This is a genomic window from Pantoea sp. PGP6, from assembly GCF_053474785.1.
Window position 1 is genome coordinate 3,360,164 of the sequence record NZ_JBQBMA010000001.1, and the last position, 228,307, is coordinate 3,588,470.

209 protein-coding genes, 4 tRNA genes, 3 rRNA genes and 5 pseudogenes (2 of these 221 cut by a window edge) are annotated in these 228,307 nt (G+C 56.7%); 86 read left to right on the forward strand and 135 right to left on the reverse strand.

Annotation, left to right across the window (positions count from 1 at the left end):
• The 4 genes from secD to queA all read right to left on the reverse strand — a co-directional run.
• A protein-coding gene (gene secD / locus ACLIBF_RS16415; RefSeq protein ID WP_072050997.1) for a protein translocase subunit SecD crosses the window boundary here: on the reverse strand, positions 1-411 show its 5' end (the start). 1,437 nt of this gene lie to the left of the window's left edge; the window shows 411 of its 1,848 coding nt (coding positions 1-411); it begins with the start codon at positions 409-411; its stop codon lies off the left edge, out of view.
• 25 nt (positions 412-436) lie between these two features.
• Complete coding sequence (gene yajC / locus ACLIBF_RS16420) at positions 437-769, reverse strand: preprotein translocase subunit YajC (RefSeq protein ID WP_031374695.1); 333 nt, start codon at positions 767-769, stop codon at positions 437-439.
• Positions 769-1,917 carry a tRNA guanosine(34) transglycosylase Tgt gene (gene tgt / locus ACLIBF_RS16425; RefSeq protein ID WP_031374696.1) on the reverse strand — a complete coding sequence of 383 codons (1,149 nt, stop codon included), beginning with the start codon at positions 1,915-1,917 and terminating at the stop codon, positions 769-771. Before tgt ends, yajC begins: the two co-directional genes overlap by 1 nt.
• Before the next feature lie 75 nt (positions 1,918-1,992).
• Positions 1,993-3,063 carry a tRNA preQ1(34) S-adenosylmethionine ribosyltransferase-isomerase QueA gene (queA, locus tag ACLIBF_RS16430; protein ID WP_031374697.1) on the reverse strand — a complete coding sequence of 357 codons (1,071 nt, stop codon included), beginning with the start codon at positions 3,061-3,063 and terminating at the stop codon, positions 1,993-1,995.
• Between the two features lie 103 nt (positions 3,064-3,166).
• Between queA and ACLIBF_RS16435 the strand changes: the two genes are divergently transcribed.
• The 3 genes from ACLIBF_RS16435 to ACLIBF_RS16445 all read left to right on the forward strand — a co-directional run bounded on the left by ACLIBF_RS16435 (position 3,167) and on the right by ACLIBF_RS16445 (position 6,032).
• On the forward strand, positions 3,167-3,748 hold the full coding sequence (locus tag ACLIBF_RS16435) for an acyl carrier protein phosphodiesterase (RefSeq protein WP_031374698.1): 582 nt from the start codon (positions 3,167-3,169) through the stop codon (positions 3,746-3,748).
• A gap of 205 nt (positions 3,749-3,953) precedes the next feature.
• On the forward strand, positions 3,954-4,766 hold the full coding sequence (locus ACLIBF_RS16440) for an inositol monophosphatase family protein (RefSeq protein WP_031374699.1): 813 nt from the start codon (positions 3,954-3,956) through the stop codon (positions 4,764-4,766).
• Entirely contained in the window at positions 4,767-6,032 is a 1,266-nt protein-coding gene (locus tag ACLIBF_RS16445) for a histidine-type phosphatase (RefSeq protein ID WP_069727931.1), read from the forward strand.
• Between the two features lie 489 nt (positions 6,033-6,521).
• Here ACLIBF_RS16445 and proY read toward each other — a convergent pair whose 3' ends face one another.
• The 6 genes from proY to phoB form a co-directional block, all read right to left on the reverse strand.
• Positions 6,522-7,874, reverse strand: a complete 1,353-nt coding sequence (gene proY, locus ACLIBF_RS16450; RefSeq protein WP_046288491.1) for a proline-specific permease ProY — start codon at positions 7,872-7,874, stop codon at positions 6,522-6,524.
• 70 nt (positions 7,875-7,944) lie between these two features.
• Positions 7,945-9,264, reverse strand: coding sequence for a branched-chain amino acid transporter carrier protein BrnQ (gene brnQ / locus ACLIBF_RS16455; protein WP_031374700.1), 1,320 nt, complete (start codon positions 9,262-9,264; stop codon positions 7,945-7,947).
• 391 nt (positions 9,265-9,655) lie between these two features.
• Positions 9,656-10,759 (reverse strand): cobalamin-independent methionine synthase II family protein, encoded by a 1,104-nt coding sequence (locus ACLIBF_RS16460; RefSeq protein WP_279809564.1) that lies wholly within the window; start codon positions 10,757-10,759, stop codon positions 9,656-9,658.
• A 373-nt stretch (positions 10,760-11,132) separates the two neighbouring features.
• A complete protein-coding gene (locus ACLIBF_RS16465; protein WP_031374702.1) occupies positions 11,133-12,053 on the reverse strand; it encodes a PstS family phosphate ABC transporter substrate-binding protein in 921 nt (306 codons plus the stop codon).
• Positions 12,054-12,072: 19 nt separating this feature from the next.
• The gene (gene phoR / locus ACLIBF_RS16470) at positions 12,073-13,386 is read right to left on the reverse strand and encodes a phosphate regulon sensor histidine kinase PhoR (protein ID WP_279809565.1); all 1,314 of its coding nucleotides are present in this window, start codon (positions 13,384-13,386) and stop codon (positions 12,073-12,075) included.
• Between the two features lie 14 nt (positions 13,387-13,400).
• Entirely contained in the window at positions 13,401-14,090 is a 690-nt protein-coding gene (phoB, locus tag ACLIBF_RS16475; protein ID WP_003852491.1) for a phosphate response regulator transcription factor PhoB, read from the reverse strand.
• Positions 14,091-14,285: 195 nt separating this feature from the next.
• Between phoB and sbcD the strand changes: the two genes are divergently transcribed.
• Positions 14,286-15,485 carry an exonuclease subunit SbcD gene (gene sbcD / locus ACLIBF_RS16480; RefSeq protein WP_031374704.1) on the forward strand — a complete coding sequence of 400 codons (1,200 nt, stop codon included), beginning with the start codon at positions 14,286-14,288 and terminating at the stop codon, positions 15,483-15,485.
• Positions 15,482-19,156, forward strand: a complete 3,675-nt coding sequence (locus ACLIBF_RS16485) for an AAA family ATPase (protein WP_279809566.1) — start codon at positions 15,482-15,484, stop codon at positions 19,154-19,156. The genes sbcD and ACLIBF_RS16485 overlap by 4 nt, the downstream gene beginning before the upstream one ends.
• Positions 19,157-19,186: 30 nt before the next feature.
• On the opposite strand, the gene ACLIBF_RS16490 is transcribed toward ACLIBF_RS16485, so the two are convergent.
• Genes ACLIBF_RS16490 through ACLIBF_RS16500 form a run of 3 tightly spaced genes read right to left on the reverse strand, consistent with a single transcriptional unit; the run spans position 19,187 to position 20,888 of the window.
• Complete coding sequence (locus ACLIBF_RS16490; protein WP_031377609.1) at positions 19,187-19,843, reverse strand: DUF799 domain-containing protein; 657 nt, start codon at positions 19,841-19,843, stop codon at positions 19,187-19,189.
• Positions 19,840-20,199, reverse strand: a complete 360-nt coding sequence (locus ACLIBF_RS16495) for a DUF4810 domain-containing protein (protein ID WP_159223817.1) — start codon at positions 20,197-20,199, stop codon at positions 19,840-19,842. Before ACLIBF_RS16495 ends, ACLIBF_RS16490 begins: the two co-directional genes overlap by 4 nt.
• Positions 20,200-20,210: 11 nt before the next feature.
• Positions 20,211-20,888 (reverse strand): CsgG/HfaB family protein, encoded by a 678-nt coding sequence (locus ACLIBF_RS16500; protein WP_279809567.1) that lies wholly within the window; start codon positions 20,886-20,888, stop codon positions 20,211-20,213.
• Between the two features lie 152 nt (positions 20,889-21,040).
• Here ACLIBF_RS16500 and ACLIBF_RS16505 point away from each other — a divergent pair, with 152 nt between their 5' ends.
• Positions 21,041-21,469: a cell envelope integrity TolA C-terminal domain-containing protein gene (locus tag ACLIBF_RS16505; RefSeq protein ID WP_279809568.1), complete on the forward strand. Its 429-nt coding sequence runs from the start codon at positions 21,041-21,043 to the stop codon at positions 21,467-21,469.
• On the opposite strand, the gene qhpR is transcribed toward ACLIBF_RS16505, so the two are convergent.
• Both qhpR and ACLIBF_RS16515 read right to left on the reverse strand, forming a co-directional pair.
• Positions 21,429-22,499: an AraC-like transcriptional regulator QhpR gene (qhpR, locus tag ACLIBF_RS16510; protein WP_084227763.1), complete on the reverse strand. Its 1,071-nt coding sequence runs from the start codon at positions 22,497-22,499 to the stop codon at positions 21,429-21,431. The genes ACLIBF_RS16505 and qhpR overlap by 41 nt on opposite strands.
• Before the next feature lie 148 nt (positions 22,500-22,647).
• Positions 22,648-23,652, reverse strand: a complete 1,005-nt coding sequence (locus tag ACLIBF_RS16515) for a phosphotransferase enzyme family protein (protein WP_031377605.1) — start codon at positions 23,650-23,652, stop codon at positions 22,648-22,650.
• A gap of 258 nt (positions 23,653-23,910) precedes the next feature.
• On the opposite strand from ACLIBF_RS16515, the gene eat reads away from it, so the two are divergent.
• Positions 23,911-25,275 carry an ethanolamine permease gene (gene eat, locus ACLIBF_RS16520; protein WP_279809569.1) on the forward strand — a complete coding sequence of 455 codons (1,365 nt, stop codon included), beginning with the start codon at positions 23,911-23,913 and terminating at the stop codon, positions 25,273-25,275.
• Positions 25,276-25,303: 28 nt separating this feature from the next.
• On the opposite strand, the gene mak is transcribed toward eat, so the two are convergent.
• On the reverse strand, positions 25,304-26,215 hold the full coding sequence (mak, locus tag ACLIBF_RS16525) for a fructokinase (RefSeq protein WP_279809570.1): 912 nt from the start codon (positions 26,213-26,215) through the stop codon (positions 25,304-25,306).
• A 146-nt stretch (positions 26,216-26,361) separates the two neighbouring features.
• Here mak and rdgC point away from each other — a divergent pair, with 146 nt between their 5' ends.
• The gene (rdgC, locus tag ACLIBF_RS16530) at positions 26,362-27,273 is read left to right on the forward strand and encodes a recombination-associated protein RdgC (protein WP_031377602.1); all 912 of its coding nucleotides are present in this window, start codon (positions 26,362-26,364) and stop codon (positions 27,271-27,273) included.
• Between the two features lie 45 nt (positions 27,274-27,318).
• Here rdgC and ppnP read toward each other — a convergent pair whose 3' ends face one another.
• From ppnP to aroL, 7 genes are all read right to left on the reverse strand, one after another.
• Positions 27,319-27,609: a pyrimidine/purine nucleoside phosphorylase gene (ppnP, locus tag ACLIBF_RS16535; protein WP_031377601.1), complete on the reverse strand. Its 291-nt coding sequence runs from the start codon at positions 27,607-27,609 to the stop codon at positions 27,319-27,321.
• Between the two features lie 94 nt (positions 27,610-27,703).
• Positions 27,704-28,381: an AroM family protein gene (locus tag ACLIBF_RS16540; protein WP_069727924.1), complete on the reverse strand. Its 678-nt coding sequence runs from the start codon at positions 28,379-28,381 to the stop codon at positions 27,704-27,706.
• Position 28,382: 1 nt separating this feature from the next.
• Entirely contained in the window at positions 28,383-29,315 is a 933-nt protein-coding gene (locus ACLIBF_RS16545) for a DUF1177 domain-containing protein (protein WP_031377599.1), read from the reverse strand.
• A 13-nt stretch (positions 29,316-29,328) separates the two neighbouring features.
• Complete coding sequence (locus ACLIBF_RS16550; RefSeq protein ID WP_069727922.1) at positions 29,329-30,888, reverse strand: OPT/YSL family transporter; 1,560 nt, start codon at positions 30,886-30,888, stop codon at positions 29,329-29,331.
• Between the two features lie 276 nt (positions 30,889-31,164).
• A complete protein-coding gene (locus ACLIBF_RS16555) occupies positions 31,165-31,917 on the reverse strand; it encodes an IclR family transcriptional regulator (RefSeq protein WP_279809571.1) in 753 nt (250 codons plus the stop codon).
• A 273-nt stretch (positions 31,918-32,190) separates the two neighbouring features.
• On the reverse strand, positions 32,191-32,382 hold the full coding sequence (locus ACLIBF_RS16560) for a YaiA family protein (protein WP_031377596.1): 192 nt from the start codon (positions 32,380-32,382) through the stop codon (positions 32,191-32,193).
• Positions 32,383-32,493: 111 nt separating this feature from the next.
• Positions 32,494-33,018 carry a shikimate kinase AroL gene (gene aroL, locus ACLIBF_RS16565; RefSeq protein ID WP_279809572.1) on the reverse strand — a complete coding sequence of 175 codons (525 nt, stop codon included), beginning with the start codon at positions 33,016-33,018 and terminating at the stop codon, positions 32,494-32,496.
• 282 nt (positions 33,019-33,300) lie between these two features.
• Here aroL and ACLIBF_RS16570 point away from each other — a divergent pair, with 282 nt between their 5' ends.
• Positions 33,301-33,975, forward strand: a complete 675-nt coding sequence (locus tag ACLIBF_RS16570) for a DUF2076 domain-containing protein (RefSeq protein WP_279809573.1) — start codon at positions 33,301-33,303, stop codon at positions 33,973-33,975.
• A gap of 2 nt (positions 33,976-33,977) precedes the next feature.
• Here ACLIBF_RS16570 and ACLIBF_RS16575 read toward each other — a convergent pair whose 3' ends face one another.
• Positions 33,978-34,427: a YaiI/YqxD family protein gene (locus ACLIBF_RS16575; RefSeq protein ID WP_031377593.1), complete on the reverse strand. Its 450-nt coding sequence runs from the start codon at positions 34,425-34,427 to the stop codon at positions 33,978-33,980.
• A 168-nt stretch (positions 34,428-34,595) separates the two neighbouring features.
• On the opposite strand from ACLIBF_RS16575, the gene proC reads away from it, so the two are divergent.
• A complete protein-coding gene (gene proC, locus ACLIBF_RS16580) occupies positions 34,596-35,408 on the forward strand; it encodes a pyrroline-5-carboxylate reductase (protein WP_031377592.1) in 813 nt (270 codons plus the stop codon).
• Between the two features lie 80 nt (positions 35,409-35,488).
• Here the strand turns inward: proC and ACLIBF_RS16585 are convergent, their stop codons facing one another.
• The 4 genes from ACLIBF_RS16585 to ACLIBF_RS16600 form a co-directional block, all read right to left on the reverse strand.
• The gene (locus tag ACLIBF_RS16585; protein WP_316552019.1) at positions 35,489-37,015 is read right to left on the reverse strand and encodes an FAD-dependent oxidoreductase; all 1,527 of its coding nucleotides are present in this window, start codon (positions 37,013-37,015) and stop codon (positions 35,489-35,491) included.
• A gap of 204 nt (positions 37,016-37,219) precedes the next feature.
• Positions 37,220-37,522, reverse strand: a complete 303-nt coding sequence (locus ACLIBF_RS16590; protein ID WP_159223825.1) for a PsiF family protein — start codon at positions 37,520-37,522, stop codon at positions 37,220-37,222.
• A gap of 115 nt (positions 37,523-37,637) precedes the next feature.
• Positions 37,638-37,889 (reverse strand): anti-adapter protein IraP, encoded by a 252-nt coding sequence (iraP, locus tag ACLIBF_RS16595; protein WP_069727918.1) that lies wholly within the window; start codon positions 37,887-37,889, stop codon positions 37,638-37,640.
• Between the two features lie 206 nt (positions 37,890-38,095).
• The gene (locus ACLIBF_RS16600; protein WP_162836820.1) at positions 38,096-38,248 is read right to left on the reverse strand and encodes a hypothetical protein; all 153 of its coding nucleotides are present in this window, start codon (positions 38,246-38,248) and stop codon (positions 38,096-38,098) included.
• A gap of 263 nt (positions 38,249-38,511) precedes the next feature.
• Here ACLIBF_RS16600 and ACLIBF_RS16605 point away from each other — a divergent pair, with 263 nt between their 5' ends.
• Complete coding sequence (locus ACLIBF_RS16605; protein ID WP_279809575.1) at positions 38,512-41,643, forward strand: beta-galactosidase; 3,132 nt, start codon at positions 38,512-38,514, stop codon at positions 41,641-41,643.
• Here ACLIBF_RS16605 and ACLIBF_RS16610 read toward each other — a convergent pair.
• The gene (locus ACLIBF_RS16610; protein ID WP_279809576.1) at positions 41,525-42,799 is read right to left on the reverse strand and encodes a multidrug efflux MFS transporter; all 1,275 of its coding nucleotides are present in this window, start codon (positions 42,797-42,799) and stop codon (positions 41,525-41,527) included. The two genes, ACLIBF_RS16605 and ACLIBF_RS16610, sit on opposite strands and share 119 nt — an antisense overlap.
• A gap of 422 nt (positions 42,800-43,221) precedes the next feature.
• On the opposite strand from ACLIBF_RS16610, the gene ACLIBF_RS16615 reads away from it, so the two are divergent.
• Positions 43,222-43,473, forward strand: a complete 252-nt coding sequence (locus ACLIBF_RS16615) for a biofilm development regulator YmgB/AriR family protein (protein WP_031377837.1) — start codon at positions 43,222-43,224, stop codon at positions 43,471-43,473.
• Between the two features lie 4 nt (positions 43,474-43,477).
• On the opposite strand, the gene ACLIBF_RS16620 is transcribed toward ACLIBF_RS16615, so the two are convergent.
• From ACLIBF_RS16620 to ACLIBF_RS16630, 3 genes are all read right to left on the reverse strand, one after another.
• Positions 43,478-43,798: a hypothetical protein gene (locus ACLIBF_RS16620; RefSeq protein WP_279809577.1), complete on the reverse strand. Its 321-nt coding sequence runs from the start codon at positions 43,796-43,798 to the stop codon at positions 43,478-43,480.
• Between the two features lie 162 nt (positions 43,799-43,960).
• Positions 43,961-44,257: an I78 family peptidase inhibitor gene (locus tag ACLIBF_RS16625; RefSeq protein WP_031377839.1), complete on the reverse strand. Its 297-nt coding sequence runs from the start codon at positions 44,255-44,257 to the stop codon at positions 43,961-43,963.
• Between the two features lie 278 nt (positions 44,258-44,535).
• Positions 44,536-47,139, reverse strand: coding sequence for a bifunctional diguanylate cyclase/phosphodiesterase (locus ACLIBF_RS16630; protein WP_448310130.1), 2,604 nt, complete (start codon positions 47,137-47,139; stop codon positions 44,536-44,538).
• Between the two features lie 218 nt (positions 47,140-47,357).
• Between ACLIBF_RS16630 and ACLIBF_RS16635 the strand changes: the two genes are divergently transcribed.
• The 3 genes from ACLIBF_RS16635 (at position 47,358) to ACLIBF_RS16645 (ending at position 48,681) form a co-directional block, all read left to right on the forward strand.
• Positions 47,358-48,008: a CPBP family intramembrane glutamic endopeptidase gene (locus ACLIBF_RS16635; RefSeq protein WP_031377841.1), complete on the forward strand. Its 651-nt coding sequence runs from the start codon at positions 47,358-47,360 to the stop codon at positions 48,006-48,008.
• Between the two features lie 173 nt (positions 48,009-48,181).
• Positions 48,182-48,352, forward strand: a complete 171-nt coding sequence (locus ACLIBF_RS16640; RefSeq protein ID WP_089562355.1) for a hypothetical protein — start codon at positions 48,182-48,184, stop codon at positions 48,350-48,352.
• A 98-nt stretch (positions 48,353-48,450) separates the two neighbouring features.
• Positions 48,451-48,681, forward strand: coding sequence for a hypothetical protein (locus ACLIBF_RS16645; RefSeq protein WP_031377842.1), 231 nt, complete (start codon positions 48,451-48,453; stop codon positions 48,679-48,681).
• A 156-nt stretch (positions 48,682-48,837) separates the two neighbouring features.
• Here ACLIBF_RS16645 and yniD read toward each other — a convergent pair whose 3' ends face one another.
• The 6 genes from yniD to ACLIBF_RS16675 form a co-directional block, all read right to left on the reverse strand.
• Positions 48,838-48,945, reverse strand: coding sequence for a small membrane protein YniD (gene yniD, locus ACLIBF_RS16650; protein WP_236566394.1), 108 nt, complete (start codon positions 48,943-48,945; stop codon positions 48,838-48,840).
• Positions 48,946-49,067: 122 nt separating this feature from the next.
• Positions 49,068-49,496 carry an OsmC family protein gene (locus ACLIBF_RS16655; protein ID WP_031377843.1) on the reverse strand — a complete coding sequence of 143 codons (429 nt, stop codon included), beginning with the start codon at positions 49,494-49,496 and terminating at the stop codon, positions 49,068-49,070.
• Positions 49,497-49,553: 57 nt separating this feature from the next.
• On the reverse strand, positions 49,554-50,741 hold the full coding sequence (gene lldD, locus ACLIBF_RS16660; protein ID WP_046288496.1) for an FMN-dependent L-lactate dehydrogenase LldD: 1,188 nt from the start codon (positions 50,739-50,741) through the stop codon (positions 49,554-49,556).
• Positions 50,741-51,514: a transcriptional regulator LldR gene (gene lldR / locus ACLIBF_RS16665; RefSeq protein WP_031377844.1), complete on the reverse strand. Its 774-nt coding sequence runs from the start codon at positions 51,512-51,514 to the stop codon at positions 50,741-50,743. The genes lldD and lldR overlap by 1 nt, the downstream gene beginning before the upstream one ends.
• The gene (gene lldP / locus ACLIBF_RS16670; RefSeq protein ID WP_089562357.1) at positions 51,511-53,178 is read right to left on the reverse strand and encodes an L-lactate permease; all 1,668 of its coding nucleotides are present in this window, start codon (positions 53,176-53,178) and stop codon (positions 51,511-51,513) included. The genes lldR and lldP overlap by 4 nt, the downstream gene beginning before the upstream one ends.
• Before the next feature lie 217 nt (positions 53,179-53,395).
• On the reverse strand, positions 53,396-54,565 hold the full coding sequence (locus ACLIBF_RS16675; protein ID WP_069727913.1) for a cyanate transporter: 1,170 nt from the start codon (positions 54,563-54,565) through the stop codon (positions 53,396-53,398).
• Between the two features lie 87 nt (positions 54,566-54,652).
• Here ACLIBF_RS16675 and ACLIBF_RS16680 point away from each other — a divergent pair, with 87 nt between their 5' ends.
• Together ACLIBF_RS16680 and ACLIBF_RS16685 are read left to right on the forward strand one after the other, a co-directional pair.
• Positions 54,653-55,513, forward strand: coding sequence for a LysR family transcriptional regulator (locus ACLIBF_RS16680; RefSeq protein ID WP_279809579.1), 861 nt, complete (start codon positions 54,653-54,655; stop codon positions 55,511-55,513).
• 90 nt (positions 55,514-55,603) lie between these two features.
• The gene (locus ACLIBF_RS16685) at positions 55,604-56,986 is read left to right on the forward strand and encodes an amidohydrolase family protein (protein WP_279809580.1); all 1,383 of its coding nucleotides are present in this window, start codon (positions 55,604-55,606) and stop codon (positions 56,984-56,986) included.
• Positions 56,987-57,040: 54 nt separating this feature from the next.
• Here the strand turns inward: ACLIBF_RS16685 and ACLIBF_RS16690 are convergent, their stop codons facing one another.
• On the reverse strand, positions 57,041-57,259 hold the full coding sequence (locus ACLIBF_RS16690) for a hypothetical protein (RefSeq protein WP_448310133.1): 219 nt from the start codon (positions 57,257-57,259) through the stop codon (positions 57,041-57,043).
• 413 nt (positions 57,260-57,672) lie between these two features.
• Here ACLIBF_RS16690 and dbpA point away from each other — a divergent pair, with 413 nt between their 5' ends.
• A complete protein-coding gene (dbpA, locus tag ACLIBF_RS16695; protein WP_031375000.1) occupies positions 57,673-59,055 on the forward strand; it encodes an ATP-dependent RNA helicase DbpA in 1,383 nt (460 codons plus the stop codon).
• 39 nt (positions 59,056-59,094) lie between these two features.
• Here dbpA and ACLIBF_RS16700 read toward each other — a convergent pair whose 3' ends face one another.
• Positions 59,095-59,487: a YgiW/YdeI family stress tolerance OB fold protein gene (locus tag ACLIBF_RS16700; RefSeq protein ID WP_031374999.1), complete on the reverse strand. Its 393-nt coding sequence runs from the start codon at positions 59,485-59,487 to the stop codon at positions 59,095-59,097.
• 167 nt (positions 59,488-59,654) lie between these two features.
• Here ACLIBF_RS16700 and ACLIBF_RS16705 point away from each other — a divergent pair, with 167 nt between their 5' ends.
• Positions 59,655-60,617: a chemotaxis protein gene (locus ACLIBF_RS16705; RefSeq protein WP_031374998.1), complete on the forward strand. Its 963-nt coding sequence runs from the start codon at positions 59,655-59,657 to the stop codon at positions 60,615-60,617.
• A 528-nt stretch (positions 60,618-61,145) separates the two neighbouring features.
• Positions 61,146-62,726, forward strand: a complete 1,581-nt coding sequence (locus ACLIBF_RS16710; RefSeq protein ID WP_279809581.1) for a methyl-accepting chemotaxis protein — start codon at positions 61,146-61,148, stop codon at positions 62,724-62,726.
• A gap of 354 nt (positions 62,727-63,080) precedes the next feature.
• Here ACLIBF_RS16710 and ymcF read toward each other — a convergent pair whose 3' ends face one another.
• The 4 genes from ymcF to ACLIBF_RS16730 form a co-directional block, all read right to left on the reverse strand.
• Positions 63,081-63,251 (reverse strand): cold shock small protein YmcF, encoded by a 171-nt coding sequence (ymcF, locus tag ACLIBF_RS16715; protein WP_122983606.1) that lies wholly within the window; start codon positions 63,249-63,251, stop codon positions 63,081-63,083.
• 3 nt (positions 63,252-63,254) lie between these two features.
• Positions 63,255-63,467, reverse strand: coding sequence for a transcription antiterminator/RNA stability regulator CspE (gene cspE / locus ACLIBF_RS16720; protein ID WP_009091867.1), 213 nt, complete (start codon positions 63,465-63,467; stop codon positions 63,255-63,257).
• Between the two features lie 570 nt (positions 63,468-64,037).
• Entirely contained in the window at positions 64,038-64,361 is a 324-nt protein-coding gene (locus ACLIBF_RS16725; protein ID WP_448310136.1) for a phage repressor protein, read from the reverse strand.
• Between the two features lies 1 nt (position 64,362).
• Positions 64,363-64,602 (reverse strand): DNA polymerase V, encoded by a 240-nt coding sequence (locus ACLIBF_RS16730; RefSeq protein WP_448310137.1) that lies wholly within the window; start codon positions 64,600-64,602, stop codon positions 64,363-64,365.
• A gap of 192 nt (positions 64,603-64,794) precedes the next feature.
• On the opposite strand from ACLIBF_RS16730, the gene ACLIBF_RS16735 reads away from it, so the two are divergent.
• Both ACLIBF_RS16735 and ACLIBF_RS16740 read left to right on the forward strand, forming a co-directional pair.
• On the forward strand, positions 64,795-65,763 hold the full coding sequence (locus ACLIBF_RS16735; RefSeq protein ID WP_448310138.1) for a P63C domain-containing protein: 969 nt from the start codon (positions 64,795-64,797) through the stop codon (positions 65,761-65,763).
• Positions 65,764-66,832: 1,069 nt separating this feature from the next.
• Positions 66,833-67,786, forward strand: a complete 954-nt coding sequence (locus tag ACLIBF_RS16740; RefSeq protein WP_448310140.1) for a hypothetical protein — start codon at positions 66,833-66,835, stop codon at positions 67,784-67,786.
• Between the two features lie 37 nt (positions 67,787-67,823).
• Here the strand turns inward: ACLIBF_RS16740 and ACLIBF_RS16745 are convergent, their stop codons facing one another.
• Genes ACLIBF_RS16745 through ACLIBF_RS16755 form a run of 3 tightly spaced genes read right to left on the reverse strand, consistent with a single transcriptional unit; the run spans position 67,824 to position 70,220 of the window.
• Positions 67,824-68,228: a tail fiber assembly protein gene (locus ACLIBF_RS16745; protein WP_137399987.1), complete on the reverse strand. Its 405-nt coding sequence runs from the start codon at positions 68,226-68,228 to the stop codon at positions 67,824-67,826.
• A complete protein-coding gene (locus ACLIBF_RS16750) occupies positions 68,228-69,556 on the reverse strand; it encodes a hypothetical protein (protein WP_448310141.1) in 1,329 nt (442 codons plus the stop codon). The genes ACLIBF_RS16745 and ACLIBF_RS16750 overlap by 1 nt, the downstream gene beginning before the upstream one ends.
• On the reverse strand, positions 69,534-70,220 hold the full coding sequence (locus ACLIBF_RS16755) for a DUF2612 domain-containing protein (RefSeq protein WP_448310142.1): 687 nt from the start codon (positions 70,218-70,220) through the stop codon (positions 69,534-69,536). Before ACLIBF_RS16755 ends, ACLIBF_RS16750 begins: the two co-directional genes overlap by 23 nt.
• A gap of 280 nt (positions 70,221-70,500) precedes the next feature.
• Between ACLIBF_RS16755 and ACLIBF_RS16760 the strand changes: the two genes are divergently transcribed.
• From ACLIBF_RS16760 to ACLIBF_RS16785, 6 genes and pseudogenes are all read left to right on the forward strand, one after another.
• A complete protein-coding gene (locus ACLIBF_RS16760; RefSeq protein ID WP_448310144.1) occupies positions 70,501-70,950 on the forward strand; it encodes a hypothetical protein in 450 nt (149 codons plus the stop codon).
• A gap of 186 nt (positions 70,951-71,136) precedes the next feature.
• On the forward strand, positions 71,137-71,448 hold the full coding sequence (locus ACLIBF_RS16765) for a hypothetical protein (RefSeq protein WP_448310146.1): 312 nt from the start codon (positions 71,137-71,139) through the stop codon (positions 71,446-71,448).
• Positions 71,448-71,621, forward strand: a complete 174-nt coding sequence (locus ACLIBF_RS16770; protein ID WP_448310147.1) for a hypothetical protein — start codon at positions 71,448-71,450, stop codon at positions 71,619-71,621. Before ACLIBF_RS16765 ends, ACLIBF_RS16770 begins: the two co-directional genes overlap by 1 nt.
• Positions 71,618-71,821 carry a DUF551 domain-containing protein gene (locus tag ACLIBF_RS16775; RefSeq protein ID WP_448310148.1) on the forward strand — a complete coding sequence of 68 codons (204 nt, stop codon included), beginning with the start codon at positions 71,618-71,620 and terminating at the stop codon, positions 71,819-71,821. Before ACLIBF_RS16770 ends, ACLIBF_RS16775 begins: the two co-directional genes overlap by 4 nt.
• A gap of 141 nt (positions 71,822-71,962) precedes the next feature.
• A pseudogene (locus ACLIBF_RS16780) lies at positions 71,963-72,142 on the forward strand (hypothetical protein); the annotation flags it as partial.
• Positions 72,126-72,485, forward strand: a pseudogene (locus tag ACLIBF_RS16785) (site-specific integrase); the annotation flags it as partial. The pseudogenes ACLIBF_RS16780 and ACLIBF_RS16785, both read left to right, overlap by 17 nt.
• A 14-nt stretch (positions 72,486-72,499) precedes the next feature.
• On the opposite strand, the gene ACLIBF_RS16790 reads toward ACLIBF_RS16785, so the two are convergent.
• The 9 genes from ACLIBF_RS16790 to proB all read right to left on the reverse strand — a co-directional run bounded on the left by ACLIBF_RS16790 (position 72,500) and on the right by proB (position 80,167).
• Positions 72,500-72,575 (reverse strand) — tRNA-Thr (locus tag ACLIBF_RS16790).
• 172 nt (positions 72,576-72,747) lie between these two features.
• Positions 72,748-74,493, reverse strand: a complete 1,746-nt coding sequence (locus ACLIBF_RS16795) for a glycosyl hydrolase family 28-related protein (protein WP_279809582.1) — start codon at positions 74,491-74,493, stop codon at positions 72,748-72,750.
• A 204-nt stretch (positions 74,494-74,697) separates the two neighbouring features.
• Positions 74,698-74,991: a hypothetical protein gene (locus tag ACLIBF_RS16800; protein ID WP_031374995.1), complete on the reverse strand. Its 294-nt coding sequence runs from the start codon at positions 74,989-74,991 to the stop codon at positions 74,698-74,700.
• Entirely contained in the window at positions 74,988-75,335 is a 348-nt protein-coding gene (locus ACLIBF_RS16805; RefSeq protein ID WP_031374994.1) for a DUF7940 domain-containing protein, read from the reverse strand. Before ACLIBF_RS16805 ends, ACLIBF_RS16800 begins: the two co-directional genes overlap by 4 nt.
• Entirely contained in the window at positions 75,332-75,799 is a 468-nt protein-coding gene (locus tag ACLIBF_RS16810; protein WP_279809583.1) for a glycoside hydrolase family protein, read from the reverse strand. The genes ACLIBF_RS16805 and ACLIBF_RS16810 overlap by 4 nt, the downstream gene beginning before the upstream one ends.
• Positions 75,800-76,004: 205 nt before the next feature.
• Positions 76,005-76,283 (reverse strand): transcriptional antitermination N peptide, encoded by a 279-nt coding sequence (locus ACLIBF_RS16815; RefSeq protein WP_031374992.1) that lies wholly within the window; start codon positions 76,281-76,283, stop codon positions 76,005-76,007.
• Positions 76,284-76,705: 422 nt separating this feature from the next.
• Positions 76,706-77,437 (reverse strand): S24 family peptidase, encoded by a 732-nt coding sequence (locus tag ACLIBF_RS16820; RefSeq protein ID WP_031374991.1) that lies wholly within the window; start codon positions 77,435-77,437, stop codon positions 76,706-76,708.
• A gap of 362 nt (positions 77,438-77,799) precedes the next feature.
• Entirely contained in the window at positions 77,800-79,053 is a 1,254-nt protein-coding gene (gene proA, locus ACLIBF_RS16825) for a glutamate-5-semialdehyde dehydrogenase (RefSeq protein WP_448310151.1), read from the reverse strand.
• Positions 79,054-79,063: 10 nt separating this feature from the next.
• Entirely contained in the window at positions 79,064-80,167 is a 1,104-nt protein-coding gene (proB, locus tag ACLIBF_RS16830; RefSeq protein WP_069727907.1) for a glutamate 5-kinase, read from the reverse strand.
• Positions 80,168-80,405: 238 nt separating this feature from the next.
• Between proB and ompC the strand changes: the two genes are divergently transcribed.
• Positions 80,406-81,518 carry a porin OmpC gene (ompC, locus tag ACLIBF_RS16835; protein WP_069727906.1) on the forward strand — a complete coding sequence of 371 codons (1,113 nt, stop codon included), beginning with the start codon at positions 80,406-80,408 and terminating at the stop codon, positions 81,516-81,518.
• Positions 81,519-81,657: 139 nt separating this feature from the next.
• Here ompC and crl read toward each other — a convergent pair whose 3' ends face one another.
• From crl to gpt, 3 genes are all read right to left on the reverse strand, one after another.
• A complete protein-coding gene (gene crl / locus ACLIBF_RS16840) occupies positions 81,658-82,059 on the reverse strand; it encodes a sigma factor-binding protein Crl (RefSeq protein ID WP_031374988.1) in 402 nt (133 codons plus the stop codon).
• Between the two features lie 167 nt (positions 82,060-82,226).
• A complete protein-coding gene (gene frsA / locus ACLIBF_RS16845) occupies positions 82,227-83,474 on the reverse strand; it encodes an esterase FrsA (RefSeq protein WP_046288500.1) in 1,248 nt (415 codons plus the stop codon).
• A 117-nt stretch (positions 83,475-83,591) separates the two neighbouring features.
• Positions 83,592-84,050: a xanthine phosphoribosyltransferase gene (gene gpt, locus ACLIBF_RS16850; protein ID WP_031374987.1), complete on the reverse strand. Its 459-nt coding sequence runs from the start codon at positions 84,048-84,050 to the stop codon at positions 83,592-83,594.
• Positions 84,051-84,303: 253 nt separating this feature from the next.
• Here gpt and pepD point away from each other — a divergent pair, with 253 nt between their 5' ends.
• The 4 genes from pepD (at position 84,304) to ACLIBF_RS16870 (ending at position 89,617) form a co-directional block, all read left to right on the forward strand.
• The gene (gene pepD / locus ACLIBF_RS16855) at positions 84,304-85,761 is read left to right on the forward strand and encodes a beta-Ala-His dipeptidase (protein WP_031374986.1); all 1,458 of its coding nucleotides are present in this window, start codon (positions 84,304-84,306) and stop codon (positions 85,759-85,761) included.
• Between the two features lie 259 nt (positions 85,762-86,020).
• Positions 86,021-87,526, forward strand: coding sequence for a sugar ABC transporter ATP-binding protein (locus ACLIBF_RS16860; RefSeq protein WP_448310155.1), 1,506 nt, complete (start codon positions 86,021-86,023; stop codon positions 87,524-87,526).
• The gene (locus ACLIBF_RS16865; protein ID WP_031374984.1) at positions 87,523-88,524 is read left to right on the forward strand and encodes an ABC transporter permease; all 1,002 of its coding nucleotides are present in this window, start codon (positions 87,523-87,525) and stop codon (positions 88,522-88,524) included. Before ACLIBF_RS16860 ends, ACLIBF_RS16865 begins: the two co-directional genes overlap by 4 nt.
• Before the next feature lie 25 nt (positions 88,525-88,549).
• Positions 88,550-89,617: a sugar ABC transporter substrate-binding protein gene (locus ACLIBF_RS16870; RefSeq protein ID WP_089562364.1), complete on the forward strand. Its 1,068-nt coding sequence runs from the start codon at positions 88,550-88,552 to the stop codon at positions 89,615-89,617.
• A 61-nt stretch (positions 89,618-89,678) separates the two neighbouring features.
• Here ACLIBF_RS16870 and dinB read toward each other — a convergent pair whose 3' ends face one another.
• A complete protein-coding gene (gene dinB / locus ACLIBF_RS16875) occupies positions 89,679-90,734 on the reverse strand; it encodes a DNA polymerase IV (RefSeq protein ID WP_046288501.1) in 1,056 nt (351 codons plus the stop codon).
• 245 nt (positions 90,735-90,979) lie between these two features.
• Between dinB and dpaA the strand changes: the two genes are divergently transcribed.
• Positions 90,980-91,720, forward strand: a complete 741-nt coding sequence (gene dpaA, locus ACLIBF_RS16880) for a peptidoglycan meso-diaminopimelic acid protein amidase (protein WP_031374982.1) — start codon at positions 90,980-90,982, stop codon at positions 91,718-91,720.
• Here dpaA and ACLIBF_RS16885 read toward each other — a convergent pair.
• Together ACLIBF_RS16885 and lpcA are read right to left on the reverse strand one after the other, a co-directional pair.
• On the reverse strand, positions 91,691-92,458 hold the full coding sequence (locus tag ACLIBF_RS16885; protein WP_031374981.1) for a class II glutamine amidotransferase: 768 nt from the start codon (positions 92,456-92,458) through the stop codon (positions 91,691-91,693). The genes dpaA and ACLIBF_RS16885 overlap by 30 nt on opposite strands.
• A gap of 50 nt (positions 92,459-92,508) precedes the next feature.
• On the reverse strand, positions 92,509-93,087 hold the full coding sequence (gene lpcA, locus ACLIBF_RS16890) for a D-sedoheptulose 7-phosphate isomerase (protein ID WP_031374980.1): 579 nt from the start codon (positions 93,085-93,087) through the stop codon (positions 92,509-92,511).
• A 252-nt stretch (positions 93,088-93,339) separates the two neighbouring features.
• Here lpcA and fadE point away from each other — a divergent pair, with 252 nt between their 5' ends.
• Positions 93,340-95,793 (forward strand): acyl-CoA dehydrogenase FadE, encoded by a 2,454-nt coding sequence (gene fadE, locus ACLIBF_RS16895; protein ID WP_448310157.1) that lies wholly within the window; start codon positions 93,340-93,342, stop codon positions 95,791-95,793.
• Between the two features lie 191 nt (positions 95,794-95,984).
• Here fadE and mtnK read toward each other — a convergent pair whose 3' ends face one another.
• Positions 95,985-97,184, reverse strand: a complete 1,200-nt coding sequence (gene mtnK / locus ACLIBF_RS16900; RefSeq protein ID WP_279809588.1) for an S-methyl-5-thioribose kinase — start codon at positions 97,182-97,184, stop codon at positions 95,985-95,987.
• A gap of 122 nt (positions 97,185-97,306) precedes the next feature.
• Between mtnK and mtnA the strand changes: the two genes are divergently transcribed.
• A complete protein-coding gene (gene mtnA, locus ACLIBF_RS16905) occupies positions 97,307-98,329 on the forward strand; it encodes an S-methyl-5-thioribose-1-phosphate isomerase (protein WP_031374977.1) in 1,023 nt (340 codons plus the stop codon).
• Positions 98,330-98,382: 53 nt separating this feature from the next.
• Here mtnA and ACLIBF_RS16910 read toward each other — a convergent pair whose 3' ends face one another.
• The 3 genes from ACLIBF_RS16910 to ACLIBF_RS16920 are packed head-to-tail and all read right to left on the reverse strand — an operon-like array spanning position 98,383 to position 100,221.
• Positions 98,383-98,925, reverse strand: coding sequence for a 1,2-dihydroxy-3-keto-5-methylthiopentene dioxygenase (locus ACLIBF_RS16910; RefSeq protein ID WP_046288502.1), 543 nt, complete (start codon positions 98,923-98,925; stop codon positions 98,383-98,385).
• A 1-nt stretch (position 98,926) separates the two neighbouring features.
• Positions 98,927-99,610, reverse strand: coding sequence for an acireductone synthase (gene mtnC, locus ACLIBF_RS16915; protein ID WP_069727901.1), 684 nt, complete (start codon positions 99,608-99,610; stop codon positions 98,927-98,929).
• Positions 99,607-100,221, reverse strand: a complete 615-nt coding sequence (locus ACLIBF_RS16920; RefSeq protein WP_031374975.1) for a methylthioribulose 1-phosphate dehydratase — start codon at positions 100,219-100,221, stop codon at positions 99,607-99,609. The genes mtnC and ACLIBF_RS16920 overlap by 4 nt, the downstream gene beginning before the upstream one ends.
• Positions 100,222-100,843: 622 nt before the next feature.
• Between ACLIBF_RS16920 and ACLIBF_RS16925 the strand changes: the two genes are divergently transcribed.
• Both ACLIBF_RS16925 and ACLIBF_RS16930 read left to right on the forward strand, forming a co-directional pair.
• Positions 100,844-102,004, forward strand: a complete 1,161-nt coding sequence (locus ACLIBF_RS16925; RefSeq protein ID WP_279809590.1) for a pyridoxal phosphate-dependent aminotransferase — start codon at positions 100,844-100,846, stop codon at positions 102,002-102,004.
• Positions 101,992-102,759: an amidohydrolase gene (locus ACLIBF_RS16930; protein WP_089562370.1), complete on the forward strand. Its 768-nt coding sequence runs from the start codon at positions 101,992-101,994 to the stop codon at positions 102,757-102,759. The genes ACLIBF_RS16925 and ACLIBF_RS16930 overlap by 13 nt, the downstream gene beginning before the upstream one ends.
• 28 nt (positions 102,760-102,787) lie before the next feature.
• On the opposite strand, the gene uraH is transcribed toward ACLIBF_RS16930, so the two are convergent.
• From uraH to hpxU, 9 genes are all read right to left on the reverse strand, one after another.
• The gene (gene uraH, locus ACLIBF_RS16935) at positions 102,788-103,123 is read right to left on the reverse strand and encodes a hydroxyisourate hydrolase (protein ID WP_031374972.1); all 336 of its coding nucleotides are present in this window, start codon (positions 103,121-103,123) and stop codon (positions 102,788-102,790) included.
• Positions 103,120-103,614 carry a 2-oxo-4-hydroxy-4-carboxy-5-ureidoimidazoline decarboxylase gene (gene uraD, locus ACLIBF_RS16940; protein WP_448310162.1) on the reverse strand — a complete coding sequence of 165 codons (495 nt, stop codon included), beginning with the start codon at positions 103,612-103,614 and terminating at the stop codon, positions 103,120-103,122. The genes uraH and uraD overlap by 4 nt, the downstream gene beginning before the upstream one ends.
• A gap of 2 nt (positions 103,615-103,616) precedes the next feature.
• The gene (gene hpxK / locus ACLIBF_RS16945; RefSeq protein ID WP_448310163.1) at positions 103,617-104,870 is read right to left on the reverse strand and encodes an allantoate amidohydrolase; all 1,254 of its coding nucleotides are present in this window, start codon (positions 104,868-104,870) and stop codon (positions 103,617-103,619) included.
• Complete coding sequence (locus tag ACLIBF_RS16950) at positions 104,867-106,102, reverse strand: pyridoxal-phosphate-dependent aminotransferase family protein (protein ID WP_089562371.1); 1,236 nt, start codon at positions 106,100-106,102, stop codon at positions 104,867-104,869. The genes hpxK and ACLIBF_RS16950 overlap by 4 nt, the downstream gene beginning before the upstream one ends.
• Positions 106,103-106,123: 21 nt before the next feature.
• On the reverse strand, positions 106,124-106,855 hold the full coding sequence (locus ACLIBF_RS16955) for an amino acid ABC transporter ATP-binding protein (protein WP_031374968.1): 732 nt from the start codon (positions 106,853-106,855) through the stop codon (positions 106,124-106,126).
• The gene (locus ACLIBF_RS16960) at positions 106,836-107,492 is read right to left on the reverse strand and encodes an amino acid ABC transporter permease (protein ID WP_031374967.1); all 657 of its coding nucleotides are present in this window, start codon (positions 107,490-107,492) and stop codon (positions 106,836-106,838) included. The genes ACLIBF_RS16955 and ACLIBF_RS16960 overlap by 20 nt, the downstream gene beginning before the upstream one ends.
• Positions 107,492-108,157 carry an amino acid ABC transporter permease gene (locus tag ACLIBF_RS16965; RefSeq protein WP_031374966.1) on the reverse strand — a complete coding sequence of 222 codons (666 nt, stop codon included), beginning with the start codon at positions 108,155-108,157 and terminating at the stop codon, positions 107,492-107,494. The genes ACLIBF_RS16960 and ACLIBF_RS16965 overlap by 1 nt, the downstream gene beginning before the upstream one ends.
• Before the next feature lie 10 nt (positions 108,158-108,167).
• On the reverse strand, positions 108,168-108,953 hold the full coding sequence (locus ACLIBF_RS16970) for a transporter substrate-binding domain-containing protein (protein WP_031374965.1): 786 nt from the start codon (positions 108,951-108,953) through the stop codon (positions 108,168-108,170).
• A gap of 192 nt (positions 108,954-109,145) precedes the next feature.
• Positions 109,146-109,985, reverse strand: coding sequence for a MurR/RpiR family transcriptional regulator HpxU (gene hpxU / locus ACLIBF_RS16975; protein WP_031374964.1), 840 nt, complete (start codon positions 109,983-109,985; stop codon positions 109,146-109,148).
• Positions 109,986-110,128: 143 nt separating this feature from the next.
• On the opposite strand from hpxU, the gene ACLIBF_RS16980 reads away from it, so the two are divergent.
• The 4 genes from ACLIBF_RS16980 to hpxZ are packed head-to-tail and all read left to right on the forward strand — an operon-like array spanning position 110,129 to position 113,687.
• Positions 110,129-111,715, forward strand: coding sequence for a gamma-glutamyltransferase family protein (locus ACLIBF_RS16980; protein ID WP_089562373.1), 1,587 nt, complete (start codon positions 110,129-110,131; stop codon positions 111,713-111,715).
• A 12-nt stretch (positions 111,716-111,727) separates the two neighbouring features.
• Positions 111,728-111,910, forward strand: a complete 183-nt coding sequence (gene hpxX, locus ACLIBF_RS16985; RefSeq protein WP_031374962.1) for an oxalurate catabolism protein HpxX — start codon at positions 111,728-111,730, stop codon at positions 111,908-111,910.
• Positions 111,907-113,304 carry an AtzE family amidohydrolase gene (locus ACLIBF_RS16990; RefSeq protein ID WP_046288503.1) on the forward strand — a complete coding sequence of 466 codons (1,398 nt, stop codon included), beginning with the start codon at positions 111,907-111,909 and terminating at the stop codon, positions 113,302-113,304. The genes hpxX and ACLIBF_RS16990 overlap by 4 nt, the downstream gene beginning before the upstream one ends.
• Positions 113,304-113,687, forward strand: coding sequence for an oxalurate catabolism protein HpxZ (gene hpxZ, locus ACLIBF_RS16995; RefSeq protein ID WP_031377461.1), 384 nt, complete (start codon positions 113,304-113,306; stop codon positions 113,685-113,687). The genes ACLIBF_RS16990 and hpxZ overlap by 1 nt, the downstream gene beginning before the upstream one ends.
• Positions 113,688-113,748: 61 nt before the next feature.
• On the opposite strand, the gene puuE is transcribed toward hpxZ, so the two are convergent.
• The 3 genes and pseudogenes from puuE to ACLIBF_RS17010 all read right to left on the reverse strand — a co-directional run bounded on the left by puuE (position 113,749) and on the right by ACLIBF_RS17010 (position 116,196).
• On the reverse strand, positions 113,749-114,711 hold the full coding sequence (puuE, locus tag ACLIBF_RS17000) for an allantoinase PuuE (RefSeq protein WP_089562375.1): 963 nt from the start codon (positions 114,709-114,711) through the stop codon (positions 113,749-113,751).
• A 34-nt stretch (positions 114,712-114,745) separates the two neighbouring features.
• Positions 114,746-115,477: pseudogene (gene hpxA, locus ACLIBF_RS17005) on the reverse strand (allantoin racemase).
• Positions 115,474-116,196 carry a GntR family transcriptional regulator gene (locus ACLIBF_RS17010; RefSeq protein WP_031377458.1) on the reverse strand — a complete coding sequence of 241 codons (723 nt, stop codon included), beginning with the start codon at positions 116,194-116,196 and terminating at the stop codon, positions 115,474-115,476. Before ACLIBF_RS17010 ends, hpxA begins: the two are co-directional and overlap by 4 nt.
• A 144-nt stretch (positions 116,197-116,340) precedes the next feature.
• Between ACLIBF_RS17010 and ACLIBF_RS17015 the strand changes: the two genes are divergently transcribed.
• Positions 116,341-117,834 (forward strand): NCS1 family nucleobase:cation symporter-1, encoded by a 1,494-nt coding sequence (locus tag ACLIBF_RS17015; protein ID WP_069727890.1) that lies wholly within the window; start codon positions 116,341-116,343, stop codon positions 117,832-117,834.
• A 72-nt stretch (positions 117,835-117,906) separates the two neighbouring features.
• Here the strand turns inward: ACLIBF_RS17015 and ACLIBF_RS17020 are convergent.
• Together ACLIBF_RS17020 and dnaQ are read right to left on the reverse strand one after the other, a co-directional pair.
• A tRNA-Asp gene (locus tag ACLIBF_RS17020) sits at positions 117,907-117,983 on the reverse strand.
• 134 nt (positions 117,984-118,117) lie between these two features.
• Positions 118,118-118,798 (reverse strand): DNA polymerase III subunit epsilon, encoded by a 681-nt coding sequence (gene dnaQ, locus ACLIBF_RS17025; RefSeq protein WP_353848065.1) that lies wholly within the window; start codon positions 118,796-118,798, stop codon positions 118,118-118,120.
• On the opposite strand from dnaQ, the pseudogene ACLIBF_RS17030 reads away from it, so the two are divergent.
• Both ACLIBF_RS17030 and rnhA read left to right on the forward strand, forming a co-directional pair.
• Positions 118,789-118,851: pseudogene (locus ACLIBF_RS17030) on the forward strand (hypothetical protein); the annotation flags it as partial. The gene dnaQ and the pseudogene ACLIBF_RS17030 overlap by 10 nt on opposite strands.
• A gap of 49 nt (positions 118,852-118,900) precedes the next feature.
• Complete coding sequence (gene rnhA, locus ACLIBF_RS17035) at positions 118,901-119,368, forward strand: ribonuclease HI (RefSeq protein ID WP_279809592.1); 468 nt, start codon at positions 118,901-118,903, stop codon at positions 119,366-119,368.
• Here the strand turns inward: rnhA and ACLIBF_RS17040 are convergent.
• On the reverse strand, positions 119,350-120,087 hold the full coding sequence (locus ACLIBF_RS17040) for a class I SAM-dependent methyltransferase (protein ID WP_279809593.1): 738 nt from the start codon (positions 120,085-120,087) through the stop codon (positions 119,350-119,352). The two genes, rnhA and ACLIBF_RS17040, sit on opposite strands and share 19 nt — an antisense overlap.
• Before the next feature lie 42 nt (positions 120,088-120,129).
• On the opposite strand from ACLIBF_RS17040, the gene gloB reads away from it, so the two are divergent.
• Together gloB and mltD are read left to right on the forward strand one after the other, a co-directional pair.
• Positions 120,130-120,885, forward strand: a complete 756-nt coding sequence (gloB, locus tag ACLIBF_RS17045; RefSeq protein WP_069728178.1) for a hydroxyacylglutathione hydrolase — start codon at positions 120,130-120,132, stop codon at positions 120,883-120,885.
• A gap of 71 nt (positions 120,886-120,956) precedes the next feature.
• A complete protein-coding gene (gene mltD / locus ACLIBF_RS17050) occupies positions 120,957-122,333 on the forward strand; it encodes a murein transglycosylase D (protein ID WP_159223847.1) in 1,377 nt (458 codons plus the stop codon).
• A 100-nt stretch (positions 122,334-122,433) separates the two neighbouring features.
• On the opposite strand, the gene ACLIBF_RS17055 is transcribed toward mltD, so the two are convergent.
• Complete coding sequence (locus ACLIBF_RS17055; protein WP_031377451.1) at positions 122,434-123,225, reverse strand: endonuclease/exonuclease/phosphatase family protein; 792 nt, start codon at positions 123,223-123,225, stop codon at positions 122,434-122,436.
• 266 nt (positions 123,226-123,491) lie between these two features.
• Here ACLIBF_RS17055 and yafC point away from each other — a divergent pair, with 266 nt between their 5' ends.
• Positions 123,492-124,421 (forward strand): DNA-binding transcriptional regulator YafC, encoded by a 930-nt coding sequence (gene yafC / locus ACLIBF_RS17060; protein ID WP_069727887.1) that lies wholly within the window; start codon positions 123,492-123,494, stop codon positions 124,419-124,421.
• Between the two features lie 117 nt (positions 124,422-124,538).
• Here yafC and ACLIBF_RS17065 read toward each other — a convergent pair.
• From ACLIBF_RS17065 to gmhB, 6 genes are all read right to left on the reverse strand, one after another.
• Positions 124,539-124,615, reverse strand: a tRNA-Asp gene (locus tag ACLIBF_RS17065).
• An 87-nt stretch (positions 124,616-124,702) separates the two neighbouring features.
• Positions 124,703-124,818, reverse strand: a 5S ribosomal RNA gene (gene rrf, locus ACLIBF_RS17070).
• A 199-nt stretch (positions 124,819-125,017) separates the two neighbouring features.
• Positions 125,018-127,923 (reverse strand): 23S ribosomal RNA (locus tag ACLIBF_RS17075).
• A gap of 230 nt (positions 127,924-128,153) precedes the next feature.
• Positions 128,154-128,228, reverse strand: a tRNA-Glu gene (locus ACLIBF_RS17080).
• Between the two features lie 88 nt (positions 128,229-128,316).
• Positions 128,317-129,856, reverse strand: a 16S ribosomal RNA gene (locus ACLIBF_RS17085).
• Together the 16S, 23S and 5S rRNA genes with 2 tRNA genes alongside form the textbook arrangement of a ribosomal RNA operon.
• Positions 129,857-130,262: 406 nt before the next feature.
• Positions 130,263-130,823, reverse strand: a complete 561-nt coding sequence (gene gmhB / locus ACLIBF_RS17090) for a D-glycero-beta-D-manno-heptose 1,7-bisphosphate 7-phosphatase (protein ID WP_031375301.1) — start codon at positions 130,821-130,823, stop codon at positions 130,263-130,265.
• Between the two features lie 188 nt (positions 130,824-131,011).
• Here gmhB and metN point away from each other — a divergent pair, with 188 nt between their 5' ends.
• From metN to proS, 6 genes are all read left to right on the forward strand, one after another.
• The gene (gene metN / locus ACLIBF_RS17095; RefSeq protein WP_031375300.1) at positions 131,012-132,043 is read left to right on the forward strand and encodes a methionine ABC transporter ATP-binding protein MetN; all 1,032 of its coding nucleotides are present in this window, start codon (positions 131,012-131,014) and stop codon (positions 132,041-132,043) included.
• Positions 132,036-132,689 carry a methionine ABC transporter permease MetI gene (locus ACLIBF_RS17100; RefSeq protein ID WP_031375299.1) on the forward strand — a complete coding sequence of 218 codons (654 nt, stop codon included), beginning with the start codon at positions 132,036-132,038 and terminating at the stop codon, positions 132,687-132,689. Before metN ends, ACLIBF_RS17100 begins: the two co-directional genes overlap by 8 nt.
• A gap of 29 nt (positions 132,690-132,718) precedes the next feature.
• Entirely contained in the window at positions 132,719-133,534 is an 816-nt protein-coding gene (locus tag ACLIBF_RS17105; protein ID WP_448310168.1) for a MetQ/NlpA family lipoprotein, read from the forward strand.
• A gap of 128 nt (positions 133,535-133,662) precedes the next feature.
• Complete coding sequence (rcsF, locus tag ACLIBF_RS17110; RefSeq protein ID WP_069728397.1) at positions 133,663-134,061, forward strand: Rcs stress response system protein RcsF; 399 nt, start codon at positions 133,663-133,665, stop codon at positions 134,059-134,061.
• Positions 134,058-134,765: a tRNA (N6-threonylcarbamoyladenosine(37)-N6)-methyltransferase TrmO gene (gene tsaA / locus ACLIBF_RS17115; RefSeq protein WP_279810046.1), complete on the forward strand. Its 708-nt coding sequence runs from the start codon at positions 134,058-134,060 to the stop codon at positions 134,763-134,765. The genes rcsF and tsaA overlap by 4 nt, the downstream gene beginning before the upstream one ends.
• Before the next feature lie 89 nt (positions 134,766-134,854).
• Entirely contained in the window at positions 134,855-136,573 is a 1,719-nt protein-coding gene (proS, locus tag ACLIBF_RS17120; protein ID WP_031375295.1) for a proline--tRNA ligase, read from the forward strand.
• Positions 136,574-136,605: 32 nt separating this feature from the next.
• Here the strand turns inward: proS and arfB are convergent, their stop codons facing one another.
• Complete coding sequence (gene arfB, locus ACLIBF_RS17125; protein WP_031375294.1) at positions 136,606-137,016, reverse strand: alternative ribosome rescue aminoacyl-tRNA hydrolase ArfB; 411 nt, start codon at positions 137,014-137,016, stop codon at positions 136,606-136,608.
• A 217-nt stretch (positions 137,017-137,233) separates the two neighbouring features.
• On the opposite strand from arfB, the gene ACLIBF_RS17130 reads away from it, so the two are divergent.
• Both ACLIBF_RS17130 and rof read left to right on the forward strand, forming a co-directional pair.
• Complete coding sequence (locus ACLIBF_RS17130) at positions 137,234-137,434, forward strand: YaeP family protein (protein ID WP_031375293.1); 201 nt, start codon at positions 137,234-137,236, stop codon at positions 137,432-137,434.
• Positions 137,421-137,681 (forward strand): Rho-binding antiterminator, encoded by a 261-nt coding sequence (gene rof / locus ACLIBF_RS17135; RefSeq protein WP_069728398.1) that lies wholly within the window; start codon positions 137,421-137,423, stop codon positions 137,679-137,681. The genes ACLIBF_RS17130 and rof overlap by 14 nt, the downstream gene beginning before the upstream one ends.
• A gap of 40 nt (positions 137,682-137,721) precedes the next feature.
• On the opposite strand, the gene ACLIBF_RS17140 is transcribed toward rof, so the two are convergent.
• The 21 genes from ACLIBF_RS17140 to rpsB all read right to left on the reverse strand — a co-directional run bounded on the left by ACLIBF_RS17140 (position 137,722) and on the right by rpsB (position 161,754).
• The gene (locus ACLIBF_RS17140) at positions 137,722-138,030 is read right to left on the reverse strand and encodes a c-type cytochrome (RefSeq protein ID WP_031375292.1); all 309 of its coding nucleotides are present in this window, start codon (positions 138,028-138,030) and stop codon (positions 137,722-137,724) included.
• Positions 138,031-138,048: 18 nt separating this feature from the next.
• Positions 138,049-139,347 (reverse strand): tRNA lysidine(34) synthetase TilS, encoded by a 1,299-nt coding sequence (gene tilS / locus ACLIBF_RS17145; protein ID WP_279810047.1) that lies wholly within the window; start codon positions 139,345-139,347, stop codon positions 138,049-138,051.
• A 52-nt stretch (positions 139,348-139,399) separates the two neighbouring features.
• Complete coding sequence (locus ACLIBF_RS17150) at positions 139,400-139,789, reverse strand: VOC family protein (RefSeq protein ID WP_031375291.1); 390 nt, start codon at positions 139,787-139,789, stop codon at positions 139,400-139,402.
• A 70-nt stretch (positions 139,790-139,859) separates the two neighbouring features.
• Positions 139,860-142,010, reverse strand: a complete 2,151-nt coding sequence (locus ACLIBF_RS17155; protein WP_279810048.1) for a lysine decarboxylase LdcC — start codon at positions 142,008-142,010, stop codon at positions 139,860-139,862.
• A 167-nt stretch (positions 142,011-142,177) separates the two neighbouring features.
• Positions 142,178-143,134 (reverse strand): acetyl-CoA carboxylase carboxyl transferase subunit alpha, encoded by a 957-nt coding sequence (gene accA, locus ACLIBF_RS17160; RefSeq protein WP_279810049.1) that lies wholly within the window; start codon positions 143,132-143,134, stop codon positions 142,178-142,180.
• A gap of 12 nt (positions 143,135-143,146) precedes the next feature.
• Positions 143,147-146,629 (reverse strand): DNA polymerase III subunit alpha, encoded by a 3,483-nt coding sequence (gene dnaE / locus ACLIBF_RS17165; RefSeq protein ID WP_448310173.1) that lies wholly within the window; start codon positions 146,627-146,629, stop codon positions 143,147-143,149.
• Between the two features lie 31 nt (positions 146,630-146,660).
• Positions 146,661-147,287, reverse strand: a complete 627-nt coding sequence (gene rnhB, locus ACLIBF_RS17170; protein ID WP_159222684.1) for a ribonuclease HII — start codon at positions 147,285-147,287, stop codon at positions 146,661-146,663.
• The gene (gene lpxB, locus ACLIBF_RS17175) at positions 147,280-148,428 is read right to left on the reverse strand and encodes a lipid-A-disaccharide synthase (RefSeq protein ID WP_046289207.1); all 1,149 of its coding nucleotides are present in this window, start codon (positions 148,426-148,428) and stop codon (positions 147,280-147,282) included. Before lpxB ends, rnhB begins: the two co-directional genes overlap by 8 nt.
• A gap of 3 nt (positions 148,429-148,431) precedes the next feature.
• The gene (lpxA, locus tag ACLIBF_RS17180; protein ID WP_031375287.1) at positions 148,432-149,220 is read right to left on the reverse strand and encodes an acyl-ACP--UDP-N-acetylglucosamine O-acyltransferase; all 789 of its coding nucleotides are present in this window, start codon (positions 149,218-149,220) and stop codon (positions 148,432-148,434) included.
• Between the two features lie 3 nt (positions 149,221-149,223).
• A complete protein-coding gene (gene fabZ, locus ACLIBF_RS17185) occupies positions 149,224-149,679 on the reverse strand; it encodes a 3-hydroxyacyl-ACP dehydratase FabZ (RefSeq protein WP_031375286.1) in 456 nt (151 codons plus the stop codon).
• 152 nt (positions 149,680-149,831) lie between these two features.
• Positions 149,832-150,857 (reverse strand): UDP-3-O-(3-hydroxymyristoyl)glucosamine N-acyltransferase, encoded by a 1,026-nt coding sequence (gene lpxD / locus ACLIBF_RS17190; protein WP_031375285.1) that lies wholly within the window; start codon positions 150,855-150,857, stop codon positions 149,832-149,834.
• A 3-nt stretch (positions 150,858-150,860) separates the two neighbouring features.
• Entirely contained in the window at positions 150,861-151,358 is a 498-nt protein-coding gene (gene skp, locus ACLIBF_RS17195; RefSeq protein ID WP_003852644.1) for a molecular chaperone Skp, read from the reverse strand.
• Positions 151,359-151,468: 110 nt separating this feature from the next.
• Positions 151,469-153,880 carry an outer membrane protein assembly factor BamA gene (gene bamA / locus ACLIBF_RS17200; protein ID WP_031375284.1) on the reverse strand — a complete coding sequence of 804 codons (2,412 nt, stop codon included), beginning with the start codon at positions 153,878-153,880 and terminating at the stop codon, positions 151,469-151,471.
• 51 nt (positions 153,881-153,931) lie between these two features.
• A complete protein-coding gene (gene rseP, locus ACLIBF_RS17205; protein WP_279810051.1) occupies positions 153,932-155,281 on the reverse strand; it encodes a sigma E protease regulator RseP in 1,350 nt (449 codons plus the stop codon).
• Positions 155,282-155,293: 12 nt separating this feature from the next.
• Positions 155,294-156,151: a phosphatidate cytidylyltransferase gene (gene cdsA, locus ACLIBF_RS17210; RefSeq protein ID WP_031375282.1), complete on the reverse strand. Its 858-nt coding sequence runs from the start codon at positions 156,149-156,151 to the stop codon at positions 155,294-155,296.
• Between the two features lie 18 nt (positions 156,152-156,169).
• Positions 156,170-156,922, reverse strand: a complete 753-nt coding sequence (gene ispU, locus ACLIBF_RS17215) for a (2E,6E)-farnesyl-diphosphate-specific ditrans,polycis-undecaprenyl-diphosphate synthase (protein WP_031375281.1) — start codon at positions 156,920-156,922, stop codon at positions 156,170-156,172.
• A 177-nt stretch (positions 156,923-157,099) separates the two neighbouring features.
• The gene (gene ispC / locus ACLIBF_RS17220; RefSeq protein ID WP_031375280.1) at positions 157,100-158,296 is read right to left on the reverse strand and encodes a 1-deoxy-D-xylulose-5-phosphate reductoisomerase; all 1,197 of its coding nucleotides are present in this window, start codon (positions 158,294-158,296) and stop codon (positions 157,100-157,102) included.
• 115 nt (positions 158,297-158,411) lie between these two features.
• Entirely contained in the window at positions 158,412-158,969 is a 558-nt protein-coding gene (frr, locus tag ACLIBF_RS17225) for a ribosome recycling factor (protein ID WP_031375279.1), read from the reverse strand.
• A gap of 143 nt (positions 158,970-159,112) precedes the next feature.
• Positions 159,113-159,838 (reverse strand): UMP kinase, encoded by a 726-nt coding sequence (gene pyrH, locus ACLIBF_RS17230; protein WP_031375278.1) that lies wholly within the window; start codon positions 159,836-159,838, stop codon positions 159,113-159,115.
• Between the two features lie 157 nt (positions 159,839-159,995).
• Positions 159,996-160,847 carry a translation elongation factor Ts gene (tsf, locus tag ACLIBF_RS17235; RefSeq protein WP_031375277.1) on the reverse strand — a complete coding sequence of 284 codons (852 nt, stop codon included), beginning with the start codon at positions 160,845-160,847 and terminating at the stop codon, positions 159,996-159,998.
• Positions 160,848-161,028: 181 nt separating this feature from the next.
• Entirely contained in the window at positions 161,029-161,754 is a 726-nt protein-coding gene (gene rpsB / locus ACLIBF_RS17240; protein WP_031375276.1) for a 30S ribosomal protein S2, read from the reverse strand.
• A 316-nt stretch (positions 161,755-162,070) separates the two neighbouring features.
• Between rpsB and map the strand changes: the two genes are divergently transcribed.
• The 4 genes from map to ACLIBF_RS17260 all read left to right on the forward strand — a co-directional run bounded on the left by map (position 162,071) and on the right by ACLIBF_RS17260 (position 167,113).
• On the forward strand, positions 162,071-162,865 hold the full coding sequence (gene map, locus ACLIBF_RS17245) for a type I methionyl aminopeptidase (protein WP_031375275.1): 795 nt from the start codon (positions 162,071-162,073) through the stop codon (positions 162,863-162,865).
• Between the two features lie 67 nt (positions 162,866-162,932).
• Positions 162,933-165,587: a bifunctional uridylyltransferase/uridylyl-removing protein GlnD gene (gene glnD / locus ACLIBF_RS17250; RefSeq protein WP_046289206.1), complete on the forward strand. Its 2,655-nt coding sequence runs from the start codon at positions 162,933-162,935 to the stop codon at positions 165,585-165,587.
• A gap of 83 nt (positions 165,588-165,670) precedes the next feature.
• On the forward strand, positions 165,671-166,495 hold the full coding sequence (dapD, locus tag ACLIBF_RS17255; protein ID WP_031375273.1) for a 2,3,4,5-tetrahydropyridine-2,6-dicarboxylate N-succinyltransferase: 825 nt from the start codon (positions 165,671-165,673) through the stop codon (positions 166,493-166,495).
• 225 nt (positions 166,496-166,720) lie between these two features.
• Entirely contained in the window at positions 166,721-167,113 is a 393-nt protein-coding gene (locus tag ACLIBF_RS17260) for a DUF3461 family protein (RefSeq protein ID WP_010254085.1), read from the forward strand.
• 65 nt (positions 167,114-167,178) lie between these two features.
• On the opposite strand, the gene ACLIBF_RS17265 is transcribed toward ACLIBF_RS17260, so the two are convergent.
• From ACLIBF_RS17265 to dgt, 3 genes are all read right to left on the reverse strand, one after another.
• Entirely contained in the window at positions 167,179-168,336 is a 1,158-nt protein-coding gene (locus ACLIBF_RS17265; RefSeq protein WP_031375272.1) for a CdaR family transcriptional regulator, read from the reverse strand.
• Positions 168,337-168,520: 184 nt separating this feature from the next.
• Complete coding sequence (gene degP, locus ACLIBF_RS17270; protein ID WP_069728406.1) at positions 168,521-169,960, reverse strand: serine endoprotease DegP; 1,440 nt, start codon at positions 169,958-169,960, stop codon at positions 168,521-168,523.
• 132 nt (positions 169,961-170,092) lie between these two features.
• Positions 170,093-171,583 carry a dGTPase gene (gene dgt / locus ACLIBF_RS17275; protein WP_069728407.1) on the reverse strand — a complete coding sequence of 497 codons (1,491 nt, stop codon included), beginning with the start codon at positions 171,581-171,583 and terminating at the stop codon, positions 170,093-170,095.
• Positions 171,584-171,675: 92 nt separating this feature from the next.
• Here dgt and mtnN point away from each other — a divergent pair, with 92 nt between their 5' ends.
• From mtnN to ACLIBF_RS17290, 3 genes are all read left to right on the forward strand, one after another.
• A complete protein-coding gene (gene mtnN, locus ACLIBF_RS17280; protein WP_031375269.1) occupies positions 171,676-172,374 on the forward strand; it encodes a 5'-methylthioadenosine/S-adenosylhomocysteine nucleosidase in 699 nt (232 codons plus the stop codon).
• On the forward strand, positions 172,367-173,170 hold the full coding sequence (btuF, locus tag ACLIBF_RS17285; protein ID WP_279810052.1) for a vitamin B12 ABC transporter substrate-binding protein BtuF: 804 nt from the start codon (positions 172,367-172,369) through the stop codon (positions 173,168-173,170). The genes mtnN and btuF overlap by 8 nt, the downstream gene beginning before the upstream one ends.
• A gap of 115 nt (positions 173,171-173,285) precedes the next feature.
• Positions 173,286-173,537 (forward strand): hypothetical protein, encoded by a 252-nt coding sequence (locus ACLIBF_RS17290; protein WP_031375267.1) that lies wholly within the window; start codon positions 173,286-173,288, stop codon positions 173,535-173,537.
• 30 nt (positions 173,538-173,567) lie between these two features.
• On the opposite strand, the gene erpA is transcribed toward ACLIBF_RS17290, so the two are convergent.
• Complete coding sequence (gene erpA / locus ACLIBF_RS17295) at positions 173,568-173,915, reverse strand: iron-sulfur cluster insertion protein ErpA (protein ID WP_031375266.1); 348 nt, start codon at positions 173,913-173,915, stop codon at positions 173,568-173,570.
• Positions 173,916-174,119: 204 nt separating this feature from the next.
• Between erpA and hemL the strand changes: the two genes are divergently transcribed.
• A complete protein-coding gene (gene hemL, locus ACLIBF_RS17300) occupies positions 174,120-175,400 on the forward strand; it encodes a glutamate-1-semialdehyde 2,1-aminomutase (RefSeq protein ID WP_046289220.1) in 1,281 nt (426 codons plus the stop codon).
• A 34-nt stretch (positions 175,401-175,434) separates the two neighbouring features.
• Here the strand turns inward: hemL and fhuB are convergent, their stop codons facing one another.
• The 6 genes from fhuB to hrpB all read right to left on the reverse strand — a co-directional run bounded on the left by fhuB (position 175,435) and on the right by hrpB (position 186,660).
• The gene (fhuB, locus tag ACLIBF_RS17305; protein WP_448310179.1) at positions 175,435-177,414 is read right to left on the reverse strand and encodes a Fe(3+)-hydroxamate ABC transporter permease FhuB; all 1,980 of its coding nucleotides are present in this window, start codon (positions 177,412-177,414) and stop codon (positions 175,435-175,437) included.
• Positions 177,414-178,292, reverse strand: a complete 879-nt coding sequence (gene fhuD, locus ACLIBF_RS17310) for a Fe(3+)-hydroxamate ABC transporter substrate-binding protein FhuD (protein ID WP_046289204.1) — start codon at positions 178,290-178,292, stop codon at positions 177,414-177,416. Before fhuD ends, fhuB begins: the two co-directional genes overlap by 1 nt.
• A 10-nt stretch (positions 178,293-178,302) precedes the next feature.
• Positions 178,303-179,097: a Fe3+-hydroxamate ABC transporter ATP-binding protein FhuC gene (gene fhuC / locus ACLIBF_RS17315; RefSeq protein WP_031374708.1), complete on the reverse strand. Its 795-nt coding sequence runs from the start codon at positions 179,095-179,097 to the stop codon at positions 178,303-178,305.
• Between the two features lie 39 nt (positions 179,098-179,136).
• On the reverse strand, positions 179,137-181,356 hold the full coding sequence (gene fhuA, locus ACLIBF_RS17320) for a ferrichrome porin FhuA (RefSeq protein ID WP_279810054.1): 2,220 nt from the start codon (positions 181,354-181,356) through the stop codon (positions 179,137-179,139).
• Positions 181,357-181,555: 199 nt separating this feature from the next.
• Positions 181,556-184,078, reverse strand: a complete 2,523-nt coding sequence (mrcB, locus tag ACLIBF_RS17325; RefSeq protein ID WP_279810055.1) for a bifunctional glycosyl transferase/transpeptidase — start codon at positions 184,076-184,078, stop codon at positions 181,556-181,558.
• A 98-nt stretch (positions 184,079-184,176) separates the two neighbouring features.
• A complete protein-coding gene (gene hrpB, locus ACLIBF_RS17330; protein ID WP_279810056.1) occupies positions 184,177-186,660 on the reverse strand; it encodes an ATP-dependent helicase HrpB in 2,484 nt (827 codons plus the stop codon).
• A 36-nt stretch (positions 186,661-186,696) separates the two neighbouring features.
• Between hrpB and thpR the strand changes: the two genes are divergently transcribed.
• The 9 genes from thpR to panD all read left to right on the forward strand — a co-directional run bounded on the left by thpR (position 186,697) and on the right by panD (position 193,764).
• Positions 186,697-187,224 (forward strand): RNA 2',3'-cyclic phosphodiesterase, encoded by a 528-nt coding sequence (gene thpR, locus ACLIBF_RS17335; protein ID WP_046289201.1) that lies wholly within the window; start codon positions 186,697-186,699, stop codon positions 187,222-187,224.
• Positions 187,225-187,235: 11 nt separating this feature from the next.
• Positions 187,236-187,940, forward strand: coding sequence for a DNA/RNA nuclease SfsA (gene sfsA / locus ACLIBF_RS17340; RefSeq protein ID WP_279810057.1), 705 nt, complete (start codon positions 187,236-187,238; stop codon positions 187,938-187,940).
• Positions 187,941-188,188: 248 nt separating this feature from the next.
• Positions 188,189-188,644, forward strand: coding sequence for an RNA polymerase-binding protein DksA (gene dksA / locus ACLIBF_RS17345; protein ID WP_031375735.1), 456 nt, complete (start codon positions 188,189-188,191; stop codon positions 188,642-188,644).
• Between the two features lie 73 nt (positions 188,645-188,717).
• Positions 188,718-189,644 carry a tRNA glutamyl-Q(34) synthetase GluQRS gene (gene gluQRS / locus ACLIBF_RS17350; protein WP_069728415.1) on the forward strand — a complete coding sequence of 309 codons (927 nt, stop codon included), beginning with the start codon at positions 188,718-188,720 and terminating at the stop codon, positions 189,642-189,644.
• A 39-nt stretch (positions 189,645-189,683) separates the two neighbouring features.
• On the forward strand, positions 189,684-191,102 hold the full coding sequence (gene pcnB / locus ACLIBF_RS17355) for a polynucleotide adenylyltransferase PcnB (RefSeq protein ID WP_206108874.1): 1,419 nt from the start codon (positions 189,684-189,686) through the stop codon (positions 191,100-191,102).
• Positions 191,099-191,584: a 2-amino-4-hydroxy-6-hydroxymethyldihydropteridine diphosphokinase gene (folK, locus tag ACLIBF_RS17360; RefSeq protein WP_031375737.1), complete on the forward strand. Its 486-nt coding sequence runs from the start codon at positions 191,099-191,101 to the stop codon at positions 191,582-191,584. The genes pcnB and folK overlap by 4 nt, the downstream gene beginning before the upstream one ends.
• 83 nt (positions 191,585-191,667) lie before the next feature.
• Entirely contained in the window at positions 191,668-192,462 is a 795-nt protein-coding gene (panB, locus tag ACLIBF_RS17365) for a 3-methyl-2-oxobutanoate hydroxymethyltransferase (protein ID WP_031375738.1), read from the forward strand.
• Between the two features lie 15 nt (positions 192,463-192,477).
• A complete protein-coding gene (gene panC, locus ACLIBF_RS17370) occupies positions 192,478-193,332 on the forward strand; it encodes a pantoate--beta-alanine ligase (RefSeq protein WP_031375739.1) in 855 nt (284 codons plus the stop codon).
• 51 nt (positions 193,333-193,383) lie between these two features.
• Positions 193,384-193,764, forward strand: coding sequence for an aspartate 1-decarboxylase (gene panD / locus ACLIBF_RS17375; RefSeq protein WP_031375740.1), 381 nt, complete (start codon positions 193,384-193,386; stop codon positions 193,762-193,764).
• A gap of 59 nt (positions 193,765-193,823) precedes the next feature.
• Here the strand turns inward: panD and ACLIBF_RS17380 are convergent, their stop codons facing one another.
• The 3 genes from ACLIBF_RS17380 to ACLIBF_RS17390 all read right to left on the reverse strand — a co-directional run bounded on the left by ACLIBF_RS17380 (position 193,824) and on the right by ACLIBF_RS17390 (position 196,966).
• The gene (locus tag ACLIBF_RS17380) at positions 193,824-194,837 is read right to left on the reverse strand and encodes an acyltransferase family protein (RefSeq protein ID WP_448310183.1); all 1,014 of its coding nucleotides are present in this window, start codon (positions 194,835-194,837) and stop codon (positions 193,824-193,826) included.
• A gap of 435 nt (positions 194,838-195,272) precedes the next feature.
• Complete coding sequence (locus ACLIBF_RS17385; RefSeq protein ID WP_089561393.1) at positions 195,273-196,043, reverse strand: ABC transporter permease; 771 nt, start codon at positions 196,041-196,043, stop codon at positions 195,273-195,275.
• On the reverse strand, positions 196,040-196,966 hold the full coding sequence (locus ACLIBF_RS17390) for an ABC transporter ATP-binding protein (protein ID WP_031375742.1): 927 nt from the start codon (positions 196,964-196,966) through the stop codon (positions 196,040-196,042). The genes ACLIBF_RS17385 and ACLIBF_RS17390 overlap by 4 nt, the downstream gene beginning before the upstream one ends.
• A 108-nt stretch (positions 196,967-197,074) precedes the next feature.
• Between ACLIBF_RS17390 and can the strand changes: the two genes are divergently transcribed.
• Positions 197,075-197,728, forward strand: coding sequence for a carbonate dehydratase (gene can, locus ACLIBF_RS17395; RefSeq protein ID WP_448310185.1), 654 nt, complete (start codon positions 197,075-197,077; stop codon positions 197,726-197,728).
• Between the two features lie 73 nt (positions 197,729-197,801).
• Here the strand turns inward: can and hpt are convergent, their stop codons facing one another.
• Complete coding sequence (gene hpt, locus ACLIBF_RS17400; protein WP_046289198.1) at positions 197,802-198,338, reverse strand: hypoxanthine phosphoribosyltransferase; 537 nt, start codon at positions 198,336-198,338, stop codon at positions 197,802-197,804.
• Positions 198,339-198,573: 235 nt separating this feature from the next.
• Between hpt and ACLIBF_RS17405 the strand changes: the two genes are divergently transcribed.
• The gene (locus ACLIBF_RS17405; protein ID WP_279810059.1) at positions 198,574-199,857 is read left to right on the forward strand and encodes a cystathionine gamma-synthase family protein; all 1,284 of its coding nucleotides are present in this window, start codon (positions 198,574-198,576) and stop codon (positions 199,855-199,857) included.
• 1 nt (position 199,858) lies between these two features.
• On the opposite strand, the gene cueO is transcribed toward ACLIBF_RS17405, so the two are convergent.
• Positions 199,859-201,445 (reverse strand): multicopper oxidase CueO, encoded by a 1,587-nt coding sequence (gene cueO, locus ACLIBF_RS17410; RefSeq protein WP_279810060.1) that lies wholly within the window; start codon positions 201,443-201,445, stop codon positions 199,859-199,861.
• 180 nt (positions 201,446-201,625) lie between these two features.
• Here cueO and ACLIBF_RS17415 point away from each other — a divergent pair, with 180 nt between their 5' ends.
• From ACLIBF_RS17415 to speD, 3 genes are all read left to right on the forward strand, one after another.
• Positions 201,626-201,973 (forward strand): YacC family pilotin-like protein, encoded by a 348-nt coding sequence (locus tag ACLIBF_RS17415; protein ID WP_009092068.1) that lies wholly within the window; start codon positions 201,626-201,628, stop codon positions 201,971-201,973.
• Between the two features lie 107 nt (positions 201,974-202,080).
• Positions 202,081-202,944 (forward strand): polyamine aminopropyltransferase, encoded by an 864-nt coding sequence (gene speE, locus ACLIBF_RS17420; RefSeq protein WP_046289196.1) that lies wholly within the window; start codon positions 202,081-202,083, stop codon positions 202,942-202,944.
• Between the two features lie 28 nt (positions 202,945-202,972).
• Positions 202,973-203,782, forward strand: a complete 810-nt coding sequence (gene speD / locus ACLIBF_RS17425; protein WP_046289219.1) for an adenosylmethionine decarboxylase — start codon at positions 202,973-202,975, stop codon at positions 203,780-203,782.
• A 59-nt stretch (positions 203,783-203,841) separates the two neighbouring features.
• Here the strand turns inward: speD and ACLIBF_RS17430 are convergent, their stop codons facing one another.
• The 3 genes from ACLIBF_RS17430 to dtnK are packed head-to-tail and all read right to left on the reverse strand — an operon-like array spanning position 203,842 to position 206,905.
• Positions 203,842-204,603 carry a DeoR/GlpR family DNA-binding transcription regulator gene (locus tag ACLIBF_RS17430; RefSeq protein WP_046289195.1) on the reverse strand — a complete coding sequence of 254 codons (762 nt, stop codon included), beginning with the start codon at positions 204,601-204,603 and terminating at the stop codon, positions 203,842-203,844.
• A 6-nt stretch (positions 204,604-204,609) separates the two neighbouring features.
• A complete protein-coding gene (locus tag ACLIBF_RS17435; RefSeq protein WP_279810061.1) occupies positions 204,610-205,590 on the reverse strand; it encodes a D-threonate 4-phosphate dehydrogenase in 981 nt (326 codons plus the stop codon).
• Positions 205,583-206,905 carry a D-threonate kinase gene (gene dtnK / locus ACLIBF_RS17440; protein ID WP_031376679.1) on the reverse strand — a complete coding sequence of 441 codons (1,323 nt, stop codon included), beginning with the start codon at positions 206,903-206,905 and terminating at the stop codon, positions 205,583-205,585. The genes ACLIBF_RS17435 and dtnK overlap by 8 nt, the downstream gene beginning before the upstream one ends.
• Before the next feature lie 186 nt (positions 206,906-207,091).
• On the opposite strand from dtnK, the gene ACLIBF_RS17445 reads away from it, so the two are divergent.
• From ACLIBF_RS17445 to ACLIBF_RS17465, 5 genes and pseudogenes are all read left to right on the forward strand, one after another.
• Complete coding sequence (locus ACLIBF_RS17445; RefSeq protein ID WP_046289194.1) at positions 207,092-208,243, forward strand: iron-containing alcohol dehydrogenase; 1,152 nt, start codon at positions 207,092-207,094, stop codon at positions 208,241-208,243.
• Between the two features lie 8 nt (positions 208,244-208,251).
• Complete coding sequence (locus tag ACLIBF_RS17450) at positions 208,252-209,136, forward strand: dihydrodipicolinate synthase family protein (RefSeq protein WP_031376680.1); 885 nt, start codon at positions 208,252-208,254, stop codon at positions 209,134-209,136.
• 213 nt (positions 209,137-209,349) lie between these two features.
• Positions 209,350-210,765, forward strand: coding sequence for a sodium:solute symporter family protein (locus ACLIBF_RS17455; RefSeq protein ID WP_031376681.1), 1,416 nt, complete (start codon positions 209,350-209,352; stop codon positions 210,763-210,765).
• Position 210,766: 1 nt separating this feature from the next.
• Positions 210,767-211,959: pseudogene (locus ACLIBF_RS17460) on the forward strand (sialidase family protein).
• A gap of 8 nt (positions 211,960-211,967) precedes the next feature.
• On the forward strand, positions 211,968-212,639 hold the full coding sequence (locus ACLIBF_RS17465; RefSeq protein ID WP_031376683.1) for an SDR family NAD(P)-dependent oxidoreductase: 672 nt from the start codon (positions 211,968-211,970) through the stop codon (positions 212,637-212,639).
• Between the two features lie 13 nt (positions 212,640-212,652).
• On the opposite strand, the gene yacL is transcribed toward ACLIBF_RS17465, so the two are convergent.
• From yacL to ACLIBF_RS17480, 3 genes are all read right to left on the reverse strand, one after another.
• Positions 212,653-213,036, reverse strand: a complete 384-nt coding sequence (gene yacL, locus ACLIBF_RS17470) for a protein YacL (RefSeq protein ID WP_031376684.1) — start codon at positions 213,034-213,036, stop codon at positions 212,653-212,655.
• Positions 213,037-213,225: 189 nt separating this feature from the next.
• Positions 213,226-215,823 carry a bifunctional aconitate hydratase 2/2-methylisocitrate dehydratase gene (gene acnB / locus ACLIBF_RS17475; RefSeq protein ID WP_279810062.1) on the reverse strand — a complete coding sequence of 866 codons (2,598 nt, stop codon included), beginning with the start codon at positions 215,821-215,823 and terminating at the stop codon, positions 213,226-213,228.
• A 461-nt stretch (positions 215,824-216,284) separates the two neighbouring features.
• Entirely contained in the window at positions 216,285-216,797 is a 513-nt protein-coding gene (locus tag ACLIBF_RS17480) for a phenolic acid decarboxylase (RefSeq protein ID WP_279810073.1), read from the reverse strand.
• 102 nt (positions 216,798-216,899) lie between these two features.
• On the opposite strand from ACLIBF_RS17480, the gene ACLIBF_RS17485 reads away from it, so the two are divergent.
• Entirely contained in the window at positions 216,900-217,796 is an 897-nt protein-coding gene (locus ACLIBF_RS17485) for a LysR family transcriptional regulator (protein WP_031376686.1), read from the forward strand.
• A gap of 477 nt (positions 217,797-218,273) precedes the next feature.
• On the opposite strand, the gene lpdA is transcribed toward ACLIBF_RS17485, so the two are convergent.
• The 4 genes from lpdA to pdhR form a co-directional block, all read right to left on the reverse strand.
• A complete protein-coding gene (lpdA, locus tag ACLIBF_RS17490; RefSeq protein ID WP_031376687.1) occupies positions 218,274-219,698 on the reverse strand; it encodes a dihydrolipoyl dehydrogenase in 1,425 nt (474 codons plus the stop codon).
• Positions 219,699-219,858: 160 nt separating this feature from the next.
• Positions 219,859-221,766 (reverse strand): pyruvate dehydrogenase complex dihydrolipoyllysine-residue acetyltransferase, encoded by a 1,908-nt coding sequence (gene aceF / locus ACLIBF_RS17495; protein WP_448310188.1) that lies wholly within the window; start codon positions 221,764-221,766, stop codon positions 219,859-219,861.
• A gap of 14 nt (positions 221,767-221,780) precedes the next feature.
• Entirely contained in the window at positions 221,781-224,447 is a 2,667-nt protein-coding gene (gene aceE, locus ACLIBF_RS17500) for a pyruvate dehydrogenase (acetyl-transferring), homodimeric type (protein WP_031376688.1), read from the reverse strand.
• Between the two features lie 103 nt (positions 224,448-224,550).
• Positions 224,551-225,315 (reverse strand): pyruvate dehydrogenase complex transcriptional repressor PdhR, encoded by a 765-nt coding sequence (pdhR, locus tag ACLIBF_RS17505; protein ID WP_031376689.1) that lies wholly within the window; start codon positions 225,313-225,315, stop codon positions 224,551-224,553.
• Between the two features lie 516 nt (positions 225,316-225,831).
• Here pdhR and aroP point away from each other — a divergent pair.
• A complete protein-coding gene (gene aroP / locus ACLIBF_RS17510; RefSeq protein WP_031376690.1) occupies positions 225,832-227,187 on the forward strand; it encodes an aromatic amino acid transporter AroP in 1,356 nt (451 codons plus the stop codon).
• Between the two features lie 199 nt (positions 227,188-227,386).
• Positions 227,387-228,307, forward strand: partial view of a glycoside-pentoside-hexuronide (GPH):cation symporter gene (locus ACLIBF_RS17515; protein WP_031376691.1) — the 5' portion only. It continues 492 nt past the right edge of the window; 921 of the gene's 1,413 nt are visible here — the first part of the coding sequence; the start codon lies at positions 227,387-227,389; the stop codon falls past the right edge of the window.

Genomic DNA, 228,307 nt, shown 5'->3' on the forward strand with positions numbered 1-228,307 from the left:
CACTTCCATCAGGAAGTGCACGCCGCCACGCAGATCGAGACCGAGTTTCATCGGTTCCGCTGACAGCATCGTCAGCCAGCGTGGCGTGGCCGGGGCCAGGTTCAGCGCCACAACGTAGTCTTCGCCCAGCGCCTTCATGATCGCTTCACGGGCGCGTAACTGCACATCGGTGTTAGCGAAGCGCGCGGTAATGGCGCCATTTTCCAGCGCAACGGATTTGCTCTGGATATTGTCTTGTTTTAATGCGGACTGAATGTGATCCAACGTCTGCTCACTGGCGGCGCTTCCGCGCGCGCCAGTGATTTGAACGGCCGGATCCTCACCATACAGGTTGGGAAGCGCATACAGCAGGCCGACGAGAATCACGACGACCAGCATCACATACTTCCACAAAGGATAACGATTTAACACGGCAGTTCCCTTAGGGAAGATAGAATTACAGCGCCTTCATAGTACCTTTCGGCAGGACGGCAGCGACGAAATCACGTTTAATGACCACTTCATTGGTCTCATTCAGCGCGATAGAAACGTAGCCAGTGTCAGACACTTTTGTTACGCGACCTACCAGGCCACCGCTGGTCAGCACTTCATCGCCCTTTGAGATGGAATCCATCAGCTTCTTGTGCTCTTTCGCACGTTTCTGCTGCGGACGCAGGATCATGAAATAGAAAATCAGACCAAACACCACCAGCATGATCACCAGAGAATACGGACTTCCCTGCGACGGTGCGCCTGCTGCGGCCACGGCGTCAGAAATGAAAAAGCTCATTAAATTTCCCTCATTGATGAATTATCAGACGTTAAAGGCGGAACTTCTTTGCCCGTCCGTTGGTAGAACTCGTTTACAAAGCGCTCTAATTTACCCTCTTCGATGGCCTGGCGTAAACCTGCCATCAGGCGCTGGTAATAGCGCAGATTGTGAATCGTGTTCAGACGCGCGCCCAGTATTTCGTTACAGCGGTCCAGATGATACAGGTAGGCGCGGCTGTAATTGCGACAGGTGTAGCAATCACATTCGGCATCCAGTGGCGCGGTGTCATCTTTATATTTGGCGTTGCGGATTTTAACCACACCGTCAGTCACAAACAGATGGCCGTTACGCGCGTTACGGGTTGGCATCACGCAATCGAACATATCGACGCCGCGACGGACACCTTCCACCAGATCTTCAGGTTTGCCGACACCCATCAGATAGCGCGGTTTATCCTGCGGAAGCTGCGGGCAGACGTGCTCAAGAATACGGTGCATGTCCTGTTTAGGCTCACCCACCGCCAGGCCGCCCACAGCGTACCCATCAAAGCCAATCTCTACCAGACCTTTCACCGACACATCTCGTAAATCTTCGTAAACCGAGCCCTGGATGATGCCGAACAGCGCATTTTTGTTACCGAGGCTGTCAAAACGGTCACGGCTGCGTTTCGCCCAGCGCAGCGACATCTCCATCGAGCGTTTGGCATAGTCCCAGTCCGCCGGGTACGGCGTACATTCGTCGAAGATCATTACGATGTCGGAGCCGAGGTCATACTGAATCTCCATCGACTTTTCAGGATCGAGGAAAATCGCGTCGCCATTGATGGGGTTACGGAAGTGCACCCCGGCTTCGGTAATTTTGCGGATGTCGCCCAGGCTGAAGACCTGGAAACCACCGGAATCGGTGAGGATCGGCCCTTTCCACTGCATAAAATCATGCAGGTCGCCGTGCAGTTTCATGATCTCCTGGCCCGGACGCAGCCAGAGGTGGAAGGTGTTGCCCAGAATAATCTGCGCCCCGGTCTCCTGCACTTCTTCCGGCGTCATGCCTTTTACCGTGCCGTAGGTGCCGACCGGCATAAACGCCGGGGTTTCGACCACGCCGCGATCAAAAATCAGACGGCCACGGCGCGCGCGCCCGTCTGTGGTATCAAGTTCAAATTTCACAAAGCCTCCACCGGAGAAACAGTCCGATGTCTACAACCCTGCGCCAGAAGGCGCGTCAGGTCGTGGGTTAATAAATCAGTCGCCAATCTTTTCCATCGGCGCCTGCGGATTTTTGCTGATAAACATCGCGTCACCATAACTGAAGAAACGATATTGCTCAGCCACGGCAGCGCGGTAGGCCGCCATGGTGTGCTGGTAACCGGCAAACGCCGAGACCAGCATAATCAGGGTAGATTCGGGCAAGTGGAAATTGGTGATCAGCGCATCGATCACCTGATAGTGGTAGCCCGGATAGATAAAAATCTGGGTATCGTCGAAGAACGGCGCAATCAGCGCATCCTGACTCGCTTTGGCCGCGCTCTCCAGCGAGCGTACTGAGGTGGTGCCAACCGCGACCACCTTGTTGCCGCGCGCTTTACAGGCCAGCACCGCATCCACGACCTCCTGCGGCACTTCCGCATATTCGGCATGCATGTGATGTTCTTCGATGTTGTCGACGCGCACCGGCTGGAAGGTGCCCGCCCCGACATGCAGCGTGACAAATGCCATCTCAACGCCCTTCTCTTTCAGCGCCTGCAACAGCGGCTCATCGAAGTGCAATCCGGCGGTAGGCGCAGCGACGGCACCGGGACGGGCACTGTAAACGGTCTGATAGAGTTCGCGGTCGGCCTCTTCATCAGGGCGATCGATGTACGGTGGCAGCGGCATATGGCCGACGCTGTTCAGGATGTCGAGTACTGCCCGATCATCGTCAAAGGCGATCTCGAACAGGGCGTCGTGGCGCGCCACCATCGTCGCTTTAACGCTCTCATCTTCACCCAGCAACAGGGCTGCACCCGGCTTGGGTGCTTTTGAGGCGCGCACATGGGCCAGCACGCGCTTGTCGTCGAGCATCCGCTCCACCAGCATTTCGATTTTGCCGCCGCTGGCTTTACGGCCATAGACGCGCGCCGGGATCACGCGGGTGTTGTTGAACACCAGCAGATCGCCTGGATTGAGCTTATCCAGCACGTCGGTGAACACACCGTGCGTCAGTGCGCCGCTGGGACCATCGAGCGACAGCAGACGACAGCCGCTGCGCTGCGCCTGGGGATAGTGGGCAATCAGGGATTCGGGCAATTCAAAAGCAAAATCGGCGACACGCATGAAAGAGTTCTTTCTCAGGCAAAAACAGGCGGCACAGTTTAGCGGAAAAACGACCAATTCTGAACAACTGGCTGCGCAAAGGCAGTTCAGCCTATAATGAGCCATGAACTTTCTTGCTCATCTCCATCTGGCCCAACTGGCTGACAGCTCGCTACTCGGCAATTTAATGGCTGATTTTGTGCGCGGTAACCCGCACCAGCACTGGCCCACGCCGGTGGCTGACGGCATTCTGATGCATCGTCGGCTCGACGTCATGACCGATGCGTTGCCGGAAGTCCGTCGCGCCCGTCAGCTGTTCCGTCCGGAAACCTATCGCGTGGCCCCGATTACCCTTGATGTCATCTGGGACCATTTTCTGGCCCGTCACTGGACGCATTTCACCTCTGATCTGACGCTGGCGCAGTTTTCTGCCGCTGCCGAGCGCGAAATCGTGCCGCAGCTGGCGGCGACCCCGGAGGAATTTCAGCGGCTGAACGCAGTGATGTGGCATGAACGCTGGTTCGAGCACTACGCCCAGCCCGCCCGGCTGGAACGGGTGCTGCACGGCATGGCCAGCCGCCGCCCACGCCTGGCGGCACTGCGCGATTCTTATCACGACTTCACTGAACACTATGAGCAGCTTGAAGCCCTGTTTTTCATTTTTTATCCGCGTTTAATGGCGCAGGCGACGGCCAGAACGCTGTAAAACCCGATCCTCTTCTGTTGGCTGGCAGATGCCGGCCAATACCGCACAAAAAAGCCGCCTGCCCGCCCCCTCCCCATCTTGCCATCGCGTCTTATCTGCGGCTTAATGAAGCCTTTCTTAACAATAGTTAAGCAAAACACACAGCCAGACCGCCTGTTCAGGCGCGCCTTCCGTTCGCTATGGCAAAAAAACATAAGAGGGAAAGATGTCATCCGCTTCGCATTCTGAAATTGACGCGCGTTACCGTTACGCCTGCGACATCGCCCGTGCGGCGGCCAGCCGGGCTTATTCGTGGTATCAGCAGCGTCAAAACCTGGTGGTGGAACACAAGAGGGATCTGCAGGACGTGGTCAGCGAAGCCGATCGCAACGTCGAAGCATTAATCAAAACGTTGATTGAGGAGCGCTTCCCGGACGATGCCGTCTACGGTGAAGAGAGCGGCGGCGAAACAGGCAACGCCAGCTTTATCTGGGTCGTCGATCCAATTGATGGCACCGCCTGCTTCGTCAACGGCCTGCCTAACTGGTGCGTCTCGCTGGCAGTGGTGTGCGACGGTGAACCGGTGATTGGCGTGGTGTGCGATCCTAATCATCAGGAGCTGTTCCACGCCCGACTGGGCCAGGGCGCGTGGGTCAACGAGACCCGGTTGCAGGTACATGCAGCGCAACATCTCAACGAAGGTCTGCTCGGCATCAGTCACTCCAGCCGCACGCCGGGCGAGAGCGTTACCCGCCTGATTGCCGGACTGACTCAACAGGGCGGCATGTTTATCCGCATCGGTTCCGGCGCGCTGACCAGCGCCTGGGCGGCAGCGGGCCGGTTAATCGGCTACTACGAAGCGCATATGCATCCGTGGGATAGCCTGCCGGGCATTGTGCTGATGCGAGAAGCCGGTGGCGTCACTAACGATTACCTCAGTAACGACGGACTGAAAAATGGCAATCCGGTGCTGCTGGCGAATGCCACGCTCTATCCAAAGATAAAAGCGCTGACCGGCAATCGCGCGCTGGACGAATAAATGCGCGCTACCCGATGGTGCCAATGCACGTTAGCCCTGAGTGCACTCTGGCTACTGAGCCTGCCGATGCAGGCGGCCCCGCTGCCCCATTATCAGTTGGAAAAAGTGGTCGAACTGAGCCGGCACGGCGTGCGGCCACCGACGCCCGGCAACCGTAAAGAGATCGAAGCCGCCAGCCAGCAGCCGTGGACGGTATGGACCACGGCGGATGGCGAGCTGACCGGTCACGGCTACAGCGCAGTGGTCAACAAAGGACGCTGGCAGGGCGAACATTACCGCCAGCTTGGTTTACTGCCTGCTGGCTGCCCGACGGCAGACGACGTCTATCTGCGCGCCAGCCCGCTCCAGCGCACCCGAGCCACCGCCCAGGCGATAGCCGACGGTGCGTTTCCGGGCTGTGGCGTACCGATCCATCAGGTGACCGGTGAGGTTGATCCACTGTTTCAGAGCGATAAGCTGGCGTTTGCACAAACCGATCCGCAGCAAGAACTTGCGGCTAAGCAGCAGAAAGCGGGCGATCTGGCGCAGTTACAGCAGCAACTGCAACCGGCTATTCAGCAGCTTAAAGCCGCGGTTTGCCCGCCCACGGCGAAATGTGATTTCTTTGATCGCCCATGGCAATTCAAACAGACCCGCAGCGGCCACACCTACGTCGAAGGACTGAGCGTAATGGCCAGTATGGTTGAGACCCTGCGGCTGGGTTACAGCGAAAATCTGCCCGTCGATCAGCTGGCGTGGGGGCATATCACCACCGCGGCGCAAATTACCCGCCTGCTGCCGTTGCTGACCGCTAATTACGATTTGAGTAATGATCTGCTCTATCAGGCACAGCGGCGGGGATCGATTTTACTGCAGGCGATGCTGACCGAAATCGCCAGCAATGCCTCCACTGCCCGCTGGCTGATCCTGGTGGCGCATGACACCAATATTGCGATGGTGCGTACCCTTATGGGGTTTGACTGGCAGCTGCCGGGCTACGCGCGCGGCAATATTCCGCCCGGCGGCAGTCTGGTGCTGGAGCGCTGGCGTGACAGCCAGAGCGGCGAGCGTTTTCTGCGGCTCTACTTCCAGGCACAGAGCCTTGATGGCCTGCGTCAGTTACAGCCGATTGATGACGCACAGGGTTTATTGCGTCAGGAGTGGCATCAGCCAGACTGCAGAATGACCGACGTCGGGCTGCTGTGTCCTTATCAATCGACCCTGACCGGCTGGCAACAACGGCTGGACAAGCGCGCCACGCAGCCGGTTTCCATCCGGCTGCCCTGAGCTGCCGCTAATCAAATCCATGCCGCGCTCGCTGCGCGGCGTAAATATGCTTTATCAGGCTTAATTGGTTGTATTGCTGTCGCCTGGTACTTTTCTTATTTAAATAACCCAGCTATCAGCGGCGTTAATTTTGTTTTACGATAACCGGGTCAATCATCCCTTTTTATTTCTCTGATTCTCTTGAATATTTCGGCGACTGGTTTCGCCGTTTTTTTATTTATTTGCTGTTCTCTTCGCCCCGCCACAGCCGCCCTGATGCGCTTAACGCCGATGTTTAGCTGGCAATCCCCTTCACCGCAGATAATTAACCGCGCAGGCGGATAGGTTATTCCACCGTCTGAAAGCGCCATCCGCCCGGGTTATTTCGTTACGGTGTTGTGACTGACATAAATAGCCAGCGCAGCGTCAGAGAAGTCAGTCGGGGGAAGAGAGAAGATGGAAGAGATGGCAAAGCGCATCTGCTCCCCCGCCAGGGGGAGCAGCCGACAATCAGCGCGGTTTACGTACCAGCTTATAGCCCAGCAGCAGCACCACTATCCACACCACGCCGACATAGAGCGATACCCGGGTATCCGGGAAATAGCCGATCAGCGCAATGATGAAGCAGAGGAATGCGACACCGACACCCGCGGTCCAGCTGCCGCCTGGCAGCGCGAACTTCAGTTCGCTGGCAGCCTGTTTGCCGATTTTGCGGCGGAAGGCGATCTGCGACAGCAGAATCATGATCCACACCCAGACCGTCGCAAAGGTGGCCAGCGAGGCGATGACCAGGAACACTTTTTCCGGCATCAGGTAGTTGAGATAGACCGCAATCAACATGGCGAACATCATCACCACCACCGTCACCCACGGAATGCCGCGTGAAGAGACTTTCATAAACATCTTCGGCGCATGTCCCTGCTGGGCCATACCGTGCAGCATGCGCCCTACGCCAAACACGTCGCTGTTGATCGCTGACAGTGAGGCGGTCAGGACCACAAAATTAAGAATCGAGGCGGCCGCCGCGATGCCCAGATGCTGGAAGGTTAGCACAAACGGGCTGCCCGAGGTGCCTACCTGGTTCCACGGATAGATCGACATAATCACAAACAGCGTGCCGACATAAAACACCAGAATACGCCAGGGTACCGAGTTAATGGCGCGCGGGATCGACTTCTCCGGTTCCTTCGCTTCACCGGCCGTGATACCGATGATTTCGATACCGCCGTAGGCGAACATCACCATCTGCAGCGACAGCAACATTCCGACCACGCCGTGGGCAAAGAAGCCGCCGTTGGTCCACAGGTTATGGATGCCGGTCGGCTGGCCGCCGTTGCCGATGCCCCAGATAATCATGCCGAAACCGGCCAGAATCATCACAATGATGGTGGCGACTTTGAAGAAAGAGAACCAGAACTCCACTTCGCCAAACACCTTCACGCTCATCAGGTTGACCGCGCCGATGATCAGCACCACGCTCAGTACCCAAATCCAGTGCGGCACCTCCGGAAACCAGACGCCCATATAGATGCCGAACGCCGTCACATCGGCGATCGCCACGATCAGGATTTCGAAGCAGTAGGTCCAGCCGGTAATGTAGCCCGCCATCGGACCGAGATAATCCTGGGCGTAACGGGAGAATGAGCTGGCCTGGGGATTGTTGACGGACATCTCACCCAGCGCACGCATGATGATGTAGGCCACGGCCCCGCCGATAATATAGGCGAGCAGCACGCTGGGTCCGGCCATTTTGATCGCATCGGCGGAACCGTAAAACAGCCCGGTGCCAATCGCCGATCCCAGCGCCATAAAGCGGATGTGGCGCGTGCTCAGTCCGCGTTTGAGCTTATTGGTTTCTTGCATAACAACCTGTACCTGTGAAATGAAAAAACCACGGGCAAGCCCGTGGTTAAAGAAAAATCAGTGCCATCTGCTACGAGTGAACGGAAACCTGTTCGCGTCCTTTAACCCGATCCACCACGGCGGCAATCAGCAGCATCACCAGCGATGGCGGCAACCAGGCAAGTCCCTGATCGGCCAGCGGCAGGTGCTGACTGAATGCAGGCAGCAACGCTTTAAACCCGGTAGTTTTAATCGCATCAATAATGCCGAACAGCAGGCTAATCAGCATCGCTGGCGCAATAATCCGGCTGCTCTTGTTCCACCAGTTCAGGGTGAAGCTCAGCACCACCAGCACGATACAAGGCGGATAAATCGCCGTCAGGACCGGGATGGAGATCTGAATCAGGTGGCTCAGGCCGAGGTTCGACACCACCATCGAGAACAGACCAAGGATAAACACCAGCGTTTTATACGACAATGGCAGGTATTGCGCAAAAAATTCCGCACAGGCACAGGTCAGACCGACCGCCGTTACCATACAGGCAACAAAGATCAGCGCCGCCAGGAAGAAGCTGCCCATACCGCCAAATGTCTGCTGAACGTAAGCGTGCAGAATCGCTGCGCCGTTCGCATTCTGATCGACCAGCGCGCCGCTGCCGGAGCCCAGTTTAAACAGGCACAGGTAGACCAGCGTCAGGCCCACGCCAGCAATCAGGCCGGCCAGAACGGTGTAACGCGTCAGCAGCGCGGCATTATCAACCCCGCGTGAACGGGCCGCGTTCACGATCACGATGCCGAACACCAGTGCGCCCAGCGTATCCATGGTCAGATAGCCGTTCACAAAACCGCTGGAGAACGCCGCACGCTGATAATCTTCCGTCGCCGGAATAGTGCCGCCCGCTGGCCACACCAGCGCAGCAATGCCCAGCACGGTCAGCGCCACAATTTTTAGCGGCGCAAGGAAATGGCCGACGGTATCGAGCAGTTTGCCCGGATAGAGCGACACGCCAATCACCAGCGCAAAATAGACCAGGCTGTAGATAAACAGCGGCATCGCGCCATCACCGGTCAGCGGGGCAATCCCCATCTCAAAGGAGACGGTGGCCGTCCGCGGCGTCGCAAAGAGTGGCCCGACCGCCAGATAGCAGACGGTGGCCAGCACCAGACCGGCAACCTTACCGATTGGGGTACTGAGTGCATCCACGCCGCCGCCGACGCGCGCCAGCGCTACCACGGTCATCACCGGCAGACCCACGGCAGTGATCAGAAAGCCAATAGCGGCGGTCCAGACGTGTTCGCCAGACTGAATGCCAACCATCGGCGGGAAAATGATGTTGCCCGCGCCAACGAACAGGGCAAATGTCATGAAGCCCAGCGCGAGAATGTCTTTCGAGGTTAAACGATGTGTCATACGGCCTGTCACTGATGTTGCGGTGGAAGTTGGGTTTGTGTTGTCCCCTCGCTGCGTTAAAACCACGACCAGCCAGCCAATGTCAGCGCATTATGCTCGTCGTGAGGTGAAGCGCAGGTGATTTAAGCTGCTTTTTTTCTGTTCACGGAGGGATGGATCGACAACGGGGCTAAGTAAAACGTTTATAGCGGGGAAAGGCAATACGGGATCGGAAAACCAGAAGGTTATCCCGTTATTTACGCAACAACCAGTGGATAGCGTTAATTTTTAACCCAGGCACACAAGATGATGTGCCTAAATAATAAACAGACCGCGAGAATTCCCCGCATAACGCCGCTGACAAATGCACAAAAGGCGCGTTTTACGCGCCTGTTTGCACAAGTTTACAGCATTACCACACCTGTTTTGCGATATCGACCACCAGGCGAATCTTCTGCCACTGCTGCTCTTCGCTCAGGCTGTTGCCCTCTTCGGTAGAGGCAAAGCCGCACTGCGGGCTGAGACAGATCTGGTCGAGGCTGACATACTGCGCCGCTTCCTGCAGTCGGGCTTTCACCTGCGCCGGATCTTCCAGCTCACCGGATTTGGTGGTGATCAGGCCCAGCACCACCTGCTGATGGCCTGGCTTGATGAAGCGCAGCGGCTCGAAACCGCCTGAACGGGCATTGTCATATTCGAGGAAGAAGGCATCGACATTGACGCTGCCAAACAGGATTTCCGCCACCGGCTCGTAACCACCTTCTGAAATCCAGGTTGAGCGGAAATTGCCACGGCAGACATGCAGACCAACGGTCAGATCGGCTGGCTTGTCTTCCAGCGCCTTGTTTAGCACCTGAGCATAGGTCCGCGCCAGCGCTTCCGGATCGTCGCCGCGTGCCCGGATATCGCGTTTCTGATCTTCAGAGCAAAGGTAGGCCCAGACGGTGTCATCCAGCTGCAGATAACGGCAACCCGCAGCGTAAAACGCCTTGATGGCGTCTTTATAGGTCTGTGCCAAATCGTCAAAATAATCTGCCAGGTCCGGATAGACCTCAGCGTCGATCACTTTGCGCCCGCCGCGGAAGTGCAGCACGCTGGGGCTGGGAATGGTCATTTTTGCCACCGCATCACCGGCAATGCTTTGCAGGAAGCGAAAGTGTTCCAGCATCGGATGGCTGGAAAAGCCGAGCTTGCTCACTACTTTTACGCCATGCGCTTTGGTCTGCACGCCGTTGAACTGGATCCCCTGCTCAGCTTCATAAGCTTCCACACCATCCAGGCCGTAGAAAAAATCGAAGTGCCACCAGCCGCGACGAAATTCGCCATCGGTCACCACCTGCAGGCCATTTTCGCGCTGTCTGGCGACCACATCGCGGATGGCGTCATCTTCAATCTGGCGCAGCGCTGCCGCATCAATTTCGCCAGCGGCGAACTGCTCACGCGCCTGCTTAATCGCGGCGGGACGCAGAAAACTGCCTACGGTATCAGCACGGAACGGGGCGGTATTTCTTTGCATGATCACTCCTGTCTCGCCTGCCGATGGTTTCAGCAGGAAATAATTGCGTTCTGTTATTTATAGCCATCTGGATGGCTATACGTCTGGACGCAGAATGACATGTGCCGCCGCCCGCTGCAATAGAAGAAAATTCACCGGCCATGAAGAAAATTCATGTTGGCAGATAAGATGGGCTACCGCGCGGTTTTGCAGCAGATAAGCAGCGACATGCGCGCGCCGGGAGAGGAGCACATCCATAGCGGTTAAGGAGAGAATGCGCGCCTGAAGGTGAACCTTCCAGGTTCCGGACAGCGAAAGCCCTACGCGCCTGCAGATCCTCACTTAAACATCGCGCACAGCACACAAGCAGAGCAGAATGCGCCTCTGAAGAGGATCAGTTAAGCGCCGCGCGCGCCTGCGCCATCTGGCTATCAGAGAGTGGCAGATAACCCGCTTCGCTGACCCGTCGCTGTCCCTGCACCGAGAGCACCTGCTGCAGGAAGGCTGCGACCAGCGGTGGCAACGGCTTACCCGGCGCCTTGTTGACATACAGATAGAGCGGACGGGCCCACGGATAGCGACCACTGCGGATCGCGTCCGCGTCGGGTGCCACAGCCTCACCCCGATCGTTCACCACCGCCAGCATCTTTACGCCGCTGAGGTGGAAGCCAAAACTGGCGTAACCGATGCTGCGTGGATTGCCTGCCACCGCCTGCACCACCGCTGCCGAACCGGGAAATTCGGCTACGTCATTGCGAAAATCACCCTGACAGAGCGCCTGCTGCTTGAAGAATCCCCAGGTACCGGACGCCGAGTTGCGTCCGTAGCGCTGGATCGGCCGGTGAGCCCACTCAGCCGCCCGCGCGCCGAGATCGCCCCAGCGTTGCGGCACCGAGGTGGCCCCGCACAGGCGGGTAATCGAGAAAATGGCGTCAAGCTGACGCGGCGTTATCTGCTGCAGCGGATTGCGCTGATTGACCACCACCACCAGCGCATCCATCGCTACCGGTACCGCCAGCGGAGGATAACCATAGCGCGCTTCAAACGCCTGCCGTTCATCCGCCTGCATCGGGCGGCTCATTGGTCCGAGCTGCGCCGCACCGGCAGCCAGCGCAGTCGGCGCGGTCGACGATCCGGATGCCTGCACCTGCACATTGACGCCCGGAGCCTGCCGACTGAAGTCCTCGCCCCACAGCGTCATCAGGTAGCCCAGGGTATCAGACCCGACGCTGCTAAGGTTGCCCGACAGCGCGCCGGGCTGTGCCAGCGCCATGCCCGGCAATAAAATGACCATCAACAAAACAAGTGCGCGCATCAAGCAGATCCGTCAGCCATTAATGGAGGGCATTCTCCTGCATCCCACTGCTGGCAATCAACCTTGCCGGCAAGGTAAAGGTAAAACAGGTCTCCTGATGCGGCACGCTGGTGATATCCAGCCGCGCATTATGGTGGCTCAGGGCATGTTTCACGATCGCCAGCCCCAGTCCGCTGCCGCCGGTCGCCCGCGATCGCGCCTTATCGACCCGGTAGAAACGCTCGGTGAGACGGGGAATATGTTCAGCCGCAATGCCCGGTCCGTTATCGCACACCCGAAACGTTGCGCCCTGCTTACTGCGCAGCCAGCTGATATCAATGCGCGTGCCCTCCGGCGTGTGGTTTACCGCGTTGTAGACCAGGTTGGAGATGGCGCTGCGCAGCTGTTCATCGTTGCCAAAGACTTTCAGATGCGGATCGGTATGGAAATGGATGTCGTGACGTCCGCCGCTCAGGGTGGCGGCCTCGTGTTGCAGCAGCCGGAGCATCACCGGCACATCGACCTTCTCTTTCAGATCGATCGCGGGCGCAGCTTCAATCCGCGACAGCGTCAGCAGCTGCTTGACCAGGCTGTCCATGCGGCGCGTCTGCTCCGACATGGTATGCAGCGCCTTGCCGCGTGAACGCTCGTTCATCACCGAGTCATTCATCATCTCCAGATAGCCCTGCAGCACCGTCAGCGGGGTACGCAGTTCATGGCTGACGTTGGCAAAGAAGTTACGGCGCGCCCCTTCCAGCTGGTGCATCTGGGTGACGTCACGCGCCACCAGCAGCCACTGCCCTTCACTGTAGGGCATGACGCGAAATTCCATGTGGTACTGGTTATTCAGCACCAGCGTCAGGGGTTTGTCGAAGTCACGCTGGCGGATATAGCGCGAGAATTCCGGATAACGCAGCAGGTTGAGGATGTTCTGGCCATTATCTTCCGGCCAGCGTAGCCCGAGATGCTGTTGCGCCAGCCCGTTGCACCAGAAAATGGTGCCCTCTTCGGTGGTGAGGATCACCGCATCTGGCAGCGACTCAGCGCCGCTGCGAAAGCGTTTAATCAGGTTGCCGAGTTCACGCCGCCGCCGCCGGTTGCGTAACTGCATCTGGTAGAGCCCGTAAAACAGCGGTTCCCAGCTGGCCCGCCCAGCCGGCGGCGTCATAGTGCGATCGAGCCACAACCAGTGCGACAGGCGCATCAGGTTATGGAAATGCCACAGCAGCACCGCCAGTACGCTCAGCAACAGCAGCCACGGCAGATAACCGAACAGCAGGCCAAGCAGCAGCGCAGGCAGACACGCCAGCAGCAGTTCTGACAGTAATCTCTTCCAGGAGAGGCGTTCCAGCACGGTGAAAACTCCGTTTAGTAGCGGGCAGAGAAACGATACCCTGTTCCACGGACGGTTTGTACCATGCGATCGTGGCCGGAGACTTCCAGCGCTTTACGTAAACGGCGAATGTGAACATCGACGGTGCGATCTTCGACATACACGTTGGTGCCCCAGACATGGTTCAGCAGCTGCTCGCGGCTGTAAACCCGCTCCGGGTGCGTCATAAAGAAGTGCAGTAGTTTATATTCGGTAGGGCCCATTTCCAGCGGCGTGGTTTCGGACATCACCCGATGCGAGGAGGGATCCAGACTCAGTCCCTGCATCTCAATCACCTCTTCCACCGCCATCGGTGAAATACGGCGCATGACGGCTTTGATGCGCGCCATCAGCTCTTTTGGCGAGAAGGGCTTGGTGATGTAATCGTCAGCGCCGACTTCCAGCCCACGCACCCGGTCCTCTTCTTCACCACGTGCGGTGAGCATCATCACCGGAATATCGCGGGTCATCGCTTCGCGTTTCAGATGCTTAATAAACTGAATGCCGCTGCCGCCGGGTAACATCCAGTCCAGCAGAATCAAATCGGGCCAGGGTTCAATCAGCTTCCCCACTGCGCTGTCATAATCTTCCGCCTCAATTGGCTGATAGTCGTTCTGCTCCAGAACAAAGCACAACATTTCACGGATTGGGGCTTCATCTTCCACAACCAAAATGCGCTTAGCCATTATTACTCCTGCTGATATGACGGCTGTCACTGAGATTCGCGGCGCCATTATGCGTCAGATTTGTGACACTTTTATGAAAAACATAACCGCTCATTCAGGCCAGTGGTAATCAATTATGACAGCGCAGCGACAATTTTTCGCTTTGGCCGCAGAGCCAGTATAATCGCCGGGCGAATTACAACGGCAGGGAGTTTTATGCGCATCATTCATACTGCGGACTGGCATCTGGGGCAGTTCTTTTACAACAAGAGTCGGGCGGCGGAACATCAGGCGTTTCTTGACTGGTTGTTGATCCAGATTGAACAGCATCAGGTGGATGCGTTAATCGTTGCGGGCGATCTGTTCGATACCGGCACCCCGCCCAGCTACGCGCGCGAAATGTTCAACCGCTTTGTGGTGGCGCTGCAGCCCAGCGGCTGTCAGCTGATTGTGCTGGCGGGCAATCACGACTCGGTGGCGACGCTCAATGAGTCACGCGAACTGCTCGCCTGCCTGAATACCCGGGTGATCGCCACGCCTCAGACCAACAGCGATGTGCTGCTGCTCACCACCCGTCAGGGCGAGCCGGGCGTGCTGCTGTGCGCCATTCCTTATCTGCGACCGCGCGATATTCTGCGCAGCCGCGCCGGACAGTCCGGACGCGACAAGCAGACCTCGCTGCTGGAGGCGATTGCTCACCATTATCAGCAGCGCGTGGCTGCTGCGCGGGCGCTGGAGCCGGCTCTGCCAATCGTGGCTACCGGTCACCTCACCACCGTCGGCGTCAGCCAGAGCGACTCGGTGCGTGACATCTATATCGGCACGCTGGACGCCTTCCCGGCCTCCGCGTTCCCGGACGTGGATTACATCGCGCTCGGCCACATTCACCGCGCTCAGCGGGTGGCGGGCACTGAGCACATTCGTTACAGCGGCTCGCCGATTCCACTCAGTTTTGATGAACTGGGCAGTGAAAAAAGCGTCTTCCTGCTGGACTTCACCCCGCGCGGTTTGCAAGCGGTGACGCCGCTGGTGGTGCCGCAGGTGCAGCCGATGCAGGTGCTGAAAGGTTCACTGGCGCAGATCGCGCAGCAGCTCAGCGATTTCAGTGACATGCAGCAGGAAAAACCGACCTGGCTGGATATTGAAGTCACCACTCAGGAGTACCTCAGCGATCTGCAGCGTCAGGTGGAAACCCTGACCGCAGAACTGCCGGTTGAGGTTTTGCTGTTACGCCGCAGCCGCGAGCAGCGTCAGCACAGCCTGGCGCGACTCGATAACGAAACCCTGAGCGAACTGAAAGTGGAAGAGGTGTTTGCCCGTCGCCTGGCGCTGGATAGTGAACTGCAACCGCAGCAGATCGATCAGATGACCACCCTGTTCCGCCAGACGCTGGCCGACATTGAGGAACCACAATGAAGATCCTCACGCTACGGTTTAAAAACCTTAATGCACTGCGCGGTGAATGGTTTATCGATTTCCGCGCTGAACCCTTCGCCAGTAACGGGCTGTTCGCGATTACCGGTGCCACTGGCGCAGGCAAAACCACGCTGCTGGATGCCATCTGCCTGGCGCTCTATCACCAGACGCCGCGTCTCGGCGCCATCTCCCAAAGCCAGAATGCGCTGATGACCCGCGACTGCGCCGAGTGTCTGGCTGAAGTGGAATTTGAGATCAAAGGCGAAGCCTGGCGCGCCTTCTGGAGCCAGAACCGCGCACGCGGCACCGCCGACGGCAAACTGCAGGCGCCGCGGGTTGAGCTGGCGCGCTGTGCCGACGATACCATCGTCGCCGACAAGGTCGGTGACAAACTGAGGCTGATTGAGACCCTTTCCGGCCTCGACTTTGAGCGTTTTACCCGCTCAATGATGCTGTCCCAGGGGCAGTTTGCCGCCTTCCTCAACGCCAAAGCCAGCGAACGGGCCGAACTGCTGGAAGAGCTGACCGGCACCGAAATTTACGGCCAGATTTCCGCCGCAATCTATGAACGTCACAAAGAGGCAAAAACCGCGCTCGACCTGCTGCGCAGCCGGGCGGGAGCCATGGCGCTGCTGGATGACCACACGCGCACCGCGCTGCAACAGCAGATGCTGCAACTGAGCGCGGCGGAACAGACGCTGAGCCGTGACTATCAGCACGCCCAGCAGCAGCAGCAGTGGCAGCAACAGGCGCAGCAGCTCCAGCAGGATATCGCGCAGACCCGCCAGGCGCTGCAACAGGCGGAGGCGGCGGCGCAGGCCGCTGAAGCGGACCGACAGCGGCTGGCGCGCAGCGAACCGGCTGAAAAGCTGCGGGCTACCCTGCAGCAGCGTGACGAACGGGCGAACGCGCTGCGTGAGGTACGCAGTCAGCAGCAGCAGCTGTCCGACGCACACCAGCAGGCGCTGGCTGAACAGCAACGCCAGCAGCAGCACTATGCCACCGCCCAGGCCGCGGCGGAACAGGCACGCCAGCAACAGCAGCAACAGGAGAGCCTGCTGACCGAACAGGTGATGCCGCTGGATCAGTCACTGCAGGCGCTGCAACAGCAGCTGACGCAGCAGCAGCAGGAAAAAGATCGCCAGCAGCAGCAGTGCGATCAGACTCAACGTACGCTGACCGATCAGACTCACCAGCTTACCGTCTTACAACAGGCGATCGCGGAGCAGCAAACCCTGCGTCAGCAGTTAGCCGATATGGCGCAATGGGGCGCATCGCTGCCGCTGTGGCAGGAACGATTTGCCCAGCTGGCGCAGCGCGAGGCGACCCTCGCCGGACTGGCGCAACAGCAGCAGCAACAACAGCAGAAAATCGCGGCGCAGCAAGCAGAACGGGAACAGCAGGCTAAGCAGGCATTACCACGCCAGCAGGCTGAGCAGGCCGCCGCTCAGGCGCTGCTGCAAGCGGAGCAAGTACTAACTTCGCTGCAGAAGCAGCATCCGCCAGCCGCGCTGCGAGAGGCGCTGAGCCAGCTGCACAGTCGCCGCGCGGCGCGGCAGCAGCTGTTACTGCTTTCTACCCAGTGGCACCCGCTGCATCAGCAGCTTGGTCAGCGCCAGCAGCAGCTGGCCGGGCTGGAAAAAGCTCACCAGCAGGCGGAGGCGGAATTACACAGCCTGCGCGAAAGATGGAAACGCGAGAAACAGCAGCTGGATGATGTCGATAAAATCTGCGCGCTGGAGCAGCAGATTGCCGATCTTTCGCAGTATCGCGCCCGGCTCACACCAGACCAGCCCTGTCCGCTGTGCGGCTCCTGCACGCATCCGGCAGTCGCCAGCTACAGCACGCTGGAAATCAGCGCCAATCAACAGCGACGCGCTGCCCTGCAACAGCAGGTCGATGCGCTACGCGAGGCGGGTACCGCCAAAAACGAACAGTTAAAGCAGTCGGCGATCCAGCAGCAGACGCTGCGCGACGACATTGCCGAAACCCAGCGGCAGCTTGTTGGTCTGGAGCAGCAATGGCAGGCGCTCAGCGGTGAGCTGGCACTTACCTTCACCCTGTCAGATCGCGACGCACTGACCCAGTGGCAGCAGCAGCAAAATCAACGCGAACAGCAGCTTGAGCAGCAGCGGCAGGCGCTGGAGGCGGCTGAGCAGGCCCGTCAGGCGGCAAAAGATCACCATCTTCAGCAGTCGCAGGCCTGGCAGCAGCATCTGCAGGCCGAACAGCTGGCACAGCAGTCGCTGGATAACCTGCAGCAGGCGCTGAGCGCGCTGCAACAGCGCCAGCAGCAGGAACAGGCGAGCTGGCAGCAGTTGCAGGACGCGGTACAGCAGCAGTTCAGCCAGCATGGCCTGAGCCTGCCTGCCGCCGCTGAACGAGAATCCTGGCTGGCTGTTCAGCAGTCCCGCTGGCAGCGCTGGCAGGAAAGTGAGCAATTACTCGCTAACCTGCAGCCGCAGCTGCTGCGCGGCGAAACTCAGCTGACCGCGCTGCAACAACAGGCTGAACGTGAACAGCAGCAGCTGACTACTCAGCAGCAGCAACTTCACCATCATCAAACCCGGCTCGACGAGATGCGCCAGCAGCGTCAGGCCCTGTTTGGCGATCGCGAGGTCGCTGTGGCCCGCCAGCAGATGCAGGCCAGCATCCGCCAGCATGAGGCGCAGCTCGCACAGCAGCAGGAGGGGTTACAGCGGGCGCAAAGCGGAGTCAGCAGCCTGCAGGGCCAGCTGGCGGTGCTGGAGAGCCAGCAGCAGCAGCTCGTCACCCGTCTGGCTGAGGCGGAACAGACACTGCTGCAGGCGCTGACGGCCGCCGGTTTCGGTGATGAAGCCACGTTGCGCGCCGCGCTGCTGGATGAGCAGACCGCCCAGCAGCTGCGTCAACAGCTACAGCAGATCGATCAGCACCATCAGCAGCAACAGACGCGGCTGGCGGATCTGCATCAGCGGCAGGCGGCGCACCAGCAGGCGCAGCCCGCTGCGATGCCAGCCTCGGCTGAGGCGCTGGCGCAGCAGCTGGAACAGTTGCGGCTGGCGCTTCGTGACAATGCCAGCCAGCAGGGCCAGATACAGCAACAGCTACAGAGCGATGCCAGCCTACGCCAGCAGCAGCAGAGCCTGATGACACAGATTGCAGAGGATGAAACGGTGCTGGCGCAGTGGGGACTGCTCAACGATCTGATTGGCTCCGCCAGCGGCGACAAGTTCCGGCGCTTTGCCCAGGGCTTAACGCTGGATCACCTGGTGGCGCTCGCCAACCGTCAGCTCGACCGGCTGCATGGCCGTTATCTGCTGCAGCGTCGGGCGCAGGATCTGCTGGAGCTGGACGTGGTGGATACCTGGCAGGCTGACACGGCGCGCGATACCCGCACCCTCTCCGGTGGCGAGAGCTTCCTCGTCAGCCTGGCGCTGGCGCTGGCGTTATCCGATCTGGTCAGCCACAAAACCCGTATCGAATCGCTGTTTCTGGACGAAGGCTTCGGCACGCTGGATGCGCAAACGCTCGATACCGCGCTGGACGCGCTGGATGCGCTCAACGCCAGCGGAAAAACCATCGGTGTGATCAGTCACGTTGAAGCGATGAAAGAGCGGATTCCGGTGCAGATCAAGGTGCGGAAAATGAACGGGCTGGGCTACAGCCAGCTGGAGTTGCCGCAGGGATAACGGGCGCCGCAGCGCCCGCTTTGCCGCCGATCAGCGGACGCTGATCGGCCTGTAGCGCGGACCGGTCAGCAAACCGCCCTGCTCATTCTGCGCCAGCAGGCGATTGCTGGTCAGGCCGGCAATCGAGTGAGCTTTATCGCTGACGTTGTTGGCGATCTGTTTAATCGCCGCATTGACCAGCATGCCGACCAGTCCGCCATTGTTATTGTTGCCCTGTTCACTATCGCTGGCGGTGGCATAACCCTGCCAGATCTCTTTGCCGCTGCGCAGATCAACCAGCCGCGCGGTTGCTGACACGGTGGTCACGCTGTCGATCACCCGGTAGCTGCTGCCGTAATCGGTGATCGAGATATAGAGCGCGCTGTCGGCGTGAAAGATCTTATTCAGGCGAGCCGGACTGACTGCCTGGATTTCACTGCCGCTGGTCAGGCCATTCTGCTGGAAAGTCTCTTCCACTACCGCCACCGGAAACACGTAGTAACCCGCTTCGGCCAGCGGCTGGGTCACCAGCGAGGTCAGGCTGTGAGCGGCATTAATATCCGGAGCTTTGTTTTCGGCCGGTAACACCAGAATCGACGCAGGCTTGCTGGCGCGAAACGCGCTGTAGTCATACGGTTTTTTGTGCTGCGCACAGCCGGTCAGCAGCAGCACGGCCAGTGCGCCGCCCAGGGCAATCAGTTTTTTCACCGGGTCACTCCTTGTTTATTACTCATCAGAAAATCCATGTAAGGGCCGGCTTCCGGAAACAGCTGCTTTTCCATGGCGAACTGGCTAAAGGCTTTATTGGTATCACCGGTTTTGGCGTACAGCAGGCCGAGCTGAGCGTGCAGTCCTGGCGCGACCGGCTGGTTTACCGCACGGGCTTTTTCAACATCCAGATTCAGCGCGTCGATCTGCTTCTGCGGATCGCTATCTTTCTGGTAGTAGCTGTAAATCTGCTGCTGATAATCGCCCCAGTAGTAGAGGGTTTTCGGCGTTTTCGGCGCACAGCCAGCCAGCAGCGCAGCCGCCATCAGCAGACCGCCCAGTGTGATCATTTTCATTTACTGCTTCCTTATTTAGCCGGACGCCAGGCGCCGCTGTTGATTCCATCCACTAAATGATCGACCGCTTCACGAATCGCCAGATCCATGACTTTGCCGTTCAGCGTCGAGTCGTAGCTGCTGGTACCGCCAAAGCCGATGATTTCCCGGGCAGAAAGCTGGTATTCGCCTGCGCCCTGCGCGCTGAACACTACCTCGGAGGTGGCGACGTCCACCACGTTGAGATTAACTTTGGCGTAGGCGATCTGGCTCTTACCCCGACCGAGAATGCCCCACAGCTGCTGATCGCCGACTTCTTTGCGGCCAAACTCAGTGATATCACCGGTGATGATGTAGTTCGCGCCTTTGATATTTTGCTGGCTGCGCCTGAAGTCCGCTTCCTGCTCTAACTCTTTCAGGTTGCTGCGATCGAGCACGCTGAAGCGGTTAGTCTGCTGCAGGTGGGTGATCAGAATGGTTTTTGACTGATTGCCCAGCCGGTCAACGCCATCGGAGAAGATGCCGTTCATATACGAAGAGCGGTTATCAAACTGACCGACGGCAATCGGACTGCGCACGCCCTGGTAAGCGGGCTGGCTGGCCGCGCGGACCTGAGGTGCCTCAATGGCTCGGGATGATTCGGTGGCGCAACCGCTGATCAGCGAAGCACTTAATAAGGTGAGTGCCGCAACGGCATATTTTCTCTGCATTTCTAATCCATGAATAAATAATAAGAAACCGCGCTCGGGGCGGTAAATTCTGGTTCTGCCGACAGTCGGAGTAATGCCATAGCATTCGCCAGTCCGGTCTGTAGACTGTCGGCAACAGCAGAACAGAACTTTAATCAGAATTGGTCAGTTCAATGAATTTAATTAATGTAATTTCGAAAATATTGCCGGGCGTTATTATCGCCGCCCTGCTCAGTGGCTGTCAGCATTCTGAACCACAGCAACGGGATAGCGTCGCCAACCTGTGTCAGCCGACGAAGGATCCCGACAGTGCATCCTGTCAGTGGACTAATCAAATGCAGCACCGACTGAATCAGCAATTCAGCGATGCGTCGCGCTATGCGGGCCAGCAATGCCTGGTCCGGCTGGAGTGGCAACAGAGTGGACGCTATGCGGTGACGCAGACTCAGGGAGATGAAGCGTTGTGCTTACGGGCGTGGCAGCTGGCAGCACAGACGCAGGGATTGCCGCCACCACCGGTGCGTACCCAACCGGCGTGGTTTGGCTTTGCGCCGCGCCAGGCTAGCTTGCCAGCCCATGCTGCCGCCACTGACGCGGGCTGATGCCAAACCAGCGACGAAAGGCGCGCGAAAAGGCGCTGACTTCTGAATAACCCAGCAGCAGCGCCATTTCAGAGATCGGCAGCTGCTTCTGCTGCAGATAGTGAGTGGCCATTTCGCAGCGAACCTGATCCACCAGCGCAGTAAAGCTGCAGCCCTCTTCACGCAGCCGCCGCTGCAGCGACCAGCTCGATAGCCCCAGTTTATCGGCCACCTCTTCCAGCACCGGTTCGCCCTGCATCAGCGACAGATTAACCTGTGAGCGCGCCTGCTCTGCCAGGCTCTGCTGCGAGGCGGCCCGGTTAAGCCGGCGAATCGCATCCTGCATCACCATCAGCAACATCGGATCGCTGTCCGGCATGCTGCGCAGCAGATCGCGCTTCGGGATCACCAGCGAGTTAAACGGTTGATCGAACCAGATTGGGGCATCGAACACTTTACCGTGATCGTGCCACTGTTCCGGGCGCGGATGTTCAAAGTGAACTTCACGCGGCGCCCAGTTTTTGCCTGCCGCATGGCGAATCAGATTCATCAACATGCCCAGCGTCAGCTCCGCATCCTGACGGCGCGACAGAATAGCGCCGTGACGGACCTGATAGTCGAGCCGCCAGCACTCGCCTTTGTCCACCAGCCGGGTCAGCGTGTCGTGCTGATGCCACGGAAAGGCATTAACTACGTTGTGCAGCGCCTGCTCCAGCGTGGCCGAGCAGAGTCCGATATAGCCAATCAGGCCTAATGACTGCGGTTTAAACTGCCTGCCGTAGTGCAAACCGAAGTTATCAAAACCAGAGTGTCGTGCCGCCTCTTCCAGCACCCGACAGTAGTTGACCAGCCCGAGGCTAAGCGTCGGGCTGGCCAGCCGCTCCGGATCGATGCCGCTGATGCCAAAGATGCGGTCAACGTCGCCGCCACGTGTATGAATAAAATCGCTCAGGCCAGTGGCCGCAGCGGCCAGCACGCCGTGATTGCCGGCACCCGCAGCAGCGGAGCAGGCAGCAAACGCATCGGGCTGTTTCATCATCATCGGATTCATGGTCGCCTCAGTCAGAATTTAGGGGATCACCCACTGTCAGACCGAGCAAATTCCGTACCAGCTTAATTGTTCCGGGTTTCAGCCAGTTAGCCAGCCGGCATCGGGCAGGCAGCACTGCGGCAGCGCACTGACGCCCGCCTCTGGTGCATCAGGCACCCACCGGCAACTGCTCGCTCTCCAGATAACGACGACAGAGACGTACCGAGTGGCTGGCCCATTCGGTGCCCAGGCTCTGCGCCATCTCGGTTTCAGCGTGCGATCCTACCCAGGCGGTGAGCTGGATTCGGCGCTGGATCAGCAGCGTCGGCAGCAGCGCCATCTCCCGATCGCTGATGTGCGAGACCTGCTCGTAACCGCGGATCCAGTGATCGATCCATTCTGCCGCGCGCGGATGATGCTCAACAAAACTGATCGCGGCCGCCAGATCGTGCAGATACCAGCCCATCCCGCAGTCATCAAAGTCGATCACCCGGGTTTCGCCGTTGTGCAGCAGCAGATTGGTCAGCCGCAGATCGGCGTGGATCAGGCCATAACGATCCGATCCTTTACCAAACTGCGCCAGCGCCTCGCCCGCCTGAGCGATCGCCTGTTCGACGATCGCGTGATCGGCTGGATGCAGATGCGGCGCATCCTGCCAGCGTCCCCAGTGACTCTGCGCGCTGGTCATGGTGTGGTGATCCCAGATGATGCGCTGGAAGCCTGCCGGCGGCTGCCACTGTTTGCTGTGCTGATGCAGCCGGGCCGTAATCTGCCCCAGCTGCTGAAAGGCACGCGGGTCCACCTCGGTGGTCGGCATCTCGCCGTCAATCCAGTGGAACAGCACCACATAACGCTCGCCGCCGTCGGGCAAACGCAGCGTCAGCACGCGCTCGCCCTGGCTATCGGCTACCGCCTGCGGCACCACAATGCCGGTTTCACGCAGCGCATCCAGCCACAGCAGTTCGCTGAGAATATCCGCTTTTTGATGGTAGTCGCCGCGATGCAGCCGCAGCGCATAGCGTCTGCCGCCCGCCTGGAGCAGGAAGGTGGCATTTTCTGAGCGACAGAGCAGGCGCAGCGTGCCCTGCAGCGCGGCGGGATAATGGCCCAGCGCCTGCTGCGCCAGTGCGGTGAGTTGGGAATCAGTCAGGTTGTCATATTGTTTAGCGCTCATCAGTCCGGCTCCTGGTCACTTGCGTCACCTCAGCATGCGTTGCCAGAACCTGTGCTGCTTGACCGCAGAGCAGTCAAAGTTGACCGCAGCGTGCATCTGGCCCGGTTGTTGCCTGTGAGTTGACCGTGGAGGACAGCATTGACCGCGCCGACGTCAAGTCGCGGCCCGCAAGGCAACGGCATTATCCCTTCACTGTAGCGTAAACCATGATGTGCGGTATCACTGCCGCGCTGCACCAACAACGACGGGGATAACAGTATGACAAACAGACTCAAGCCCACTCTGGGCACCCTGCATCTGTGGGGGATCGCGGTAGGCCTGGTTATCTCAGGTGAATACTTTGGCTGGAGTTACGGCTGGGCGGTGGCGGGCACGCTGGGCTTTCTGGTCACCACCGCGTTGATTGCCACGCTCTACACCTGCTTTATTTTCAGCTTCACCGAGCTGACCACCGCGATTCCACATGCCGGAGGGCCGTTTGCCTACAGCCGCCGCGCTTTTGGTGAAACCGGCGGGCTGATTGCCGGTCTGGCCACGCTGATTGAGTTCGTCTTTGCGCCGCCGGCGATTACGATGGCAATTGGAGCCTACCTCAACGTGCAGTATCCGGCGCTTAACCCGAAAACCGCCGCGGTCGGCGCTTACCTGCTGTTTATGACGCTCAACATTCTTGGCGTGAAACTGGCGGCGATGTTCGAACTGGTGGTCACGGTTCTGGCGGTGATTGAGCTGCTGGTGTTTATGGGCGTGGTGTCACCGGGTTTCAGCCTGGCCAACTTTGCCGCGCACGGCTGGGCCGGCAGCGACAGCTTCGGCATGCCCGCCTTTTCCGGTATTTTTGCCGCTATTCCGTTCGCCATCTGGTTTTTCCTTGCCATTGAGGGAGCTGCGATGGCGGCGGAAGAGGCAAAGGATCCGACCCGCACCATTCCTCGCGCCTACATCAGCGGCATTCTGACGCTGGTGGTGCTGGCGATCGGCGTGATGCTGATGGCAGGCGGCGCGGGCGACTGGCGCAAGCTGTCAGACATTAACGATCCGCTGCCGCAGGCGATGAAAATGATTGTCGGCGAACACTCTAACTGGATGCACATGCTGGTGTGGATCGGCCTGTTTGGGCTGGTAGCCAGCTTCCACGGCATCATTCTCGGCTATTCACGTCAGTTCTTTGCGCTGGCACGCGCTGGTTATCTGCCGCCCGGGCTGGCGAAACTGTCACGCTTCCGGACCCCGCACCGCGCCATCATTACCGGCGGCGTACTGGGGATCGCAGCGATTTACAGCGATGGCATTATTAATTTGCAGGGAATGACGCTGACGGCAGCGATGATCACCATGGCGGTGTTTGGGGCGATTGTGATGTATATCATGAGTATGCTGAGCCTGTTCCGGCTGCGCCGCAGTGCGCCGCAGCTGGCTCGCAGTTTCCGTGCACCAGGCTACCCGATAGTGCCGGGCATCGCCCTGCTGTTATCGGTGGTCTGTCTGCTGGCGATGCTGTGGTTTAACCCGATCATTGGCGCGCTGTTCTTCGCCTTTATGCTGGTGGGCTATCTCTACTTCCTTGCGACCAAAGCCCAGCGCGATCGGGCACCACAGGACAGCATGCTGGTGGGTGAATAGCAGGGCGCGCCCTGCTATTCGGTGCTGATCAGTCGTTGAGCGGCCAGAGCCAGGCCGCTCCACGCACGCCGCTGGAATCGCCATGGTGAGCCTTCAGCACCGGCGTTTCGCATTCGCCGCCAAATACCCATTTTTTCATCAGCGTCGGCACGGTCTGATAGAGACGATCGACATTGCTCATCCCGCCGCCCAGCACGATCACGTCCGGATCGATCAGATTCACCACCTGTGCCAGCGATTTTGCCAGCCGCAGTTCGTAACGGCTCATCGCCTGTTCGGCGATCGGATCCTGCTGCGCCAGCAGCGATACGATCTCCGCGCCTTTACGTGACACCCCGCTCAGCCGCTGATAATCAATAGCGAAACCGGTACCCGAGACGAAGGTTTCAATGCAGCCCTGCTGCCCACAATAACAGGGCACTTCCTGCCGATAACGTAGCTCATCCTCATCCATCCACGGCAGTGGATTGTGGCCCCACTCGCCGGCATTGCCGTTACCGCCGATGCGTGACTGACCATTGATCGCCACCCCGGCACCCGAGCCGGTGCCAATAATCACCGCAAACACCAGCGGCTGACCGGCACCTGCCCCGTCGACCGCCTCAGAAACGGCGAGACAATTCGCGTCGTTGGCGATGCGCACGTCACGATTCAGCGCCTGCGCCAGATCTTTATCCAGCGGCTGGCCGTTGAGCCAGGTGGAGTTGGCGTTTTTTACCCGCTTGCTGTAGGGCGAAATCGTGCCGGGAATACCGAGGCCGACGGTGCCGGTCTGCCCGGTTTTCTGCTCCGCCAGGCGGACCAGATCGACAATCGCCTGTACCGTTGCCTGATAGTCATCACGCGGGGTGTTGACCCGGTGACGAAACAGCTCCTGTCCGGCGTTCGATAACGCAATCACTTCTGTCTTGGTGCCACCCAAATCAATGCCTATGCGCACGGTTTATTCCTCATTATTCGTTCAGGTGGAAGATACAGTAGAAGGCGCCAGCCGGAAAGGCAATGAAACCACTCCGATGTTTCGCTATCATGCGCGCTGACTCTGTTAGACTTGTGCGCCCGATCGCGCCACGGTAAGGAATCCCGATGTTGTGGTTTAAAAATATGATGGTTTATCGTCTGAATCGTGACATTCCGTTGTCCGCAGACGAGATGGAAAAACAGCTCGACGCCTTCACTTTTTCGCCGTGTGGCAGTCAGGATATGAGCAAAACCGGCTGGGTACCGCCGATGGGCAACCGCAGCGATGCACTGACGCATGAAAACAACGGCCAGATTGTCATCTGCGCCCGTAAAGAAGAGAAAATCCTGCCGTCTCCGGTAGTGAAACAGGCGCTGGAAGCGAAAATCGACAAGCTGGAAGCGGAGCAGAGCCGCAAGCTGAAGAAGACCGAAAAAGATTCGCTGAAAGATGAAGTACTGCACAGCCTGCTGCCGCGTGCCTTCAGCCGCTTCAGCCAGACTTACCTGTGGATCGACACGGTGAACAACCTGATTATGGTTGACTGCGCCAGTGCCAAAAAAGCGGAAGATACGCTGGCGCTGCTGCGCAAAAGCCTCGGCTCACTGCCGGTGGTGCCGCTGACGCTGGAAAGCCCGATTGAACTGACCCTGACCGAATGGGTACGCTCCGGCGACGTGCCGGCCGGTTTCGCCCTGATGGATGAGGCGGAGCTGAAAGCAATTCTGGAGGATGGCGGCGTGATCCGCTGCAAGAAGCAGGATCTGGTGTGCGATGAGATCGCTAATCACATCGAAGCGGGCAAGCTGGTGACCAAACTGGCGCTGGACTGGCAGGAGCGCATTCAGTTTATGCTGGCCGACGACGGTTCAGTCAAACGCCTGAAGTTCAGCGACACGCTGCGTGACCAGAATGACGATATTGATCGTGAAGATTTTGCTCAGCGTTTTGACGCCGACTTTATTCTGATGACCAGCGAACTGGCTGCGCTGACCAGCAACCTGGTGGAAGCATTAGGCGGCGAAGCCCAGCGTTAAGCCGGTGCTGCCCTGAAAGAAAATGGCCGCATTGCGGCCATTTTTTTATCCTTTCAGGTAGCGACAGAGATAGGAGCTGGGTTCGCCAACCTGCAAATGAAATTCGCTGTGGCCCGGCACGTTGAACACCGAACCCGCTTCAAACCATTGCCACTCGGTTTCACCCGGCAGCAGCACCTTCAGCGACCCGCTTACCACGGTCATCTCTTCCGGCTGAGCGGTACCAAAGGTATATTCGCCTTCAGCCATCACGCCCACGCTGGCACGGCCGGTGCTCGCACTGTCAAAACCAATGGATTTAACTTTTCCGTCAAAATACTCACTAATGTTGAGCATAATACTTCCTCACAGCACATTAAGGTGTCTGGCAGTGTAGAAGGGAACTCGCTGATCTGTCACGCGAAATGATGGTCGTTTGTGATCTCTCACGTCAGCCCAGCAGTTCCGCCGCCAGTCTGGCCACCAGCTGGTTAGAGAGCAGTACCGGTACGCCAAGCCGCGACTGCAACGCGGCCCGATGCTGCTGGTGATAGCCAATACAGTCCAGCACCACCAGCCCGACATCAGCAGCCTGCAAAGTGCGGGCTGCTGCTGCGAACGTCTGCTCATCAGCCAGATAAGGGCTGGCGACGGCGAAACAGGGCGGCGATGGTAACTGCCGCCATTTACCGGCCTGTTCAACGATCTGCTCCTCTACCGGCACCACGATGCCCACCCGTTGCTGCTGCACCAGTGCGCGGATCAGCGGAGGGATAATACGATCCGGCTCCAGCAGCAGTGCGCGCCGGGTACTTAAAGTACCGAACTCGCCGGTACACAGCAGCAGAATGGTGTCGTAACCGGCCTGCTCCAGCGCGCTGATTTTGCGCTGTAATCCCTGCTCCACCTTTGGTGCCGCCAGCCGTACCTGCTCACCGCTCTGCAGCCGGGAAACCAGGACCGCCTCACCCGCCGCCGGAGCATACTGCACCGCGATGTCGGCCGCGCTTAATCCATCCAGCAAACCAGCATGGTCGGTAACGGCGTCCGGCAGATGCTGGCGCAGCAGTGGCAGAATATCGCTGCGCGGTGACTGACCGATAGTCAGGGTGACCAGAGATTTAGCCATATCAGTGATTCCGCTGGCGCAAGTGCCCCAGGCTGCCGTACAGCGCCAGCAGCCGCGCATACTCTTCAGCGTCATAAAAGTGGCAGGTCTCGCGACCAAACTCTTTCGCCACTTCAACCGCAAATTTTGCCGCGGCGGCGATATCCACCTCATGACTGGCTCCGGTACCGCAGCCCGGTACCACCGATTCCGCAGTGATCGCGACCCCGACCACCGGCACATCGGTGGCGGTCGACGGTTGCAGAATGCTGTTCAGATGGTAGATGCCGTTGCCGTAGGGGGTGATGTCCTGAGTGGTAATCGGAAAAGTGACGGCCGGACGACCGGTAGTCATCTCCATGATGCGCAGCAGATCCTCAGACACCCGCAGGATGTAACCCTCTTTCACCGTGGGCGACAGCGCAAAGCCCTTGTGGTTGATGATACGGTTACCTTTGGTGGTGTCGATTGACAGAATCGCATCCACTCCCGCCATCACCTCATTATCATTCATGGTGACATCGTCAATTGGCGAATCCATAAAGTCGACCGGCTGATGCGGACGGGTTGGTGCATCCGGGCAGATGTGGGTGGTGACAATCACATCTCCGCTCAGGCGATCGCCTTTGAGCTGCATCTGGGCCAGCTTCAGCGCACTGGCGATCGCCGCCACGGCACCGTCCGCATCTGACACCATGCCGATACGGCCTGGACGCGCGCCAATACCGCCAAGACGCCCGATAATGCCCAGCGTCGGTGCAGCGCCGCCGCTGGCTTTGCCCTGGGTGCCGGGAATATCGATGCGGATAAAATCGGTACGGCCTTTAGGGCCGGTAACCCGGGTAAAACTGGCTTCCACCTGCGGATACGCGGCGAACAGATCCACCACCTGCTGCCCATCAATCAGAGCACTATCCAGTAACTCAAAAACCTGTAAGGTCTGCTGTAAACTCATGGTTAATCCTTAGCTATTTCTTACTGCTGCTGGCAAACAACGAATTAAAGAAGCTGTACAGGGCATCGCCAGCAATAAAGCCTGCCGCCATCACTTCCATCGGCGATCGGCCGCGCTCACCCCAGACACGAATGATCACGATACGCAGCGCAATACCCACCACCACCGCCCAACCGGCCATGGCGTTATTGATCAATAAACCGGTGGCTAACAGCACGCCCAGCTGGCGTTTTGGTCCACCAATCAGCTGAATAATCGCGCCTGGGATGGCCCAGATCAGCAGGTTGCCGGCGATGCCTGGCTCTGCGCCAGCCTGAATGGTTTTGGCATAGACCCGCGCGACCGGCGGCAGCAGGTTATCGGTGAAGAACAGCGTGTGGGCATACCAGACCAACGGAATCGAGACCACAAAGGCGATCATTGCGGCGATCAGCTGAATACGACGGCCCCACAGCTCCTGCTGCATATCCGCGCCGTTACCGCGCAGGATAAAGCCCGCCTTGAGGTCGTAACCCATATCGGCAAAGGCTGGCCCGGTCGCGGCGGTAAAGCCGCACAGCAGGCAAAGCGCCAGCGGCGGGAAGCCGATCAGAATACCGATAATCAGGGTGATCAGCGCCACCGCAAACGCCGGAAACCAGCCAGAGTGCATGGCGGCAATACCGACAATCAGTTCGTGAACGAAGGCGGCAAAGGCGGCGTAGAGAATAAACAGCAGCAGCATGGCCAGCCCCATTTCACTCCACAAACCGCCGGCCAGCGCCAGCAGCGCTGAAATAATGATATAGCCCGCACTGCCCAGTCCCAGCGCCCGCTGCACTTCATTGCCGTTACGGCTGACCACCAGCGCGTCATTTTTGCGGCTGCGGATCACCATTACCACCTGAATCAGCGCCACCAGTCCGGCCCCGACCATAACGCCATGAGGAATATAGAGCGCGTTAATATCAATGCCGGCCACCGGCTGGGCATAGGCGCGCAGCAGGAAGCCAATGCCCAGCATCGACAGCGCCCAGATGTTGCCGATAAACGCGGTACCAAAGGCGGACATTGGAATCTTCAGCATCGCGCCGACGATGCCGCCCACAATGCCCATCACCAGCAGCCAGGCCTGACGTCCGCCTCTATCGCCCGCCTTAATCGCTTCTGCGGCCGCGACGCCCGGCGGCCAGGCGTTGCTGGCCGGGAAGACGCGGGTATCAAACAGCCGATAGAGCAGCCAGGCATCCAGCAGCATGGCGGCACTGACGCCACAGAACAGCGGCAGCACCAGCTGTGGCTCGCCCAGCGCCCACGGGACGGCAATTGGCATCAGCAAGCTGTTAGCGGCACCGAAAGTAGCCGAGGAGATGGCGGTCTGCGCCAGATTCTGAATCTCTATTGAGCGATAGCGGCGAAATGCCTGCAGTGGAATGCGCGCCAGTAACATCGCAAACAGCGCGCCGATAATTGAGGTATTGGGCGTCACCCCAATGGTGGTGATCAACTGAATACCAATAATGGCACCCGCAATCGACAGAAAAATTAAAACCAGCGCAACGCCAACGTGCTTAATCGGATTTACCCGTTCCATCTATTCCCCTCTCCCTTCCCAGACGAAATGAAATAACGTTTTGCCAGCCCGCTGGCTTACGTCGTTTTTATATTTCACTGATCTGACACGCTGATCGTTGCGGCAGCAGGACGCGTGTGCGTACCGTCCCGGCGACGCACCTGAGACGTGGGGAGGCCCGCACAGACAACCGAAGCGCTGCGTAAAGAGTGGCGGTCAGATTAAAAGAAAAAGGCCCGAAGGCCTTTGTTTTTCCCTGGTGTGGCGAAATATTACGCCGATAAAATCGTTGTGACGTTACGCGCCAAACTTCTCAGCCATCTGTGCGGCGGTTGCGCGTAAGGCGTCAAGCAGTGCTGGCGGGTAGCCCGGCGCAGTCTCCTGCGACAGAAACGACAGGCAGAGCGCTACCGTTTCGCCATGATGTTTGTTGTGCACGATGACTGACAGCGAACTGATGCCAGGCAAGGTTTCATTGCGTGCCAGTGACCAGCCGTGCTGACGCACTTCAGCCAGTCTGGCACACAGCGCGTCGGGCGTTTGCGGCGAATTAGCTGAAACGACCTGCCAGTCATCACGGTAGCGCGCCTGTACCTCTTCATCGCTCAACTGGGCTAACAGCGCCCGGCCGGTAGAGGTTGCGGCAGCGGGCATCCGGCTGCCTGGCGGTGTCACCATCTGGGTAAAATGGCGACCGTGATACATACGCATAACTAATATTTCGCGTCCGGCCAGCTTAGAGACGTATCCCATGCAGCCGGTGCTTTCAGCCAGTCTGATCATCGCGGCGGAAACGCTATCGACCAGAGGTGCCGAGAGATAATGCCCGGCGGCGGCCAGCAGTACGCGACCAATGTGATAGCCGCGCGTTTCGGCATCCCGCTCCAGCAATCCCTGACTCTCCATCGTCGCAAGCAGACGCGAAACGGTGCTCTTTGGCAGCGTTAATGCCTCAACCACCTCGCTAAACGTCAGGCCGACATGGCCCTGCGTCACGCCTTTATGCTGGAACAATCTGAGTACCGCGGCGGCGTTTTCGAGTGTGGTCATGCTGCTAGTTTCACTATATGGAACTGAGTTCCTGAATCGGGTAAGTCGAAAATAAAGCGTTGAGCTGAATCGGTCAAGTGACAATTTTTAGCACGGTCGATTGGCAGACGGACAAAATACGGGCAGATAAATGATTAGCGGGGCTTTATCTGGTGACGGAGAGATCGGGCAGGACAGAAAACAGTGCAAAACCGGGTTCAGCAGAAAATTTGCACAGAATTGAAGATCGGGTCGGCGGGCTTACAGGCTGGCGTCCCTGCCAGCGGCAACGTTTTACTCTTTTTCGACGTCTTCATAACGCAGTTTGGCGTCGCGCGCTTCCTCTTCCGTTTCATGCTCGCTGATTAACGAATTCGGTTTAGGATGGTCAGCACGTAATTCGTACGACGTCACTTTGTTGGCTTCGGTGCCCTTTTCAACCGGCACAATGCGCGCTTCGCGTGGATAGGGTGGTCTTGTCGGCATACGGTCTCCCTCCGGGCTGAATAACTCTCTGTGAGACAGGCTGATGCCTGCCAGACAGTAAGTATAGACAACCCCGCCCGAAGCGGGATCAAAGCGGGAAAAATCTGAGGGTTAGCTGGCGCGCGCCAGTGACAGAGAATGCAGGATTTCATCGACCACGCCGTCGGGCGACTGCATGGCGTTAACCTGATGATGAGCCGCCGCGCGGTATAAATGGGCGCGCTCACGCAGCACCTCTTCCATCTCGTCAGCGATCGGGCGTCCGGTTAGCGTTGGCCGCTGTGCTGTTTCCGGCTGGCTCTCCAGCCGCTTCGCCAGCACTTCAGGCGAGGCGCTGAGCCAGATGACGCGGCCCTGCTCCTGCATAAAGCGGCAGTTGTGTTCCGCCAGCACCATGCCGCCGCCGGTCGCAATCACCGTCAACGGCGCAGTGACCGCCTGCAGCGATTCGGTTTCACGGGCGCGGAAGCCTTCCCAGCCTTCAGCCGCAACGATTTCCGCCACGCTGCGTTGCGTTGTCAGTTGCAGGTGGTGATCGGTATCGCAAAAGGCGTAGCCCAACGCCTGCGACAACGCTTTGCCGACGGTGGTTTTGCCGCAACCGCGTGCGCCAATCAAAAAGATGGGTAGAGACATCAGGGCCGTTCCTCCGCCTGGCCGCGTGCTGCGGCTGCATGTTTAGCTCAATAATGCGACGCATGATAACTGGAAATCTTTTTTGCCTCTACCCATCAAGCATGATTTGCGCATCGCCCTCGCTCAACTTCGGATAATTCTTTTATTTTCAAGGTGAAACCCATGCACGTTTTGTGCATGGCGGGCACCCGGTTACCGTCGCAACATTTGCTTACCGCCCCAATTTTACTTTGCAGCTTGCCGCCCCCATATACTGATAACAGTCGCAACAGGAGAGTCATCATGCAACGCGAAGAACAACAACTGATTGAAGGGCTGTTCAGCCGTCTGAAACAGGCTGAAAGCCAGACTGCGGCACGCGATGCCGCCGCCGAACAACTGATTAACCAGCACCTGCAGGCACAGCCGGGCGCGCCCTATTACATGGCGCAGGCGATTCTGATTCAGGAAGCCGCACTGAAGAAACTGAATGAGCGGGTGAGCGAGCTGGAGAGCCGCCTGGCGCAACAGCAACAGCAGCCAGCGCAGAGCAGCGGTGGATTTCTGTCGGGTTTATTTGGCAGCGGATCGCGCCAGCAGCCGCCTGCTCAGCAGCAGCAGCCGGTGTGGAACAGTGCGCCACAGCAACCAGCCCAGCCGCCGCAGTATGCCAATGCCCCGGCCCCACGCGGCACGGGCTTCCTTGGCGGTGCGCTGCAAACCGCAGTGGGCGTCGCAGGCGGCGTGGTGATGGCGGATATGCTGACCAGCATGTTTCATCATTCCCAGCCGGAAGAGATTGTAAACATCATTAACGAGCCACCGCTGCCGGAGGTGAATGACAACCTCAACACCTTTAACGGCGGTGATGAGAGCAGTTTCCTCGATCAGAACGCCGGCTGGGATAACGGCTTCGCCGACAACAGCGATCTCAACGATTTTGGTGGCAACGATTTCGACGACGACAGCTTCGTCTGAGTTCAGCGTTTCTGCTGCCTGAGCCAGCTGTCCAGCTCGTTAGCAAATTGCTGGCGGTCACGCGGATTCATCGCCGCGGGGCCGCCGGTCTGCACCCCACTTGCCCGCAGGGTATCCATAAAATCGCGCATCGTCAGCCGTTCACGAATGGTGGCCGGTGAGTAGCGTTCGCCGCGTGGATTAAGCGCCGCCGCCCCCTTTTCAATCACCTCCGCCGCCAGCGGGATATCCGCCGTGATCACCAGATCGCCCGGCTGCGCCCGTCGGACAATTTCATTATCCGCCACGTCAAACCCCGCCGGCACCTGCAGCGTACGCAGATAAGGCGAAGACGGCACGCGCAGAAACTGGTTAGCGACAAAGGTGACGGTGGTCGCCGTGCGGTCCGCAGCACGGTACAGCACCTCTTTGATCACATTCGGACAGGCGTCAGCATCGACCCAGATAGCCATCAGGATTCCTTCTTATCAGAGACAGGCCCCGATCTTGCCGGACTCCTGCGCAATGGCAAATTTTATTTGCAGTGCGGTGACCGGCCTGAGCGCGGCTGACTTGTTATTCAGGCTGGCTGAAGTAAGCTAACCCGCTCAGAACAGCGAACAATGATTAAGGAGACGGCGATGCTGGCAAAGAAAATTGGATTTATCGGCGGTGGCAACATGGCAAAGGCCATTATTGGCGGACTGATCAGCAGTGGTAACATCGCGCCGTCTGATATCTCGGTTTTCGATCGTAAACCCGAGACCAACCAGGCGCTGGCTGAGCAGTACGGCATTAACGCCGCAGAGAGCGCAGAGGCGCTGGCACGCGAGGTCGATATCCTGTTTGGCGCGGTTAAACCCAACGTCATCCTCAAAATTCTCAAGGATCTGACCGGCAGCCTGAAAAAAGAGGCGCTGGTGGTCTCCATTGCTGCCGGAGTGACGCTGGATTCGCTCTCATCGGTGCTGGGTTACGATCGCAAAATTATCCGGGCGATGCCAAATACCCCGTCGCTGGTGAGTGAAGGCATGACGTCTGTCACGCCTAACGCGCTGGTTGAGCAGAGTGAAACCGATGAGGTGGTGGCCATTTTTGAAAGCTTCGGCAAAGCTGCGGTGGTGGAAGAATATCTGATCCATTCGGTGGTCGGCGTCAGCGGTTCTGCCCCTGCCTACGTGTTTATGTTTATTGAAGCGATGGCCGATGCCGCCGTGGCTGGCGGGATGCCGCGTGCCCAGGCGTACCAGTTTGCGGCTCAGGCGGTGAAAGGCGCCGCACAGATGGTGCTGACCACCGGTAAGCATCCGGCTGAGCTGAAAGATATGGTCTGCTCGCCTGGCGGGACCACGATTGAAGCGGTCAAAGTGCTGGAAGAGAAAGGACTGCGCTCGGCGGTTATCGAAGCGATGCAGCAGTGCATGGCGAAATCGGAAAAGCTAAGCCGCAGTTAAAACCACACGTTAAGGCCGCCCGTTAACGCCACAGAAACAGAGCAGGCCAGCGCCTGCTCTGTTGTTTTGTGCCAGTCAGATTAGCTCTGCCGCGCCTGATAAAGCGCCACCGCCTGCGCCACCGTCATCGGCTGCTGCATACGTTCGATCAGTTCCGCAGTCAGGGTGTAGAGGCCGCATGAGCAGACCGCAGCCAGTTGCCCCTGCTGTCCATAAAACGCGATAAACGTTTTATCGGCCGGCGAGCCAAGCAGCTGGTACTCATCCCATTCAGCGGCATGGCCCAGATATTCATAGCGCGTGCCATATTGGGTGGTCCAGAAAAACGGCACACGATCGTAGTGCACCGCCTGATCCAGCATATTGCGGGCCGCCGTCTGTCCCTGCTGGTGCGCCACGCGGTAGTGCTCAATGCGCAACGGTCCCTGCGCGGCTGGCCAGGTGGCGATATCACCGGCAACCCAGATGTTTTCTGCCACCCGTAGCTGAGCATCCGCCTGCAGGCTGCCATCCCCGGCGAGCGGTAAATCGTGGATAAACGGCGTCGCCGGTTTTACCCCGGTGGCAAACAGCACCACATCAGCCGCCAGTTGTTGTCCCCCTTTCAGCCGCACCGCGGTGACATGTTTGTCGCCCTGCAACGCCTCGATCTGGCCGTGAACCCATTTGACGCCATTTTCCTGATGTAGCTGCAAAAAATAGCGGCCAATCTGTTCACCGAACTGTTTCACAAACGGCAGCGGCTGGCGGGCAATCACCGTGACGTCAATGTTACGATTACGCAGCGCCGAGGCCATTTCGGTGCCGATGAAGCTGTTGCCGATGATCACAATTTGCTGGCTGGCATCCACCGCTTTCAGTAATGCGTCGGTCTGATCTTTACTGCGCAGCAGATGTACGCCGGCCAGATCGCTGCCTGGCAGGTCAGGAAGCACTGGCGTCGCCCCGCTGGCGATCAATAATTTGTCGAACGACAGTGACTCACCGTTATCGAAAATCAGCCGCTGCTGCTGGCTGTCGAGCCGGGTAACGGTGGCCGTGATGCGCTCAACGTGATCCATCACATCCTCTTTGAGCAGCTGTGGCACTTCGCTGATATCCATCTTGCCGGAGGGCACAAATTTGGTCAGCGTCGTACGGTCGTAAGGGGCATCCTGCTCGCGTTCGACCAGTACCAGCCGGCCCTTAAAGCCCTCATGACGCAGCCGCCACAGCGCGGCACTGCCGGCCGCCCCGCCGCCCAGCACCACGAAAACCGGCGCACTTGCCCCGCTGCCAATCGGCGCAGCAGGCGACATCGCTTTAGGGTTCACCAGGACCTTGCCGTTTTCAATCCGCAGTGGATACTGTTTCAGATCGGCCAGCGCCAGTGGTTCACACATTCTGCCATCCGCCAGATCAAACGCCGCTTTATGCCACGGGCAGACCAGCCGATCGCCGCAGATAGCGCCCTGCTCAAGCGGTGCGCCAGCATGGGGACATTTCGCCTGGTAAGCACGCACACTCTCTCCGTCCCGGATCAGCAATACCTCCACCTCACCCAGCTTCTTTTTAACCGGCTGACGCTGCGGCAACTCATTCAGGGCAACGGTAAATTGATAGTTCACGACATGGCTCCTTTTGCGTTCTGGTTATCGGATGCGCAGCAAAATATCCGCTGCTGCGCAAACCCCTACAAACAGTAAGTGTGGCAAAGGAATCACACGGCTCATGTCGGAATGTTAACGAGGCGGGTAGCGGGCTGTTTTATCAGGAAATTTAAACAGCGGAGGCGGGAAGGAAAAGGCGGCCACCCGGGTGGCCGGCAGGCGTCAGCTTTTTTTCAGGCACTGACTCATAAAGGTTTTACGGGCATCGCCCGCGAGCTGTTTATTTCCGGCTTCGCTGTTGCAGGTTTTCATTTTCATCTGCTGAGGCGACATGCCCGACAGCTTGCTGTCCTTCTTCAGACAGTCACTCATAAAGCTTTTACGGGCATCGCCTTTGAGGTTTTGTGAGCTGGCATGCTGATTACACATCGACATCTTCTCCTGCTGCGGCGTTTTATCCGCCGCGGTGGCTATACCGCTGACCAGCAGCCCTGCCATCATCATCGCCGTTAAACCGATTTTCATCGTATCTTCTCCATTGTGTGTTAGCCATTCTGATTCTGGCAGTGATTAAGCAAAGCGGGGGAATTTCAGGCGGAACTGCTGCCAGGATCGCAAATCAGGCCCGCGCTGCGCACGGTCAGACACGCGGGTGCCTGAGCAGCCGGTCGATGTAATTACGCAGCAGCACGGCGTTTTCATCACTGGCGTCGGCCGCATTGTCCATTGCCGTTTCAATGCTGGAGGTAATGGCCTGGTGCTGTTGCGGATCCAGCTTACGCACCAGCGCGGTGACCACGATTTCCAGCGCCTCAATCTGTGCGACCTGTTCTTTTGACGCCTCTTCTTTTTCAGCCAGTTTAACCAGTAGTTCAGCTATCAGGTTTTTCATGCTGTGATCTCAGCAGAGAAGAAAAGCAGAAATTAGCACTGGTGAAATAAAAAAAACAGAGGGCAATCCCTCTTTTGTCAGGCAGTTAACCTATGGCGCGTGGCGTGCGCCTGTACCGATGCGGGCTGTTGATGCAGGCGAAACGTTTTGCCAGCGAAAAGTGCCGCCGCGTAACGTTTCGCCCGCCTGAAACCGCCCGTTAAGCGTTAACGAGGATCGACAAAGCCGCGACCCGGCCCGCCACCATGTCCGCCGCCATGTCCACCCCAACCGCCGCCGCCGCCCGGAGGAGGGAAAATACATCCGCTCAGCGCGGTAACCAATGCCACAACGGCAGTCAGCTTAATCAGTCGTACCATATCAACCTCAGGATAAAGAAATCGGGCTGAGTGTAGGGAGACGCCTGCAGGCCGACAAGTGAGAATCCTCCGTATCGGGCGGCTATTCATCTTTGCTGACCAGGCTTAACGCTTTACAGCCAGTATGACGTCACAATCTCAACATCTGCCGGCCTTTCGGGCGCAGGGCGATCGGCTTATTTTGTTCAAAACGTTAAGGCAGACGCTTTACAGTCTGAAGATTTTTGCGCATTGTGAGCGCATTACAATTTAAGGAACTCATCATGTCTCAGGCTGCTTTTCATGACATTATTTCCCGACGTGACTGGGAAAATCCGGTGATCACCGCACTGCACCGGCTGGATGCGCATCCGCCGTTCGCCAGCTGGCGCGACGAGACCGCCGCGCGCGACGATCGCCCCTCGCCCTCACTAAAAAGCCTCAACGGGCAGTGGAATTTTAGCTATTTCACCCAGCCTGAAGCGGTTCCGGCCAGCTGGCTGCTGCAGGATCTGCCCGATGCCGCCACTCTTTCGGTACCGGCCAACTGGCAGATGCACGGCTACGACGCGCCGGTCTATACCAACGTGCAATACCCGATTCCGGTCAATCCACCCTATGTTCCGCAGGAAAACCCGACCGGATGTTACTCGCTCACATTCACTAGCGACGCTCAGTGGCAGGCTAGCGGCCAGACCCGCATCATCTTCGACGGAGTCAACTCGGCCTTTCATCTTTGGTGTAACGGCCAGTGGATCGGCTACTCGCAGGATAGCCGTCTGCCCGCCGAATTCGATTTAACCGCCTGTCTGCGGCCCGGCAATAACCGGCTGGCGGTGATGGTGCTGCGCTGGAGCGATGGCAGCTATCTGGAAGATCAGGATATGTGGCGGATGAGCGGCATCTTCCGCGATGTCACCCTGCTGCATAAACCGACGGTCCAGCTGGCCGACGTTCAGCTTGAAACCCGGCTCAGTCCGGAATTTTCCAGTGCCGAGCTGCGGGCCGAGGTGAAGATAGCCTGGCCCGCCGCGGCCTGCGCCGATGTTAAGCTGCGCCTGACGCTGTGGCAGGGAGATCGGCAGATAGCGCAGTGCCAGCAGACGCCCGGCAGCGAGATTATTGACGAGCGCGGCCACTATCCGGAACGCGCCCTGCTGCGTATGCGGGTGGAACAGCCCCAGTTGTGGAGCGCCGAAACGCCGCATCTTTATCGCGCCACGCTGGCGCTGCTGGATAAGAATCAGCAGGTCATCGAAGTGGAAGCCTATGACGTCGGCTTCCGTCAGGTCACGATTGATAATGGCCTGCTGTGCCTGAACGGCAAACCGTTGTTAATCCGCGGCACCAACCGTCATGAGCACCATCCTGAGCGCGGTCAGGTGATGGATGAGGAGACGATGCGCCGCGATATTACGCTGATGAAACAGCACAATTTTAATGCCGTGCGCTGCTCGCACTACCCGAATCATCCGTTGTGGTACCGGCTGTGCGATCGCTACGGTTTGTATGTGGTGGATGAAGCCAATATTGAAACCCACGGTATGCAGCCGATGAACCGGCTTTCAGACGATCCGCGCTGGTTTGCTGCTTACAGCGAACGCGTAACCCGCATGGTGCAGCGCGATCGTAACCACTGCAGCATCATTATCTGGTCGCTGGGCAACGAGTCGGGGCACGGCAGCACCCATGATGCGCTCTATCGCTGGGTTAAAAGCGCCGACCCGACCCGCCCGGTCCAGTATGAAGGCGGCGGTGCCGACACCGCGGCCACCGACATTATTTGTCCGATGTACGCCCGGGTCGATCAGGATCAACCCTTCCCCGCCGTGCCGAAATGGTCGCTGAAGAAGTGGATTAGCCTGCCGGGTGAAACCCGTCCGCTGATCCTGTGTGAATACGCGCATGCGATGGGCAACAGCTTTGGCGGTTTCGCTAAATACTGGCAGGCCTTTCGTCAGTTTCCCCGCTTACAGGGCGGCTTTGTCTGGGACTGGGTCGATCAAAGCCTGACCCGCTATGACCAGCAGGGCCAGCCGTGGCAGGCTTACGGCGGCGATTTCGGCGATAAGCCTAACGACCGCCAGTTCTGTATGAACGGGCTGGTGTTTGCCGATCGCAGCCCGCACCCGGCACTGTTTGAAGCGCAGCGCGCTCAGCAGTTTTATCAGTTCGAGGCCGATGCGGCCGATCCGTTCAGCGTGACCGTCAGCAGTGAATACCTGTTCCGGCGTAGCGACAATGAAGTGCTGCGCTGGTGTATCGAGCAGGCAGGGGAACGGGTGGCTGAAGGTGAAATGCGGCTGGACCTCGCTGCGCAGGGACGGCAACGCATTACGCTGCCGCCGCCCGCCGGGCTGCAGGGAGAATGCTGGCTCAATCTGGCGGTACATCAGATTGAAGCCACCGAGTGGAGTCCCGCAGACTGGTGCGTTGCCTGGCATCAATGGCCGCTGCCGTCGACGCTGGTGCTGCCCTCGCCGCCGGCGTCGGGCAGTGCGCCGGTACTGCATGAGGAGGAGGGCGAAATTCACGTCACCCATCAGCAACAGCGCTGGTGCTTTTCACGCCACAGCGGCGAACTGGCGCAGTGGTACGTTAATCAGCAACCCACGCTGCTCTCACCGTTGCGTGACTGCTTTATCCGGGCGCCGCTGGATAATGACATCGGCACCAGCGAAGCTGAACGGGTCGATCCCAATGCCTGGGCCGAGCGCTGGAAAGCCGCCGGTTATGACCAGATGATCCGCAGCCTGATATCCATCGAAGCCAGCAGCCTGCCGCAGACGGTACAAATCGACACGCTGCACGGCTGGTACGCCAATGACCAGCTGGCCTTTATCAGCCGCAAACGCTACCAGATCAGTGCCCAGGGCGAGATGCAGATAAACCTGTTCGTTGAGCAGTCACCCGGCCTGCCGCCGCCAGCGCGAATCGGTCTGCGCTGCCAGCTGGCCACCCTGCCGCAGCAGGTCAGCTGGCTCGGACTGGGGCCGCATGAAAACTATCCCGATCGCCAGTTAGCTGCCCGCTTCTCGCGCTGGCAACTGCCGTTGCAGCAGCTGACAACACCGTATGTTTTCCCGAGTGAAAACGGGTTGCGTGGCGGCACCCGCCAGCTCGACAGCGGCAGCTGGCAGGTCAGAGGCGATTTTGCCTTTTCGCTCAGCCGCTTCAGTCTGGAGCAATTACGCGACACTTCACATCGCCATCTTCTACAGCCCGAAGCGGGCTGCTGGCTGCATCTGGATCTGCATCATATGGGCGTGGGCGGCGATGATTCCTGGAGTCCGAGCGTCAGTCCTGAGTTTTTGCTGACTCAGCAGCGCTGGCAGGCGGAGCTGACGATTTGCCAGCCGACGCCGGCAAAGGGGTTTTCGGACGGCGATAGAAGCGCTTCAGAAACACCACGTTAATCAGCACCACCACGGCGGTGGCGAAGAAGACCCAACGGAAGCCCGCCACCGCCGACACCGCTGCACCGAGCAGCGGACCGGCAACGTTGCCCAGGTACATGAACGACTGGTTATAGCCAAAGATACGACCGGTGATGTTGTCGCGTGAATGGCGCACCAGCAGCGTCTGCACCGCCGGCATCATGGCGCCATCGGCAAATCCCAGCAGGAAACGCAGCACCCCAAGCTGGGTGGCGCTGGTGACAAACGACATGGCGACAAACAGCAGCAGCGAGATCACCATAGTGGCCAGCAGAATCCGCTGGGTGCCGATGCGATCGCCTAACCGCCCCAGTCGGGGCGCGGCGAGCAGTGCTGACACGCCCGGTAACGCAGCGATAACGCCGCTGAGAAAGGCGATGTTCTCTGCGGCAGGTGCCAGTTCGCGCACAAACAGCGTCAGGATCGGGTTCACCGATCCGTTGCACATCTGAATCACCATGGTGGTGAAAAACAGACAGACCATCAGCTTCGGGTTATCCAGCGAACGGAACACCTCGCGCCCGCTGAGCTTATCTTTTTTGCTGACCGGGGTGTATCCGGTCTCTTTAATCAAAAACAAGGTGACCAGGAAGCTGACCATCAGCAGCACCGCGGTGACAATAAACACGGTGCGTAATCCGACCCAGTCTGCCAGCAGGCCGCCCAGCATCGGCCCGAGGATCACCCCGCCAATCTGACCGGTGGAGACGCAGCTCAGCGCCCAGCCGCTGCGTTCACGCGGCACCTGCGCCGCCACCAGCGCCATGGCATTAGGAATATAGCCGGAGGTCAGCCCCATCAGCGCGCGCAGCAGTAGCAGTTGCCACGCCTCGGTGACAAACGCCTGCAGCAGAATCACCACGCCCATGCCAAAAGCGGCACGCAGCAACATCAGTTTGCGCCCTTTTCGATCCGCCAGGCTGCCCCACAGCGGCGCGACCGCCGCCGAAATGACAAAGGTGATGCTGAAGGTCAGCCCAGACCACAGGCTGAGCGATTCGCCACCGCTAACGCCAAGCTGTTCAAGGTAGAGCGGCAGAAACGGAATGATCTGGCTGATCGCCAGGCCGGTAAAAAAGCAGCCAAACCAGACCGAAATCAGGTTAATTTTCCAGGGTTCAATTACGCGTGACATCAGCAGAAGGTTTGCAGGAAAGAGAAGCTTAAGTTTACCGCGCCCCTGACTTTGTCGACTGACAAAACATGGCACAGACGGTAAAACGCTGTTTTCCGCTTTGATTCAGCATACGGCCTGGCACAAATTTTCCTTACGCCAACGTTTACAGCAGCTTCCGGTGTCAAAACCGGCCTGTAGCGCATCGGGCAATTATCACTATGAAAAAATATTTCAGCCTGTTACTGACAATTATCCCCCCCGGTTCTATGTTTAAAAAACCGCCAGTCTCGTGCGGTGCGTCGATCATTCTGACAGACGCAGTAGCCTCACAATGACGGTGCCCGCCGTCAGTAAGATGCGAGGTGAGCTGACTCAATGGAGAGAAACCCAGCCCTTATGCCACTGCGTAAGGGGCGTTGTTGTTTTAGCGGAGGTAGGGAATGAGAGTGCAACCTAACAGCGCCAGCCGAGCTATCACCGACTATTTCAATAGCCCGGACTGGCGGATACCGCCTGAGTCTGACCTGCTGGCGGTCATACTGCGTGAACTGATGGAGGCGGGACAGCCCGCCACCAATAAGACCATCGTCGCACGGGTGATCGACAAACTCGAGGTCGAAGGCGATGAGACGCGGCTACAGAATTATCGCACCCTGCTGGCGCAGCTGATGGAAACGCGGCCGGAAGAGTAGTCGCTTATTTCACCCAGCGCAGCTGATCGGCTTCGCTGACGCTGGCGCGTCCGCTGCTGCGCTGAAACAGACAAAGCTCCCGTCCACGCTTATTCCGCATCTGTGGCTGCGGATAGCGGCCTTCCAGCAGCAGCGCGCTGTAACCCACGCTATCGTCATAATCGATAACCTCGCCGAGGACTCTGACCTTGCTCAGGGTGCTGGCGTTGATACAGGCCTGCGTCATCACCTGACGGCTCTGCTGCCAGGCAGTGTCGGTTGAGGCGTACGCCAGTGACGAACTGAGAAGCAGGACGGGCAGGAACGCCCCGATGATCCGCTGCATTTGTGCTCCCTTATCGCACTGAAGGCGATAAAAAAATTCCCGCCGGAGCGGGAATAAACAAGACGAGCATTGTCTATGGAGAGTGACGAGGAAGTCTCTTAAACGCCGCTCTATCCTCGCCTGCCGTTATGACAATGCTATGACAAATCGCCTGATTCAGGGTTAACCGCAATAAACCTGGCTGATATTGCCGCTCTTGTCAGCCAGGAAGTTCAGCCGGCTGAGGTTGAAGTCCATGGTGACGGCGGAGTTATACGGGATAGCCCGCACCTTCTGGTCAAAATGCTGACCCTGCAGTGAGGTTAATGGTTTGCCGACATAATGCTGATACTGCGAGGCACCGCAGCGGTCCGCTTCCGGGTCCTGCGGCGCGGTGGTGGTGTCGGGTTTGCTGGCAGATTGACAGGCCGTTAATGTAAACAGACCCAGTACCAGCAGCGCTTTTCCATAATGTTTCACGTGTGATCTCCTGTTGGACGTGTAAAACCCTGCCCCAAGAGTAGCAAAGCGCGCCCGCTGAGCTGAACCCTAAAAAAGTAAAGTTATCCCCACTGACCGCCAATTCGCTGCGCTATCAGCGTCATTTTTTAAGATTAATCGCACTTGCTGCCTAAAAATACGACAGTCAGCGGCTAAAATACTTAAGAATATTCTGAGGTCCAGAGAGGTGAAATCATGGAACTTATCATTTTTATCGTCTGTGCCATGCTGATGACCGCCGTGGCCGTTAAAGTCCGCTAACTCTGCTCAGGCGGACTTTGCGTAGTTCTTTCCAGAAGCGTGCTGAATGCGGCCAGCGGCATCGGTCGACCGAGGAAGTAGCCTTGCCCCTCTTCGCACGATAGCAGCTTGAGCTGATTCAGTTGCGCTTCTGTCTCAATCCCCTCAGCGGTAATGGTCAACGCAAACGCGCGCGCCAGCGCAATAATCCCTGCCACTACCGACTGCGCCTGTTGTGACTCCGGAAAATCTTTCATCCATGAACGATCGATCTTCAGACCGTTGAACGGGAAGGTTTTCAGGTATCCGAGCGCAGCATAGCCGGTGCCAAAATCGTCAACCGTCAGACGCACGCCCAGCGAGCGCAAACCCTGCATCACTTCCAGCGCGTGCTGGGGATGTTCAAAGGTGACATTTTCGGTAATTTCCAGCTCCAGCCGCGTCGCTGGCAGGCCGCTGCGCGCCAGCGTATTCGCCACCCGCTGAACCAGGTCGGTGGTGCGAAACTCCATCGGGGAAATATTGACCGACACATAACGATCGCCTCCCCAGGCCAGCGCATCTTCACAGGCGCGCATCAGTACCCAGTCGCTGATGGTAGCGATCAGCCCGCTCTCTTCCGCCAGCGGTATAAAGCGATCCGGCGTGATCCACTGATCGGGCGCGATCTGCCAGCGGATCAATGCTTCTGCGCCGGCCAGTTGTCCGCTCAGCAGCTGATAGCGCGGCTGATAGTGCAGCCGGAATTCGTTGTTCTTTAGCGCTTTCTCAATACGCTGCGCCATGTCGCGCTTACTGTTGCGCTGGTTCGCCATCTCGTTGGCGTACCAGACCCACTGATTACGTCCGGCTTCACGCGCTTCATTCAGCGCAATGTCGGACATCCGCAGTAGCGCTTCCGGGTGGCTGGCATCCTGTGGCGCACAGGCGATGCCGAGGCTGGCGGTGAGGTAGTGAACGTGCTGGCCAGTGGTGATCGGCTGCTGGACGTCGTGTACCAGTTGGGCGCAACGTTCATCGACCTTGTCACGGCTGCCTTCACGCAGCACCAGTACAAACTCATCACCGCCCAGCCGCGCCGCCAGCTCATGCGGCCCGATAGCGCTTTTCAGGCGCTGGGCCATCTGATTCAGTACGCCATCGCCTGCCGCATGGCCCCAGGTTTCGTTGATCGGCCGGAATTGATCGAGATCGAGGCTGATAATCATCAGCGGATTGCTTTCGTCGGCCAGCTCAAGATGGTGCGTCAGGAACTCCTGCAAATGGACGCGGTTGGGCAAGCCGGTTAATACATCGTGACGCGACAGGAACTGAATACGCGCTTCGGCCTCCATTCCCTGGGTAATGTCTGACACCGTGCCGCGGAAACCGATGCAGCGCCGATCGTGCCAGACGGTTTTCGCCACCAGCTGACCAATCCGCCGGTCTCCGTGCGCCGACATAAACTGGCAGCGCAGCGGCATCTGTTGCGGCTCCTGCTCCTGGCGCAGTAGCCAGGTGACCAGTGAATGGCTGGGGTGAGTCAGCAAGTGATCGATATGACGCCCCAGCCACTGGGAGATTTCATGGCCGGTTACGGTGTGAAAACGCGCCGACAGGTAGATCAGGCGGCCCTCTTCATCGGTCTCCCAGATCCAGTCCGACGCGGCTTCAGCCAGATCGCGGAAACGGGCCTCGCTGTTTGCCAGCTCCTGCTGACTGATCGCCAGCATGGCAAAGCGTCGATCGGAGAGAATGGCGTTGTACAGCGCGTGACGGCTGACGCGGCGGGTGATCATCCCGATAATAATCGCCATCATCACCAGCAGCGGCAGCAGGAACCAGATCAGCCCCATGCCCGGCATTTTCGGCGTCCAGCGCAGCACCATCGGCGTACTGCCGGTAATCGGCTGCAGCATCCGCGGTTCGCGTTCAGCATCCATCGCGCTGCTGGCCAGCCGCGGTCCCCGGACATCCAGCGCCGCACCCAGCTCTTTCAGCTTGGCGGGGGTAAACAGATTCACGAACACCATGATCGACGGCGGCCCCGATTTCAGCGGCAGCGCAGCGACTTTGCCGCGGCTGATCGGCGCGGCGACCACAATGGCTGCCTGACGATTAATGATGGCGTTACGCACCAGAGCGGCGTTGTTGAGCTGACGCGCGGCCGCAATCATTTCGCGGCTCTGACTGCCAAGCCAGGCTTCCAGCGGCGTATCGGAGAGCTGGCCGTTAATCACCGCGTAGCTGGTGCGTCCGTGACCGTCGACGACGAACACGCCCTCGTAGTGATACTCCTCATACAGGCCCGGTCCAAAGTTCTCTTCGTCGTAGGCCCAGACTTTATTCACCGTCAGGTGCAGGTTACGCCAGGCCTCACCCCAGAAGGCATAGTCACGGATATCGGTGACCATCGCGTCCTGGCGACTTTTCCACGTTTGCTGCATCAGCAACTGGTCGTGCGCCATCGACTCGCTATTCTGTCGCTGAGCGATGGTCAGCACCATCAGCAACGACAGTATCAGCACACCGAACAGCAGCAGCGAAAGCGTGCGCAGGCTGCGCCGCGTAAAGCGGACAGTGCGATCTTCCGCTGCATGCGCAAAAGAGGGTGACGGCGGTGCCGGAGGGTCAAAAGTCATTAAAAGTACTCACTACACGACATAAAGTCCGTTTGGGATAACAGGCCCGCCCGGTGAAGCGCCGAGCTGACCCGATTTGTTTCCTCAGTTATCGGCCCGTGCCGTCGGGTGTTTAGTCTGCGGTTAAAATTTAGCGCTTAAATATTGTGTCATTGGCTGACTCGACAGCGATCAGGCGCATTGCTACTATGCGCTAACCTTCGCTGGCTGGGTCGCCTATGAATACCAATTCCGACAGAGTGACACTGACGCTGTTCTACGTCGGCAGCTTTGTGGTCTATTACCTTGTCACCATGCTGATCACGCTGTTCCCTAATTACGGCGTGCTGCGTAATGACGGTCTGCTGGTGCCGGTGCTCTGTTTGTTTGAATTTGCGGTGATCTATCCGCTCTATCGCTTTTACTGTCAGCGCCGCACCGATTTACCGCTGGGTGAACTGCGTACGCTGCAGACGCTGCTGTTTACCGGCGCGCTGTTTGTGCTGATGGCGGCGCAGATGCAGTTTATGCAGCCGGAAGGCTGGCTGGTGATGCAGGCGCAGCAGGGACGTAACTCGTTGCTGATCCTGCTGCTGACGGCGGTGCTGCTGGCACCGGTGTTTGAAGAGGTGCTGTTTCGCGGTTTCCTGTTGCAGGCTTTCCTGTTGTGGGCGCCCCGCAGCCGCTTCGCCTGTATGTTGCTCACCTCGCTGCTGTTCGCGGTGATGCATACCCAATACGTTCACTGGCAGACGATTATCGCACTGACGCTGTTTTCGCTGCTGCTGTGCTACGCGCGCTTACGCAGTAATAGCCTGGCGTTGCCGATTTTCCTCCACACTCTCAATAACCTGATCGCCCTGCTGCCTGCCTGGTATTTCGCGGGCTGAGGGTGCCCGGTTCTCTCGCCTGCAGTCCCGTATCGCTGTCGGCCTTCCGGTCTGCGGGTGGCTATAGCTCGGGCGGGTAATGCTGCCCCCGACGCGTTTGACTATACTGGATCAAAAAAAGGGATAAAAAGCACCACAGTCCGGACCACCAGACCGTGCAAAGGAGTCGATCTATGTTAATTGGATTTGTGTTATTAGTGAGCGCGTGCGGCTACGATGCCTGTGAGGCTTTACCGGTTTCGGAGCACATCTTTCCGACCAAAAGCGCCTGTGAAACCATGGCGAACCGTATTCATAAAGTCAGGCCCAATGTGGTCCTGCTGTGCGGTGAAGTGCATCGTTAAAACAGGGCCAACTACAATAAACCCGGCTGTAACGTTGCAAGCTGACGCTTTAGCGTACAAAATATGAGCTGTTGTTGACTACTACCGTTGTGAATCCCATGAAAACATCACGTCCCCGTCGTCCAAACGGACGCTGGGTTTATTACATTTTGTATGATGGCATTCTGTGGCCCTGCCCGGTTCGCTGGGAATGGGAAAGCGGCTTCGGCGGCTGGTTGCCGTTTTACTATACGCCGACCTTTGAGTTTGTGGTCGGTGACCCACGCAAGGCGTATCGCATTGCGCGCAGCGACGTGCGTGCCCGGCGGCGGGAAGACGCGTACGTCTGATCGGCATTATTGTCACGGCGGCGTGAAAAGTTGACGTCCGGGCGACGCTATTGCCACGGCAGCCAGGAGGCGGTCAGCAGGAAGTGAATCGCTTCAAGTACCAGTATCACCATCAATAATATGCCCAGCTTATGGCGGCAGATCCTGTTCATCCGGTCAGGCCCAAATCATCGCAGCCCAGCGTATCAGCAGCAGCGCGCCACAGATGCAAAACAGAACCAGCACCATTTTCCAGTGCTTTTTTGCCGCCCGATACTTCGTCACATCGGTTTCCTCCCTGTCAGAAAGCGAAGATGCGCCACAAGGCGCATCTGATTCGGTCAGCTGCAGGACCGGTACTGCGTAGCATAACGCCCCGGCCGCAAAAAGGCGACCGGTGGACGGCATCAGTTATTCAGGGTGTAGTCCAGCGTGATTTCCGCATTCAGCACCTGAGAAACCGGGCAACCCGCTTTGGCTTTATTGATGATCTCATCGAAGGTCGATTCATCAATGCCTGGCAGCGAAATGGTGCTGGTCAGCGCTATTTTGGTAATGGCGAAGCCGTCACCTTTCTTATCCAGCGAGACGTCCGCAGTGGTGTCGATACTTTCTGGCGGATGACCCGCCTGGCCCAGCATCAGCGATAACGCCATGGAGAAACAGGCTGCATGCGCCGCACCAATCAGCTCTTCCGGGTTGGTGCCCTTCTCGCCTTCAAAGCGGGTGTTGAAACCATAAGGTTGCTGGCTCAGCACGCCACTTTCGGTGCTGACGGTGCCTTTGCCCTTGATATCGCCTTCCCAGTGCGCCGAACCTTTCTTATGAATGGTCATGTTATTCCTCCTGTTGGTAAAGAAGCTAAGTATAGACAACGTCTGCGTTTTCGCCGGTTAACTTACTGCGCGCGGCCGTGGCGGGGTGCTCTGCGGGTTCAGCACCGCCTCGGCCTGCACCAGTGATTCACGGGTGATCTCGCTGATTGACTTCGCCCCGGTCAGGGTCATCGCAACCCGCATCTCTTTCTCGATCAGATTGAGCAGGTTCTCGACGCCACGCTGGCCGTGGGTCGCCAGCGCATAGATAAAGGCCCGTCCCAGCAGGACGCTGTCTGCGCCGAGCGCAATCATCCGCACCACATCCAGACCGTTGCGGATACCGCTATCGGCCAGAATGGTGATATCGCCTTTCACCGCATCAGCAATAGCCGGCAGCGCACGCGCGGACGACAGCACGCCATCCAGCTGCCGTCCGCCATGGTTGGAGACCACGATACCGTCAGCGCCAAAACGCACCGCATCACGCGCATCCTCCGGATCGAGGATCCCTTTGATCACCATCGGGCCATCCCAGAATTCACGGATCCACTCCAGGTCTTTCCAGCTGATCGAAGGATCGAAGTTGTTCGCCAGCCAGCCGATGTAATCTTCCAGCCCGGTCGGTTTACCCAGATAGGTTGAAATATTGCCCAGATCGTGTGGCCGTCCCTGCAATCCGACATCCAGCGCCCACTGCGGATGGGTGACCGCCTGCCAGTAGCGGCGCAGCGCCGCATGGTTACCGCTCATGCCGGAGTGCGCGTCACGGTAACGCGCCCCTGGCGTCGGCATATCGACGGTAAACACCAGCGTCGAGCAGCCAGCGGCTTTGGCGCGCTCCAGCGCATTGCGCATAAACCCGCGGTCGCGCAGCACGTAGAGCTGGAACCACATCGGGCGATTAATCTGCGGTGCGACCTCTTCAATCGGGCAGACGGAAACCGTCGACAGAGTAAACGGAATCCCTTTCAGCGCCGCCGCCCGCGCCGCCTGCACTTCACCACGACGGGCATACATGCCACACAGTCCGACCGGTGCCAGCGCCACCGGCATTGACAGCGTCTCATTGAATAATTTCGTTTCCAGGCTCAGCTCTGACATGTTCTTCAGAATGCGCTGGCGCAGCGCCACGTCAGAGAGATCCTCCACATTCCGGCGCAGGGTGTGCTCGGCATACGCCCCGCCATCGAGATAGTGGAACAGGAAAGGCGGCAGGATGCGTTGCGCGGCGGCGCGATAGTCACTGGCAGCAGAGATAATCATCAATCAGATTCCTTACGGTTACGTGATTCAGTGTCCGGTAAGCGGGTGATGCGCGCCTGGCGCGCTTCATCCTCATGCAGATTTTTCATCGTGGTGTGAACAAACCCGAGATGCTGCATCGCCGCCTGGCGTGCGCCCTCGGCATCCCCGGCGAGAATGGCGTCCAGCAGCGCCTGATGTTGCTCCGTCAGCCGGGCGAATATCGCCGGCTGGGTATACATCCGCTGGCGGCTTTGCATCACCGAGGATTGCAGCAGTTCGAAGAAACCGCGCATGGTTTGCAGCAGCACCAGATTGTGAGAGGCCTCGGCAATCGCCAGGTGAAAGCGCACGTCAGCCTGAGCGGCAAGGTCAGGATCGTCACTCTCTTTCAGCTTCAGCGTAGCGTCGAAGGCGTACTGCAGCCGCTCGCGATCCGCCTCGGTGGCACGCAGCGCTGCGTGCCAGGCGGTGCTGGCTTCAATCGCATGTCGTGCCTCGAGAATGTCGTAGCGATAGTCAGGATCGTCGCGTAACAACTGGCGAATCGGTTCAACGATGCGCTGTTCCGACCAGGGTTCCAGCTGTTGCCGGACCCAGGTGCCGCCGCCGCGACGGCTGACCAGCATGCCGCCGCTGATCAGCTGCTGTAACGCTTCACGCAGCGACGAGCGCGACACCCCGAGTTCGGCCGAGAGCTGCCGCTCAGCAGGCAGCCGCATGCCCGGTGTCAGTTGATGTTCAGTGATATACGCCCGGAGGCGCGTCACCAGCGGATCGGAAACGGTATTCATGGAATCATCCAGGGGAAGACGTATGCCTGCAGCGTGGTAATCACGCCGACCATACAGGTAAAAATCAGGCTGTGTTTAACGGTAAAGCGGAACAGGTCAGACTCTTTGCCGACCAGTCCGACCGCCGCACAGGCGATGGCGATCGACTGCGGCGAGATCATCTTGCCGGTGACGCCGCCGGTGGTGTTGGCCGCCACCAGCAGCACGTCCGATACGCCAATCTGCTGCGCGGTAGTGGCCTGCAACGCGGCGAACAGGGCGTTCGACGAGGTATCCGAGCCGGTCAGGAACACCCCGAGCCAGCCGAGGAACGGCGAGAAAAAGGTAAAAGCGTGGCCGGTGTGCGCCAGCGCTAACGCCAGGGTGGCTGACAGGCCGGAGTAGTTAGAGATAAAGGCGAAGGCCAGCACCATGCCAATCGAGTAGATCGGCAGCGCCAGCTCTTTCAGCGTTTCACCAAAAGTTTGCAGCGCAGCCCTGGGTTTCATCTTCAGGTAGAGTACCGCGACGATCGCCGCAATCAGGATCGCGGTGCCGGTGGCGGAAAAGAGATCGAACTTAAAGATAGCCGGATAAGGCGTGGCGCTGCCTACGACCGGCGGCATACGCGCTACCCCTTCGTTGAGCAGCGGTACCGGTACGTTCAGCACCCAGTCAGCCAGCGCGCCGCCTTTGGCGAACAGCGCTTTAAACGGCGGGATGCTCCACAATGTGACGGTCGCAGTCAGAAACAGGAACGGCATCCAGGCGCGTACCACCTGCCCGAGCCGGTATTTTTGCTGTACCACCGGCTGAACGGCGGGCTGCTCGCCTGGCGCTGCGCCGCCATTCTCAAAGCGGAAAATACGCACCGGCTTCCAGACGCGCAGAAACAGCGTCAGCGAAATCAGCGAGGCCAGAGACGAGATGATATCCGGCAGTTCCGGCCCGAGAAAGTTGGAGCTAAGGAACTGGGCGATAGCAAACGATCCGCCGGCCACCAGCACCGCCGGCCAGGTCTCTTTGACGCCGCGCCAGCCATCCATGATCGCCATAATCCAGAACAGCACGATCAGCGTCAGCAGCGGTAACTGCCGCCCGGCCATCTGCCCGATGGCGAAGCTGTCGAGTCCGGTCACCTGCCCCGCCACAATAATCGGAATGCCCATCGCGCCAAAGGCGACCGGCGCGGTATTCACGATCAGGCACAGCCCGGCAGCATACAGCGGATTAAAACCCAGTCCGACCAGCAGCGCGGCGGTGATCGCCACTGGCGCGCCAAAGCCGGCGGCCCCTTCAAGGAAGGCACCAAACGAGAAGCCGACAATCAGCATCTGCAGGCGCTGATCGGGCGTAATCGACAGGATTGAGGCGCGGATAATATCGAACTGACCGGTTTTGACCGAAATTTTGTAGACGAAGACCGCCGCGACAATGATCCAGGCGATTGGCCACAGGCCATAGAGAAAGCCATAAACCACCGACGCCAGGGCCTGCGCCACCGGCATCTGATAGAGAAACAGCGCCACCAGCAGCGCCAGTCCCACGGTGATGCTGGCCGCCAGATAACCTTTCAGCCTGAGCTTGATCAGCGCAAAAAAGAAAAACAGAATCGGAATCAGCGCCACCAGGCTTGAAAGCCAGATATTGCCCAACGGATCGTAGTTTTGTTGCCACAGCTGCATGCCGCTATCTCCAGAGGAAGAGGAAACGTGGTACGCGTACAGCAGCCTGCCGCGCACCATCAGCCCGATGCGATATTTGGTCTGACCAAAAATCACATCCTCGGGCTTTATGGCAACAGATAGTTAATGCATTGTTAATGCAAGGCAACAAAAGCGGCGTAAATTTTCCCGATGTGTGAACCACAGAAAAATTTTTCCGTAATTGGTAGGACCAAAATCAATGATGCTGCTCGGGAAAGGCCTGCGGATAGCTGCGCGGATGAAACCGCAGATTCAGCACGATCAGCACCAGCGTGACTGTCGCCTGTAGCAGCCAGACGCTGGTGAAATGATCGGTCAGCGTACGCAGCTGTCCGGCGATAAACGGCATGCTGCCAGCGATCATAAAACCGATACCCTGCATAAACGCCACCAGCCGCGCACCTGCCTGCGGTTGTGCCAGATGATCCAGCGCCAGAACCAGCGCCAGCGGGAACGCGCCGCCGAGTCCGACACCCGCGATCCCGGCCCAGAGCCACGGTGCCGCCTGCGGTGCCAGCAGAAAACCGAGCATGCCGCAAAGCTGCAGCGTCAGGGTCAGCAGCAGCAGCGGCCGGCGATCGTTACCGCGTGCCAGCAGCGGCAGCAGCAGCGCACCTGTCACCTGACAACCAATCATCATGCCCAGCAGCGAACCACCGGCCTGGGCGCTCCAGCCCAGCTGATGATAGAAATCGGGCAGCCAGGCAACGCAGATCGCATAACCGCCGTTTACCAGCCCGAAACTTAACGCCAGCGTCCAGGCGCGGGTTTTGCGCCACAAGGCGGGCAGCGCGACCGCCGCCGCTTTTGCTGGCGCAGCGGTCGGAATAAACAGCCACAGCAACAGCGCCAGCACCACCGGCAGCGTCCAGCTGCTCAGCGCACCCTGCCAGCCGACATGCGTATTCAGCCACGGCGTCAGCGCCGCGCCAATTCCACCGCCGCCCATCAGCGCGCCGGCCCACAGGCCAGTCACCGGCGCACTGCGACGGCTAAAGCGCTGACGAATCAGCCCTGGCATCGCCATCTGCACCACGCCAATTCCCGCGCCGCCCGGTATCGTGCTCAGCACCAGCCAGCGACCATCGCTGATAAATAATCGGCTCACCAGCGCCAGCAGCAGCAGAAACAGGCCGCCCAGCAGGAGCTTACGCACCGAAAAGCGCTGCATCAGCCGGGCGCTGGTCAGGGCGATCATCCCCATCATCATCATCGGTACGGCGGGCAGCAGCGACGCCGCCAGCGGCGACAGCCCAATACTCTGTCGTAACTGTTCGAGCAGCGGACTGACCGAAGTCATCAGGGGCCGCATATTCAGCCCGGCCAGCACCAGCGCCGCCAGCAGCAGCTTATTTTCTCTGTTCATCACACATCCGCAGCGTTAAAAGTTGTCAGCCTGACAGCAGACGGTACTATTTGGAAATAAAATATTACTCTGCCAGGTAGTGGGAAAATGAATCGTCAGCCGATGTTTACGCCGCAGCAACTGCTTAGCTTTGTGGCGGTGTGTGAAACTGCCAGCTTTACCCGCGCCGCTGATCGGGTGCATCTGTCGCAATCAACCGTCAGTCAACAGGTACGGCGGCTGGAAGAGATGGTCGGTAAAGATTTGCTGGTGCGCTCGTCACATCAGGTTCAAATCACCGAAGAGGGCGAAAAATTGCTGGGCTATGCCCGCCGGATTATCGCCCTGAACGGTGAGGCGCACGACGTGCTGAGCGATCAATGGCGCGATGGCGTGCTGCGTCTTGGCGTACCGGAAGATTTCGCCGCACCGACGGTGGGCCTGCTGGCCGATTTCAGTCGCGATCATCCCCAGCTGCGACTGGATGTGATGAGCGGTATGCAGGTCGAGCTGCGCCGGGCCTGGCAACGTGAAGAACTCGATATCATGCTGATCAAGCAGACCTATGGCGAGCGTCCGCTGGCGTCGCGTCCGGAACCGCTGCTGTGGCTCGACAGCGCGGCGTCACCCTGTTTTGAACAGACGCCAGTGCCGCTGGTGCTGTTTCCGCAGCTGGGATTGTACCGCGATGAGGTCTGCCAGACGCTTGATGCGCTGGGGCGCAGTTGGCGTATCAGCTACAGCAGCGCCAGTCTGGTGGCCCTTGCTGCCGCCAGTGCCGAAGGGCTGGGTCTGACCTTGCTGCCCGCCAGTTGCCGCCTGCCGCAACATCGGGTGCTCGGCAGCGAACAGGGACTGCCGGTGATCGATAGCTTCGAGCTGGCGCTGTTCTGTCGTCAGCCACATGAACCGTTGCAGCGTGAGCTGGCTGAAGCGCTGGTGGCATTTGGTCAGTTACGCTGGCAGTGAAATTTCCACTAGCCAGCAGTGGAAAATAACGCAGCAAAGCGGCCGGCCATTTGTCAGATTAACCGCTTACCCACATTGCAGGAGCCTCTGATGCCCACTTCCCCTTCGCCAGGCCGCCGTGACTTTCTCAGCCAGAGCGTGCGCTGGACCGCGGCAGGCGGTCTGCTGGCCGCCGGCTTTAGCCAGGCCAGCGTGACAGCCAGTGGCCCATCAACAGCCACGAAGCAGTCGACCGCCCTGCCGCATCAGGATCGCTATCTGCTGCGCAACGTGCGGCTGGAAGAGGGATTTGAACGCGAGGGCGACGAGATTATTGCCACCCGCACCGCGCTTTACGACATCAGCGTGCGTGACGGCAAAATTGATCGGCTGCAACCGGCAGGCCAGGGCGACGCTTCGCTGCCGGCGTGGGATGCGCATGGCGCGCTGCTGCTGCCCGCCACTCAGGATATGCATATCCACCTTGATAAGACCTTTTATGGTGGCCCATGGCAGGCACCACGTCCGCGTCAGGGCAAAACGATTATGGATATGATCGCCCGGGAGCAGGTGCTGATCCCACAGCTGCTGCCGCATTCTCAGGCGCGAGCCGAAGGATTGATTGCGCTGCTGAACGCCAAAGGCACCACCCGCGCCCGTAGCCATTGCAATATCGATCCGGTCAGCGGCCTGCAAAGCCTTGATCACCTGCAGGCTGCGCTGGCCAATCATCCCGCGTTTTCCTGTGAAATCGTAGCCTTTCCGCAGCACGGCCTGCTGCATTCTCAGGTCGATGGCCTGATGCGCGAAGCAATGCAGCGCGGCGTCCAGTACGTTGGCGGACTCGATCCCACTAACGTTGATGGCGCGATGGAAAAATCGCTGGATACGATGTTCCGGATTGCGCTCGATTATCAGCGTGGCGTCGATATTCATCTGCACGAAACTTCAGCGGCAGGCGTGGCGGCGATTCAGTACATGATCGATACCGTGGCCCGTAACCCTGCCCTGAAGGGCAAAGTGACCCTGAGCCACGGCTTTGCGCTGGCAACACTGGAAGGCAGCGCGCTGGCAAGGATGATTGAAGGGCTGGCTGAGCAGCAGTTCAGCATCGCCTCGACTCTGCCGATCGGCAAACTCACCATGCCGATTCCGCAGTTACAGGCGGCCGGCATTAACGTAATGACCGGCACCGATAGCGTTATCGATCACTGGTCGCCGTTTGGCACCGGCAGCATGCTGGAAAAAGCCAATTTGTATGCGCAGCTCTATCGGGGATCGGATGAGTTTTCGCTGTCACGGGCGCTGGCGATTGCTACCGGTAATCAGCTGCCGCTGTCGGCAACAGGCGAGCGTCAGTGGCCGAAATCGGGCGATGAAGCCAGTATGATGCTGGTGGCGGCAAGTTGTTCTGCAGAAGCGGTGGCCCGTATTTCACCGGTGGTTGCGACTTTTTCACGCGGTAAAGCGGTATTTGCACTGGCCTCCGCCTGAAATAACAGAGCCTCCGGTTCGGAGGCTCTGCATTTACCTGAATGGACCCGCCTGTCAGGCGGTTTTAGCCCATTTATCATTCGACATCAGTTCCATTGCCAGCGCATATAAGCGACGATCTTCCTGATCACAGGGCTCATCTTCCGCATAACAGCCGATCATCGAAGCGATCTTATCGGTTGATAAGCTCTCTCCATGAACGTGCAGTGTCAGTACGGCGCGGCCTACTATTTTAAGCACATTCTCATGTGGTCCCTGGATGCTATTACTCAATGAAAATACCCTCTACCGGTCGTTGTACCAGGAATATGGCGCGCTAAATATAAAGCAATTAGCGCCAGATTTTTATCGGCATTAAGGGTGATATTTTTTAATGATTAATTCTTTTACTGGAGTTATTTTTAAGGAGTTATCTGATTAACAATGAAATAAATTTTTAAAAACGGCAGGTTATAAACTAATGACTGGCCTTGCTGGATAAACGCAACGGTAGTATTTTCTTTGACCATCGCCAAAGGATTAAAAAAAAACACCAATTCCGGTGTCACTTCGGTTAATTCTTATCCGATCTTCACCAGATTGTTTCATACTGCTTACCTCAAGGTTCCCGTTGCCGTCAGGCCGGCTTTCTGCCAGACTTGCGCGCGCAATAATGCCCTCCACTTTCAGCCTCAGAGGCCGCGCCCGTGACCGCTTTTTCTACCCTCAATACGCTTCCCGATAGCCAGCTCGATAACCTGCGCGAGATGGGCTATACCAGCATGACGCCAGTTCAGGCCGCCACGCTGCCCGCCATTCTGCAGGGTCGTGACGTGCGCGCGCAGGCAAAAACCGGCAGCGGGAAAACCGCCGCTTTTGGTATTGGCTTACTGCAACATATCGACAGTGCCCGGTTCCAGACCCAGGCGCTGATTCTCTGCCCGACTCGTGAACTGGCGGATCAGGTCGGCAACGTGCTGCGTCAGCTGGCACGCTTCACCCGCAACATTAAAGTTCTGACCTTGTGTGGCGGACAGCCGATGAGCGCCCAGCGTGATTCGCTGGTGCATCCACCGCATATCGTGGTCGGTACCCCGGGCCGTATTCTGGATCACATCAAACGCGAAAACCTGAAGCTGGAAAACCTGCGTACGCTGGTGCTGGATGAAGCTGACCGGATGCTGGAAATGGGCTTCCGCGACGATATGGAAACCATTATTGAGGCCACGCCCGCTTCACGTCAGACGCTGCTGTTCTCCGCCACCTGGCCAGAAGGCATCGCTGCCATCAGCAGTCGCTTCCAGCGCGATGCGCTGAGCGTAGTGACGGAAGAAGTCAGCGAACTGCCGTCGATTGAGCAGCAGTTCATCGAAGCCAGCCACGGTGAAAAGCTGTCGCTGCTGATAGCGCTGCTGAGCGAACGCCAGCCTGCGTCATGCGTGGTGTTCTGTAATACCCGTCGTGAATGCGATGAGATTGCTGCGGCGCTTAACGCGCGTGATATCAGTGCGCTGCCGCTGCATGGCGATCTTGAACAGCGCGATCGTGAACGGGTGCTGATCCGCTTCGCCAACGGCAGTGGCCGGGTGCTGGTCGCCACCGACGTGGCGGCCCGTGGACTCGACATCAAATCGCTGGCGATGGTGGTGAACTATCAGCTGGCCTGGGACCCGGAAGTGCATCTGCACCGCATTGGCCGCACCGCCCGCGCTGGTGAGCACGGCGTTGCGGTCAGCCTGGTTGCGGCTGATGAGATGGCTCGCGCCCATGCGCTGGAAGATTTTCTGCAGCAGAAGCTGCCGTGGATTTCCGCCAGCACGCTGAAAAAAGGCAGCAGCAAACCGTTGCCTGCCGCAATGATGACCTTGTGTATTGATGGTGGCCGCAAAGCCAAGATCCGTCCAGGCGATATTCTCGGCGCACTGACCGGTGAAGCAGGTTATCGCGCTGACCAGATTGGCAAGATTGTGCTGACGCCGACTCACGCTTACGTCGCGATTGATGCCGCGCAGGCGAAAGGTGCCCTGGTAAAACTGAAGCAGGGAAAAATCAAAGGCAAAGCCTGCCGGGCGATTCTGCTGAAGGATTAAAACAGGACGGGCGAGGCTGACAACGCCTCGCCCTGGTTATTACGGCTCGTCAATCTGAGTGACATGCAGCGTGGTTTGCTGCCCTTTGCCATGTACCTTGCCGCTGACGCGCACTTTGTCCTCAGCCGAATAGGTTTTACCATCAAAGGTTTTCTTCGGCGCAATGATCGGTAATGTGCCGGTGTTATCGCGGAACTGATAGGTATCGCCCTGCTCTTTCTTCACGATATAGCCTTCAAGCGTCACGTATCCGCCCTGACGGAAGTCGCGAATCTGATCGATGTGAGTCTGCCCGGTATCTTCCGATCCCTTATAGCCTGCATCCTCCTTGTGCTGCGGCGGCGGCGCTTCACCGCCCTTGTAGCCACCCTCATCGGCATACACGCCAGCACTCATTACCACCAACAGCGACGCTAAAATTACTTTTTTCATTTCACACTCCTGTATTGGAAAGGTGTCCATGTCGAACCTTCACCGTTAAGCCTGGCACAATAATTGGCGTCTGTTTTATTTCCCCCTTCTGTTCTCACCTTTTTCCATTTGCTGCCGATAACCTGTTCACACCCTATTTCACCAGCTGCGTTAAGGCAGAGGCAACGATGGATAATTTTCAAAAAGAGATTGATGAGAGAGCGAATCTCGCGTTATCGAACAAATTCGAACTGCTGCTGTTTCGCTTAGGTTCCGATCAGCTGAAAGGCAAGTCAGAACTGTTTGGCATTAACGTGTTCAAGCTGCGTGAAATCGTGCCGATGCCAACCATCACCAAAGCCGCGGGCATGCGCTCACCGCTGCTGGGTATGGCAAGCATTCGTGGCCAGTTCATCCCGGTGATTGATCTGCCGGCGGTGGCAGGCTGTGTGCCAGAAACCGGCCTGAATCTGCTGCTGGTGACCGAATATGCGCGCAACACCCAGGCGTTCGCCGTGGAGTCGGTTGAAAACATTGTGCGTCTCGACTGGAGCCAGGTGCATACCGCTGAAGCCGGGATTGGTGGCCGCAACATTACCAGCATCGCCTGTCTGGACAGTGATAAGCAGAGCAACGATCTGGCGATGGTGCTGGACGTTGAGCAAATTCTGTATGACATCATTCCTTCGGTGCGCGGTGTGGAACCTGAAGCCACCAAAGCGCGTGAATTCAACTATCGTCCCGGCGCCGTCGCCATTGTGGCGGAAGACTCGAAAGTGGCGCGCCAGCTACTGGAGCAGGGTCTGAAGAGCATGGGAATTCCGTCGCTGATGTTTAACACCGGCCTGGAAGCGTGGGAAAAACTCAAGCTGATGAGCCAGGATGCGCAGGCGGCGGGCGAGTCAATTCACGACAAAATTGCCTTTGTGCTGACCGACCTGGAAATGCCGGAGATGGATGGTTTTACCCTGACCCGCAACATCAAGCGTGACGAAATTCTGAAACGTCTGCCGGTGGTAATCCACTCTTCACTGTCAGGCAGCGCCAATGAAGATCACGTCCGCAAAGTGGGTGCCGACGGTTATGTCGCTAAGTTCGAGTTAAACGAACTCTCCGACGTAATTTTTAACGTTCTCGAAGCAGCCCGCTAAGCGAATGCAGACCGACGCGCTGCCGTTCGGTCTGCCGCTCTGGCCTGTTTCGCACTGCGTCTTTACTACTTAGCCAGGAATTTTACCCATGCACAGCGAAACCTTACCTGTTACCTCTCGTCAAAACGTGCTGCGTGGCCGTTTACGCCAGCTTGCCTGGATTAGCGCCCTGTCTCTTAGCGCCCTGTTCTGGGTTGGCCTCTACTTGTTAGTTTTCTGATTTCTTTCATCCCTTACGGTCCAGGCTGCCAGTTTTGTGGCTGTCAGCCCAACCGAGCACATCCGGCCTTTCTGTTATCTCAAGGCAGTTTTGTTAAACACGATTAATCCATGCGGTTAATGGTGCGCTTTCCCCTGCCTGTTACTTCAAAAACATTAAAGGTAAAGCTTAACGCTCCGATAACAGTGTGCGCGAGATCACCCTTTTTTCGGCGGCACGACGCCGGGCACAGCAGGTGAATCGCGCACAGCAGCAAGGAACCTGATTGCTGATAACACAGTGATAAATAATAAAACGGGGAAAAAAGCATGGTCAGTATCAAGAATATGAAGGTGGGTATGCGGCTCGCCGCAGCCTTCGGTATTGTTGTGACGTTACTGATAGTCATTGGGGTGACATCCATAACGAAAATTAACAGCATCAACACCGCGATCGCCTCGATCGTGGACGATCGTTACGTAAAAGTGCGACTGGCATTTGATGTGCGCGATGGTGTCAACGATCAGATCAAATACCTGCGCGGCATCGTGATCGACACTAACCGGCCGGACATGAACGTGAAACGTTACGGCCAGCTGGACGAAGCAACCCAGCGTACTAACGCCGCCATGAAAAAGATCGCCGACATTCAGGTTACGGCAGTCGGTAAGAAAAAAATTGCCGGTCTGCTGGCATCGGCCGAAGCCTTTGAGAAGGTCAAAACGGAGTTGGTTACGCTGGTGAAAAGCGGCAACTTCGACGCTGCCAGCGCCTACGTGCTGAAGTCGATGACCGCGACCCAGAACAAGTTCCTTGATGATGCTGTCGCATTTGCCAATTCACAGGATGCCCAGCTGCGTGGCGAAGGCCAGAGCATCGTGGCCAATGGTCAGTCAGCAATTACCATCACGCTGATTTTCTCTGCGCTGGCGATTCTGGCCTCAATTATGCTGGGCCTTTTCCTGACGCGTTCGATCGTGCGCCCGCTGGTGGCCGCGGTTGATGTTGCCGAGCGCGTTGCCGCCGGCGATCTGAGCTCAAAAATTCAGGTGACGTCACGCGATGAGACCGGCGTGTTGATGCAAGCGCTGCAACGGATGAATGATAATTTGCTCTCTATTGTCACCGAGGTGCGTACCGGTTCCGATACGATTGCGGTGGCTTCAAACCAGATCTCCAGCGGCAACCTTGATCTCTCTACCCGTACCGAGCAGCAGGCCAGCTCACTGGAAGAGACCGCGTCTGCCATGGAACAGATGACCTCAACCGTGAAGCACAACGCTGACAACGCCCGTGAAGCCAACCATCTGGTCGCCAGCACCTCCAGCGTGGCGCGTGAAGGCGGTGTGGTGATGGAACAGGTGATTGAGAAGATGGAGGCAATCGCCCTGTCATCGAAGAAGATTGTCGACATTATCAGCGTAATTGATTCCATTGCCTTTCAGACTAATATTCTGTCACTGAACGCAGCCGTTGAAGCCGCACGTGCCGGTGAACAGGGTCGTGGCTTTGCAGTGGTCGCTTCTGAAGTGCGTAATCTGGCCCAGCGTTCAGCCTCGGCTGCCAAAGAGATCAAAGTGCTGATTGAAGATTCGGTCGCTAAGGTGGATGAAGGCAGCAAGCTGGTTACCCATGCCGGTTCTACCATTGGCGAAGTAGTCAACAGCGTGCAGAGCGTGGCAAACATCATGAGCGAAATCACCATCGCCAGCAGTGAACAAAGCAGCGGCATCAGTGAGATCAATATGGCGATTACCCAGATGGAAGCGGTGACGCAGCAGAACGCCGCGCTGGTGCAGGAAGCGTCCGCAGCTTCACAAGCTCTGCAGGATCAGGCTGAGCGGATGGCGCAGGCGATGAGCGTATTTAAGGTAGGACAGCTCTCGCTGAACGCAGCACACAGTGCCTGATACCGTTGCTGAGAAGTAGCGAAGTTTGTTTGTTTCAGCGGCCTGCTCCGGCGGGCCGTAACGTTGTTGCCCCGCCGCTGTTACAGCCAGACCAGCGTCTGCGCCTGGCATTAATTTCTGTTGAACAGGGAAGCGATGACGTCAGGCCGTGCGCCAGCAACAGGCGGAGCCAGGGATAAGCAACAGAATAGCGGGAACATCAAAGCAAGCTGAGACTCAGGCAGAGGCAGAAGCAAGCAGAAGCAGAAGCAGAAGCAGAAGCAGAAGCAGAATGACAGAAACAAAAAAGGCTGCCATTGGCAGCCTTTCATTACAGTAAATGCAACAACGCTATAAAGCTCAGTTAGCCTTTAATCAGAGAGCGCGAGGCTGGCTCTGAAGTGCAATCCTCGCCGCGTTCACCTGAACAACGACAGATTTGCAGAAAATGCATTTCGCTCCATGCGGATTGGCTCTTGTAACATCAAAGTGTGATGTACGAAACTGTGAGCCATTACAGTGAGGACATTTAAATGTAATTTTCAGTCCTTAGAGACCAACAACGTTCGCAGCAGCTGGGCCTTTGGCGCCATTTTCTACTGTAAACTCAACTTGTTGACCTTCATCTAATGAACGGAAATCAGTACCCTGGATTGCAGAGAAGTGTACGAATACATCTTTGCTGCCGTCCTGAGGAGAGATGAAACCGAAGCCTTTCTCTGCGTTAAACCACTTAACGGTACCGCGAATTTTGTTAGACATGCTTAAATCCTTAATATATCGAGCCTTCCGGCATAATGGCCTGAGAACAGATTTTAATCAGAACGTAAGAGAAGACTCAAAAAGAAGGGATGTCTCGCGACAAACTTAGAGATGAGAACTGCTTTGGATACTTACTTTGATAGTGTCTGTTAATCAAACCGACGATTCATTAGGCCACACTTCTTTAAGTGACGCAAGCGGCAATTGAAATTAATCGTCAGAAGCTGGTTGGTGCGAGTCGCATGCCCTTCTCTGCTGAACTGGAAAGAAATTGGTGCCACGCGCGCTAGCGATGTCGCCCTGAGCGGTAATCGGCGAGCGCGATCCTGCCTGAGGTTAACCGGCCAAACAGACCTAATAAGGAGGTAATAGAAGAAGAGGATCTGATAAAGAGAAAAACTGGTGCCGGTAAGAGGAGTCGAACCTCCGACCTTCGCATTACGAATTCTAAGAACCACCTTTTAACACAGTAACTTACCGCATCCTGTCGCGCTCACACGTCCCATGATGCGAAAAGTCCGCAAAGGTTTGAAGAGGTCTCAAACCTTTGCGTGTCTCAAATCTGTCCCATCAGATGGTCGGCCGGTAAGGCTCATACACCGCCAGCACTTCGGCCGTCACCTTTCCCAGCACCACTACCCCATCAAGCCCCTGACCGTCGATCGTCTCGCCATCCTGAGTGATGATGCCGCTGGGGAACAATTTCCCAATCTGCGGGTAGTCCTCCAGCTGATATGCGACCTTGTCGCCAGGCTTCATCCGGGCAGAACGGTCAACCAGCACAAATCCCTCCGGCGTTTCAATGCGCATCATATTGGCCGGGTTTGGCATCAGAATGCTGTTCAGGTTAAGACGCTGCTCAATATGGTCCTGCGCAGGAGATGGAAAGCCCATGTCAGATTCCCCCGTTCGGGTTGAACATCTGGAAGGTGCGGGCCTCGCCCTCTTCTGTGGAAATATCACGAAAGTTATGAGTGTAATTCTCAATCCACTGATTAGCTTCACGCAGTGACATGTGCCAGTTGTAACGCTCAAGCGCGGCCACGAAGTCACGCGTAGTTATGGTTCGCCGGCCGCTCTCCTCCATCTTGATGGACTGAGTGAATGCAAAAAGAATGTCGTCGGTACGCGCCATGATGAGAATCCTCCATTGATAAATACTGTATGTATAAACAGTAATATCGATCGATGGTTTTGATCAAGGCGGAGCGGCTCACAGATTTGTAAATGCCACTTTTATTGCAAGCACAACAGATAAATCGTGCTTGCATTTCACGCGCTAAATTGTCTAATATGCAAGCATACACAACAGCAAAGGTGCTTGCATATGTCAGATAATAAGAAAGAGCCAAAAGGAAAATCGAAGGGAGGCGTCGCTCGAGCCAAATCCTTGACTTCAAAACAACGCAGCGAACAGGCGAAAAAAGGTGCTGCTGCAAGATGGGGTTATAAGGCAACTCATAAGGGAAGTTTTGTTAAGGAATTTGGGATTGATACAGAATGTTACGTTCTCGATGATGTCGATAAAACAGTCGTAGTATCTAAGGCTGGCCTTGGAAAACTTCTTGGGCTTGGCGTTCACAGTAAGGAGGTTGATCGTCTTTTAAGCGCCCAATATATGGCCCCTTACGTTGATCCAATTTTGATGTCTAAAATGGCAAAACCCTTTATATTTCAATGGAAGCCCGATGGGGCAACTTTAGGTTTCACCGGCGCCCAAGGGTACGATATTACTGTAATTGGTGATATAGCTAACGCACTTATCCAAGCAAACATGGCTGGAGCGTTGCCAAAAACACGTATTGAAGCGGCCAAGCAGGCGCAGGCCTTAGCTAGTGCTTCAATGAAGTCGGGACTTAAAGGCTTGGCATATGCCATTGCAGGGTATCGCCCAGAAGTTCAGGAAGTAATTGACGCATTTAAGGCGTTTGTCCGAGAGGAGGCCAGGCAGTATGAAAAAGAATTTCCGGACGAACTTTATGAGGAGTGGTACCGCTTATATGGACTTAATCGACCTGAAAAAGGCAGGCCTATCCGCTTCGGTCAATTGACTAATATGCAAATTTACGTCCCTTTAGCTAAGAGCAAAGGCAAGATACTGGAACAGATACGTGCCAGTCGAGATGAGAATGGAAAGCAATCAGATAAGCTACACCTGTTTCTTTCTGAAATCGGCGTTAAGGCTTTACGTCAGCACATCGGCAAACTTCTTGGTGTAGCAGCAATGAGTGACAACAAAGAAGAGTATGAGGCCGGGATTGAAAAAGTTTTTGGCCGCATGAAGCCGGAGATTTGATTCACCTACCCGGCCACCGCGCCGGGTTTTTTGTGTCACACGTTCAGCAGCACTACACCAAAAAAACTTACCGCTTACGCTTGTTGTTGAATTCATTATCAATAGACTTTCTGAAGATAGGTGGAAACGGATAGTTCTGCCAATCTGACGCAAGAAGGGAAATCCACCCCACTCCCTTCTTGTGTGCACTGTAGAGAGGCCGATAACAACAGAGCACCCATGCGCGCTCTAGCGCTTCACCTCACTTTGTACCTGCCCTGTTCATTGGGGGGCGGGTATTTTTTTGCCCGCCGTTTCTGTGATGACTAATCTCAAATTACCCACCCCGCAACCTGCTCAGACAGGAGCGGCTGAGTCATTGCCCGGTCGCCGGGCTTTTTTCTTGGCTGCCACCTGTAGCCGCCTCTGGGAGAGCCAGCTCATATCACCCGCCCCACAATGTCGCATATCTGCATGGGTATCAGTCATGACAACGATGTTTTTGTTGAGATGCAAATTCATGAGTGACATTATACCTCCGCTAAAAAATGGAGCTAACTACCCCTCATTTTCAAGGATGAATGGCCTTAAACATGAACGCTGAAAAACCATTTCTATGCGACATACCTCAGTCATATTCATTATTGTTGCGCTACTGGCAACATAAGGCCCTGCCTATATTGGTACGTACGGGTTCTCTGATGATTACTCAACGTATTTTGCAGCAAATTTATCCCATACAAATCTGATCAAATGGGATGTAATGTCTGGAAGGCCGCTATATGCAGCCCTGCGTTATATTGCCCAGAACTTCATAGGAAGCACGCCAGACTTCACGTTCTTCAGAGTAATATCCGTACTTAGCATAATATCGCTAGGGTGTTATTTATTCTTCTTTCTTAAGAGAGCCCAATTCCCTGGCGGGATAATGGCATGGTGCGTTACACCTGTTCTGCTGTGCTGCCTACCTTCAATAGCTCTTTTTGGTGCATGGGCAACGTGCTTTCCGTATGCCGCATCAATATTACTGGCTGGGGCATCATACTCGACACTAAATTACTGTACTAAACTGAGGGAAATCTCAAGGTTTGTGTCGTCTGTAGTTCTTCTTGCATTATCTTTCGCGATTTATCAGCCAACCGGGATGGCGTTTGCGCTATTTATGCTGATAGATAACTGCTTGAATGATTCTCAGTTAAAATATAAAAAGATTTTCAAAGATGTGATTGTTATAGCCTGCGGCATGATGTCATCTCTGATCTTGTCTAAGTTTGTACCAATAATTGTTTATGGTAACAGCTTTCCACGTAGCGCATTAGCCAACTCACTGAAGGAAAAGGTCGTTTGGTTTTTTGACAAACCCTTTCATGATGCTGTATCCAACTACTCTATTTTTCATACTCCATTTTATTTTACAGCCTCCCTGCTGCTCTTCATTCTTTCATTTTTGTTTATTTCCATCCAGAGAGATGGAGTTAAAAAGGCCATTTTAGCAGTTGCGATTCTGGCTGGTAGCTTTTCCCCTAACCTAATCATTGCTGAAGGGTGGGTTTCGTATCGTTCACTTGTTAGCCTAGGGCTTTGCGTTGGTGTTTTGCTGGCATTTAGCATTTCAAAACTTACTGCAAGGCTACAGTTCAGAAACCTCATGATGTCATTATGTGCCGCTTACGCCATAATAAGTTGCAATAGTTTTATATATACAAACTTTGTTAAACAGTTCGACCAGGAAATAATAGTTCTTAAATCAGCAATCAAAGAAAAAATCTCAAGGGACTATAAAGGATACTTGATGTTCGATGTATCTAACCCTGAATGGAATGTATTCTCCCCAACTAAATATGATGAAATCGGCGCTCCATCAATTCAGATATCTTGGGCTATTTCTGGGCTTGCTGATGCCGTTAAAAAGGAAATGGGATACAACTTTAAAGTCAGTAGCGAGCGAACGGATGCAGCTGTTCTGCCTGGCGGGCATAACCCCTGCTCTGAAAACTGCACGGTAATTAACGTTACAGAAAAACTCAGAGCTATTAAAGACTAGATCATAAATCGGGGCAGGCTGAATCCTGCCCTTTCTTTCAGGGTTTTTGTGGCCATGAAATTTCAGCCGAAGAAATGTCAACCCGGCTGAGTAATACCCTGTATTTTTTCCATGCTGTAAGGCTCTCTTTTTCTTCGTCAGTGGCCATTTCCAGATCAACCGCGTCCTGCAGGATTGAAATATTCAGCGTGGCCTCGTCTATCATTCCTTGTTTCATAGAGCTAATAGACTCGATACTTTGTTGATCAATGATAGCCTGCTCCTCATCTGTAAGCGGAGGTCGTGAAAATGACTTGCCGTCAAACAGATATCCAGGACCTGCAATGTTGCTATCATCATATTCAACCAGCAAGGTTCCTTCCTCATGCTGATATTCGCCTTCTCCATCCCATAAGAAGGTGTTGATTACCACACCATCCTTAATTAATGCCCATGATTTCATTATGCGTACTCCCATACAATTACAAGGCCCTGAGATCCATCCCCACCAGCTACAGCGGCATTCCCGCCGTTTACTTTTGATGGTCCTCCGCCAGACCCATATCCCGATCCGTTAACACCTTTAGCGTTGAACGCGGTGATAAAACCACCCGATCCAAATTGAGAGGAACCGCCCGGACCTTCGATTACACTTGATGCTCCTACAACGACTGAAGATAGCGCCCCCTGACCAGGCGTACCCACTATATTTGCGCCATTAGCGCCAGCAGAAACAACCGCGGCTACCGTAGAAAAAGGGAAGTTATTCGTGGGCCCAGCTGGCTGCCCTGCTGCACCTCCTGATGCAGATATGAGCCCCCCGAAGGAAGATGCGCCGCCGTCTGATGCATAACTTCCGCTAGCGGTGCCTCCTGCTCCCTTAGTGCCAACGGTAACCTGTACTCCATTGAAATTCTGACTAAAAATACCCTTAGCATATGAGCCTGCGCCACCCGGACCGCCAACCGACACTTGACCGGCGCCAGCAGCCCGAGACCCGGCGCTGCCTGCTCCCCCCCCCACCATTTCTACTATTACTTTTTTAGTTCCGGCAGTTGCTGTGTATATTCCTGAATTATAAAAAACCTGAACATTAATCAACGACCCGGGGCTCAATGCTAGATTAATATTCACACCATCCCCACTAAGAATTGATGTGGTCTGCGCCTGCACAGGAACCCCGGCGCCGCTAGGGGTTTTTACTGTCACAGAAAAATTACCTGTACAGTTATTGATTACCTTCCACTGCTTAATCCATGCGGGAACAGTCAGGTTAACGTTGGATGTCAGCGAGCCAGAAAGTATGATCGTCTCTTTAGCGGCCTGCAATGTTGTCAGTGTTACGCTGGAGCCGGACAGGCCGGTAATTGTTGTCACTCCATAATTTGAAGACGGTACCCACCCCGTAATGGCTGCGCCGGTTGCTTCAGGATTGCTGGTATTGCCTTCGGTAGTGTTGAGCCAATATCCGTCGAGTGTGGAGTTTGGGATTTTCGCGCCTTTTGGGTATCCACTAATCGCAGTATTGAATGCTGCATTAAACGGGTAGCCCGCGCCTGACTGAGACCATCTAAGAGCGGCAGTTATGTCGTTAAGTACGCCGTTAAAGTCAGTACCAAAGGGAGGAACGCCACCCGCCGCCAGAGGTGTTCTTGTCAATGGGGGGAAGCCGTCAGTGTATGATGCCCGCCCTGCAGTAATACCGATCTGCGAATCGTTAGGGATGTTTTGTTTGGAGCCGGTATCCGCAAATGGAATCGGCAAGAGTTTAGGCTGCGAGCTGGTCTGCATTTTGTATTCCTGAGTCGGGGAAGAAGGTGCCGCTTTCGAATGGCTGCATTTCAGCCTCGGCAAATCCAAAGGTGTTGTTGAAATCGAGTGACATGATGCTGACGCTGACGCCTGCAGGTTTAGCGATCGCATTTGAATTGAGCAGGATGGCCCACTCAACTGGCGTCAGGTTGAAGCCAAATACGTAGCTCATGGACATCACACCGGTAATGGCTACGAACGTGTCTCCCTGCTCACCAAAAAGGTAATACAGCGCCTTATTGAGCGATGGGATGGAGCAATCAGTGATGTTCGCCATTGCCTTAGCCATGATCAGCTTTCGGTATCCGTCGTCAGCCAGCCTGACCGTCGATGTCAGTTGCACGCCTTCAAAGAAAGGTGCCTCATCAAACGGTTTTGGCGAGTCGTCACTGCCGCTGATAAATGCTTCATCAAAACCGAAATACGTCGCTGATTCCCTGACGTTAAGCAGCCTTGATACGCCAACTATCTTTCCCCACACATCAAGCCCGTACCCTATTGCCGTTGAAACATCCCAAATGGAAGTCAGGAATTCGTCGGTGAATTCCGTCATATCCATTGAGGTGTTGAATGTTTCAATCAAGCTTCGGATGTTTGGGCTGGCGGCATATTGCGTGAGGATCGTGTCTTTAACGTTCTTCATACAAGGCTCACTGAGATATCACTGGCGTCAAGGGAGGGTAGATGGATGCACCGATTACACCTACACGCTTATCAGCACAAGCCGCCTCACTCCAACCCGCCCGCAAACGATGCTCATCAGCCGCCGATCACTTGCGGAGCGCGGTGAAGACAAACGCCAGCAAAACATCATCGCAGCCGAAAAGCGGGCGCGCCTCATTAAGCGTGGCTGGTATCCGGGCTGCCTGGACTAACTTTTTTCGCCGCGGCATTGAGCCTGACAGCGGCATAAGGGGTAAGAGATGAGTGAAGTTAAGCGTTATGACCCAGGCTGCGACTACGCAGGCCAGGACGAAATGGTTGAGTCTGCCGATGGCGGATACGTTAAGTGGAAAGACTACGCAGCACTTCAGCAACAGCTGGATGCAGTGCTGTCTAAAGGTATGGAGCTAGCCCAAGAAGCGGCTCATGTTTATGCAGAATACAATAAAGAGATGGCTCCGGATGTCGTTTGTGATGGCCAGACAATACAGGAGTTCTATGACCTGGCTAATGGATGGGCAAGCGTCGACGCCTACCTAAACTCTGTGCGGGCTGAGGGGGCTGACAAGGTTGCGGAATATCACTTTGTCCGTATTGATGCACTTAAAGAAGTGAGCAGGCAGGGCCATCTATTCCACAAAGCTGCATATTCAGATGCTGTCAATGTGGCCAACCTATTCCGCGCCGGTAAGGATGGCAAGGATGCGTGAGCCAATGCGACGCCGTAAAAATGACAGTGACAAAATGAATCTGCCTGCCGGAAAGACATGTAGTGACTGCGTTCATTGCCGCCGCTGCACAATGATGTTTGGACACATCCCTACAGATGAGGTGTGCGACTGGGCACCATCAAGATTCCGCCTAGCTGAGCCGGTTGCCTGCCAAGGAGAGCCATCATGACCGAAGAGCAGAAGCAGGCGCTGATTGAGTGGCTAAAACCTCAGATTGATGAGCTGCAAAATGTGTCCGATGAAATTCCTTTCGGGATGGACTCAGACAGTGCAATGCACTTAAACACCATGCGTGTCGCGCTGGCCGCACTGACTGCGCCGCCGGTTATTCTTCCCGACGATGGGCTTGATGACTGCATCAGAGACTGGCCTTCTCAATGGAGAGACAATTTCGACACCGGCTACAACTACGCAAGCTGGCGTCATCAACAAGCTATGGAAAAGGCTGGTGTTAGTTTTAAGCGGGAGGATGAGTGATGCAAAAGCTGAATGAACTGAAAGAGGCATTTTATCCTCAATACGGCACGCCGGGTTCTCGTGACATGGACGTGACAGCACGGCGCAAAGTCATCGATGAGAATATTGAAACGGTTGCCGAGCACATCCGGGCGCTGGCGCAGCGCGCTAAGCAGCACAGGAGGGTGGCATGAGCGGCTGGACATCATTCCGAGAGCAACTGCCTCAGTTGGATCAAAAAATTCTTCTTTTGTTCAGCCAATATGATGGGCACATAGAGGATGGTTTTATCGGTGATGAGGGGGATGGTTGGTATCACTATTTATTTGACGGTGACTCCATGCCGAGTAACCCCACCCATTGGATGCCACTCCCCGCCCTGCCGAACAACTAAACCCCCACCCACCCTATTCACTATCGCGCTCAAATAGGCCAGATCAAACATGCCTGTTTCAGCCCATATTTACACATCATCTAACTGATATATCTAGATTATATCGGGTGATCAAAGTCGCGCTTTGCGTGAGGAGTTGTTATGTCTGAATTAGCTATGAAGGTTTTGCAGTGGCAGTCCACAGGCAATGTTGGAGTTAGCTCGGCAACGATGGCCTCAATTGCGTTAGGGATGAAAAAGAACTTCTATGGTTCGTATTTCTCTCCGCCGTCAGACCCGTCAGACCTTCATCGATGCATGAAACTGGTTCAGTGCATACCGGGAAAGCAGCACGCTACCGGATGGTACGAAAACGCCAGCCGTTCGAAAGATGCGTTATGACGCAAACACTGCATGGAGGGCAGCGCTGCGCCGGGCAGGTATTGAAGATTTCCGGTTTCATGACCTGCGCCACACATGGGCGAGCTGGCTGGTTCAGGCTGGGGTGCCGTTGTCTGTTCTTCAGGAAATGGGAGGGTGGGAAAGCATCGAGATGGTTCGCAGGTATGCACACCTGGCACCGAATCATCTGACGGAACACGCTAAGCAGATCGACGCGATTATGGGTGCTGTTGTCCCAAATCTGTCCCACATGCTTAAGGGGGAAGGAACCAATGATGTATAAACCATTGATATAACTGGTGCCGGTAAGAGGAGTCGAACCTCCGACCTTCGCATTACGAATGCGCTGCTCTACCAACTGAGCTATACCGGCAAACGGGCGGGATTAGCGGGGAAATACCTTAGAAAAAAAGCGGAAATGCGTCAAGAGAGGCGGCGTTCAACTGCGGATTTTCGCAGCAGCTCGCCTGACAGTCCGATGCCCGCAGCGCAGGCGTCAGACAAAAAAGGGCGAGGCCGCCGCCTCGTCCCAAAAGTGGTGATCATCAATCGTAGTAAGGGACCTTGCGGTCAACGCCGTTGATATTGATCAGCACAAAACCGGTCGGCGCCGTTTTATTAGCCGGGGTGCCCGCCGCCGTTGCGAGAGTCACCACCCCTTTTTCATTGGCACCAATGCCGGCCAGTCCGTTATGCATGCCGAAGCGTGCGGCCGGTTTCAGCGTCCCTACTTTGGTAATGTCAGTCACCACCGACATATCAGACTGGAACAGCGAGCAGGAACCGGTATCAAAACGGGTCGGACCGGTGGTCTTCAGGTTGAACATGGTTTCGCCACTGTTGGCCCGCAGCTTGACCCAGACCACCGCATAGGTGGTGCCGACCCGGCCGTAACGGATATCCATCACCGAAGGCTGGCCCATGTGATACGCATCCGCCCATACCGTCTCCAGTCGCTGCAGATTAATCAGCGTTCTGCCGGTCCCCGGCAGGTTGACCGGCGACCCTGCCGTGCCGGAAGGCGTGGTCGCATCCGCTTTCCCGATCAGTTCCATCACCCATGCCTGATTAGGGTTCGGGAAATAGAGCTGCCCCAGCCGGTACCAGTTATCGGTATCGGTGTTGTTCACCACCTTATAGCCGCTGAAATAGCCGACCCGCAGTGAACCGGTCAGGAAGCTGCCGTGGTTTTCATCACGGCGATAACCGTATTCAAAGGTCGATAGCCATTTCCCGGCGGCCAGGTCGTTAGTGATTTTTGCGCCCGCCTGCAGGTTAATCTGACGCATGATGACGCGGGCATTGTTGAGGTTGAGCGGCGTACCGCAATCTTCAATGTTCAGCGTATCAATGGTCCAGCCACCGTCCGACAGATCGCCCGGATTGCGGGTATGCTCAATCCAGACGTTACGCAGGATGCCCTGCGTCATGCGCGGCATATAGAGCGTGGCATCGCCGTAGCCGGACTGGAAGTTCGCGTTGCTTAACTCAATCGCGGTTGAGTGGTCCCAGACGCCATTGGGTGAGTTCGACCAGCCGACGTCAAACACCCGTGAAAAGGTGCTGGTGGTGTAGATCTGATCGAACTTACTGTCGAGCGTATCCTGCAGCTTAAACACCGTGCCGCCAGTGCTTTGCGCCCGGAAGCAGCTGATATTGACGGTTTGCCCTTCGATACAGGTGTTTTCGAAGAACGGCTGATTGTTGCTGCACTGTTCGGGTAAAATAGTGACTTTGGCGGTGGTATCGGCGCTGGCCTGCCCGTTCCAGACGATGCCTTTGATGGCAGTCCGGCGCGCCTTTACTTTGAACACCGTATTGGCGCTTTTATCGGAAATAATCGTGGTGCGCGGCAGTGAGCCGAGTTCCAGATCGTCCCCTAACAGGCCAAAGAACGGGATTTCGGTATCGCTGATATCGATAGGCGAAATCAGGAAGCGGCCACCGGGAAAACGAACCGGCAGCGCTTTCACGTAGGTGTTATAGGTCTGCGTCCACGCCAGCATCCGCTTAAACGCGTCGGTATCATCAGTTACCCCATCCCCTTTCGCGCCAAAGTGCAGGATATTCACTTCAGTAGGATCGTTGATGGTGCGTTTCCAGTAAAAACCGTTGCCGATAGCGACCGTACCGCCATCATCTTTCAGTGGGGTAGTACTGAGGAAACCAACAAAGTCTGCGCCGCCACGGAAGCTCGAGTCTTTGTCGTAATAGCGTTTCAGGATCGCAATTTCACCTGATTTTGATGGGGGAGTCGTACGCAGTTCAGCAAAAGAGTTAACTTCGATCATAGTATCCTCCTCAGGATAACTTAGATAAGTCGCTGATTATCAGCAGGTTACTTAGCAGAGGCCGGGTGGCCGCAGAGGGTGTCCCACATGTCGTTGTGGGTGTTAATAGCGCGCACGGTGCGAACGTCCATCTTTTGTGCGTCATCGCCGTAGGTATAAAGAGGGGAAAACAGAACGCAGGCTGAATCGGTTATTGCGACCGGTTCAGGGTTGGTGGTATTTCGACTGCTGCAGCTTGTCGCGAGCAGCAGCGTCATCAAGGTTGTGATTGTCAGTCGCCACACGGTTGGCCTCCTCACGGTTATGTTGTTGCTGCTGCGCGACCGCTTCGACGCGGGACGCCTGTTGTTGTGCGTTTTCGACGTCAGAACGCGCTTTTTGCTGCACTTTGCCGATTTTTTTCCCACCGAAATAGCTGGCACCCAGCGCGGCAATGATGCCGGCCAGCGCCGCGATCCAGTGCCAGCCGCCGCCGAGTAACGTGGTTAACAGCGTCATGATTTGGTTACCTCCGCCCGCTGCTTCTCATTCAGCAGGTTTTTCTGACGAACAAATTGGGCAATCACCCCCATCGCCACCATGAAAGCGCCGACCAGCCCGAGGTAGTTGTGCGGCAGAATCGCTTTGACGTCTTCCGGCAGTACGCTCCAGGCATCGACGGCGGCGGAGGGAAAGGATTGCGCCCAGGCGCTGAGCATCGATCCCAGCGAGGCGAGCCAGACCGACCAGGTTTTGAATAACAGACGGGCGTGGGAGACAAACTGCAGAGTGGTAAAGCGCTGCAGCAGCAGCAGAATGATGATCGCGGTCAGCACGGCAATCAGGAACATCAGCCATCTCATAGCAGCCCCCTGTACACCGCATAGCTGCCGCTACGCATCACTTCAGCATGGCGCCGGGCGCGCCCTGGTGTCTGACGCGCCCACAGGCTGTTCATCATCGCGTCTGCGGCCTCGTTGAAGTTCTCACTGGCAATGGCGGTAAGCATGTTTTTAAACTGCATCACGCCATCGACCCCCAGCTGATAGGCCATGCTCAGCAGCACATCAGTGCGGGCGTCATTGCACTTCGCCAGCGCATTACGCAGCAGCTCCCGGCTCTGCATGTCCTGCACCTTGCCTTCCAGAATGCATTGCTTCCACACATCCCCGACGCGGCGCGGAACGCGGAACGCATAGTTACTTAGCGATGCGCCTTTCGGGCCGATACGAATCCCTCCCGCGACCGTCGGGAAGCCCAGCGTGTCGAGATAAGGCACGTCGGCATAGCCCTCTTCAAAATTCAGCATTGCAATTATCTGGCTCATAACGATTCCTCAATGACGGGTCAGAGCAACTCAGCCCTGTGAAAAAATACATAACGTCCGCTGATCAATGCCCCTCACACCTTCAGCCGCAGACAGGGATGACCCTCCAGCGAAACTGAACAGTAAATAACCGGATTGCGGCCAGTGAAAAATGGAGGTAACAGGAATTGAACAGGGAGACAGAACGGGAGATTTCTGACGCTAATCAGCGCACTGCGTAGAGATGCACATGCGGCAGACAGCAATTGTCGAAGCTGGGCGTTTCCTGATTTTTGGCGCGAGGCGCCGTTATCGCACGATCAACGCGCGGGGTGACCTGACGCTGGCAGATTTGCTCTGCACGCCGCAGGGTGGGTGTTTCGGGTGGGAAGTTTAATGCCTGGTCGATGCTCTGTTTCAGGCTGCTGAGAGGTTGGCGCCGCCGATGGCGACGAGTACGTGCGTTGCCCATAAAAACGCTTTTGCCATAGTGAATTATCGCCATAACTCCTCCTGTGAATGAGTCTTTGGCGATGGGGTGGCAGGCGCGAGCTTTCGGCGAACCGAACGGGCCCGAATGTCGCGATTCACGCTCGCACACTCACCGCCCGGCTGCGTGAGCAGCCAGGTGGAAAGTAGGCGAAGGGGAATAAACGGCATCTGACGACGCTGCATTTTGCGCATCCACCCCATCCCAAAGTTCACTGACTTTTGGGTGGTTTGATTCGCGCTTGTGCAGCGCCTCAATTGTTTAAGAGCGGGTCGTCCCTGAAAGAACTGCTTCGTTCATCCATGTTCAAATTATTAACAGGTTCTTATGCTTTATCAAACACTGTTGGTTAATTTTTTATTTACCGCTGGTTAAATTTTTGAATTTATGTCGATTATTTTTTTGCAGGCTGGCGGTCTCGCCCGCTGACAGCGCGCTTAACCGAGGATCTGATAGTGTCGTGCCTGGCTCATGATGACTTTCGCCAGTACCTTCAGGCTGGCCACATCATCGTGGTTGAGATACCAGGTTTCATAGCGCTTATTATCTGATATTACAGCAATTTTCTTATGCTGTAGCTGCAGGCGCTTCAGGTAGAGCTGCTCGTCGAGGGTGAAAATGTAGATGCCGTCACCGTCAAACATCCGCACGCTGATGTCGACAAACAGCTGATCGCGCGGAGCAAAGGTGTCGGCCATCGAATCGCTGTTGATGGCGATCAGACGGATATTTTCTGCCGGCCGGCCGTTGAAAAGCACCCGCGCCTCATCCTGACCATACTCAATGGCCTGGATGGTTTCGACAAACTCATCGCGCGCAGGCAGACCCGCCGCACTTTTCTGGCCGATGTCGAGGCTATCAACGCGAAAGACGTTTTTATGGCCGGTCAGCGCGCTTAACGTCACCGGTTCAGCCGGATGATCCATCCCGTACTGCAGCCACTCCACTCTGACGCCAAGCAGCTGACTCAGGGCCAGCAGATTGCCTCCATCGGGCACTGACTGGGCGTTGAACCACTTCCACACTCCCGGCGTTGAAATCTTGCAGCCTTGCTGTTGCAGGGCCTTAGCAACCTGTTTGTTTCGTCCATGTCCGACAATGCCGGCACTCTCACAGGCCGCAATCAGCCTGGCGGTGAAAGCTTGTCTTGTACTTTCTTTTTTAACCATTAGTTAATAATCAGCCATAGAGGAGGTACTGGATGTTATTTTCATTATTGCTACCAGTTCATTTTATATTACCGTCCGTTTACTACCTAACCGCTTTATCAAGCATTTCTAATTATCATTATCCCCTGCCGTTTGCAGCTGAACAAAAAATATTGCCTCAGGCCGCGTGCAGCCCCGGCTTTCAGGAATCTTCCGTAAGGAATTGCGTGAAATTCAGCCAGCTTTTTTAGCTGAAACGACCCGGCAGCGACGAAAAATTATCTTACAGGCGAGAAACTCCAGATATAACTGGACCGAAAGTGGCAGCTAAAAAAAAACGGGAGTCTGTAAAAGACTCCCGTTTTGTTAAAAAAAAGGGGGGATTATGGCCGCAGCGTGTCGTCGCCCCAGGCAATCCATTTGTAGGTAGTTAGCGCCTCTAATCCCATCGGACCCCGTGCGTGCAGCTTCTGGGTACTGACAGCGACTTCTGCCCCCAGACCAAACTGTCCGCCGTCGGTAAAGCGGGTGCTGGCGTTAACGTAGACCGCAGAGGAGTCGACCTGACGAACAAAGCGCGTGGCATTGCGGGTGCTGCGGGTCAGAATGGCATCGGAATGCTGGGTGCCGTGCGTCCGGATATGGTCAATCGCCTGATCCATATCCGCCACCAGCTTCACGTTAAGATCGAGCGACAGCCATTCATCATCGTATTGCGGCAGACTGACCGGCATCACCTGCGCCGGACCCGCCTGCAGCTGCGTCAGCACGTTACTGTCAGCATGCAGCACAATATTTTCCTGCGCCATCCGGGCGCTGAACGCTGGCAGGAAACGGTCGGCAATCGCCTGATCCACCAGCAGCGTCTCCAGCGAATTGCAGGCGCTGGGGCGCTGCTTCTTGGCATTGACGATCACCTCAAGCGCCGGTTCGATCTCCATGGTGTCGTCGATGTAGATATGGCATACCCCGATTCCGCCGGTGATCACCGGAATGGTGGAGTTTTCGCGGCACAGTTTATGCAGCGCCGCGCCGCCGCGCGGAATCAGCATATCGACGTAGCGATCCAGCTTCAGTAGCTGATTCACCAGTTCACGATCGGGATTTTCGATCGCCTGGATGATAGCCGTCGGCAGACCGTGCTGCTGCAAGGCGTTCTGGATGACCCGCACCGTGGCGGCATTGGTGCGCCACGTCTCTTTACCGCCGCGCAGAATCGCCGCATTACCGGTTTTCAGGCACAGGCTGGCGACATCCACCGTCACATTGGGACGCGCTTCATAAATCACCGCCACCACGCCGAGCGGCACACGGCGACGTTCGATACGCAGTCCGCTGTCGAGCTGACCGCCATCGATCAACTGCCCAACCGGATCGGCCAGCTGACAAACCTGACGAACGTCACTGGCGATGCCGCTCAGCCGCTGCGGATTCAGCGTCAGCCGCTCTAACAGTGCCGCGCTCATGCCATTCTGACGCGCCTCGGCTAAGTCCTGTTCATTGGCGGCCAGAATGTCGGCGCTTTCGGCTTCCAGACGATCGGCAATGGTCATCAGGACCTGATTTTTCTCTGCGGTCGACAGATCGGCCACGCGATATGCTGCCGCGCGGGCCGCTTTACCCATCTCTTCAAGCATTGTCTGCTCCTTAACTGACGATCATGTCGTCGCGGTGAACCGCCACCGGGCCATATTCATAGCCGAGGATCTCACTGATCTGCTGGCTGTGGTGGCCGGCAATCATTCGCATCGCATCGCTGTTATAGCGTGACACGCCGTGGGCGATATCGCGTCCCTGCAGGCTGCGGATACGGATGACTTCACCGCGGGAGAAATTGCCCTGAATGGCGCGGATCCCTTTCGGCAGCAGTGAACTGCCACGTTCAATAATCGCGGCCAGCGCGCCATCATCCACCGTCAGTTCGCCCGCCGGCGGTGCGCCGAATATCCAGCGTTTACGGTTTTCCAGCGGCGACTGCTGAGCATGAAACAGCGTGCCGACGGGTTTGCCGTCAATCACATCGCCGATCACCCCGCTGCGGCTGCCTGAGGCGATGATCACATTAATGCCGGCACGGCAGGCGACATCGGCCGCCTGAAGCTTGGTTGACATGCCGCCGGTGCCCAGCCCGGAAACGCTGCCGCCGGCTAATGAGCGTAACGCATCATCAATCACATGCACGTCGCCGATCAGCTCAGCGTCGGGATTGTTGCGCGGATCGGCGGTGAACAGCCCCTGCTGATCGGTCAGCAGCAGCAGCTTGTCGGCCCCGCCAAGCATCGCGGCCAGCGCCGAGAGGTTGTCATTGTCGCCCACTTTAATCTCGGCGGTCGCCACGGCGTCGTTCTCATTGATCACCGGTACGATGTGGTTATCCAGCAGCGCCCGCAGCGTGTCGCGGGCATTCAGGAAACGCTCGCGATCTTCCATATCCGCGCGGGTCAGCAACATCTGGCCGATGTGGATACCGTAGATAGAGAATAACTGTTCCCACAGCTGGATCAGACGGCTCTGCCCCACCGCAGCCAGCAGCTGCTTTGAGGCGATGGTCGGCGGCAGTTCGGGGTAGCCCAGATGTTCGCGTCCGGCCGCCATCGCGCCAGAGGTCACAATCACAATGCGGTGGCCTGCAGCATGTTGCTGCGCACACTGGCGAACCAGCTCCACCATGTGCGCCCGATTCAGCCGGCGTGATCCGCCGGTGAGAACGCTGGTACCCAATTTGACCACTAAGGTCTGACTGCCACTCATATTTCCTGCCGTAGTGAAAAATTTTTACGAAAGGACGTTTTAACAGGAGTCGATAAGGAAGCCAACAGCCAGCGGGGGAAAAGCACGATTTTACGCGGACAAGGGCGTAGACCAAAAGTTCACGATTAACAAGAAATCACGAAAAGTGTCATAAAAAGTTCATCACCGCCCGGTAAAAAGTCGGTGTTTTACAAAAACTTTCATAACTTTTTGACGTACACATCGGGATTGATAGCAAATGAAGAAAAGCACACTGGCAATGATCATCTCCGCTCTGGCGCTGGCGTCGACCGCACAGGCTGCCGAAGTCTATAACAAAGATGGCAACAAACTGGACTTTTACGGCAAAGTTAAAGCTGAACACTACTTCAGCGATAATGCCGGCTCAGATGGCGACAAATCCTACGTGCGTATCGGCTTCAAAGGCCAGACGCAGATCAACGACCTGATGACCGGTTACGGTCAGTGGGAATATCAGTACAACGTCAATAACTCCGAAGGCAGCGATGCCAACAACGGCAACAAAACCCGCCTCGGTTTTGCCGGCCTGAAATTTTCACAGTATGGCTCGGTCGATTACGGTCGCAACTACGGCGTACTGTATGACGTAGAGTCCTGGACCGACGTGTTCCCGGAATTTGGCGGTGACGGCACCGCGCGTTCTGATAACTTTATGACTCAGCGCGCCACCGGCGTCGCAACCTACCGCAACAATAACTTCTTCGGCCTGGTGGATGGTCTGAAATTTGCGCTGCAGTATCAGGGCAAAAATGACGCCAGCAGCGCCAACAGCCGTACCGACATCAACCGCCAGAACGGCGATGGCTACGGTGCGTCACTCGGTTACACGCTGGGCGATAGCGGCGTGAGCCTGATGAGTGCCATCACCTCATCTGACCGCACCAACCAACAGCAGGCACGTGCTTACGGCGGCGGTGACCGCGCGGATTCCTGGGGCGCTGGCGTCAAATATGATGCAAACAGCATTTACCTGGCCGCTATCTATACCGACACCCGTAACATGACGCCAATCAGCGGTACCAACCGCAACACCGGTGCCGCAGTGGCCGGTGCCGCCAACAAAGCGCAGAACATCGAGCTGGTGGCGCAGTATCAGTTTGATTTCGGCCTGCGTCCTTCTATCGGTTACGTGCAGACCAAAGGCAAAGATATCGAAAACGGTATCGGCGATGCGGATCTGGTGAAATATATCGACGTGGGCGCCACCTATTACTTCAACAAAAACATGTCCGCCTTTGTTGATTACAAAATTAACCAGCTGGATGACGATAACGCGCTGTCAATCAACAATGATGACGTGGTTGCCGTGGGCATGACCTACCAGTTCTGATATCTGTCGGGCCGGCTCCGTCCCTGTTGATTGCTGTGGCGGCGGCGGGCCCGCAGTGCGTAACCCTCAATGTGAAGTGTGTCTGATAAAAAAAGGGCGAGTTTTTCAACTCGCCCTTTCTTATTGCTGAACGCTGTAATCAGGCACTCAGTTTCACCGGTTTCTCATCGAAATCGCTGGCCGGAATCAGATCAAGCTCAAATTCGTGCAGCATCGCTTTCAGACGGGTATGAAAGTTACGTAAGGTCTCTTCCACCCGCGCCGTATTTTCTTTGCCTTTAACCGTCGCCACAGACCAGTCGCCCTCTTTATCGAACAGACCGATATGGTAGACATAGGTAAAGTGATCGGCCTGTGCTTCCAGCTCCATCCACCAGCCCCAGAATTCACGCAGTTCCGGTGCCGGTTTCACATTGACGCAGGCAGCCAGGCAGTCGAAAAAGAAACGGGTTTCACCACATTTCCCATCGCGGATATACGGTCCCAGCTCAGTGAAGCGCTTAAGCAGGCGACTGCGGGGGTGACCACTCGGTAACGTCATGCTAATTCTCCATAGGTTTTGACCGATATCGATCCTCAATCATCCGGACTGTCGCGCCCGCTTCACGCCACGTCACTGGCATCAATCGCCAGGGGGCAGCGAAGCGCGCTGCAGCAGCCCGCAATAATTCAGGTAGTAGTTGTAGCAAATACTGTAAATTTTGCCAGTTACCTTTTTAAACGCTTCTCCAGCCAGTCGCAAATTTCATTTAGCGCCCGATCAAAACTGGCCATCATCGGCTTCACCGGAATCAGCAGCGCTTTGCCCTCCGCCGAGGAGTTGGCGATCAGTTTGCTCTCCTCTTCCGGGCTGAACAGATCGTTCTGCCAGTAGCCTGACAGCATCGGCGTCGGGGTACGCCGGCCCAGCAGCCCCTGGGTTTTCAGCGAATAGCGGTTGAGCTCGGTACGTAACGCGCTGTCAGACGAGGACGCCATGCCGAGCCGGCTTGCCAGCATATCCATGTACATATCCGGGATCTCATCCTGCAGCGCAGTCTGGGTCAGCAGCGCATGCACAATCGGGCCGAGACAGGCGACCGCCCGCAGCCGTGACGACTCAAGGTAAGCCAGCCGTACCGCCACGTTGGCACCAAAGCGATAGCCAAACGCCGCCACGCGGGTGTGATCGATCCACGGCACCGTTTCCAGCTGACGCAGCACCTGCTGATGTAAAAAGCTGGTGTCCTGATTCAGCGTCCACTTCACCGAGTTGCCGACCGACGGTACATCAATGGTCAGCATCGCAATGCCGCGCGGCGCAAGATAGTCATGGAACAGCCGGTAATGATCGCTTTGTAGCGAGTCGAGTGCGCCACAAAACAGGACGGTCGGATAAGGGGCATCGACGCCTGACGGCATATGCAGGAAACCGCTCACCGGACTGCCGCCGCTGATGGCGAAAGTCAGCGGCTTCAGCTCACCCGGCAGCCGCTGCGTCGCCTCTTCGTAGGCACGGTTAGCCAGCGTCTGGGCCTGGTCGGCCAGCTCATCGCCTTTGATATAGGGATAGGCAGCCACGCTGTAGAGATGGGCAGCATGCAGCCAGTACTCGCCCGCTTCGCTGTCGTCGCTGCACTCCAGCGCTTTCTGCTGCCAGAAGCCCGCCTGGCGGCACCATTCGAAATTCCAGTTGCCGCCGCGAAAACCGATCACGGTGTCCAGCAGCGTCTCGTCGGTATGCTCAACGTCGCTGATGGCGATGCGCGCCAGCACTTCGCTGATCTCCTGCGGCGTCAGACCGCGCCAGGTCCACATCAGCTTATTCAGCATGCGATACCAGCCGCGCTGGCTGTCGCCATCAAGGGCGGAGTGCACGTCCGGGGTCGCGTGATGCTGGCGACGCACTAAAGAAGAGGTTTCAGGATGTTTAAAGCGTGGTTTGAACAACTCTTCGCTGAGATTTTTGCTCGACATACTCACTTCTCCTGCGGCATAAAACGGCGATAGCTTAGTGTACTGTACGCCAAATCAGGGTGCGAGGTGCAGAAAGCACAACGCCCGGAAAACCGGGCGTTGTTTAGGGAAGATTAATCAGTTTTTAACAATCGGCGGGATGTAGACCACGCCCATGTCCCACGGCTGCTCAATCCAGGTGTTCTGCGGAATGTCGACGATGTAATCATCGACCAGCTGGCGGCCAGCTGGTTTGGCAAAAATGGTGCAGAAGCGGGCTTTCGGGTACATCTCGCGGATCGCCTGCGCTGTTCCGCCGGTATCCACCAGGTCGTCAATCACGATGAAGCCTTCGCCATCACCTTCGGCGCGCTTCAGCACTTTCATTTCGCGCTGATGATCGTGATCGTAGCTGGAGATGCAAACGGTATCGACATAGCGAATCCCCAGTTCACGCGCCAGCAGCGAAGCCGGTACCAGACCGCCGCGGCTGACCGCGATAATGCCTTTCCACTGTTCAACAGGAAGCAGGCGCTGAGCCAGTTTACGGGCATGAATCTGTAGCATGTCCCAGGTAACGACGTATTTTTCGCTCATAGAATAGGAATCCCAGCCAACCGCGGTGGCTTAAAAATGTGCAACGGGGAAAAGGTTGCGCGAGATTATAAGGAGTTGACGCGCTAAAAACCAGCACCCGCGCGTCGGTTGCGGCTTTTTAGCGCGTCTGAGTGCGCACCCGGGGAAAAACAGTGATATTCTCAGGCCATCTCGCCAGATTCTCTGGCGGCGATCTTTCACTGGAAACTCGCGATGTCCGGCTGGTCCGGCGCACTGACACAGGAGACTTGTCGTGTCTGAATTGTCTCAACTCTCTCCACAGCCACTGTGGGATATTTTCGCTAAGATTTGCTCCATTCCTCATCCCTCTTTTCATGAAGAAGCGCTGGCGAGTTACATCGTCGGCTGGGCCAAAGAGCAAGGCTTCTGGTGTGAGCGCGATCAGGTCGGCAATATCCTGATTCGTAAACCCGCCACTGCCGGGATGGAAAACCGCAAGCCGGTCGCGCTGCAGGCCCACCTCGATATGGTGCCGCAGAAGAATAACGATACCGTACACGACTTCACCAAAGATCCGATTCAGCCGTGGATTGACGGCGAATGGGTCAAAGCGCGCGGCACCACGCTGGGGGCTGACAACGGCATCGGTATGGCATCGGCGCTGGCGGTACTGGCTGACAGCAGCCTGACCCACGGCCCGCTGGAAGTGCTGCTGACCATGACCGAAGAAACCGGCATGGATGGCGCTTTTGGTCTGCAACCCAACTGGCTGCAGGCCGAAATCCTGATCAACACCGACTCGGAAGAAGAAGGTGAGATCTACATGGGATGCGCGGGAGGTATCGACTTCGTTACCACCCTGCCACTGACCCGTGAAGCGGTGCCTGCCAGCTTTGAAACCCTGAAGCTGACGCTGAAAGGGCTGCGCGGTGGCCACTCCGGTGCCGACATTCATATGGGCCTCGGCAACGCCAACAAGCTGCTGGCGCGTTTCCTGGCGGCGCACGCTGCCGAACTGGATCTGCGTCTGCTGGCGTTCAGCGGCGGTACGCTGCGTAACGCCATTCCGCGTGAAGCCTTTGCAACCGTTGCAGTCGACAGCCACCAGGCCGATGCGCTGAAATCTGCTGCGGCGCATTTCCTGACCGCCATCCAGAACGAGCACGGCATTAAAGAGCCGAACATCGCGCTGGTCACCGAACCGCTGGCGCATCAGGGTGAAGCATTAACCGCCGACAGCCGCGATCGCTTCCTTAATCTGCTGAACAGCACGCCGAACGGCGTAATCCGTAACTCAGACGTCGCCAAAGGCGTGGTCGAAACGTCACTGAATATCGGCGTGGTGACGATGGAAGCGGATAAAGCAGAAATCAACTGCCTGATCCGTTCACTGATCGACACCGGACGCGATTATGTGGTGCAGATGCTGACCTCGCTTGGCCAGCTGGCAGGCGCGCAGACCAAAGCGAAAGGCGGCTACCCAGGCTGGCAGCCAGACGCGGACTCGCCGATCATGGCGCTGACCCGTCAGACCTATATCGCGCTGTTCGACAAAACGCCAAACATTCAGGTGATTCACGCCGGTCTGGAGTGCGGTCTGTTCAAAAAACCGTATCCACAGATGGATATGGTGTCGATCGGTCCGACCATTACCGGTCCGCACTCACCGGATGAGCAGGTACACATTGAAAGCGTCGGCCTTTACTGGAAATTGCTGACCACCTTGCTGAATGTGGTGCCAGAAAAGTAATCTCACCGCAAAAAGTTTAACCAGGCTTCGGCCTGGTTTTTTTATGCCCGCCGTGCCGCAACAGCATAATTCACCACCCCGAACGCCCTTCCCCGCCTGAATACGCCACGCTTTCACGCTTCGCTGGTTTTAGCCGCCGTTATGTCCAGATGTCTGGATGGCTAATACCGTTTCGTGCTAGCTTATGCGCTTTCGGTCGTTGCCGCGCCTGAAGCTTCAGGAAAAAATGCGGCCAGTGATTCTTCAGGAGAATGGTGACATGGCTGCGTTAAACCGCCTCGAGATGCGTAACATCTCCATCGCTTTTGGCGGATTTGCCGCACTCTCATCGGTAGATTTCGTCAGTGAAGGCCACTCTGTTCACGCGCTGACCGGCGCGAATGGCGCAGGAAAATCGACCCTGATGGCGGTGCTGTCCGGCGCCCACAGTCACTACAGCGGCGAGATCCTGCTGGATGGCGTTCCGGTCACCCTCCGCAGCCCGCGCGACGCAAAGCAGTTGGGGATTCATCTGGTTCAGCAGGAAGTTGATGTGGCGCTGGTGCCACATCTCAGCGTGGCGGAAAACATACTGCTGGATCGGCTGGCGGAACCAGGCCACCGCTACCGCTGGGGTGAGATACGTCGTCAGGCGCAAGCCTTACTGGCGCAGCTCGAGGTGACGCTGGACGTCAATCGGCTGGTCGAGCGCTGCACCCTCGCTGAAAAGCAACAGATCCTGCTGGCGCGTGCGCTGTCGCACCATTGCCGCTTTCTGATTCTGGATGAACCCACCGCCCCGCTCGACCAGCATGAGAGCGAGCGGCTGTTCACCGTGGTGCGTCGCCTGCAGGCCAGCGGTATCGGCGTGATATTTATCTCTCACCGGATTCACGAGCTGAAAGCGATTTGCGATCGCCTGACGGTGCTGCGCGATGGCCGGCTGATTGAGAGCGGCCCGATGGCTGCGCTAAGCGGTGAGCAGATTGTGGAAAAAATGCTTGGGCATCAGCTCACCGACATCTATCCCGCCCGGCGTGAACCACAGCCGCAGCCGCTACTACTGGCGGTCGACGGACTGCATGATGAACACCTGCTGCAGGATATCTCGCTGCGGCTGCATCAGGGCGAAATTCTCGGCATCGCCGGACTGGCCGGTGCCGGAAAGACCGAACTGTGCAAAGCGCTGTTTGGTGCCAGTAAAAGCCGCGTCAGTCGGGGAGAGCTGCACGGCCAGCCGTGGCAGCCGCGCTCCCCGCACGATTCGGTCAGCCGGCGCATGGCGCTGGTGCCGGAGGAGCGGCGTAAAGAGGGCATCTTTATTGATGAGTCGGTGGCGATGAATCTGAGCGTCAGCGCGGACGACAGTTTCTCGCGCTGGAGCCTGTTCGGCCATCGCCAGGCGTGGCGCTGGGCAGAGGCCATCATTCAGCGACTTCAGGTGCGAACTACCGGTCCGGCCCAACCACTGCGCCGCCTCTCCGGGGGGAATCAGCAAAAAGTGGCGATTGGCAAATGGCTGCGTAACAACGCCGACGTGCTGATTTTCGATGAGCCGACCAAAGGCGTCGATATCAAAGCCAAAACCGAACTGTTCACTCTGATCGACGGTCTGGCGCGCGAAGGCAAAGGCATTATCTACGCGTCAGGTGAATTTTCTGAACTGGTCGGCTTATGCGACCGGATTTGTGTGCTCTGGGATGGACGCATTGTGGCTGAACTGGCCGCGCGCGATGTCACTGAAGAGACGCTTTTGCTTTATTCCACCGGAGGAACCCCTGCGTGAGCAGCAAAGAAACCAGCCTGAATCTGCCATCATCTTCATGGCGTCATCAACTGTTCGACTTCCTCTATAAATGGGGCATGTTACTGACGGTGGTGATCCTGATCGCCGCCTTTGGCCTGGCCTCAGACAGTTTTCTCGAACCTAACAACATCATCAATATTTTGCGATCGATTGCGATTGTTACGGTCATCGCGGTCGGCGTATCGATCTCACTGACTGTCGGCGGCTTCGATCTTTCGGTCGGCTCGACCGCTTCGCTGGCCAACGCGCTGGTGATTTCGCTGTTTGTCTGGCACGGCCTCGACACCACCGAAGCGATCCTGATTACCCTGGCGCTCTGCAGCTTGGTCGGGCTGTTTAACGCCTTTCTGATTGTCATCCTGCGGATCCCCGACATGCTGGCCACGCTGGCGACGCTGTTTGTGATTCAGGGTGTGGCGATGACCTACAGCTTTGGCGGCTCGATCACGGAAAACATGGTGTTGCCGAGCGGCGATATGGCGGAAGGCACTATCCCGGCGGCGTTTGGCCTGCTGGGTCAGGTGCCAGCCATCGTGATCATTATGCTGGTGGTAACGGTCGTGGCCCAGCTGGCGCTGTCGCTGACCAAACATGGCCGCCGGATGTATGCCCTCGGCGGCAATCCCGAAGCGGCGCGACTCTCCGGTATCCGCACTACCCGCTATCGCGTGCTGGCCTATGTGATCGCCTCGCTGCTGGCCGGACTGGGCGGCATTCTGCTGGCCTCACGTATTGGTTCATCACAGGTTAACGCCGGTGGCGGCTACCTGATGGATGCGGTGGCGGCGGCGTGGATTGGCTTCTCGCTGGCGGGATCGGGCAAACCGAATGCGCTCGGCACGCTGGTCGGCGCGGTGATCCTCGGGGTATTGCAGAACGGCCTGGTGATGCTCTCCGTCCCCTATTACGCCATGGACATTATTAAAGGGCTGGTGCTGGCTTTGGCACTGGCAATCACTTATATCCAGCGCCGCTGAGGCGCACTGACCGGAGTTGATAATAATGCAAAAAATAACGCTCTCGCTGCTGGCCCTGAGCCTGCTGAACGCCAGCGCCGCTTTCGCGGAGACCGTTACCCCGGTGCCCGCGGCTATCGCCAGTCACGACGGCCCGATCCGCATCGCGGTGATCCGTAACCTCGGTTCTGACGATAACACCACCCAGTTTGTCGCAGGTGCGATTCAGCAGGGCCGTCAGCTCGGCTTTAAGGTCAGCACTTTCCTCAGTAACGGCGACGACGCGCGTTTCCAGGATTTCGTTAACCAGGCGATCAGCCAGAAGTATGACGGCATCGTGCTGTCGCACGGTAAAGCGCCCTACGCCAGCGGTCTGGTCAAACGCATCGCCGACGCCGGTATTAAGCTGTCGGTGTTTGATACCCCGGTTGATAACCCGATTGAGGGCGTGACCGTGACGGCGCAGGATGACGCATCGCTGGCGCAGCTGTCGCTGGGTCAGTTAATCAGCGATTTCAACGGCAAAGCCAACATCGTCAAATTGTGGGTGGCGGGCTTCCCGCCAATGGAACGCCGTCAGGTGGTGTACGAGAAACTGCTGAAGGAGAATCCTGGCATTCATCAGCTGGAGTCGATTGGCGCCGTCTCTACCGATGTACAGGGTGATACCGCAAACAAGATTGGGGCCATTCTGGCGAAATACCCGAAAGGCAAGATTGACGCCATCTGGGGCGCGTGGGACGCCTTCAGCCAGGGCGCCTATAAAGCGCTGCAGGAGAACGGGCGTACCGAGATCAAGCTCTACAGCATCGATGTCTCGAATCAGGATTTGCAGCTGATGCGTGAGAAGAACAGCCCGTGGGTTCAGACCGTGGCGGTGGACCCGAAAACCATTGGCGCGGTAAACATGCGTCTGGTAGCGAAAAAGATTGCCGGTGAAGCGACGCCAGCCACCTATCAGTTTAAGGCTGCGTCGATCTCTCAGCAGCAGCTCAACAGCCAGCCCGGCGCGGTAAACGTTGCCTCGCTGAATAAAATCGTCCCCGGCTGGGGTGGTAATGACGATTTCGTCGCGCCGTGGTTCGCCACTCTGGCAGCGAAAAATCACAAGTAAGTGACGGCGCGTCAGCACTGGCAGGCACGCCAGGCTGACGCGCACTTATCGCCAGACCGCGCTACAACCCCAGTAACAGCTGTCGTTCCAGCTGGGGATCGAGCAGGGTGACGTGCAGCCCCACCAGCCTGACGCCCCGCCCGACCCGACGCTCATCCCAGGTTTTTTTGGCAATCGCGATCATGTCCTCTTTATTCAGCACCGGCCAGATGTGTTCCTGGGTGGTCTGCTGAAAGTCGCTGAACTTCAGTTTCACGCCCTGCCGCGCCACCTGCTTATCGGGCCGAATCTGGCTCAGCCGGCGATCCAGCTCGGCATAGAGAAAATCGATGATCTCCAGGCAGGCGTCCCAGTCGTTAATGTCCTCGGCCAGCGTACGCTCAACCCCAAGTGATTTACGTTCCCGCTCAACCACCACGCCACGCTCGTCAATGCCGTTGCTGCGCTCCCACAGTACCCGGCCAAACTTACCAAAGCGCTTCAGCAACTGGGCTAAATCCGCCTTCTGCACATCTCCGCAGGTCACCAGGCCCATCTCCTCCAGCTTTTTTGCCGACACCTTGCCCACGCCCGGGATCTTCGCCAGCGGCAGCGTCAGTAAAAAACCGGACATCTCCGCCGGCGTGATGACAAACTGTCCGTCCGGCTTATTCATGTCGGAGGCGATTTTCGCCAGAAATTTAATCGGTGCGATGCCGGCCGAGGCGGTCAGCTGAGTTTCACGCAGGATAGTCGCGCGGATATCCTGGGCGATCAGGGTGGCGGAGCCGTGGCAGTGCGGGCTGTCGGTCACATCCAGATAGGCTTCATCCAGCGACAGCGGTTCAATCAGCGGTGTGTAGCGGGTGAAGATCTCGCGGATCTGCGCCGAGGCTTCTTTGTAGGCATCAAAGCGGCCTGGCAGCAGCCGCAGATGGGGACATAACTTGAGCGCCATCCCGGTCGGCATGGCGCTGCGCACGCCATATTTGCGCGCCGGGTAGTTAGCGGTACTGATGACACCGCGACGTTCGCGGCTGCCGCCGATGGCAATCGGGATGTCACGCAACAGGGGATTATCGCGCATCTCCACCGCAGCATAGAAGCAGTCCATATCGACATGAATGATTTTACGCATACCCCCTCCAGCACTGGATAAGTATACAGTTGGCGAAGGTAACTGCAATATTTGTCGCGGCCGGCATTAAAGTTTACAAATTTCTGGCCGTATTCTGTTCAGGAAATCGCGAATTTCTGGCGCGCTGTCTTGCTAAAAAAACAGACAATGTTTAATGTTGCGCTGCGGTAGCGGATAGTTCCGATAATGCAAGCAGAGACGCACGATTCGCGTCATTGTTCTCTTCACCTCAAGGTACACACAGCATGGGCAAAATCGCACTCCTGTTTGCGATGATTTTACTGCCAGCCCTCAGCATGGCAATGACCCCAGAACCCGCTCAGCAAGCGGCACCGGTCAGTAAAGAATTAAAGAAACAGTTACTCGGCACGCCGGTTTATATTCAGATTTTCAAGGAAGAGCGTACCCTCGAACTGTACGGCAAAATTGGTAACGAATACCGCCTGCTGGATACCTATCGCATCTGTAATTTTTCTGGTGGTCTCGGCCCGAAACGTCGTGAAGGCGATTTCAAAAGCCCGGAAGGATTTTATAACGTCAGGCTGAACCAGCTGAAACCGGATAGCCGGTTTTATCGCGCGATCAATATCGGCTTTCCGAACCAGTACGATCGCAATCAGGGCTACAGCGGTAACTACCTGATGATTCATGGCGACTGTAAGTCGATTGGCTGCTATGCCATGACGAACGCCTATATGGATGAGATCTTTACTTATGTCAATGCGGCGCTGCGTAACGGCCAGCAGGATATCAGCATCAGTATCTATCCATTCCGCATGACCGACAGCAATATGCAGCGTCACCGTTACTCTACCTACGCCAGTTTCTGGCAGCAGTTGCAGCCGGGTTACGCTTATTTTGCGAAGTATCACCAGCCACCAACGGTTAACGTCGCCAGCGGTAAGTATGTGATGAACAGCAGCCCGGTAGTGACCAATCCCGAAGCTGCTTCACGCTCATTCCTGGCGCTCTCCAAGGCAGAATAACGCCCACTCACCTGGCACAATCCGCTGCCAGGTTTCATTGGCCGTCAGCGGCTGCGTCGCAATCACCGTCACCACGTCATGCGGCGTGGTGTGCTGCTGAAAATCAACCTCTACATCCTGATCGAGCAGCTGTGCGCGGCCAAACGGCGCGCGTCGGGTGATCCAGAACAGGTTGGTGGAGCAGAAGGCCATCAGATAACGCCCGTCCGACAGCAGCATGTTAAACACCCCTTTCTGCCGCAGGCTGCCCGCCAGTTCACCGATGAAGCGAAACACCGCTGGCCAGTTACCCGGCGTGCGGGGATAACGCGTCGCCAGCTGATGTAAAATCCAGCAGAACGCCTTTTCGCTGTCGGTCTCCCCGACCGGACGAAAGGTCCCGGTCTCCAGCTGACGGTAGCCCTTTAGCTGCCCGTTATGGGCGTAGGTCCAGTTACGGCCCCACAGTTCGCGGGTAAACGGATGGGTGTTTTCCAGCGAGACCTGACCGCGATTCGCCTGGCGGATGTGCGCCACCACCGAATGCGATTTGATCGGGTACTCCTGCACCAGCCGCGCTATCGGCGAATTGAAGCTCGGCAGAGGATCCTTAAAGGTACGACAGCCTTTATCTTCGTAAAAGGTAATGCCCCAGCCATCTTTATGTGGGCCGGTTCCGCCACCACGCTGCACCAGGCCGGTAAAGCTGAAACAGATATCCGTGGGAACATTGGCGCTCATCCCGAGCAATTCGCACATAGCCACCACCTTAGAGTAAGACGCCTCCCGCCAGGCGAGAGGCCAGAGTGTTACTTCACCATCTCTTTTTCGATCAGCAGCATCAGAATATGGATCACTTTAATGTGGATCTCCTGAATGCGATCGGCATAACCAAAGTGCGGCACCCGGATTTCAATGTCAGCACTGCCCGCCATCTTACCGCCATCTTTGCCGGTCAGGGTGATCACTTTCATCCCCTGCGCCCGCGCCGCCTCAATCGCCTTAATGATGTTGGCCGAGTTGCCGGAGGTGGAGAGCCCCAGCAGCACATCGCCCGGACGGCCTACCGCTTCAACATAACGCGAAAAGACGTAATCGTAGCCAAAGTCGTTACTGACGCAGGAGAGATGGCTGACGTCTGAAATCGCAATCGCCGGATAGCCAGGACGATTTTCACGATAGCGACCGGTCAGCTCTTCGGCGAAATGCATCGCGTCGCAGTGCGACCCACCGTTGCCGCAGGAGAGCACCTTGCCGCCCGCCTTGAAACTGTCAGCCAGCAGCACCGCAGCACGCTGGATCGCATGGATATTCGCGTCATCGCTGAGGAATTTATTCAGCGTATCGGCGGCTTCGTTGAGCTCAGAGCGGATGATGTCCTGGTACATAGGGAGGTCCTTTTTTAGCAGAGGTTAATCGCAGCAAGTTTAACGGAATGCCTGGGCGGCGCAAAGCATCACGCCATTCAGGCCCGATCGCCGCTGGCATTATCTCTGCACAGCCGCCAGCGAAACGGGTCGGAAAATTGATTTTGTGAGTCAGGTTGTAATTGCGATGTAAACGAATTGATAAAAAGAGCCAACTGCTCTAAACCTCTACTCAACAGGTCAGACCTCTTACTACTTACGGAGCGGTTCATTATGATGGTTGTTTCGATACTTGCCACGGTGGTGCTGATTGGCGCCCTGTTCTACCACCGCCTGTCGTTGCGGCTGAGCAGCCTGATTCTGCTGCTGTGGACCGTGGCGATGGCGGCCGCACACCTCTGGACGCCGTGGCTGCTGCTGCCACTGGCTATTATTCTGTTGCCGTTTAACCTGCCGTCGCTGCGCCGTAATCTGTTTTCAAAACCGATGCTGCAGCGTTTTCAGCAGGTGATGCCGCCAATGTCACGCACCGAGAAAGAAGCGATCGATGCCGGAACCACCTGGTGGGAAGGCGATCTGTTTCAGGGCAAACCGGACTGGCAGAAGCTGCATAACTATCCTCAGCCGCACCTGACACCGGATGAGCAGGCCTTCCTGGAGGGTCCGGTTGAAGAAGCGTGCCGGCTGGCGAATGATTTCCAGATTACTCATGAAATGGCCGATCTGCCGCCGGAACTGTGGGCTTATCTGAAACAGCATCGCTTCTTCGCGATGATCATCAAAAAAGAGTATGGCGGGCTGGAGTTTTCCGCTTATGCCCAGGCTCGCGTGTTGCAGAAACTGGCTGGCGTATCGGGCATCCTGGCGATTACCGTCGGCGTACCGAACTCGCTCGGTCCGGGCGAACTGCTGCAGCACTACGGCACTGATGAACAGAAAAACCACTATTTACCGCGTCTGGCGCGTGGCGATGAGATCCCCTGCTTCGCACTGACCAGCCCGGAAGCTGGCTCAGATGCCGGTGCGATTCCCGATACCGGCGTAGTGTGTATGGGTGAATGGCAGGGTCAGCAGGTGCTGGGTATGCGCCTGACCTGGAACAAACGCTACATCACGCTGGCGCCTATCGCGACCGTGCTGGGGCTGGCGTTTAAACTGTCCGATCCCGATCATCTGCTCAGCGATAACACCCATCCGGGCATTACCTGCGCGTTGATCCCGACCAACACCCCCGGCGTGGAAATCGGTCACCGTCACTTCCCGCTTAACGTGCCGTTCCAGAACGGTCCGACCCGTGGTAAGGATATTTTCGTGCCGATCGATTACATCATTGGCGGACCGGAAATGGCCGGACAGGGCTGGCGTATGCTGGTTGAATGTCTGTCAGTGGGTCGCGGCATTACCCTGCCGTCCAACTCGACCGGCAGCCTGAAAAGCGTGGCGCTGGCAATTGGTGCCTATGCCCATATCCGCCGTCAGTTCAGACTGTCGATCGGTAAAATGGAAGGGATTGAAGAGCCACTGGCACGCATTGCCGGTAATGCTTACGTGATGGATGCGGCAGCAACGCTGATCACCGCCGGTATTATGCAGGGTGAAAAACCGGCGGTACTGTCGGCGATTGTGAAATATCACTGCACCCATCGCGGTCAGCGGGCGATCATCGACGCGATGGATATTGCCGGCGGTAAAGGCATTATGCTCGGTAACAGCAACTTCCTGGCGCGCGCCTATCAGGGTGCACCGATCGCGATTACCGTTGAAGGGGCGAACATCTTAACCCGCAGCATGATCATCTTCGGCCAGGGGGCAATTCGTTGCCATCCTTATGTTCTGCAGGAGATGGCGGCCGCGGCCAGTAACGACGTTGACGCTTTTGATCGGGCGCTGTTCAGCCATATCGGCCACGTCGGCAGTAATCAGGTGCGCAGTCTGTGGCTCGGCCTGACCGGCGGACGCACCAGCGCCACCCCGACCCGTGATGCGACGCGTCGTTATTATCAGCATCTCAACCGCATCAGCGCCAACCTCGCGTTGCTGTCAGATGTCTCAATGGCGGTGCTGGGCGGTAGCCTGAAACGTCGTGAACGCATCTCGGCGCGACTGGGTGATGTCCTGAGCCAGCTTTATCTGGCCTCTGCCACGCTGAAGCGCTACGACGATGAAGGCCGTAACGAAGCCGATCTGCCGCTGGTGCATTGGGGCGTTCAGGATGCGCTGCATCAGGCGGAAGTGGCTATCGATGACCTGCTGCGCAACTTCCCTAACCGGCTGGTGGCGGGTGCGTTACGCCTGGTGATTTTCGCCGGTGGTCATCACTGCCCGGCACCGTCCGATCGTCTTGATCATCAGCTGGCAAAAATGCTGCAACTGCCGTCTGCCACCCGCACACGTCTGGGACGTGGACAGTATCTGGCACCGGTTGATAACAATCCGGCCGGTCAGCTGGAACAGGCGTTGCAGGATGTAATGGCTGCGGAAGTGATTCACGACAGACTGAGCAAACAGAGCAAGCAGCACCTCTCCTTTACCCGGCTGGATGAGCTGGCAAAACGGGCGCTGGAGCAGGGCTGGATTGACGATAAAGAAGCCGAGATATTGCGCCGCGCAGAAACCAGCCGCCTGCGTTCTATCAATGTGGATGAGTTTGAAGCGGATGCACTGGCGGTACCGGTGCCAGAGAAGAAACCTCAATCCGCTTCGGCACGTGCCAGCGAGGCGGCATAAGGCGGCGGGTCGATGTGATGTCGGCCCGTTAATTGAGCGCAGGCTCAGGGAGCGTATGCCCTCCGTAAAGACGCAACAACGCCATCAATGGCTTTAGCGTTTAATCTGAGCGTGTTTCCTGCGCTGGCATCCCCCTCATCGCCAGCAAGATTCTTGTTTTATCTAAAGGCCGACATCACGTCGGCCTTTTTTTATCCTGCCTGACGGATGCGGGCAATCAGCGCATCCACATCTTCTACATGATCGGCCGCCAGTATCAGCGTGCGTCCCAGGTTAATCGCGTTACGGATGCAGTCGGTACGCATCGCTGGATCGGCGATCAGCTTCATATCCGCCACATGTGACATTCCCACCGTGCGGCGAATCAGTTCGGTACCGCAGTAGCCGATGGTATCCGCCCATACTTTGCGCAGGAAGGCATCGACATAGCCGGGATAAGCCAGCGCCACGTCAGCGGTTTTCTCCGCCGCCAGCGCCTGGAAACGGCTGGAGAAGGTTGTCCAGACGCTATGCACATCGCTCAGGCGTTGCTCACGGGCATCGGCGGCTTCACGCGGCGGCAGCAGACCGGGCAGGCCGCAATAGTTGATCAGCAGATTGCCGAGCGCGGTGCCGATATCAAAGCCCATCGGCCCGAAATAGCCAAATTCAGCATCAATCGCTTTCAGGCTACCGTCCGCGACAAAAATCGATCCGCTGTGGATATCGCCATGCAGCAAGGCTTCGGCATGGGCAAAGAAGCGGTGCTTGAGACCAGCTACCGCAATACGCAGCGCATCATCGTGACGCAGGCTGGCCACTAACGGCTCCAGCGCCGCCGGATAGCTGTTACGCGGATGATCGGTGTAGGGATCGTTAAAGAACAGATCTTCGGTGATCTCGCACATTTCCGGATTAATGAAGCGCGCCACTTCCGCTTTCTTCTGATGCGGATGCAGCACGAAATCGGAGGTGTTAAACAGCGTCTGTGCCAGATATTCGCCCAGCTGCCGTGGCGCGTCAGGATAGTAAACGCCCTTTACCAGCTCGCTACGCCAGATACGGTGGCTGGAGAGATCTTCCATCACCATCACCGCCAGATCCGCATCGTAATGGGTAATCTGCACCGTGTGCTGTGGGCAATATTTGTAGTGCTCGACCAGGGTCTGCGCTTCAAGCCGCGCCCGATCCAGCGTCAGAGGCCATGACTCGCCGACGCAGCGCACATAAGGCAACGCCTGCTTGACCACCACCCGGCTGTTGCCCTGATCGTCATAAATTTTGAACACCAGGTTAAGATTGCCGTCACCAATTTCCTCGGCACGGCTCAGGGCGGAAGGATTATCCAGACCGCCGAATTGTCGGGCATAGTCCACCGCATCAGCAGCGGTGAAGGTACGGTATTGCGACATTGCCTGTTCCTCATCATTCGAAGGCTGAATAAACCCGGTGTAAAAGCCGTTCAGACGTCTATACATCCGTCGAGCATGTTGGCACAATATCTGACATTAACGCAACAGGGATTTCACCCACCATGCAGACTCTCCAAACCACCAGCTTACAGGTTCGTGACAATCAGCTCTGGATCCTCGATCAGCAGGCGCTGCCGCAGCAAAAAAACTGGCTACCAGCGCACAGTGTGGCGCAGCTGGTTGAGCATATTCACGCGCTGCGGGTGCGCGGTGCGCCACTGATTGGCCTTTCCGCCTCGTTATTGCTGGCGTTGCTGGCAGAACAGGGACAGACGCAGCGGCAACTGGCTGAGTCGCTGGCGATCCTGCGTGCTGCCCGCCCTACCGCCGTCAATCTGATGAATAACCTTGATCGGATGAAACAGGCGCTGGCGCAACCGGCGTTCGCTACCGCGCTGGCCGAGGAAGCCTGGCGACTGGTCGAAGAAGATAAACAGCTGTGCGAGGCGATTGCCACCGCAGGCAGCACGCTGGTAAAACCCAACAGCCAGCTGCTGACCCACTGTAACACCGGCGGGCTGGCAACGGCGGGCGTCGGCACCGCGCTGGGGGTAATCATCCTCGCTCATCAGCAGGGCCGGGTTAACAACGTCTGGGTCGATGAAACCCGTCCGCTGTTGCAGGGCGGCCGGCTAACGGCCTGGGAGCTGGGCGAACGGGCGGTTCCTTATACCCTGATTACCGACAGCATGGCCGCCAGTCTGATGGCCAGCAAACAGGTGGACGCAGTGTGGGTCGGCGCTGACCGGATTGCCGCCAACGGCGACGTCGCCAATAAGATCGGCACCTACAGCCTGGCGGTACTGGCACACTATCATCAGATCCCGTTTTATGTGGCCGCGCCGCACACCACGCTGGATCGCAGCTGCCCGAACGGTGCGGCGATTCCGATCGAGCAGCGCGCTGCCAGTGAAGTGACCGGCGTGGCCGGCAGTTTTGGCAGCGTGCAGTGGGCACCTGAAGCGGCGAACGTCTACAACCCGGCGTTTGATGTGACGCCAGCCGCCCTGATTAGCGGCTGGGTTCTGGATACCGGCGTGGTAACACCGGAGCAGGTAGCGGCGGGAATTTTCCAGCCCCAGTGAGTCAGACGGCCACCGCGCACTGTTCTGCGCGGTAGCCGAAGCGGCTCAGCCGATTACGCCAGTCGTGGATAGGCGTCGGCAATCCTGTCGCCGGTGAAGTTAGCGATCCACCCTTCCTGATTATCAAAAATCCGAATCGCGGTGAAATGCGGCGACGATCCCATATCAAACCAGTGTGGCGTACCGGCAGGCACCGAGATCAGATCGTTCTTTTCGCACAGGATCTGCAGGATCTCGCCATCCAGATGCAGGCAGAACAAACCCGCGCCCTCAACAAAGAAACGCACTTCATCTTCGCCGTGGGTGTGTTCGGAAAGAAACTTTTCGCGCAGCACCGTTTTCTGCGGATTGTCCGCCCGCATGCTGATCACGTCCCAGCTCTGATAGCCCTTCTCCGCCACCAGCCGGTCAATCGCATGCTGATAGGCGGTGATAACCGCTGCTGCGTCCGGGTTCTCCCCCAAATCGCGATCGGCTTCCCAGCGTTCAAAGCGGACGCCTTTAGTATTCAGCCGCTCAGCGATCGCCTGCGGGTCGGTGCTGTGCCATATCGGCTGGCTGGCTTCGCTGTCGGTAAAAATAGTCAGTGCACTCATTCTAAATCGACTCCAGGTTAATCTCAGAAAAATCAGTGACCTGACGGTGGCGGCTTGCGCCATCCGCCTCACCACGTATCAGCTGCAGGGTATGCCAGCCAGCCTGGGCAGCCGCATCCAGCTCCTGATGAATATCCGACAGGAACAGCAGTTGCTCCGCTGGCAGGCCAATCTGTGCGGCAATGGTGTGATACGCCGCGATTTCACGTTTTGCGCCGACGTGCGTATCGAAGTAGCCGCTGAATAAGCCAGTAATATCACCTTCGTCGCTGTAGCCAAATAACAATTTCTGCGCCGCAACCGAGCCTGAGGAATATACATAGAGTTTACGACCCTGCGCCTGCCAGGCGGTCAGGGCCGGGAGCACATCGGGATAAAGATGGCCGGTGAAACTGCCGTTGAGATAGCCATCACGCCAGATCATCCCCTGCAGCGCTTTCAGTCCGGTAGATTTACGATCCTGATCCATAAAGCTGAACAGGATCTGCGTCAGGGTCGGCAGATCGGCCTGCGGCTGATCGACCTCAGCCCGCACCGCCTCAAGTGCAGCCTGCACCTCTGGCTGATGCTGCTGGTCACGCAGGAATGTCGCCAGATGCTGGCGCGCGTAAGGAAACAGGATGTTATGGACAAAGCGGATATCACTGGTGGTGCCTTCAATATCGGTAACAATGGCGCGGATCATGTGTTCTCCAGCAGGCGACGTTGACGTTCACATTCAAATAAAAATTCCAGCCCTTCCAGCTGGCGACGCGCTTCGCTGACATCGCGGCCCCAGCAGGTTAAGCCGTGACCGCGCAGCAGGAAGCCATAGCGCAGCGGAAACCGGGCGGCGTAATCTTCAATTTCCGACGCCAGCGCCGCAATGTCCTGGCTGTTATCGAACACCGGGATGGCGACGGTATCCAGATGATTATGCTGACCGGTGAGCGTTTTCTGCATCTCATAACCGTGCAGCAGCAGCGCCGCGCCCTGCTCGACCCGCGATAACACCGTCGCATTCACGGTATGGGTGTGCAGCACCGCGCCCGCCTCGGGAAAGAGCCGATAGATCAGCGTGTGCAGGCCGGTTTCCGCCGACGGCTTGCGGCCGGAGAGCGCCTGGCTGGTGGCAATATCGACCTGGATAAAGTCATCACGCGTCAGCGTGCCTTTATCTTTACCGGATTCGCTCAGCAGACAGATCTGCGCATCCTGACGCACAGACATATTACCGCCGGTCGCGGGTGCCCAGCCCTTCGCACCAATCCAGTGACAGGCGGCGACCAGCTGATCTAACGGGTGAATATCCGACATAGGGTTTCCTTGCAGTGGAATGTGATGGCTGGTAACTCAGATAACGGTAACGGCCCTAAAAATACAACAGGTTAAGTTTGCTACTTTGCCGGCAAAGCTCACGATGTCTTTTCAATGATTCCTGTATCAGCAAAGCTCATAATCCCTGCCAAATGATCCGTGTGTCAGCAAGGCGGTAAGCGCGCTTATCCCCGGGAGCTGACATCAGTCAGTGACCGGGGTAAGCAAACGCAACCAACGCCGCTGAGGTGCAGAGCATGACGCATTGTAAATGCTAAATGATCCGCACCTCAGCAAGGCGGCAAGTGCGCGCATCCCCGTGAGCTGACATCAGTCAGTGACCGGGGTAAGCAAACGCAACCAACGCCGCTGAGGTGCGGAGCATGACGCATTGTAAATGCTAAATGATCCGCATCTCAGCAAGGCGGCAAGTGCGCGCATCCCCATGAGCTTACATCAGTCAGTGACCGGGGTAAGCAAACGCAACCAACGCCGCTGAGGTGCAGAGCATGACGCATTTAGCCGTCTAAGCGTCTCGATTGCCAAATACTACCATCCTGTTTATAGTGGCACAAACACCGGGTGACTCCGCATCGACATTCGCGCTTAAGGCCAGAAAACCATGACGCAGCACAACCTGATTCCTGACAGCAAACTTCCGGCGCTTGGGACGACCATTTTTAGCCAGATGAGTGCGCTGGCACAGCAGCACAACGCTATTAACCTTTCTCAGGGCTTTCCCGATTTTAACGGGCCGGACTATTTGCAGCAGCGGCTGGCGTATCACGTTAGTCAGGGTGCGAATCAGTATGCCCCGATGACCGGCGCTTTGCCGTTACGCGAGGCGATTGCGGAGAAAACCGCTGAGCTTTATGACTATCGTCCGGACGTCGAGCGCGAGATTACGGTTACTGCCGGGGCGACTGAGGCACTGTACGCGGCAATTACCGCGCTGGTCAGGCCGGGCGATGAGGTGATCTGTTTTGATCCCAGCTACGACAGCTATGCGCCAGCGGTTGAACTGTCGGGTGGGGTGCTGAAGCGCATCGCCCTGCAACCACCGACCTTTCGCGTTGACTGGTCGGCCTTTGGTGCGCTGCTGAGTGAGAAAACCCGGCTGGTGATCCTGAATACGCCGCACAATCCGTCGGCTACCGTCTGGCGGCGCGAGGATTATGCCGCGCTGTGGCAGGCGATTGCCGGGCTGCCGGTGTATGTGCTGAGCGACGAAGTGTATGAACACATCTGCTTTGATCCGGCAGGTCATGCCAGCGTACTGGCTCATCCGGAACTGCGTCAGCGCGCTATTGCCGTCTCTTCGTTTGGCAAAACCTTCCACATGACCGGCTGGAAAGTGGGTTACTGCATTGCACCGGCGGCGATCAGCGCTGAAGTACGCAAGGTACATCAGTATCTGACCTTTTCGGTCAATACCCCGGCGCAGCTGGCGATTGCCGATATGCTGCGTCACCAGCCGGAACATTATCGCGAGCTGCCGGCGTTTTATCAGGCGCGTCGCGACCAGCTGATTGCGGCCTTGCAGCATAGCCGCTTCAGGGTTCTGCCGTGCGAAGGCACCTATTTTTTACTGGTGGACTACAGCGCAATCTCCGATCTGGACGATGTCAGTTTCTGCCAGTGGCTGACCAAAGAAGCAGGCGTGGCGGCGATACCGCTGTCGGTGTTCTGCGCCGATCCCTTCCCTCATAAACTGATTCGCCTCTGTTTTGCTAAACAGCAAGCGACGTTAGATGCCGCCGCGGAGCGCTTATGTCAGCTTTAAACCTCACCGTATTGCAGGAGACCCTGAGCTGGATGGATGGCGAGGCGAATCTGCGCCATTTCGATCAGCAACTGGCTGGCATTACCGGACGCGATTTAATTCTGCTGCCGGAAATGTTTACCACCGGCTTTGCGATGGAGGCGGCAAAAAGCTCGTTGCCTCAGACGCAGGTGGTGGAATGGCTGCAACATCATGCCCGGCAGACTGACGCCCTGATCGGCGGCAGTGCGGCGATCCAGACCGAAAACGGCGCGGTAAACCGCTTTTTACTGGTCGAGCCGGACGGAACGCTGCATCAGTACGACAAGCGGCATCTGTTTCGTATGGCGGATGAGCATCATCACTATTTGCCCGGCGAGCAGCGTCAGATAGTTGAATGGCGCGGCTGGCGCATTCTGCCACAAATCTGTTATGACCTGCGTTTCCCGGTTTTTTCACGTAACCGCAATGATTACGATCTGGCGCTGTACGTCGCCAACTGGCCTGCGCCGCGTGCGTTGCACTGGCAGGCGCTGCTGTTAGCGCGCGCGATTGAGAATCAGGCTTACGTGGCGGGCTGTAACCGGGTCGGCAGTGATGGCAACCAGCATCAGTACCGTGGCGACAGCCAGATTATTTCGCCGCAGGGTGAGATCCTGCAGGCGGCCGAGCCGTTCCAGCGCGCCCGGCTGGATGCTGCGCTGTCGCTGGAGGCGCTCAATGCTTATCGTGAACGCTTCCCGGCCTGGCAGGATGCGGATCGGTTTACGCTGTAGTCTGTCGCGCAAGCCTGGCCGACAGCAATCAGCTGCCGCGATAGGTTGACCACGACCACGGCGAGATCAGGAACGGCAGATGAAAATGGCTGCCCGCTTCGGCAATGACAAAATCGATCTGGGCGCTGACATAAAGCGCATCCCGACCGGCGGCGGCAAAATAGTCGCCAATCTCCGCAGTTAAGCGGTAGTGACCCGGCGTCAGCGGCTCCGGGGTCAGGGTTTTCAGTCGGCCATCGCTGTCGGTTTCGCCCTGAGACAGCGGGAACCACCCTTCCGGGCTGTTCTGCTCCAGCGAAATCGCCACGCCGCTGGCCGGTTTGCCTATTGCCGTATCAAGAATATGGGTCGTGACAGTACTCATTCTATGCTCTCCTCCAGCCGTAACAGGGTAATTTCACGCAGCTGATCCAGCGCTTCCTGCTGCTCAGCCTGCTGATCATTCTGGAGCCGACGCTGCAATTCCGCCAGCATCTGCTCTGCGCTGCGTCCTTTGGCTCGGATTAAAAATACCCGGCCAAAGCGCGCCTCATAAGTCTGATTGCCCTGTTGCATCGCCTGTTGTAGCGACCGATCGGCCTGCTGCATAGCAGACTGTTCGCCGCGCGACAGCGTCGCCTGTTTGTCGCTTCCGCTGGCCCGTTCGCCGATACGTGGATGGGCAGCCAGCGCCGTCTGTAAAGCATCGCCCTGCCACTGTCGCGCCAGTGCATCGCCGGTGGCGAGCAGTGCCGCCAACGATGCATAGGGACGCGCCGCCACCAGCGCCTGCTGCCAGTGCGGGATCGCCACACAGTGGGCAATCGCCGCCAGTGCCTGCTCTTCCGGCAACTGATTAAAGGTGGTTAATTGCATGCTCAGCTCCGTTCAGCAATCAGACAAACCGCCTGCAGGTAGGCCTGCAGTGCCGGGGCAACATCATTCACCGCCACCGACTCCGCCGGATGGTGGCTGATACCGCGATGATTACGCACAAATAGCATGCCGACCGGCCAGCGTTCGGCAATCGCAATCGCATCATGGCCAGCGCCGCTCGGTAGCGACAGGCTGCGCCCTTGCACCGTTTCCACCGCATGACTCAACGCCTGTTGCAGCGCGGAGTTACAGGCGGTGGCCCCGATGCGGTAATATTCGTTCGCCTCAAAGCGTAATCCGCGACGCAGCGCGATCGCCTCCGCCTGGGTTAACAGGCTGGAGAGCAGCGCCTCCAGCGGATTGTCCAGCGGGCCGCGTACATCCAGCGACAGCGCAACCTCGCCAGGGATCACATTTACCGCGCCGGGCGCACAAGTCAGAGTGCCGACCGTCGCCACCAGCTGGGGATCCTGCTCGCGGGTGGTCTGCTCGATAAACACCATCCATTCGGCAGCGGCAGCCAGCGCATCTTTACGGTGGGTCATCGGTACCGTACCGGCATGCCCGGCTTCGCCGATGAAGCGGCAGTTCAGCCGGCGTGCACCGTTGATCGCCGTCACCACGCCCAGGGGCAGATCTGCCTGTTCAAGACACGGCCCCTGCTCAATGTGCAACTCAAGGTAACCGACAATATCCTCTACCCGGCGCGCGGCGGTGGCGATTTGGCTGCTGTCGAGCCCGACATCTGCCATCGCCTGCGCCACGGTAATGCCGTTGCCGTCAGGATGGGTTACCCAGCTCTGCGGCCAGCTACCGGTAATGCCGCGGCTGCCGAGCAGCGTAATGCCAAAACGGGTCCCCTCTTCGTCGCCGAAACCGATCACCTCAATTGCCAGCGGCAAACGCTGCTGGTGCTGATGCAGCCACTGTACGGTTTCGATGGCGCTCAGCACGCCCAGCATGCCGTCATAGCGACCGGCGTTACGTACCGTGTCGAGATGCGAACCGAGCAGTAAGGCGGGAGCCCCTGGTTCGGCTGCTTCGTAGCGGCCACAAATGTTGCCGACCGCATCCTGCCACACCTGCATTCCGGCGGCCTGCATCCACTCTCCGACGCAGGCGTTGGCGCGCAGGTGCTCCGGCGACAGGTAGACACGCGTCAGTCCCTGCGCCGTTTCGCTGATCGCTGCCAGCGCATCACAGCGCGCCATAACGCGCTGTGCAGCAGCGTGGGCTTCGCTGGCGTTCATCATCATGCCTGGCTCCCGTAGTAGTCCCAGGCCGCCTGCGCAGCAGCGCCCTGCGGCGTGCGATAGCCCAGATAGGTCAGCACCATTTCCAGCGCCGCCAGCGTCTGCATGACACAATCCTTGCGGGCATTGAAGCCCATGGTGCCGATGCGCCACACCTTGCCGTGCAGCGGACCAAACGAGGTGCCAATTTCAATGCCGAAATCATTCAGCATCAGTTGCCGCACCTGATCGCCATTGATGCCCGTAGGGATCACCACGCCCAGCACGTTATTCATTTTGTGTTGCAGGTCGCCAAAGGTCTCCAGTCCCATACCCTGAATGCCTTTCAGCAGCGCTTCGCCGTGCAGTTTGTGGCGCGCAATGCCGTTATCCAGACCTTCCTGCAGGATCAGACGGGCGCATTCGCGGGCGCCAAACAGTGCGCTGGTCGCTTCAGTGTGGTGATTCAGACGCTCCGGCCCCCAGTAATCCATGATCATGCCGAGATCAAAATAGTTGGAGTAGATCATCTCCTCTTCCCCATCCTGATGCGCGGCGGTTCGGATCCCCTGTTCGACGCACTTACGCTTGCGGATCACCGCTTCCATCTGTTCGCTCAGGGTGATCGGCGAGGTACCGGACGGACCGCCGAGGCACTTCTGCATCCCGGCAGAGACCGCATCCAGACCCCAGGCATCGGTTTCCAGCGCATTACCGGCCAGCGACGCGGTGGCATCGGTGTAGAACAGCACGCCATACTGTTTGCAGATTGCCCCCAGCTGCGCCAGCGGTTGCAGCATGGTGGTGGAGGTGTCGCCCTGTACCGTCAGCAGCAGCCGTGGCCGCACTTTTTTGATCGCATCTTCGATCTGATCGGGAGTAAAGACCTCGCCCCACGGCACCTCAATAGTGTGAACCTCAGCGCGGCAGCGACGGGCGATTTCACACAGCAGGTGTCCAAAGCGGCCAAACACCGGCACCAGCACTTTGTCGCCGGGCCGGATGGCGGAGAGCAGGATCGCTTCAATCCCGGCGCGCGAGGTGCCATCAATCAGCAGGGTCCAGCGGTTTTCGGTACGGAATACGCCGCGATAGAGCGCCATTACCTCGTTCATGTAATGGGTCATGGCGGGATCGTACTGGCCAAGCAGCTGGCTCGACATGGCACGCAGGACGCGCGGATCGGCGTTGATCGGCCCAGGTCCCATCAGCAGACGTTGCGGTGGATTGAGTTGCGGGTAGCGAGTGATATCCATGATGAATTCCTTGTTGAAGACTTACAGGCGGACCGAGGAGATAAACTGTTTCAGTTCAGGCGATTGCGGCTGCGCAAATAACGTTTTGCTGTCGCCCTGCTCCCAGACGCGCCCCTGATGCATAAAGACCACGCGATCGCCCACGTCGCGGGCGAAGTTCATTTCATGGGTGACGAGGATCAGCGTCATTCCTTCTGCCGCCAGCTGCTCCAGTACTTTGAGCACTTCGCCGACCAGCTCAGGATCGAGCGCCGAGGTGATTTCGTCACAGAGTAAAACTTTCGGCGTCATCGCCAGCGCACGGGCGATTGCCACCCGCTGCTGCTGACCGCCGGAGAGGCTGGCTGGATAGTAATTGAGGCGTTCACCCAGCCCGACCTTCTCCAGCATCTGCGTCGCCAGCGCCCGGCACTCCGCCTCACCCTTTTTCAATACCCGACGTGGTGCCAGCATGACATTTTCCAGCGCGGTCATGTGCGGGAACAGGTTGAAGCTCTGAAACACCATGCCGATTGAACGGCTGATCTCGCGGGCCTGCGAATCGCGGTCGGTGATAGTCATGCCGCCAAGCTTGATGCTGCCTTCCTGATAGCCTTCCAGCCCGTTGATGCAGCGCAACAGCGTGCTTTTACCCGAGCCACTGCGACCAATAATCGAGATCACCTCGCCCATGTCGATATCCAGATCCACGCCTTTCAACACATGGTTGTCGCCGTAATATTTTTGCACCTGATTAATGGTGATGAGCGGCATTGAATTTTTTCTCCAGATACTGGCTGTAGCGAGACAGCGGATAACACATCAGGAAATAACCGAGCGCCACCAGCCCAAAGACTTTGAACGGCTGATAGGTCACGTTGTTCAGAATGGTGCCGGCTTTGGTCAGCTCAATAAAACCGATAATCGACGCCAGCGCAGTGCCTTTGATCACCTGTACCGCAAAGCCGACCGTCGGGGCGATGGCGATGCGGATCGCCTGCGGCGCAACCACCCGCGCCAGGGTCTGGCCGAAACTCAGGCCGAGACAGCGTGACGCTTCCCATTGGCCTTTCGGCAACGCGCGAATACTGCCGTACCAGATATCGACCAGAAAGGCACTGGTGTAAAAGGTCAGCGCCAGCGAGGCCGCCGTCCAGGGCGCGACGTCAATCCCGAACAGCCCGACGCCAAAGAAGGCCAGAAACAGCTGCATCAGCAGCGGCGTACCCTGGAACAGCGCGGTATAGCCGCGTACCCAGCGCGTCAGCCATTTACGTTGCAATAGCCGCATAAACAGCAACGGCAGCGTCACCAGCGTGCCGCCGACAAACGCCACCAGAGAGAGCAGCAGGGTCCAGCGCGCCGCCAGCAGCAGGTTGCGCACGATGTCCCAGTCAGTGAAGGTTGTCATCATGCCTGCACTCCAAACCATTTACGGCCAATCGCCAGCAGCAACTGACGCATCGCAATCGACAACGCCAGGTAGATCAACGTGGTCACCAGATAGACCTCAAAGCTTAAAAAGGTGCGCGACTGAATCAGGTTAGCGGCGAAAGTCAGCTCCTCGTAGGAGACCTGCGACACCACCGACGAGCCGAGCATCACGATAATGCACTGACTCACCAGCGCCGGATAAATGCGCTGCAGCGCGGGCGGCAGCACCACCCGCAGAAACGTCTGGCTACGGGTCAGGCCCAGCACCCGGCCCGCTTCCCACTGTCCTTTTGGCGTCACCTGAATACCGGCGCGGATGATCTCAGTGCTGTAGGCACCAAGGTTGATCAGCATCGCCAGCAGCGCTGCTTCACCGGCGGTGAGCTTTAGCCCCAGATTAGGCAGGCCAAACACGATAAAGAACAGTTGCACCACGAACGGCGTATTGCGGATCAGCTCGACGTAGACGCCCCACAGACGGCTCATCCAGCCCGGTTTACCGCTGCGCAGCGCGGCGCCGACGATGCCGAGGCTGACGCCGCCGACGGTGGCCAGCAGCGTTAACTGGATGGTGACCCACAGGCCGGAGAGCAGCTCCGGCCAGTAGGGCCACAGGGCGGGAAAGTTAAGTTGCCCGATCATTATCCGTTCCTCAGGCGCCGAGGCTGGCGGGCAGCGGGGCTTTCAGCCACTGTTCTGACAGGTTGTTCAGGGTGCCATCTTTGATGCCCTGCTCAATCAGCCCATTGATCTTCTCTTTCAGTGCCGGCTGGTCTTTCTTCAGGCCAATGAAGCAGGGCGAATCTTTCAGCATAAACTGGGCAACCGGTGCTTTGGCCGGGTTCTGACGGGCGATTGCTGCCACCACCAGGTTGCCGGTCGCGACATACTGCACCTGACCGGAAAGGTAAGCTGACAGCGTGGTGTTGTTATCTTCGTAACGTTTCACCTGAGCGTCCTTCGGCGCGACCTCACTCAGCACCATGTCCTCCACTGCGCCACGGGTTACGCCAATCGACTTGCCGCTCAGTGCCGCCGCCGATTTGATCTCTTCGCCTTTCGGCCCAAAGACACCGAGGAAGAACGGCGCATAGGCGCGGGTGAAATCGATCACTTTTTCACGCTCCGCGTTTTTGCCCATGCTGGAGATCACCAGATCGACTTTGTCAGTTTGCAGATAAGGCACCCGGTTGGCGCTGCTGACCGGCACCAGCTGTAACTTAAGTTTCATCTGCTTCGCCAGGTACTTCGCCATGTCGATGTCGTAACCCTGGGGTTGCAGATCGGTGCCGACTGAACCAAACGGCGGGAAATCCTGCGGCACCGCCACCCGGATCACGCCACGCTGCTGGATATCCTGCAGCTGATCGGCCAGCGCGCTGCCCGCCTGTGCCATCAGTAATGCCGCTGCCGCAACCGCCATCAAAACTTTTTTCATTATGCACCCCGGTGAGATTGTGTGAAACAAAAGATTCTTAAGCATGCATTCTGCAACTAATGTGCCAATCAGCGCAGCGGGAGAAAAAGGGTTAGATGGCAATGAGGTTGGGAGAGAAGCGGCCTGATAAGCCGCGAAATGCTGTCGGAAAAGGCTGTACTAAAATGGGGCAAGGCACCAAAAAGGTGCCTGTTAGCGGTGCTCCAGCTCGTCAAACTGCTGGTAAAGATCGGCGATCTGATGAATACGCTGACGGCCCTGCGCCAGCATTTCATGCAGCAGCGCGTTGGCGATCAGGTTGATCAGGCTCATTGCCGAAGCGTAGCTGTCAAAAGCCGAGACGCTGTCGAGCGGCGCGCAGAGCTGCCAGCGTGCCAGCGCAATCACCGTTTGCGCTTGCGGCTCACACAGCGCCAGCAGCGGGATGCCGGCGGTTTGTAGCTGTTGCATCAGCGGGCGAATCATCCGGGTGCGACGGCGGAACGCCATCACTACTACCATGTCATCCGGCGTGATATCCACCAGCTCTTCGGCCAGCGTCTGGCCCGGCTGCGGCAGAATATGCACCTGCGGCCGCGCCTGCATCAGCTGCTGACGCAGGTGCAGCGCCACCGGATAGGCGTTACGCATGCCGATAATAAAGACACGTTTTGCCTGCGCCAGTTGCTGGATCACCTCACCGAAATGCTGTGCATCCAGACTATTCACCCACTGCGTCAGGTTAGCCATTTCCTGCTTATAGTGCCGTGACAGTAAGGTGTTGCCCTGCACCGCATCGCGGTTATCAGTTAGCGGCATGCCGCTCTGACGCAGGGTGCGCAACTCATCACGCATCTCTTTGTACTTCTCATAGCCCAGACGTTTAAACAACCGGCTGACAGTGGCTTTCGAAACGCCGCTAAGCCGCGCCAGCTCGGCGCTGTTGTAGCTGATCAGATCGTCAAAATGGTCAAAAACAAAGTCGGCAATCCGTTGCTCTTGCGGTGAGAGCTGGGAATAGTGGCTTCTGAGTCGTTCATCAAGCTGTTGCATAACAGGTCCTGTAACTTTTGTTTCAGCTGAAGCTAGCATAATTTGCGCCAGGTTAACGCGGCTGCAACCGCGGCCGGAATGAAAACTGGAACAGCTCTTGCTTTGTATACCGTTCTGTCACCCGATAACAGAACGAGAAAAGCATGATTCAAAGCAATATGGCCCCACAGGGGATGGCGGTGACGCCACACCATCTGGCCAGCGAAAGTGCGCTGGCGGTGCTGCGTGACGGCGGCAACGCCATTGAAGCGATGGTGGCGGCGGCATCAACTATCGCCGTGGTCTATCCACACATGAATGGCCTCGGTGGCGATGGCTTCTGGCTGATTATGCCGCCAGGCGGCGATCCTGTCGCGATTGATGCCAGCGGTGCAGCCGGATCGCTGGCTCACTTCGATTTTTACGGCGATCATCAACAGATTCCACACCGCGGCCCGAAAGCGGCATTAACCGTCGCCGGCACGGTCAGCGGCTGGCATGAAGCGTTGCAGCTGGGCGCGGAGCTGGGAGCTGCCCCACTGCCGCTGGCACGTCTGCTGCGCGATGCCATTCGCTATGCGGCCGATGGCATTCCGGTGACCGCTTCACAGGCGGCCGCCACGGCGACCTTCCGCAACGAGTTACAGCATCAGCCCGGCTTTGCCGCCACCTTTATGCCTGATGGCGATGTGCCGCAGCCGGGCAGCCGCTTTACCCAGCCGGCGCTGGCGCAAACGCTGTGTCAGCTGACGGAGCAGGGGCTCGACAGTTTTTATCGCGGCCCGCTGGCGCGCCATCTGGCCAGTGAGATGTCAGCGCTGGGCATGCCGATCACCCTGGAGGATCTGCAACAGCAGCGCGCCCGCCGCTGTACTCCGCTGCATCTTTCACACAGCGAAGGCGATATCTGGAATATGACGCCGCCGACTCAGGGCATGGTGTCGCTGGCGATCCTTGGCATTACCGATGCGCTGGATATGGCTGACGCCAGTGAAGCGCAGACCGTACACCGCATCGTGGAAGCCACCAAAAAAGCCTTCGCGCTGCGTGATAAACACATTACCGATCCGCGCCACGTTACCGAAGATTTACAGGCGCTGCTCGACAGCGATCATCTCGCCACGCTCGCCAGTCAGATCGACGATCGCCAGGCGGCGCCCTGGGGTAACGGGCGGGGTCCGGGCGACACCGTCTGGATGGGCGTGATGGACAGCAGCGGCCTGGCCGTATCGTTTATCCAGAGTATTTATCACGAATTTGGCAGCGGCGTGGTGCTGCCGGGCACCGGCATTACCTGGCAGAATCGCGGCGCGGCATTCAGTCTCGATCCCGATCACCTGCTGGCGCTGGCCCCCGGCAAGCAGCCGTTTCATACCCTTAATCCCGCTGCCGCGCGCCTGAAAGATGGCCGTACCCTGGTCTATGGATCGATGGGCGGCGATGGCCAGCCGCAAACCCAGGCGGCGATTTTCACCCGGCATGTGATTCAGGGCCTGCCGCTGCAACAGGCGGTCAGCGCACCGCGCTGGCTGCTGGGCCGCACCTGGGGTCAGTCTTCCGACTCACTCAAACTGGAGAGCCGTCTCGCACCGGAAACGGTGGAGCTGCTGCGGCAGTGGGGACATCAGGTCGAGCTGCTGCCGGCCTTCAGTGAATTTGTCGGCCATGCGGGCGCTATCGTGCGCCACAGCAATGGCATGTTTGAAGGTGCCAGCGATCCGCGCAGCAACGGCAGCGCCGCCGGTTTTTAACAGGAGCCAACCATGAATCAAGCTGACTGGACCCCCTATCTTGCTCACATGGAGCAGATGCTACAACTGGAGCTGGACGAAGCCCGGCGCGCAGAGCTGTTAATCCAACTGACGCGTATCGCGCAGATGGCCGCGCCGCTGATGGCCTTTCCGCTGGACGATCGACTGGAAGTCGCGGGAGTGTATCAGGCATGAAACTGAGCGACGTTTCGATTCAGACGCTGCGTCTGGCGATCCACAACGGCGAGATCAGCGCCAGAGAGGTGGCTGAAAACACACTGCAGGCGATTGAGCAGCACAATCCGCAGCTCAATGCATGGACTGAGGTCACCGGGCAGCGGATGCTGAAAGAGGCAGAGAGTATCGATACCAAGCGCCAGCGCGGTGAAGATCTGCCGCCGCTGGCGGGTATCCCCTACGCGGTAAAAAACCTGTTTGACGTTGCCGGCTACAGTACGCTGGCCGGAGCCAGCCTGTTCAGTCAACGGCCCGCCGCGCGTGCGGATGCGTTTGCCATTGACCGGCTGCGGCAGGCGGGCGCGATGCTGTCGGGCATGCTGAATATGGATGCCTACGCCTACGGCTTTACCACCGAAAACAGCCACTACGGCGCGACCCATAATCCGCGCGACCTGAGCCGCGTGGCGGGTGGCTCCTCGGGCGGCTCAGCCGCGGCGGTGGCGGCCGGTCTGGTTCATTTTTCACTTGGCACGGACACCAACGGCTCGATTCGGGTCCCCGCCTCGCTGTGCGGTACGTTTGGCCTGAAGCCGACCTTTGGCCGCCTGTCGCGTAGCGGCAGCCATCCGTTTGTCGCCAGCCTCGACCACATTGGCCCCTTCGCCCGCCGGGTCGACGATCTGGCGCTGGTCTATGATCAGCTACAGGGCGCAGACAGCAGCGATGCGTTTCAGGCCAGCCGACCCGCGGCTGCGACGCTGCCGACCCTGTCCCGCGGTGTGGAAGGGTTACGCTGCGGCGTGCTGGGCGGTTTTTTTAATGACTGGTGTGACGAAGAGGCACGGGCTGCGGTTGCGGTTGTCGCCGCCGCGCTCGACGCGCAGCAGCAGGTGGTGATGCCGGAAGCCGAACTGGCGCGCTCTGCTGCCTTTATCATGACGGCGGCGGAAGGGGGTAACCATTATCTGCCTGCGTTACGTCAGGTGCCAGAGCAGTTTGAACCCAACTCCCGAGAGCGTTTACTGGCGGGTGCGATGATGCCCGCCGCCTGGTATCTGCAGGCGCAGCGTTTCCGTCGCCATTTCCAGCAGCAGGTGCTGCCGCTGTTCAGCCAGTTTGACCTGCTGATTGCACCGGCGACGCCGTGCAGCGCGATTACCATTGGTCAGCAAACTATCACGATTAATGGAGAGGAACTGCCCGCCAAAGCCAGCATGGGTATGCTGACGCAGCCGATCTCTTTCCTGGGATTGCCGGTCTGCACCGTGCCGCTGGCGACCCGCAGTGGTTTGCCGATTGGCCTGCAGTTAATCGCCCGTCCCTTTAATGAAGCGGCCGTGTTGCGTGCTGCGTGGGCACTGGAACAACAAGGTATCACACTGGCACAAATCAACATGGCAGGAGCCTGATGGACATTCAACAGATCAATTTACCGCAGATAGTCAGTGAAGTGACGGCACAGTTTTACCGCTACGAGCAGGCGCTGGTCAGCAACGATATTGCCGAGCTGGATGCGCTGTTCTGGCATGATGCCCGCACCGTTCGGCTGGGTGCCGGTGAGAATTTATACGGCATTGATGAGATACGCGCATTCCGTGCTGCCCGCCCTTCTGCCGGGCTGGAGCGAACGCTGCGCAACACCGTGATCACCACTTTTGGCGAAGACCTTGCGGTGTGCAGCACCGAATTCACCCGCGCCGGCAGCGATAAAATCGGCCGGCAACAGCAAACCTGGGTGCGGTTGCCGCACGGCTGGTGCATCGTTGCGGCCCAGGTGAGCCTGATGAGTTAAGCGCCTGAACAGCAGGCGTTTCGTCCGGCCCGGTGGCTGAATGAAACGCCTTGCGCTGACCTCAGGGTGCGTCCGGTGCCGGATGCGTTTTGATCCAGTGCTCGGCAATCTGCTGACGGCTGCAAATCCAGACGTCATCATGCTGCTGGATATGATCGAGGAAGTTCTGCAACGCACGGAATTTTCCGGGACGCCCCAGCAGGCGGCAATGCATGCCGACCGACATCATCTTCGGCGCCGTTTCGCCTTCTTCATACAGCACATCAAAGGTATCGCGCAGATAGGTGAAGAACTGTTCGGCAGTATTGAAGCCCTGTGGCGAGGCAAAACGCATGTCGTTGCACTCCAGGGTGTAAGGAATGATCAGGTGCGGTTTGACCGTGCCATCCTGACAGGTGACCTGGGTCCAGAACGGCAGATCGTCGCCATAATAATCGCTGTCGTAGCTGAAACCGCCCTGCTCCACCACCAGACGGCGGGTGTTCGGGCTGTCACGGCCGGTGTACCAGCCGGTGGGCGCTTTACCAAACAGGTCGATCAGCACATCCACCGCCTGCTGCATATGCTGGCGTTCGGTTTTGGCGTCCATTCCCTGATAGTGGATCCAGCGCCAGCCGTGGCTCACCACATCGTAGTCCGCCTGTTTAATCGCCTCAACAATCTCCGGATGACGTGCCAGCGCCATGGCTACGCCAAACACGGTGAGCGGCAGACCGCGTTTCTGGAATTCATTATGGATGCGCCAGAAGCCGGCGCGTGAGCCGTACTCATACAGCGACTCCATCGACATATGGCGATCCGGATAACTGGCCGCGCCAATGATGTCGGAGAGAAACTGCTCCGAGCCGGCGTCGCCGTGCAGCACGCTATTTTCCGCTCCTTCTTCGTAATTCAGGACAAACTGCACCGCCACGCGGGCGTTGTTGGGCCAGGCGGCGTGCGGCGGATTGGCGCCATAACCGATTAAATCGCGCGGATAGTTTTTGTTAAAGCTGTACTCTTTCTTCTCTGCAGCGTCAGTCATTACTCGCTTCCTGTCATCAATCGGGAGAGTTCCGTTAGTTTAGATGCTGAAACGCACCTGAGAGAGGTTTCTGCAAAGGCCAGGCCAGATCGCCATATTTGCTGGTGCCAAAGCCAAGCGCCACCAGCGACTCGACCATTTTGACCGCTGCACCGACGCCATCAATCACCGGCAGGCCGAGTTCCTGCGTCAGGGAAGCGGCCAGTGTCGCCATACCACCGCAGCCCAGCACAATCGCCCCGCTGCCATCTTCACGCTTCGCCTGGATGCAGCGCTGGCGCACTTTCTCCTGCGCCAGTCCGCTGCCATCTTCCAGTGCCAGTACCGGCAGATCGATGGCGTGCAGCGCTGCGCAGTGATGGCTGAAGCCATACTGCTGCAGCAGATGGCGTGCAATCACCAACGTGCGCGGCAGCGTGGTAACAATCGAGAAACGCGTCGCCAGCAGCGTCGCGGTGTGCATCGCCGCTTCCGCGATTCCCACCACCGGACCGCTGGCCAGCTCCCGCGCCGCCAGCAGACCCGGATCGCCAAATCAGGCAATCACATGGCCGCTGACGCCCTGCGCTTTACCCAGCTTGATCTGCTCCAGCACACCGATAGCGGCTATCGCTTCGTCGAAATGACCCTCAATCGACGGCACGCCGTGCGTCGGGCAGACGGCCAGAATTTCGGTATCCGGAGCCGCCACGGCGCGGGCTGCCTGGCCGATGGTTTCGGTCATTGCCAGGCTGGTATTCGGGTTGATGACCTGAATCAGGCTCATGATGCATTTCCTTTATCCGTGCCAAACAGCCGGGCGAAATCGGGCAGGGTTTCACCGCTGCGTTCAAAGTGCAGGCTGGAGACAATGTGTTCGAAGTGCTGCTGCAGCGCCTGCGTCAGCGGTGCCAGGGCGCGATCGCGCAGCAGGCTGAGCAGCGTAGTGTGATCGTCACAGCGACAGCCGTGCTGCCAGGGCGCGCCATAGGCGGCAATCACCAGCGATGAGCGCTGCGTCAGTCGGGTTACCATCTCGGTCAGCACCTGATTGCCGGAGATAGCCTGCAGCTGAATATGAAACGCGGCCGACAGCCGAATCGCGGCCGGGCCATCCTGGTCGGCATGAGCCTGATTCTCCTGCGCGATTAACTGCGCCAGCGCCGCCAGATGCGGTGCCTGCAGATGCGCCAGCACCGCGGGCAGGTTGGCGCACTCCATTAAACTGCGGGTACGAAAGATATCGCGCGCTTCGTCAACGCCCGGGGTGGCAACCTGTGCACCGCGTTTGGGCGTCAGAGTCACCATTTGCACTGCCGCGAGGCGTTGCAGCACTTTACGGATCCCGGTGCGACTGACACCAAACACCGCAGAGAGGGCCTCTTCCGGTAATTTACTGCCGGGTGGCAGCTGATGTTCAACAATCGCGTTCATCAACGCCTGGTAGATAGCCTCATCTTTATCATGCAGTTCGGCGGCCTTTCGCTGGCCTGTTTCACTCTTCATTACCCGCTCCGGTAGGTGACTGTGCGCAGCATATCGTATACATTAACAATAACTTTTGTATACAAGAAAACAAATCTGGCCTGAATCCTGCAATACGCTTTCACGCAATTATTCATTCCACTCTCGGGTAGAGGAGCAGGTTTCATGCCAAATCATTCAACGGTGGCCAGCAAGGCCTCTGAAGCCAACGCCAGCTACAGCCCACGGCTGTGTAACGACGACCTGGCGCCGACCCGCGACCAGAACTGGTCGTGGTACAACATTTTTTCATTCTGGATGTCGGATGTGCACAGCATGGGCGGGTATGTGGTGGCCGCCAGCTTCTTTACGCTGGGGTTAGCCAGCTGGCAGGTGCTGCTGTGTCTGCTGGTGGGCATCTGTATCGTGCAGATCTGCGCCAACCTGGTGGCGAAACCGAGCCAGATGGCGGGCGTGCCTTACGCGGTGATCTGCCGTCAGGCATTTGGGGTGTTTGGCGCTAACATACCGGCGGTGATTCGCGGACTGATCGCCTTTGCGTGGTACGGCATTCAGACCTATCTGGCCGCCAACGCGCTGATGCTGGTCCTGCTGAAGTTTGCGCCGTCACTGTCGTCGATGACCGAAACCAGCTGGCTGGGTCTGTCGCTGCTGGGCTGGTGCTGCTTTGGTACCATGTGGCTGCTGCAGGCGATGGTGTTCTGGCACGGCATGAGCGCCATCAAGCGCTTTATTGATGTCGCCGGTCCGGCAGTCTATGTGGTGATGGTGGCGCTGGCCGGCTGGATTGTATACAAGACCGGTTTTGATGGTATCTCTTTCACTCTCGCCAGCAAGTCGCTGTCAGCCGGTGAGCAGACGTGGCAGATGATTACCGCCACCGCGTTAGTGGTTTCCTACTTCTCCGGCCCGCTGCTGAACTTTGGTGATTTCTCACGTTACGGCAAAAGCATGGCGGAGATCCGTCGCGGTAACCGCTGGGGCCTGCCGTTCAACTTTCTGCTGTTTTCGATTGTGACGGTGGTGATTGTCTCTGGCACCCAGTCGCTGTTCGGTAAAATGATCACCGACCCAATCGAAACCGTGAGCCGGGTCGGTAATGACCTCGCGGTAGCAATTGGCCTGCTGACCATGATTATCGCCACCATCGGCATCAACATCGTGGCCAACTTTGTCTCACCGGCGTTCGACTTCTCTAACTGCTCGCCGCAGAAAATCAGCTTCCGGACGGGCGGAATGATTGCCGCCGTGGGTTCGGTGCTGTTAACGCCGTGGAACCTGTTCCAGTCACCGGAGCTGATTCACTATACCCTCGACGTGCTGGGTTCCTTTATCGGACCGCTGTTCGGCATTCTGCTGACGGATTTTTATCTGATTAAGCGTGGCCGTATTGATGTGAACGATCTGTTTAATGACACCCCGGCGGGCCGTTACTGGTATCGCGGCGGCTTTAATCCGAAAGCGATTGGCGCACTGCTGCCTTCGGTCGCAATCTGTCTGGTCATCAGCTTTATTCCGTCACTGCATGAGGTAGCGAACTTTAGCTGGTTTATCGGTGCAGGTCTGGCGGCAGGCTGTTATCGCTTTATCGCCCGCGAGGATCGTGAAACCGAAGAGGTGAGCAGCTGGCGCAGTAACGTCGCGGTGCAAAAGGATTAAACACACCAGCAGTGGGTAACACGCAGACAGCAAAAAGCCGATTCATTACTGAATCGGCTTCTTTAAAGAGATTGGCGGAACGGACGGGGCTCGAACCCGCGACCCCCTGCGTGACAGGCAGGTATTCTAACCAACTGAACTACCGCTCCGCGCTTTGTTCCCCGTCGAGAACGAGGCGAATATTAATGGCAGGCTCCCACCACGTCAACGCTTTTTCCGGAGGAAAAAACCGTTTGCTGGTTTTTTCACCTTCGCGTTGATTTTTCCCGCAAAATCACTGACTTCAGCCGCGCCACAGGCAGCTGCCGCCCTTCTTCATCACCAGATCGAGACGCGATTCATGCGCGACGATCTCCTCATCGCTGGCGGTCACCACCCGTAAAGCGGATGCCGGACGCACAATGCGCTGAATGCTCTCCCCCTGCGCCTGACGGGCGCTTTCACTCTCCGATAAAAATGAGAGTGAGGTCTGACCGCCGGTCATGGTCAGAAATACGTCAGCGAGGATCTCGGCATCGAGCAGTGCGCCGTGCAGGGTTCGTTTGCTGTTGTCGATCTCATAGCGTGAGCAGAGCGCATCAAGGCTGTTGCGCTTGCCGGGGAACATCCGGCGCGCCAGTGCCAGACTGTCGGTAATCTTGCAGAAGGTTTCCGTTTTTTCGATACCGCGCTGCAGTTTGGCAAATTCGTAGTCCATAAAGCCGATATCAAACGGCGCGTTATGGATTACCAGCTCAGCGCCGCGAATATAGTCGAGAAACTCATCGGCAATCTCACTGAATGTGGGCTTGTCAGCGAGGAACTCGTCTGCAATGCCGTGCACGCCAAACGCTTCCGGATCCACCAGCCGATCGGGCTTCAGATACATATGAAAATTGTTACCGGTCAGGCGACGGTTAATCACTTCGACCGCACCAATCTCAATGATGCGGTGACCCTCATAATGTACCCCGATCATGTTCATGCCGGTGGTTTCAGTATCGAGTACGATCTGGCGGTTATTTGCAGTGCTCATAAGACCCGTTTTATGTCAGACTTAGCGTTTTTGAGAGGAAGTCTACCAGAGATGCGCAAACAGGTAGAAATATTCACCGATGGATCCTGTCTTGGAAATCCCGGCCCCGGCGGTTACGGTGCCATTTTACGTTACGGCCTGCATGAGAAAACCTTCAGCGCCGGCTATCACCTCACCACCAATAACCGGATGGAGCTGATGGCGGCGATTGTCTCGCTTGAAGCGCTGAAACAGCCGTGCGATGTGGTGCTCAGCACCGACAGTCAGTATGTCCGTCAGGGGATTACCAGCTGGATCCACAACTGGAAGAAACGCGGCTGGAAAACGGCCGATAAAAAACCGGTGAAGAATGTCGATCTCTGGCAGCGTCTCGATCTTGCGCTCAGCACCCACCAGATTCAGTGGGAATGGGTAAAAGGCCACGCCGGACATCCGGAAAATGAGCGCTGTGATGAACTGGCGCGCAGCGCTGCTGAGAATCCTGCCTTTGATGACATCGGTTATAAAACTGAACCCTGATCCTCTTTCTGCCGGAACTGGCGCGTGGCGTTGACCGTCTGACGAATCTTACTGGTGCTCAGGCTTTTCTTCGCCCGGGTCGGAATCAGCGGGAAGGTCCGCTTGCGCGCCACCACAATATTCAGACAGCCCAGCGCTGGCAGGTGGGCGCTGATCACTTTTCCACCCTGCCGATGCCACGGCAGCACCTGAAAGCGGGTACGAAAGACCACTTCATAATTGAGCAGCCCCAGCCAGTCGAGTAATCGCATCTGGCTGAACATCCTGCCGCTCCACGGTGCCTTACGCGGTAAACCCGGCACGATTTTACTGACGCCGAGCAGGCTGAAAGGATTAAAGCCACTGATGATCATCCAGCCATCGTCAATTAAGACCCGATCGACTTCGCGTAATACCCGATGCGGGTCCTGGCTCCACGCCAGGGTATGCGCCAGTAAACAGGCATCAATCGATTTCGATTCAAACGGCAGCTGCATCGGATTTGCCAGTACCTGTAACAGCTCGCCTTCACTGCCGACATTGACCTGATGTGAAATAGCACAGTTTTCAGTGTTGATTTCTGCGCTCAGGTTGCCAAGCTTAAGCATATGAAAGCCATAAAGCTTTCCAAGGTAAGGCTGCAGCTGCTGCGTCAGCGCGTCACGAAAATAGTCTCCCCATGGCATATCGCGCCATGAGAGCGGCGCATTCAGAATCTGGCGTGTTTTAGCGGGCTTCATGCTTTACCATCTTCCTTTTCCTACGGCCTGCGAGAGGTGATGATGAATCTTACCAGTATTCCTGCGTTGCAGGATAACTACATCTGGACACTGACAGATGATGAAGGGAAATGCCTGATTGTCGATCCGGGTGAAGCGCAACCGGTATTAGAAAAAGTGGCAGCCAACGGCTGGCAACCGGTCGCTATCCTGCTAACCCATCACCATAACGATCACACCGGTGGGGTAAAAGCACTGTGCGAGCAGTTCCCGCAGCTTGAGGTTTTCGGTCCACAGGAAACCGCCAGTAAAGGGGCGAAGACCCTGGTACATGAAGGTGATCGGGTCGAGGTGATGGGTTTGACCTTCGAGGTGATCGCGACACCCGGACACACTTTAGGACATATCTCATATTACAGTTCGCCTTATCTTTTTTGTGGCGATACACTTTTTTCAGGCGGTTGCGGACGCCTTTTTGAGGGGACTGCGGAACAAATGTATGATTCCTTTCAAAAGCTTAATCAGCTACCCGGCGAAACACTGGTCTGTTGCGCGCATGAGTATACTTTATCCAATTTGAAGTTTGCTGCGGCTATTCTGCCTCATGACCCGCAAATAACGGCCGAATATCAGAAAATTAAGGACTTACGTGCCGAAAATGGCATTAGTTTGCCAACAAAACTGGCGCACGAACGGACAATAAATTTATTTCTCCGTACCCAAGATGCTGATTTGCAAAGGGCTTTAAGTGTTAATTCAGCTACAGGACCGGTATGGCAAACATTTGCCGTTCTACGCGAGAAGAAAGACGCTTTTTGATTTTTCGGGTTGTGTTGTGAAAACGCGTCACGTATAGTTGCTCGTCTTTTAAGCGAACTATTGACACACACATGAAGGCTAAAGCGATATTACTCGCCTCGGTCTTGCTGGTGGGATGTCAGGCATCAAGGAATGACGCCAATATCCCCGAACAGCATGCCCAGAGTCTGTCTTCAGCTGGTCAAGGTGAAAATGGAAAGTACGGAGACGAGTTTTTGTCGCCGCGTTGGCAGGAAGATGGAACTGGCCTCGCAGCAGACGCAGATCTCTGGAGTTTCATTAGTGACGAGTTGAAGATGGGGATTCCGGAAAACCCGCGAATCCGCGAACAAAAAAGTAAATTTTTAAAAAATAAGAGCTATCTCCACGATGTAACATTACGGGCAGAGCCGTACATGTACTGGATAGTCGAGCAGATACAGAAACGTAAAATGCCGATGGAACTGGTACTGCTACCCATAGTGGAGAGCGCTTTTGACCCCCGCGCAACCTCATCTGCCAATGCCGCTGGTATCTGGCAGATTGTTGCGGCAACGGGTCGTAACTATGGTTTGAAACAGAACCAATATTACGATGGGCGACGTGATGTCGTTGCATCCACCAAAGTTGCGCTGGATATGATGCAGCGTCTCAACACCATGTTCGACGGTGACTGGTTACTGACCATTGCCGCCTATAACAGTGGTGAAGGACGGGTGCTCAAAGCGATTAAGCAGAATAAGGCGCGCGGTAAGCCGACTGACTTCTGGCACTTATCGCTGCCACGCGAAACCACGGTGTATGTGCCGAAAATGTTAGCCCTGAGTGAACTGCTCAAAAATAACAAGCGTTACGGTATCAAACTGCCGACGCCTAACGAAAGCCGTGCTCTGGCACGAGTGGAAGTGGGTCAGCAGATAAAACTGACGCAGGCCGCAGAAATGGCGGGTATGTCGCTCACTAAGTTGAAGAGCTTCAATACCGGCTACAAAGGCGGTGCAACAGCGCCAAACGGACCGCACTACATTATGGTGCCGAAGTCCAACGTCGCTAAGTTGCGTAACTCACTGGCTTCCGGTGATATCGCAGCGGTGCAACCGACCCAGCTCGCGAAAGCCAGCGCCAGTGGCGGTTACAAAGTGCGACGGGGTGATACCCTGTCAGGGATTGCCTCTAAACTTGGCGTTAGCGTGAGTACACTGAAGCAGGAAAACAACCTGCGTGGTGCGGATATCAGACCGGGTCAGACATTGACTATCGGTTCGAACGGCACCCGACTGGCTGATAACGGCAACAGCATCACCTATCGTGTTCGTAAGGGTGATTCTCTTGCCAGTATTGCACGGCATCACGGCGTCAATATTAAAGACGTGATGCGCTGGAACAGTGTACTGGACAATGCGAAAGATATTCAGCCCGGCGATAATTTAACGCTGTTCGTGAATAATAACGCGAATCCTGATACCTGATACGTTGAAAAGGCTGACAATTGTCAGCCTTTTTCTTTGATCTCTCCCGCCTTCGCCCTGCCCTTTTACCGCCCGCCGGTTTAACGTCCACCCATACCCATTAACCTCCTGGATTAAACTCTACCAGTAACGGATTATGGTCAGACGCGCGTGTGACCAGTACCGAGGCTTCACTGACAGCCAGATCGCGATAAAAGACGAAGTCCAGCGGGCGGCCAAACGCTTTGCGGCGATGATCGGCGGTAAACATCACCTCCTCCAGTTTCATCCGCTGTGCAAAGCGATAGAGCGCATTAATACGCTGGCGGCTCCAGGCATTAAAATCCCCCGCCATGATCACTGGTCCGCGATGGTGCATGATCTGTTCGCCAATCGGTCCCAGCTGCTTGCTGTAAACGTCTATGCCTAAACTGAAGTTCACCGCATGGATGTTGACTACCATCAGCATCTCGCCGGTCGGTAACGGGTAGGCGGTAACCAGAGCCGATTTTGCCAGCCTGAGAAGCGGCTCACGCTCGCGCAACGGACAACAGTAGACTGGGTGAGCCGAAGCCAGCGTCATCACGCCTGAGGGATGCTGAGGCAGCACAAAGGCAGGCACCTGATCGGCGGCCAGATAATTACTGGTGGCAAACTCAACCAGCTCCGGTGTGGTCTGCGCCTCCTGCAACAGCACCAGGTGCGCATCTTTACCGAAACCTTCCAGCACTGACATCCAGTCGGCACGTTGCTGCTTAAAAATATTCCATACCAGAACTTTCAGGTTAGGATGAGCGGGCAATGGCACGCCGGGCGGCAGTCCCTGACCGAGATGTAGCATCGCGCCCGGCGGAAAAATCTGTTCCGCTGGTTGTCCCGCAACATATCGCATTGCATAAGTTTTTTTGCGCACTTTCCCGCCTGACTGATGGTTCAAAAACAGATAACACTGATCTGTTATAGGGATTTTAGTCCGGGGTTTCAATGGATGCAGATCAATGTCGGAATCCAGCCCACTTTTCAGCGCTAAATCTGCTGCTTTATCTGCTCTGCTGAAACAGGCATCGCATAGATCAGCCAGAGGCTGATCTCCCCTATAATGATGATAAAAATTGCCCCTGGCACAGTATATCAGCCGGGTACCGCATTCCGGGTAAGGTCACAATACGGAGAGGAGTAATGAAGGCGTCTTCCGACGAGCTCAAAGTGTTTGTCAGTGTAGTAGAAAGTGGAAGCTTCAGTCGCGCTGCTGAACAGATGCGGATGGCGAACTCTGCCGTCAGCCGGACGATTAAAAAGCTGGAGGGCAAGCTGGGCGTCGCGCTGCTGACCCGCACCACCCGTCAGCTGGCGCTAACCCAGGAGGGCGAGCGCTATTTCCGCCACGTACAACGCTTCCTGCAGGAGATGACGACCGCTGAAAGCGAGTTGATCGAAAGCCTGCAGGCCCCGAAGGGGTTGCTACGGGTTGATGCCGCCACGCCGGTGATCCTGCATTTACTGATGCCGATGATCAAACCGTTCCGGGATCGTTATCCTGAAATCACGCTCTCTTTGATCTCGTCGGAGAGTTTTATCAATCTTATTGAGCGTAAAGTCGACGTAGCGATACGTGCAGGCAACCTGACAGACTCGACGTTGCGCGCACGGCTATTGTTTAACAGTTTCCGCAAGCTGGTTGCGTCGCCAGCCTATCTGGCAGAGTACGGGACGCCGAAAACGGTGGCGGATCTGGCGCAGCATCAGTGTCTCGGCTTCGTCGATCCGTCACGTCTTAACCGCTGGCCGGTCGCCCAGGAGAATGGTGAGCTTTATGACATTACCTGGGAAATTTCGTCTAATAGCGGCGAAACCATCAAACAACTGAGCCTGACCGGTAACGGTATTGCCTGCTTGTCTGACTATATGATCGATCGTGAAATTGCCGAGGGGAAACTGGTAGAGGTGCTGGCGGAACAGCGTTTGCCGGTTGAGATGCCCTTTAACGCAGTCTATTACAGTGATATTGGCCTGAGCCAGCGGGTACGTGCCTTTATCGATTTTCTCAGTGAATGGACTGCCGATCAACCCTGGCAGATCGAGGATCGTTCGACGACAGAGTTACCTTAACAGATCCCGCTCTGTGCGCGCTGGCGGTTTACCGCCGCGCTGCTGTGGCAACACGCCGGCTTTTATTCGATGCAATAGAAAAAGCCCTGACCGTTAAGTCAGGGCTTACTCATTAAGTGGCGGAACGGACGGGGCTCGAACCCGCGACCCCCTGCGTGACAGGCAGGTATTCTAACCAACTGAACTACCGCTCCACCGATTCTTTCACAGCTATCAGCAACCGGCTGATACCCGTCTGTTCCTGTTATTTTCCTTGTCAGGGGAAAAGGAACGAATTTGATGCCTGGCAGTTCCCTACTCTCGCATGGGGAGACCCCACACTACCATCGGCGCTACGGCGTTTCACTTCTGAGTTCGGCATGGGGTCAGGTGGGACCACCGCGCTACAGCCGCCAGGCAAATTCTTGGTGCACGAAACGAACCTTTTCCGCCGTGACCGCGTTGCCATCGCTCAGCCGCACCGGTCACATACTTCTGTATGCTCCCGCTGACGTCCTCGCTCTGCGCCTTGTCACGCCGCAAAATCTTTCGTTTCCGCTAATTTTTATCCGGTACAGGCTGAAAATTGTGTCTCTCAAAAACGCCTCTGGCGTTGTAAGGTTAAGCCTCACGGGTCATTAGTACCGGTTAGCTCAACGCATCGCTGCGCTTACACATCCGGCCTATCAACGTCGTCGTCTTCAACGTCCCTTCAGGACCCTTAAAGGGTCAGGGAGAACTCATCTCGGGGCAAGTTTCGTGCTTAGATGCTTTCAGCACTTATCTTTTCCGCACTTAGCTACCGGGCAATGCCATTGGCATGACAACCCGAACACCAGTGGTGCGTTCACTCCGGTCCTCTCGTACTAGGAGCAACCCCCCTCAATTCTCCAGCGCCCACGGCAGATAGGGACCGAACTGTCTCACGACGTTCTAAACCCAGCTCGCGTACCACTTTAAACGGCGAACAGCCGTACCCTTGGGACCTACTTCAGCCCCAGGATGTGATGAGCCGACATCGAGGTGCCAAACACCGCCGTCGATATGAACTCTTGGGCGGTATCAGCCTGTTATCCCCGGAGTACCTTTTATCCGTTGAGCGATGGCCCTTCCATTCAGAACCACCGGATCACTATGACCTGCTTTCGCACCTGCTCGAGCCGTCACTCTCGCAGTCAAGCCAGCTTATGCCATTGCACTAACCTCACGATGTCCGACCGTGATTAGCTGACCTTCGTGCTCCTCCGTTACGCTTTAGGAGGAGACCGCCCCAGTCAAACTACCCACCAGACACTGTCCGCACCCCGGATAACGGGGCCACGTTAGAACATCAAACATTAAAGGGTGGTATTTCAAGGTTGGCTCCACGCGGACTGGCGTCCGCGCTTCAAAGCCTCCCACCTATCCTACACATCAAGGCTCAATGTTCAGTGTCAAGCTGTAGTAAAGGTTCACGGGGTCTTTCCGTCTTGCCGCGGGTACACTGCATCTTCACAGCGAGTTCAATTTCACTGAGTCTCGGGTGGAGACAGCCTGGCCATCATTACGCCATTCGTGCAGGTCGGAACTTACCCGACAAGGAATTTCGCTACCTTAGGACCGTTATAGTTACGGCCGCCGTTTACCGGGGCTTCGATCAAGAGCTTCTCCTTACGGATAACCCCATCAATTAACCTTCCGGCACCGGGCAGGCGTCACACCGTATACGTCCACTTTCGTGTTTGCACAGTGCTGTGTTTTTAATAAACAGTTGCAGCCAGCTGGTATCTTCGACTGGCTTCGGCTCGGGGAGCAAGTCCCTCCACCTACGCGCCAGCGTGCCTTCTCCCGAAGTTACGGCACCATTTTGCCTAGTTCCTTCACCCGAGTTCTCTCAAGCGCCTTGGTATTCTCTACCTGACCACCTGTGTCGGTTTGGGGTACGATTTTGTGTTACCTGATGCTTAGAGGCTTTTCCTGGAAGCAGGGCATTTATCACTTCAGCACCGTAGTGCCTCGTCGTCACGCCTCAGTGTAAAGTGAACCGGATTTGCCTGGAACACACACCTACACGCTTAAACCGGGACAACCGTCGCCCGGCTGATATAGCCTTCTCCGTCCCCCCTTCGCAGTAACACCAAGTACAGGAATATTAACCTGTTTCCCATCGACTACGCCTTTCGGCCTCGCCTTAGGGGTCGACTCACCCTGCTCCGATTAACGTTGAACAGGAACCCTTGGTCTTCCGGCGAGCGGGCTTTTCACCCGCTTTATCGTTACTTATGTCAGCATTCGCACTTCTGATACCTCCAGCATGCCTCACAGCACACCTTCGACGGCTTACAGAACGCTCCCCTACCCAACAACACATAGTGTCGCTGCCGCAGCTTCGGTGCATGGTTTAGCCCCGTTACATCTTCCGCGCAGGCCGACTCGACCAGTGAGCTATTACGCTTTCTTTAAATGATGGCTGCTTCTAAGCCAACATCCTGGCTGTCTGTGCCTTCCCACATCGTTTCCCACTTAACCATGACTTTGGGACCTTAGCTGGCGGTCTGGGTTGTTTCCCTCTTCACGACGGACGTTAGCACCCGCCGTGTGTCTCCCGTGATAACATTCTTCGGTATTCGCAGTTTGCATCGGGTTGGTAAGCCGGGATGGCCCCCTAGCCGAAACAGTGCTCTACCCCCGAAGATGAGTTCACGAGGCGCTACCTAAATAGCTTTCGGGGAGAACCAGCTATCTCCCGGTTTGATTGGCCTTTCACCCCCAGCCACAGGTCATCCGCTAATTTTTCAACATTAGTCGGTTCGGTCCTCCAGTTAGTGTTACCCAACCTTCAACCTGCCCATGGCTAGATCACCGGGTTTCGGGTCTATACCCTGCAACTTAACGCCCAGTTAAGACTCGGTTTCCCTGCGGCTCCCCTATACGGTTAACCTTGCTACAGAATATAAGTCGCTGACCCATTATACAAAAGGTACGCAGTCACCCCCATAAAGAAGGCTCCCACTGCTTGTACGTACACGGTTTCAGGTTCTGTTTCACTCCCCTCGCCGGGGTTCTTTTCGCCTTTCCCTCACGGTACTGGTTCACTATCGGTCAGTCAGGAGTATTTAGCCTTGGAGGATGGTCCCCCCATATTCAGACAGGATACCACGTGTCCCGCCTTACTCATCGAGCTCACAGAATGTGTGTTTTTGTGTACGGGAGTATCACCCTGTACCCTGCGACTTTCCAGACGCTTCCACTAACACACAAGCTGATTCAGGCTCTGGGCTGCTCCCCGTTCGCTCGCCGCTACTGGGGGAATCTCGGTTGATTTCTTTTCCTCGGGGTACTTAGATGTTTCAGTTCCCCCGGTTCGCCTTGCAGCACTATGTATTCATGCTGCAATGATGCACTGAGTGCACCGGGTTTCCCCATTCGGACATCGACGGCTGTAGCGGTTCATATCACCTTACCGTCGCTTTACGCAGATTAGCACGTCCTTCATCGCCTCTGACTGCCAGGGCATCCACCGTGTACGCTTAGTCGCTTAACCTCACAACCCACAGGCGTTTTTCAGCGCTGCGTGTTGCAAGCATTTGAGAGACTCGAACATGTCGTGGCTTTCATTCTTATTACGGAGAATGAAAACGACATGTCGTTTCAATTTTCAGCTTGTTCCGGATTGTTAAAGAGCAAATATCTCAAACGCGGCTCGGCTGCTCACGCAACTGAATCGGTTTTGAGATACTTCGTGGAGACACCTTTCACCTGTCACCAAGCAAGTGGCGTCCCCTAGGGGATTCGAACCCCTGTTGCCGCCGTGAAAGGGCGGAGTCCTAACCGCTAGACGAAGGGGACACAAAGGTGTCACGACTTCGCAGCCGTCTTGCTCATTACTTTTTATCAGACAATCTGTGTGGACACTGCGCCGGAAGGTATCTTCAGGTAAGGAGGTGATCCAACCGCAGGTTCCCCTACGGTTACCTTGTTACGACTTCACCCCAGTCATGAATCACAAAGTGGTAAGCGCCCTCCCGAAGGTTAAGCTACCTACTTCTTTTGCAACCCACTCCCATGGTGTGACGGGCGGTGTGTACAAGGCCCGGGAACGTATTCACCGTGGCATTCTGATCCACGATTACTAGCGATTCCGACTTCACGGAGTCGAGTTGCAGACTCCGATCCGGACTACGACGCACTTTGTGAGGTCCGCTTGCTCTCGCGAGGTCGCTTCTCTTTGTATGCGCCATTGTAGCACGTGTGTAGCCCTACTCGTAAGGGCCATGATGACTTGACGTCATCCCCACCTTCCTCCGGTTTATCACCGGCAGTCTCCTTTGAGTTCCCGACCGAATCGCTGGCAACAAAGGATAAGGGTTGCGCTCGTTGCGGGACTTAACCCAACATTTCACAACACGAGCTGACGACAGCCATGCAGCACCTGTCTCAGCGTTCCCGAAGGCACCAAGGCATCTCTGCCAAGTTCGCTGGATGTCAAGAGTAGGTAAGGTTCTTCGCGTTGCATCGAATTAAACCACATGCTCCACCGCTTGTGCGGGCCCCCGTCAATTCATTTGAGTTTTAACCTTGCGGCCGTACTCCCCAGGCGGTCGACTTAACGCGTTAGCTCCGGAAGCCACTCCTCAAGGGAACAACCTCCAAGTCGACATCGTTTACGGCGTGGACTACCAGGGTATCTAATCCTGTTTGCTCCCCACGCTTTCGCACCTGAGCGTCAGTCTTCGTCCAGGGGGCCGCCTTCGCCACCGGTATTCCTCCAGATCTCTACGCATTTCACCGCTACACCTGGAATTCTACCCCCCTCTACGAGACTCAAGCCTGCCAGTTTCAAATGCAGTTCCCAGGTTAAGCCCGGGGATTTCACATCTGACTTAACAGACCGCCTGCGTGCGCTTTACGCCCAGTAATTCCGATTAACGCTTGCACCCTCCGTATTACCGCGGCTGCTGGCACGGAGTTAGCCGGTGCTTCTTCTGCGGGTAACGTCAATCGACGCGGTTATTAACCACATCGCCTTCCTCCCCGCTGAAAGTACTTTACAACCCGAAGGCCTTCTTCATACACGCGGCATGGCTGCATCAGGCTTGCGCCCATTGTGCAATATTCCCCACTGCTGCCTCCCGTAGGAGTCTGGACCGTGTCTCAGTTCCAGTGTGGCTGGTCATCCTCTCAGACCAGCTAGGGATCGTCGCCTAGGTGGGCCATTACCCCGCCTACTAGCTAATCCCATCTGGGTTCATCCGATAGTGAGAGGCCCGAAGGTCCCCCTCTTTGGTCTTGCGACGTTATGCGGTATTAGCCACCGTTTCCAGTGGTTATCCCCCTCTATCGGGCAGATCCCCAGACATTACTCACCCGTCCGCCACTCGTCACCCAAGAGCAAGCTCTCTGTGCTACCGTCCGACTTGCATGTGTTAGGCCTGCCGCCAGCGTTCAATCTGAGCCATGATCAAACTCTTCAATTTAAGTTTGATTTGCTTAAACAAGTTAAGCGGTGCTCATCTGTAAAACGTCATAATGAATTTCATTATGTGTTCACTCGTGAGACTTGATATTTTTTACGTCCGGAGACGCTGATATCAATCCTGCGAGTGCCCACACAGATTGTCTGATAAATTGTTAAAGAGCAGTGCGAGCAGCGGGTTAACCGTCTGTCGCGAGGTGGCGTATATTACGCTTTCCTCCCTCAGAGTCAACTTCTTTTTCAGAAGTTTTTCTCCGGCGGCGCAGTCTCCTGTGCCTGCTGACCCGTCTCTCCGTAAGCCGGTGTTCCGTGTCAGTGGAGGCGCATTATAGGGAACGCTTCAGATAGCGCAAGTGCAAATTCAAACTTTTTTGCTGTTCGTCTGAAATTTGCACAAAAGCGCCGTTTTAGCCCTGTTTGATGCGTGCCGGCAGCGCGGCAAGGCTATCAATTACCCAGTCTGCTGCGGCTTCGCCTTCGGCGGTGACCGGCTTGCCGCTGCGCACCAGTACTTTTTTACCGACACCCGCAGCCTGACCCGCCAGCATATCTTCCAGCTTGTCACCCACCATATAAGAAGCGGCCATATCAATATGCAGTTCCTGCTGGGCGGTTAACAGCATGCCCGGCTGCGGTTTGCGGCAATCACACTCCTGGCGGAACTCTTCGACCGCCGCCTCAGGATGATGCGGACAGAAATAGATGCCATCCAGATCCACATCGCGATCGGCTAATGACCAGTCCATCCACTCGGTCAGGCGCATAAAGGTATCTTCAGTAAACATGCCGCGCGCAATGCCAGACTGATTGGTCACCACCACCAGCGCAAAACCCATCTGCTTCAGTTGCTGCAGCGCCTCAATAGTGCCGTCAATGAACTGGAAATCATCAATTTCATGGACATAGCCATGGTCGACGTTAAGGGTGCCATCGCGATCAAGAAAAATGGCTGGGACTTTATTCGCCACGTAGAAACTCCTGCTGTAAAAATTGCCGATCAGTATCGCATGATTGCTATAAAAGGGAGAATGCCAGATTGAATCACTTCCATTGATTTAGACGTCTGGATGCCTTACCATCCATCCAGCTTTGACAGCATATCAGGCTTAACCGCCTGCCACACCACGGACAACGCAACACGATAATAAATAACGTAATGATTAAATTAGAAAATATCACCAAGGTGTTTCAGCAAGGCAACCGTACCATTCAGGCGTTATCTGACGTCAGTCTGCACGTGCCTGCCGGACAAATTTATGGCGTCATCGGGGCTTCCGGTGCCGGCAAAAGTACATTGATTCGTTGCGTTAACCTGCTTGAACGCCCTACTTCGGGCCGGGTACTGGTGGATGGCGCTGACCTGACCGCGCTTAACGAACGCCAGCTGACCCAGGCGCGTCGTCAGATCGGCATGATCTTTCAGCACTTTAACCTGATGAATTCCCGCACCGTCGCCGGCAACGTTTCGCTGCCGCTGGAGCTGGGTAACCTGTCACGCGAGCAGATTAAGGCGCGGGTCGCTGAACTGCTGGAGCTGGTCGGCCTGTCCGATAAGCATGATGCCTGGCCCGCAAACCTTTCCGGCGGCCAGAAGCAACGCGTCGCGATTGCCCGTGCCCTGGCCAGTAATCCTAAGGTGCTGCTGTGTGATGAAGCCACCAGCGCCCTCGATCCGGCCACGACCCGCTCGATTCTGGAGCTGCTGAAAGACATTAACCGCCGGCTCGGCCTGACCATTCTGCTGATCACCCATGAGATGGATGTGGTGAAACGCATCTGTGACCAGGTCGCCGTCATCAGTCAGGGTGAACTGATTGAGAAAGATAGCGTCAGTGAAGTCTTCTCACATCCGAAAACGCCGCTGGCGCAGCAGTTCATTCAGTCGACGCTGCATCTGGATATCCCGGATGACTATCAGCAGCGTCTATCAGCCGCCGCCAGCCACGATAGTGTGCCGCTGCTGCGTCTGGAGTTCACCGGCAAATCTGTCGATGCGCCGCTGTTGTCGGAAGCGGCACGCCGTTACAACGTCAATAACAACATTATCAGTGCCCAGATGGATTATGCCGGCGGTGTGAAGTTCGGCATTATGCTGGCCGAAATGCACGGCACAGAAAGCGATACCCGTCAGGCCATCGCCTGGCTGCAGGAGAATCACGTGAAAGTAGAGGTGTTAGGTTATGTCTGAGGCGATGATGTGGTTGCTGGGGCGCGGCGTATGGGAAACGCTGATGATGACCTTTGTCTCGGGCTTCTTTGGCTTTGTGCTGGGTCTGCCAGTCGGCGTGTTGCTGTATGTCACCCGTCCGGGACAGATTCTGCAGAATCAGGGGCTCTACCGCGTGCTCTCGGCGCTGGTGAATATCTTCCGTTCGATTCCTTTTATTATCCTGCTGGTCTGGATGATTCCCTTTACCCGCGTCATCGTCGGTACGTCGATTGGCTTACAGGCCGCGATTGTGCCGTTAACCGTCGGCGCCGCACCTTTTATTGCGCGTATGGTGGAAAATGCTCTGCTGGAACTGCCCACCGGACTGATTGAAGCGTCACGCGCGATGGGCGCCACGCCAATGCAGATTATCCGCAAGGTTCTGTTACCTGAAGCGATGCCTGGCCTGGTCAACGCGGCGACCATCACCCTGATTACGCTGGTCGGTTACTCCGCAATGGGCGGCGCAGTGGGAGCAGGCGGTCTGGGTCAGATCGGTTATCAGTACGGTTATATCGGCTACAACGCCACGGTGATGAATACGGTATTGGTGTTGTTAGTGGTTTTGGTGTATCTCATTCAATTCTGTGGTGACCGCATCGTACGTGCGGTGTCCCATAAGTAAGCCAGCAATATCACTATTAAGGAAAGGATATGTCTTTCAGATTTAAAAAAATTGCCGCTGTGGGTGCACTGATTGGCGCAATTGCGCTGGCAGGATGCGATCAAAAAGAGAAAGATCCCAACCATATTAAAGTGGGCGTAATTGTCGGTGCTGAGCAGCAGGTAGCTGAAGCAGCGCAGAAAGTCGCGAAAGAGAAATATGGCCTCGACGTTGAACTGGTGACGTTTAACGATTACGTGCTGCCTAACGAAGCGCTGAGCAAAGGCGACATCGACGCCAATGCTTTCCAGCACAAGCCGTATCTGGATCAGCAGATCAAAGATCGTGGCTACAAGCTGGTATCAGTCGGTAACTCCTTCGTCTACCCTATCGCGGGCTACTCGAAAAAGATTAAGTCACTGGATGAGTTGCAGGACGGAGCTCAGGTCGCGATTCCTAACGACCCGACCAACCTGGGCCGTACCCTGCTGCTGCTGCACAAAGTGGGTCTGATCAAGCTGAAAGATGGCGTGGGCCTGCTGCCGACCTCACTGGATATCACCGAGAACCCAAAACATCTGAAAATTGTTGAGCTGGAAGCGCCACAGCTGCCGCGCTCACTCGACGATCAGCAGATTGCGCTGGCGGTTATCAATACCACCTACGCCAGCCAGATCGGTCTGACGCCGGCTAAAGATGGCATCTTTGTCGAAGATAAAGATTCTCCTTACGTGAACCTGATTGTGGCACGTGAAGACAATAAAGATGCGGAAAACGTGAAGAAGTTCGTACAGGCTTACCAGTCTGACGAAGTCAACGAAGCCGCAAACAAAGTCTTCAACGGCGGCGCCGTTAAAGGCTGGTAATTCGGTTACTCCTCTCTTCCAGGGCGGCGCTATGCCGCCCTTTCTGTTATTGGGTGCCCTGCCCGACTTGTTATTTATTCTGGTCCTTGTTTCAATAACGCCACTTTTTGAAACTTGAGGATGTTGCCATGCGTTTTTTACCGCTCTGCTTGTTAGCATTGATGCTGACCGGGTGTGTTCACGAATATCACCCAATAAGCAGCGCACCTTCTCGTCCGCAGCAATCCAGCGAACCGACCCGTAAACCTACGCCACGTCCTGCGCCGGTTAAGCTCTATACCGATGCGGCCGATCTGGTCAGCAAACCGTTCCGCGATCTCGGCGAAGTCACTGCTGAAGATTGTCAGATCAGTAATCAGAACTCACCCGCTAACATCGCCACTGCACGTAAACGCCTGCAGATCCGCGCCTCTCAGATGAAAGCCAATGCGGTACTGCTGCATAAATGCGAAATCGTAACCGGTACGCCAGGCTGCTATCGCCAGGCAGTGTGCCAGGGTTCGGCGCTGAAAGTCAGTAATCAATGAGTGACTTCGCCTTTGCGCAAATTGGGGTAATCCGCTCGCCGTGGAAAGAGAAGTTTGCCGTACCACGCCAGCCTGGTCTGGTGCAGGATGGCGGCGGCGAGCTGCACCTGCTGGCACCTTATAACCAGTCGGAAGCAGTGCGCGGGCTGGAAGCTTTCAGCCATCTGTGGCTGCTGTTCGTGTTCCATCAGACCATGGCGGGTGGCTGGCGACCAACGGTACGTCCGCCCCGTCTCGGCGGCAATGCGCGCATCGGGGTTTTCGCGACCCGCTCAACCTTTCGACCTAATCCGATTGGTATGTCACTGGTTGAGCTTAAGGGCATCCATATCGATAAACAGCAGGTCATCCTGCAACTCGGCAGTCTGGATCTGGTCGACGGGACGCCGGTAGTTGATATCAAACCTTACCTGCCGTTTGCAGAAGCCTTACCGCACGCCGAGGCAGGTTTTGCTCAGGCAGCGCCAGCCGCTGATATGCCGGTCCGCTTCTCGGATCAGGCGCAACAGCAATTGCAGCAGCTGCAGCCGCGCTACCCGCATTTAGCGCGCTTTATCAGCGAAGTCCTGGCGCAGGATCCCCGTCCGGCTTACCGTAAAGGCGAAGTGGAGCAGCGGGAATATGCCGCCTGGCTGATCGATTTTAATGTGCGCTGGCGGATCGACGCGGCCGGAACGGAAGTGATCGCCATCGACCCGCGTTAAAACCCGCTTTTGAGCCGGTGATCTCACTGGTACACTAGCCGCCAGCAAAATTCTGTCTGTGACTTTCCGATCAACTGGAATCGTAATCAATGCGTACTACTCAATATCTGCTCTCTACTCAGAAAGAGACGCCTTCCGACGCTGAAGTGATCAGCCATCAGCTGATGCTGCGCGCCGGTATGATCCGCAAACTGGCTTCTGGCTTGTATACCTGGTTACCGACCGGGGTGCGCGTGCTGAAAAAAGTCGAAAACATCGTGCGTGAAGAGATGAACAACGCCGGCGCGATTGAGATTTCAATGCCGGTCGTGCAGCCTGCCGATTTATGGCAAGAGAGCGGTCGCTGGGAAGAGTATGGCCCGGAACTGTTACGTATTGCGGATCGCCATGATCGTCCGTTCGTGCTTGGCCCGACGCATGAAGAAGTGGTCACTGACCTGATCCGTAACGAGCTGAGCTCCTATAAGCAGCTGCCGCTAAATCTGTATCAGATTCAGACCAAATTCCGTGATGAAGTACGCCCGCGTTTTGGCGTGATGCGTTCACGTGAATTCATTATGAAAGATGCTTACTCGTTCCACGTTTCTCAGGAGTCGTTGCAGGAAACATACGAGGCAATGTACCGGGCTTACAGCCAGAGCTTCACTCGCATGGGGCTGGATTTCCGCGCGGTGCAGGCGGATACCGGCTCGATCGGCGGCAGCGCGTCACATGAGTTCCAGGTGCTGGCGCAGAGCGGTGAAGATGATGTGATCTTCTCTACTGAATCGGATTATGCGGCAAATATCGAGCTGGCCGAAGCGGTTGCCCCGGCCGGGGAACGCGCTCAGCCGACGCAGGAAATGCGCATCGTTGATACACCAGATGCCAAAACTATCGCCGAACTGGTAGAGCAATTCCAGCTGCCGATTGAGCAGACGGTGAAGACGCTGATCGTAAAAGGTGCCGAAGAGAGCGGCCATGCGCTGGTTGCCCTGCTGGTGCGCGGCGATCATCAGTTGAATGAGATCAAAGCGGAAAAAGCGGACATCGTGGCTGCGCCGCTGGTGTTCGCTACCGAAGAAGAGATCCGTGCTGCCGTAGGTGCCGGTCCAGGTTCTATCGGTCCGGTCGGCCTGAAGATGCCGATTATCGCCGATCGTACCGTGGCGAAGATGAGTGATTTCAGCGCTGGCGCAAACGTCGACGGTAAACACTACTTTGGCATCAACTGGGAGCGCGATCTGCCGCTGGCCAGCGTAGCGGATATCCGTAACGTGGTTGAAGGCGATCTCAGCCCGGATGGCAAAGGCACCTTGCAGATTAAACGCGGTATCGAAGTGGGACACATCTTCCAACTCGGCACCAAATACTCTGATGCGATGAAAGCCTCGGTTCAGGGTGAAGATGGCCGCAACCAGGTGATGAGCATGGGCTGCTACGGCATCGGCATCACGCGCGTGGTCGCGGCGGCAATTGAACAGAATCATGACGAACGCGGCATTATCTGGCCTGCGGCGCTGGCACCGTTCGAAGTGGCGATTCTGCCAATGAATATGCAGAAATCGTTCCGGGTGAAAGAGCTGGCGGAAGAGCTGTACGCGACGCTGCGTGCCAAAGGCGTGGATGTCATTCTGGATGACCGTAAAGAGCGTCCGGGCGTGATGTTTGCTGACATGGAACTGATTGGCGTGCCGCACACCATCGTGATTGGCGATCGCAATCTCGACAATCAGGAGATTGAATATAAAGCGCGCCGTGCCGGTGAGAAGCAGATGATCAAGCAGGATGAGATCGTCGACTTCCTGCTGAAAGCATTGAATAAGTAATCGTTTCAGACGCCCCGCTTGCGGGGCGTTTTTTATTGCACCTTACCGCGCATCGACTTAGTGGTACTGCGCCGGGCTTTCCCCTCCAGCCGTCGTTCTTTAGAGGCGCGGGTCGGCCGCGTGGCACGACGAGCCTTTTCTACCGTACTCAGTTCCCGAATCAGATTAACCAGACGCTGCAGCGCCGCTTCGCGGTTCATCTCCTGACTGCGGTGCTCCTGCGACTTAATCACCACAATCCCTTCGCGCGTAATCAGATGGTGACTGGCGGCCAGCAGTCGCTGTTTATAAAAGGGTGGCAACGAGGACGCGGCAATATCGAACCGCAAATGTATCGCCGTGCTGGCTTTATTGACATGTTGTCCCCCGTTGCCCTGCGCCCGAATCGCGGTCAGCTCAATTTCACTCTCCGGGATTTCAACACTGCGTGACAGCATAATCATCTGCCACCTTCCCGTACGATTAGGGTGTTTACTGCCGATAACCTGTTCATCAACTTAACCTTTTGTGCTTTGACTCTTTCCGCGTCAGACAGCGGAATCTGTCACTTTAGCAGTGTTTTGCGTGCTGTTCCTGCTTTAAGCGGGCTGATTTCCTGCAAATGGCTGTGATATAGTCGCCAGTTAACCAGAGTATTGACGCTCTGCTGAGGAGGGCCACGTGCAAAATTATTGTGAGTTAGTTCGCCGAAAATATGCCGAAATCGGCAGCGGGGATTTAGGTTACATACCCGATGCGATTGGCTGCGCATTGAAGGCGCTTAATGATATTGCCGCAAATACTGCGCTAAACTCTTCTGTCAGGGAACAGGCGGCCTACGCCGCTGCTAACTTATTGGTGAGCGACTATGTTGATAAATGAAGCGTACCAACCCATCAATTGCGATGATTACGACAACCTGGAACTCGCCTGCCAAAATAACTGGATGCTGTCGCTGGAAATGAAAAATGGCGAGCAGCTCAAAGCGAAGGCCAGCGAGATTTTTTCACGTAAAAATGTGGAATATCTGGCCATCGATCTTGACGGTGAAACCCGCGAGTTACGCCTCGACCATATCGCCAGCTTCACGCATCCGGAGCTGGGAACGGTAGTTGTCAGCGCAGAATAATCCACGCTTTCCGGGCGGGACTTCCCCGCCCTTTCCTCTTTCAGGGCTGTAACGAACCGTAGTACGCCGCTAAATCCGCCATATCTGCATCACTTAATCCCGCGACAAACGCTTTCATCACCTCGGCCTGCCCCCCGCTGCGTTCACCTTTTTTGTACGCCTGCAGGGCATGCTCAAGATAGGCCGCCTGTTGCCCGGCCAGGTTAGGATAGAGCGGCACCGAGGCCTTTCCTTCTGCACCGTGACAGGCCATACAGCTGGCTGCTTTCTGCGCCCCGCTCTGCGCATCACCCGCCGCCCAGGCCGGTAGCGCGGCGGCCAGTAAACACGCCGCGATCCACGTTTTCATCATTGCTCTCCTGCGTTTTTATTTTGAATGCCAGACAGCCTGCCAGCCATGCTGGTCGATGGCCGCGCCCTCACGGGTAATGAAGAGATCCGGCGCGCAGACCAGCGTCTGGTTGTAAAAAATTAACGGAATCCGTTCGCGTTGCCACGGCGGAATGTGCAACGCCTGCCACACCTTCTTCATTTCCCGTCCGCCGCTGCGCCCCACCAGATGAATCTGGCCGTGGGCGTGAAACCGCACGCTGATCTGCTCATCCTGTCGGGGAAGACGTAACGGGCGCTGAGACTGGCTGGCCTGCAACGTGCCCAGATCGTCAGGCAACCGCAGCGGCTGGTGAAGATCGGGCCACGCCAGCTGGATATCGCGTAACGCGCTAAGCCGCGGCAGCAAGTAGAGTTGCTGGCGATAGCGTCGCAGTTCAGCCTGACCAAACTGCAACCGCGGCTGGGCATCTTCGCGACTCGCCATCACCTCATTACGGATGCGGTTCAGGCCATCTCGTGACGGCATCACCCCGCCCTGACCCGCGATCCAGCGGCGCAGCAGCGCATTGGCGCGCGCCTCACTCATCGTCAGTAAGGGCGGAAAGTGCAAGCTGCCGTCAGGCTGGATCAGCGCACTGAGCTGTTCAGCCAGCAGCTCATCCAGCAACTGCTCCTGCTCGCTGCAGAGTGCCGCGCTACGGGCCGTCGCCTCGGCAAAATGGGGCCAGCGCTGACTGAGTTCAGGCAGCAGACGCTGGCGCAGAAAGTTGCGGTCGTAGCGCAAATCCTGATTGCTCTCATCCTCAACCCACACCAGCTGATGCGTCCGGGCATACTGCTCCAGCGACTGGCGGGAATGATTGAGCAACGGCCGTAACAGACGATGCGCGCCCAGCGAGCGGGATTGCGGCATCGCGGCTAAGCCGGCCGGGCCGCTGCCACGCTTCAGCGCCAGTAACAAGGTTTCACATTGATCGTCGAGATGCTGAGCCGTCAGTAAAATTTCGCCCGGCTGCAGCGCCGTGCTCAGCGCCTGATAGCGAGCGGTGCGGGCGGCTGCTTCAATGCCGCTGTCACGCCCATCGACCCTGACCCGCAACACCTCACACGGTAACTGCCATTGCTGGCAGAGCGCCATGCAGTGCGCTGCCCAGCGATCGGCGTTCGGACTCAGTCCGTGATGCACGTGCAGTGCCCGCAGGCGGGATTGAGGAGAGTGCTGTTGCCATCGCCATGCCTGATGCAGCAGTACGGTTGAATCGAGTCCGCCGCTGAATGCCACCACCAGCGCGGCATCCGGTTGCAGCAGTGAATTAAAAGCAGACAAAGACATGGCGCAATCCAGACAATCGGGCCACCGGATGTGGCCCACTGAGCGCGCTATTTTACGCCTGATAAAGCTCCAGCGGCAAACCATCTGGATCGGCAAAGAAAGTACACTGTTTGCCGGTCAGTTCATCAATGCGGATTGGCTCGCACACGACGCCTTTCTGCGCCAGCGTTGCGACAGCTGCCTCAACATCCGGCACGGTGAACGCCAGATGACGCAGACCGCAGGCTTCAGGATGGCTGACCCGTGCCGGTGGCTGAGGAAAAGAGAACAGTTCAATCGTGTACTGACCCTGAAGCGCCAGGTCCCCTTTCCATGAGTCGCGAGCTTCGCGGTAATATTCGCCCAGCAGGCTGAAGCCGAGCACGTCACAGTAGAACGCTTTGCTGCGCTGATAATCTGACGCGATGATCGCAATGTGGTGGATAGCCGTTAACTGCAGCATTTCAATTCCTTAAGTTCAGACGAGTGCCTACCTTACGCAGGCACCCGGTAGCTGACAATCTACAAAGTTCTTAACCAGCGTCGTTTTTCAACACCCGAACGCGATATTCCCCTTCTTCGGTCAGCGTGGCGCCATGAATATCGGTTTCAAAGCCCGGATAGTTACGACCAATGCTGCACAGCATCAGCAGGAAATCGAGTACCGCACGGCTCTCTTCGGTAATCATCTCTCCCGGCATCACCAGCGGCACGCCCGGCGGATAGGGTAAAATCATGTTGGCTGAGATCCGTCCGACCAGCTGACTGATATCGACAGTTTCAATATTGCCTTTCACCTGCTGCTGGAACGCCTGATGTGGCGTCATCTTCATCTCCGGCAGCACATCAAACGCCTGCAGCATCAGCCGCGGCAGATCGTGATGGCGGATCAACTGATGAATGCCCTGCGCCAGCGTCTGGATCCGCATGTTGCGGTAGAAGTCGGGATCTTCAGCATAGAGATCCGGCAACATGTTTTTCACCCGCAGATTAAGATCGTAGGCGCGTTTGAACTCGGTCAGCCCGCGCAGCACGCTCATCGCTTTGGTTTTGTCGATGCCAATACTGAACAGGAACAGCAGGTTATAGGGACCGGTTTTCTCTACCACGATGCCACGCTCATCCAGGAATCTGGCCACCAGCGCGGCCGGGATCCCCTCGTCAGCCATCTCACCCAGTTCGCTCATGCCCGGCGTCAGAATGGTGACTTTGATCGGATCGAGATACATATGATCGCGATCGGCCTGGGTAAAGCCGTGCCACGCCTCGTCGCCTGGCTGGATCGGCCAGCATTGCGCCTCATCGATCTGTTCCGGCTGCCAGATATCAAAGAACCAGCTATCAGACTCTTCGCGCAGGCGCTGGATCTCGCGACGGAAATGCAGGGCGCGTTCCACCGAACGATTGATCAGTCGCTTGCCCGGGTTACCGCGCAGCATCGCCGCCGCGGTTTCAATCGACGAGACAATGGCGTAATTCGGTGAGGTGGTGGTATGCATCATGTAGGCTTCGTTAAAGGTCTGCTCGTCATAGTCGCCTTTAATGTGAATCATCGATGCCTGTGAAAAGGCCGCCAGCAGCTTGTGGGTTGACTGGGTTTCATACACCACTTTGCCCGGAATACGTTCACCACTCATGCCGCTTTTACCGGCGTAAATCGGGTGGAAGTTGGTATAGGGCACCCAGGCGGAATCAAAGTGAATCGACGGCACATCCAGCGTCTCTTTGATGTACTGGGTGTTATACAGCAGGCCGTCATAGGTCGAGTTGGTGATCACCGCGTGGACCGGCCAGCTGGCACGTTCGGTCGCCGCCACTTTTTGCGTGATGCTGGCGCGAGTGAATTCCTGTTTTGGAATACCGCCCAGAATACCCAGCGCGTTGCGGGTTGGCTTCAGCCAGATTGGGACCAGATCGCTCATCATCAACAGATGAGTCAGCGACTTGTGGCAGTTACGGTCTATAAGCACCGTGCTGCCGGCGGGTGCCGCGTACATCCCGACAATTTTATTGGAGGTCGAGGTGCCGTTGGTCACCATGTAACTCTGCTCAGCGCCAAAGGTGCGCGCTACATACTCTTCCGCCTCAAGATGCGGGCCGGTATGATCGAGCAGCGAGCCGAGTTCCGTCACCGAAATTGAGATATCGGACTTCAGGGTGTTGGCGCCGAAGAAATCATAGAACAGGCAGCCGACCGGACTTTTCTGAAAGGCGGTGCCCGCCATGTGACCGGGCGTGCAGAAGGTGTACTTACCCTCTTTGACGTAGGTGAACAACGCTTTAGTCAGCGGTGGCGTGATGTGGTCAATATAGTCATCGGTGTACTGACGGATATGCAGCGCGATATCGTCGGCTGCGTTGAGCGCGTATTCAAAGAAGTGCAGCGGCATCCGCATCTCATTGACGCTGATATCCATCTGCGAATGGGTATTGATGAAAGCATAGAGCGGCAGGTATTCATTGAGCTGATTGATCTCGCCGCACAGTTCCGGGCTGTTGTGCGCATCCCAGTCAAAGATCACCCCGCTGATACGCGGATTGTGTTCAATCAGCTTGAGCAGATCGTCGCTGTTTCTCGGATAAAGTAGCTGAAAACCTTGCAGTTTTAATGCCGCGTCGAGTTCACGCAACGGCTCATCTTTATAAAACACGCCGTGCGCGCCCATGATCGCCAGAATATTCAATGCTCACCTCCCTTTGTCGTGGCATCGGGTAAGCATATACGCTAACCGATTGAAGGTGTAGGCGGAGAGCAGTGCAGGCGGCGGGGCATGCGGAATATCGGGCAGAGTGAGGCTGGCGGCATAAAAAAAGCGGACCGGAGTCCGCTTTGTTTTGACCATCAGCCTAATCAGGCGTAGCCGTAGCTCATCAGACGCTGATAACGACGATCCAGCAGCTCTTCAGTGCTCAGACCGTCGAGATCGGCCAGGTCGGCCAGCAGTTGCTGTTTCAGCGACTGCGCCATATCGACCGGATGACGATGCGCACCGCCTAACGGCTCAGGAATAACCGAGTCGATCAGCTTCAGCTCTTTCAGACGGGGAGCGGTAATGCCCATCGCTTCCGCAGCCAGAGGCGCTTTGTCAGCGCTCTTCCACAGAATCGAAGCACAGCCTTCCGGAGAGATCACCGAATAGGTGCTGTACTGCAGCATGTTAACTTTATCGCCCACGCCAATCGCCAGCGCACCACCGGAACCGCCTTCGCCAATCACCGTACAGATGACCGGCACTTTCAGACCCGACATCTCACGCAGGTTGCGTGCAATGGCTTCTGACTGACCACGCTCTTCGGCGCCCACGCCCGGATAGGCGCCAGGGGTGTCGATGAAGGTGATGATAGGCATTTTAAACCGCTCAGCCATTTCCATCAGGCGCAGCGCTTTACGATATCCTTCCGGCGCTGGCATACCAAAGTTACGACGAATTTTCTCTTTGGTTTCACGGCCTTTCTGGTGGCCGATGATCATCACCGGACGGCCGTCAAGACGCGCAATACCGCCGACAATGGCTTTGTCATCCGCATAAGCACGGTCACCCGCCAGCTCATCGAAATCGTCGAATGCGTTACGGACGTAATCAAAGGTATAAGGACGCAAAGGATGGCGCGCCAGTTGGGCGATTTGCCATGCGCCTAAATCGGCAAAGATTTTACGGGTCAGCTCAACGCTTTTTTCGCGCAGGCGCTGAACTTCTTCATCCAGATTAACGTGTTTATCATCCTGACGACCAATCGACGTCAGCGAATCAATCTTCGCTTCCAGTTCTGCGATCGGCTGTTCAAAATCCAGGTAATTAAGACTCATAATGTTCCTGTTTTAGTCAAACTCCAGTTCCACCTGCTCCGATCCAATCAACGAGCGCAGATCGTTAAGTAAACGATCGCTGGGCGAAATTCGCCACGCTGCACCAAAGCGCAGCTTCGCTCGCGCGTCGGCTCTCTGATAGTAGAGATGCACCGGAATAGTCCCTGAGCGATGGGGTTCCAGGGACTGACGGAGTCGGTTTAATAGCTGGTCATCAATTTGCCTGTCCGTCAGCGATATAGCAAGTCCGCGCGCGTATTTTTCGCGCGCTTCGTCGATGTCCATGACTTCCCGGGCGGTCATTTTAAGGCCGCCGCTGAAGTCATCAAAGCTGACCTGTCCGCTGACGATCAGGATACGGTCTTTCTCCAGCAACTGCTGGTATTTGTCTAACGCATCGGTAAATAACATCACCTCAAGACGGCCGGAACGGTCGTCCAGAGTACAGATACCAATTCGGTTGCCGCGTTTGGTCACCATTACGCGCGCAGCGATCACCAGACCAGCCGCGACGGTAATTTTACCGCGATCGGTAGGATGCATATCTTTCAGTCGCACCCCGCCGACGTAACGCTCAATTTCTTTCAGATACTGATTAATCGGGTGGCCGGTAAGATATAACCCCAGCGTTTCCCGCTCGCCATCCAGCTGAACCTGCTCTGGCCACGGCGTAACGCTGGCGTAGGATTTCTCTACCTGCTCCGGCTCATCGGCCAGCACGCCAAACATATCTGCCTGTCCAATCGCTTCCGCTTTGGAATGCTGATCGGCTGCTTTCAACGCATCGCTGAGGGAACTCATCAGCGCGGCGCGGTGCGGTCCGAGGCGATCGAAGGCACCGGACATGATCAATTTTTCCATCACCCGGCGGTTAATCTTTTTGGTATCGGTGCGGGCACAGAGATCAAACAGTTCGCGGAAGTAGCCGCCTTCGTTACGGGCGTCGATGATCGCTTCGATGGGCCCTTCACCGACGCCTTTGATCGCGCCGATACCGTAGACGATTTCACCTGCCTCATTGACGTGGAACTGATACAGACCGGAGTTGATGTCCGGCGGCAGGACCTTCAGCCCCATGCGCCAGCATTCATCGACCAGACCCACCACCTTCTCGGTGTTGTCCATATCAGCCGTCATGACCGCAGCCATAAACTCGGCCGGATAGTGGGCTTTCAGCCACAGCGTCTGATAAGAGACCAGCGCATACGCGGCGGAGTGTGACTTGTTAAAGCCGTAGCCAGCAAATTTTTCTACCAGATCGAAGATCTTCATCGACAGTTCGCCGTCGATGCCCATTCTTTCCGCACCGTCACGGAATACCGACCGCTGCTTGGCCATCTCTTCCGGTTTCTTTTTACCCATTGCACGGCGCAGCATGTCCGCTCCGCCAAGGGTATAACCGGAGAGGACCTGGGCGATCTGCATCACCTGTTCCTGATAGAGAATGATGCCGTAGGTCGGTTCAAGCACCGGCTTCAGGCTCTCATGCTGCCACTGAATATCAGGATAAGAGATCGCTTCACGGCCATGTTTACGGTCGATGAAGTTATCCACCATGCCGGATTGCAACGGACCCGGACGGAACAGCGCCACCAGCGCGATCATATCTTCAAAGCAGTCAGGCTTCAGACGCTTAATCAGATCTTTCATGCCGCGCGATTCAAGCTGGAACACCGCAGTGGTTTCCGAGCGCTGCAGCATGTCGAAGCTTTTTTTATCGTCCAGCGGGATGGCGGCGATATCGATCGGCTCCAGTCCCTGCTTTTCCCGGCGCGGGTTGATCATCTTCAGCGCCCAGTCGATGATGGTCAGAGTACGCAGGCCGAGGAAGTCAAACTTCACCAGCCCGGCATATTCCACATCATTCTTGTCGAACTGAGTCACCGGGAACTGGCCGTTTTCGTCGCAGTAAAGCGGGGCAAAATCGGTAATTTTGGTCGGCGCGATCACCACGCCACCAGCATGTTTACCGGCATTACGCGTGACGCCTTCCAGCTTACGCGCCATATCGATCAGCGCCTTAACCTCTTCGTCCGCGTCATACATGGCCGGCAGCTGCGGCTCAGCGATAAAGGCTTTTTCCAGCGTCATGCCGGGATCGGGCGGGATCAGTTTTGAAATACGGTCGACGAAACCGTAAGGGTGCCCCAGTACGCGGCCAACATCGCGGATTACCGCTTTCGCCGCCATGGTACCAAAGGTAATGATCTGCGAAACCGCCTCACGCCCGTACATATCCGCGACATGTTCAATCACCTGATCGCGCTTTTCCATACAGAAATCGACGTCGAAGTCGGGCATCGAAACACGTTCCGGGTTAAGGAAACGTTCGAACAGCAGGTCAAATTCCAGCGGGTCGATATCGGTAATTTTCAGCGCATAGGCCACCAGCGAGCCTGCACCGGAACCACGACCCGGTCCGACCGGCACGCCGTTATCCTTCGACCACTGGATAAACTCCATCACGATCAGGAAGTAGCCGGGGAAACCCATCTGGTTGATAACGTTGAGCTCAATCTCAAGACGTTCATCATATTCCGGGCGTTTCTCTGCACGTTCCGCTTCATCAGGGAACAGGAACGCCAGACGCTCTTCCAGCCCTTCACGCGATTTCACCACCAGATAATCTTCGGTGGTCATGTCACCAGTCGGGAATTGCGGCAGGAAGTACTCACCCAGCCGGACCGTGACGTTACAACGCTTAGCAATCTCTACGCTGTTTTCCAGCGCTTCCGGGATGTCCGAAAACAGCTCACACATCTCCGCTTCGCTGCGCATATATTGCTGAGGACTGTAGTTGCGCGGACGTTTTGGATCGTCCAGCGTGTAGCCATCGTGAATCGCAACGCGAATTTCGTGAGCGTCGAAATCCTCTTCATTGATGAAGCAGACTTCGTTGGTGGCGACGACCGGCACACCTTCAGCGATCGCCAGTTCAACCGCCGCGTGCAGGTAGCTCTCTTCATCCTGACGACCGGTGCGCACCAGTTCCAGGTAATACCGATCGGCAAAATGCTGCTGATAAAACGCCAGACACTGCGAAACCAATGCCGTATTGCCACGCAACAGGCTGCGACCGACATCGCCCCGACGTCCACCCGACAACAGGATTAATCCCTCATTTAGCTCCAGCAGCCAGTCACGATCGATGATCGGTCCGGCCACACCGTAGCCTCGCTGATAGGCGCGTGAAATCAATAGCGTCAGGTTCTGATAACCGGTGTTGTTGGCGGCCAGCACTGTCAGCTGGGTCAACTCATCCCCCATCAGCTCACTGGCGACGTTGAAGTCGGCACCAATGATCGGCTTGATCCCTGCGCTGTGCGCACCACCGTAAAACTTCACTAAACCACACAGGTTAGTGAAATCGGTAATCGCAATCGCGGGCATGCCAAGTGCAGCCGCCTTCTTGATCAGCGGCCCGGTTTTCGCCAGGCCATCAACCATCGAATAGTCGCTATGGACACGCAGATGTATAAAACGGGGTTCAGCCATATCAGTTTCCGGTTAAAACAGTGTCAGGCTATTAAAGCGTATGGGGCTGGCGGGCAGCCAGTACGTCAGCATCGATCAGCGCGTTGCGTACCGGAGCAAAACTGCGACGGTGGTGCGGCGTGGCACCATGCTGCGTCAATTTTTCCATGTGCAGCGCGGTAGGATAGCCTTTGTGTTGCGCAAAGCCATACTGCGGGAACAGCTGATCGAGTTCCGCCATTTCGCGATCACGCGTCACTTTGGCAATGATGGAGGCAGCGCTTATTTCCGCCACCAGACTATCCCCTTTGACCACCGCCTGCGACGGCATCGGCAGCGCCGGACAGCGGTTGCCATCAATCAGCACGTAGTCGGGCAGGATCGGCAAACCGGCGACCGCGCGCTGCATCGCCAGCATTGTGGCGTGCAGAATATTAAGCTGGTCAATCTCTTCCGGCTCTGCGCGGCCCAGGCTCCAGGCCAGCGCCTTCTCTTTGATTTCGTCATACAGCGCCAGACGGCGTTTTTCTGACAATTTTTTCGAATCCGCCAGGCCGATAATCGGTTTTGCCGGATCGAGGATCACCGCGGCAGTGACGACCGCGCCGACCAGTGGCCCGCGCCCTACTTCGTCTACGCCGGCAATCAGCCCGACGGCAGGATAGATAAAATCAGGCATTCACCAGCTCCAGTACCGCATCCGCCGCTTGTTCGTCGGCGTTCCAGCGGATCTGTTGATGTAATTCATGAAACGTCTGTAGCAGAGTGTCGCGCTCAGGTCCGGCGTGCAGCAGCGGATCTAACGCCGCCGCCAGCGCGTCCGGCTGGCATTCATCCTGCAGCAACTCGGTAACCAGTTCGCGCCCGGCCAGCAGGTTCGGCAGCGAAACGTACGGCGTTTTCACCAGCCGCTTCGCCAGCCAGAAGGTGGCGGGCTTCATCCGGTAACCCACTACCATTGGGCATTTTGCCAGCATGCATTCGAGTGCGGCAGTGCCTGACGCCAGTAATGCGGCGTCGCTCGCAATCATCGCCTCACGCCCATGCCCATCTAACAGATGCATCGGCAGTTCCGGCGCCACCTCGGCTTTAATTTTCTCAAACTGCTCACGGCGACGGGCGTTAACCAGTGGCACCACGATCTCCAGCGCCGGATAGTGGCGGCGCAACAATTGAGCGGTTTTCAGGAAATCAGCGCTGAGCATTTCCACTTCCGCACCACGGCTGCCGGGCAACAGCGCCAGACAGAGCGCATCATCGGCAATCGCCAGGTGGCGGCGCGCAGCCAGCTTATCGGGATGCAGCGGCATCGCATCTGCCATGGTATGGCCGATAAAACGACAGGGAACGTTATAACGATCGTAAAAGGCTTTTTCAAACGGCAGAAACGCCAGCACCAGATCGGTGTTGCGGCCAATCTTAAACACGCGTTTTTGTCGCCATGCCCAGACTGACGGGCTGACGTAATGAATAGTGCGAACCCCCGCACGCTTGAGGTTGCCTTCCAGCGTGATATTAAAATCGGGCGCATCGATACCGACAAACACATCGGGGCGCAGTTCGCTGAAGCGCTGAGTGAGATCGCGGCGAATCGTCAGCAGACGTCGCAGTCGGCCGAGCACTTCGACGATGCCCATCACCGCCAGTTCTTCCATCTCGTACCAGGCTTCACACCCTTCCGCCTGCATCAGCGGACCGGCTACGCCAACAAAGCGTGCCTCAGGATGGCGCGCTTTTAACGCACGGATCAGGCCTGCACCAAGAATATCGCCGGAGGTTTCTCCGGCGACCAGGGCAATCGTTAAAGGACGCGCTGACATGGATTAACGAATTAATCCACGGGTTGAGCGGGCAAAGAAATCGTAGAAAGGCTGCACTTCGCTGTGCTGCTTCGCGATCGCTTCAATTTCAGGCTTCACTTCATCCAGCGTTCTGCCGCTGCGATAAAGCAATTTGTAGGCATTGCGGATCGCGTGCAGTGACTCTTTACTGAAGCCACGACGTTTCAGACCTTCAATATTGATCCCGAACGGCGTGGCGTGGTTGCCCTGGGCAATCACATAAGGTGGTACATCCTGCGCTACGCCAGAACAGCCGCCAACCATCACATGCGCGCCAATCGTGCACCATTGATGCACCGCCGTCATGCCGCCAATAATGGCGAAATCATCGACCGTGACGTGACCACCGAGGGTGGCGTTGTTGGCGAAGATACAGCGGTTGCCGATCACGCAGTCATGCGCAATGTGCGCATTCACCATCAGCAGATTATCGCTGCCAACCTGGGTGACATGGCCGCCCTGGATGGTGCCGCGATGAATCGTCACGCTTTCACGAATGCGGTTGCGATCGCCGATTTCAACACGCGTCGGTTCACCGGCATATTTCAAATCCTGATTCACTTCACCAATTGAGGCGAACTGATAGATCTGGTTATCTTTGCCGATACGCGTATGGCCATTAATCACGACGTGTGATTTCAGGACCGTTCCTTCACCGATTTCAACGTTGGCCCCAACAAAGCAAAACGGACCAATGTGAACATTAGCGCCAATGATGGCACCTTCTTCGATGACAGAACTGGCATGGATAGTGGCGGTTGGATCAATCACGAATTATGCCTCCCGGCTACGGGCACACATCATGGTCGCTTCACAAACGATTTTGCCATCGACGGTCGCCACGCCTTTAAAGCGGGTCAGACCACGGCGGGTTTTCTCGAAAGTGACTTCCATGATCATTTGATCGCCCGGCACAACCGGACGCTTGAAGCGAGCATCGTCGATGCCGGCAAAGTAGTAGAGTTCGCCCGGCTCCAGTTTACCCACGCTTTTAAACGCCAGAATACCGGTGGCCTGCGCCATCGCTTCCAGGATCAGAACGCCAGGAAAAATCGGTTTACCAGGGAAGTGCCCCTGGAAAAACGGTTCATTAACAGAAACGTTCTTCACTGCGCGCAGGTATTTGTGCTCTTCAAATTCCAGCACGCGGTCTACCAGCAGAAACGGATAGCGGTGCGGCAGCAGCTCTAAAATCTCTTCAATTTTCAGAGTATGAGTTTCAGTAGTCAAAATACTCTTCCTGTCCTAAAAATCTGATGACATCAATAACACGGCCTGCACAGATCAACATGATCTTCCGCAGGCCGCAAATAGGTTCTGTGGCGCCTGGCTTCCCTGCTTAACACTTTTATTATGAAAGCCGGTCAGTTTTGGGATGGCGGTCAGTCGTCTTTACCGACCTTGCGCTCGATGGCTTTTAAGCGTTTGCTCATGTCATCGATGTTCATCACCAGCGCTGCAGTTTTGCGCCAGGTTTTGTTGGGTTGTAGCGGAATGCCTGACGAGTATACACCAGGCTCTGTGATCGGACGCATGACCATACCCATACCGGTCACGGTGACTTTGTCACAGATTTCCATATGTCCGTTAATGACGCTGGCACCGCCAATCATACAATAACGACCAATTTTTAAACTACCCGCCATGATCACACCGCCTGCAACCGCAGTATTGTCACCAATAACCACGTTGTGGGCGATCTGACACTGGTTGTCTATGATAACACCATTGCCGATCAGAGTGTTATCCAGCGCACCGCGATCAATGGTGGTACAGGCACCTATTTCCACGCGATCGCCGATAATCACTGCGCCTAACTGAGGGATTTTCACCCAGTTGCCGCGATCGTTGGCATAACCAAAGCCATCAGAACCAATAACGGTGCCGGACTGAATCAGACAATCCTGACCGATCTGAATCTCGTGATAAACAGAGACATTGGCCCACAGACGCGTGCCGCTGCCAATGCGGGTCTTTTTGCCGACAAAACATCCGGCGCCAATCACCACGTTATCGCCCAGTTCGACCTCTGCCTCAATCACCGCATTCGCACCGATGGCGACGTTTGCACCAAGTCGGGCGCTGGGATCAATCACGGCGCTGGGCGCAATATTTTGTGCCGGTTGGGGGGTGGTATCGAGTATTTGCGCCATACGCGCATACGTCAGGTAAGGGTTTTTCACCACCAACGCTGCGGTGTGGCACCACTCCAGATCCGCTTCCGTCAGCACCACGGCTGAGGCCTTAATCAGGGCGAGTTGCTCGCGGTAACGGCTGTTTGCAAGAAAAGTGATTTGGCCAGTTGTGGCGGATTGCATAGAAGCAATGCCGGAGATGACGATATCGCCATCTCCGTGCAATTCTGCATCCAACTGCTGGGCTAAATCAGCCAGTCGAATAGATGACATCAATTATTTAACCTGTTTCAGCACGTCAGCAGTGATGTCTTTTGCGTTTGACGCATAAGCCACCGCGTTCGCGTCGATCACGACGTCGTAACCATCGCTGTCAGCGACTTTCTTGACGGCATCCTGAATACGGCTCAGCAGCTTGTTACGCTCTTCCATCTGACGACGACGGTTATCCTGCTCAAAAGCCTGCGCTTTAGAGGAGAAAGCTTCGCGCTGTGACATGACGTCTTTTTCCATGCGGCTGCGTTCGCTGGCCTTCATGGTTGAACCGTCACGCTGCAGACGCTGCATTTTGGTTTGCAGATCGCGTTCCTGGCTCTGCAGTTCAGTCGCACGGCCTTTGAACTCATTTTCCAGCTGTTTAGCAACAGTCGCACGTTGCGGTAACTGTTGGAAAATGCTGGACACGTTTACCACTGCAATTTTGTCAGCAGCCTGAACACCAGCGGAAACCGCTAAAGCAAGACCCAGACCTGCGGCACACAACAACTTTTTCACTATAAACTCCTTACCATCAACGTTTGTGTCAGCGACACAGTGTTTGCCCCGGAACAGCCACATGAGCTGCCCGGTGGCAATACTTCAGCTATGCATCCATGCGCAGAACATTACCAGGTTTTACCGATGTTAAACTGGAACTGCTCTGACTTGTCTCCCTCGATTTTCTTGATCGGCTGGGCGTAAGAGAACACCAGTGGGCCGAGCGGCGACATCCACTGCAGCGCAACACCGCTTGATACACGGATGTTGTTTGGATCGCTGTAGTCAGGAATGCCGGCAGCACGCGTCTCCGCGGTATTTTCCCACTTGGTATCCCACACTGTACCGGCATCGACAAACACCGAGGTACGGACCGAGTTAGCATACTTCTCGCTCAGGAACGGCGTTGGCGTGATCAGCTCCAGGCTGGCGATCGCCATGGCGTTACCGCCCACCGCATCATCCGACTTACAGACACCGTTTGGATCGGCGATCCGGCAGTTGGACGAGTTGTTATTGTAGTACGCAGCCTTCGGACCAATGGTATTGGACTGGAAGCCACGCACGGTGCTGGAACCACCGGCATAGAAGTTCTCATAGAACGGCATCTCTTTGCCGTCGAGACCATCGCCATAACCGACACGGCCACGGCCTAACAGCACCCAGGTACGATCCTGGTTAATCGGCACATATTGCTGTGTATCCAGCGTGGCCTTATAGAAGCTGTTATCCGAGCCCGGAATCGTCACCTTACCGTTCAGGTTGGTGCGGTTACCGGAGGTCGGGAAGAAGCCACGGTCGAGGGTGTTGTAAGTCCAGCCGTAGTTAAAGGTGAAGTCATCTGCTGAGAAATCGCCTTCGTCATTGAGCTGTTGCGGCTTGCCGACCGAATTAAGATAACGCCACATCGCAACCTGCGGCTGCATGTTTGACAGGTCATTGTGGACATAGCCCAGACCGACACGCAGAGTGTTGTTTTCGTTAATCGGGAAGCCAAGCGTACCGTCCAGACCATAACTTTTGTTGGTATAGTCAGAAAGGTCAGCGTTATCCGCTTTAAAGTCGTTATAGAACAGGCGACCACCCAGACTCACACCGTCAACGGTGAAGTACGGGTCAGTCAGCGAGAACTCGGCATAGGTCTGGTAATCGTTTTTGGTACCGCTGATGCCAACGGTATTACCGGTGCCCAGCCAGTTATCCTGCGTGACGCCGACCTGGAAGCTGACGCCACTTTCGGTGCCGTAGCCGACGCCGAAGTTAAAGGTCCCGGTGTTACGCTCTTTAACTTTGTAGACCACGTCCACCTGGTCAGGTGAGCCTGGTACACGCTGCGTATCGACATCAACCGTTTCGAAGTAGCCGGTACGGTTCAGACGTTCTTTGCCCTGCTCAACCAGATCGCTGCCCAGCCATGCCCCTTCCATCTGGCGCATTTCGCGACGCAACACCGAATCTTTTGAGGTGTCGTTGCCTTCGAAACGGACATTACGGACGTAGTAGCGGTTGCCGGCATCGACGTTGATATGCAGTTTTACTGTCTTATCCGCATCGTTGATTTCCGGCTGGGTGACCACGCGCGGATAGGCGTAACCATAGCGCCCCAGCAGCTTCTTGATCTCATCTTCCATCTTCGTGACTTTCGCGCCGTTATACAGCTCGCCCGCCGGAATCTTGGTCAGATGTTCAATTTCTGCTGAATGGCCTGCCATGCTGCCGTTGACGATCACGCCAGCGATTTTGTACTGATCGCCTTCGGTGATGTTAACGGTGATGTAGATGCCCTTCTTATCCGGCGTCAGGCTGACCTGCGTGGAATCGATGTTGAAGCGGGCATAACCGCGATCGAGATAGAAGCTGCGCAGGGTTTCAAGGTCGCCCGCCAGTTTCTGTTTCTGGTATTTACGATCGCCAACCACGTTCCACCACGGCACTTCATCGCGCAGCTGGAAACGGGAAATCAGTTCATCAGAACTGAAGGCTTTGTTGCCGACGATGTTGATCTGCTGAATTTTGGCAGAGACACCTTCGGTGAACACCAGCTTCAGATCGACACGGTTACGCGGCAGCGGCGTAACGACCGCTTTCACGCTGGCAGTATATTTACCGACGCTGTAGTAGAAGTCCTCCAGTCCCTTCTCAATCGAAGAGATCATGGTACGGTCCAGCGCTTCGCCGACCCGTACGCCTGAGGCTTCCAGATTTTGTTTGAGCTGATCCTCTTTCACCGCTTTGTTACCGGTGAAGGTAATGCTGGCAATGGTAGGACGTTCTTTGACCTGGACAATCAGCGTTGTACCGTCTCGCAGGACCTGAACATCCTCAAAGTTGCCAGTAGCGAACAGCGAGCGAATGGTATTTCTGACATCATCGTCATTCACCGTATCGCCAACCCGTACTGGCATGCTCAGCAGAGCCGCGCCGACGGCGACTCGCTGCAGCCCTTCGAAATGAATATCCTTCACCACGAAATCGTCTGCACCGTAAACGGTGGCGCTGCTAAACAGCAGCGACGCTATGAGCAACTTTTTCATCGCCATCGTTATTATGCGTTTTCCTAACACATCCCTCGAATGTTCGCGTTCCCGCGATTACAGACGTGAGAAATCATTGAAAAGTGCAAGCCCCATTAACAGCACCAGTAAAATCGAACCGATGCGATAACTAAAGTCCTGAACTCGCTCGGACACCGGTCCACCCTTGATCTTTTCGATCGCCAGGAAGAGCAAGTGCCCACCATCTAAAACCGGCAGAGGGAACAGATTGATGATGCCCAGGTTGACGCTAATCAACGCCAGAAACATCAGGTAGTAAATCAATCCATACTCTGCTGACAATCCTGCACCCTGCGCAATCGAAATTGGCCCGCTCAGGTTGTTCAGCTTTACGTCACCGGTTATTAACTTGCCCAGCATAGAGACGGTGAGCTTCATCAGTTGCCAGGTTTTTACACTGGCCTCGCCGATAGCCGCAAACGCGCCATACTGTCTTACCGTTTTATACTCTTCTGGCAGAGGAACAATTCGTGGGATAACCCCCGCAAATCCTTCCGCTTTATTGCCAGGTTTCGCTTCCGGCGTCATCGTCAGCGCGATTGAGTCACCGCCACGATCCACCTCAAGCGCCATGCTTTTGCCCGGGTTATCCCGGACCTGGGCGACAAAAGCCTGCCACTGCGATAATGACTGACCATCGACTTTAACGATCCTGTCGCCTGCTTGCAAACCGGCTTCACTGGCTGGCGAATTCGCCTGAACTTCGGCCAGCGTGGTTTCTATCTGCGGACCGCGCGGACGAATTCCCAATGCCACCACCGGATCCTGCTTATCAGGTTCAAACTGCCAGTGACGCAAATCCAGCTGCTTCTGTTGCGTGGCATCTTCGCCGAAACGCGCCACGGTTAAGGTGGCATTGCTGTCGCCGATTTTGCCGACCAGCGCCATACGCACAGCATCCCAGTCAGGCGTTTCGATACCATCGACAGCCTTAAGTTCCATGCCGGGTGTAATTTGCGCTTCCGCAGCCACCGAACCGTTTAAAATTTCGCCAATCACCGGACGTACGCCAGGTACGCCGTGAATAAACACAACCCAGTAAGCAAAGATGGCGAAGAGGAAGTTGGCGACAGGACCGGCCGCAATAATCGCGGCGCGCTGCCAGATAGCTTTGTTGTTGAACGCCTGATGACGCAACTCGGCTGGCACGCTCTCGACACGTTCGTCGAGCATTTTGACGTAGCCGCCGAGCGGGATCAGCGCGATAACAAATTCGGTACCGTGACGGTCGCGGCGTTGCCAGAGTGACTTACCGAAACCGATGGAGAAGCGCTCGACTTTGACGCCGCAGCGACGAGCGACCCAGAAGTGGCCGAACTCATGTACGGTAATCAACACGCCCAGCGCGACGATAAAGGCGACAAAACTCCAGAGAATACTCAACATCGTTGCCTGTCCTTAAAGGGTGCGGAACACCAGCAGCAATAAACAGGCAAACACCGGCACCGCCGCAGTCAGACTATCGATGCGATCCAGAATGCCGCCGTGACCGGGAATCAGATGACCGCTGTCTTTAATGCCCGCTTCACGTTTGAACATGCTCTCGGTCAGGTCGCCCAGCACCGAGGCCAGAGTGGCGATAATGGCGCAGATTACCAGCGTGCCTGCTGACACCGTCAGCGGGGCCAGCGAGGCGAACAGCAGCGCAATCAGCGCCGACGAGACCAGACCGCCGAGGAAACCTTCCCAGGTTTTGCCCGGTGAAACGCGCGGTGCCAGCTTGTGCTTGCCAAACATTTTGCCAAACATATACGCACCGGAATCCGCACCCCACACCAGCAACATCACGAACAGTAACCACCAGGCACCGGCGAAATGATCGGTGTCGTAATGATACTGACGCAGCGCCATCATGCCCCAGAAGAAGGGCACCAGCGTTAACACGCCAAACAGTAATCGTAGCGGACGCGAATGGCGCCAGAACGAGGCTGACGCCGGATAAGAGAGCACCAACAGCAGCGCAACGACCCACCACACCAGCGACGCCCAAAGCGATGTCGCGACCTGCGGCAGATGCACATCATGTTGATAGGGTGGCAGAGTGAACAACATCAGCGCCAGCAGCAGCCCACAGAGCACAGCCAGCCAGATGCGTTGTTGACGGGACGCCATGCCGGCCAGTTGCCCCCATTCCCAGGCAGCCAGCATGCAGATGACGATAGTTGTAATTGCAAAACCAACCGGCGGTAACCAGAACAGAGCAGCAATTACCAGCGGAATTAATATCAACGCGGTAATCAGACGAGACTTCAGCAAAGGTTACCCCCAGATTGCTCAGGCGCCGCCTGGTGCAGCGCCGCCAAAACGACGCTCCCGCAGAGAGAATGCATTCAGTGCACCTTCAAAAACGTGTTCATCGAAATCCGGCCAGAGCACATCGGTAAAATAGAATTCAGCATAGGCAATTTGCCACAGCAGGAAGTTGCTAATCCGATGCTCTCCCCCGGTCCTTATCACTAAATCCACTGGCGCCAGCTCCTGCATGCAGAGCTGCGACGTCAGGCTCTCTTCGGTAATCTGGTCAGGACGCAGTAAACCTTCCTGCACCTGTTCTGCCAGTTTTTTCACGCCTTCGATAATATCCCAACGGCCGCCATAATTAGCAGCGATGTTGAGCGTCAGGCCATCATTATTTTCAGTCAACGCCTCAGAACGGCGAATCCGCTCCTGAATACGCGGACTGAAGCGGCTGGTATCGCCAATGATGCGTAAACGGACATTGTGCTTGTGCAGGCTCTTCACTTCACTGTCGAGTGCCCAGACAAACAGCTCCATTAATGCGGTCACTTCCTGTGCCGGACGGCTCCAGTTTTCGCTACTGAAGGCGTACAGCGTCAGGGCCTCAAGTTTGTTACTGACGGCAAAGCTGACAGCGCGGCGTACCGATTTCACGCCCGCTTTATGGCCGGAAATACGCAGTTTTCCCTGATTTTTGGCCCAGCGACCATTGCCGTCCATGATGATAGCGACGTGGCGCGGACCGGTTCCCTGCTGGTCATCAGTGTTGTTGTGATTGTTAGACGACATAACGCGTACTCTATTCCTTTCATCAGAAATGCTGTGGTTTCTGAATACATTGCGCCCGATCTAAATCCCGACACGTTGTGCCAGGCTACACCGAATCCGGTGACAGACCGTGAAACGCGAGCCAGCGACTATACCATTTTCACCTGAAGCGAACAAATGGCCTCATAATGATCGGCTTCACGACGTGAAGCGCGACAACATTTCTGTCGCCAGCGTGCGTGCAGTGCGATCGATTTCGAGGACAGCGTCCACCGAATCCGGTTCCGGACACGCCTGCGCCGCCAGCACAGCGCTGTTCAGCGCGGCGATGTCGGTAAAGCGAATCTGGTGATTCAGGAAAGCCGCAACGGCAACCTCGTTGGCAGCATTGAGCGTGGTGGTCGCCGCCTGCCCTGCTTCGCAAGCATCAATCGCCAGCTTCAGACAGGGATAGCGACCAAAATCGGGTTCTGCAAACGTCAGCGCCGACATGCGGGTGAAATCCAGCGGCGTTACGCCAGCGTGAATACGCGCCGGCCAGGCCATGCTGTGGGCAATCGGCGTACGCATATCAGGAGAACCCAATTGAGCCAGCACGCTGCCATCGCAGTATCGCACCATGGAGTGAATCACCGATTGTGGGTGCAGTATCACTTCCATCTGCGCTGCGCTGGCATTAAACAGCCAACGGGCTTCAATGTACTCAAGACCTTTATTCATCATGGTGGCCGAATCAACGGAGATTTTTCGTCCCATTGACCAGTTCGGATGTGCACAGGCCTGATCCGGCGACATGGCGCTGAGATCCGCTAAATCTGTGTCACGAAAAGGACCACCTGATCCCGTAAGGATAATCGACTCGATGCCATTATCCCGCAGGTCAGCGTAACCTAACTGATGCTGGATGGTAGCCGGTAAACTCTGAAAAATGGCGTTATGCTCACTGTCGACCGGCAGTAAACGGGCATTATGATGACGCACCGCCTCCATAAACAAACGGCCGCAGGTGACAAGCGATTCTTTATTCGCCAGCAGCACGATTTTGCCAGCGCGGATCGCCGCCAGCGTCGGCAGCAAACCTGACGCGCCGACTATCGCCGCCATCACCTGATCAACCTCATCCAGCGCCGCCAGCTCGCAGGCTGCCTGAACGCCGGAGAGCACTTCAGTGTTTACCTTGAGTGCTCTCAGTCGCTCACGCAGGGCGGCGGCGGACGCATCATCGGCCATTGCGGCATAGCGCGGCTGGAAAGTGGCACACTGTTCGGCCATCAGCGCCACGTTGTGGCCGGCAACCAGCGCGGTGACCTGATAAAGCTCGGGGTTGGCGCGAACCACCGCCAGGGTACTGGTGCCGATTGACCCGGTTGAGCCCAGCAGAGTTAATCGCTTCATGATGCTATCCATGTGAAGTCAACAGACGTGCCCGCAGACACAATGTAAAACGCCGCCAGATGTCGCATTCATACGAATACCTCTCTGTACGGCGTTTTTTCCGGCAGTGATGGGATTAGAAATCCATCAGCTCCGTCTCTTTTTCTGACAGTGCAGCATCAACTTTCTTGATGTGTGCATCGGTCATTTTCTGAATTTCATCCTGCGCACGACGCTCGTCGTCTTCGCTGATCTCTTTATCTTTCAGCAGCGCTTTGATTTTATCGTTGGCATCGCGACGGACGTTACGTACCGACACGCGGCCCTGCTCGGCTTCGCCGCGCACGATTTTGATCAGATCTTTACGACGCTCTTCCGTCAGCGCAGGCAGCGGAACACGAATATCCGTACCGGCTGAACTTGGGTTCAGACCCAGATCGGACGTCATGATCGCCTTTTCGACTGCCGGACCGAGTGAGCGATCAAACACGTTGATTTTCAGCGTGCGTGAATCTTCCACGGTAACGGAAGCAAGCTGACGCAGTGGCGTTGGCGTGCCGTAATATTCGACGACGATGCCGTCGAGCAGCGAAGGTGAAGCACGACCGGTGCGCACTTTGCTGATGGTGGTTTTGAATGCTTCGACGCATTTATCCATGCGCGTATCAGCATCTTTTTTGATGTCGTTAATCACGTTGAAACCCTTGGATTCGGTTTGACCTGGCCAGTTCCGGCATAACCGGAAGCGGGATCGATAATCATCGATAATCCTGACTGGTGCGCGATGCGTTATCATCGCGCTGACAGAATATACCTTATTTTATCTCGCCTCGGGTATTAATGCGTAATCAGGGTGCCTTCTTTTTCACCCATGACTACACGACGCAGTGCGCCAGGCTTATTCATGTTGAACACGCGGATCGGCAGTTTGTGGTCACGCGCCAGGGTAAAGGCCGCGAGATCCATCACTTTCAGCTCCTGATCCAGCACTTCGGCGTAGGTCAGTTGTTCATACAGCGTCGCGTCCGGGGTTTTCACCGGATCGGCAGAATAGACGCCATCAACCTTGGTCGCTTTCAGTACCACGTCGGCTTCAATCTCAATGCCGCGCAGACAGGCAGCAGAGTCAGTGGTGAAGAACGGGTTACCGGTACCGGCGGAGAAAATCACCACGCGGTTATTGCGCAGCAGGCTAATCGCTTCCGCCCAGCTGTAGTTGTCACAGACGCCATTCAGTGGAATCGCCGACATCAGGCGCGCGTTCACATAGGCGCGGTGCAGTGCGTCACGCATTGCCAGACCGTTCATCACGGTTGCCAGCATCCCCATGTGGTCGCCCACTACGCGGTTCATTCCCGCCTGCGCCAGGCCTGCGCCACGGAACAGGTTCCCCCCGCCAATCACAACGCCAACCTGGATGCCCAATTCAACCAGTTCTTTTACCTCTTGTGCCATACGGTCAAGCACACTCGCGTCGATACCAAAACCTTCAGCGCCTTGCAGTGCTTCGCCGCTCAGTTTTAGCAGGATACGTTGATAAACAGGTTTTGCGTTGGTCGCCATGGTCAGTTCTTCCTGGAAGATAGGGTGATAAGGAGAAGTAAAATCTGATCGATCATCCGCTTACCGCAATGAAATTGCTATTGGGATGAAACTGAAAACGTGTCTGTTGCGGTTCACAGACAAAAAAGAACCGCCTTCTGGCGGTTCTTTCAGAGCATTAAGACTGTTTGGACATGGCTGCAACTTCTGCAGCAAAGTCAGACTCAACTTTCTCGATGCCTTCACCCACTTCGAAGCGGATGAAATTGATGACGTCAGCGCCCTGCTCTTTCAGCGCCTGGCCAACGGTTTTGCTTGGGTCGATAACGAAAGCCTGACCGGTCAGAGAGACTTCACCGGTGAATTTCTTCATACGGCCTTCAACCATCTTCTCGGCAATTTCTTTCGGCTTGCCAGACTGCATCGCGATGTCCAGCTGAACCTGGTACTCTTTCTCTACCACGTCTGCAGACACGTCTTCTGGCTTAACGAATTCAGGCTTGCTCGCCGCAACGTGCATCGCGATCTGTTTGATCAGATCTTCGCTTGCGCCGGTGGTTGAAACCAGAACGCCGATACGTGCGCCATGCAGGTAGCTGCCCAGCTCTGCGCCTTCCAGGATAGCAACGCGACGGATGTTGATGTTCTCACCGATTTTAGCAACCAGCGCAACGCGCTCTTCTTCGAACTGCGCTTTCAGTACTTCAACGTCAGTGATGCGATCCGCTGCAGCTGCATCCAGAACTTTGTCTGCGAATGCCTGGAAACCACCATCTTTTGCGACGAAGTCAGTCTGGCAGTTCACTTCCAGAATCACACCGTAGTCACCAACGATTTTGGTTTTGATTACGCCATCAGCAGCAACGTTGCCTGCTTTTTTCGCTGCTTTGATTGCGCCAGACTTACGCATGTTCTCAATCGCCAGCTCAATGTCGCCGTTCGCTTCAGTCAGCGCTTTTTTGCAGTCCATCATGCCCGCGCCAGTACGTTCGCGCAGTTCTTTTACCAATGCAGCGGTAATGTCAGCCATTCCAGAATCCTCGGTTCGTGCCTGTGTACGTTTGCACCAGCAGACACTTATTTGCGGAAAATTTACTCTGTCCCGCCGTCCGGTTGGGGGCGTGACAGACTTAGATAAAATAAAGGGGCCAGTATAGGCCCCTTACAGATCACATCTGAATGCTAAGGGCTCTTATGCAGAGCAAACCTTATTAAGCGTTTTCTAAAGACGCTTCTTCAGCTTGCTCAGCCAGGTCCTGAGAGCGGCCTTCGCGAACGGTGGTCGCAACGGCAGTCAGGTACAGGTTTACAGCACGGATCGCATCGTCGTTACCTGGGATAACGAAATCAACGCCATCTGGATCTGAGTTGGTATCAACGATAGCAAATACCGGGATACCCAGGTTGTTTGCTTCTTTGATTGCGATGTGTTCGTGGTCAGCATCGACAACAAACAGTGCGTCTGGCAGACCGCCCATATCTTTGATACCGCCCAGGCTGTTTTCCAGCTTGGCCAGCTCACGCGCACGCATCAGCGCTTCTTTTTTGGTCAGTTTGTCGAAAGTACCATCCTGAGACTGAGTCTCCAGATCTTTCAGACGCTTGATTGACTGACGCACGGTTTTCCAGTTAGTCAGCATGCCACCCAACCAGCGGTGGTTTACGAAGAACTGGTCGCAGCTCAGTGCAGACTCTTTTACCGCTTCAGCAGCAGCGCGCTTAGTACCTACGATCAGGATCTTACCTTTACGGGAAGCGATCTTGTTCAGTTCAGCCAGAGCTTCGTTGAACATAGGGACAGTTTTTTCCAGGTTGATGATGTGAACCTTGTTACGGGCACCAAAGATGAATGGCTTCATTTTTGGGTTCCAGTAACGGGTCTGGTGACCGAAGTGAACACCAGCCTGGAGCATGTCGCGCATGGAAACAGTTGCCATGATAACCTCTAAAGTTTGATTGGGGTTGGGCCTCCATGTATCCCATACGACCGACCTTTTTCAAGGCACCCCGGCGTATGTGTCGATACATGTGTGTTTTATTACACATAATGAGAGTTATGCGTTTCCTGCTGACCGAAACGGCCATACAGAGAATCGTCGGCGCGCTTTATACCACAATCAGCCCAGTGACGCCAATAAATGATCGCTGACCGCGGCCAGCGTGTTCTCTATTTGGCAGCCCATTTGCTGACTGCTAACATGACAGCACAGAGTTCATTATTGTCGAAAATTTCGACAAATGCGGATTAATTTAATGGCAATTTCAATTAAAACCCCTGAAGAAATCGAAAAAATGCGCGTCGCTGGCCGTCTGGCTGCCGAGGTGCTGGAGATGATCGAGCCACACGTTCAGCCGGGCGTGACTACCGGTGAATTGGATCGCATCTGCCATGACTACATCACGCAGCATCAGCAGGCGATTTCTGCCTGTCTGGGCTATCACGGCTTTCCGAAATCGGTCTGCATTTCGGTCAATGAAGTCGTTTGTCACGGTATTCCCAGCGATGACCGCCAGCTAAAAGACGGCGACATCATCAATATTGATGTCACCGTAATTAAAGATAGCTATCACGGCGATACCTCTAAGATGTTTATCGTCGGCAAGCCGACCATCCAGGGCGAACGTCTGTGCCGCGTCACTCAGGAGAGCCTCTATCTCTCATTGCGTCTGATCAAGCCCGGTATCCGTCTGCGTGAGCTGGGCCGGGCGATTCAGAAATATGTCGAAGCGAATGACTTCTCGGTGGTACGTGAGTATTGCGGCCACGGCATCGGCAAGGGCTTCCATGAAGAGCCACAGGTGCTGCATTATGATGCCGACGATGGCGGCGTGGTGCTGCAGGCGGGCATGACATTTACCGTGGAACCGATGGTGAATGCGGGCGATTACCGCATCCGCACCATGAAAGATGGCTGGACGGTAAAAACCAAAGATCGCAGCTTGTCCGCGCAGTATGAGCATACTATTGTGGTGACGGAAAACGGCTGTGAGATCTTAACCCTGCGCAAAGATGACACCCTGCCTGCGGTGCTGGTTGCTGAAGGGTAATTCCCCCACTACAGAATCAAGCCGGCGCTAAGCCGGTTTTTTTTTGGCTGAAGAAGAGAAGAGCTGCATGAGCGTGAGCCTGTCGGAAGAGGTACAAAACGGTCTGATCGATTCCCCGGCCGAATGGGATGACGATCAGCTCACCCGCGACATTCTGAAACAGCGGCTGGAGCAGTTTCAGCACCATCTGTCTGCCGCTTTCGACGCCGGTGAAGCCGTCGAGCCGCTGATTGATGCCCGCACGCTGTTTATCGATCGCCTGCTGCGTCGTCTGTGGCGCTTTTTCGGCTTTGATCAGATGAGCGCCATCGCGCTGGTGGCCGTTGGCGGCTATGGCCGTGCCGAGCTGCATCCGCTCTCAGACATAGACGTGCTGATCCTCAGCCGTCAGCCGCTGGATGAACAGGCTGCACAGCGCACCAGCGAACTGCTGACCCTGATGTGGGACCTGAAGCTGGAGGTTGGCCACAGCGTGCGCACGCTGGAGGAGTGTCTGCTGGAGGGCTTATCGGATCTGACGGTAGCCACCAATCTGATTGAATCGCGGATGCTGACCGGTGACGTGGCGCTGTTCCTTGAACTGCAAAAAAACGTCTTCAGCGACGGCTTCTGGCCTTCATCGTGCTTTTTCGCCGCCAAAATTGAAGAGCAGCAGGAGCGTCATAAGCGCTATCACGGCACCAGCTACAACCTTGAGCCAGACATCAAAAGCAGCCCCGGCGGCCTGCGCGATATTCATACCCTGCAATGGGTGGCGCGCCGCCACTTTGGCGCCACCACCCTGGATGAGATGGTCGGCTTCGGTTTCCTCACTGAAGTGGAGCGCAGCGAGCTGAATGAGTGTCAGGAATTTCTCTGGCGGATCCGTTTCGCATTGCATCTTTCGCTGCCCCGCTACGACAACCGTCTGCTGTTTGATCGCCAGCTCAGCGTGGCGCAACGTCTTAATTATCAGGGCGAAGGCAACGAGCCGGTCGAGCGGATGATGAAAGACTTTTACCGGGTGACGCGCCGGATTGGCGAGCTGAACCAGATGCTGCTGCAGCTGTTCGATGAAGCGATTCTGGCGTTGTCCACCAGCGAAAAACCCTGCCCGATCGACGATGACTTTCAGCTACGCGGCGACCTGATTGACCTGCGCGATGAAACGTTGTTTGAGCGTGAGCCGCAGGCAATTCTGCGCATGTTCTACGTCATGGTGCGTAACGACAGCATCAAAGGCATCTACTCCACCACCCTGCGCCATCTGCGCCATGCGCGCCGCCATCTGAAACAGCCGCTGTGTCAGATTCCGGAAGCGCGCCGCACCTTTATGTCTATTCTGCGTCATCCTGGCGCCGTCAGCCGGGCGCTGGTGCCGATGCACCGTCACAGCGTGCTGTGGGCTTACACCCCGCTGTGGGGCCATATTGTCGGCCAGATGCAGTTTGATCTGTTCCACGCCTACACCGTTGATGAGCACACCATTCGCGTATTGCAGAAGCTGGAAAGCTTCGCCAGCGAAGCCACCCGCTCGCAGCATCCGCTGTGCGTTGAACTCTGGCCGCGCCTGCCGCAGCAGGAGCTGTTGCTGATGGCCGCGCTGCTGCACGATATCGCCAAAGGGCGCGGCGGCGATCACTCGATTCTCGGCGCACAGGACGCACTCGACTTCGCTGAAATGCACGGCCTGAACTCGCGTGAAACGCAGCTGGTTGCCTGGCTGGTGCGCCATCATCTGCTGATGTCGGTCACCGCGCAGCGCCGCGATATTCAGGACCCGACGGTGATCCAGCAGTTCGCCGAGGTGATGCAGAATGAAAATCGCCTGCGCTATCTGGTCTGCCTCACCGTGGCGGATATCTGCGCCACCAACGAAAGCCTGTGGAACAGCTGGAAGCAGAGCCTGTTGCGAGAACTGTTTTTCGCCACCGAGAAACAGCTGCGACGCGGCATGGAGAACAGCCCGGACCTGCGTGAGCGGGTGCGTCACCATCGTCTGCAGGCGCTGGCGCTATTGCGGATGGACAATATTGATGAAGAGCGGCTGCATCAGATCTGGAACCGCTGCCGCGCCGATTATTTCCTGCGGCATACGCCGAATCAGATCGCCTGGCATGCCCGCCATCTGATGGGCCACGATCTGACAAAACCGCTGGTGCTGGTCAGCCCGCAGGCCACGCGCGGCGGCACTGAAATCTTTATCTGGAGTCCGGATCGGCCGCACCTGTTTGCCGCAGTGGCGGGCGAACTGGATCGCCGTAATCTCAGCGTGCACGATGCGCAAATCTTTACCAGCCGCGACGGCATGGCGATGGATACGTTTATCGTGCTGGAGCCCGACGGCAGCCCGCTGGCACCGGATCGCCATCCGATGATTATTCAGGCGCTGGAGCAGGCGATTACCCAGTCAGACTGGGTGCCGCCGCGAACCCGTCGTCCGTCGGCCAGGCTGAAGCACTTCAGCGTCGATACCGAAGTCAATTTTCTGCCAACCCATACCGATCGCCGCAGCTACCTCGAGCTGGTGGCCCTTGATCAGCCCGGCCTGCTGGCGCGAGTGGGCGAAGTGTTTGCCGATCTCGGCGTCTCGCTGCACGGCGCGCGCATCAGCACCATCGGTGAACGGGTCGAGGATTTGTTTATTCTCGCCAACAGTGAGCGTCAGGCGCTGGATGAAGAAATGCGTAAAGCGTTGCAACAACGGTTGACAGAAGCCCTTAATCCAAACGATAAAGTGTGACCAAAGTCGATTTGTGAACCTTAAACTTTTTACTCGTGTCGGGTGATTATCCGGCACTGCACATGACAGATCAGGAAAAAAATATGCAACAGTTACAGAGCGTTATTGAATCCGCCTTCGAACGTCGTGCTGATATCACCCCAGCCAGCGTTGACAGTGAAACCCGTGATGCCATCAACCAGGTTATCTCTCTGCTGGACAGCGGTGCACTGCGCGTTTCCGAAAAGATCGACGGTGAGTGGGTAACGCATCAGTGGCTGAAGAAAGCGGTACTGCTCTCTTTCCGCATCAACGACAACCAGGTGATGGAAGGTGCTGAAACCCGTTTTTATGACAAAGTGCCGATGAAATTTGCTGGCTGGGATGAAGCGCGTTTCAAAGAGGCCGGTTTCCGTGTGGTTCCGCCAGCGGCTGTGCGTCAGGGTGCCTATATCGCCCGCAACACGGTGCTGATGCCCTCTTACGTTAACATTGGCGCATTCGTGGATGAAGGCACCATGGTGGATACCTGGGCAACCGTTGGCTCCTGTGCGCAGATTGGTAAAAACGTTCACCTCTCCGGCGGCGTAGGCATCGGCGGCGTGCTGGAACCGCTGCAGGCCAACCCGACCATCATCGAAGATAACTGCTTCATTGGCGCACGCTCTGAAATCGTCGAAGGCGTGATTGTTGAAGAAGGCTCAGTGATCTCAATGGGCGTTTACATCGGTCAGAGCACCAAAATCTATGACCGTGAGACCGGCGAAGTGCATTACGGCCGCGTGCCAGCCGGTTCCGTAGTGGTCTCAGGTAACCTGCCGTCTAAAGATGGCAGCTACAGCCTCTACTGTGCGGTAATCGTGAAGAAAGTCGATGCGAAAACGCTCGGCAAAACAGGTATCAACGAACTGCTGCGCACCATCGACTGATTTAAGTGACGGGCTGGAAACCGGCCCGTCATCTTTTCTTTACACTTCCCCGCCAACATCCTGTTTTGCGCCGCGAATTAACTGGTGCGTTTATTTTTTATTCAGGTCATAATCCGCGCCAGTTAAATCCCGTCGCGCAATGTTCATCCTGCTTATTTATGTCTACAGTTGTCAGACGTCATGAACAAGACTGCGCGCTTCTCACCTTTTGATGGAAACAACGCTATGTATGACAATCTGAAAAGCTTAGGTATCAGTAATCCGGATGATATTGATCGTTACAGCCTGCGTCAGGAAGCCAATAACGATATTCTGAAGATCTACTTCCGCAAAGATAAAGGCGAGTTTTTCGCGAAAAGCGTGAAATTCAAATACCCGCGTCAGCGTAAAACAGTGGTGGCCGATCACGCTACCCAGGGCTACAAAGAAGTACAGGAAATCAGCCCGAATCTGCGTTACGTGATTGACGAGCTGGACCAGATTTGCCAGCGCGACCAGGTTGAAGTGGATCTGAAACGTAAAATTCTTGATGACCTGCGCCACCTGGAAAGCGTAGTGTCACACAAAATTACCGAAATCGAATCTGACCTCGAAAAACTGACCCGCAACGGTCGTTAATCGGCTGTCAGTGACGAAAAAGGCCAGCTCTGCTGGCCTTTTTTATGTCGGCGTTACCGCCCCGCTCATCCCTGCTCATCCAGCTGCAGCGCCACATAGAGCAGCAGCCGATCGTCAAAGTGCCCGAGATTCAGCCCGGTTAACTCCGAAATCCGGTTCAGCCGATACTCCAGCGTATTACGGTGAATAAACAGCGCACGCGCAGTCGCGCTCGGCTGCACATTATGGGTGAACCAGGCGATCAGCGTTCGCCGCAGCAAACCGTTGTTATCCATACTCTTGAGTTTCGCCAGTGGCCGCGCCAGTTCATTGGCCTGCCAGCCGCCACGCAGACTGTCGAGCAGTACCGGCAGCACCAGATCCTGATAAAAATAGCTGCGCACCTCGGGCATACGCTGTTTGCCAACCATCATGGTGGTGCGGGCGGTACGATAGGAACGCGCAATACTGCCGGGGCCGGTGAAAAAGTTTCCCAGCGCAATCCGCATCCGCAGATGGCCGCTCTCTTTCATTCGCTGTAATAACTGCTCGACCCGCCGACGATGATCCTCCTGATCGTAACGGCCGTGCCCATTCAGCGCCGGCTTCAGCACCACCATTTCGGTCAGCGAAACAATGGCGATCAGGTTGTCGCGCTCCGGCGTGATCAGCAACGTTTGCAGCTGCTGCAACTCTGACATTGCGCTATCGACGCCCAGCTGGCCGCTATCGACCTCAACCACGGCCACCACGCGCGGCTGATTAAGATCGATGCCGAGCCGCTGCGCCCATTCGGTCAGCTGCGGCGACAGGGTATCGCTGCGAATCAGATTCAGCACCAGCTCTTCGCGCAGACGGCTGTCCTGCGCCAGCATATGCAGCAGTCGCGCCTGCTCCAGCATCATCTCCGCCGTCATACAGACCAGCTCACCATAATGCCGCAGCGCCAGCGGCTCACCGGTCAGGCCGATGACCCCGACAATATCGCCGTCTATCCGCAGCGGCAGATTAATGCCGGGCCGCACCCCGTGCAGATGTTTCGCCACCGCTTCATCAATGTCCACTACCCGCCCCTGAGAGAGCACCAGCAGCGCGCCTTCGTGCAATTCCCCAATGCGCTCGCGATCGCCGCTGCCAATAATCCGGCCGCGCGCATCCATCACGTTGACATTGCTGTCAATAATTTTCATGGTGCGCGCCACGATATCCTGCGCCAGCCGGGCATCAAGATGATAGGTAGCCATCCATTACTCCTGAAAAAGAGGGGGAGAGATAGAATACGCATGCAAGGCGGCCAGAACATTGTGCAACTGCACAGAGCCAGGTGGGCATTTAGTGAATTTGCGGTCAGCATCACACTCTGACCGGCACGAATTGAGGCAATAAAAAAGGCGGACCGAAGTCCGCCTGATAGCAATGCCTTGCCGCTTACTGCATCAGCAGGTAGATGTTGCTGTCGCCGCGCTTGACGTTCAGCGCCAGCACCGACGGTTTGGAATCAAGGATTTTACGCAGTTCGCCCAGGTTGGTCACCGGCTGCTGGTTCACGCCCTGAATCACGTCGCCTTTTTTCAGGCCGATACGAGCGGCAGCGCTGCCCGCTTTGACGTTATCCACGCGAACCCCTTTATCGCCAGCGTCGCTATTGCTGAGATCGGCCCCTTCAATGCCGGTGTAGATGGTGGCCGACTGGACTTTCGCCTGGCTGCTCTGCTGCAGCTGAACCGACACATCCAGCGGTTTGCCATCACGCAGCAGACCCAGTTTCAGGGTGGTGCCAATCGGCAATGAACCGACTTCAGCACGCAGCGCAGCAAAGCTGGTCAGCGGTTTGCCGTTCATCGACACCACCACATCGCCCGCTTTGATACCGGCTTTCGCCGCCGCCGAACCTGGCAGTACCTGGCTGACAAAGGCTCCGCGCTGTGCATCGACCTTCATCGCTTTCGCCAGCTCAGAGTTAAGCTCGGTGCCCATCACACCCAGTTCACCGCGTTTAACCTGACCAAACTCCACCATCTGCGCCGTCAGGTTTTTCACCATGTTGCTCGGGATAGCAAAGCCGATACCGATGTTGCCGCCATCCGGTGCCAGAATCGCGGTGTTGATGCCGATCAGTTCACCGTTAAGGTTAACCAGCGCGCCACCGGAGTTACCGCGGTTAATCGCCGCGTCCGTCTGGATAAAGTTCTCGTAGTTTTCCACATTCAGGCCGCTACGACCCAGCGCGGAGACGATACCTGAAGTGACTGTTTCACCCAGGCCATACGGGTTACCGATCGCCACGGTGTAGTCACCGACCCGCAGATTGTCAGAGTCGGCCAGTTTCACCGCCGTGAGGTTTTTAGCGTCCTGCAGCTGGATCAACGCAATGTCGGAGCTGGGATCTTTACCGATCACTTTGGCGTCATAGCGGCGGCCATCGCTCAGCTGGACCTGAATTTTAGTGGCGTTATTCACTACGTGGTTGTTGGTCACCACATAGCCTTTTTCAGCATTGATCACCACGCCCGATCCCAGCGCACGGAATTTTTCCTGCTGGGTATTTGGTGCCGGCGCGCCGCCAGCAGAGCCGTCGCCGCTCTGGCACATCGGTGAACTCTGGAACGGCGAGCCATCCTGACAGAAAGGCGAGTTATCACCAAAGAATTGCTGGAACTGCTGCGGCATACGCGGCGTTTTCACCGTGGTGGTGCCTTCAACGCTGATACTGACCACTGACGGCATCACCTTCTCCAGCATCGGTGCCAGGCTCGGCAGTTGCTGACTATCAGAAGAGGCGGTTTGCGCAGCGGAAACCGTGACGGGCGCCAGGGCCATACTCAGGCTCAGGGCCAGCGCACTTAACATTAAACTCTTTTTTTTCATTTTTGGTTTCTCTTGAGGATAACTGTTCAGACCATTGCTGTGGTCGGTGTTGAGATAAATGTTTTAGCGCGAAGTTCCTTTTAAAGTTTCAAGCAAAGGTAAAAATTTATTCGCGCTCTTTACAATTGGTGATTATTCGACAGCCATCAGCCGCCGGTACTCATCCCAGGCATAGAGATCGGTCATTCCGCTAATATAATCCTGAATCAGACGAAAACGATAATATCGCTCCCACAGCAGGCGCTCATATTTATGTTCCACCACCAGGGTGCGCATTTTATGCAGATAAGCTTTACGATGCTTGCCGGAAAGTTTATGAAAAAGCCGGGTCTCAATCGGATGGTGCCGCAGAAAGTCTTCATTTATCAGCGTGGTAAACGATTCATAATTGAGCAGCATCAGCGGCTGATAAATTTCCAGTAATCCCTTAATAACCCGATATCCCTGTAATTCCAGCTGCTCGACTTCGGAATGATTAAATACCTGCTGGCGCGCCACCGTTTTGAACAACTGCAACAAACGGCCCTCTTCGCCATCATCTTCCAGCAAGGCATGATTGAAATTACCGTCAAATATGGCGGGCAGATTATCAACAAAACGCTTCACTGCATAGGTCACCAGCACGCTCTGAACATTTACGCGTAATGACATAAAGAATTGATCGCTGCGGCTGCGGCGCTTTTTACTGCAGGCCTCACGCCAGGCTTCGCCGATGGTACGGCTGAAAGCGTCATTATTTTTTACCGGCCCCCAGGCTTTATTGAGAAACTCATACAAACTCTCAACATTAAATATATCTTTTTCTACAGCGTCGTCCAAATCGGCAATGCAATAGGAGATATCATCGGCGGCTTCCATTATATAGGTCAGCGGAAAGCGATGGTGCTCTGCCATATTGGTCGCGGCGCGCAGGTCGCTAATATAGTCCTGCTCGGAGAGATAAAAGCCCGGCTTTTTCATTAACACGCTGAATTCGGCGGGCTTCTCGCCCTGCCACCAGGCGGGCGCGGTATATTTAAGAATGCAGGCAACCTGTGAGTAGCTGAGGTTAAGTTGCAGCAGCGTATGAACCATACGAATCGCCTGCGCATTGCCTTCAAAGTGGCACAAATCCTGTCGAATCATCGCGTTTAGCTGATCGAAGGCGCGGCGTTGCGTCTCGCCTTCTACCCCGGCCACCAGCGGATCAACCAGTTCAGCCGGCAGATTATCTTCAAACCAGTCGTTGATCGCCGCCTCACCAAAATGCCCGAACGGGGGATTCCCCACGTCGTGCATCAGACAGGCCATCTCAATCAGGCTCTCAAACGCGCCTTCCAGCTCGTCCAGTCCATATTGCGCCAGTCCGCCCTGCATTTTCAGGGTCTGCAGGATCTCCTTGGTGATATAGCGTCCGGTCTGCTGCACCTCCAGCGAATGCGTCAGCCTTGAACGCACCGCGGCATTGCGCTCCAGCGGAAACACCTGGGTTTTTTGCTGCAAACGGCGAATCGCTGCGGAGTTAATAATCCGTCCACGATCGCTCTCGAAGTGGCGGGTAATGTAATATTCCCCCTCCGGATCTTTTCGACTGGTATAAGGGCGCGAGAAGCTGATCTTCTTCCTGAAATTGATCGCTGACATTCATTACCCCTTATTTTTTGGTGAATTAATCCCCTGTTAGCCATGGTAGACTATGCCTTAAATTATGACTTTTTACATTAGCGGGACTCACTATGAAAGCAGGCATTATTGGTGCGATGGAGCAGGAAGTTACCCTGCTGCGCGACAAAATCGAAAACCGTCAAACTTTATCGCTGGCTGGCTGTGAAATTTATACCGGCACCCTGAATGGCGTTGAAGTTGCGCTGTTGAAATCGGGCATTGGCAAAACCTCCGCCGCGCTGGGTACCACCCTGCTGCTGCAACTGTGTAAGCCAGACGTGGTGATCAACACCGGTTCGGCTGGCGGCTTAGCGGCTTCGCTGAGCGTGGGCGATATCGTGGTATCAGAAGAAGTGCGCTATCACGATGCCGACGTCACGGCTTTTGGCTATGAGCCGGGTCAGATGGCAGGCTGCCCGGCAGCCTTTGTTGCCGACAGGGGTTTGATTGCAGCAGCCGAAGCCTGCATTAAGCAGCTCGATCTGAATGCGGTGCGTGGTCTGGTGGTGAGCGGAGACGCCTTTATCAACGGCGCCGAGCCGCTGGCGCGCATTCGTCAGCAGTTTCCACAGGCTATTGCCGTGGAAATGGAGGCCGCAGCTATCGGTCACGTCTGCCACCAGTTCCAGGTGCCTTTTGTGGTGGTTCGTGCCATTTCTGACGTCGCTGATCAGGCCTCGCATCTGAGCTTTGATGAGTTCCTCAGCGTCGCGGCTAAGCAGTCGTCGCTGATGGTGGAGAACCTGCTGGCGCGTCTGGCGCGTGGCTAAAACTCTGCTGTTCTGCTGGCTGCTGCTGATCAGCGGCAGCCTGCTGGCTTCCCCTCCGCGCGTTATCACCCTCGCGCCCCATCTGACTGAACTCGCCTTCGCCGCCGGCATTACGCCGATTGCGGTCAGCGCCTGGTCCGACTATCCGCCGCAGGCGAAACCGATTGAGCAGGTAGCCAACTGGCAGGGGATTAACCTCGAGCGTATTCTGCAACTGAAGCCGGATCTGGTATTAGCCTGGCGTGGCGGCAATCCGCAGCGACAGATCGACCAGCTGCAGCAGCTCGGGTTGAAAATCGAATGGATCGATCCGGTCACGCTGGATCAGATGATTGCCACACTGGAAAAACTGGCGCCGTGGAGTCCGCATCCTGAACAGGCAGTTAAGGCCGCGCAGCAGTTGCGTCAGCAGCAGGCCGCCCTGCGCCAGCGCTACGCTCACCTGCCGGTGGTGCCGCTGTTTTTTCAGTTTGGTCAGCAGCCGCTGTTTACCGCCGCAAAATCGACCTTACAGAATGAGATCATTGAACTGTGTGGCGGCAGGAATATCTTTGCCGACAGCCGGGTCAGCTGGCCGCAGGTCAGCCGTGAACAGGTACTGATGCGGCATCCGCAGGCGATTGTGATCGGCGGCAGTGACCACCAGGCTGACAACGTCCGGACCTACTGGCAACCGCAGCTCAGCGTGCCGGTGATTGCGATTAATGATGACTGGCTCAGCCGTCCCGGCCCGCGCCTGTTACTGGCGGCAAAACAGCTGTGCGCTGCGCTGCATCCCGCACAAAAATCCAACTAATCGATTAAAGAAACAGCCTTTTTTGCCGTTAATCAAGATATGAGACGCGCGCGCCACGTATGCTCGCCGTCCTTTTTAGCGCTTAGCGCTTTTTGAACAACACCAGGAACTTTACATGACCAGAGCACTGCTACTGGCGATGGGGCTGCTGATCCCGGCGTACACGCTGGCGGGATCGGTCACCGGCTCTATTGGCGTCAGGCTTGTCATCTTTTCACGCTGTGAAATTCACAGTCCTGATGCGCAGGCTGTGCCGCAGATCGATTGCGGCAGACAGGCAAGCGCGCAACCGCGGGTGACACGCAGTGTCATTCAATCAGAGGGGAATCAGAGACGGAACCATCAGCTGGTAACGATAGAGTGGTAAACGAGGCCGTCAGGAAGACGGCCTGCGTCATCAGATACTGAAAGAAGAACCACAGCCGCAGGTGGTTTTCGCGTTCGGGTTAGTGACGATAAAACGCGATCCTTCCAGCCCTTCGGTGTAGTCCACCGAGCCGCCCACCAGATACTGCAGGCTCATCGGATCGACCACCAGCGAGACGCCCTGCTTCTCAATGGTCATATCGCCGTCATTCATCTGGTCATCAAAAGTAAAACCGTACTGGAAGCCGCTGCAACCCCCGCCGGTGATATAAACGCGTAATTTCAGCGCCGGGTTCTCTTCGTCGGCAATCAGGTTCTTCACCTTGGTGGCTGCTGCGTCGGTAAACTGCAACGGCAGTGCTGCTACATCATCACTCATGTTTTACTCCGCTAAACGTCCAGGTCAGAAAACGACCTTAATACCGCTATTATCTGCCAGCACCTCAGCGCAATCAAGCTCTGCCCTTCGCACTCTGTGCCGCTTTCACTAAGGTTAAGTATAGCGGCTGGTGAAACCGGCTTTCGTCTGCTGCGCCTCTTCCGTAGAATGGCGCGATATTTTTATGAACCGCTGGAGCCGAAAATGAGTAAGTCCGAACAACTGTTTGCCGAGGCACAACGCCTGATTCCGGGTGGCGTAAACTCGCCGGTACGCGCATTTACCGGTGTGGGCGGCGTTCCGCTGTTTATCGAACACGCCAACGGTGCCTACCTGTATGACGCCGATGGCAAAGCCTACATTGATTATGTCGGATCATGGGGTCCGATGGTGCTGGGGCACAATAACGCCGGGATTCGCAACGCGGTGATTGAGGCCGCTGAGCGCGGTCTGAGCTTTGGCGCACCAACGGAGATGGAAGTCACCATGGCGCAACTGGTGTGCGAACTGGTGCCGAGCATGGAGATGGTGCGCATGGTCAACTCCGGTACCGAAGCCACCATGAGCGCCATTCGTCTGGCGCGTGGCTTTACCGGCCGCGATAAAATTATCAAATTTGAAGGCTGCTACCACGGTCACGCCGATCATCTGCTGGTCAAAGCGGGTTCGGGCGCATTAACCCTCGGCCAGCCCAATTCGCCAGGCGTCCCGGCCGATTTCGCTAAGCATACCCTGACCTGCACCTACAACGATCTCGATTCGGTCCGCGCCGCCTTTGAACAATACCCGGAGGCTATCGCCGCGATCATCGTTGAGCCGGTGGCCGGCAACATGAACTGCATTCCGCCGCAGCCAGACTTCCTGCCGGGCCTGCGGGCGCTGTGTGATGAGTTTGGCGCGCTGTTGATCATTGATGAAGTGATGACCGGCTTCCGCGTGGCGCTGGGCGGTGCGCAGGAGTATTACAACGTCCGTCCTGACCTGACCTGCCTCGGTAAGATCATCGGTGGCGGTATGCCGGTTGGCGCGTTTGGCGGTCGTCGTGAGGTGATGGCGGCGCTGGCTCCGACCGGTCCGGTCTATCAGGCTGGCACGCTGTCGGGCAACCCGATCGCCATGGCAGCCGGTTATGCCTGTCTGACCCAGATAGCGCAGCCCGGCACCCATCAGACGCTGGATGCCCTGACCCGCAAACTGGCGACTGGCCTGCGTGATGCGGCGCAGCAGCAAAATATTCCGCTGGTGGTCAACCACGTTGGCGGGATGTTTGGCCTGTTCTTCACCGATGCTGACAGCGTGACCTGTTACGCCGACGTGACCCGCTGTGATGTTGAGCGTTTCAAAACTTTCTTCCACCTGATGCTGGAAGAAGGCGTCTACTTTGCTCCGTCGGCCTTTGAGGCTGGCTTTATGTCGCTGGCCCACAGCGAGGAAGATATTCAGCGCACCATCGACGCCGCACGTCGTTGCTTCGCGAAGCTGTAAAATGGGTAATAAGACCGGCTGAGGCCGGTCTTTTTTAGCCTGAACGTCGCAGCAGCCAGATGAAGTAAGGCGCGCCGAGAAAGGTCGCCATCAGCCCGGCCGGAATCTGATCCGGAAACGCCAGCATCCTCCCGCACCAGTCCGCCAGCACCATCAGTCCCGCCCCAAGCAAGCCTGACAGCAGCAACTGCGGTAATGCCCGACGGAAGCCCAGCATCCGTGCCATATGTGGTGCCATCAATCCGACAAAACTCAGCGGGCCGATGGTCAGCGTGGCGCTGGCCGTCAGCGCGGCTGCCAGCAGCAGCAGGCTGAGGCGGGCCGGGGTTAACGCCATGCCAGCTGAGCGTGCCGTGGCACTGCCGAGCGGCAGCAGCGTCAGCCAGCGGCTGGCCAGCGGAGCCAGCGCCACCAGCAGCAGCGCGCAGCCAGCGCTCTGTATCGCCTGGCTGGCACTGATATTGTAGGTTGAGCCGGAGATCCAGCTCAGCAGGCCGCCCATGCGCGGATCGCCACTGGCCAGCAGCAGCATCAGCAGCGTGACAAACGCGCTGTTCAGCGCCATCCCCGCCAGCAGCATCCGCTCCGGTGAAAAACCGCCACGGCTGGCCACCAGCATAATCACCATCAGGGTCAGCGCCGCGCCGATTGCGCCGGCTGGCAGCAGCCACATCAGCGCATCGCCGGGCACCAGGAACATCATCACCACCACACCACAGGCGGCACCGGAACTGATGCCAAGCACTTCCGGGCTGGCCATCGGATTGCCGGTCAGCCGCTGGATCAGGCTGCCCGCTACGCCCAGCATCAGGCCGGTCACCAGCGCGGCCAGTACCCGCGGCGCGCGCCACGGCAGCAGCTGATGGAGCATATCGCCCGCAGACCAGATCCAGCCCTGGGCATTGCGGCCAAACGCCAGGCCGCCCCACGCCAGCAGCGCCAGCGCCAGCAGGCCAGTCAGCACCCAGCGCAGCAGATGCTGGCGCTCGGCCGGAACGTTATCCCCCTGATCCAGCGCCGGTGGCACCGAACCGGTACGCAGCCGCGGCAGCAGCCACAGCAGAATCGGCACCCCCAGCAGCGCGGTGGCGGTACCGGTCGGAATCTCGCGCCAGTGAACGCTTAGCCACTGCACGCACCCATCCGCCAGCCACAGCAGTAGCGCGCCGATCAGCGGTGCCAGCAGCATGCGGCTGAGTAACCGCCGGCCACCCAGCAGCTTCGCCAGCAGCGGCGCAAACAGCCCGATAAAGCCGATAATACCGGCGGCATTAACCAGCTGTGCGCTGAGCAGGATCGCCAGGGTCAGGCCGCCAATTCGCGCCAGCGACAGCGCCAGTCCCAGATTTTTTGCCACGCCATCATCCAGCCCCATCAGCGTCAGCTGACGCAGCAGTGCCAGCGTCAGCAACAGCGCCAGCAGCAGACGCGGCCAGAGTTGCAGCACGTTTTCCCAGCTCATCTGATTCAGCGCACCGGTGCTCCACAGGAACATGTTCTGCAACTGGTCGTGATTGAAGATGGCGAAAATCTGGTTCACCGCGCCGCTGTAGAGACTCAGCACCAGGCCAGCCAGAATCAGGGTGACCGGCGACAGACGTTTGCGCCACGCCACGCCAAACACCAGCACGCCAACCACCACCGCCCCGATCAGGGCAGCAAACTGCTGGGTCACCGCGCCGCCGGGCAACTGCCACAGGGTCGCCACGGTGATGCCGAGCTGTGCGCCAGAGGAGACGCCCAGCGTGGTCGGTTCGGCCAGCGGATTACGCAGCACCTGCTGAAACAGCAAGCCTGCTAATCCCAGCCCGGCACCCACCAGCAGTGCCAGCACCAGCCTTGGCAGCAGGCTGTAGTGAAATACCATCTGCGATACGTTATCGGTGGCAGGCGACCACAGCGCCTGTGACCACTGCGCCAGCGGTAACGCCTGCTGCAGGTTAACCAGCGTCAGGCCAAGCGCCAGCAGAAACAGCAGGCTGAGCAGCGCCGCAGGGAACAGAGCATGGCGCATCAGTGCGTCTCCAGCGCGCGTTCCAGCACGCGAACAAAGTGCAGTGCCGACAGCGTCGCACCGTAATACCAGACCGCCGGTACGCGCTGAAAGCGTCCGGCACGCACAAACGGCAGCGACTGCCACAGCGGGCTGCGCATCAGCTGCTGCATATCTGCCTCGTTATCATGATCAAAGCAGATGACATCCACATCGCCCAGCGGGGCCAGTTGTTCGATCCCAACCACCGCACTGCCCCAGAAGTTAGTTTCGCCCTGCCAGCCATTCTTCAGGCCCAGCAGGGTCATGATTTCAAGAAACAGGCTGTTTTTACCGAAGGTGATAGCATGACGGCTGTCGAGCAGCGACATCAGCAGCAGCGTCCGTCCGGCGTAAGGTGCCAGACGCTGACGTGCTGCGGCCAGCTCGCTGTCGACCGCGCGCAGGTGCTGCTCTGCCCTGCGGCTCAGCCCCAGCTGCGCAGCCAGCTGACGTAACGAGGCGCGCGCGGTGCTGAACGGTTTACCATCACCGCTGTTGAGGTCGAACCCCATAATCGGCGCGATGCGCATCAGTTTCTCTTTTGAAGGGCCGTAGCCATTGGAGCAGAGGATCAGCGAAGGCTGCATCTGCGCCATCAGCTCAAGGTTCGGTTCGGTGCGCAGGCCGACGTCAACCACACCGGCGGGCAGTGACGGCTCACCGACCCAGATGTTGTAATTGTGGAGATCCGCGACCCCATAGGGCGTAACGCCAAGCGCCAGCAGCAGTTCGGTGGGTAACCACTCCAGGGCAATAATGCGCGACAGGTCGGGCGTGGCGGCCTGCAGCGGCAGGCTGCGGAGCAACGGGGCAGCCGCCAGTGCCAGCATCAGCCGACGGCGTAACAGATCGGGCATGAAGCCATCCTTAGTAGACAAAACTGACCGGGGCACCGCCCTGCGGGTGCGGTAAAATGCCCATCGGGATGCCATATATCGTCCCGAGCACCTCAGCCTGCATCATCGTCTCTGGCCCGCCTTCGGCGATCAGTGCACCCTGACGCAGCGCCACCAGATGATCGCAGTAGCGCGCCGCCATGTTGATATCGTGCAGCACCGCGATGACGGTCAGCCCACGCTCACGGCTTAGCGTCTGAATCAGCGCCAGCACCTCAACCTGATGGGCGATATCCAGCGCGGAAGTCGGCTCATCCAGCAACAGACAGCGGCTGTTCTGCGCCACCATCATCGCCAGCCAGGCGCGCTGACGCTCGCCGCCCGACAGGCTGTCGACCAGACGCCCGGCAAACGCGTTCAGTCCGACCCGTGCGATGGCGTCATCCACCCGATCGCGATCTTCCTGACCAAAGCGCCCCAGCGCACCGTGCCACGGGTAACGACCAATCGCCACCAGCTCGCGAACCGTCATCCCTTCCGCGGCGGGCAACTGTTGCGGCAGATAGGCGACCTGACGGGCAAAGGCCTTGCTGTTCCAGCGATCAACCGGCTGCTGGTTGAGCAGCACCTGTCCGGCGCTGGCGCGATGATGCCGACCCAGCATTTTCAGCAGCGTCGATTTGCCTGAGCCGTTATGGCCGATCAGCGCGGTGACCTTGCCTGGCGGAAAGGTCAGCGACAGCGGTTGAAGGAGGGTACGGCCCGGCACCTGGAAGCTGGCGTTATCCAGGGCAAAGGTCACGTCTTCTGCGTGCGGATACGACATGGTAATCCCTGTGAACGGGCGCCGCAGCGCCCGGCTAAATCAAAATCTGAAGGTGGCGGTGCCGACAATCTGGCGTTCCGCGCCCCAGTAACAGGCGTAGTCACGATAGCAGCTGGCAACATACTCGCGGTCAAACAGGTTGTTGACGTTGACGCCGACTGACGAACCGGGCAAACCGAAGCGAGCGAGATCATATTTCAGCGCGGCGTCGACCGTGGTGTAACCGGCAACCTTAAAGTTCTGGTTCGAGAGTCCAGCAGCGCTATTAGCTGGGGTCTCAGCATACAGCCCCTGGCTTTCCCCCACGTAACGAACTCCGGCGCCGATTGTCACCCCTGACAGGGCGGTTTCGTGGAAGGTGTAATCACTCCACAAGGAGGCCATATGCTTCGGTACCTGTACCGGCGTTTTGCCTTTCAGCAACGTGTCTTCGGTATATTCCGCATCAGTGTAGGTGTATGACGCGGTCAGGTTGACGTTAGCGTTGAGCGCCGCTTTGGCTTCCAGTTCGACACCGCGAGACCGGATTTCACCACCCTGTACGCTAAAGAGAACGTTGTCAGGATCGGCGGTCAGGTTTTTGGTTTTGGTCAGCTGATAAACCGCGGCGGTGAGCACGACCGGACGATCTTTCGGTACGTATTTCACGCCAGCTTCATACTGCTTAGCCCGCGACGGGTCAAAGGCTTCGCCGTTTAACGTTGAACCGGCATTAGGAATAAAGGCTTCGCTGTAGCTGAAGTAAGGCGCGATGCCGTTATCGAACACATAATTCAGGCCGCCGCGCCAGGTGAAGGCCTGATCGTTTTGCCGATCGACACTATTCGCCACCCGATCGTAGACGGAGTTCATGGCGTAATCATAGCGGCCGCCAAGGGTCAGTACCCAGCGATCCCACTCCATCTGATCCTGCAGATATAAACCGGTCTGACGCTGCTTATCCAGATGTTGATAAGGCTGGTCATAGGGCGTCACGCTGTCGTTGCCATATTGCGGATTGACCGCATTCAGACTGGAAGCCATACCAAACTGGGCATCAATATCGTTACGGGTCCGCTGGAAGTCCACCCCCAGCAACAGCGTATGATCGAGCTGGCCGGTGGCGAATTTCGCCTGCACCTGGGTATCGACCGCAAACTGATTGAGCTTCTCTTCAGAGACCGCCGAACCGCGCGTGATTTGCTGGGTTTCCGGCAGGAAGCCGTTGCCATAAATACTGCGGTAATCGGTACGCAGGTCGGCATAGCGCAGGTTCTGGCGCACCGTCCAGGTATCGTTAAAGCTGTGCTCAGCGTTATAGCCGACCATTTTGGTGTTACGCGAAATCTTATTGCTCTGTTCGCCTTCATCAAAATTGGTCGGCAGTTTGTACTCGCTGCCGTCGCCACGGGTAATCGGCACCACCGTGCCCTGACGCGGCAGCCAGCCGTAATAGCCGGTTTCAGGCTCGTTCTGGAAATAGGTCAGCAGATCAACGCGGGTGCGATCATCCGGACGCCAGCTGAATGCCGGGGCGAGGGTGTAACGCTTCTCTTTGTTCATCGCCTGCTGCGCATCCTGACTGCGCGCCTGGCCGGTCAGACGGTAGCTGTAGACGCCGTCATCATCCAGCGCGCCACCAAAGTCAAAGCCGGTCGAGAACAGGTTATCGTTACCCATCTGGAACTGAACTTCACGCAGCGTTTCCTGCACCGGCCGCTTGCTGACCAGCGCGACGACCCCGCCAGGGTTGCTCTTGCCGTATAGCACCGAGACCGGCCCGCGCAGCAGCTCCGCGCGCTCCAGGAAGTAAGGATCGATAGCGAACTCAGAGTAGTTATCGCCCTGCAGTTTCAGGCCATCCAGATACTGGTTGGTATTGGTTTCGCTAAAGCCGCGAATCGACAGCGCATCAATCACGTCAGAGCTGCCGCGGTTCCCGGTCAGCACGCCAGGCGTATAGTTAAACGCCCCTTTGACGCTGGTGACGTTGCGCATCTCCATCTCTTCACGCGTCACTACGGAAACCGACTGCGGATTTTTTTCAATCGGCGTATCGGTTTTAGTGCCGGTGGCACTCTGTTTCGCCGCAATGGTCGGCGCAGGTCCCCATGCGCTTTCGCCCGCCACGCCAGCACCGCCGTCTGCTGACACCACCAGGGTCTCTTCCGCGAACAGGTTGCTGCTCAGGCTGGTCAGCGCCAGCGCAATCATTATTGCCAAAGGCTGGCGGTAAAAGTGTTTCTTAGTACAACAAACTGAAGTCGTTCGCGCATTCATAAAGGTGTCTCTTAGCTATGAAGGATGTGCAGGCGAATCGAAACGATAATGATTATTATAACGGTCGAATAATATGCGAAACGATGTCGCGACTGCAAGGATAAATCCCAGGCGTGACGCCGTTTGCAGCGCGATTAACCGGTATTGATCAGGCACAAAAAAAGGGCGCCGAAGCGCCCTTTTTAACCAGTCTGTAAAATTATTTACCAAACATATCTTTTATCCATCCCGCTACGCCGTCGCTCTCTTTCTGCTCCTGCGGTTGCTGGGAAGGTTGCTGCTGCTGTTGCTGTTGATCAAACAGCTGTTGCTGCTGCTGAACCTGTTGTTGCTGTTGCTGACACAGCGCATTCGGGTCCAGCGCCCACACTGGCAGCGAACGCCAGGTGCTGCTGCCGGTGCCGCAGACAAAGTTACCGGCCGAGTCGATATTCATCAGCGACACATCTTCCGGTGGCGTCAGCTGCAACGGCATAGGCGCCTGGTTGTCGAGGTAACGACGATAGAGCTGCATCGCCCCGCTGGCGCCGTACAGTTTGGTCGGCTGGTTGTTATCCCGTCCAACCCAGGTGATCGCCACTTCTTTGCCATCGATACCGGCAAACCAGCTGTCGACCAGATCGTTGGTGGTACCGGTTTTCCCCGCCAGATGTGCATTCGGGAATCGCGCGCCCAGCGCACGTGCGGTACCGTGATCGGCCACCTGCTGCATGGTGTAGAGCGTCAGGTAAGCGGCCTGAGCCGGCTCAACGCGCTGCGCCTGCGGATAGCTCTGATACAGCACGCTGCCATCTTCAGCAATCACCGAACGCACCGCCGACAGTGAGGCGCGGTTGCCGCCGCTGGCGATCGACTGGAACGCCTGCGCCACTTCAACCGGCGTCAGGTTTAACGCCCCCAGCAGCATCGCTGGCACCGGGTGCAGCTGCTCTTTCGGCACGCCCAGCTTGTTCCAGGTATCGACAACCGCATCCAGACCCAGCGTCATCCCCAGGTTAACCGTAGGCACGTTCATCGAGTTGGTCAGCGCATCCACCAGCATCACTTTCCCGCTGAAGCGACGATCGTCGTTCATCGGTTTCCAGACGCTGCCATTCGGTTGTTTCAGCGCGATGGGCTCATCGGCAATCCAGCTGTTAAGACGATAGCTGTTCGGCTGGCTCAGCGCGGTCAGATAGGTGGCCGGTTTTGCCAGCGAACCGATAGAACGACGCGCCTGCAGCGCACGGTTATAACCGGCATACTGCGGATCGGCACCGCCGACCATGGCGCGCACTTCGCCGCTGAAGCGGTCAACGACTACCATCGCGGTTTCCAGATCCTTCAGGCCACGCTGTTTTTTCAGCGTCGGAATGCCGTCGATTACCGCTTTTTCTGCCGCATCCTGCGAGACCGGATCGAGGGTGGTGAAAATCTTCACGCCGGAGAGATCTTTCACCTTGTCACCGAGCTTCGCCTGCAGCTCATTACGCACCATCTGCATAAAGGCTGGCTGCGGCGTAATGACTCCGCCTTTAGGCTGTACGCCCAGCGGACGCGCCGACAGCATGTCATACAGCTCCTGGTCGATCACTTTCTGCTGCTGCAACAGGCGCAGCACCAGGTTGCGGCGTTCCAGCGCCAGTTTCGGGTTACGCCATGGGTTATAGAGCGAGGCTCCTTTCACCATGCCGACCAGCATCGCCTGCTGATCGAGGCTCAGCTCATCAACCGGGCGACCAAAGTAGTAGAGGCTGGCCAGCGGGAAACCGCGGATCTGATCGCTGCCGGCCTGACCGAGATAAACTTCGTTCAGATAGAGTTCCAGAATGCGATCTTTGCTGTAGCGCGCATCCATGATCACCGCCATATAGGCTTCACGCGCTTTACGCCACAGCGAACGCTCGTTGGTGAGGAACAGGTTTTTTACCAGCTGCTGGGTCAGGGTACTGCCGCCCTGCACCGCTTTACCGGCGGTGATGTTGGCGAGGAAAGCGCGACCAATTGAATAGGGGCTGATGCCGTCATGTTCGTAGAAGTGGCGATCCTCGGTGGCAATCAGCGTATCGACCAGCAGATCCGGGAAGCCGGCGCGCGGTACAAACAGACGCTGTTCGCCATTTGGCGACTGCAGCATGGTAATCAACCGCGGATCGAGGCGGAAAAAGCCAAAATCACGGCCGGTTTCGAGATTTTTAATCTCGCTCAGCTCATCCTTGCTGAAACTCATGCGTGCGTGGATCTGCCCCTCTTTACTGTCGGGGAAATCGAACGGACGACGCAACAAATCAATGGTATTGCCTTTAACCGAAAACTCGCCAGGGCGGGTGATACGTGACACTTCGCGGTACTGGGTGCCCTCGAGCAGCGCCACCATTTCACTTTTGTTGTAGGCCATACCCGGTTCCAGGCTGACCATACGGCCATAGACGGTAGCGGGCAGTTGCCACACTTTTCCGTCAATCCGGCTGCGAATTTCCGAGTCGAGGTAGACGCCCCATGCGGCCATCACCACAACAAACACCAGGAACAGCTTGATTAACCATCCCAGCCAACGGCGTTTGCCGCGCGGCGGTTTTCCACCTTTACCTTTACGTGGCACCGGCGCTTCCTCCTCGTCATCATTAAAATCATCCTGATCGATATCCTGTTCGATATCCCTGCGGCGTCCCCGGCGCGCACTGCTGCGCGGCGGCAACGGTTTACCTTTGCGCCCAATAGGTTCGCGATCGTTCCCAGACATTGCTTTTATTCTCCAGGCATAGCTTACGGCTGCGCCGCTACTCTAACTGCTTTCTGGTGTTCCGCATGGCAGAACCCTCTGAATTCGATCCAGCGGCCTCAACCTTGCGGGGACATTTTTTTGGTGCGCCTTGTCGGCAAGGCGGTGGCCGGATCGTCTGGCCAGGGATGTTTAGGATAGCGCCCTTTCATCTCTTTACGGACCTCCGGATATGCACCGCGCCAGAATGCCGCCAGGTCGCGGGTAATCTGTAACGGGCGCTGCGCCGGCGATAACAGCTCCAGCACCAGCGGCACCCGGCCTTCAGCGACGGCGGGATTAGTGGCTTCGCCAAACATCTCCTGAATCCGCACCGCCAGTGCCGGGGGCTTGTCCGCATGGTAGCGGATTGGCAGCCGGCTTCCGGTCGGCACAGTGTAATGAGTTGGCAGCGCACTATCCAGCCGCTGGCGTTGTGACCATGTGAGTAAATGTAATAGCGCGTTGACGAGGTCCACCGATTGCAGCGTTTTCAGATCGCGGACGGCGGACATCTGCGGCAGCAACCATTGTGGCAGGCTGTCGAGCAGCGCGGCGTCATCGACCGCTGGCCACGGCTCTTCCGGCAACCATTGTGCGGCACACTGGATGCGCAGGCGCAGCTGCTCCGCCTGAGGCGTCCAGCCCAACACCGACAGCCCCTTTTCCGCCACCCAGCGCAGAATAGCCGCCTGCAGCACCGCCGGTTCCGGACGGGCCAGCGGCTGGGTTTTCAGCACCAGCGCGCCAATCTGCTCACGTCGCAGGGTGCGCAGGGTGCCCTTCTCCTCATCCCATTCGACTTCAGTCCGCCGCTCAATCAGCGCAGGCTGCTGCTGACACAGCGCCTCAATGTCGACCGGCAACGCCAGCAACATCCGCGCATCCGGCGTGGTGCTGCCCTGTAACAACGCCGGAGCGATCAGCCACGCATTGCGCGTCAGACCATCCTGCTGATCCAGCATGGCACCCAGGCCGTTGGCCAGCTGATAGCGGCCGCTCTCGTCACGCCGGCGCGCCAGCCGATCACCGAAGCCCACCGCCAGTAAGGCGGCAAAACGGTCGTCGTCCACCCGGCCGCCGCTGACCTTAAGCCGTCGCTGCCACTGCTGCGCCCGACGCAGCCACTGCGGTTGCGGCCGGTGCAGCGCATCGCGCAGATCGGCGCTGCCGCTGCGCGGGGGATCTTCCAGAATCGCCACCAGCAGCGCGGCAGTAGCGACCGCATCGGCATCCTGACCGGCGGCGCACAGCATGGCCGCCAGCCGGGGATCGCAGCCCAGCGCTGCCATCCGCCGTCCCAGCGTGTTGAGCAGTCCATGACTGTCCAGCGCGCCAAGGCGGGTTAACTGCTGCTGTGCCGCCGCCAGATGTCTGGCCGGAGGCAGATCAAGCCACTGTAGCTGTTGCGGCTGGGTACAGCCCCACTGCAGCAAATCGAGCCACAGCGATGACAAATCACTGTGCAGGATCTCCGCCTCGCTCTGTGCCGCCGCGCGAGACGCCTGCTCCTGTGGCAGCAGATGCAGACAGATGCCCGGCATTAAACGCCCGGCACGTCCGGCGCGCTGGGTCATGGAGGCCTGGCTGATGCGCTGGGTCTGCAGACGGGTCACGCCACTGCGGGCATCAAACAGCGCGCTGCGTTCCAGCGCACTGTCGACCACCAGCCGGATCCCTTCTATCGTCAGGCTGGTCTCGGCAATATTGGTGGCGAGCACCACTTTCCGGCGTCCTTGCGCCGCGGGAAGGATCGCCCGACGCTGCGCCGCCAGCGGCAGTGCGCCATACAGCGGCGTCAGATCGACGTCATCGCTAATGCGTGATTCCAGCTCGCGTCTGACCCGTTCGATCTCCGCCACGCCGGGCAAAAACAGCAGTAACGATCCGCACTCATCGCGCAGCAGCTGTGCCACTTCACGCGCCACGGCTTCCTCGAAACGCACGGTTGTGTTCAGTGACGCGTAGCGCCGTTCAACCGGATAGCTGCGCCCTTCCGACACGATCAGCGGCGCGTCTGACAACAGTGCCGCCAGCCGCGCATTGTCCAGCGTGGCTGACATCAGCATGATCTTCAGATCGTCGCGCAGCCCCTGCTGGACATCCAGCAGCAACGCCAGCGCCAGATCGGCCTGCAGGCTGCGCTCGTGGAACTCATCAAGGATCACCAGCGAAACCCCGTCCAGCATCGGATCGTGCTGTAGCATCCGCGTCAGCATCCCTTCGGTGACCACTTCCAGCCGGGTCTGCGGCCCGACACAGCTTTCGCCGCGCATCCGGAAACCGACCGTGCCCCCCGGCTGCTCACCCAGTTGCTCCGCCAGCCGTTGCGCCACGTTGCGCGCCGCCAGCCGACGCGGCTCCAGCATGATGATCCGGCCTGGCAGATCCGCCTGCTGCAATAGCTGCAGCGGCAGCCAGGTTGATTTGCCCGCGCCGGTCGGCGCCGCCAGCAGGATTTGTGAGGCGCGGCTCAGTGCCGCCAGGATGTCAGGCAGCACCGCGCTGACCGGTAAATCGCTCACAGCAAACTCCGCTTCTGCCTGTGCTAAGATGGCGCGCATTGTAGCATCCATCCGTGATATTTGCCGGAGAGCGCCATGTCGACCCAACGCTTATTTTTTGCCATCAGCCTGCCTGACGCGATGCAGCAACAGCTGGTGCGCTGGCGGGCCGATACCTTTTCCGCCGAGGCGGGCCGCCCGGTAGCCGCCGCCAATCTGCACCTGACGCTGGCGTTTCTTGGCGAGGTGACGCCAGAGACCGCACAGCGGCTGCAAACCCTGGCGTCGCGCATTGTACAGCCGGCGTTTGATCTTGATCTGGATGACGCCGGTCACTGGCCACGTCCCGGCGTGGTGTGGCTCGGCTGCCAGCGCGCGCCGCGCGGTCTGTTGCAACTGGCCAGCCTGTTGCGAGCGCAGGCCGCCCGCCACGGCTGTCATCAGAGCCCGCAGCCGTTTCATCCGCACATCACGCTATTGCGACAGGCAACGCAGCCGGTCGCCCTGCCGCCACGCGGCTTTCACTGGCGCTTTCGCGTCGCGCAGTTTTCCCTGTTCGCCTCTGACTTCGCTCAGGGCCGGACCCGCTATCGTGCGCTGGCCAGCTGGCCGTTACAGCCTTAATCAGGACGCTTATGGATTTTTTTCCGCCCCTCAAACCCGCTCGCTTGATCGCCCGTTACAAGCGTTTTCTGGCCGATGTCGAAACCCCTTCCGGCGAGATCCTGACGATTCACTGCGCCAATACCGGTGCCATGACCGGCTGCGCCACGCCAGGCGATCGGATCTGGTACTCCACCTCAGACAACCTGACGCGAAAATACCCGCACAGCTGGGAGCTGACCGAGACACAACAGGGCCACTGGATCTGCGTCAATACCCTGCGCGCTAATCAGCTGGTGGCTGAAGCGCTCGATCAGCAACGCCTGCCCGAACTGGCCGGTTATCAGCAGCGACAGGCAGAAGTGAGATATGGCAGTGAAAAAAGCAGAATTGATTTTCTGCTCAAGGCGCAGGACCGACGCAACTGCTATATTGAGGTGAAATCCGTAACCCTTTTACATGAAGGAAAAGGTTATTTTCCGGATGCGGTGACGGTTCGGGGACAGAAACATCTGCGCGAGCTGGCTATGGTCGCGGCAGAAGGTCATCGGGCCGTTTTGTTGTTTGCCGTTCTGCACTCGGGGATTGAGGACGTTTCCCCGGCGCGTCACATTGACGTGGCTTACGCAGAGCAACTGGTCCAGGCGCAGCGGGAAGGCGTGGAGGTTTTAGCGTATCAGGCGGACTTATCCGCAGCGGGCATGTTTCTTAAAACGCCGCTTAACGTAAGCTTGTAATATCTTTTGCAATTTTATGTGATAAGAATGTTCTATGCTAAGGCCCGATTACGCTGTTCCTCACAGGCTTGTCAAGGTGTGTTCACGAATAATTGCCAACCTTGACTGCTTCTGTTATTTATAGCGGCCTGTTTTTTTCCCCAATGGGGGATCGATGTACCCCGTAGATGTCAAACAGCAGGCTAGCAGCAACGCACCTGCAAGACGAAAGTCGAAGGGTATAGTGCGTGTTATCCAGGAGAAACAACATGCAAGAAGGGCAAAACCGTAAAACATCGTCCCTGAGTATTCTCGCCATCGCTGGGGTGGAGCCTTATCAGGAGAAGCCGGGCGAAGAGTATATGAACGACGCGCAGCTGACCCATTTTCGCAAGATTCTGGAAGCCTGGCGTAATCAATTGCGGGACGAAGTCGATCGTACCGTATCGCATATGCAGGATGAAGCTGCCAACTTCCCGGACCCGGTTGACCGTGCCGCGCAGGAAGAGGAGTTCAGCCTGGAGCTGCGTAACCGCGATCGCGAACGTAAACTGATCAAAAAGATCGAGAAGACGCTGAAGAAAGTCGAAGATGACGACTTTGGCTATTGCGATTCCTGTGGCGTTGAGATCGGTATCCGCCGTCTCGAAGCGCGTCCAACGGCCGATCTCTGCATCGACTGTAAGACGTTAGCAGAAATTCGTGAGAAACAAATGGCCGGCTAATGCCGCGTCCAGCACGTTGCCACGCAGTGGAACACCAACCGGTTTTTCCGCTGCGTGGTCACGTTTAACGCCTATGACCGCCTCCTGCATTGGTCGCTTCGCCCCCTCCCCGTCTGGTGAACTTCATTTCGGCTCGTTGATTGCTGCGTTAGGCAGTTACCTGAGCGCACGTGCTCAGCAGGGTATCTGGCGGGTACGGATTGAAGATATCGATCCGCCACGTGAAGTGCCGGGCGCAGCCTCGCGTATTCTGCATCAGCTGGAACATTACGGGTTAACCTGGGACGGCGAGGTATTGTGGCAGTCACAGCGCCATCAGGCTTACCGCGACGCGCTGGCCTGGCTTCAGCAGCATCGTCAGAGTTATTTCTGTACCTGTACCCGTCGTCGCATTCAGCAGATCGGCGGTTTCTATGATGGCTACTGCCGCGATCGGCAGCGCGGGCCGGAGAATGCCGCCCTGCGTTTGCGGCAGCATAACCCGGTCCTGGCGTTTGACGATCGGTTGCGCGGCCACGTGCAGGCGGACCCGCGACTGGCGCAGGAAGATTTTATCATTCACCGTCGCGATGGCCTGTTTGCCTACAACCTGGCGGTGGTGGTCGACGATCATTTTCAGGGCGTCACCGAAGTCGTTCGCGGGGCGGATTTGATTGAGCCGACAGTGCGGCAGATTGCGCTTTATCAGCAGTTTGGCTGGCCGGTCCCTGACTATCTGCATTTACCGCTGGCGCTGAATCACGACGGCAATAAGTTGTCGAAGCAGAATCATGCGCCGTCACTGCCGGATGGCGATGCCCGGCCGCTGTTAGTCGCGGCGTTACGCTTCCTCGGACAGCCGGTTTCCAGCGGCTGGCAGGACTTAACGCAGGACAAACTGCTGTCTGACGCGGTGTCGCAGTGGAATATCGCTTTGATGCCCCAGGACAACGCCCTGAAACCGGATGCAGAGACAACAGCATTCTCAAATGGTTCTCAACAGGCTATGATTAGCCGCTGATTTTACCTACACCCTTTTACGCCACTGTCGAGGTGTCCCATTTTTACCCGAGTAGCTAATTTTTGCCGGAAAGTCCTGAAGCGTGATGAAGAGGAAGCCCCTGCAGAGGTTGAACCAGAGAGTCATATGACCATCATTCCTCGTGAAAGCCACACCATCTCACGCAAAGACATCAGCGAAAATGCCCTCAAAGTGCTCTATCGCCTGAATAAAGCCGGTTATGAAGCCTATCTGGTAGGCGGTGGCGTGCGCGATTTGCTGCTGGGGCAAAAGCCCAAGGATTTCGATGTCACCACCAACGCCACGCCAGAGCAGATGCGCAAGCTGTTCCGCAACTGTCGCCTGGTTGGCCGCCGTTTTCGTCTGGCGCACGTGATGTTTGGTCCGGAAGTGATTGAAGTTGCTACCTTCCGTGGTCACCACCAGGTGGAAGAGAGCGAAGACGATCGCAACAGCTCGCAGCGCGCCCAGAGCGGCATGCTGCTGCGCGACAACATTTTCGGCACCATCGAAGATGATGCCCAGCGCCGCGATCTCACCATCAACAGCCTCTACTACAGCGTCGCCGATTTCAGCGTCCGTGACTATGTTGGCGGTCTGCAGGATCTGCAACAGGGCATCATTCGTCTGATTGGCGATCCGGAAACCCGCTATCGCGAAGATCCGGTGCGGATGCTGCGCGTTGCGCGCTTTGCCGCCAAACTCAACATGAGCATTGCGCCGGAAACGGCTGAGCCGATCCCGCGTCTGGCCTCGCTGCTGCGTGATATTCCGCCCGCGCGCCTGTTCGAAGAGTCGCTTAAGCTGCTGCAGGCTGGCTACGGTTACAGCACCTATCTCAAGCTGTGTGAATACCAGCTGTTCCAGCCGTTGTTCCCGACGCTGGCGCGCAACTTCACCGAGCAGAGCGACAGCCTGATGGAGAAGATGCTGGCTCAGGTGCTGAAAAACACCGATAACCGCATCCACAACGACATGCGCGTCAATCCGGCCTTCCTGTTTGCGGCGATGTTCTGGTATCCGCAGCTTGAAGCGGCCGAACGCATTGCGCAGGAAAGCGGCCTGACCTATTTTGAAGCCTTTGCGATGGCGATGAACGATACGCTGGATGAAGCCTGTCGTGCGCTGGCGATCCCGAAACGTATCACGTCGCTGATCCGGGATATCTGGCAGCTTCAGTTACGCATGTCGCGTCGCCACGGTAAACGTGCCTGGAAACTGATGGAGCATCCTAAGTTCCGCGCCGCGTATGACCTGCTGGCGTTGCGCGCTGAAGTGGAGAATAACCCGGAACTGCTGCGCCTGAGCCAGTGGTGGGGTGAATTCCAGGTGGCGGCACCGCCACACCAGAAAACCATGCTCAACAACCTTGGCGACGATCCGGCACCGCGGCATAAATCACGCCGTCCACGCCGTCGTCCTTCGGCACCGCGTCGCGATAATCAAAACGCCTCATGACCCGGGTTTACCTCGCGTTAGGCAGTAATCTGGCCGATCCGCTGCATCAGGTTGATGCAGCGCTGAGCGCACTGGATGCGTTGCCAGAGACGCAACGCATCGCCACCTCGCCGTTCTATCGCACGCCGCCCTACGGCCCACCCGATCAGCCTGACTTTCTTAACGCCGCCGTGGCGCTGGAGACCGGGCTGAGCGCGGAGGCGTTGCTGGATCATACCCAGCGGATTGAGCGGGAGCATGGCCGGGTGCGCAAGGCAGAGCGCTGGGGTCCACGCACGCTGGATATCGACGTGATGCTGTTTGGCGACGCGGTGATTAACAGCGATCGCCTGATTGTGCCGCACTATGACCTGCTGAACCGCGCCTTTATGCTGGTGCCGCTGCTGGCAATCGCACCCGACGCCACGCTGCCGGATGGCCGGGCGCTCAGCGCCGTGCTTGCCACGCTGGATAGCAGCGCTATCCGTCTCTGGCACGCCTGAGCACACAATCACACATCTTCGATTCCGCTCTTTAACGCTATCCAGTAAACTGCGCCCATCAGAATTTCTGAGTTGAGAGCGCCATGAAACCCACCACAATGTCCCATCTGCGTCAGTGGAAAGCCGACGGCAAAAAATTCGCCACGCTGACCGCCTACGATTTCAGTTTTGCCCGCCTGTTTGCCAACGAAGGCATTCAGGTGATGCTGGTTGGTGATTCCCTCGGCATGACGGTGCAGGGCCACGATTCCACCCTGCCGGTCACGGTCAGCGATATCGCCTACCATACTGCCGCCGTCCGGCGCGGCGCGCCACAGGCGCTGCTGCTGGCCGATCTGCCATTCATGAGTTATGCCACACCACAACAAACCTTCGACAATGCCGCACAGCTGATGCGTGCCGGTGCCAACATGGTGAAGCTGGAAGGCGGAAGCTGGCTGGCAGAGACAGTACAGATGCTGACCGAGCGTGCGGTACCGGTCTGCGGGCACCTTGGTCTGACGCCACAGTCGGTCAATATCTTTGGCGGCTACAAGGTTCAGGGCCGGGATGAGGCAGGCGCAGAGCAGCTGATGACCGATGCGCTGGCGCTGGAAGCGGCGGGTGCACAGCTGATGGTGCTGGAGTGTGTACCGGTTGCGCTGGCTCAGCGCGTAACCGCTGCCCTCTCCATTCCGGTGATCGGCATTGGGGCCGGCAACGTAACCGATGGGCAGATTCTGGTAATGCACGATGCGCTGGGCGTGACCGGCGGGCATATCCCCAAATTTGCTAAAAACTTCCTCGCCGCGACCGGCGATATCCGCGCCGCGATTCGCCACTATATCGCCGAAGTCGAAGCCGGAACCTACCCGGCGGCAGAGCACAGCTTCCAGTAATTCAGGAGAGTAACCGTGTTGATCATTGAAACGCTGCCGATGCTGCGCCGTGAAGTGCGTCGCTGGCGGCAACAAGGTAAGCGCATCGCGCTGGTGCCCACCATGGGCAATCTGCACGAAGGACATTTAACGCTGGTCGATGAAGCACGTTCTCGCGGCGACATCGTAATCGTCTCCGTCTTCGTCAACCCAATGCAGTTTGATCGCGCTGACGATCTGGCGCGCTATCCGCGTACCCTGCAGCAGGATTGCGAGAAACTGAACCGCCATCAGGTTGATGTGGTGTTCGCCCCGTCACCGGCTGAAGTCTATCCGCACGGCCTGAAGAATCAGACCTTTGTTGAAGTGCCGGTGCTCTCTTCGCTGCTGGAAGGGGAAACCCGCCCCGGTCATTTTCGCGGCGTGGCAACCATTGTCAGCAAGCTGTTTAACCTGGTTCAGCCGGACATTGCCTGTTTCGGTGAAAAGGATTTCCAGCAGTTGGCTATCATTCGCAAGATGGTGGCTGACATGGGCTTTGACATTGAGATTGTCGGCGTGCCTACGGTGCGCGCCAAAGATGGCCTGGCGCTGAGTTCGCGTAATGGCTACTTAACCGCTGACGAGCGTAAGCTGGCGCCTGCGCTGAGTCAGGTAATGAATCAGATGGCGGCGCGGCTGGCTAACGGCGAGCGCCACATTGAAGAGATCATCGAAGCGGCCAATCAGACGCTGCTGGAGCGGGGATTACGCCCGGATGGACTGGCCATCTGCGATGCGGAAACCCTGCAACCGCTGACGGTTGACAGCCAGCGCGCCGTGGTACTGATGGCGGCCTGGCTGGGTAATGCCCGTTTAATCGATAATCAAACTGTCGACCTGACGCAGTAAGCTGCATCCGCTGAAGGTCATTTTATTTCTCGTCTGACAAGGTTTCTGGCTATGATTCGCACTGTATTACAAGGCAAGTTGCACCGCGTGAAAGTTACGCAGGCGGACCTCAACTATGAAGGCTCCTGTGCTATCGATCAGGACTTCCTTGATGCGTCCGGCATTCTGCAATATGAAGCGATTGATATTTACAACGTCACCAACGGCCAGCGCTTTTCGACCTACGCCATCGCCGCTGAACGTGGCTCCAAAATCATTTCGGTCAACGGGGCGGCGGCGCGCTGCGCCTGTGAAGGCGACATTCTGATCATCTGTTCCTACGTGCAGGTCGAGGATGCGGAAGCGCGCCAGTGGCAGCCTAAAGTGGCCTACTTTGAGGGCGACAACCAGATGAAGCGGCTGGCGAAAGCGGTGCCGGTGCAGGTTGCCTGATCGAAAAAAGGGCCGCCGATCAGCGATCGGCGGCCCTTTTTTTGCTGACCTGACGGTCGTTACACCGGTTTAGTGGCGAGCGATTTAGACGGCTTTTTCATGGTAAACAGGAAGTTGAACCAGCCACGTTTTCTCAGCAGACACAGCGTCCACGGCAGCGCCAGCGCCACCAGAAAAGCGGAGATAAACTTCAGGTCGTTTACCCAGGCTGACGGGCTTTCAAATTTCACAATCTTACTGAAGAACTGAATCGCCAGATAATGCGACAGGTAAAAGACGATTGAGTTGACCCCGATGTAGTAAACCAGATCCGACTTCAGCTTCAGCGCAATCCAGACAAAGAACGGCACCGACACCAGCGCCAGCGGCGACAGTAAAGCCGGCGAGTTGGTCTCCAGCACAAAGATATTCAAGCAGGAGAGCAGCACAAAGCTTAACAGTGAAATAAATAACGTCGGGCCATGCTGCACTTTATCCGCAATATCGACCTGTTTTCTTACCACGTAGTCACCGAGGTAGAAGAAAACGAACAGGTAGAACGACTTATTCACGTGGGTGTTATCGAAGCTGGCGAATACGCTGTCAGGATCGATCGCCGGAAGACCCCAGCTCAGTCCCATACAGACCGCGAACACCAGCAGGAACGGCAGGTGACGGGCAAAGATAATCACCACAAAGAAAATAAACAGCGACTGCAGGAACCATGTCATATCGCCCCCGCCCGTCAGGTGGGACAGAATGATATTCAACGGTGACTGCGGCGTATTGGCCATTGAGCTAAAGACGATCTTTAACCCGCCATAAATAATCACCCATACCACGAAAGGATAGAGGATGCTGCGGATCTTATTATTAAAAAAGGGACCCAGGCCTTTTCTTAATCCCGCATCGACAAATAAACCTGAAACGAAAAACATCAGTCCTAATCGAACTGGTGCAAGCATTTCATTTAACAGGCTACTGAAGGCGGTAAAGTGTCCGGCATTATTATGCACGGCGATAGTGCTATGCAAAAAAATGATTGCGAGAATACTCAATCCCCGCAGATTATCGATCCACGTAATACGATTCATCTTTTCCTGCCTTTTAATTAAGACTGGCCCTGATTTACCGGCCATCTTTCTTACTGAACTCTCAACATTCCCCCATTTCCATCCATGATCAAGGAAATAACGTTAATCTGACGGTATTTTGCTAACTCGGCTTCAATTAAACAACAGCCAGCTATTCATCCAATTCCTAAAAATTTTTTAACTGAGTTAAATCAGCGCGATATAAAGGAAGCAGGGGTTATTATCAGATAATACTTAGGGTTATTTTATTGCCAGTACCGCGGAGACTGGCATTAATGCCAGCAGCAGAGGAAGAATAATCAGCCGGGGTGGGATTAAGATGTTATTAAAAGGTTAAATTAGATACCGGCCACCAGCTTAAATCGGCCAGTCTTTATACGGTCAAAAAAAAGCCACGCCGTTTTCACCGCGTGGCTGCTTTGTTGAGAGCGGCAATCAGGTACGTAATCCGCGACCGCGCTGAATCAGGGTATATACCAGACCATAGAACACCACGATAAAGGCGATCAGCACCGACAGAGTAAATACCAGTGGCACGTCGTTAATACCGAGGAAGCCGAAACGGAAACCGCTGATCATATAAACGATCGGATTAAGCTTCGAGACTGCCTGCCAGAAAGGCGGCAGCAGCGTCAGGGAATAGAATACCCCGCCGAGATAGGTTAACGGCGTCAGCACAAAGGTCGGGATCAGGCTGATGTCATCAAAAGTCCGGGCGAAGACTGCATTCAGCAGGCCGGCCAGCGAAAACAGCACCGCAGTCAGCAGCAGCGTCACCGCCACCATGGTCCAGGAGTGGACATGGAACGGCACAAAGAACAGCGAAATGGCGGTGACCAGAATGCCGACGCAGACGCCACGCGCTACCCCGCCGCCCACGTAACCGGCGATGATAATGTGGGTCGGCACCGGTGCGACCAGCAGCTCTTCAATATTGCGCTGGAACTTGGCGCTGAAGAACGACGAGGCTACGTTGGCATAGGCGTTGGTGATCACCGCCATCATGATCAGACCCGGCACGATGAACTGCATATAGCTGAAACCGTGCATCTCACCAATCCGCGAGCCGATCAGGTTACCGAAGATGATGAAGTAGAGCGTCATGGTGATCACCGGTGGCACCAGCGTCTGGATCCAGATGCGGGCGAAACGGTTGATCTCTTTGGCCCAGATGCTCTTCAGCGCCACCCAGTACAAATGTGTCATGCTTTTGCTCCTGTTTTTCCCTGCGTCAGGCCGACGAACAACTCTTCCAGACGGTTGGCTTTGTTACGCATGCTCAGCACCTGCACGCCCTGCGCGCTGAGCTGGCTGAACACGCTGTTCAGACCCTGCTCCCGTAACACTTCCACTTCCAGCGTCGAGGTATCCACCAGACGATACTGGAAGCCTTCCAGCGTCGGTAACGGACTGCGCGGCGCCAGATCGAGGATGAAGGTTTCCGATTTAAGCTTGGAGAGCAGTTCTTTCATTGAGGTGTTCTCGACCAGTTCCCCGCTCTGAATAATGCCGATATTGCGGCACAGCATTTCTGCCTCTTCCAGATAGTGGGTGGTGAGAATAATGGTGGTGCCCTTGGCGTTGAGATCTTTCAGGAACACCCACATTGAGCGTCGCAGTTCGATATCAACCCCGGCGGTTGGTTCATCGAGGATCAGCAGCTTAGGTTCATGCATTAACGCCCGGGCGATCATCAGACGGCGCTTCATGCCGCCAGAGAGCATCCGCGCCCGTTCGCTACGTTTTCCCCACAGATCGAGCTGCTTCAGGTACTTTTCCGCCCGCTCATTGGCTTCGCGACGTTCGACGCCATAGTAACCCGCCTGGTTAACTACGATTTGCATCACCGTCTCAAACGGGTTGAAGTTAAATTCCTGCGGCACCAGACCGAGCTGGCGTTTGGCGTTGACCACATCTTTTTCCAGATCGTAGCCAAATACCCGGACGCTGCCGTCAGATTTGTTGACCAGCGAACTGATAATACCGATGGTGGTTGATTTACCGGCGCCATTCGGTCCCAGCAGTGCATAAAAATCACCGGCCTCAACGTTAAGATCGATACCCTTCAGCGCCTGCACGCCGCCGGGATAGGTCTTGGTCAGCCGGGAAAGTTCCAGTGCATAAGTCATTCCGAATCCATACCCTGTTTTGATGGCAATTTAATGCCGTTTAAATTTGTGAAGCCTTCGCCTATAGTACGCGCACGCACTCTGCGCAGTAACCGGTCGCTCAACGCCATGACAGATATCGATACCCTGATCAGTAATAACCGTGAATGGTCCAAATTACTGGTCGAAGAAGATCCCGGCTTTTTTGAGCGGCTCGCCCAGGCCCAGAAACCGCGCTTCCTGTGGATTGGCTGTTCTGACAGCCGCGTCCCCGCCGAACGTCTGACCGGACTGGAACCGGGTGAACTGTTTGTCCACCGCAACGTCGCCAATCTGGTGATTCACACCGATCTCAACTGTCTTTCCGTGGTGCAATACGCCATCGAAGTGCTGGAAGTTGAACACGTCATTGTGTGTGGTCATTATGGCTGCGGCGGCGTGCAGGCGGCGATGGATAACCCGGAACTGGGGTTGATCGACAACTGGCTGCTGCACATCCGTGACCTCTGGTACAAGCATAGCGTGTTGCTGGGGGAACTCCCGCCGAATAAACGTTTGGATAAACTGTGCGAAATCAACGTCGTTGAACAAGTCTATAACCTGGGACACTCGACCGTGCTGCAATCTGCCTGGAAACGCGGGCAGAATGTCTCACTGCATGGCTGGGTTTACGGCATTCAGGACGGCTGCCTGCGTAACCTTGATGTTACGGCAAACAGCCGCGAAATCCTTGAACAACGCTACCGTCACGGCATCGCTAATCTGTTGAATAGCGATAAATAAGCGGAGTCAGGCGCGACACAGCCTACACGAAGCAGGCGGTGCTGGCCTTGGAAGAATGTGCGGTGCGCTGTACTCAGGATTCGATCGGCACCACTTTGCCGATATACGGCAGATGGCGATAGTGCTGCGCATAGTCGATACCAAACCCAACCACGAACTCATCCGGGATGGCAAAGCCGACGTACTCAACGTTGACCTCTACTTCACGGCGTTCCGGCTTATCCAGCAGGGTACAGATCGCCAGTGATTTTGGCTGACGCAGCTGCAGGATTTCGCGCACCTTACTCAGAGTGTTGCCGGAGTCGATGATATCTTCGACGATCAGCACATCTTTGCCACGGATATCTTCATCCAGATCTTTCAGGATTTTCACATCGCGGCTGCTGGACATGCCGCTGCCGTAACTCGACGCGGTCATAAAGTCGACTTCGTGCGGGACATCAATCGCGCGGCACAGGTCGGCCATAAACATAAAAGAGCCACGCAGCAGCCCCACCAGCACCATATCGCTGCCGCTGTCACGGTAATGGTCGTTAATCTCTTTGCCCAGTTCAGCGATGCGCGCGGCGATTGCCTGTTCAGGGATCATCACTTCAACAGTGTGTTTCATTGCTTTCAGCCCGGTTACGTCAGAAAAGCCACGAAGTCTATCATAGAGAGTAGCGCGGCGGCTGCGCCAGCCTTAAAGCAAACGATACCGTGGTGAAAATTATTGCGGCCCGGCGAGGGGCGGTGCAAATGCGCATTACCTTAGAACTTTCTGGCATTTACCAGCATGATTCGCTGCATGGTAGCCTTTATCCAACATATCGTTACTCCACTCGTGCCGCTGGCCGGAGATCTCAATGACTTCATCATCAAGTAAAAAAACCCACATCGGCGATCGCCCGCTGCATCCTGAAACCCAGATGCTGAATTACGGCTATGACCCTCGCCTCTCTGAAGGCGCGGTAAAGCCGCCGGTGTTTCTGACCTCAACCTTTGTGTTTAACAGCGCTGAAGAGGGACGGGATTTCTTTGACTATGTGTCAGGCCGGCGTGAACCGCCAGAAGGCAAATCGGGTGGACTGGTCTATTCGCGGTTTAACCATCCCAACAGTGAAATCGTTGAAGATCGGCTGGCGGTCTATGAGCAGGCGGAGAGCTGTTCGCTGTTCTCTTCCGGTATGTCAGCAATCGCCACTACCCTGCTGACCTTTGCCCGGCCGGGTGAGGTTATTCTGCATTCTCAGCCGCTGTATGGCGGCACCGAAACGCTGCTGAGCAAGACGCTGCACAATCTGGAGATTAAGGCGGTCGGCTTTAGCGACGGCAATGACGAGGCCAAAGTGCGGGAGGCGGCGCAGCAGGCGATGGCGCTGGGTCGGGTAGCGATTATCCTGATCGAGACGCCGGCCAACCCGACCAATAGCCTGGTGAACATCCGTCTGATGGCGCGGATCGCCGATGAGATCGACCAGCAGCAGGGTTCACGTCCGATTATCGCCTGCGACAACACCCTGCTCGGCCCGCTGTTTCAGCAGCCGCTGACGCTGGGCGCGGACCTGTCGCTCTACTCGCTGACCAAATACGTTGGCGGCCATTCCGACCTGATTGCCGGTGCGGCGATGGGCAGTAAAAAGCTGATGGGGCAGGTCCGGGCGCTGCGCAGTGCTATCGGCACTCAGCTCGATCCGCACTCCAGCTGGATGATCAGCCGATCGCTGGAAACGCTGTCGCTACGAATGGAGAAAGCGTTTCACAACGCCGAAGCGGTGGCCGCCTTCCTGCGCGATCATCCTAAAGTGGCGAAACTGCACTGGCTGCCTTATCTGGATGAAGCGAGTGCAGAAGGCAAAACCTACCGCGAGCAGTGCAGCGGAGCCGGTTCGACCTTCTCGTTTGATATTGCTGGCGGCCAGCAGGCAGCCTTCCGTTTTCTCAACGCCCTGTCGCTGTTCAAGCAGGCGGTCAGCCTTGGCGGCACCGAGTCGCTCGCCAGCCATCCCGGCAGCACCACGCACTCCGGTGTGCCGCAGGCGGTGCGTCAGCGTATCGGCATCACTGACGCCACGGTGCGGCTGTCGATTGGTATTGAGAACGCGGGTGACCTGATTGAAGATATCAGGCTGGCGCTGGATCAGGCCTGATTTAGCTGACGGTGAACCCGAGCATCATGCCGGTATCTTCATGCTCCAGCAGATGACAGTGGGCCATATAGGCATGTTCGGCGGCGGCGACGTAACTGAAGCGCACCAGCACTTCACTGCGCCAGCCGTCGACATTCACCATGTCTTTCCAGCCCTGACGATGCGGCGCCGGTGGTTTGCCGTTCTCTGACAGGATACGGAACTGCGTACCGTGAATATGGAACGGATGCAGCATCGCGTCACCCTCGCCGGAAATGGTCCATTTTTCCGTTTCATCCAGTTTTACCGCGAATGACGGCTGGGTCATATTGAATGCCTGGCCGTTGATCTTATTGCCGCTACGGAAATCGTAACCGGCCGGTTGCGCCATGCCGTGCATGCTGTGATCCATCGGCTGATCGTGACTGGCCGCCGGTTTATCGTGCGCCATCGGCATCGTAGGATGACCGCCTTTGCCCATCGCCTTGTCACCGTAGCGCTGCATCAGCGCCTGCATCCCCTGCTGATCCAGCTGAGGATCCATCATCAGTTGTAGCCAGCGACTGGTCAGCCCCTCGGTTTTCGGCAGCGGCGGCAGCGTTGCCAGCCGATCCGGCAGCGTGCCGCTGGCCATCACCCGCAGCGGTAAAATCTGCACCAGCGGCAGCGGTTGATCGAACGGTGCCAGCGTCATGCCCATCTGCCCGACCGGCAGAGTCACCAGCTCAAAAGCCTTACCATCCCCGGTATCGATCATCACTTCAAAGCGCTCGCCCGGCAGCATCGGCAGTGATTCCAGCCTGGCCGGCTCTGCCAGCAGTCCGCCATCACTGGCGATGACATAGAGTGGACGCCGATCGCTGGCGGCGATGTCCAGCGAACGGGCATTGCAGCCGTTGAGTAAGCGCAACCGCAGCCAGCCGCGCGGTACGGCTTGCTGCGGATACTGCACGCCATTGGTCAGCATCATGTCACCAAACCAGCCGACCGCAGCGCGCATCACGTCCAGCTGGTAATCGATGCGGCTACCATCCTGGGTCAGCTGTTTGTCCTGAAAGATCAGCGGTACGTCATCAGCGCCCCACTGAGTAGGCAGCCGCAGTTTGCCGATCTCGTTATCTTCCAGCAGGATCAGCCCCGCCAGTCCCTGTGCCACCTGATGACCGGTTTTCCCGTGCAGATGCGGATGATACCAGCAGGTTGCTGCCGGTTGATCGGGCGTGAAAGAGACCTGCCGGGTGTCGCCAGCGGCGATGCTGGCCTGCGGCCCGCCGTCAACTGCGCCAGGGATCTCCAGCCCGTGCCAGTGCAGCGTCGTCGCTTCGTTCAGCCGGTTATGAATGTTCACCGTGGCGGGCTTGCCGCTTTGCAGCCGGATCGCCGGACCGAGCAAATTGCCGTTATAGCCCCAGGTCGGCACCGCTTTGCCATTCCACTGACTGGTACCCTGCATCGCGGTCAGCGTGTACTGGCCGTTAGCATCCGGCGTCAGCAGCGAGGGAACGGGCAGCAGCGGGCGGCTGGCGGCCATCAGCGAGCGGCTCCAGAGCGGCAGCGCCCCGGCGGCACTCAGGGCGGCGGTGAGTTTCAGGAAATGGCGACGTTGCATGGTGATCATCCTTGTGGCATGAGAGCAGACAGCCTAAACCCTGACCTTATGGGAAGGTCAAGTGTTACCCGCCAGAATGAGCCGAAAAAAGCCGGAGAGCCGCACGGTACGGCAAATTAATCGAAAACCTGATAGCAACTGTGCTAACGTCATTAACAATATCCATTGAAGAGAACGATTATGAAGCAAAGCATTAAGATCCTGCTGCTGACGGGACTCCTTGGCTTCTCCTCCACCAGTTTTGCCCTGAGCGAATCCGAAGCGGAAGATCTGGCCGATCTGACGGCGGTGTTCGTCTATCTGAAAAATGATTGCGGCTATCAGGATCTGCCGGATGCGCAGATTCGTAAAGCGCTGGTGTTTTTTGCTCAGCAGAACCGCTGGGATTTAAGCAACTACAGCAATTACAACATGAAGGCGCTGGGTGAAGAGAGCTATCGTGACCTGAGCGGCATCGCCATCACTAACGATAAAAAATGCAAGTCGCTGGCGCGTGATTCGCTGAGTCTGCTGGCCTACGTCAGATAACCCTCTCCCCTCTCTTCTGCTGGACATTTGACCGTGCAACCACGGTCAGAGTTAGCTATGATGTGCCGCCCATTTTCATGGCGATGTCATCAGAGGAGAGCCCCACCATGGCCCAAAATGAAATGTGGTATGAAACCCTTCATGCCGGTTTTGGCCAGTATTTCACGATTGATAAACAGCTCTATCGTGAGAAAACTGCGCATCAGGATTTAATCATTTTCGAAAATGCCGCGATGGGTCGCGTGATGGCGCTGGACGGTGTGGTACAGACCACCGAGCGCGACGAATTTATCTATCATGAAATGATGACCCACGTTCCTCTGCTGGCGCACGGTGCGGCGAAAAGCGTGCTGATTATCGGCGGCGGCGATGGCGCAATGCTGCGCGAAGTGTCACGTCATCCGCAGATCGAAAAGATCACCATGGTGGAGATTGATGCGGGCGTGGTGACGTTCTGCCGTCAGTATCTGCCGAACCACAGCGCCGGTGCCTATGACGATCCGCGCTTTACCCTGGTGATCGACGACGGGGTTAACTTTGTTAACCAGACCCGCGAAAAATTCGATGTCATCATCTCGGACTGCACCGATCCGATCGGTCCTGGCGAAAGTCTGTTTACCTCAGAATTTTATGCCGGCTGCAAAGCGGCCCTTAATGAAAATGGCATCTTTGTGGCGCAGAATGGCGTCTGCTTCCTGCAGCAGGACGAAGCGGTCAACAGCCATCGCAAACTGGGTCACTATTTTGCCGATGTCAGCTTCTATCAGGCGGCGATTCCGACCTATTATGGCGGCATCATGACCTTTGCCTGGGCCAGTGACAATCCGGCGCTGCGCCAGCTCGATAGCGCGACGTTACAGGCGCGTTTCGAGGCCGCTGGCCTGACCTGCCGTTACTACACACCGGCAATCCATACCGGCAGTTTTGCCCTGCCGCAATATCTGTTGAATGCGTTATCCGCCACGCGCTGATGGCACATTTCTAAGGGGGTGAGTGAAATTGCAAAAGCTAAAACTACATGGCTTCAACAACCTGACTAAGAGCCTGAGTTTTTGTATTTACGATATTTGCTATGCGAATACTGAAGCTGAACGTGATGGTTATATTGCCTATATTGATGAGCAATATAACGCCAACCGTCTGACCGAAATTCTGACCGAGACCTGCTCGATCATTGGTGCCAACGTGCTGAACATTGCGCGCCAGGATTATGAGCCGCAGGGCGCGAGCGTCACCATTCTGGTCAGCGAAGAACCGATCGATCCGAAAGATATCGATAACTCGGAACACCCTGGCCCGTTACCGAATTCGGTGGTGGCCCATCTGGATAAGAGTCATATCTGCGTACACACCTATCCGGAAAGTCATCCGGAAGGCGGACTGTGTACCTTCCGCGCCGATATTGAAGTCTCTACCTGCGGCGTGATTTCACCGCTCAAAGCGCTGAACTACCTGATTCACCAGTTGGAATCTGACATCGTCACGGTCGATTACCGGGTGCGCGGGTTTACCCGTGATGTGAAGGGGATGAAGCACTTTATCGATCACGAAATAAACTCGATCCAGAACTTCATGTCGGAAGATATGAAAGCGATGTATGACATGGTGGATGTGAACGTTTATCAGGAAAACATCTTTCATACCAAGATGTTGCTGAAAGAGTTCGATCTGAAGCACTACCTGTTTAATACCAAACCTGAAGATCTCAGCCCACAGGAGCATAAACGGATTACCGACCTGCTGTGGAAAGAGATGCGTGAAATTTATTACGGCAGAAATATCCCGTCTGTGGGTCTGAAGACGCTGTAATCCTTGCGGGCGGCGCGCTGTGTCTGGCAGCCGCCGCTTACCGTTGTTGCCGCTGGCGGTTATGCCGTCAGCAACAAGCCGATCCCACGCTCCCGCAGCCCATGCCGGGCAGCCTCTTCCAGCCGCTCATCGGTCACAATATCGGTCAGGCTCTCCAGCGGCGCGGCGCAAAACAGCGACCAGGAACCATATTTACTGCTGTCCGCCAGCAACACCCGACGCCCGGCATTGGCCAGCAGATCGTGCTTCAGCCCGGCTTTCTCCTCGGTTGGAGTAGTAATGCCGCGCTCAAGGCTCCATGAATTACAACTGACAAAGGCGATATCCGGATTGATGCTGCGCAACAGTCGACGGCCATGTTCGCCAATACAGGACTGGCTGGAGTCGTCGATGCGGCCACCGATAATCGTTACCTCAATCTGCCTGAATTCCGATAAAAACAGCGCAATGTGCAGATCGGCGGTAATCACCCGCAGCGGCAGATGGGTCAGCTGGCGCGCCAGTTCCAGCATAGTAGTACCGGCATCCAGCACCACCGCGTCGCCCGCCTGAACAAAGCTGGCAGCACAGGCGGCTATCGCCTGCTTTTCCGCCAGATTACGCTGCATTTTTTCCAGCGTGGTCGGCTGCGTAGGAATGAACCGGTTGAGGGTGACGCCGCCATGACTGCGGCTGATCACCCCTTCTTTATCCAGCTTAATCAAATCACGTCGAATCGTGGCCGGCGAGGCGGAAATCGCACTGACCAGTTGCTCAACAGTCACCAGATTATGGCTTTTCAGGTAATCCATAATCTGGTCAAGACGGCTCTGTCCCTTCATATTTCCCTATGCGAGCTGCATCGCGAGTTTGATAGAGATCGCCATGCTCTCAGACTTCGCTTTACCTGTCCAGGCGATATCAAACGCCGTGCCGTGGTCCGCCGAGGTGCGGATAAACGGCAGGCCCGCAGTGATGTTCACCCCATCGTAGAATCCCAGCAGCTTCAGCGGAATGTGTCCCTGATCGTGGTACATTGCCACCACCATATCGTACTGCCCTTCCTGACATTGCAGGAATACCGTATCCGGTGGACAGGGGCCCGACACCGCGATGCCCTGTGCTTTCATTGCCGCAATCGCCGGGGCGACCGTAGTTATTTCCTCATCACCAAACAGGCCATTTTCACCGGCGTGCGGATTGACGCCCGCCACGGCGATGCGCGGCTGGGTAAAGCCGACCCGACGCAGGAAGGTGTCCGCCATGCCGATCACCGTCTCAATGCGTGAACGGCTCAGGGTATCGAGGAATTTACGCAGCGCAATATGGGTGGTGACGTGAATGACCTTCAGCTTATCGGTATAGAGCACCATGGCGTAATCCTGAGTGCCGGTCAGGTGCGCCAGCAGTTCAGTGTGACCCGGATAGAGATGACCCGCCGCGTGCAGCGCCTCTTTGTTGAGTGGCGCGGTGGCAATAGCTTGTACCTCGCCCGCCAGCGCCAGTTCGGTGGCGCGCTTCACGCAGCGCCACGCCAGATCGCCCGCCTGCTTCTGCACCATACCTGGCTTTAGCGCTTCAGGATCGGCTAACGGTTCATCGATCACGTTAATGATGCCGGGCGCAAAGTGGGCCGATGCCACCCGATCCACAATCCGCAGTTCCGCCTGTGGCGTAATGTTCATCGCCATAATCCGCCGCAGCGTCGCAGCGCAGCCGACAACCACCGCTGGCACGCCATTCAACTCACCTTCCAACAGCGATTTGATAATGATTTCCGGGCTGATGCCCGCCGGATCGCCCATGGTGACCGCAATAATTTTACTCACTCGACTTCTCCTCAATAAAACCAATGGCTGCTACCAGGGTGTTTTCATCACCAAAGCCACCGGCTTTGGTCATCACCGGCAGGGTAAATTCACTGTTAAGCAGAACCCCGTGCGGCACACAGCCCGCCACCAGGCCCTGAATCTGAAATCCGCTGGCACCCAGAGCCTGAGCGACGGCAATCGCCACGTCGCCGCCAGACAGATAGAGCGCATGCGGGAGCTGGCTGTCACACAACGTGCGGGTCATCTCACCGAGCAACTGACAAATCGCTTCGCCCAGTTGCTGGCGCGTCAGCTGAAACTGCTGGCAGAGCATTTCAATCTCATGCCGCTGTGAAGCATGCTGACAGGTGCGGATCACCGTATGTCGTCCCTGACGTAGCGCCGCTGTGGCTTGTCCCAGCCAGTCCGCTGCATCGGGCCAGGCGGGCTGGCGGAACAGCTGACGGATATCAACATCCACCACCGTCACCTGCCGCTGGGTCGCCAGCGTGGCGATCTGCTGCTGTGCGCGGCTGCTCATCGAGCCGATAACCGCCAGTACCGGTCGTGCTGCGTGGACACCTGCGTCAACCGCCGTACCGCTAACTCTCCTTTCCGCCGATGACGACGGCGCAGGCCGGGCGGCGAGATGGCGGCCCAGTGCCTCGCTTAAGCCTGCCGCACCCACCAGCAGCGGTTTTTCACTCAGCCGTGCCGCGGCTGCCATCAGGCGAGCCAGGTCAGTGTCGTTTTCAGCATCGACCACCAGCACGCCGCGGGCGTCCGTTAAGCGCTGCTCAAGCCGATCGCTGCGCAGGGTGGCGAGATCGATCTGATCCCCGTCGATGTGCAGTTGCTGAAGCACGCTGGCGCTGACGATGGGGGTTTTGGGATCGCTGGCAAATTCGGTATCAGTCAGCAAACGATCGCCAAGCCAGACCTGACCGGCACGCGTAGTGCGGCCGAGGTACGGCACGGCCGGTGCTACCAGCGCCAGACGTTTACCGCTGGCTGCCAGCGCCGCCCGCAGTTCAGCAGCGACATTGCCCCGCAGCGTGGAGTCGATCTTTTTAAACAGCCAGCCCTGCGCAATCTGCGGAGCGTAGTGGCCCACCGCCTCAGTGATCCGCTCTGCCGCCACCACGGGCGTGACTGCCCGACTGTCGGTGCTGATTACCCAGACATCCGCTGCCTCGCTATCTGCAGGCGTCGTTGGGCTGAACAGCACCTGAACCCGGGCACCGGCCTGTGCCAGCCCACTGCCTGCATCATTGGCTCCGGTAAAGTCATCGGCGATGACCACTACCGGGGTTTTCCACCATGACGAACTCATCGTCTCTCCTGTCAGGCTATTGCCGCTGCAATTGATTATATTCAATCATGATTGATTATATGTGAGCAAGATCAAATTAATCGAAATCGATATGTCCTATAAAATTAGCCACAGCAAGGGGATTACGTCAGCGTTACTCTGAGCGATATCAATCATTGCTTCAGAAATTACCAACAAGGGTGTGAGATGAATATCAACAGCACGGTGATCAGCGGCTATCAGACGTTGAACGACATGCGCTATCTGCTCGACGGCATCACGACAGCGTTAGTGGTAACCGATAACAACATTGAAGCCATTCCCGCCGTGCAGGCACTGGTGGGACAACTCCGGCAGCAGATCCCCGGACTCAGTGTGGTGAACAGCGTTCCGCCAGAGCCAGGTCAGCATGATGTGGCGGCGATTGTCAGCGCCCTGCCAGCGCAGGAGGTTGAACTGGTGATTGGCATCGGCGGCGGCAGCGTGCTGGATGTCGCTAAGCTGCTGTCAGTGCTGTGCGCCGGGGATGCGCCGTCACTGGATGCGCTGCTGGCAGGCGAGAAACCGCAGCGCCGCGTTCGCTCGCTGTTGATTCCGACCACCGCCGGGACCGGCTCGGAGGCCACGCCGAATGCGATTCTGGCGATTCCGGAGAAACAGACCAAGGTTGGCATTATTTCACCGGTGATGTTGCCCGACTGGGTCGCGCTGGTGCCGGAACTCACCACCAGCATGCCGCCGCATATTGCTTCATCCACCGGGATTGATGCGCTGTGCCATCTGATTGAGTGCTTCACCGCCACGGTCGCCAATCCGGTGAGCGATAACTATGCGCTGATCGGCATGAAGAAGCTGTTCGCCAGCCTCGAAACCACGTTACGTGAACCACACAATTTAGCGGCGCGACTGGAGATGCTGTGGGCCTCATACTACGGTGGTGCATCGATTGCCCACGCCGGGACGCACCTGGTCCACGCCATGTCCTACCCGCTCGGCGGCAAATATCATCTGCCGCACGGCGTTGCCAATGCCATTCTGCTGGCCCCCTGCATGCGCTTTGTCCGGCCCGCGGCGGTGAGCAAATTTGCTCAGGCTTACGATCTGCTGCCCGAGGCTGATACCGGCTTAAGCGAGGAGCAGAAATCTCATGCGCTGGTCGATTACTTCAGCGCACTGGTTCAGCGCCTGCAGCTGCCAGCCAGCCTGGAAGCGCTGGGCATCAGCCCGGATCACCTGCCCTATTTAGTCGATGCGGCGCTCGACGTGCAGCGCCTGATGAAAAACGTGCCGCTGGCCGTGACGGCGGACGATGTGCGCGCAGTCTACCTGACGCTGTTTCCTTCTCACCCGGCGCAATGAGGATTGCCATGAACAAAAAAATAACCGGGGTACTGACCGCCATCGTTACCACTTTTGATCGCGACGGTGAGTTTAATCCGGCTGCCCAGCGTGAGCAGGTGCGACGCCAGCTCGATGCCGGTAACGGTATTTTCTGCGGCGGCACCAACGGAGAATTCTTTGTGCTGAATCAGCAGGAGAAGATCGCGGTCACCGAAACCTGCGTCGATGAAGTCAACGGCCGTGCGCCGGTGGTGGCGCACATCGGCGAGATATCAACCCGTGAAACCATCCGCCTCGGTAAGCAGATCGCCAGGCTGGGCGTTGATGCCGTCTCGGTGATTACGCCATGGTTCGTGCCGTTAAAGCAGCAGGAGCTGATCGCGCATTACCACGCCGTTGCAGACGCGCTTGAGGTGCCGCTGTTCCTTTACAACATCCCGGCGCGTACCGGCAATACTCTGCAGCCTGACACCGTCAGGACGCTGGCGGCACATCCGAACATCATCGGTATCAAAGATTCAGCCGGCAGCTACCAGAGTCTGAGTGGCTTCCTGCAGGCTGCCGACGGCATCGATCACTTCGATGTGCTGAACGGCCCCGACTCGCTGATTCATCAGGGGTTCGTCGATGGCTGCTCCGCCTGCATTTCCGGGCTGGCAAACGTGGCGCCCGAGGCGATCAACGCCATCTGGGCGCAGTTTAACGCCGGCGATATTGCCGGTTCGCATCAGGCACAGGAGCGCGTCACCGGTTTACGCACCGATCTCTATAACATCGGCTTCTCTCCTGCTGCGGTGAAAAAGGCGGTCAGCCTGCTGGGCTTTGACGTAGGTGACAGCCGCTATGCGGTGCAGTTCAGCGCCGATCAGCAGCAGCAGATCCGCCAGATCGTCAATCAGTACCTGCAGTAATCGCCAGCAGGGCGGATGCCCTGCGTCTTCGGCAGGACCGGGGTGAGGTCCTGAAACGACACCGCGAACCGCTCGTGGCTGGCACCAATGACTCATCACCTTTTGGCGTGTCGTCAGCCTGCCCTGCCGGGGAACGACCATCATCTTTGTATCCTACCGGTCAGATGAGAACGAACCTGATGGTCGCCATCTGCCAGAACAATCGAGGTCATGATGAAAGCATTTTCTACTGAGAGCACCCTGCTGATCGTTGGCATGGTGGTCGCCTATATCCTGTTTACCACTTGGCTGACCTGGCGGCTGCGCAGCAAAAGCAGCGGTGACTTTATGGAAGGCTCACGCGCGATGCCGGCATTTATCGTCGGCGTGATGCTGATGTCAGAATATATCGGCGCCAAGTCGACCATTGGCACCGCCCAGGCGGCTTTTGAAGATGGCTTTGCCGCCTCGTGGTCGGTGATTGGTGCGGCGATCGGCTTCCCGCTGTTTGGTCTGATCCTGGTGAAACGCATCTATAACACTGGCAAAATCACTATTTCGGGCGCGATTGCCGAGAAATATGGCACCTCAACCAAAAATATCATCTCTCTCATCATGATCTATGCGCTGCTGCTGGTGAACGTCGGCAACTACATCAGCGGCGCAGCGGCCATTTCAACCGTGTTGAAAATCGACCTGACGCAGGCGGCCTTTATCACAGCAGTGGTCAGCACCTTCTATTTTGCCTTCGGCGGGATGAAAGGGGTCGCGTGGGTCACGCTGCTGCACAGCGCGCTCAAATATGCCGGGATCCTGATAATCCTCTTCGTGGCGCTGAAGATGACCGGCGGCGTAGCACCAATGATCGAAAAAATGCCGGCGTTCTACTGGACGTGGGATGGTCACGTCGGGGCCAGTACCATTGTGGCGTGGTTGATCGGGACGGTCGGATCGATCTTCTGTACCCAGTTTGTGATCCAGGCGATCTCATCGACCAAAGATGTGAAGTCCGCGAAGCGTGCCACCTGGGTCGCCTTCTTTTTCTGCCTGCCGATTGGTCTGGCGATGGCACTGATTGGCGTGGCGGCGAAATTTGCCCATCCTGATATCAAAAGCCTGTATGCGCTGCCGGTGTTTCTGCAGGATATGTCACCGTGGCTGGCGGGCATTGTCACCACCTCGCTGGTAGCGTCGATCTTCGTCAGCGTCGGTACCGTGGCGCTGGCGATCGCCTCGCTGGTGGTGAAGGACTTTTACGTGCCCTACCGCAATCCGACCCCGGAGCGTGAATTTAAAATGACGCGCTGGATCTCAATCGCTATCGGCTTCTTCCCGCTGCTGTTCGTGCTGTTCTTCCCGGAAGTGCTGAAGCTGTCATTCTTTACCCGCGCCATTCGTCTGTCGATTACCGTGGTGGCGATCATGGCGTTCTACCTGCCGTGGTTTAAAAGCACCCGCGGTGCCAATGCTGGTTTGATCGGCGCCTGTCTGGCGACGTCGGTGTGGTTCATCCTCGGTAACCCATTCGGCATCGATAATATGTACGTGGCGCTGGCGACGCCGGCGATCATCATGGTGATTGACCGCTGCATCCCGTCACGCCAGTCTCAGCCCAATACGCAACGCAATGCACAAAACAGTGGAGCCTAATATGACTCAGGAAACCGTCACCGTCGAACGCACCGGCCAGCTGGCGCCGCACCCGCAGGATAGCGCGCAACAGGTGGCGATGCTGCCATCGTCCTGCCCGCAAAACCATGCCGCCAATCTGCTCCGCTGCCCAATGGCGATCTGCTCTGCGTCTGGTTTGGCGGTACCCAGGAAGGCATCGCCGATATTTCGATCTGGTGTTCGCGGCTGGCAGAAGGCAGCTCTCGCTGGAGCGAGGCGCAACAACTGTCGGACGATCCGAGCCGTTCGGAACAAAATCCGGTGCTGTTCCTCGACCCGGATCAGGTGCTGTGGCTGCTGTGGACCGCGCAAAAATCGGGGAATCAGGACACCGCGATTGTACGCTATCGTCAGTCGCACGATCTGGGCCGCAGCTGGGGTGCCATCGCCACACTGCTGGATAAGCCGGGCACCTTTATCCGCCAGCCGGTGGTGGTGCTGCCCAACGGTAACTGGCTGCTGCCGGTGTTTTACTGCCTGACCCGGCCAGGTGAAAAGTGGGTCGGCAGTTATGATATCAGCGCGGTAAAAATCTCTGAGGACAAGGGGCAAAGCTGGCGTGATGTTGAGGTCCCGGACAGCACTGGCTGCGTCCACATGAACGTCACGCTGCTGGATGACGGCACGCTGCTGGCACTCTATCGCAGCCGCTGGGCCGATCATATTTACCAGAGCCGCTCCGTCGATCAGGGCGAAAGCTGGAGTGCCCCACAGCCGTTGTCGCTGCCTAACAATAACTCATCGATTCAGGTCACCACGCTGCGCAATGGTCATCTGGCGCTGGTGTTCAATGCGATGAGCGCGCAAGGCGCGAGTGAGCGGCGGCTGTCGCTGTATGACGAAATTGAAGATGAGGATGATGATGAGGTAGCTGTCGCCGCCCAGCCAGTGGCACACGGCGCGCGAACGGCCTTCTGGGGTGCACCGCGCGCGCCCATGACGCTGGCGATTTCGCATGACGGCGGCAAAAGCTGGCCGCTGCAGCGTAATCTGGATGAAGGCGATGGCTACTGCATGACCAATAATTCACAGCAGAAGCTGAACCGTGAATTCTCTTATCCAAGCATCAAACAGGGAGCCGGCGGTGAACTGCATATCGCCTACACCTTTTATCGTCAGGCAATCAAGTATGTTCGCGTTGAAGAGTCGTGGGTGGCGGGAGGTCGCGCGTGATTGACCAAATGGCGCTGGTCACTGGTGCCAGTTCAGGCATCGGCCAGGCGATTGTTGACCGCTTGCTGGTGGAGGGCTGGCAGGTGATCGGCCTGAGTCGCTCGGCGCTGACGCGGCAGCATCCGGCCCTGCAGAGTTATCAGGTGGATGTCAGTGATGCCGCCGCCTTACAGAAGGTGTTAGCCCGACTGCCGGTGCCCCAGGCGCTGGTACACGCGGCAGGCATGATGCAGGCTGCGCCGCTGGGTGAACTCGATCTCCACGCCAGCGCGCGCTTATGGCAGTTGCATGTGGCAGCGGCGGAGCAACTGGCTAATCACTGCGCGCCACGGATGACCAGTGGCGGCAGGATTGTGCTGCTGGGCAGCCGCACCTCAGGCGGAGCGGCAGGACGCAGTCAGTATGTGGCGACCAAATCCGCAATGATCGGGATGGTGCGCAGCTGGGCGGCAGAACTGGCACCGCGCGGCATTACCGCCAATATTGTGGCGCCTGGCGCAACCGACACGCCGATGCTGCAACAGCCGGGTCGGGGCAGCTCACCGCCGAGGCTGCCGCCAATTGGCCGCTTTATTCAGCCGGAGGAAGTGGCCGGGCTGGTGCATTTTCTGCTCACGCCTGCCGCAGCGGCGATGACCGGACAGCAGCTGGTGCTGTGTGGCGGGGCGTCTCTCAGTTAACCGGCTGGGCGGCTCAGGTCGCCCGGCTTTTATTACCGTACTGATTCACAAACTGGCGATAAGCAGCGATCACCAGCAGAAAATCTTCAATGCCGCAGAATGAGAGGCTCTCTTCGTCGTAGTAGTTCATCCCCTCCTCCATGCCGTCATCTTCCAGCGCCAGCAGATTGGCACGGATCATCACCTCTTCCTCGTCCAGCAGGATAGTGTATTCGCTGCCGACGCGCTGCCATTGCCGCACGCTGCCTTTTACATCTTCAATCGCCGCTTCGACTTCATCCAGCAGGCCGGGATCGTCCCTGACTTCTTCATTGAACCAGTGGCCGACCGCTTCGTGATCCATCGACATGCGCACCTTAATCTGGCCGGTCACATCGCGTAAAAATTCATATTCCATCGCCCGTTCCTCTCAACATCATCGCGTCACGTTATCAGTGTCAGCGCTGCCCCAACGGCAAAGTGTGACAAGTGGCGCATTATTGCAGGCTGTCCGGCGAAATCCAGCTTTTCATCGCACCGGTTGCCGTTGCACAGACGAAAAAAAGGGGCGAATCATCGCCCCTTTTTACTGCTGCTGGTCAGTGAATCAGACCGCAGTCTGGAAAATCACGCCGTCAGCTTTATCGGTGTACTGGGTCAGCTGGTCGAAGTTGAGATAGCGATAAGTGTCGCTGGCAGTTTTATCCACCTGCGCCATAAATTGCTGATACTCATCCGGCGTTGGCAGACGACCTAACAGTGAAGCCACCGCCGCCAGCTCGGCTGACGCTAGGTAGACGTTAGCGCCGGTACCCAGACGGTTCGGGAAGTTACGGGTTGAGGTGGAGACCACCGTCGCACCGTCCGCCACACGCGCCTGGTTACCCATGCAGAGTGAACAGCCTGGGATCTCGATACGCGCGCCGCTCTTACCGAATACGCTGTAGTAACCTTCCTCAGTCAGCTGCGCCGCATCCATCTTGGTTGGCGGAGCCACCCACAGACGGGTCGGTAACTGGCCTTTATGGCTATCCAGCAGCTTACCGGCTGCACGGAAGTGACCGATGTTGGTCATGCACGATCCGATAAAGACTTCATCGATCTTCTCGCCCTGCACGTCAGACAGCAGACGGGCATCGTCTGGATCGTTTGGTGCGCAGAGGATCGGCTCTTTAATATCAGCCAGATCGATCTCAATCACTGCGGCATATTCCGCATCCGCATCCGCTTCCAGCAGCTGTGGATCCGCCAGCCATTTCTCCATGCCTTCAACACGACGCTCCAGGGTACGGCGATCGCCATAGCCTTCAGCAATCATCCACTTCAGCAGAACGATGTTGGAGTTGAGGTATTCAATGATTGGGTCTTTATCCAGCTTGATGGTACAGCCGGCCGCTGAACGTTCAGCTGACGCATCTGACAGCTCAAACGCCTGCTCGACTTTCAGATCCGGCAGCCCTTCAATCTCAAGGATGCGGCCAGAGAAGATGTTTTTCTTACCCTTCTTCTCAACGGTCAGCAGACCCTGTTTGATGGCATACAGCGGAATGGCATGAACCAGATCGCGCAGCGTAATGCCCGGCTCCATTTTACCTTTGAAGCGAACCAGCACGGATTCCGGCATGTCGAGCGGCATAACGCCGGTCGCTGCGGCAAACGCCACCAGGCCAGAACCCGCCGGGAAGGAGATGCCGATCGGGAAACGGGTATGTGAATCGCCGCCGGTGCCGACGGTATCCGGCAGCAGCATACGGTTCAGCCAGCTGTGGATAATGCCGTCACCCGGACGCAGCGACACACCGCCACGGTTCATGATGAAGTCAGGCAGCGTATGGTGTGTATTCACATCCACCGGCTTAGGATAAGCCGCGGTGTGACAGAATGACTGCATCACCAGATCGGTTGAGAAGCCGAGGCAGGCCAGATCTTTCAGTTCATCACGGGTCATCGGACCGGTAGTATCCTGCGATCCCACCGAGGTCATTTTCGGTTCGCAATAGGCGCCCGGACGGACACCGTCGACGCCACAGGCGCGACCGACCATTTTCTGTGCCAGCGAGAAACCGCGGGTGCTCTCCGCGACATCTTTCGCCTGACGGAATACGGTGCTGTGCGGCAGACCCAGCGACTCACGCGCTTTGGTGGTCAGGCCACGACCGATGATCAGCGGAATACGGCCACCGGCGCGCACTTCGTCAATCAGCACTTCGGTTTTCAGTTCGAAGCTGGCCAGCAGTTCGTTGGTCTGGTGGTTACGCACTTCGCCTTTGAATGGATAGATGTCGATGACATCGCCCATGTTCAGGTTGTTCACGTCGACTTCGATCGGCAGTGCACCGGCATCTTCCATGGTATTGAAGAAGATCGGAGCAATTTTGCTGCCCAGCACCACGCCGCCGCCTTTTTTATTCGGCACGTTCGGGATGTCGTCGCCCATAAACCACAGCACCGAGTTGGTGGCGGATTTACGTGAGGAACCGGTACCGACCACGTCACCGACGTAAGCCAGCGGGAAGCCTTTTTCCTGCAGCGCTTTAATCTGTTTGATCGGGCCGACGTTGCCTGGCTCATCCGGCTCAATGCCTTCACGGGCATTTTTCAGCATCGCTAACGCGTGCAGTGGGATGTCAGGACGTGACCAGGCATCCGGTGCCGGAGAGAGGTCGTCGGTATTGGTTTCGCCGGTAACTTTGAACACGGTGACGGTAATCTTTTCCGCCAGTTCTGGTCGTGACAGATACCATTCCGCATCTGCCCACGACTGCATCACCTGCTTCGCGTAGTCATTGCCCGCTTTGGCTTTCTCTTCTACATCGTAGAAGCTGTCGAACATCAGTAGCGTGTGTGACAGGGCTTTGGCCGCGATAGGAGCCAGTTTTTGGTCGTCCAGCGCCTCGATCAGCGGATGAATATTGTAACCGCCCTGCATGGTGCCGAGCAGTTCAACCGCTTTTTCAGGAGAGATCAGAGGAGAGGTGGCTTCGCCTTTGGCGACAGCGGCCAGGAAACCCGCTTTAACGTACGCCGCTTCATCGACGCCGGGTGGAACACGGTTGACCAACAGATCGGTCAGAAATTCTTCTTCACCCGCAGGTGGATTTTTTAGCAGTTCAACCAGCGCGGCCATTTGGGAAGCATCTAAAGGCTTAGGTACGATCCCTTCGGCGGCACGCTCGGCAACGTGCTTACGGTATTCTTCTAGCACGACGTTATCCTCGCTCTCATTATGTAGGGCTTTCCGACCACCTTGCTCACTTATAGAGAACAACCTTACCTTATGATGTCCAGGTTGAGGTGCCCGGTTTCGCGGAGGGCAGAATAGCAGGATTTCGGGTGTTTGTTAATCTGTTTACAAAAATACAACATTAAATGCATAACCAATTGCGACGGTTTTACGCCGCCAGCCATCGCCCTTCCGGACGGCAAACCGGCCCGCAAAGCACGCCATTACGCCGCCGGAAAACATCACCACGCGTTGACCTGCCGGTCAGGGTTTTACCAGCAATGATTTATCTGAAATGTATAACGGCGAGGAATAGAACGCCGGCCTGAAGATAATTTTTGGCGAGTTGCTGGCAGAATCAGATACTGTTTCGCAGCAGACAGCAGATGGTTTTGGCGGGTAAGAAAAGCAGAAGAGCCCGGCATGGGCTCTTCTGAACGAGGTTAGTTTTTCAGATTGGCAGGAAAATCGGCGGGCAGTTCACTGGCCGGGCAATCAATCACGCTGTCATTGTTTTCGCCGGCATCGCGGATAAAGGTCAGCGTAGCGAACTCATCAATCACTTCAGTCGGATAAGCCGGACCTGCCTCGCGATATTGTGCCATCTCTTCCAGATGTTCGTTCTGGAAGCAGACAGTTTTTTCCGGATTGTTCATCACCCAGCGAGGGAAGAAGATGGTGCCGTGGAAAATTTTATCGGTCAGGTTAACCGCCAGGCTGACATCGGTGCCGGTTGGTTCGGTCCAGGAGACTTTATAGACATTCTGTGCCAGACGGACGATATAAGCGTGCTGATTTTTCACCCAACGGTTACCCACCATTCCGCTGTGAATCCGGTAATCAACGGTGTTGGCATTTTTTATATAGAGCTCGTAGTTCCAGCCGTTGTCATAGGTATAAACCAGATGTTTGCCGACCAGACCAGACAGGTTGTTTTTATCAAAAGTGCTCATGATGATTTCCTCATTTATTTGCCTTGAGGAGATTATTGCGCGTTACAAAACCGATTAATAACGCTATTTTTAGCACTTATTCATTCAAATTTTAGATATATTATTATGCATAAAACGACGCTCGAACAGTGGTTTCTTCTCGACTCGGTAGTTAACGAAGGAAGCTTTGCACTGGCGGCAGAGAAAAATAACCGCAGCCAGTCTTCAGTCAGTTACCAGATTGGTTTGCTGCAGCAGCGGCTGGGCGTAGCGCTACTGCAACAGGAAGGACGCCGGGCGGTTCTGACGGCGGAGGGCCAGCAGCTACTGGCGCAGGCGCGGCCGCTGCTGACCGGTTTTAGTAGTCTGGAAGCGCAGGCGGCGGCGTTACAGCGCGGCGAGCCTTCCCGTGTCGACCTGATGGTCGATGCCATCGCACCCAAACCGCTGCTGTTTAAGGTGTTACACCAGTTTCAGCAGCGTTATCCGCACGTCCGCGTCTGGTTCAGTGAAATCGTCCGCAGCGAAACGCCGCTCAGGCTGGCGGAACAGCAGGCCGATCTCTGGCTGGTGGCACACAGCGACGACCAGCCATTGGCAGGTGAGAGTCTGATGAGCGTCGATTTTATTGCCGTCGCCCATCGCGATCATCCCCTGCACAGCGAACCGGCTCCGCTCAGTGCGACGACGCTGGCGCGCTGGCCCTGCATTACCATCCTCGATCGGCAGCAACAGCAGCAGTCAGAAGTCAGTGGCGAGCAGGCAGAGAACTGGTCATTCACTACCCTGTCGGCGGCTATTGAGGCGGTGCAGCATCAGCTGGGCTATGGCTGGTTGCCGGAGAAGAACATTGCCGCCTTGCTGGAGAGCGGCGAACTGCGCCCGCTTCCGCTGCTGCAGGGACGCCGACGTTCAACCTCGCTGATGTTGCGCATCAATGAGGAGAGATTACCGGGCAATGCGGCCATCGCGGTACTGGCGCAGATGTTTATCGACCAGGTGGCGGTTGATCGGCGGGTGTGATGGTACGTGTTTCGTTCGTGGGAGAGGATGAGTGCGGGTTGAGGTAGTTAGTCCCCGCAGATGCGGGGAACACCACCAGCAGGATCCGCATCATTTTTTCACGTCCGGTTTATCCCCGCTCACGCGGGGAACACTGCAGACGTGATTACCCGGTGGTTCGAAATTGCGGTTTATCCCCGCTCACGCGGGGAACACGGGTCAATAGATCCGCGCTGGATGACATTTGAAGGTTTATCCCCGCTGGCGCGGGGAACACGCACTCTGCGCAGATGGACGGCCTGCCGGGCACGGTTTATCCCCGCTCACGCGGGGAACACCCTAAAATTATCTGATTGATTACTAAATTCTTTTTCAAGCCCGATAATTCTACCGAATTCTACACCCAGACTTAAGCCAGATGCACAGTTAATCGCCAGTCCAAAATTCAGGCAAAAAAAAGCCCCCTTATCGGGAGCTTTTTCTATCAGGCAGAGTGACTTATTTCTTTTTCGCTTTCGCGTTAGGCAGATCGGTGATGCTGCCTTCGAAGATTTCAGCCGCCAGGCCCACTGACTCATGCAGGGTTGGGTGAGCATGGATGGTCAGCGCGATATCTTCCGCATCACAACCCATCTCGATCGCCAGACCGATTTCACCCAGCAGCTCGCCGCCGTTGGTGCCGACAATCGCGCCACCGATAACCCGGTGCGTTTCTTTGTCGAAAATCAGTTTGGTGATGCCGTCTGCACAGTCAGAAGCGATAGCACGGCCAGAGGCTGCCCACGGGAAGGTGGCGGTCTCGTAGCTGATGCCTTTCTCTTTCGCTTCTTTCTCGGTCAGGCCGACCCAGGCAACTTCTGGCTCGGTATAAGCGATGGATGGGATCACTTTAGGATCGAAGTAGTGCTTCAGACCCGAGATCACTTCCGCCGCAACGTGGCCTTCGTGCACACCTTTGTGCGCCAGCATTGGCTGACCGACGATGTCGCCGATAGCGTAGATGTGCGGCACGTTAGTGCGCATCTGCTTATCGACACGAATGAAGCCGCGATCGTCCACTTCCACGCCCGCTTTGCCCGCATCCAGACCTTTACCATTCGGTACACGACCGATAGCAACCAGCACTGCATCGTAACGCTGTGCTTCGCCTGGCGCTTTTTTACCTTCCATCGAAACGTAAATGCCATCGTCTTTTGCTTCAACGGCGGTCACTTTGGTTTCCAGCATCAGGTTAAATTTCTTGCTGATTTTCTTGGTGAAGACTTTCACCACGTCTTTATCCGCAGCCGGGATGACCTGATCGAACATCTCGACCACATCAATCTCTGAACCCAGCGCATGATAGACCGTCGCCATTTCCAGACCGATGATACCGCCACCCATAACCAGCAGGCGCTTCGGTACTTCTTTCAGTTCCAGTGCATCGGTTGAATCCCAGACGCGTGGATCTTCATGCGGAATGAACGGCAGTTCGATTGGGCGTGAACCCGCAGCGATGATAGCGTTATCGAAGTTGATGGTGGTCGCGCCGCCTTCTCCTTCAACCACCAGGGTGTTAGCACCGGTGAATTTGCCCAGGCCATTAACCACTTTGACTTTACGACCTTTTGCCATACCTGACAGGCCGCCAGTCAACTGGTTGATCACCTTCTCTTTCCAGCTGCGAATCTTGTTGATATCAGTCGATGGCTGACCAAACACAATGCCGTGCTCTTCAAGGGCTTTCGCCTCTTCAATCACTTTAGCAACGTGCAGCAGCGCTTTAGATGGGATACAACCGACGTTCAGACAAACACCACCGAGGGTGCTGTAACGCTCTACCAGTACGGTTTCCAGACCTAAATCCGCGCAACGGAAGGCTGCAGAGTATCCTGCAGGACCCGCCCCAAGTACTACGACCTGGGTTTTAATCTCTGTACTCATCATGACCTCTTATTTGATATCCGGCGGGTCAGACGTTCTTATGATGCCCTTGTTCCACCGGGACTTTCACCGCAAGAGTTTACAGAATTGTTAACAAACTGCCAACCGCGGTGCGACGAATCGTTACAGGAAGGCCGGCTTTCGCCGGCCTTCTTCACATTTACATAACTAAACGACGAATGTCGGAGAGCATATTGCCGATCAGAGTGATGAAACGCGCACCATCAGCACCGTCGATAACACGGTGATCGAAGGAAAGAGAAATTGGCATCATCAGACGCGGCGTAAACTCTTTACCATTCCATACCGGCTCCATCGCCGATTTGGAGACACCAAGGATCGCCACTTCCGGCGCGTTAACGATCGGCGCGAAGTGGGTGGTTCCCAGGCCGCCAAGGCTGGAGATGGTAAAGCATCCGCCCTGCATGTCCCCTGCCGTCAGCTTACCGTCACGCGCTTTCTTCGAAATCGCCATCAGTTCACGCGACAGCTCGGTGATGCCTTTTTTGTTCACGTCTTTGAAGACCGGAACCACCAGGCCATTTGGCGTATCAACCGCCACACCGATGTTGATGTATTTTTTCAGCGTCAGCTTCTGGGCATCTTCAGACAGCGAGCTATTGAAGCGTGGCATCTGCTCAAGCGCCGCAGCAACCGCTTTCATGATGAACACCACCGGGGTGTACTTCACGTCCATCTTACGCTTCTCGGCTTCCGCGTTCTGCTGCTTACGGAATGCTTCCAGGTCGGTGATGTCGGTTTTGTCGAAATGCGTAACGTGTGGGATCATCACCCAGTTACGGCTCAGGTTAGCACCGGAAATTTTCTGGATGCGTCCCAGTTCGACTTCTTCGATTTCACCAAACTTACTGAAGTCCACTTTCGGCCATGGCAGCATGCCTGGCAGACCACCGCCGCTGGCAGCAGCTGGTGCCGCTTCAGCGCGTTTGACCGCCTCTTTCACGTAGCTCTGCACGTCTTCTTTCAGGATGCGACCTTTGCGGCCGGTGCCTTTGACTTTCGCCAGGTTAACACCGAACTCACGCGCCAGACGACGGATCACCGGGGTAGCGTGAACGTACGCATCGTTCTCGGCAAACTCACCTTTGCTCTCCGCTTTCGCTGCTGGTGCTGCGGCCGGTTTGGCTTCGGCTTTTTCTGCCGGTGCGGCTGCGTCCTGCTTCGCGGCGGCCGGTGCTGCGGCTGGCGCGGCACCTTCCACTTCAAACACCATGATCAGCGAACCGGTGCTGACTTTGTCGCCGGTGGCCACTTTCAGCTCTTTCACGGTGCCGGCGAATGGCGCAGGAACTTCCATTGAGGCTTTGTCGCCTTCCACCACGATCAGTGACTGCTCAGCCTCAACTTTGTCGCCAACTTTAACCAGCACTTCAGTGACTTCTACTTCGTCACCGCCGATGTCCGGTACGTTAACCTCTTTTGCGCCCGCAGCCGCAGCCGCAGCCGGAGCCGTTGCTGCTTCTTCTTTCACTTCAGGTTTCACGTCAGCGGCTGGCGCTGCGCCTTCCGCTTCAAACACCATGATGTGCGAACCGGTGCTCACTTTGTCGCCGGTGGCAATCTTGATCTCTTTTACGGTGCCGGCGAACGGTGCCGGGACTTCCATCGAGGCTTTGTCGCCTTCCACCACGATCAGAGACTGTTCTGCTTCAACTTTGTCGCCAACCTTCACCAGAATCTCAGTGACTTCAACTTCGTCACCGCCGATATCCGGCACATTGACATCTTTGCTGGCGGTAGCAGAGGCAGCCGCTGGCGCCGGGGCCGCGTCGGCTTTTTTCTCTGCGGCCGGGGCCGGTGCAGCTTCTGCCGCACCTTCCGCCTCAAACATCATGATCAGCGAGCCGGTTTCCACTTTGTCACCGGTGGCGATTTTGATCTCTTTGACCACGCCAGCCTGCGGCGAAGGCACTTCCATTGAGGCTTTGTCGCCTTCCACGGTGATCAGCGACTGTTCGGCTTCCACCTTGTCGCCAACTTTCACCAGAATCTCGGTGACTTCAACTTCGTCAGACCCGATATCCGGTACCTTAATTTCGATAGCCATTACTCTATTACCTCTTAAGCCAGACGCGGGTTAACTTTATCGGCATCGATATTGAATTTGGTGATCGCGTCAGCCACCACTTTCTTCTCAATCTCGCCACGTTTAGCCAGCTCACCCAGCGCGGCAACCACGACATAAGATGCATCCACTTCGAAGTGATGACGCAGATTTTCGCGGCTGTCAGAGCGACCAAAGCCATCGGTACCCAGCACGCGATAGTCGCTGGCTGGCACATAGCTACGAACCTGCTCAGCGAACAGCTTCATGTAGTCGGTTGAGGCGACGGCCGGTGCATCGTTCATCACCTGAGCAATGTAAGGCACGCGCGGTGCTTCTGTCGGATGCAGCATGTTCCAGCGCTCACAATCCTGGCCATCACGTGCCAGTTCGGTGAACGAGGTCACGCTGTAGACGTCAGAGCCGATACCGTAGTCTTTCGCCAGGATCTGCGCGGCTTCACGTACGTGACGCAGGATAGAACCTGAACCCAGCAGCTGGACTTTACCTTTGCTGCCGTCGACCGTTTCCAGCTTGTAGATACCCTTACGGATACCCTCTTCCGCACCCTGCGGCATCGCCGGCATGTGGTAGTTTTCGTTCAGCGTGGTGATGTAGTAGTAGACGTTCTCTTGCGCTTCGCCATACATCCGCACCAGACCGTCATGCATGATCACCGCGACTTCATATGCGTATGAAGGATCGTAGGAGATACAGTTCGGGATGGTCAGCGACTGAATGTGGCTGTGACCATCTTCATGCTGCAAACCTTCGCCATTCAGCGTGGTACGACCGGAGGTGCCGCCGACCAGGAAGCCGCGCGCCTGCTGGTCGCCCGCCAGCCACATCAGATCGCCGATACGCTGGAAGCCGAACATGGAATAGTAGATGTAGAACGGGATCATCGGCAGGTTGTTGGTGCTGTAAGAGGTCGCCGCCGCCAGCCAGGATGAACCTGCACCCAGCTCGTTGATCCCTTCCTGCAGAATCTGGCCTTTCTCGTCTTCTTTGTAGTAAGCAACCTGCTCACGGTCCTGCGGCGTGTACTGCTGGCCGTTCGGGCTGTAGATACCGATCTGACGGAACAGACCTTCCATACCAAAGGTACGCGCTTCGTCCGCCAGAATCGGAACCAGACGATCTTTGATCGACTTGTTCTTTAGCATCACGTTCAGGGCACGCACAAAGGCGATGGTGGTAGAGATCTCTTTATTCTGCTCTTCCAGCAGCGCACCGAACTCTTCCAGCGCTGGCATTTCCAGCTTCTCGGTGAACTTCGGCTGACGCGTCGGCAGGTAGCCGCCCAACTTCTCACGCTGACCGTGCAGATAGTTGTACTCTTCAGAGCCTTTGTCGAAGGTCACGTACGGCAGTGATTCAATCTTGTCATCGGCTACCGGCACGTTGAAGCGATCACGGATATAGCGCACGCCATCCATGTTCATCTTCTTCACCTGGTGAGCAATGTTTTTGCCTTCCGCGGTGTCGCCCATACCATAACCCTTAATGGTATGCGCCAGGATCAGCACCGGCTTGCCTTTGGTGTCCTGCGCTTTTTTCAGTGCCGCGTAGATTTTCTTCGGATCGTGGCCGCCACGGTTCAGTGCCCAGATTTCATCATCGGACATATCTTTAACCAGCGCGGCGGTTTCCGGATATTTACCAAAGAAGTGCTCACGCACATACGCGCCATCACGCGATTTAAAGGTCTGGTAATCGCCGTCAACGGTTTCGTTCATCAGCTGAATCAGCTTGCCGCTGGTATCTTTGCGCAGCAGCTCATCCCAGCGACCGCCCCAGATGACTTTGATCACTTCCCAGCCAGCACCGGCGAAAATGCCTTCCAGCTCGTTGATGATCTTACCGTTACCGGTGACCGGGCCATCCAGACGCTGCAGGTTGCAGTTGATGATGAAGACCAGGTTATCCAGTTTTTCACGGGTAGCGATGGTGATTGCGCCTTTTGATTCCGGCTCATCCATCTCGCCATCGCCGAGGAAGGCGTACACGGTCTGCGCGGAGGTATCTTTCAGGCCACGGTGTTCCAGATATTTCAGGAACTTCGCCTGGTAGATAGCCGACAGCGGACCCAGACCCATAGAAACGGTCGGGAACTGCCAGAATTCCGGCATCAGTTTCGGGTGCGGATAAGAAGAGAGGCCTTTACCGGCCACTTCCTGACGGAAGTTGTTCATCTGCTCTTCGGTCAGTCGACCTTCAAGGAACGCACGGGCATAAATGCCTGGGGAAATGTGGCCCTGGAAGTAAACCAGGTCGCCGCCATCCTTCTCACTGCGCGCGCGGAAGAAGTGGTTAAAGCACACTTCATAAATGGTGGCAGAAGACTGGAAGGAGGACATATGGCCACCGAGTTCCAGATCTTTCTTCGATGCGCGCAGCACCGACATGATGGCGTTCCAGCGGATCGCGGAACGGATACGACGTTCAAGAGAGGTGTTGCCCGGATAATCCGGTTCATCTTCAACGGCAATAGAGTTGATATAGTTGCTGATTGCAGAAGATCCTGCAGCAACGTTCACGCCGCCTTTGCGGGCTGCACCCAGTACCTGATCAATCAGATACTGCGCACGTTCAACACCTTCTTCACGGATGACCGATTCGATCGCCTGTAGCCAGTCACGAGTTTCAATCGGATCCACGTCATTGTGTAAACGTTCTGACATGGGTGTGTTCCTTATCTGTGTCTAATACGTTGAATAATCGGGAGCCTGTTACAGCACATGCAGGCAGGCTCGTCGCACATGTCCGTACGATCTTTGTCGCACGTTATTCCTTACGTTGCTGTAAACGACGCAGGGAGCGTTCTCGACGGCTCTGCTCCCGACTTCTGTCCAGCAAGATTTCCTCAATGAACGCCAGGTGACGGTGTGAAGCCTCGCGCGCTTTTTCCGGCTCACGAGCCACAATCGCCTCAAAGATTCTGGCGCGGTGACCGCTCACTTTCGCCAGCATTTCCCGGCGCGAGTAGAGCAATTCAAAATTCTGACGGACGTTTCGTTCCAGCATAGGGCCCATAGAGCGTAGCAAATGCAAAAGCACGACATTATGGGCGGCTTCTGTGACAGCGATCTGATACTGCATCACTGCGTCCGCTTCGGCGTCTAAGTCGCCGCTGTCCTGTGCCTGCTGGATCTGCAGATGGCAATCGCGAATCCGCAGCAGATCCTCTTCGGTGCCGCGCAGTGCCGCATAATAGGCAGCAATGCCTTCTAAGGCATGGCGCGTTTCCAGCAGATCAAATTGTGATTCCGGATGGTCGGCGAGAAGCTCTACGAGTGGATCGCTCATGCTTTGCCAGAGATGCTCCTGTACGAACGTTCCGCCACCCTGACGGCGTAGCAGTAATCCTTTGGCTTCTAAGCGCTGGATCGCTTCGCGGAGAGACGGACGTGAGACATCGAATTGTTTGGCGAGTTCGCGCTCGGGGAGCAGCTTCTCTCCCGGACGCAGCGTCCCTTCCATGATCAGGGATTCGAGCTGTTGCTCGATAGCGTCGGAGAGCTTGGGTTGGCGAATCTTACTGTAAGCCATCTTCCCTTCTTATTGAGCCAATCGTCCGGAGTAAATTGGTAATACCAATTGCCAAAAGGTGCCGGTAAAGTAACAAAGTATTCACCTTGTGTCTATACGGTCCGGATGACATTCCAGTGCGGCTAAAGCCAGTGCTGACGCTAACTTACGGTTAAAAAAATGAAAAATTACCGTGGAAGCAAATGTTAAATATTTTCACTTTTACCAAACCTTACACCCGCTTAGCTGCTAAACGCAGCGGCAACCATAAGTGAAACCTATTCGTCATCAGTAACATTTCATGGCAGAAATTTGGGCAACACCAACGTGAGCCGGACGCTGTTTTTTCAGTCAATGCCCAGCACGAAAAGCGAAAGCAGGTGCAAAGCGATTCGCTTATCACTATTCTTGTCGCCAGGGTAGCGCATGGCAGCAGACAGCACGCCAGATACCGTAAAATAATCAATACATTAATGTAACTCCTTCCTTACAGCGGTCTGCGCTGCGAACGAAGAATAAAAACATCACGAGGTTTGTATGGAACAACAGCAAGGCGAAGCGCTGAAACGTGGTCTGAAGAACCGCCATATTCAGCTCATCGCGCTGGGTGGTGCGGTGGGGACCGGCCTGTTTCTCGGCAGTGCATCGGTCATTGAATCCGCCGGACCGGCAGTCATTCTGGGGTATGCCATTGCCGGTTTTATCGCCTTTTTAATTATGCGCCAGTTAGGCGAGATGGTGGTGGAAGAGCCGGTTGCCGGCAGCTTTAGCCACTTCGCTTATAAGTACTGGGGCAACTTTGCTGGCTTCGCGTCGGGCTGGAACTACTGGGTACTCTATGTGCTGGTGGCGATGGCGGAACTGACCGCAGTAGGCAAATATATCCAGTTCTGGTGGCCTGACTTTCCCACCTGGGCCTCAGCCGCCATCTTCTTTGTGATGATCAACGCCATCAACCTGACCAACGTAAAAGTGTTTGGCGAGATGGAATTCTGGTTCGCCATCATCAAAGTGGTGGCAGTGATTGGCATGATCCTGTTCGGCGGCTGGTTGCTGTTCAGCGGCAGCGGCGGCCCGCAGGCAACGGTGCGCAATCTGTGGGAACAGGGCGGATTTTTCCCTCATGGCCTCGGTGGGCTGGTGATGGTAATGGCGATCATTATGTTCTCGTTTGGCGGCCTGGAACTGGTAGGGATTACCGCGGCAGAAGCCGATAATCCGGAAACCAGCATTCCCAAAGCCACCAACCAGGTGCTGTGGCGCATCCTGATTTTCTATATCGGTTCGCTGGCCGTGCTGCTGTCACTGATGCCGTGGACCCGGGTCACTGCCGAAGTCAGCCCGTTCGTCTTCATTTTCCACGAGCTGGGTGATGCGATGGTGGCCAATGCGTTGAACGTGGTGATCCTGACTGCCGCGCTGTCGGTCTATAACAGCTGCGTTTACTGCAACAGCCGCATGCTGTTTGGTCTGGCGCAGCAAGGCAACGCGCCAAAAGCGCTGCTGAAAGTGGATCGCCGCGGTGTGCCGGTGCTGACCATTCTGGTCTCCGCCGTCGCCACTGCACTGTGCGTATTGATTAACTACCTGATGCCGGGCGAGGCTTTCGGCCTGCTGATGTCTCTGGTGGTTTCTGCGCTGGTGATCAACTGGGCGATGATTAGCCTGGCCCACCTGAAATTCCGTCGTAAGAAAGATCAGCAAGGGGTCACCACCCGCTTTAAAGCGCTGCTCTATCCGGTAGGTAACTGGATTTGCCTGATCTTCCTGGCCGCGATTCTGGTCCTGATGGCAAACACGCCGGGCATGGCGATTTCCGTCTGGCTGATCCCGGTCTGGCTGGTCATTCTGGGCATCGGTTACTTCATTAAAAATCAGACGCAGAAAGCCTGATAAGCACTTTCCTGCTGCGACACCGTTGGCGGTCGCAGCAGGCTACTCTCCCCCGCCGGCGTACGCTGCCAAAGACCGATCCAGCTCACACTTCTCCCCGCGCACCTGATTTGTCCATCTTCACGACGATTTATTCCCAGTCATCTCTCTGATTTAGCGACAATAATTCCTGTTCACACCGGATGCGCAGGAGAGAACCATGAAAGGTGCAGCCCTCTCGTTTCGAGAAAAACTGGGTTATGGCATGGGCGATGCCGGATGCAACATGATTGGCGGTGCCATCATGCTGTTCCTTAACTACTTCTATACCGATGTTTTCGGTTTAGCCCCGGCGCTGGTCGGCACGCTGCTGCTGTCAGTGCGGGTACTGGATGCGGTAACCGATCCGATTATGGGCGCGATTGCCGATCGCACCCAGAGTCGCTGGGGTCGTTTCCGCCCGTGGCTGCTGTGGGTTTCCGTCCCGTATGTGCTGTTCAGCGTGCTGATGTTTACCACGCCGGACTGGACCTACCATAACAAGGTGATCTGGGCCTTCGTCACCTACTTCCTGATGTCGCTGACCTACACTGCCATCAACATTCCCTACTGCTCGCTGGGCGGCGTAATTACCAACGATCCCGGTGAGCGCGTCTCCTGTCAGTCTTACCGTTTCGTGATGGTCGGCATCGCAACGCTGATCCTGTCAATGTCGCTGCTGCCGATGGCGGAATGGTTTGGCGGCGAAGACAAGGCGCGGGGTTATCAGATGGCGATGACCGTGCTGGCAACCATCGGCCTGGCGATGTTCTTGTTCTGCTTTGCCACGGTGCGTGAGCGTATTCATCCTGCCGTCCCCAGTAATGACGATCTGAAGAAAGATCTGCGCGACGTCTGGAAAAACGACCAGTGGGTGCGCATTCTGCTGCTGACCTTCTGCAACGTCTGTCCCGGCTTTATCCGCATGGCCGCCACCATGTATTACGTCACCTGGGTAATGGGACAATCGACCCACTTCGCCACGCTGTTTATCAGCCTTGGCGTGATCGGCATGATGTTCGGCAGTACGCTGGCAAAAGTGCTGACCGACCGCTGGTGTAAGCTCAAGGTCTTCTTCTGGACCAACATTGCACTGGCGCTG

Excerpts from the sequence above, each read along its gene's own strand:
- fhuD (WP_046289204.1), bottom strand. The coding sequence starts at position 178,292 with ATGCCCGATCTGTTACGCCGTCGGCTGATGCTGGCACTGGCGGCTGCC.
- ACLIBF_RS16795 (WP_279809582.1), bottom strand. The coding sequence starts at position 74,493 with ATGATCGAAGTTAACTCTTTTGCTGAACTGCGTACGACTCCCCCATCA.
- ACLIBF_RS16970 (WP_031374965.1), bottom strand. The coding sequence starts at position 108,953 with ATGAAAAAAGTTTTGATGGCGGTTGCGGCAGCGGCATTACTGATGGCA.
- ACLIBF_RS16860 (WP_448310155.1), top strand. The coding sequence starts at position 86,021 with ATGGCTGCGTTAAACCGCCTCGAGATGCGTAACATCTCCATCGCTTTT.
- lldP (WP_089562357.1), bottom strand. The coding sequence starts at position 53,178 with ATGCAGCTGTGGCAACAAAACTACGATCCGTTGGGCAATATCTGGCTT.
- lpcA (WP_031374980.1), bottom strand. The coding sequence starts at position 93,087 with ATGTACCAGGACATCATCCGCTCTGAGCTCAACGAAGCCGCCGATACG.
- queA (WP_031374697.1), bottom strand. The coding sequence starts at position 3,063 with ATGCGTGTCGCCGATTTTGCTTTTGAATTGCCCGAATCCCTGATTGCC.
- ACLIBF_RS16770 (WP_448310147.1), top strand. The coding sequence starts at position 71,448 with ATGCAAAAGCTGAATGAACTGAAAGAGGCATTTTATCCTCAATACGGC.
- ACLIBF_RS16440 (WP_031374699.1), top strand. The coding sequence starts at position 3,954 with ATGTCATCCGCTTCGCATTCTGAAATTGACGCGCGTTACCGTTACGCC.
- ACLIBF_RS16605 (WP_279809575.1), top strand. The coding sequence starts at position 38,512 with ATGTCTCAGGCTGCTTTTCATGACATTATTTCCCGACGTGACTGGGAA.
- ACLIBF_RS16705 (WP_031374998.1), top strand. The coding sequence starts at position 59,655 with ATGGATAATTTTCAAAAAGAGATTGATGAGAGAGCGAATCTCGCGTTA.
- mrcB (WP_279810055.1), bottom strand. The coding sequence starts at position 184,078 with ATGTCTGGGAACGATCGCGAACCTATTGGGCGCAAAGGTAAACCGTTG.
- uraD (WP_448310162.1), bottom strand. The coding sequence starts at position 103,614 with ATGCAATTAACCACCTTTAATCAGTTGCCGGAAGAGCAGGCACTGGCG.
- brnQ (WP_031374700.1), bottom strand. The coding sequence starts at position 9,264 with ATGACACATCGTTTAACCTCGAAAGACATTCTCGCGCTGGGCTTCATG.
- mltD (WP_159223847.1), top strand. The coding sequence starts at position 120,957 with ATGAAGGCTAAAGCGATATTACTCGCCTCGGTCTTGCTGGTGGGATGT.
- glnD (WP_046289206.1), top strand. The coding sequence starts at position 162,933 with ATGAGCGTGAGCCTGTCGGAAGAGGTACAAAACGGTCTGATCGATTCC.
- rseP (WP_279810051.1), bottom strand. The coding sequence starts at position 155,281 with ATGTTGAGTATTCTCTGGAGTTTTGTCGCCTTTATCGTCGCGCTGGGC.
- tilS (WP_279810047.1), bottom strand. The coding sequence starts at position 139,347 with ATGTCTTTGTCTGCTTTTAATTCACTGCTGCAACCGGATGCCGCGCTG.
- ACLIBF_RS16870 (WP_089562364.1), top strand. The coding sequence starts at position 88,550 with ATGCAAAAAATAACGCTCTCGCTGCTGGCCCTGAGCCTGCTGAACGCC.
- ACLIBF_RS16885 (WP_031374981.1), bottom strand. The coding sequence starts at position 92,458 with ATGTGCGAATTGCTCGGGATGAGCGCCAATGTTCCCACGGATATCTGT.
- ACLIBF_RS16730 (WP_448310137.1), bottom strand. The coding sequence starts at position 64,602 with ATGGCGCGTACCGACGACATTCTTTTTGCATTCACTCAGTCCATCAAG.
- ACLIBF_RS16800 (WP_031374995.1), bottom strand. The coding sequence starts at position 74,991 with ATGACGCTGTTAACCACGTTACTCGGCGGCGGCTGGCACTGGATCGCG.
- aroP (WP_031376690.1), top strand. The coding sequence starts at position 225,832 with ATGGAACAACAGCAAGGCGAAGCGCTGAAACGTGGTCTGAAGAACCGC.
- ACLIBF_RS16910 (WP_046288502.1), bottom strand. The coding sequence starts at position 98,925 with ATGAGTGCACTGACTATTTTTACCGACAGCGAAGCCAGCCAGCCGATA.
- dinB (WP_046288501.1), bottom strand. The coding sequence starts at position 90,734 with ATGCGTAAAATCATTCATGTCGATATGGACTGCTTCTATGCTGCGGTG.
- ACLIBF_RS16500 (WP_279809567.1), bottom strand. The coding sequence starts at position 20,888 with ATGCAGAGAAAATATGCCGTTGCGGCACTCACCTTATTAAGTGCTTCG.
- ACLIBF_RS16570 (WP_279809573.1), top strand. The coding sequence starts at position 33,301 with ATGCAACGCGAAGAACAACAACTGATTGAAGGGCTGTTCAGCCGTCTG.
- ACLIBF_RS17290 (WP_031375267.1), top strand. The coding sequence starts at position 173,286 with ATGACCAGAGCACTGCTACTGGCGATGGGGCTGCTGATCCCGGCGTAC.
- rnhA (WP_279809592.1), top strand. The coding sequence starts at position 118,901 with ATGCGCAAACAGGTAGAAATATTCACCGATGGATCCTGTCTTGGAAAT.
- dgt (WP_069728407.1), bottom strand. The coding sequence starts at position 171,583 with ATGTCAGCGATCAATTTCAGGAAGAAGATCAGCTTCTCGCGCCCTTAT.
- ACLIBF_RS17465 (WP_031376683.1), top strand. The coding sequence starts at position 211,968 with ATGGCGCTGGTCACTGGTGCCAGTTCAGGCATCGGCCAGGCGATTGTT.
- mtnC (WP_069727901.1), bottom strand. The coding sequence starts at position 99,610 with ATGATCCGCGCCATTGTTACCGATATTGAAGGCACCACCAGTGATATC.
- ACLIBF_RS16700 (WP_031374999.1), bottom strand. The coding sequence starts at position 59,487 with ATGAAAAAAGTAATTTTAGCGTCGCTGTTGGTGGTAATGAGTGCTGGC.
- ACLIBF_RS16460 (WP_279809564.1), bottom strand. The coding sequence starts at position 10,759 with ATGCAAAGAAATACCGCCCCGTTCCGTGCTGATACCGTAGGCAGTTTT.
- ACLIBF_RS16620 (WP_279809577.1), bottom strand. The coding sequence starts at position 43,798 with ATGCAGCGGATCATCGGGGCGTTCCTGCCCGTCCTGCTTCTCAGTTCG.
- ACLIBF_RS16600 (WP_162836820.1), bottom strand. The coding sequence starts at position 38,248 with ATGGTACGACTGATTAAGCTGACTGCCGTTGTGGCATTGGTTACCGCG.
- ACLIBF_RS17265 (WP_031375272.1), bottom strand. The coding sequence starts at position 168,336 with ATGGCTACCTATCATCTTGATGCCCGGCTGGCGCAGGATATCGTGGCG.
- ACLIBF_RS16930 (WP_089562370.1), top strand. The coding sequence starts at position 101,992 with ATGTCAGCTTTAAACCTCACCGTATTGCAGGAGACCCTGAGCTGGATG.
- ACLIBF_RS16495 (WP_159223817.1), bottom strand. The coding sequence starts at position 20,199 with ATGAAAATGATCACACTGGGCGGTCTGCTGATGGCGGCTGCGCTGCTG.
- ACLIBF_RS16725 (WP_448310136.1), bottom strand. The coding sequence starts at position 64,361 with ATGGGCTTTCCATCTCCTGCGCAGGACCATATTGAGCAGCGTCTTAAC.
- ACLIBF_RS16980 (WP_089562373.1), top strand. The coding sequence starts at position 110,129 with ATGATTCAAAGCAATATGGCCCCACAGGGGATGGCGGTGACGCCACAC.
- thpR (WP_046289201.1), top strand. The coding sequence starts at position 186,697 with ATGTCGACCCAACGCTTATTTTTTGCCATCAGCCTGCCTGACGCGATG.
- ACLIBF_RS16810 (WP_279809583.1), bottom strand. The coding sequence starts at position 75,799 with ATGAGCCAGATAATTGCAATGCTGAATTTTGAAGAGGGCTATGCCGAC.
- ACLIBF_RS16675 (WP_069727913.1), bottom strand. The coding sequence starts at position 54,565 with ATGAACAGAGAAAATAAGCTGCTGCTGGCGGCGCTGGTGCTGGCCGGG.
- ACLIBF_RS16680 (WP_279809579.1), top strand. The coding sequence starts at position 54,653 with ATGAATCGTCAGCCGATGTTTACGCCGCAGCAACTGCTTAGCTTTGTG.
- ispC (WP_031375280.1), bottom strand. The coding sequence starts at position 158,296 with ATGAAGCGATTAACTCTGCTGGGCTCAACCGGGTCAATCGGCACCAGT.
- aceE (WP_031376688.1), bottom strand. The coding sequence starts at position 224,447 with ATGTCAGAACGTTTACACAATGACGTGGATCCGATTGAAACTCGTGAC.
- ACLIBF_RS17010 (WP_031377458.1), bottom strand. The coding sequence starts at position 116,196 with ATGAAGAGTGAAACAGGCCAGCGAAAGGCCGCCGAACTGCATGATAAA.
- degP (WP_069728406.1), bottom strand. The coding sequence starts at position 169,960 with ATGAAAAAAAAGAGTTTAATGTTAAGTGCGCTGGCCCTGAGCCTGAGT.
- ACLIBF_RS16950 (WP_089562371.1), bottom strand. The coding sequence starts at position 106,102 with ATGGATATCACTCGCTACCCGCAACTCAATCCACCGCAACGTCTGCTG.
- ACLIBF_RS16955 (WP_031374968.1), bottom strand. The coding sequence starts at position 106,855 with ATGCCGCTCATCACCATTAATCAGGTGCAAAAATATTACGGCGACAAC.
- eat (WP_279809569.1), top strand. The coding sequence starts at position 23,911 with ATGACAAACAGACTCAAGCCCACTCTGGGCACCCTGCATCTGTGGGGG.
- ACLIBF_RS16685 (WP_279809580.1), top strand. The coding sequence starts at position 55,604 with ATGCCCACTTCCCCTTCGCCAGGCCGCCGTGACTTTCTCAGCCAGAGC.
- folK (WP_031375737.1), top strand. The coding sequence starts at position 191,099 with ATGACCCGGGTTTACCTCGCGTTAGGCAGTAATCTGGCCGATCCGCTG.
- ACLIBF_RS16750 (WP_448310141.1), bottom strand. The coding sequence starts at position 69,556 with ATGCAGACCAGCTCGCAGCCTAAACTCTTGCCGATTCCATTTGCGGAT.
- ACLIBF_RS16555 (WP_279809571.1), bottom strand. The coding sequence starts at position 31,917 with ATGACCACACTCGAAAACGCCGCCGCGGTACTCAGATTGTTCCAGCAT.
- fadE (WP_448310157.1), top strand. The coding sequence starts at position 93,340 with ATGATGGTTGTTTCGATACTTGCCACGGTGGTGCTGATTGGCGCCCTG.
- ACLIBF_RS16575 (WP_031377593.1), bottom strand. The coding sequence starts at position 34,427 with ATGGCTATCTGGGTCGATGCTGACGCCTGTCCGAATGTGATCAAAGAG.
- metN (WP_031375300.1), top strand. The coding sequence starts at position 131,012 with ATGATTAAATTAGAAAATATCACCAAGGTGTTTCAGCAAGGCAACCGT.
- lpxD (WP_031375285.1), bottom strand. The coding sequence starts at position 150,857 with ATGTCATCTATTCGACTGGCTGATTTAGCCCAGCAGTTGGATGCAGAA.
- bamA (WP_031375284.1), bottom strand. The coding sequence starts at position 153,880 with ATGGCGATGAAAAAGTTGCTCATAGCGTCGCTGCTGTTTAGCAGCGCC.
- ompC (WP_069727906.1), top strand. The coding sequence starts at position 80,406 with ATGAAGAAAAGCACACTGGCAATGATCATCTCCGCTCTGGCGCTGGCG.
- ACLIBF_RS16515 (WP_031377605.1), bottom strand. The coding sequence starts at position 23,652 with ATGAGCGCTAAACAATATGACAACCTGACTGATTCCCAACTCACCGCA.
- hpxZ (WP_031377461.1), top strand. The coding sequence starts at position 113,304 with ATGGACATTCAACAGATCAATTTACCGCAGATAGTCAGTGAAGTGACG.
- mtnK (WP_279809588.1), bottom strand. The coding sequence starts at position 97,184 with ATGTCGCAATACCGTACCTTCACCGCTGCTGATGCGGTGGACTATGCC.
- ACLIBF_RS16545 (WP_031377599.1), bottom strand. The coding sequence starts at position 29,315 with ATGAGTTTACAGCAGACCTTACAGGTTTTTGAGTTACTGGATAGTGCT.
- proY (WP_046288491.1), bottom strand. The coding sequence starts at position 7,874 with ATGCAAGAAACCAATAAGCTCAAACGCGGACTGAGCACGCGCCACATC.
- tsaA (WP_279810046.1), top strand. The coding sequence starts at position 134,058 with ATGAGTGACTTCGCCTTTGCGCAAATTGGGGTAATCCGCTCGCCGTGG.
- yajC (WP_031374695.1), bottom strand. The coding sequence starts at position 769 with ATGAGCTTTTTCATTTCTGACGCCGTGGCCGCAGCAGGCGCACCGTCG.
- ACLIBF_RS16540 (WP_069727924.1), bottom strand. The coding sequence starts at position 28,381 with ATGGCTAAATCTCTGGTCACCCTGACTATCGGTCAGTCACCGCGCAGC.
- mtnN (WP_031375269.1), top strand. The coding sequence starts at position 171,676 with ATGAAAGCAGGCATTATTGGTGCGATGGAGCAGGAAGTTACCCTGCTG.
- rdgC (WP_031377602.1), top strand. The coding sequence starts at position 26,362 with ATGTTGTGGTTTAAAAATATGATGGTTTATCGTCTGAATCGTGACATT.
- ACLIBF_RS16760 (WP_448310144.1), top strand. The coding sequence starts at position 70,501 with ATGAGTGAAGTTAAGCGTTATGACCCAGGCTGCGACTACGCAGGCCAG.
- qhpR (WP_084227763.1), bottom strand. The coding sequence starts at position 22,499 with ATGAATCCGATGATGATGAAACAGCCCGATGCGTTTGCTGCCTGCTCC.
- ACLIBF_RS17405 (WP_279810059.1), top strand. The coding sequence starts at position 198,574 with ATGACTTCATCATCAAGTAAAAAAACCCACATCGGCGATCGCCCGCTG.
- ACLIBF_RS16615 (WP_031377837.1), top strand. The coding sequence starts at position 43,222 with ATGAGAGTGCAACCTAACAGCGCCAGCCGAGCTATCACCGACTATTTC.
- can (WP_448310185.1), top strand. The coding sequence starts at position 197,075 with ATGACAGATATCGATACCCTGATCAGTAATAACCGTGAATGGTCCAAA.
- ACLIBF_RS16505 (WP_279809568.1), top strand. The coding sequence starts at position 21,041 with ATGAATTTAATTAATGTAATTTCGAAAATATTGCCGGGCGTTATTATC.
- ACLIBF_RS16550 (WP_069727922.1), bottom strand. The coding sequence starts at position 30,888 with ATGGAACGGGTAAATCCGATTAAGCACGTTGGCGTTGCGCTGGTTTTA.
- hrpB (WP_279810056.1), bottom strand. The coding sequence starts at position 186,660 with ATGCGCGCCATCTTAGCACAGGCAGAAGCGGAGTTTGCTGTGAGCGAT.
- ACLIBF_RS16820 (WP_031374991.1), bottom strand. The coding sequence starts at position 77,437 with ATGGTTAAAAAAGAAAGTACAAGACAAGCTTTCACCGCCAGGCTGATT.
- map (WP_031375275.1), top strand. The coding sequence starts at position 162,071 with ATGGCAATTTCAATTAAAACCCCTGAAGAAATCGAAAAAATGCGCGTC.
- fhuB (WP_448310179.1), bottom strand. The coding sequence starts at position 177,414 with ATGCGCCATGCTCTGTTCCCTGCGGCGCTGCTCAGCCTGCTGTTTCTG.
- ppnP (WP_031377601.1), bottom strand. The coding sequence starts at position 27,609 with ATGCTCAACATTAGTGAGTATTTTGACGGAAAAGTTAAATCCATTGGT.
- ACLIBF_RS16465 (WP_031374702.1), bottom strand. The coding sequence starts at position 12,053 with ATGCGCGCACTTGTTTTGTTGATGGTCATTTTATTGCCGGGCATGGCG.
- ACLIBF_RS17015 (WP_069727890.1), top strand. The coding sequence starts at position 116,341 with ATGCCAAATCATTCAACGGTGGCCAGCAAGGCCTCTGAAGCCAACGCC.
- ACLIBF_RS17455 (WP_031376681.1), top strand. The coding sequence starts at position 209,350 with ATGAAAGCATTTTCTACTGAGAGCACCCTGCTGATCGTTGGCATGGTG.
- proA (WP_448310151.1), bottom strand. The coding sequence starts at position 79,053 with ATGCTTGAAGAGATGGGTAAAGCGGCCCGCGCGGCAGCATATCGCGTG.
- lpxB (WP_046289207.1), bottom strand. The coding sequence starts at position 148,428 with ATGTCAGCGCGTCCTTTAACGATTGCCCTGGTCGCCGGAGAAACCTCC.
- aceF (WP_448310188.1), bottom strand. The coding sequence starts at position 221,766 with ATGGCTATCGAAATTAAGGTACCGGATATCGGGTCTGACGAAGTTGAA.
- sbcD (WP_031374704.1), top strand. The coding sequence starts at position 14,286 with ATGCGCATCATTCATACTGCGGACTGGCATCTGGGGCAGTTCTTTTAC.
- ACLIBF_RS17105 (WP_448310168.1), top strand. The coding sequence starts at position 132,719 with ATGTCTTTCAGATTTAAAAAAATTGCCGCTGTGGGTGCACTGATTGGC.
- ACLIBF_RS16635 (WP_031377841.1), top strand. The coding sequence starts at position 47,358 with ATGAATACCAATTCCGACAGAGTGACACTGACGCTGTTCTACGTCGGC.
- dapD (WP_031375273.1), top strand. The coding sequence starts at position 165,671 with ATGCAACAGTTACAGAGCGTTATTGAATCCGCCTTCGAACGTCGTGCT.
- ACLIBF_RS17040 (WP_279809593.1), bottom strand. The coding sequence starts at position 120,087 with ATGAAGCCCGCTAAAACACGCCAGATTCTGAATGCGCCGCTCTCATGG.
- hpxX (WP_031374962.1), top strand. The coding sequence starts at position 111,728 with ATGAATCAAGCTGACTGGACCCCCTATCTTGCTCACATGGAGCAGATG.
- ACLIBF_RS16445 (WP_069727931.1), top strand. The coding sequence starts at position 4,767 with ATGCGCGCTACCCGATGGTGCCAATGCACGTTAGCCCTGAGTGCACTC.
- ACLIBF_RS16775 (WP_448310148.1), top strand. The coding sequence starts at position 71,618 with ATGAGCGGCTGGACATCATTCCGAGAGCAACTGCCTCAGTTGGATCAA.
- ACLIBF_RS17380 (WP_448310183.1), bottom strand. The coding sequence starts at position 194,837 with ATGAATCGTATTACGTGGATCGATAATCTGCGGGGATTGAGTATTCTC.
- gluQRS (WP_069728415.1), top strand. The coding sequence starts at position 188,718 with ATGACCGCCTCCTGCATTGGTCGCTTCGCCCCCTCCCCGTCTGGTGAA.
- ACLIBF_RS16710 (WP_279809581.1), top strand. The coding sequence starts at position 61,146 with ATGGTCAGTATCAAGAATATGAAGGTGGGTATGCGGCTCGCCGCAGCC.
- ACLIBF_RS16815 (WP_031374992.1), bottom strand. The coding sequence starts at position 76,283 with ATGGCGATAATTCACTATGGCAAAAGCGTTTTTATGGGCAACGCACGT.
- ACLIBF_RS17100 (WP_031375299.1), top strand. The coding sequence starts at position 132,036 with ATGTCTGAGGCGATGATGTGGTTGCTGGGGCGCGGCGTATGGGAAACG.
- crl (WP_031374988.1), bottom strand. The coding sequence starts at position 82,059 with ATGACGTTACCGAGTGGTCACCCCCGCAGTCGCCTGCTTAAGCGCTTC.
- hpt (WP_046289198.1), bottom strand. The coding sequence starts at position 198,338 with ATGAAACACACTGTTGAAGTGATGATCCCTGAACAGGCAATCGCCGCG.
- proB (WP_069727907.1), bottom strand. The coding sequence starts at position 80,167 with ATGAGTGGCAGTCAGACCTTAGTGGTCAAATTGGGTACCAGCGTTCTC.
- arfB (WP_031375294.1), bottom strand. The coding sequence starts at position 137,016 with ATGATTATGCTGTCACGCAGTGTTGAAATCCCGGAGAGTGAAATTGAG.
- accA (WP_279810049.1), bottom strand. The coding sequence starts at position 143,134 with ATGAGTCTTAATTACCTGGATTTTGAACAGCCGATCGCAGAACTGGAA.
- ACLIBF_RS16630 (WP_448310130.1), bottom strand. The coding sequence starts at position 47,139 with ATGACTTTTGACCCTCCGGCACCGCCGTCACCCTCTTTTGCGCATGCA.
- proC (WP_031377592.1), top strand. The coding sequence starts at position 34,596 with ATGCTGGCAAAGAAAATTGGATTTATCGGCGGTGGCAACATGGCAAAG.
- speE (WP_046289196.1), top strand. The coding sequence starts at position 202,081 with ATGGCCCAAAATGAAATGTGGTATGAAACCCTTCATGCCGGTTTTGGC.
- iraP (WP_069727918.1), bottom strand. The coding sequence starts at position 37,889 with ATGAAAAACCTGATAGCTGAACTACTGGTTAAACTGGCTGAAAAAGAA.
- ispU (WP_031375281.1), bottom strand. The coding sequence starts at position 156,922 with ATGTCGTCTAACAATCACAACAACACTGATGACCAGCAGGGAACCGGT.
- ACLIBF_RS16485 (WP_279809566.1), top strand. The coding sequence starts at position 15,482 with ATGAAGATCCTCACGCTACGGTTTAAAAACCTTAATGCACTGCGCGGT.
- pdhR (WP_031376689.1), bottom strand. The coding sequence starts at position 225,315 with ATGGCTTACAGTAAGATTCGCCAACCCAAGCTCTCCGACGCTATCGAG.
- ACLIBF_RS17445 (WP_046289194.1), top strand. The coding sequence starts at position 207,092 with ATGAATATCAACAGCACGGTGATCAGCGGCTATCAGACGTTGAACGAC.
- ACLIBF_RS17485 (WP_031376686.1), top strand. The coding sequence starts at position 216,900 with ATGCATAAAACGACGCTCGAACAGTGGTTTCTTCTCGACTCGGTAGTT.
- phoB (WP_003852491.1), bottom strand. The coding sequence starts at position 14,090 with ATGGCTAAGCGCATTTTGGTTGTGGAAGATGAAGCCCCAATCCGTGAA.
- gloB (WP_069728178.1), top strand. The coding sequence starts at position 120,130 with ATGAATCTTACCAGTATTCCTGCGTTGCAGGATAACTACATCTGGACA.
- hemL (WP_046289220.1), top strand. The coding sequence starts at position 174,120 with ATGAGTAAGTCCGAACAACTGTTTGCCGAGGCACAACGCCTGATTCCG.
- ACLIBF_RS16655 (WP_031377843.1), bottom strand. The coding sequence starts at position 49,496 with ATGACCATTCATAAGAAAGGTTCGGCGCACTGGGAAGGCGATATCAAG.
- ACLIBF_RS17385 (WP_089561393.1), bottom strand. The coding sequence starts at position 196,043 with ATGACACATTTGTACTGGGTGGCGCTGAAGAGCATCTGGGCCAAAGAG.
- yacL (WP_031376684.1), bottom strand. The coding sequence starts at position 213,036 with ATGGAATATGAATTTTTACGCGATGTGACCGGCCAGATTAAGGTGCGC.
- panB (WP_031375738.1), top strand. The coding sequence starts at position 191,668 with ATGAAACCCACCACAATGTCCCATCTGCGTCAGTGGAAAGCCGACGGC.
- frsA (WP_046288500.1), bottom strand. The coding sequence starts at position 83,474 with ATGTCGAGCAAAAATCTCAGCGAAGAGTTGTTCAAACCACGCTTTAAA.
- ACLIBF_RS17390 (WP_031375742.1), bottom strand. The coding sequence starts at position 196,966 with ATGACTTATGCACTGGAACTTTCCCGGCTGACCAAGACCTATCCCGGC.
- ACLIBF_RS16590 (WP_159223825.1), bottom strand. The coding sequence starts at position 37,522 with ATGAAAATCGGTTTAACGGCGATGATGATGGCAGGGCTGCTGGTCAGC.
- gpt (WP_031374987.1), bottom strand. The coding sequence starts at position 84,050 with ATGAGCGAAAAATACGTCGTTACCTGGGACATGCTACAGATTCATGCC.
- uraH (WP_031374972.1), bottom strand. The coding sequence starts at position 103,123 with ATGAGTACTGTCACGACCCATATTCTTGATACGGCAATAGGCAAACCG.
- ACLIBF_RS17150 (WP_031375291.1), bottom strand. The coding sequence starts at position 139,789 with ATGCTGCAGTTAACGGCTATCCACCACATTGCGATCATCGCGTCAGAT.
- rof (WP_069728398.1), top strand. The coding sequence starts at position 137,421 with ATGTTGATAAATGAAGCGTACCAACCCATCAATTGCGATGATTACGAC.
- erpA (WP_031375266.1), bottom strand. The coding sequence starts at position 173,915 with ATGAGTGATGATGTAGCAGCACTGCCGTTGCAGTTTACCGACGCAGCA.
- pyrH (WP_031375278.1), bottom strand. The coding sequence starts at position 159,838 with ATGGCGACCAACGCAAAACCTGTTTATCAACGTATCCTGCTAAAACTG.
- ACLIBF_RS16990 (WP_046288503.1), top strand. The coding sequence starts at position 111,907 with ATGAAACTGAGCGACGTTTCGATTCAGACGCTGCGTCTGGCGATCCAC.
- ACLIBF_RS16745 (WP_137399987.1), bottom strand. The coding sequence starts at position 68,228 with ATGAAATCATGGGCATTAATTAAGGATGGTGTGGTAATCAACACCTTC.
- rnhB (WP_159222684.1), bottom strand. The coding sequence starts at position 147,287 with ATGCCTGATTTTATCTATCCTGCCGTCGGGCTGATTGCCGGCGTAGAC.
- cueO (WP_279810060.1), bottom strand. The coding sequence starts at position 201,445 with ATGCAACGTCGCCATTTCCTGAAACTCACCGCCGCCCTGAGTGCCGCC.
- ACLIBF_RS16610 (WP_279809576.1), bottom strand. The coding sequence starts at position 42,799 with ATGTCACGCGTAATTGAACCCTGGAAAATTAACCTGATTTCGGTCTGG.
- dpaA (WP_031374982.1), top strand. The coding sequence starts at position 90,980 with ATGGGCAAAATCGCACTCCTGTTTGCGATGATTTTACTGCCAGCCCTC.
- dnaQ (WP_353848065.1), bottom strand. The coding sequence starts at position 118,798 with ATGAACATGATCGGGGTACATTATGAGGGTCACCGCATCATTGAGATT.
- lldR (WP_031377844.1), bottom strand. The coding sequence starts at position 51,514 with ATGAATACCGTTTCCGATCCGCTGGTGACGCGCCTCCGGGCGTATATC.
- ACLIBF_RS17415 (WP_009092068.1), top strand. The coding sequence starts at position 201,626 with ATGAAGCAAAGCATTAAGATCCTGCTGCTGACGGGACTCCTTGGCTTC.
- ACLIBF_RS16560 (WP_031377596.1), bottom strand. The coding sequence starts at position 32,382 with ATGCCGACAAGACCACCCTATCCACGCGAAGCGCGCATTGTGCCGGTT.
- ACLIBF_RS16435 (WP_031374698.1), top strand. The coding sequence starts at position 3,167 with ATGAACTTTCTTGCTCATCTCCATCTGGCCCAACTGGCTGACAGCTCG.
- proS (WP_031375295.1), top strand. The coding sequence starts at position 134,855 with ATGCGTACTACTCAATATCTGCTCTCTACTCAGAAAGAGACGCCTTCC.
- ACLIBF_RS16925 (WP_279809590.1), top strand. The coding sequence starts at position 100,844 with ATGACGCAGCACAACCTGATTCCTGACAGCAAACTTCCGGCGCTTGGG.
- rpsB (WP_031375276.1), bottom strand. The coding sequence starts at position 161,754 with ATGGCAACTGTTTCCATGCGCGACATGCTCCAGGCTGGTGTTCACTTC.
- lpdA (WP_031376687.1), bottom strand. The coding sequence starts at position 219,698 with ATGAGTACAGAGATTAAAACCCAGGTCGTAGTACTTGGGGCGGGTCCT.
- rcsF (WP_069728397.1), top strand. The coding sequence starts at position 133,663 with ATGCGTTTTTTACCGCTCTGCTTGTTAGCATTGATGCTGACCGGGTGT.
- panD (WP_031375740.1), top strand. The coding sequence starts at position 193,384 with ATGATTCGCACTGTATTACAAGGCAAGTTGCACCGCGTGAAAGTTACG.
- ACLIBF_RS16645 (WP_031377842.1), top strand. The coding sequence starts at position 48,451 with ATGAAAACATCACGTCCCCGTCGTCCAAACGGACGCTGGGTTTATTAC.
- ACLIBF_RS16640 (WP_089562355.1), top strand. The coding sequence starts at position 48,182 with ATGTTAATTGGATTTGTGTTATTAGTGAGCGCGTGCGGCTACGATGCC.
- lldD (WP_046288496.1), bottom strand. The coding sequence starts at position 50,741 with ATGATTATCTCTGCTGCCAGTGACTATCGCGCCGCCGCGCAACGCATC.
- puuE (WP_089562375.1), bottom strand. The coding sequence starts at position 114,711 with ATGACTGACGCTGCAGAGAAGAAAGAGTACAGCTTTAACAAAAACTAT.
- hpxU (WP_031374964.1), bottom strand. The coding sequence starts at position 109,985 with ATGCAACAGCTTGATGAACGACTCAGAAGCCACTATTCCCAGCTCTCA.
- cspE (WP_009091867.1), bottom strand. The coding sequence starts at position 63,467 with ATGTCTAACAAAATTCGCGGTACCGTTAAGTGGTTTAACGCAGAGAAA.
- ACLIBF_RS16920 (WP_031374975.1), bottom strand. The coding sequence starts at position 100,221 with ATGTCGGATATTCACCCGTTAGATCAGCTGGTCGCCGCCTGTCACTGG.
- yafC (WP_069727887.1), top strand. The coding sequence starts at position 123,492 with ATGAAGGCGTCTTCCGACGAGCTCAAAGTGTTTGTCAGTGTAGTAGAA.
- hpxK (WP_448310163.1), bottom strand. The coding sequence starts at position 104,870 with ATGATGATGAACGCCAGCGAAGCCCACGCTGCTGCACAGCGCGTTATG.
- ACLIBF_RS17430 (WP_046289195.1), bottom strand. The coding sequence starts at position 204,603 with ATGAAGGGACAGAGCCGTCTTGACCAGATTATGGATTACCTGAAAAGC.
- aroL (WP_279809572.1), bottom strand. The coding sequence starts at position 33,018 with ATGTCTCTACCCATCTTTTTGATTGGCGCACGCGGTTGCGGCAAAACC.
- sfsA (WP_279810057.1), top strand. The coding sequence starts at position 187,236 with ATGGATTTTTTTCCGCCCCTCAAACCCGCTCGCTTGATCGCCCGTTAC.
- ACLIBF_RS16735 (WP_448310138.1), top strand. The coding sequence starts at position 64,795 with ATGTCAGATAATAAGAAAGAGCCAAAAGGAAAATCGAAGGGAGGCGTC.
- ACLIBF_RS17140 (WP_031375292.1), bottom strand. The coding sequence starts at position 138,030 with ATGAAAACGTGGATCGCGGCGTGTTTACTGGCCGCCGCGCTACCGGCC.
- fhuC (WP_031374708.1), bottom strand. The coding sequence starts at position 179,097 with ATGTCGTATCCGCACGCAGAAGACGTGACCTTTGCCCTGGATAACGCC.
- ACLIBF_RS16805 (WP_031374994.1), bottom strand. The coding sequence starts at position 75,335 with ATGAGATGGCTGATGTTCCTGATTGCCGTGCTGACCGCGATCATCATT.
- mtnA (WP_031374977.1), top strand. The coding sequence starts at position 97,307 with ATGCAGACTCTCCAAACCACCAGCTTACAGGTTCGTGACAATCAGCTC.
- ACLIBF_RS16960 (WP_031374967.1), bottom strand. The coding sequence starts at position 107,492 with ATGACAACCTTCACTGACTGGGACATCGTGCGCAACCTGCTGCTGGCG.
- dnaE (WP_448310173.1), bottom strand. The coding sequence starts at position 146,629 with ATGGCTGAACCCCGTTTTATACATCTGCGTGTCCATAGCGACTATTCG.
- ACLIBF_RS16755 (WP_448310142.1), bottom strand. The coding sequence starts at position 70,220 with ATGAAGAACGTTAAAGACACGATCCTCACGCAATATGCCGCCAGCCCA.
- ACLIBF_RS16765 (WP_448310146.1), top strand. The coding sequence starts at position 71,137 with ATGACCGAAGAGCAGAAGCAGGCGCTGATTGAGTGGCTAAAACCTCAG.
- ACLIBF_RS16965 (WP_031374966.1), bottom strand. The coding sequence starts at position 108,157 with ATGATCGGGCAACTTAACTTTCCCGCCCTGTGGCCCTACTGGCCGGAG.
- ACLIBF_RS17450 (WP_031376680.1), top strand. The coding sequence starts at position 208,252 with ATGAACAAAAAAATAACCGGGGTACTGACCGCCATCGTTACCACTTTT.
- ACLIBF_RS17260 (WP_010254085.1), top strand. The coding sequence starts at position 166,721 with ATGTATGACAATCTGAAAAGCTTAGGTATCAGTAATCCGGATGATATT.
- tsf (WP_031375277.1), bottom strand. The coding sequence starts at position 160,847 with ATGGCTGACATTACCGCTGCATTGGTAAAAGAACTGCGCGAACGTACT.
- dtnK (WP_031376679.1), bottom strand. The coding sequence starts at position 206,905 with ATGAGTTCGTCATGGTGGAAAACCCCGGTAGTGGTCATCGCCGATGAC.
- fhuA (WP_279810054.1), bottom strand. The coding sequence starts at position 181,356 with ATGAATGCGCGAACGACTTCAGTTTGTTGTACTAAGAAACACTTTTAC.
- dksA (WP_031375735.1), top strand. The coding sequence starts at position 188,189 with ATGCAAGAAGGGCAAAACCGTAAAACATCGTCCCTGAGTATTCTCGCC.